The organism is Ruegeria arenilitoris, from assembly GCF_013032855.1.
GTDB lineage: Bacteria > Pseudomonadota > Alphaproteobacteria > Rhodobacterales > Rhodobacteraceae > Ruegeria > Ruegeria arenilitoris.
Map to the genome: position 1 here is coordinate 167309 of NZ_WQDA01000002.1, position 223294 is coordinate 390602.

Below are 223294 nucleotides of genomic sequence, written 5' to 3' on the forward strand. Positions count from 1 at the left end.
GAAGGGCAGAAATCCTTCGAACTCGTAGATTCTGCGCAGGGGGCCGGTAGACGGGAAATTGTCGGCCGGAACAAAGGCGTTCGACCGGTCATAGAACCGACGGATCGGGTGGGCGATACCAAAGCGGGGATCGTCCTTGGTGAAATAGGCGTTGGTCCGGTTGAAACTGCGATGCGCACTCGGCGCGACGGCTTCGGCTTCGGTCAGCAACTGACTCAACCCGTCTTCGTGGACAAATCCGGGTAAAACTGCGCAACCATCCTTGTCGAGGTCACGACGAATGTCATCGATCAACCGATCATAGGCCGCCGAATTCGGACGATCGATCGGATAGCGCCCTAGGTCCACCAGATCCACCAGCATGCCGTCCTCCCTGACTTGTTCGCAGCCCCAGCCTGACCCAGCCCGGACCCCGCATCATGCCCGTTTCAGACATCGCTCTGACGCATTCTGACCTCGACCACCGCTGGGAACTCGGCAAAACTCGGCCAGTATTTCCGGAAATTTCCCCACATGCGGCAATCTGCGCAACAAAATGTCGCAAAATTCGACATCAGAGTCAGGAAATTGGCCAGATTGCCTGTTGACGCCCCTTCGCGCCGCCCATAATGTCTGCCCCACGCAAAAAGGAGCCTCTGGCGATGAGAACGCTAGTCGTAATCGTAGGAACCACGCGCATGGGCCGGTAACGGTAAGCCATAATCGAACCCATGCGCCTCCGAAACTTCGGGGGCTTTTTTTTGTCAAACGCAAGACACATGTCGCGAACGGAGCAAAGCAGATGACACGTGAGATGACCGGCGCAAAGATGGTGGTCCAGGCCCTCAAGGATCAGGGCGTGGACACGGTATTCGGATACCCCGGCGGCGCCGTGCTACCGATCTATGACGAGATCTTTCTGCAAAATGACATCCGTCACATCCTGGTGCGGCATGAACAGGGCGCGATACATGCCGCCGAGGGCTATGCCCGTTCAACCGGCAAACCCGGTGTCGCACTGGTGACCTCGGGGCCCGGCGCGACCAACGCGGTGACCGGCCTGACCGACGCGCTTCTGGATTCGATCCCGATCGTGGTTCTGACCGGTCAGGTGCCGACGTTCATGATCGGCTCGGATGCGTTCCAAGAGGCGGACACGGTGGGCATCACCCGGCCCTGCACCAAGCACAATTGGCTGGTCAAAGACACCAACTCGTTGGCGGAAACCATGCACGAGGCTTTTCATGTCGCCACCGCGGGCCGTCCCGGTCCTGTGTTGATCGACATTCCCAAAGACGTCCAGTTTGCCACCGGAAAATACACCGCGCCGAAACCATCGACCTCGCATTATCAACCGGCGCTCAAGGGCGACATCGAAGAGATCACCGAACTGGTCGCCGCCATCGAAACCGCCAAGCGGCCCGTGTTCTACACCGGCGGCGGCGTGATCAACTCAGGCCCCGCTGCCAGCCAACTGCTGCGCGAGCTGGTCGACGCGACCGGGTTCCCCATCACCTCGACCCTGATGGGCCTGGGCGCCTACCCGGCATCGGGCAAGAACTGGGTCGGGATGCTGGGCATGCACGGTCTGTACGAGGCGAACATGGCCATGCATGACTGTGATCTGATGATCAATGTCGGCGCCCGTTTCGACGATCGGATCACGGGGCGTATCGACGCGTTCTCGCCCAAGTCGAAAAAGGCGCATATCGACATCGACCCGTCCTCGATCAACAAGGTGATCCGGGTGGACATCCCCATCGTGGGGGACGTGGCGCATGTTCTGGAAGACGTGCTGAAGGTCTGGAAGGCGCGTGGTCGCAAAACCAACACCGAAGCGATCGCCAAGTGGCAGGCCCAGATCTCGGACTGGCGCAAGGTCAACTGCCTTGCCTACACCAACAGCGAAAAGTCGATAAAACCCCAATACGCGCTGGAACGGCTCGAGGCGCTGACCAAGGACCACGATCGCTATGTCTGTACCGAGGTGGGCCAGCACCAGATGTGGGCCGCGCAATTCCTTGGGTTCGAAGACCCCAACCGCTGGATGACCTCGGGCGGGCTGGGCACCATGGGCTATGGCTTCCCGGCTTCGATCGGGGTGCAGATGGCACACCCGGACGCGCTGGTGATCAACGTCGCGGGCGAGGCCAGTTGGCTGATGAACATGCAGGAGATGGGCACCGCCGTCCAATACCGCCTGCCGGTGAAACAGTTTATCCTGAACAACGAACGCCTGGGCATGGTGCGCCAGTGGCAGGAACTGCTGCACGGCGAACGCTACTCGCATTCGTGGTCCGAGGCCCTGCCCGATTTCGTCAAGCTGGCCGAGGCCTTCGGGGCCAAGGGGATCATCTGCAAAGACCCCGCCGATCTGGATGACGCGATCATGGAGATGATCAATTACGACGGTCCGGTGATCTTTGACTGTCTGGTGGAAAAGCACGAGAACTGCTTCCCCATGATCCCGTCGGGCAAGGCCCATAACGAGATGCTGCTGGGCGAGGCCGAAACGAAGGGTGTCATTCAAGCTGGCGGCGCGGTGCTGGTTTGATATTGCTTGCGGACACAGGGCCACGCTGTTGGCCCTGATGGACGCTCACAGGACAGGACGGAACATGCCCGGCATCCCCACTCAGACATCTCCACGCGAGAACCTGCAGATTTTTGCGGGGCGTCGCGGCTGGCAGTTGGGCATTCTTGTCCCGGCGCTGGTGCTAGGGGTCTTTGTCATCTGGCTCGGCCTCAGCTGGAGCGAGATCGCGGCCAATGGCAGCGCCGGCTTTCCGATCGACTTTCGGGTCTTCTGGGCCGCCGGACGTCTGGCCCATCTGGGTGAGCCTCTGTCGGCCTTCAGTGTCGACAGCCTGACCGCCATGCACAACGTCATCAAGGAAGATGACTGGATGCCCTGGTCTTACCCGCCGGCGTTTCTTGCAACGCTGCAACCCTTGGGCGCCCTTCCCTTCCCCATTGCCTGGCTGGTCTTCTCGATCGCGTCGATCGTCGCGATGATATTCGCCGCCCGGCCGTTCGCGGAAGGCATCACACCGGTCTGGCTCGCATTCGCGCTGCCGCCCGCGATATTGCCGACCCTGTTCATGGGGCAGACCGCAGCCCTGTGGATGGCCGGTTTGCTGGCGGCACTTGCAGCGCTCAAGAACCAACGTTTGGTTCTTGCCGGATTCTTTATCGGCCTTCTGACGCTCAAACCTCAGCTGGGCATCCTGATCCCCTTTGCTTTGCTGGCGTGCCGGGCGTGGCCGGCCATCATTTCGGCCGGCGTCACGACCCTGGTCATCTCGGGGTTGGCGACCGCGCTCTACGGTCCGGAATACTGGCTGGAAATGCGCAACATGATGGCGGTCCACTTTTCGGTGGTGCGTGAAACCATCGTCGAAAACAATCTGATGCTTAGCCCCTATTCGACGCTCGCCAGCTTTGGGCTGCCCGAGCCTGTCGCCTTGGCCGTTCAGTGGACGATCACAGCCTGCGCGGCCATCATGGTCACGATCACCTGGCGCAGCCCCCGCATCGGTTTTGACCTGCGCGCCGCTGTGCTTGCGCTGGCGGTCATGCTGTCCACCCCATACCTGTGGTTCTACGAATCTGCACTGATCGCCGCTGCGGGACTATTCCTTTTGCGCGCAGGTGTATTGACGAACAGCCCATGGGGCCTGGCGCTGGCCGGAGCGATGTGGCTGGGTGCCGCCCCCGCTTTCTTCGCCTTTCTGTTCCGCGGCGAAGCCGACATCTCGATCCGCCTGCTTTTTGCACCGCTTTTGTATCTTTCCTGTCTGGTCTGTATCGGCGCCGTTGTTCAACGGCTGCGGGCGCCAGACTATTCCTCTGCCAACGATGAGGTCTTCCAATGACTGCACTCAAGATCCGAAAAGGTTCCACCCGCCACTCGGCCTACAACCTGCGCCCGACCTTCTCCGACGTGCAGGAACGCCACACGATTGCTGTTTTGGTCGAAAACGAACCGGGGGTTCTAGCCCGGGTCATCGGGCTGTTCTCGGGGCGCGGCTACAACATCGAAAGCCTGACCGTGGCCGAGGTCGACCATACCGGACACCTCAGCCGCATCACGATCGTCACCACCGGTACACCGCAGGTGATCGAACAGATCAAGGCTCAGCTGGGCCGTATCGTCCCGGTGCATGACGTACATGACCTGACAGTCGAAGGCCCTTCGGTCGAACGGGAACTGGCGATCATCAAGGTCGTTGGCGAAGGCGACAAGCGGGTCGAGGCGTTGCGCCTTGCCGACATTTTCCGGGCCAATGTCGTGGACAGCACGTTGAATTCGTTCATCTTCGAAATCACCGGCGCGCCGGACAAGATCGATGCATTTGCCGATCTGATGCGCCCGCTGGGCTCTGTCGAGGTTGCACGGACAGGCGTCGCGGCCCTGCTGCGCGGCAACTGATTTTTCGCGAACCCATCAAAACGCCCCGTCGCCCTCGTTGACGGGGCGTTTTGCGTTGTCGGATCGTTTCCTGCAGGTGCACAACTGAGCACTGACAGGAAAAAGACCATACAAATAGGCTTAATGCCTATTGCGTTCGCGCCTGAGCGCGTTACGCTTGGACCAGAATACGCAAACTGCGTGTTCCATGGGGTCAATTTTGCGATTTCTTGACTGGCGACCGGCCTTTCTGGCCGATCCGGTCGTGTTTCCCGAACCGTTGCAAACCAGAGTGAGACATGGCCGTAGACACTCGCACGCCCGCCGAGCTGCGCAACATGCTGGGGGCGAATCTCAGGCAACTTGCCGACCGCTATCCTTCGGTCGCCGAACTGTGCAGACAGCTGGGCGTCAACCGAACGCAGTTCAACCGGTATCTTTCTGGCGAGAGTTTTCCACGCCCGGACGTTCTGGACCGCATCTGCCGGTTCTTTGACGTGGACGCCCGCATTCTGCTGAAACCGCTTGAGGAAATCCCCGCGCCCCGGCGCTGTGACCTGCCCGAAAGCGTGGTCCAGTTCCTTCGGCCCGGACTGGCAGCCTTGACCGAGGACACGTTTCCAAGCGGCGTCTATCTTGTGACGCAACATGGCGGCGAAGCCGATCCACGCGCCCATCATTGGCTGGTTCAAACCCGGCACCTGCATCAGTGTGCTGTCCTGCGCGGCTTCCTGCCGCCGGCCATGGCCGGTACGCGTTCCGCCACGGGCCGTGAACTTCGTGGCTTCGCCGCCTGCGCCGGACCAAATATCTACGCAGTCTTGTCGCGCGAGGCTGGTCGTGACAGCAAGACGATGGTGATCCGCAAGGACATGACCGATGGCAACGGCGTCTGGATCGGTTCGTGCATGGAGCACTCTGCGGCTACTCCGCACATCTACAGATTGGAAATCCGCCATCTGGGCCACGATTTCCGGGCAACGCTGGAGGCGGCAAGACTGGCGCGCCGGACATAGGAAACCGCCCAAACTCCCGTGCATGTCGTTGTGAGAAAAGCCGGAGTCGCAGAAGTGTAAGCGAGGGCTGGCCCCGGATGCCTAGGCTGGTGGAGAAGCGAGGAGAACCAGATGGCCAGCACCCCAACCGAACTGTCGGCTGTTCGTCAGAGCATTGAAACCGCTCTGGGCCTGCCCAACGCACATTATACGGACCCTGCCCTGCACGCCGAAGAAACTCGCGCCCTGCTGCTGGATGGCTGGGCCGGTCTCGCGGTCACCGCCGATGTCCCCGAGCCCGGTGACGCGGTTCCGCTGGAGTTCATGGGTATTCCGCTCCTGTTGCTGCGTGACCGTTCCGGTACGGTCCGTGTGTTTCAGAATATCTGCCGTCACCGCGGCATGATCCTGGTCGAAGAGCCCCGCAAGATCGAAGGCGCCATTCGCTGCCCCTATCACAGCTGGTGCTATTCCACCGAAGGCCGGCTGGTTGCCACGCCGCATGTGGGCGGCCCGGGCCAGAACGCACATGACGCGGTCAGCAAATCGGAACTCGGCCTGATCGAGGTGCGTAGCCATATATGGCGCGACGTGGTTTGGATCAACGTCTCGGGCGACGCGCCGACGTTCGAGGATGCCAACGCCAGGCTGATCGAGCGTTGGGCCGAGTTCGACAAGCCGCTGTACCACGGCGGCCCGGAAAGTTCCTTTCGGTTGGACGTCAATTGCAACTGGAAACTGGCGGTCGAGAACTACTGTGAAAGCTATCACCTGCCGTGGGTGCATCCCGGGTTGAACAGTTACTCGCGGCTTGAGGATCACTATCACATCCAGGAGCCCGGCCTTTATTCCGGTCAGGGAACCTTGGTCTATCGGCAACTGAAAACTGAGGACGGTCGGGTTTTTCCCGATTTCGAAGGTCTCAGCGAGAAATGGGACACCGCAGCCGAATACATTGCCGCCTTCCCCAACGTGCTGCTGGGCGTGCACCGGGACCACGCCTTCGCCATCATTCTGCGGCCCGAGGCCCAGAACCGGACCTCGGAGCACATCCACCTGTTCTATTCGGCGCCGGATACCGATGCGGATCTGCGCGCCCGCAATGCCGAGCAGTGGAAAGTGGTCTTTGAAGAGGATGTGTTCGTCGTAGAAGGGATGCAGCGTGGCCGCGCGGCGCCGGGGTTTGACGGCGGACATTTCTCGCCGGCGATGGACGGGCCGACCCATCTGTTCCACGACTGGGTGGCGCAGCGTCTGATGGCACATCGCAACGAACTGGCCGCTGAATGACCGACCTGCACACCCGCCTTCTGCAGGCACATGCGGCGGGTGACATCACGGCTTTGGCTGAATTGTACGAATTGGCCGCCGCCAGCCAGCAGGACGACGACGCCCGGAGCTTTTTTCTGACCCACGCCTATGTCCATGCGCTTGAAGCCAACCTGCCCGGCGCGGGACGTCTGCGTCAGATGCTGGTCGACATGGGCCGCGAAGTGCCCGATTCCTGACCCCGAGAACCTAGGCTTGGGCCGGCTCGGCGACCGGCCCCGCCGCTGCATCGTCTTCGGTGATCTGCCGATACAGGTGCCAGCTGGCATGACCGAACAGAGGCAACACGATCAGCAATCCCAAAAACCAGGGCACCATGGCGACAAAGGTCATGACCGCAATGAAGGCACCCCAGCCCAACATGACCCGCTTGTTCACGCTGACATAGGCATAGCTCGAGATCATGGCAGTGACGAAGTCGAGTTCCCGGTCCAGCAGCATCGGGATCGACAACACGGTGATCATGTAAAGCAGGATGGCAAAGAACGCGCCTACAGCAGTGCCGACAGCCAGCATGGCCAGACCGTTGGGTGTCAGAAATACCTCAAGCGATGACGACACGTTTGTCATTGTCGACAGCCCCATGAACAGCGCAAAGATCATGTGGCCGAGAAAGAACCAGAACAGAAACATCACGACGATGATCGCGCAGATCGACGGCAACTGACGGCGGCTCTGCTGGATCACGACACCGAAGATGGCGCCATAGTCCAAAGGCTCATTCCGCTCGAGCCGGTGCGATACCTCGTACAAACCCACGGCGGCGAATGGCCCGATCAGAGGAAAGCCGATGGCAGCCAGCACCAGCCAGAACGAGGTGCCCGTTTGCACGGTTACCCAGGCCATCAACCACCCGACCAGAACGTAGAAGCCGCCGAACAGCAGGCCAAAGACCGGTGCGCGGCGATAATCCTGCCAGGCGCGATGCAGCGCCGTGCGCAACATGCCGATATCCGCCGGTTTCAGCGTTGGCACTCCGAATGGCTTTTCCATGTTACGTTTCTCCTCCCCTTGCCCTCAGGCCATGGCCGGGCGTTTTTGCGGCCAATGCGTCACGGCGTGATAGGCGGCCCCCAAAGCCAGCAGTTGCGCGTCGCTGCCGCGCGGCCCGAACAGTTGCATTCCCATCGGCAGTCCTCCGGGGCCAAACCCCGCCGGTATCGAAAGGCAGGGCAGACCAATCAGGCTGACCGGTGTGACCACCTGCATCCAACGATGATAGGTGTCCATCGCGACCCCACCAATGCTGCGCGGATACGGCTGATCCACAGGGAACGGCCACACCTGAGCCGCCGGCAACACCAGCGCATCATACTCGGCAAACAGTTCGACCGCCCGACGGTACCAATCCGAACGGGTGACGCTGGCTGCATGGACCTCCATCGCCGTCAGGGCCAGACCTCGCTCCAGCTCCCATTGCGCGGTGTCCTTAAGGGCGTCTTTTCGGTCGGCCAAAGGCAGCAGACTTGCTGCTACGCTCCACGACCGCAGGGTGATCCAGCTGTTCCACAGGCGTTCGGCATCGAAGGGCGGCGGTACGTCCTCGACGGTTGCGCCAAGTCCCTCAAAAATCGCCAACTCGTTGCTGCATTGGGTCAGAATCCCTTCCTCGGTCGGGAATGCGCCGCCCCAATCTCCCAGCCATCCGATCCGCATCCCGTCCAGGCTTTCGACGGACAATGGGGTGACGGGTTCGCAGGGAACGCTCAAAGGCTGCCTCGGATCGGGGCCAGAGATCACATCCAGCAATAGTCCGATATCCTGCGGGCTGCGGGCCATCGGACCCAAGGTCGAGAGCTGGTGCAGGAACAAATCACCCTGTGGTTCCGAGGGAACCCGGCCCCAGCTGGGCCTGAAGCCGTACACGTTGTTCCACGCGGCCGGATTGCGCAGGCTGCCCATCATGTCCGACCCATCCGCCAGCGCGACCATCCCAGTGGCCAAGGCCACCGCTGCGCCACCCGACGACCCACCGCAGGACCGGGCCGGATCGTATGGATTCCGGGTTGCGCCATAGACCGGATTGAAGGTGTGCGAGCCCAACCCGAACTCCGGTGTGTTCGTCTTTCCGATCAGAATAGCTCCGGCGGCCCGCAACCGTGCTGCGATCAGGTCGTCGACGGCTGGGACGTGATCGCGAAAAACCGGCGACCCCTGGGTCGACGCGATGCCAGCCACATTAACCAGGTCTTTGACGGCAATCGGAAGCCCATGAAGCGGCCCGCGGCCCGACTTGTCGTCGGCGTCCCGGGCTTGTGCCATAAGCACATCCTCGTCCTGCAGCGCGACGATAGCATTGACCTGCCCGTTCACCTGGGCAATCCGGTCGAGCGTCGCGCGCATCAACTCGACGGCTGACAAATGCCCTGTCGCGAGTTTCTCGAGAAGATCAGCGGCTGAAGTATCGCTTAGGTTCATGGGGTTACGTCCGAGCTTTGCTTGCGCTCAGCCTAGCGACCCCATGTGTGCATTTAAACCCGGTGTTTTGGATATATCTTTTCCACGCAGATCAACCGCGCGGCATCAGTCGTCCGACTGCGCCTCGGCCCGGCTTTTACCCGAGACCTTGAGAGCCAGAGTGGCCGCCATGAATGCATCCAGATCACCGTCCAGAACCCCTTTTGTGTCCGACGTCTCGTAGCTGGTGCGCAAGTCTTTGACCATCTGATAGGGCTGCAGAACATAGGACCGGATCTGGTTGCCCCAGCCGGCATCGCCCTTGGCTTCGTGCGCGGCGTTGATCTCGGCGTTGCGGCGGTCCAGTTCCATCTGGTACAGGCGCGATTTCAGCGCCTTCATGGCGATGTCGCGGTTCTGGTGCTGCGATTTTTCCGAACTGGTCACCACGATGCCGGTCGGGATGTGGGTGATCCGCACCGCCGAGTCTGTGGTGTTTACGTGCTGACCGCCCGCCCCCGAGGACCGGTAGGTGTCGACGCGGATATCGGCCGGGTTCACTTCGATCTCGATATTGTCGTCCACCACCGGATAGACCCAGACCGAGCTGAACGACGTGTGCCGCTTGGCCGCCGAGTCATAGGGCGAGATGCGGACCAGCCGGTGCACGCCGCTTTCGGACTTCAGCCAGCCATAGGCGTTATGGCCCGAGATCTTGTAAGCCGCCGACTTGATCCCCGCCTCTTCGCCCGGAGTTTCCGACTGCAGCTCGACCTTGTAGCCCTTTTTCTCGGCCCAGCGGACATACATCCGCGCCAGCATCGAGGCCCAGTCGCAGCTTTCGGTGCCCCCGGCGCCCGCGTTGATTTCAAGGAAGGTGTCGTTGGCGTCGGCCTCGCCGTCCAGAAGCGCCTCGAGCTCTTTTTCGGCCGCCTTGTCGCGCAGTTTCTTTAGGGCCTCTTCGGCATCCTTGACGACCTCTTCGTCGCCCTCCATCTCGCCCAGTTCGATCAGTTCGATGTTGTCGTTCAGATCAGTCTTGATCGACTCGTAGGTCTCGATCGCATCGACCAGAACCTGCCGTTCGCGCATCAGCTTCTGCGCGTTTTCGGGGTTGTCCCACAGGTTGGGGTCTTCGACGCGGGCGTTGAATTCCTCCAGCCGGTGCGGCGCGGTTTCATAGTCCATACGCTGGGCCAGCAGCTCCAGCGATTTTTGGATCTCGGCCACGATGTTCTGGATTTCGGCGCGCATGGTCAGGTCCCAACTTGCTCAATCAGGCCTGCGTGATAGCAAGAGGTTCAGGCCACCACAAGATGACCCGAAAGGCAAATGCAGCACGGACCGGAGCAGTTCCTGAAGAAATGGCATCTGGCCGACCCGCGGCTGGCGGCGGATACCGGCGCGGCGCGTGTCTGGCGGGCCAAACGTGAGGACGGGTCTGAAGTCGCGCTCAAACTCTATCGCCGCGCCGATCGCGGCAACGAGGCGCCGGGATGCCGCCTGCTGGCTGCCTGGCGCGACCGGGGCGCCGTCGCGATCCTGGCCGAAGACCGCCGGGCGGTCATGATGGAGTGGCTCGAGGGTCCGACCCTCGGCGATCATGCACGGGCGGGCAACGTGGCCGACGCCCTGACACTACTGGCTGAAACGGCGCGGAACCTGCATGCTGATCCGATTGTCGAAGTGAGCGGGCTGAGGCCTTTGGAGCAAGTGTTTGCACCGCTTTTCGACGTCGGATTTACCGATCAATGTACGCGGCCCCTGCAAACCGATATGCGGCGCGCCATAGCTTTGGCTCAGGATCTGCTGCAGACGCAACCCGTGCATCTCCCCCTGCATGGAGACCTGCACCCCGACAATGTCATCCTGACTGCGTCCGGCCCGCGCGTGATCGATGCCAAGGGTTATGTCGGGGATCCGGCGTTCGAACTGGCAAATGCGCTGCGGCACCCAAAAGGCATGCCGGACCTTGTGCGCGAAGTCGGGCAGACTTCCGCGTGTCTGGATCTGTACGCCGCGGCGATGAATGTTTCGCGGGCGCGTCTGGCCCGGTGGGCGGCGGCCAAATGCGCCCTGTCCATATGCTGGCGGTCCGGCGGATCGGTCGAGAGTGACCCGGAGGCCGATCTGCTGCGCCTGTTTCTAAGCGCTGCAGATCAGTAAAGTCCGCCGCCCTGAAGATCGCCCTGGCTGGCCTTGGGCCCCACGATGATGGTCTGCCCGGTCGAGGTCTGGACCTGGCGCCCGCCATTGGTCACTTCTTCGAACAACGGCAGATCGGACCCCATCGCAAAACCACCGTCATAGACACGGTCGATGAACCCGTCGACGCCATCACGGAAATACTCGGCCACCACATAGTCACCCGATGCGTCATCCGGCAGACGGGCACCGCTGAAACGGTCGATCTTGATGAAGTGCCCACCCGGCGGCACTTCGAACGGTCCGCCGCCGTATTTCTCGACGGCCTTTTCCATAAAGCTCTGGAAGACCGGACCGCACAGCGTGCCGCCGTAAGCACCCCGCCCCATCGGGCGCGGGCGATCATACCCGATGTAGCACCCGGCAACGATGTTCGAGGTGAAGCCGATGAACCAGGCGTCCTTGGATTCGTTGGTCGTACCGGTCTTGCCAGCCGTCGGAACCGGCAGATTGACCACACGTGACGCGGTGCCGCGATCAACCACGCCCTTCATCATCGACGTCAGCTGATAAGCCGTGATTGCATCCATCACCTGCTCTCGGTCGGTCACGATCGTAGGTGAGGCGTCGGGCTCCAGCCAGCTGGAGTTGCAATCCAGGCACTGTCGGTCATCATGCCGATAGATCGTTTTGCCGAACCGGTCCTGAATCCGGTCGACCAAGGTCGGTTCGACGCGCTCGCCGCCGTTGGCGAACATCGCATAGGCCGCCACCATCTTGTAGAGCGTCGTCTCCTCGGCCCCCAGGGCATTGGCCAGGTAGGGACCCATGTTGTCATACACACCGAACCGCTCCGCGTATCCCGCAACCACCGGCATCGAAACCTCTTGGGCCAGTCGGATGGTCATCAGGTTCCGCGACTGCTCGATCCCGGTGCGCAGGGGCGTCGGCCCGTAGAATTTGTTGGTCGAGTTCTTTGGGGTCCACAGGCCCTGCGGTGTGTTCACTTCGATCGGGGCGTCCACGACGATGGTCGCGGGGCTGTAGCCACTGTCCAGTGCTGCCGCATAAACGAAAGGCTTGAAGGCCGATCCCGGTTGGCGCTGCGCCTGCGTGGCCCGATTGAACACCGAGTCCTGGTACGAGAACCCGCCCTGCATCGCCAGAACGCGGCCCGAGTTCACATCCATCGCCACGAAGCCGCCTTGGACCTCGGGAACTTGACGGGCGGACCACTGGCCCTCTTCCCCGGCAACGACCAGGATCACGTCGCCGCGTTTGAAGTTTGCCTTGAAGTCACCCTGCATCCATTTGATGTCGCTGCGCGGGATGATGCCGTCAGCCGGACCGTTCTCGATCCCTACCGTCAACTGCTGATCGGCCACATCCAGCACCACCGCGGGGTACCATTGCGTGGGCAGCACCACGTCCCGCGGAATTTCCATGATCGCCAGAGCTTCGCGCCACTGCGCTTCGTCTGCCAGTTTTTCCTCGGGGATGGTTTCACCCGTTCCGCGCCACTTGCCGCGCGACTGGTCATATTTCTGAAGCGCCTCGCGCAGGGCGCGTGCGGCTTCGACCTGCATCTCCTCGTCAACCGAGGCCCGGACGGTGAAACCACCGGTAAAGAACTCACCCTCGCCGAAGTCCTCGCTCAGCTGGCGGCGGATTTCGTCGGTGAAATAGTCGCGCGGTGGCAGTGCGGTGCGGAAGCTTTCGAAATCACCGTTCTGAACCGAACGCAGCGGTTGCGCCACTTCAGTCTCATAGGTTGCCTGATCGATATATCCGTTCTGATACATCTCGCGCAGCACGTAGTTGCGGCGATCCAACAGACGCTGTTTCTGGCGCACCGGGTGATAGTCCGAAGGCGCCTTGGGCATCGCAGCCAGCGTCGCGGCCTCATGCGGGGCCAGTTCCTGCAAAGTCTTGTTGAAATACGTCTGCGCAGCGGCGGTCACGCCGTAGGAGTTTTGGCCAAGGAAGATCTCGTTGAGATACAGCTCAAGGATCTGTTCCTTGTTCAGCGTTTTTTCCAACCTGGTCGCGAGGATGATTTCCTGAATCTTGCGTTCGACCCGCCGGTCGCCGGACAGCAGGAAGTTCTTCATCACCTGCTGGGTGATGGTCGACGCGCCGCGCAGCGTCTCGCCCTTGGATTGGACCGCCTCGATCCCGGCTGCGATGATCCCGCGTGGGTCGTACCCCTGATGCGAATAGAAGTTCTTGTCTTCCGCCGAGATAAACGCGTGCTTCACGAGGTCCGGGATTTCTTCGGACGGGGTGAACAGACGGCGCTCCTGCGCGAATTCGTCGATCAGTTGACCCTTGCCCGAATAGATACGGCTGATGGTGGGCGGCTTGTACTGGGCCAGCGACTCGTGGCTGGGCAGGTCGCGGCCATACATCCAGAAGACCGCGCCAATCACCAGCGCGACCATGAAAATACCCAAGGTGACGAGGCTGAAAACCGCCCCGAAAATCGAAAGAATGAACCGGATCACGTTGCTGCCTTTTGTTCGCGGTGACGCCTATATAGTGTCGCTGCACCCAAGGGTCAAAACACACGGGCGCATTCTAGCCACTTTGCGCCGCAGGGTCACTGCCCAATCAAGCCGCGGCGGATCTGATCCTGCTGGCGCCAGGCTTCAAGACCTTGGTGAATTCCTTGCGCCATTCCGATGCGCCACTCGGGATTTACGAGGTTTTTCAAGTCTCTGGGGCTGGAGATGAATCCGATCTCGACCAGAACCGAGGGAATGTCGGCAGCCTTGAGGACGGAAAACGACGCACTGCGGATCGGGCGCCGATTCATGGGGCCGCCCTGCTGCCCCATGCCGTGCGCCAGCGCATGGGCCAAAGCTTCCGAGCGCGGCTGGGTCTCCTGCCGTGCCATGTCCAGCAAAACGTCAGCGATCTGGTCGTCCGAGCCGCTCAGGTCGATACCCGCGATCAGGTCGCTGCGATCGTGCCGTTCGGCCAGTTTCTGGCTGGCCACGTCCGAGGCCTCATCGGAGAGGAAATAGACAGTGGCCCCATGAGCCTGCCCCTCGGACAATGCATCCGCGTGCAACGAAATGAACACATCGGCGCTGGCCCGATGGGCCAGAGAAATGCGGCGTTCGAGCGACACGAAGTGATCGTCCACCCGGGTCATCACGACCTCGTATCCGCCGGCGCGCAGCAAGAGTTCCCGAAGTTCGCGCGCAAACGTGAGCATCAGGGTTTTTTCGTTAACGCCACCCGATTCCGCGCCGGGGTCGATGCCACCATGCCCCGGGTCCAGCATCACGCGCAGCGGTCGTTCGCCATCTCGCGGCACAACCGGGGGCAAGACAGCAGGCGCAGGCAAATCCCAGCCCGGATTGCGCGGCGCACCCGCGCTGGCGGCAAAACTGTCGAAATCCGTACCTTTCAGGTTCAGCGTCAGAACCGCGGCCCCGCTGTCGGGGTCCACGCGCATAGCCGCCGTATCGACGGCCAAGGGCGCCCCCAGATCCAGCACCATCCGGGACCAACCGGGCACATAGGCGCCGAACTGGACCCCGCTGATCCGACGGGTCTGCAACAGCTTGGCCCGGTCAAGACCGCTCCAGTCGACCTCCTGGAAATCGATGACCATACGGTACGGGTCTTGAAGTGTGAAAACGCGATACGGGACGCCCTGACTGAGCCCCAGCTCAAGCGTCACCCCCGCCCCCTTGCCGTCTGTGATCCGGCTCTGCTCGGGCAGTACCCGCGCCAAGGCGTTGAATTCCTGCGCCAAAACGGCACCGGCCAGCGCCCAAATCAGCGCACATACGAAAAATATCCTGCTCATGGCCTCAAGTTTTTTCGAGATCGTTTGGCAGGAGCCTATCGCAGCGTGGCCGGTTTGTGAACGCCTCAGGTCGACTTCTGCGCGGTCCGGCGATCCGCCATGAAGCTGAGCAGCCGTTCAAGGCCCTGCTCGATGTCTTCGGTCGACCGCGCGTAGGAAAAGCGCAGGGTCGTATGGCCGCGCACCGGGTCGAAATCCTGCCCCGGCGTCACGGCGACGCCGGCCTTGTCCAGTATCTCGGTGGCAAAGGCGCGGCTGTCATCGGTCAGGTCCGAGACATCGGCATAGACATAGAACGCCCCGTCGGGTGGCGCGATGTTGGCGAACCCGGCCTCGGGCAGGCCCTTCAGCATCAGGTCGCGGTTGCGGCGATAGACGGCCAGGTTGCCCTGCAGTTCGTCCTCGCAATCCATCGCGGCCAGCGCGGCGACTTGGCTGGCATGGGGCGCGCAGATGAACATGTTCTGGGCGATGCGCTCGACCACGCGCACCTGATCTTCGGGCACCACCATCCAGCCGACCCGCCAGCCGGTCATCGAGAAATACTTGGAAAAAGAGTTGATGACATAGCACTCGTCGGTCAATTCCAGCGCAGTGACCGCCTTAGCCTCGTATTCCAACCCGTGATAGATTTCGTCGCTGATGAACGAGGCCCCCTGCCCCTGTGCGGCCTCGATCAGCGCGCCCATGGCGGCGTGGTCCAGCATGGTTCCGGTCGGGTTCGCGGGCGAGGCCACCATCAGCCCCCGGAGGTCGAGCCCGGCAAAGTCCTGTGGCACCGGTTGCAGGCGGTTTTCCGGCGCGGTCGGCAGATCGACCGGCACCAGACCCAGCGCCCGCAGAATCTGCCGATAGGACGGATAGCCTGGCGCGCCGATCCCCACCCGGTCGCCGCTGTCGAACAGCGCAGTGAAGGCCAGCAGGAATCCGCCCGAGGATCCGGGAGTGATGACCACCCGCTCGGGGTTCAGGTCGACGTCGTACCACTCGCCGTACATCCGTGCGATGCGTTGCCGCAGCGCCGGCAGGCCCAGCGCGACGGTATAGCCCAGCGGGCCTTGCCGCATCGCGTTGGCCAGCGCCTCCAGCGCGCCTTGCGGGGCGCCGGTTCCGGGTTGGCCGACCTCCATGTGGATGATGTGGCGCCCGGCCTCTTCGGCGCGGCGCGCAGCCTCCATCACGTCCATCACGATGAAGGGATCAACGCCCGACCGGGTTGAGTTTCGCATGCCCATCTCCCATGTTGCGACCATGGCTTTTGAACGCGGATCCCGGCTGGCGTCAATCCCGGCAATTCTGCTGGCGGTGGCGCTGTGGATGGCGTCGACCGCGCAAAGCCACGCGCAAAGCCTGATCCGCGACCCCGATATAGAACACGGGCTGCGCGAACTTGCCTTTCCGATCTTGCGCGCCGCCGGCTTGAACACCAACCGCGTGCGGGTGATGGTCGTCAAGGACGGCACGTTCAACGCGTTCGTCATCGACTACAACACGATCTACCTGAACCACGGACTGATCCTGACGGTCGACAGCCCCGAGATGCTGCAGGCCGTGATCGCGCATGAGGCGGCCCATATCGCCAACGGGCACCTCGCCCGCCGGGCCGAGAACCTTCGGGCGGCTCAACGCGCGGCCGGTTTCGGTACCGCGCTGGCTCTGATTGCCGCCGCTGCGGGCGGCGGAGAGGCCGCCGCGGGCATTGCCGCCGGCACCCAAGGGGCCGCAATCCGCAGTTTTCTGGGCCACACGCGGGCCGAAGAATCCTCGGCGGATCGCAGCGCCGCCAGCTACCTGCGTTGGGCCGAGATTTCTCCCATCGGCATGGTCGAACTGCACCGCAAGTTCGCCGGCCAGGAATTGCTGAGCGAGATCAATCAGGATCCCTATATGCGCTCGCACCCGACCAGCCGTGAACGTCTGCGCGCCGCCGAGGAATTTCTGTACCAATTCGGGGATCGGGCGAAATCTAACCCCAATGCCGACTACTGGTTTGCGCGGGTCAAGGGCAAGCTGTCCGCGTTTCTGCGCTCTCCCGGCTGGACCCTGCGGCGGGCCAAGGAAGAAACGGCGCAGGATATTCGCCTGATGCGCGAAGCCGCCGCCCATCATCAGAACCGCAACCTTTCGGCTGCGCGGGCAGCCATTGATGGTGCGCTGGCCATCCGCCCTGACGATCCGTTCTATCACGAACTGAAGGGGCAGATCCTTTTGGAGAACCTTCGGGTCTCGGAGGCGGTCACGGCCTATGCCAGGGCGTCCGAGCTGGCTCCGACCGACGCATTGATCATGGCTGGCTACGGGCGCGCCCTGCTTGCTGACGGACAGACGAAAAAGGCGCTGCAGGTGTTGGAAAGCGCACGCGCCCGCGACTACCGGAACGGCCGCCTGATGCAGGATCTGGGAATGGCCTATTCCAAGGTCGGCAACAACGGTATGGCATCCGCCGTCACTGCCGAGCGGTTCGCCTTGGAGGGGCGTCTGCTGGATGCCGGAATTCACGCAAGACGAGCCATCGGTCAGTTGCCCGAAGGCTCGACGGGTTGGCAACGGGCACAGGATGTGCTGATTGCCGCAGAACAAGCTGAGAAATCGAAAAGGAACCGGAAATGATCCTCAGACACGCAGCACCTGCCCTTCTGGGGCTTTCCCTGATTGCCGGTCCGGCCAATGCGCTGGATCTGTCCTCGATGACCGAATCCGAAAGAGCAGAGTTCGGCGCGCAAGTGCGGGAATACCTCCTGGAAAATCCCGAAGTCATTCTCGAGGCGATCAACATCCTTGAGCAACGCAACGCCGCAGCCGAAGCACAGGCCGACCAGCAATTGATCGCTGAAAACGCCGACGAGCTGTTCAATGACGGCTATAGCTGGGTCGGTGGCAACCCGGACGGCGACATCACCCTCGTCGAGTTCATGGATTACCGTTGCGGATACTGTCGCCGCGCGGTCCCCGAAGTGGACGCGCTGCTGGCCGAGGATGGCAACATCCGCCTGATCATCAAGGAGTTCCCAATTCTGGGCGATGCGTCGGTTCTTTCGTCGCGCTTTGCCATCGCCACCAAGCAGGTCGCCGGGGATGACGCGTACAAGCAAGTCCATGACGCCCTGCTGGAATTCACGGGCGAGCCTTCGGAAGTGACGCTGCGCCGGATCTCGGACGGGCTGGGACTGGACAGTGACGCCATCCTTGCGGCGATGGACAGCGACGAAGTGACCGAAGAAATTGCCAAGACGCGGGCACTGGCGCAGCGCATGCGGATTTCGGGCACCCCATCCTTTGTTCTGGGCACCGAGATGCTGCGGGGCTTCCTGCCCGCAGATCAGATGAAACAGATCGCTGACGGTGTGCGGGCTGAACGCGGCTGAAGAAGCTGGGGCGGCTTGATCGCCGCCCCGTTGAAACGACGCCCTAGTCGTTTGGATACGGGGCGTCGCATTTCATCGACACGACCCATGTCGGAGTTCCAGTTTTTCTAAATTGGGTCGCGGGTACGGATTTGCCCCGAATTCCCGATGGAATGACGTCACGCCCCTGCCGTTTGCTTTCAGCCAGAATTGCCTGCAGGTCCTGGGGATTGTCGTACTTGCGAATACCGGTGTTTTCAGAAATTGGGCCGGTTGGGCAGTAGGTCGCCCTGGCGATCTGTTTCGCCAAAGCATAGGCCGCCTGGGCATCCTGACCGGTTTTGAACGATACCGCGACCCGAGACGCCAGCTGCGGGTCGACATTCATGATCGGGGTCAAACGGCCCCGCGGTTTGCCGGTCCCGCCCGGGCTGAGCCGGACGTCTGCGCGCGTTGTCACTCCGTCATTTCCGAAACCGGACACATGCACCGACATATACCCAAGTTGCGTCCCCGGTGCAGACTGCGGAACTGGAACACTGAAGAAACCGGGGCGTTTGTCCGACCCGGTAGAGGGGCTGCTGCACGCAGAAAGAAGGACGACGGCAAGGGCCGTCACGAAAGGCATTGGTTTCAAAGAATCGAACTCCGGTCCAGACAGTCGATATCGCGATTGATACCGCAAAAATGGTCCTAAAAATGGCTTATGATGAATTAGTTCCGGATCGAAGTTAAAGTACTACTCCGCCGACTCGGCCGCGGCTTCCAGCTCGGCCGCCTTCTTTTCCACCTGCTCGACGATGTGGTCGATCATCTGTTCGTTCGACATCTTGTGGCTGGCCTTGCCCGCCAGATACACCATGCCCGAGCCTGCGCCGCCGCCGGTAAAACCGACATCGGTCATCAACGCCTCGCCCGGGCCGTTGACGACGCAGCCGATGATCGACAGGCTCATCGGCGTCTTGATATGCTCCAGCCGATGTTCCAGCGACTCGACGGTTTTGATCACGTCGAACCCCTGCCGCGCGCAGGACGGGCACGAGATGATGTTCACGCCCCGATGGCGCAGGCCAAGAGACTTGAGGATCTCGAACCCGACCTTCACCTCTTCGACCGGATCGGCGGACAGGCTGACGCGGATCGTGTCGCCGATGCCCATCCACAGCAGGTTGCCCAGCCCGATGGCCGACTTGATCGTGCCGCTGACCAGCCCACCGGCCTCGGTGATGCCCAGATGGATCGGGGCGTCGGTGGCCTCGGCGATGCCCTGATAGGCCGCGGCCGACAGGAACACGTCGCTGGCCTTCACGCTGATCTTGAATTCGTGGAAATCGTTATCCTGCAGAATACGGATATGCTCCAACCCGCTTTCCACCATCGCTTCAGGGCACGGCTCGCCATATTTCTCCAGCAGGTGCTTTTCCAGGCTGCCCGCGTTCACGCCGATGCGGATCGAGCAATTGTGGTCGCGTGCGGCCTTGATGACCTCTTTCACCCGCGCCTCGTCACCGATATTGCCCGGATTGATGCGCAGGCAGGCGGCACCGGCCTCGGCGGCCTCGATCCCGCGGCGATAGTGGAAATGGATATCCGCCACGATCGGCACCGGGCTTTCGCGCACGATCTCCTTCAACGCTTTCGACGACGCCTCGTCCGGGACCGAAACGCGCACGATATCGGCCCCCGCCTCTGCCGCAGCTTGTACCTGCGCCACGGTCGCGGCGACATCGGTCGTCAGCGTGTTGGTCATGGTCTGAACGGCAATCGGCGCGTCGCCACCTACCGGGACATTGCCCACCATGATCTGGCGGGATTTGCGGCGATAGATGTCGCGCCAAGGGCGCACATGGTTCAGAGACATGAAAACGGATCCGCGTCAGCCTGGGGTCTGGCCTTTAGATAGTCCGGGGGCAAGCCCGCCGCAATGGCAAGATCACTCTGCCGGCGCCTCGGCGGATTGTGTCTGAAGCTCGGCCACCAGTTGTTTGAGCGCAATGTTTTGCTCAGCCTCAAGATCCGCCACGGCATAGGTCTCGGCCACAGCGTCCTTGGACAGAACCACACCCTTGGCGACGGTTCCCGGTGCACCGGCCGGCCCATAGAGCTCGCCGTTCATCGAGAAATACACGTTGCCCGACGCACCGGCCCGCAGTTGCGGCGGCTCTTCCGTCAGGGGAACCTCAAAGCTCTTGCCGTTTTCGACGGTTCCCAACGTGCCTTCGAAGATCACGCTGCCATCCGCTGCGGTGACCCGCATCCAGGCCGGTTCGACCGCGACGATTTTCAGCGACGTGTCGACCTTTTCAACCACCTGTGGAAGGGTCGCGGCAGTTCTTTCGACGGTATGAATTTCAGCCAGCGCGATTTCCGGGACTTCCGGCGGACGGAACGTGCCTACGGTCCGAGGATCGAGTGTGGAAATCGGGGCATCCCGCGCAACCATCACCGGTACATCCAGTGCTTGGGGGCGGTAGAGACGGTCCAGCGCTTCGGGGCTGGGAATTTCTGCGGCCGCAACCTCGGTCGTTCCGGACTCGGTCCGGATGGCCGACAGCGGGTCAAGATCGGACAGCACGACCGGGGCCTGTTCGACGGGCGAGACCTGAACCTGCTGGATCTTGTTCAGAACCGACCAGCCGCCATATCCGATCCCGGCAATCAGCGCGAGGAGGACAAGCGACGAGCCTACGGCACGCGGCTCGATCTGGCTGAACACGGACTCGCGGCCGGGAATGTAGGGCGTGTTCGGCGAAATGAACGGATCGCGCCCCATCGGGCCACGGTTCGGAAGGTCCCCGACCGATTTTTTGACGACCGATGCCTGTGCGGACATTCCATGTGCCACTTCGAACCCGCTTTCCTTGCAGAACGCGGCAAAAGTGTCGTCAGGGTTCATCCCCAGATAACGGGCGTAAGAACGCACATACCCGGCGATGAAGCCGGGTGTGTCGAATGCGTCGGGATCGGCATTCTCGATGGCAGCGATGTAGTTGGCCTTGATCCGCAGTTCGCGCTGTACGTCGAGAAGAGACTTGCCCATCGTTGCGCGCTCACCGCGCATCACGTCGCCAAGCCGTACTTCGTAGTCGTCGAACCCCTTGGGCCTGACGTCCACGTCTTCTTCGGAATTGCGCTGTGTCCTGCGCCCAATCATTCCTGCTGCCCCATTCTGCCCATCGCGTGTTTCACGCTAACGGCGAATCATCCCCATAACGATTCGTCCGCTACTTTTGTTAGCGTAAGCTTAACACGCGGCAAACAAGTTGCACATGTCGGCGTTAGGTTAACCAGCAAGTTCGGCGCGATTTAGCGCACAATGTGACCAAAGTTCGTCCATGGCCTGGACCAGACGGTTCATCTCGTTGGGTCCATGAACCGGCGAAGGCGTAAAGCGCAGACGCTCCGTCCCCCGCGGAACGGTCGGGAAATTGATCGGTTGCACGTAGATCCCGTAGTCGTCCAGCAGCATGTCGCTGAGCTTTTTGGTGTGCACCGGGTTGCCAACGATCACCGGAACGATGTGGCTGCCGTGATCGATCAGCGGCAAGCCCAGACCCTTCAGTCGCAGCTTGAGGATCTTGGCTTGGGTCTGATGCTGCTCACGCAGTTCGGGCGCTGTCTTGAGATACGCCACCGAGGCCGCAGCACCGGCCGCGACCGATGGTGGCAGCGAGGTGGTGAAGATGAAGCCCGGGGCATATGAACGGACCGCATCGCACATCTTCGCGCTTGCTGCGATATACCCACCCATCACGCCGTAGGCTTTGGCCAAAGTGCCATTGATGATGTCAATCCGGTGCGCCAGGCGGTCCCTCTCGGTCACACCGCCACCGCGCGGGCCATACATGCCAACCGCGTGCACTTCGTCGATATAGGTCAGCGCGCCGAATTCGTCGGCCAAGTCGCAGATCTGTTCGATCGGACCAAAGTCGCCATCCATCGAGTAGACCGACTCGAACGCGATCAGCTTCGGCGCCGCCGGATCGTCGGCCTGCAGCAGCTCGCGCAGGTGCTCAACGTCGTTGTGACGGAAGATCCGCTTGGCCCCGCCATTGCGGCGCACGCCTTCGATCATCGACGCGTGGTTCAGTTCGTCGGAATAGATGATCAGCCCGGGAAACAGCTTGGGCAGCGTGCTGAGCGTGGCGTCATTGGCGATGTAGGCGCTGGTGAACAGCAGGGCCGCTTCCTTGCCGTGCAGATCGGCCAGCTCGGCCTCGAGCCGCTTGTGGTAGACGGTCGTACCCGAGATGTTGCGCGTCCCGCCAGAACCCGCTCCGGCTGCGTCGATCGCCTCGTGCATCGCCGCCAGCACGACGGGGTGCTGCCCCATGCCAAGGTAGTCGTTGCCGCACCAGACGGTGATGTTCTGCTGTGACCCGTCCGGACGCGTACGCACGGCAAGGGGAAAATGTCCGTTGCGGCGTTCGATGTCGATGAAGGTCCGGTAACGGCCTTCGTCGTGCAGCCTTGCAATCGCTGAGTCGAGCTGAGCAGTGTAGTCCAAAGGACCCTCCTTCGTGACCCCGCCGCAGGGTGATTGCACGGCAAGGCTGTGTTCCGATGCGTATCATAACCGATTTTTCGGCCGCATCCGCGCCTATTTTCAGGTTTCCTGCCTAACGCCCAGACAGGGGTCGCAACTTTGATTTGCATCAATTATCGCCTTGAACCCGCAGCGACAAGTAAAGTTGAGACCATAAGGCGCGAGGAAACGACGCAGGTTACGTCCCGTTTCGCGCAGAATGTTTCCGATCAGACGCGCGTTTTCCCGCCGCTACGGGCTGGACGGCGCTGCCAGCGCTGTTAGGGTCCGCCGCAATATCTCATCCATTCAGGAGTACACCCATGTCGCTTGACGCCACTCTGAGCAAAATCGACTCTGACCTCTCAGCCTCCATCGAGCGGCTGATGGAGTTTCTGCGAATCCCGTCGATTTCCACCGATCCGGCCTTCAAGAAAGACGTGGACAAGGCGGCCGACTGGTTGGTCGACGACCTCAAAAGCATCGGGATTGATGCGAAAAAGCACCCGACCCCGGGCCACCCGATGGTCGTGGGCCATGTCGGCGACGACGCGGACGCCCCGCACGTGTTGTTCTACGGCCATTATGATGTGCAGCCCGTTGATCCCTTGGACCTGTGGAACCGTGACCCGTTCGACCCGGCGCTGGAAGAGACAGAACACGGTCAGGTCATCCGCGGACGGGGCTCTTCGGATGACAAGGGTCAGCTAATGACATTTGTCGAAGCCTGCCGCGCCTGGAAGGCGGTCAACGGCAAGCTGCCTTGCCGCATCACGTTTTTCTTCGAAGGCGAAGAGGAGTCCGGTTCACCTTCGCTGGTCCCATTTCTCGAGGCCAACAAGGAAGAGTTGAAGGCCGATCTGGCGCTGGTCTGCGACACCTCGATGGTATCACGCGGGGTGCCCTCGATCGCATCGCAACTGCGCGGCATGCTCAAGGACGAATTCACCATCATCGGTCCGCGCATCGACCTGCATTCCGGCCATTACGGCGGCCCCGGCTTAAACCCGCTGCGGGAAATCTCGCGGATCGTTGCCTCGTTCTACGATGAGGAAACCGGACGGGTCGCTGTGGAAGGTTTCTACGAAGGAGTCCACGAAGTCCCCGCCGAACAGCTGCGCCAGTGGGAGAACTGTGGTTTTGACGAGGCCGAGTACCTCAACTCGGTAGGCTACACGCGACCTCATGGTGAGAAAGGGTACTCGACCCTGGAACAGCAGTGGGCGCGCCCGACGCTGGAGATCAACGGGCTGTGGGGCGGCTACAATGGCGCCGGTTCGAAAACGGTGATCCCCAGCCAGGCGCACTGCAAGATCACCTGTCGCCTGGTCGGTGAAATGGACCCGGACAAACTGCGCGACAAGATCCGGAAGCATGTTGAAGACCGGCTCTCGCCTGACGCCAAAGTCGTCTGGGACAATGATCTCGAAGGCTCCCCCGCATCCGTGATGAACCTGGATCGCCCGGAATTCGAAGCGGCACGCGCCGCACTGTCCGACGAATGGGGGCGCGAAGCCGTTTTCACCGGCATGGGAGGATCGATCCCGGTGGTGGGGTATTTCAATACGGTCCTGGGTCTGGATTCAATGTTGGTCGGCTATGCCAACGACGATGACGCAATCCATTCGCCCAATGAAAAATACGACGTGAAGAGCTTTCACAAAGGGATCCGCTCGTGGGCCCGAATTCTGGACGCTCTGAGCCGATAGCCGCGAATATCGCAAGGCGCTGCCTTGCGCTCCGGGATACTCCGAGCCGGGTGAAGCGCGGATGCGAACTTCATCTGGCCGGCAGTATCCCGGGGGTGTCGCGGGCAACGCGGCCGGGGGCACCGCCCCCATAAGCCGCAGCCCGCGGACAGACCGTTTTACATGTGGATCACGCGCCCGTAGGCGTCCAAAACCGATTCATGCATCATTTCCGACAAGGTCGGGTGCGGGAAGACTGTATTCATCAGGTCTTCTTCGGTAGTCTCCAACTGGCGACCGACGACATAGCCCTGAATCAGTTCGGTCACTTCCGCACCAACCATATGGGCGCCCAGCAACTCGCCGGTTTTCGCGTCGAATACGGTTTTTATCATGCCTTCCGGCTCGCCCAATGCAATTGCCTTGCCATTGCCGATGAACGGGAAGCGGCCCACCTTGACATCAAAGCCAAGCTCCTTGGCCTTGGCCTCGGTATAGCCAACCGACGCGACCTGGGGATGACAATAGGTACATCCAGCGATGCTCTCCGGTTTCACGGGATGGGCATGTTTGCCAGCGATGAGTTCTGCGACCATCACGCCTTCGTGGCTGGCCTTGTGCGCAAGCCAAGGCGCCCCGGCGATGTCGCCGATTGCATAGAGGCCATCGACCCCGGTCCGGCAGTATGCATCCGTCACCACATGGGTGCGGTCAATTTTGACGCCCAGCGCCTCAAGCCCGAGGTTCTCGACATTTCCGACGATCCCAACGGCAGAGATGACAGTATCGAAATCGTGCTTTTCGACCTTGCCGCCGGTTTCGATATGAGCCGTCACCTTGCCTTTGCCGCGATCCAGCTGCTTGACCATGGATTTCTCCATGATCTTCATGCCCTGTTTGACAAACGATTTCTTGGCGAACGCGCTGATCTCGGCATCTTCGACCGGCAAGACCCGATCCATCACTTCGACCACGGTCGTGTCTGCGCCCAACGTATTGTAGAAGCTGGCAAACTCGATCCCGATCGCTCCGGACCCGATAACAAGCAGCTTTTTCGGCATCCGGGCCGGTTGCAGCGCATGTTTGTAGGTCCAGACCAGATCGCCATCTGCTTCCAGGCCCGGCAACTCGCGCGCACGGGCACCGGTGGCCAAGATGATGTTCTTCGCCGTCAGATCCTCGGTGCCCTTGTCGGTCTTGACCGTCACTTTGCCTTTCGACGGGATTGTCGCCTCGCCCATCACGACGGTGACTTTGTTCTTCTTCAGCAGATGACCGACGCCGCTGGTCAGTTGCTTGGCAACCCCGCGCGAGCGTTTGACGACCGCGTCCAGATCGTAACCGATCTTGTCGGCACTCAGACCGAAGTCCTTTGCGCGCTCCATCAGGTGGAACACTTCGGCCGACCGCAGCAAGGCCTTGGTCGGGATGCAGCCCCAGTTCAGGCAGATGCCGCCCAGATGCTCGCGCTCGACCACGGCGGTCTTGAGGCCCAGTTGGGCCGCACGAATGGCAGCCACATAGCCGCCGGGGCCCGCACCGATTACGATCAGATCAAAGGATTGTGCAGCCATGTTTACCTCTCGGCGCAGGTCGATTGAAAACTAGTTTACCGTTAAACTATTTTTTTGAACGCATCAATATGCTGCCCCGCGACATATGTGACGCAGGGTCATCAAAACAAGAGCGCGCGGTATTCAGCCTATACCCCGCGTCCCTTGAAGGCTAGAAAAGACCTGCAATCATGTTCGAATTTCGGATCTGCAGATTTTAGGGAAACCAATCATGGCCAGGACTCTCAAAGATTTGTTGCTTGCCCTTTTGAACGCCACACTGATCCTTGTGGCTCTGTGTCTGTTCCTTGGTTGGAAGCTGGCGCGAAGCGTCGAGAATATTCAGGACAACTTCAGAGAAAGCCTGCAAATGGTTCAGCCGCTGCGTGAACAGGCGCAGGGCGTCCGAGAGGATCTTGCAAGTCTGCGCGCTGATCTGTCCGGTATTCGCATCCTGGGAGATGATGAGCCGGAGTTGAAGCAGAAGCTTCAGCAGGCGCTGGTGCGATTGGACGAGGTCCAGGCCAAGCTGGAAACCACGCAGGCCCGCCTCAACGAACTGGTCGAAAACCCTCAGCTACTGATTGATTACGCAATCACCACGGCCGTCGATGCCACAACGGCCAGGCTGATCGAATTGCGCGGATGTGGGAAGGCGGCCTAACCCGCCGCCTGCAACTCACGCACCGTTGTGCCGTATCCGCCGCCGCTGACATATGCGGCTTCGGGTGCCGTCGTCTCACGGGCAAGCGCCGCGTTGCGGTACGGGAAACGCCCGAATTTCCGGATCACCTCACGATGGGCGCGGGCATGCAGCAGGTTGCTTGCACCATGTTCCGGCATGCGCTGGCACATCAGGCGCACACAGCGCTCCTGATCGCACAGGTTCTCTGAATGCATCATCGGAAGGTAGAAGAACTGTCGGGCGGGCTCGTCGATCTTCAGATCCCATTCCTTGTCGACGGCACATTTCGCCGCTGCCAGTGCCGCCTTGTCGGACGAGAAGGCTTTGCCGCTGCCCCGGAACATGTTGCGCGGAAACTGGTCCATGAGGATGATGTAGGCCAGCGATCCGCTGGGATATGTCAACCACAGAGAGAACTTACCCTCGCACGCGGCTTGCCATGTCTCAAGGAAGCGGTCCCGTATCTGCGCATCCAGCGCTTCATCTTCGCGGTACCACCCCTCGGGGCCCACTTCATCCAACCAGAAACTCAGTACTTCTTCAGGACCAACCATTGCCCTTGACTCCGTCTGTTCCCCCCCGAGGGACGTAACGTCATATAAGTCGGTTTTACAGACTTGTTACAGTAACATATTGCAACATTGACGACATAAATCCGGCGGTCAGGCAGGTTGGTGTTCTTCCTCTTCGTCCTGCGCCGCTTCGATCGCGACTTCTTGCGCAACTTCCAGTGCGACCGGCGATGCCGTCGGGTACAGCGGCGACATGGTGCCGGTTTCGTCCACGGGCACCGAGGCCCGCTGGGTCATCCGGTAGACCGCATAGACCGCCATGGCAAACAGTAGTGCGGCAATGAACAGGAAGAAGCCGGACGGCCCGAACACGGCATCCCCCATCAACCAGCCGGTGATCAGCGGACCGGCAATTGCGCCAAGCCCGTTGATGAAAATCAGCCCGCCGGACGCGGCCGCCATATCTTCGTGCTCGAGGTAGTCGTTGGTGTAGGCGATCAGCAGGGAATACAGTGGATTGGACATGCCGCCGATGACAAAGGCCGCAGCCAGCAAAACCGGGAAGTCGACCCCGAAAACCATGCCCACCGCCGCACTGATGCCGCCAACGACCGACACCAGCAGGATCAACAGGCGCCGGTCCATACGGTCCGAAAACCAGCCCAACGGGTACTGCAGAACCAATGCGCCGATGTAGAATGACGCCACAAAGGTTGAAATCTCGACCAGTGTCAGCCCGGCCCGCGCGCCGTAAACCGCGGCCATGCCGAACTGAGCCGAGAAGATGCCGCCCAACAGGAACATGCCGACACAGCCCAAGGGCGACGTGTCCATGAGCTGCCTGAGCGTCATCGGCTTGGTCGTATCAAACGCCGGCGTCGGTGAAATCGACAAAAGGATCGGCGCAAAGGAAACGGAAACCAGGATCGAGGCAATCACAAAGGTTTCGTACCCGGCCGGGTCACCGACAAGCATCAGTGCCTGCGCGCTGACAATACCGATCATCTGGACGATCATGTAAAGCGACAAAGCCTGGCCACGGTTTTCGTTGCTCGCGGCGTTGTTCAGCCAGCTTTCGGCGGTCACGTACACGCCGGAAAAGCAGAACCCGATCACAACACGGCCCAGCGACCACGCGATCGGATCGGTCAGCATCGGATAGCTGATCATCACGGCAGAGATGAAGGACGCCAGCGCCGCGAAGACCCGCACGTGCCCGACCCGCCGTATCATCTCGGGTGCAAGACGGGATCCGCCCAGAAAGCCCACGAAATACGCGGACATGACAAATGACATCTGCAGGGTCGAAAACCCTTCGATCTCGCCCCGGACACCCAACAGCGTGCCCTGCAGGCCGTTGCCGATCATCAGCAGACCCATTCCGAGTAGAAGCGCCCACGCGCTGGCAAGTACCTGAAGCATGTTTGCACTCCAAATCCGCTGAACAATGGCTTTCGTTAAAGGATCAAACGATGTCCCGGTCGCGCTTGTCTACGACATTCGCCAGATTCGATCCCGCGATCCCGCCCTCTAAGGGATCAAAAGCGACGCGTCACCATAGGAAAAAAAGCGATAGCCACTTTTGATCGCATGATCATAGACCCGCAGCATCCTGTCCGGTCCCATCAGCGCCGAAACCAGCATCAGAAGCGTCGATTTCGGCAGATGGAAATTGGTCATCAGCGCGTCGGTGACCTGAAACTGGAAGCCGGGGTAGATGAAGATGTCGGTCTCCCCCTCCCAAGGCTGGATCGATCCATCGCGCGCGGCACTTTCGATCAGTCGCAAGGCGGTGGTGCCGACCGGGATGACGCGACCACCCGAGGCTTTGGTCGCCTGAATCTCGGCTGCGGCCTGCGGGCTGACCTGTCCCCATTCGGCGTGCATCTTGTGGGTCGTCACATCCTCGACCTTGACCGGCAGGAACGTTCCGGCCCCGACGTGCAGGGTAACATGGGTGAACTCGACACCTCGATCCGCAAGGGCTTGCAACAATGGCTCGTCAAAGTGCAGAGAGGCGGTCGGTGCCGCCACGGCCCCGGCCTGCCGCGCCCAAACGGTCTGGTAATCGGTCTTGTCACGCTCGTCCGCCGACCGTTTGGCCGCGATGTAGGGGGGCAAAGGCATTGCTCCGGCCTGCTCGAGCGCCCGGTCGAAATCATCGCCCTTCAGATTGAAGCGCAGATGGGCCTGGCCGTCGGCGACCCCTTCCAGAACCGCGCTGAGGTCGACGGAGAACACGATCTCTTCGCCCACCCGGATCTTCTTGAGCGGTTTCAGCAATGCGCCCCAGGTGCCGTCCGCGCGGGGCTCAAGCAAGGTGGCCTCGATCGCGGCCGAGACCGGACCCTGGGCGCTGTCACGGTGACGCCGGCCGCTCAGCCGGGCCGGGATGACGCGCGTGTCGTTCAGCACCAGCCGATCACCGGGGCGAAGCCAGTCGGGCAGGTTGAACACCCGATCATCCGAGATCGCGTCACCCTGTGCCACCAGCAGGCGCGCCGAAGACCGCGGGCTGGCGGGCCGCGTGGCAATCAGATCATCAGGCAGGTCGAAATCGAAATCACTCAGCTTCATGGCGGCGCCATACATCGCCCGAACAGATTCGGCCACACTCTGCGTCAGCGGTCCTCGCCCCGGCTACCCACCGACGGGCTGGGTCCGTCCGGTGCGACAGGCGTTGCTTTGGGGCCGTCGGAAACGGTTGGGGCAGGTTCTCGTAGCAAGTTGCGCAGAAACAGTGGCGCCAGACCGGACAGCGGGTTCACGGACACTTGCGGGGCCGAGATCGGGCCCACCAGCGTATAGTTGAACGCGAATACGCCCTCGCCCTTCTTGGTCAGGACGCTGCCAATCGCGTTCACCATATAGATCGGAGAGATCGCGCCGCGCAGGTTCAGGAACTTTCGTTCGGTATCCACAGTCCCGTCGAAGGACAGCCCCATCGACGGCCCGACCGCACTGCCGCTGAGAATCTTGACCTCGGTCGGCGTGATCCGCATCTCGCTGTCGATTGATGAGAAGTAGATCCCCTGCCCGGCCATCTCGGTCAGCAAACCCACAAGGCTGATGGCATTCAGCAACGCCGCCATGGCCGGAGCATCCTGGATCCGCGTGTCCGTGATTTTCAGTGTCAGATCGTAGTTGCCCGGGCCAGCCACCGGATTCAACCGGAGTTGCAGCTTTCCCCCTCTGGCCTGGGTCAACAAACCGGCAGACCGCAGCACCGCACCGGCGTCCACGGACTGCAGGCTAACCGCACTGCGTGATCCGCTGGGCACGACCTGACCCTGGACCGGGGCGCCTCCGTTGACCTGAGCGGAAAATCCACCCTTCAAACCTCCGGTCGTTTCGAAATTGCCCTTCAAACCGGTCAGGGCTACTTCCTCGGTCACCTGCAGCCGGTCCAGCGCCACGTCAAGGTTCGGGCCTCGACCGGATGACGCGCCGCCGCCGCTGCTACTGCCGAACGTCGCTTTGCCCAGGTTTAGAACGCCCCCCAGAACGCGGATATCCGGCGCCGCGGCGCCACGGCCGATCAACTCGGCCGGAACAGCCAACCAATCGCCCAGTTCAAAAGAACTGAACTGAACCCGATCCAAAGCGCCATTCGCGATCGAGATCGAAGCCACCGCGCGCAATCCGGCGGCATCAATCCGCAGGCTGTCCACTCGCAGTTGATCGCCCAGCGTCGCCTCGGTGGCCAACGTGCCGGCAGTGGCTGCGGATTTTTGCCAACCCAGTTCGGGAATTCCCATTCCGACGCCGACCAGATCAGAGGTCGCGGTCAGCTTTGTCGGCTCTCCCCCTCCAATTCCAAGACTGATCTCCGCCACGCCTTGCCCGGTCAGCATACCGGACGGCAATCCGGCCTTCAGTTCATCCATCAGCCGCGGGGACAGTTCGATCTGCCCGCTGAGCGTGCTGCGTTGCGCTGTCTTGCCGCCGATCGGCTGTCGCCAAGTCGCCTGTATCGGCACCTCTCCGAACAGACCGTCTCCGTCTATGGCCACCTGGGTCTGATCCCCGCTCAGGCGCAGTTTGGCGGCGCTGATGCGAAAGCCCGGAACCAGTTTTTCCGTATCCAGATCAATCAATTCACCCAGAACGTGAAATTGCGTGTCCTCGAATTTCAGCCCCTTGATCAAGGGCAGAGACAGAGTGCCGCCCAGTCGCACGCTGCCCGAAGCCAGATCGACCGGAAGGTTTGCCTTGGTCAGCAATTGCAGCGGCGCCCGGTCAAGCAACGACAAGGCCGAGGTCACACTGCCACTGGCCTGAACACGCACGATGCCCGGTGTGTTCTTTTTGATGTCGGTATCTGGGATGATGAACGACGTCCCAGAGGCATCAACCGCGCCACCGTCATCGGCGATCACGACGCCCTTGCGGGCGGTTACCGTGAACCGACGGCCAATCAGCGTGGCCTGCCCACGCCCGCCTTGGATCGGCGGCAAGGTCTTGGCAAACCGAACCAGCGCATCATCGAAATCGAAATCAAGATACAGTTCGGGCTTGGAGTCTCCGGGCCGCAACCTCAGAACAAAGTCCATGTCCGACAGATTGCCTTCGTACAGGTTTTCGGTCACCCATTTGCGCGGCTTCGGGGCCAATCGGGGCGGCCAGTAATGCAGCAGCTTGTCCGATGCCATGTGCCCCAGCCGCGCGTTCAGATCCACGCTCCACCCCTCCGGCAGGCCCACAAGCTCGCCCGAAGCGCGCAACAGGTCTTCGCCATCTTCGACCACGACCTGCCCCAGTTGCAGCCGGAAGGGGTTCAGGCGCACTTGGAAGTCCAGATCGGCCTGCTTGACCTCAAGCGCATCAACGAACAGGTCGGCCGGGTTCACCCGGATACCGTTCAGACGGAACTGCACCGCCATGCTTTCCAGCGTGCCGGCCTCTACACCCTTCAGATAAGCTTTGCCCTCGCCCTGTACGCTACCCCAGCCCGACACCACGGAAACCTCGTTGAAATCCAGAACCTGCTGCGCCGGATCATAGGTGAAATACGTGCGGGCGGAGTCGAACGGAACCGGTCGGGTCTCGGGGTTGGGCTGAACAGCCCCTGCCCCAAGGTTCAAGGTTGCAAATACAGGCCCGAGCGCCCCCGCCCCGTCGATACTGCCGCGCAATGCGCCCGAGATCGGCGTGTCCAACACCTGCAACCAGGCCAGCGCAGGCGATTGCGCCGCGACGTCGGTCGCTGGAAGATCGGTGATCGAAATCCCGAACTGCGCCTCGGGTGAGCCGAGCGTGCTGGTGTAGTTCGCTTCGATCATGCTGACATAGTCACGGCCCGCCAGCACCGAGAACCCGGTCGCCAGGCGCAGGGCGCCTTCGCTCCTCGTCGCCAGAATATGCCCGCCGTCCAGAACCCAGGACCGCCCAAGGCGCAGGTCCCGATAATCCAGCGTAATGGCGTCAAGCTCGACCGAGGTCAGGGACGACAGGACCGGTGACAGGAACACCTGATCGGACTGTTCGATCAATTCGGCCAAGGTTGGCGCATTCTGCACGGGCGCGCTGCCGGAGCCGACGGTCAGCGAGAGCGATCCGTCCTCGGCTCGGGTCAATGCGATCTGCGCGCCGTTGAGGGTGATCCGCTTGGGCCGGACATGGCCGCGCAGCAGCGGACGCATCGCCAGGCTGGCCTGCATGCTTGAGACCTGAGCGATCTGGCGCCCCTCGGCGTCGCTGATCGAAACATCGCTGAGCCGCAGACGCGGGCGCCATTCCTTGTTGATGATAAAGCTGACATCGCCGAACCGGATCTGCAGGCCGCCCAAAGCGTTTTCCAGCCGCGTTTCGACCCGGTCGCGCAGCCATTCCGGCGCGTGGATCCGATGGCCAAACACCATGACCCCGGACAGGACGGCCAGAAACACCAGCAGGAACACCCCGCGCAAGGCCCACAGCCCGGCTGTCCGCCGACGGGATCGGGGGCGCGGCGGTTTCCCGCCCTTCTCAGCCTCGTCCTGTTCGTCTTGCGCCAATTTGCCGTCCACGTCTTTCAACCTGCCCGAGCCGCCCTATGATACGCGGCATCACCTACAAATCCTGACCGGAGTTCAAAATGCCTGACGTTGCAGACATCGCCCCCGATTTCACCTTGCCCCGCGATGGCGGCGGCACGGTTACTCTGTCGGACCTGCGCGGTGGTCCCGTTGTTTTGTTCTTTTATCCCCGCGATGATACGCCGGGCTGCACCAAGGAATCCATCGGTTTCTCGGAGCAGCTTCAATCCTTTGCCGACGCCGGCGCACAGGTTTTCGGCATCTCTCGCGACAGCGTCGCCAAGCACGACAAGTTCGTCGCCAAGCACGGGCTGACCACTCCGCTGCTGTCCGACGAAGGTTCGACCGTGTGCGAGGATTACGGCGTCTGGGTCGAAAAAAACATGTATGGCAAGAAGTCGATGGGGATCGAGCGCTCGACCTTCCTGATCGACGCCGACGGAAAGATCGCCCGCGTCTGGCGCAAGGTCAAAGTTCCCGGCCATGTGGATGAGGTGCTGGAGGCCGTACGCGCGCTTTGACGCTGCGGGCCATCCGGTCTAAGAGGCGGCAGTTTTCATCCAACCCGAGGATTACCGTGGCCAAAACCCTGACCCAGATGGCAACCGAGGTTCTGACCACTGCGGATGGGCGGTCCAAGACCGCCCTTTCCAAACGCTATGCCGCCAAATGGTTTGCGGCGCGCAACAGCGACGCCCCCGCGATCGAAGTCGGGACAGCCACGCCACCGTTGCATCCGTCGCGTCCTGACAAGCCCGAGCTGCTGTCGCCGCGCGACGTGCCGCGCCGTCGCCCCGGCTCGGAGGCTGGACGCATCGCGCTGCTGCACGCTGTGGCCCATATCGAGTTGAATGCCGTGGACCTGCACTGGGACATCATCGCCCGGTTCGGGCATGTGCCGATGCCGGTCGGTTTCTACGACGACTGGGTAAAATGCGCCGAGGAGGAATCGCGCCATTTCGAAATGGTCTGCGACTGCCTGGAAGCGATGGGCAGCCACTACGGCGCCCTCCCGGCCCATGCCGGGATGTGGCGTGCGGCCGAGGACACCGCCGAAGACCTGATGGGCCGGCTGGCGGTGGTGCCGATGGTGCTCGAGGCGCGCGGTCTCGACGTGACACCGGGCATGATCGACATCTTCCGCAAGGCCAAGGCCGATCAGGCCGTGGCCGCGCTTGAAGTGATCTATGCCGAAGAAGTCGGGCATGTAGCCTATGGCTCGAAATGGTTCCACTTTCTGTGCGGCCGCGAGAATGCCGACCCCAAGGACGTGTTCCACCAACTGGTCCGGCGCTATTTCCATGGCGCGCTCAAGCCGCCCTTCAACGAGGAAAAGCGGGCCGAAGCCGGCCTGCCGCCCGATTTCTACTGGCCTTTGACCGAGGATCTGCCGCCCCCGGGAGACGCGAAACGCTGACGGAATCGCGCCGCTTTCGGCAATTTTCTGCCGATGACGTGCGGGAAAACACCGTAATTGTCGACCAATCGGTTAACAAACTTGCCCAACCGGGACCGGCCCTTTAAGCAATCGGCCCAAGGGGCGGCGATCCACTCACGACCGGTCCCGACATTGGGGATGAGAGGTAAGGCGCGTGAGAACCCGTCTGGCAATCAAACTACACTCACTGCTCGAACGGCACTTCCCGGAACGCCGGGTCTTCCTGAAATCCGACAATGACACACGCTTCATCCGGCTCAGCTCGGAGACGCAGATCGTGGCAGCGCTTGGCGTTTCGATCATGGTCGGCTGGACGGCGGTCGCCACGGCGATCCTGCTGATGGACAGCATCGGGTCGGGCAACTTCCGTGAACAGGCCAAGCGCGATCAGGCGACCTATCAGGAACGGCTGAACATCCTGTCGCAGGAACGCGACGCGCGGGCCAAGGAAGCACTGGCCGCGCACGCCCGGTTCAACTCGGCGCTTCAGCAGATCTCGGCGATGCAGTCGGAACTGCTGGAATCCGAAAACCGTCGACGCGAGCTGGAAACCGGCATCGAGGTCATTCAGACCACCCTGCGGTCGACCATGAAGCAGCGTGAGGAAGCCCGGGCGCAGCTCGCCGAGCTTCAGGAGAAATCCGATGGCGCATCGGTTGCGATGTTCGTCTCTGCCGCTCCGGCACAGATCGAATTCATGGCCGACGCCCTGACCCGGACAGCAAAGCAGCGGGACCAGATCGCCACGGATGCACAGGCGGCACTGGACCAGCGCGATGAGCTTGAGCTGGAAATCCTGCTGATGCAGGAACGCAATGACGAGATCTTCCGCCAGTTGGAAGAAGCCATGGTGATCTCGGTTGAACCGCTGGACAAGATGTTCCGCGAGGCCGGAATGCCCACCGACCGGATGCTTGACGAAGTGCGGCGCGGCTACAGCGGCATGGGCGGCCCGCTGACGCCGATTTCCTTCAGCACCCGCGGCGAAGAGCTTTCGGCAGATGAGGTGCGCGCAAATCAGCTTCTGCAGCAGATGGACCAGCTGAATCTGTATCGCATAGCGGCCGAAAAGGCCCCGTTTGCCACACCGGTCAAATCGGCGTTCCGGTTCACCAGCGGATATGGTTATCGCCGCGACCCCAAAACCGGCGGGCGCCGGATGCACAAGGGCACCGACTTTGCGGCCCCGACGGGCACGGATATCTTCGCCACCGCCGACGGTGTCGTGACCCATGCGGGCTGGCAATCCGGCTATGGCCGTCTGATCAAGATAAAGCACGCCTTCGGGGTTGAGACACTTTATGCCCATAACTCGAAGATCCGCGTGAAGGTCGGCCAAAGGGTCTCGCGCGGGGATCACATTGCTGATATGGGTAATTCCGGACGGTCGACCGGAACGCATCTGCACTACGAGGTGCGCGTGAACGGAAAACCTGTAAACCCAATGGACTTCATCAAGGCTGCGAACAATGTTTTCTAAAAGCAAAATCAACGAGCCCGCACCCAAGGCATCCGAAACGGCCAAGCCGGCAGCCCCGGCGCCTCAGGCGACCCCTGCCCCGACCGAACAGAAGGCCGCAAGCACCGCGCCCAAGCCCAAGCCGCCGGCATCGGTTCTGTCGTCGGACCTGCACATCACCGGCAATATCAAGACCACCGGTGACATCCAGGTCGAAGGAACCGTCGAAGGCGACATCCGTGCGCATCTTCTGACTATCGGCGAAACCGCGACCATCAAAGGCGAAGTGACCGCAGACGACGTCGTGGTGAATGGCCGCATCGTGGGTCGTGTACGGGGCCTGAAAGTACGTCTGACCTCGACCGCCCGGGTTGAGGGCGACATCATTCACAAGACCATCGCCATCGAAAGCGGCGCGCATTTCGAAGGCTCGGTTCAGCGTCAGGACGATCCGCTGAACCCGGGACGCAGCGGCAAAACCGGAGCCAATCCGGCGGCTGAAGTCAGCCAGTAAACCGCTCCGAGTACCGAGTTCCAAGAACGCCGCGGCCACTGTCCGCGGCGTTTTTCTATGCCCATCAGGCAACAATCCGGACCCCTATCAGGGCCGCAAAGCCCTGCACGCGCGATACATTTTCACAAAAGGTGTTTTTTGAATTAAACTTCACCTCGTTGAAATTGGGAGGTTTTATCATGCGAGCAAAACTGATGGCCGAATTCTTCGGCACGTTCTGGCTGGTTCTCGGCGGTTGTGGCAGCGCGGTGCTGGCTGCCGGGGTCGCCGATGTGGGCATCGGATGGCTGGGCGTGTCGTTCGCCTTCGGCCTGACGGTCCTGACCATGGCCTTTGCGGTCGGCCACATATCGGGCGGTCACTTCAACCCCGCCGTCAGCCTCGGACTGATGATCGGTGGGCGTTTCCCGTCCAAAGATCTGCTGCCCTACTGGGCTGCGCAGGTGCTTGGAGCGATACTGGCCGCAGCCGTTCTGTACTTGATCGTGAGCGGCGCACCCGGCTTCGAAGGCGTTGGCAGTTTTGCCTCGAACGGGTATGGCGAGGCCTCGCCCGAAGGGTATTCGATGATGTCGGCGCTGGTGATCGAGATCGTTTTGACCGCCTTCTTCCTTATCATCATTCTGGGCGCCACGTCGGAAAAAGCACCGGCCGGCTTCGCCCCTATCGCCATCGGCCTTGGGCTGACGCTGATCCACCTGATTTCGATCCCGGTCACCAATACGTCGGTGAACCCGGCCCGCTCGACCGGGGTGGCGCTGTTTGCCGATGGCCCCGCCTTGGCGCAGCTGTGGCTGTTCTGGGTCGCCCCGCTGATCGGTGGCGCTTTGGGGGCCGCGATCTGGAAGATGATGGCCTCGGACGAATAGGAACCCGTCCTACTAATGAAAAACCCCTCCCGGCCCACGCCGGGAGGGGAACCTGTTTTCCGGTTGTGTGGGCCACACCCGCGGCAAGAATTCGACCGGTCGGGTCAGGGTGGTTGAATTTCCGGAACGAACCGCCAGAATTCGCAGAACTCTGTGAAAGACCTGATCATGATTTCCTGGCCAAAGTTCCGGCGCCCCGCTTCCGCAATTCCCGCATCCACCGCATGGATTGCGATGGCCAGTATTCCGCTGGTTCATTATTTCTGGCCAGACCTCGGCGCGGTCTCTGATCGGGATCAGACTGTTCTGTTCGCTCTGACGATCTTTGCCATTCTGGCCCTATCCGAGATTTTCATAGCACGAATTCATCGCAAGCCGGGCAGCGGCTTGGTCTACAACCCGGAAAACTTCAAAGACCCGGCGTATCTGGCTGATTTCTGGATCAAACTTATTGGTCTGGCGGCCAGTCTTGTGCTGCTTGCGCTGTTCTACTCCACCGCCGACCTCTACCGGGATGAATGGTATCAGCCGTTCTTTTCGCTGTTCGGCGACTACTGGCCGCTGATCCTTGCGATTGTCCTTTCCGTTGTCACGGCGGTTCATTTCTCGATGCGGCATCCTCGCGACGGCATGTGGCATCTGGGACGTGTGGTTTTGTCTTTTGGTCGCCAATCCACCGGGGCCCGCGAGTTGAAATCCTTCCTTCTTGGGCTGGGCGTCAAAGGGTTCTTTCTGCCACTGATGTTCTGCTATCTGGTTTATGACTGGAGCTTTCTGCAGACCCGTTCGCTGTGGGATGCGCAGGACTTTCAGCAGGTCTATGCATATCTCTACCGCTTTGCCTTCTTTCTGGACCTGACAATCGTCACCATCGGCTATGCCACCGCCACCCGGCTTCTGACCTCTCATATTCGCTGGACCGAGACGACGGTGAGCGGATGGCTGGTCTGCGTGATCTGCTATGCCCCGTTCTGGCAACTGCTGTCGCGCAGCTATTTCAACTATGTCGAGGATGGTTTCGCCTGGGGTGTCTGGCTGTGGGATTACCCTGTCCTCTACGGATTGTGGGGCGGCACCATCCTGTTCTTCCTGGCGGTCTATTGTCTGACCGCCGCGCGCATGGGTCTGCGGTTCTCGAACCTGACCTATCGCGGGCTGGCCTGCGACTTTCCCTACAACATCAGCAAACACCCGTCCTACATCAGCAAGAACATCACCTGGTGGATGATTTCGATCCCGTTCATCGCGGTCGACTTCTGGGCAGGCCTGGCCAACTGTCTGGCCCTGCTGGGTGTGAACCTGATCTATTTCGCACGGGCCTGGCACGAAGAGCGCTGCCTGTCACGCGCGCCGTCCTACCGAGCCTACAAAAAGCACGTGAACGAATACGGTCTTCTGGTCCGCATCCGGCGCGGCCTGAGCGGCTGGACCCGGAGCGTTGCCAGACAGGTGAATTGATCGCGCGGCGTGCGGGTCAACGCCCTGTCATCCAGATGCCGTCGGGCCAGAAGGCGTGGAAGGCAAACGCGAACATCACATCATGCACGACATCCCGTCCGGCACCATCCGTGACGCGGATCGATCCTATGTCGCGTCCCTTGTCGACGCGCCCGGCGTCCAGAGCCGAAGACTGCCCCGCCGACCAAACGATGACAACGCCTGCTTCTGACAATCGCCCAGCCGCACGCAATCGCGTCAGAGGCCAGGCCCGCTCACCGACACGCACCACCCGTTCGAGCGGTTGAATACCATGCGGAGGCAGCGCGCCGTCATACAGGAACGGTCTGCGCGCGCTGTCATACCCGCGATAAGGGTTGCGCCCGTAGTCCCGCGCAAAATTCGGCTCGGCCATCACCAGACCGTCGGGATTGCGCTTGCGGAACTGATCCCACCCTTCCATCCACGCTGGCAGCGCTGTCAACTGAGCACCGGTCAACTGGCCCACGATCGCCTCGCCGGTGGCTTGCTGCCACCAGCTTTCGGTTTCGCGGTCATACATGATCATGTCCGAATTTCGCAGCTTGCCAGACACGCCAAAACTGAGCACCCGTCCCGGGATACGCCGATCAAAAACCAGCCCCGAATTGCACAGTGGACAATAGGTAACCGCGACTGGACGGTTGCCGATCCGATCATTCACGATTTCATGCCAGATCAAGTAACGCAGGGGATAGGCGCGCGGACGCGTACCGGGCAGTTCCACCGTGATCACGGCCTCGGTCAGCCCCAGCCCGGTTTCCGCCGAAGCTGGGACAAACTCGGGTTTGTCGATGGCAGGGATGCCGTCTTTCGGCGGTCCGCCGGACCGGACCTCAGACCAGTCACCGATCGAGGTGACCGCAAAATCGGTTCTGGGCCATTCGTCGCGCCACAGGTTCGGGTCCGCGGACACCGCGGTTGCGCAGAACAGCAGAAGGGCAAACAGACGGCATCGCATGAGGCACCTTTGGATACATGCCATCGTGCGTCAGGCCGCGCGGCCGGGCCAAGCCCCTTACACAGGGACGTGAAGCGCCGTGCGCGGACAACCCGGCGCGCAATCCGCGCCGGGTCTAGGGATCATTCGGTGACGGTCACCTTGGTCATGACGTCCGGTTGACCGACCACAGCGCCGTTCGGGCCTGTGCCGCGTTTGATCGCATCAACAACGTCCATGCCATCGGTCACCTTGCCCACCACCGTGTACTGGCCATTCAAGGTTGGGGCCGGTTCGAACATGATGAAAAACTGCGAATTTGCGCTGTTTGGATCGCTGGCGCGAGCCATTCCGACGATGCCGCGCTCGTACGGAACTTCGGAAAACTCGGCTGGCAGGTCCGGACGGTTTGAACCGCCGGTACCGGCGCGACGCATGTCGCTGCCCAGTTTACCGTATTCCACGTCCCCGGTCTGTGCCATGAACCCCTCGATCACGCGGTGGAACACCACCCCGTCATACTTGCCTTCGGCCGCCAGAGCGGTGATCTGCTCGACATGCTTGGGCGCGACGTCTTCGAACAGGTCGATCGTGATCGTGCCGTTGGCCTCGCCCTCGACTTCAATCTGCAGGCCTGCGGCCAGCGCGGGGCTGGCCAACAACGTAAAAACGGCGGCCAGCTTATACATCGGCGGCCACCTTGACGCTGATCATGCGGTCGGGGTTCGCGGGCGGCTCGCCGCGGGTGATGGCGTCGACATGCTCCATCCCCTCGATCACGCGGCCATAGACGGTGTATTGGCCGTTCAGGAAATGGTTGTCCTTGAAGTTGATGAAGAACTGCGAGTTGGCCGAGTTCGGGTTGGCCGAACGAGCGGCACCCACGGTGCCCCGGTCATGCGGCAGCTTGGAAAACTCGGCTGGAAGGTTCGGCAAGGACGACCCGCCAGTGCCAGCCATACGGATATTGAAGCCGTCTTCCATGTCGCCGTGCTGCACGTCGCCGGTCTGCGCCATGAAGCCGTCGATCACCCGGTGAAAGGCCACGTTGTCATACTCGCCCGCGCGCGCCAGTTCCTTCATGCGCTCGCTGTGTTGAGGCGCGACGTCGGGAAGCAGTTCGATGACGACGTTACCGTCCTTCAGCTCGATGATGATGGTGTTTTCGGGATCCTTGATCTCGGCCATGGGGCCCTCCTGTGGAATTGATTTGCGCAAATACCTATGCGCCGGACGCGCGAAAGCCAAGTGACGCATTGACCTGAGGGCAAAATGCAGGAAAAGAACCGCTTACGCGTGGTGACAACGGCGAGGATGACACGATGGGCTGGAAAACTCTGGACGACATGGATTTGCAGGGCAAACGCGTTCTTGTGCGCGTGGACATCAACGTCCCGGTTTTGGATGGCGCCGTGACCGATGACACCCGGATCCAGCGGATCGTGCCCACGGTGCGCGACATTCTGGCCGCTGGCGGCAAACCCATCCTGCTGGCCCATTTCGGCCGGCCCGGCGGTGAGCGTCGACAGAACCTGTCGCTGAAACAGCTGGTGCCCGCGCTGGAAGCCGCCTTTGGAACCAAGGTCCGTTTCGGAGAGGATTGCGTCGGATACGAGGCTGAAATCGCTGCCGCAAACCAGGGTGACGGCGAGGTCTTGCTGCTGGAGAACACCCGCTTTCACGCCGAAGAGACCCAGAACAGCATGACCTTGGCCGAAGGTATGGCCAAGATGGGCGACATCTACTGCAATGACGCTTTCTCGGCGGCTCATCGGGCGCACAGTTCGACCGAGGCACTGGCGCGCCTTTTGCCCTCCTGCGCCGGGCGTCTGATGCAGGCAGAGCTCAGCGCACTCGAAGCCGCTCTGGGCAACCCTCAGCGTCCGGTGACCTCCGTGGTCGGTGGGGCCAAGGTATCAACCAAGCTAGATCTGCTGGGCAACCTGATCGAGAAGGTCGACAACCTGATCATCGGCGGCGGCATGGCCAACACCTTTCTGCTGGCCAAAGGGCTGGACGTTGGTAAATCGTTGGCCGAGCACGCGATGACCGATACCGCAGCCGAAATCATGGCAAAAGCAGACAAGGCAGGCTGCCGGATCGTCCTGCCCAGCGATGTTGTCGTTGCAGAGAAATTCGAAGCACACGCCCCACACAAGGTCGTCCCAGCGAACAAGTGCCCCGCAGATTCGATGATCCTGGACGCCGGGCCGGACAGCGTCGCCGCAATCTGCACCATCTTCGAACAGAGCAAGACTCTGATCTGGAACGGCCCATTGGGGGCATTCGAACTGGAACCCTTCGACGCGGCGACAAATGCCGCTGCATTGAAAGCCGCAGAACTGACGCGGGCGGGCAAACTTGTGTCGGTCGCCGGTGGCGGCGATACGGTTGCAGCCCTCAACGCCTCGGGTGCCGCGCAGGACTTCACCTACATCTCGACCGCCGGCGGTGCGTTCCTGGAATGGATGGAGGGCAAAACTCTGCCCGGTGTGGCAGCGCTGGCCCAATAACGCCATTCTAGTTGGCGATCGGCATTCGTGGTATTCTCTCACAGACCGGGAGATGGGCCATGAAAGCCGTTGCCACGTTTGCTGTTATCCTCTTGCCCAGTGTTTCTGGCGCGCAGTCCCATTGCGCCGGTCAAACTCAGATCGACGCCACTTTCTGTGCCAAAGAGAAATGGGAAATCGCTGATAAAGAACTGAACCGCCTCTGGAAAGAGGTCAAATCAGCGGCGGACAGGCGCGGAAACGGTGAGGCTTTGTTGAACGAACAGCGCGCTTGGTTGAAACGCAGGGACGCAACTTGTGACCCCGAACTCAAAAGCGATGGCAGTGCCGCGCAAATGTTCTATTGGTCTTGCATGGAAGAACAGACCCGGAATCGAAATCAGGAACTGTCCGCTTTGCGTTGAGCGGATACCTACGCGGTCATGGCTCTTCGAGCATCACTTTTTTCGTCGAATTGCAAAAAGTGCGAATCGGGGGATTCACAACCCGAATCACCTGTGACATAGTGCCGACAGATGCCCGCAAAGGGCACGTTTTTGAGGCAGTATTCATACGGCGGTTAACAGAGTGTCCCGTTCCAATCGGCCCGGTCTGGGCGCAGTCGCATTCTTTTCGGTGGCCTTCATGCTGGGTGTCTATTTCACCTTTGCTGCCGTTCAGGGCGACTACGGCCTGTTCCGACGGATCGAGATTTCAGCGGAGCGGGACGCTCTGTCACGCGACCTTGCGGCGCTGAACGCCGACATAGCTCGGATGGAAAACCTGACCCGACGCCTTTCGGACACCTACCTGGATCTCGACCTGCTGGATCAACAGGCCCGAACCGTTTTGGGAATGATCCGGGCTGATGAAATCGTCATCCGCTAACTAGCTGTTTGCCTGACCGCCCCGGGTTCCTCTGTAGTTGGCAACTGATATCCGAAAGCGTCGATTTCCCGTCGGAACAGGTCAGCCACCAGGTCCACGGCTTCGCCGTCCCAGTTTTCGCCGTAGAAAACATCGAACTGCGTTGATTTCCGAATGCCGGAATTCAAACGCTTGTCGCCGAGACTGACATCGCCAAGGCCGAAGTCATCGAGCACCTGCGCCAGATCGCTGTCCAGGCTTTCGTATCGCAACACCCGATCAACCGCGATCTCCCCGCCCTCAGAATAAAGATGGAAGTCAGAGAAGAACTTCAGGCGAGTCCGGCAAAAGCTCAGGAACAGTGCGTTTGCGTCGTTGATCTGTGTTCCGCGTTGATGCATCCAGAAATAGAACGCTGAGACAGCCTTGTCCCAGGGATTTCTCTCGACGCAAATGCTGCTGCAGCCCTCCGCAATATCGGACAGATACCGATTGACCACGCCGATCCCATTGTGGGGATACCGGGCCTGCACTTCGCCTTTGGCTCTGTCCCGCAAAAGCTTAACCAACCGGCGGACGATGTATTGCTTCCCCGGACGTTGAAGTTCGGCTTCCTTGCCGAACGGTGTTGCGAAATCTCCGTCCTGCAGCTTCGCGCTGAGTGCAATTTCGATGGATGATCCGGCGGTTTTCTTCGTTTTTAAGAAAACCAGCTTCGGCTCTCTGAGGATCATCATGCTAATCTGTCTCCGACGCCCGTTCAAAATTGCCTGCCAGTGGAAGCATACTAACCGTGCATAGGGCGAACCAAAAGGCGAAAACCTGCCGGATTTCGGGTGGAAACAGATACTCCCATCCGGTCCAGGACGCTGCGTCACATTTCCGCTCGCCAGAAAGCACGAAATGCTTTATGAGATAGTTTAACGCTAAACTATCTTGCCGGAAGGGAGAGGTCGCCACGATGGCTGCGCGAAAAACCACAAAGAAACCAAATGTTTCTGCGGAAGAACTCAAAACCTACTACCGCGAGATGCTGTTGATCCGCCGATTCGAGGAAAAGGCCGGTCAACTGTACGGCATGGGTCTGATCGGCGGTTTCTGCCACCTCTACATCGGTCAGGAAGCCGTCGTCGTGGGGCTCGAAGCTGCGGCCGAGGATGGCGACAAGCGCATCACCTCCTACCGCGACCACGGCCATATGCTGGCCTGCGGCATGGATCCGGGCGGCGTCATGGCTGAATTGACCGGACGCGAAGGCGGCTTGTCCAAGGGCAAGGGCGGCTCGATGCACATGTTCTCAAAAGAAAAGCATTTCTACGGTGGCCATGGAATCGTCGGCGCACAGGTTCCGCTGGGTGCGGGCCTTGCCTTTGCAGACAAGTACAAAGACAACGGCCGCGTGACCTTTACCTATTTCGGTGACGGTGCAGCGAACCAGGGTCAAGTCTATGAAACCTTCAACATGGCGGCCATTTGGCAATTGCCGGTGGTCTTCGTGATCGAGAACAACCAGTACGCGATGGGCACGGCGCAATCGCGCTCAACCTCGACCAAGGACATCTATCACCGCGGTGAGGCGTTCGGCATCCCGGGCGAAATCGTCAACGGAATGGACGTGCTGGCAGTGAAAGAGGCCGGCGAAAAGGCCGTGGCGCACTGCCGGGCTGGGAAGGGCCCTTACATCCTCGAGGTCAAGACCTACCGTTACCGCGGACACTCGATGTCGGATCCCGCCAAGTACCGCACCCGCGAAGAGGTGCAGAAGGTGCGCGAGCAGAGCGACCCGATCGAACACGTGCGCGAGCTGCTGCTGACCGGCAAGCACGCCACCGAGGATGACCTGAAGGCGATCGACAAGGAAATCAAGGAGGTCGTCAACCAGGCCGCCGAGTTCGCCAAGGAAAGCCCCGAGCCGTCGCTGGACGAGCTCTGGACCGACATTTACGCCTGAGAGGACGAATAAGACATGGCAACCGAAATTCTCATGCCCGCCCTTTCGCCGACCATGGAGGAAGGCACACTGGCCAAGTGGCTGGTCAAGGAAGGCGACACCGTAAGCTCTGGCGACATTCTGGCCGAGATCGAAACCGACAAGGCCACGATGGAGTTCGAAGCCGTCGATGAAGGCATCGTCGGCAAAATCCTGATTGCCGAGGGCACCGAAGGCGTGAAGGTCAACACGCCGATCGCGATCCTGGTCGAAGAGGGCGAAGACGCCTCGACCGTGACCGCGACTGCCCCCGCAGCCGCAGCGGAGGCCGAAGCCGCCCCGGCGGCGGTTGAGGCCCCCGCTCCTGCCCCTGCTGCACCGGCCGTGCCAACCGTGGACCTGTCGCCGGACTGGCCAGCAGATGCCGAGATGAAATCGATGACGGTCCGCGAGGCTCTGCGCGACGCGATGGCCGAGGAAATGCGCTCGGACGAAGACGTCTACCTGATGGGCGAAGAAGTCGGTGAATACCAAGGCGCCTACAAGGTGAGCCAGGGCCTGCTGGACGAATTCGGCGCAAAACGCGTGATCGACACGCCGATCACCGAGCATGGTTTTACCGGCATTGCCGTGGGTTCCGCCTTTGGAGGCCTGAAGCCGATCGTCGAGTTCATGACATTCAACTTCGCCATGCAGGCGATCGACCAGATCATCAACTCTGCTGCCAAGACGCTGTATATGTCCGGCGGTCAGATGGGCTGTCCGATCGTGTTCCGCGGCCCCAACGGCGCTGCCGCGCGCGTGGCCGCACAACACAGCCAGGATTATGCCGCCTGGTACATGCAGATCCCGGGCCTGAAGGTGGTGATGCCCTATTCGGCAGCCGATGCCAAAGGTCTGCTGAAATCGGCCATCCGCGATCCCAACCCGGTCGTGTTCCTCGAAAACGAAATCCTCTATGGCCGCTCGTTCGACGTGCCGCAGGTCGATGATCTGACCGTGCCGCTGGGCAAGGCCCGCATCTGGCGCGAAGGCACCGATGTGACCATCGTCAGTTTTGGGATCGGTATGCAATACGCATTGGAAGCCGCCGACAAGCTGGCTGAGGATGGCATCAGCGCCGAGGTGATCGACCTGCGCACCATCCGCCCGATGGACACCGGTGCGATCATCAACTCGGTGATGAAAACCAACCGGCTGGTCACCGTGGAAGAAGGCTGGCCGCAAGGCTCGGTCGGCAGCTACATCAGTTCCGTGGTTATGCAGGAAGCGTTCGACTATCTCGACGCGCCCGTCATCACGCTGACCGGCAAGGACGTGCCCATGCCCTATGCGGCGAACCTGGAAAAGCTGGCGCTGATTACCACCGACGAGGTGATCGCCGCCGTCAAACAAGTGACCTATCGGTAAGGAGCGACTGACAGATGCCCACCGAAATTCTGATGCCCGCCCTTTCGCCGACCATGGAGGAAGGCACGCTCGCCAAATGGCTGGTCAAGGAAGGCGACACTGTCTCCTCCGGCGACCTGCTGGCCGAGATCGAAACCGACAAGGCCACGATGGAGTTCGAAGCCGTTGACGAAGGCGTCGTCGGCAAGATCCTGGTTCCTGAAGGCACCGAGGGGGTCAAGGTGAACACCCCCATCGCCGTGCTGCTGGAAGAAGGCGAAAGCGCCGATGACATCGCCGCGGCCCCGACCAAGGCACCCGAGGCTGCGCCCGCAGCCGACGCGGGCAACGAGGCTGCCGCCCCTGCGGCATCCGAGGCGCCCGCTGCTGCTCCGGCTCCGGCGGCTCCGGTCAAGGCCGATGGCGGTCGCATCTTTGCCTCGCCGCTGGCCCGTCGCATTGCCGCCCAAAAGGGTCTGGACCTGGCGCAGATCAAGGGCTCGGGCCCGCATGGCCGCATCGTCAAAGCGGATGTCGAAGGCGCAACCGCTTCGGCAGCGGCACCGGCTGCTTCGGCAAGCGCGGCGCCGGCCCCTGCCGCTGCTCCTGCAGGCCCCTCGGCCGACATGGTGGCCCGCATGTACGAAGGGCGCGAGTACGAGGAGGTCAAGTTGGACGGCATGCGCAAGACCATCGCCGCCCGCCTGGCCGAGGCCAAGCAGACCATCCCGCATTTCTACCTGCGCCGCGACATCAAGCTGGACGCGCTGCTGAAATTCCGCAGCCAGCTGAACAAGCAGTTGGAAGCCCGCGGCGTGAAACTGAGCGTCAACGACTTCATCATCAAGGCCGTCGCCAACGCGCTGCAGCAGGTGCCCGAGTGCAACGCCGTATGGGCGGGCGACCGGGTTCTGCAGTTGAAACCTTCGGACGTTGCCGTGGCCGTGGCGATCGAAGGCGGGCTGTTCACCCCGGTCCTGCAGGACGCCGACACCAAATCTTTGTCGGCCCTTTCGACCGAAATGAAGGACCTGGCCGCGCGCGCCCGAGAACGCAAGCTGGCCCCGCATGAGTATCAGGGCGGCACCTTCGCGGTTTCGAACCTGGGCATGTTTGGCATCGACAATTTCGACGCCATCGTGAACCCGCCGCACGCAGGCATCCTGGCCGTCGGTACCGGCGCCAAGAAGCCGGTCGTGGGCGAAGATGGCGAGCTGACAGTGGCGACCGTGATGTCGGTTACCATGTCGGTCGATCACCGGGTGATCGACGGCGCGCTTGGAGCACAGCTCCTGCAGGCCATCGTGGACAACCTGGAAAACCCCATGGTCATGCTGGCCTGATCCAAGTCAAAAAAAATCAAAAAAGCCGCCTCGGACCCCGAGGCGGCTTTTTTCGTACCTGAGAACAGGTTTACTGATCCTTGCCCAGCATGTGATCCATCGAGATCGAGGGCTGGTCACATCCCGCCTCACCCACGATCTTGGCGGGGATACCCGCCACGGTCTTGCAGGGCGGCACGTCCTGCAGCACCACCGAACCGGCGGCGATGCGGCTGCAATGACCCACGCGGATGTTGCCCAGAACCTTGGCCCCGGCCCCGATCAGAACGCCATCCTCGATTTTAGGATGGCGGTCCTCTTCTTCCTTGCCGGTCCCGCCCAGGGTCACCGAATGCAGCATCGAGACGTTGTCACCCACAACCGCAGTTTCACCGATCACGATAGAATGCGCGTGGTCGATCATGATGCCCTTGCCGATCTTCGCGGCGGGGTGAATGTCGATCCCGAAGATTTCCGAACTGCGCATCTGGAAGAAATAGGCCAGATCGTGCCGGCCCTTCTGCCACAGCCAGTGGGCCACGCGATAGGCCTGCATGGCTTGGTAGCCTTTGAAATACAGAATCGGCTGCAGCAGACGGTGGCAGGCCGGGTCGCGCTCGTACACGGCCATCAGGTCCGCGCGGGCTGCATTCATCAGCGCCTTGTCATCGGCATAGGCCTCTTCGACGATTTCACGCAGAACCATCATCGACATCTCGTTCGAGCACAGCTTGGCCGAGATCCTGTAGGACAACGCACGTTCCAGAGACTTGTGGTGCAGGATACAGGCATGCACCAGTCCGCCCATCAAAGGCTCTTTTTCGACGGCGGCCTGTGCTTCGGCCGTGATCCGGTCCCAGACGGGGTCAACTGACGTTACTTGGGTGCGCGTTTCAAACATGGCTTTTGATCCTCTGCTGCGCCTAGAATAGCCATCTAGGCCCAAAAAGGCCAAACGCAAACCCTTGATGTGCAACACAACAGAAAATGAAGCGGTCCGAACTCAGGGAATTTGAAACACTTATCCTGTCCCGGCTGGAGGAATTGGAACGCAATTCCCTCGCCGGTCAGGACGCTCAATCCGTGGTCGAGCTTGACCAGCAGGCGGTCGGGCGGCTCAGCCGAATGGATGCGTTGCAGAATCAGGCCATGGCCAAGGCGCAACAAACGCGACGAGATCTCGAAGCCCGACGGCTGAGAGCCGCCCTCGACCGGATGGCCGAGGGCGAATTCGGGTATTGCGAGGATTGCGGTGACGACATTCCGCGCAGACGGCTGGACCTGGACCCGGCCGCCAGCAAGTGCGTCAGCTGCGCGGCCGGTTGAGTTGAAACCGGATAAGATGGCGCAGTACCGTCTCGAAACACCGGCAATACTCGGTGTCGCTAAAGCTCGGCTCGTCTGCCAGCGGGCGACTGCGTGCCGCTGCCATCAATGCTCCGTTCCCGTAAACAGGATGCAAACGACCCGTCGCGGCCACGTGACGGTCAGCCAACTCGGCCTCGGCGATCATGCGCGCGCACAGCCGCTCACGCTGGGCTTGCGGCACGGTCAGCAAAACCCGCGCCGCAGAACTGACATCGCCGTGCAAAACAGGGCGCATGATCCCTCTACCCCACACTCAGACTCGCGACCGCGCCCGGCCCGTAGCTGGCCGAAACCTGCGCCACCTCGACCTCGTAGAGGCCCGCGACGCCGTCCGAAGACTGTGCCGCCGCGGAATAGGTCCAAATTGGCGTCGTGGCGATCTCTTCCCGAACAAGGGCGCCACCTGACCGAATCCGGATCAGATAAGTTTCGGACTCCTCGCCCAGCGGCACGTCCAGCACGTCCCAATCGTCGCCGTCGATCCGGGTTCGGCGTACCCAGGTGAACAGGTCATCGCCCCCGTGTCTTTTGACCTTCAGATGAACTGGCGCGTAGGGGCGCAGACCGTTTCCATCAAACGCCTCGACCTTATGGACAAAAGAATCGTCGTCGTATCCGCGGGTTGCAGGCCCGATCCGGTAGTGCCGGGCAATTCGGCGTTCGGTCCGCAGCAGACTGGTCTGAAGAACCCTCTCGTCAAGCAACACGAACACGGAACCCTCCGGCCAGATTTCGGGCAAGACTGCGTCCGTACCCAATTGGCCACGCAGGCGGCCAGACAGGGCATAGACCCCGGGTTCCTGCAAGACGGCATCCGCGAATTGAAACACTTCCCAATTTCCGGGCGTGCCGTCTCCGATCGCGGCCAAGTTGGCGCCGGTCAGAAGTGAGTCACGCGACCGCGACTGCAAGACGCCATCGACAAGGCGCACGCGCAACGGCTCACCTTCATCCCAAACCCCTGCGCTCGCGGAAGGCAAGGCGGATTCGGTAAACCCGATCACAGCCTGACCAGTCACCAGATCGCGCAACGCGTAGCCCTCGTCGCTGTCCGAGGAATAGACGGCGACGCTGCCTTGCCAGGGATCGGCCGTGACGGCCAGATAAGGGGCGTGCGGCTCTTCGGCGCCTGTAATGAGTGGCAGATCAAGAAAAATCGGAAGAACCGGGACTGGGGCCACAAAGGGTTGTGACACAAACCCATCATCCGCCATATCGGACGGCGAATAGACCCCGGGCTCGATCCGCACGGCATCTGCCAGCTGGATGTCAGCCTGTTCCAACCTGTCTATGCGATACAGCGCACCGGCTCCCCCATTCCAGGATGGAAGTCGAACAATGTCGCCGGCGCCCAGATTCATCTGCGACGGCGGCAGCGCAAAGCGAGCGGTATTGCGCGCGACGCGGGCCTCGGCCAGCCAGCGTTCGACCGTCTGCCGTCCTTCGGAGCGGGTCATCGACAGAGGCATTTCGTTCACGGCTACAGAATGGGTCCGATCATCGGGCAGCACGGCCTCCTCCGCTACCACATCATGGTCCGCATCCGACTGAACAAAACGCAGACGCACGCGGCCGGCCATTTCGGCCTCGGCTTCGCGCTGGTACTGGACCCTGCCATCGACCTCGGGGCTTTCCGCGACCTGATCCAGCGACAGATCGAATGCCCGGCGCCCGGCCCTCATGCGGAATGTCAGAACACCGTCCCGCTCGATCGCATCAAATCCGTAGCGCAGCATCAGTGGCTGCAGGGCCGCCCGCGCGTCCGAAACATCTTCGATCACGTATCCACGGACGACTCCGTCCAGCGCAGACACATCAAAATCGGAGACGTCTGCAGCCTGACAAATCTCGGCCACCACCGAGGCCAATGTCCTGGCACCAGAACGTCCGTTCAACCAATGACCACGGGCGTAGTTTTCGCCGTCGCTCCACTGTGAACGCAGGTTCGGGAATTTCGGGTAAGGTCTCGCGTCCCACGCCCATACATAGGCGTTCGAAACGTCCACCATCGGACCATCGTAGATGTCCGAAACCGGGTTGATCTGCGGATCGGCCCAATATCCAAGAACTGCCTTCAAATACTGAACCTGAATGAAATCGTCGCGTTGACCGTTCGAGTATTTGGGCAGATCGGATTCCGAGGATTTCGGATCCAAAAACTTGTTGGGCTGGTTCGTTCCCTTGTCTATGGCAGCACAGCCCAATTCCGTGAACCAGATCGGCTTTGATCCCGGAATCCAATCGGTCGGGTCAGCTTGGCGCACTCCTCCGATCCGTTCGTGGTGCAAGTTCGCCCACCAGTTGCGGATATCTTTGTATCGCCACACCCATGGCTCTGCATGTTCGCCGTCCTCGATCGGATACCTTATCTGCGCGTCCTGTTCTTCGGGCGTTGGATAGTACCAGTCGTATCCTTCACCGCCTTCGATGTTGCCGCGCAAATAATCCAGGTCGTAGATTGACCGGGCACCATCCAGCGCATCCAGATGCTCGTCACCATCCCGCCAGTCCGAGACCGGCATGTAGTTGTCGATCCCGACGAAATCGATGTTTTCGTCTGCCCACAGAGGGTCCAGGTGGAAGTATCGGTCACCGCTGCCATCGGCAGGCTGGTACCCGAAATACTCTGTCCAATCCGCGGCGTAGCCTATTTTGGTGTCTGGCCCCAGTATCTGCCGCGCTTCTGCCGCCAATGCCTTCAGCTGAGCAACGGCCGCGAACCCGGACGCGCCGCGTATCTGGGTAAGGCCACGCATTTCCGAGCCGATGCAGAACGCCTCGACCCCGCCTGCGGCCTTGCACAACGCCGCGTAGTGAAGAATGAAACGGCGCATGCTCCATTCTTCCGGGCCGGTATAGGTCACGCTGCCATTACCGATGATGAAATCCGAGGCTTGGGCTGCACCAAAGAAACTTGACACCTGAGCGTCCGCACCTGCGGTTCCGTCCACCGACACCGGACGCCCGGGAGCCACGTCCAGCGTGATCCGGCCGCGCCACGGCAGATGCGGCTGATCGCCGGCTTCCGACCATGGGTCGGGAAGACCATTACCCTGCATCTGATCCATCAGGATGAAAGGATAGAACATCACCCGGCTGCCGGATTCCTTGAGGTGTTGAATGGCCTGAACCACCGACGCATCGGCCGGGGTACCGCCATAGACCGGTCGCCCGTCCACATGTTGCACGACCTGGGCCGATTTGCGCTTCAGCCCAGAGACTTTCCACGGCATGTTGGCGCCGTCCACGTCGTCGCGGATCACCTTGGGTCGAACGCTGCAAGCGCCGCAACGCAAGTCATCTCCGAACCAAGAGACCACCAGTGACGCAGCCTTGCAGCCCGGAAGTTCTTTGTTCAGGGCACGCACCGAGGCCACCAGATCGGGCTCGCCCGAGGGCGAATTGACGTTGGCGGCCCAGCTTTGGCCCGACCCTTTGGAATAGTTTACCTGCGTGCTGGCCAGCGTGTATTCCCCGGTGCCAGGCATCAGGGCCACGGCCCGGACAATCTGTTGCAATTCGGATTCGTAGTCTGGTGCGGATTTCTGATCAGGCCGAACAACCTCGAAAGAGAACTGGGGAACGCGATTGCCAAATTGCGCCAGCGGCAGGTCTTCAATCACAACATACGCAGTGCCGCGATAGGCCGGAACCGTTCCGGCACCTTCGATCGTTTCGATCAGTGGATCCGGCAGCTGATCCTGGCTACCGGTATAAACCCGCATGTTCAGACTGTTGCGCTCAAGCTCTTCCCCATCGGCCCATATCCGCGCGATGTCCGCGATCTCTCCGACGCCGACAGCAATCGCCAGTGATATCGAGTAGCTGTAGCTATGGGTGGTCGTGGTGACTTCGGCTGGTTTTGGCGTTCCTTTGCCGCCAGCAGACTGCGTAGACGTCGTGGTTTTGCGGGTCTCAAGGAAATCCGACGCCCAGATCACCTGCCCACCGACCCGCATTCGGCCGAACACGGTGGACAACGGCGCGCCCTCGCCTGTTTCCGTAAGTCTGAACCGGTCCAGCCGGCCAGACTCGACCACCTCGCTTCCGGCACCCATGACCGACTGGCTCATCAATCGCTGGTCGATAACCCGCCCGAGCGTCGCGCCGACTGCCCGGCCCACGATGGCCGTTGACAGCCCAGCAACGGTTCCACCGATGGATCCGCCCAGCGCAGCCCCCGCCGCAGATAAAACTATCGTCGCCATCAGTTGCCCTCCAAAGGAAATTCAAAGCAGGCGACCACCCGGCGGCGCCAGGGGTCGCTCAGTGCGTTTTCGACAACGCCATGTCCGGAATAGGCATGGATGAAGCGTGGCACGGCGCCCGCTTCACTCACGATACCAAGGTGTTTGGCCACACCGGCATCGCGCATCCGGAACAGCAGCACGCATCCAGGGGCCAGAAAGTTGTGCGGACGTTCGACCAGATTGCGCCGCGCAGCCGCCCACATGCGCTCTTCGCCCTGCGGTTCGGACCAGTCCATGCTGTAGGTAGGCACCGCCTCGGGCTCGCGGCCGATGACGGATCGCCAGACACCGCGCAGCAATCCCAAGCAATCGGTTCCCGCTCCCTTGACCGAGGCCTGATGCACATAGGGCGTTCCCAGCCAGCCTCGCGCTTCGTCCACGATATCCTGCGCCGTCACCATGACCGCCTGCTGCCTCCATTGTTCGCGTTGCCCTGTTTCGGCACGGCCATCACCCAGTCTTCGCTCGGCAGATCCGGAAAACCCTGGAAATTTATGATGTTGTTGAATTTCAACCGACAGGTCTCCATCCGCTTGTCGCAGCCCGCCAGCACCCGCACACGGTCACCGGCGGCCAGACCCGAGCCCAGAGCGATCCAAAGGTGCAATTCCCGCCCGATCTTGATGCTTCGGTCCGTCTTCACCGAAGCCCAAAGACCCTGAGAGCGGCCGGTCAGCACATCGACGCGGCCACGTTCGAACCAGCCGTCCTCAAACGCCTCCGCCCCCTGCAGTCTGAGGATCGGACCCTCGTCGATCTCGGCAATCTCGGCCTCGGCCCAGTAGCCGGGCGTCAACCTGTCGAAGCCGCAGGCTTTGTCACCCAAAACGGCCGTACAGGGTTTTTGGTAGATCCGCCCCAAGGGTCGGTTCAGCAGATCGGTCAGCCCGCGCAATTCGGCGTGAAACGCGCCCCCTGCGCGGCGCAGCTCGCCGATTGAGCCACGGAACTGCAACATGCGCTGTTCCGGCGCGGCCCAGTTGACCAGCCATGCTCGGACAACGGCACCGTCAAAGCGGCCGTCTTCGATATCCTCGTCGCGCACGGCCGCATCAGACAGCGCCCCCATGGCCTCGGAATTGTCGATCGACAGGCCCGTCGCCTGTTCGATGGCCGAGGCTGTGAGACCGGTGCTTGCCTTGAAAACCAGCCCGTCAAAGGCCAGTTCGCGGTCATGGTCGGTGAACCCGAAGGACATGCCATCGGTTCGGGTGATCGCCCAACAGCGGCAGACCGTAGTCATGCCGGACTGAAGATGGGTCAGCAATGCCTGCTTGTCGCCGCTCATCAGACCCGCACCTCCACCACCGGAACATTGGGTACGTCGCCTGCCTGAAAGCTGGCCACGCTGACTTGGATCCTGTCGGTGTCAAACCGCACCGGCACATCGAATTCAAACCCGGCGGTCACGTCGACCCCCTCGGATGGCGGGACGACGAATTGGATCAGACCGCTATTCAGGTCCACCTCGAAATCGACGCCTTCTCGGGCCTCATCCTGATCCAGCCCAATCTTGACCGTACCCAGTACCGGCTTGACGATGGGCCTGACATAGCTGACCCCGCCCGAGGCATAGATCTTGACCAACTGGAACTCGGTCGTGACCCCGTCGCCTTGCCCGATCACCTGGTCGCCCTTGTCGAATTCGGCAGTGGCGGCGCAGGACTTGTAGTCCGACCAGTCCTTCCAGCGGAACCCGTACATCTGACCCTGACGCGCTTCGAAAAAGGCGATCAGCGTCTGGATGTCGTCCAGCGACCGCATCCCCAAACCGGCGTCATAACGCCGCCGCGAATGCGCCCAGGGCGTGTTGCGTTCTTCGAACCCGTTGGCCAGCGTCACGATATCCGTGCGCCGCTCGGGGCCGCCGACCGAGCCGAAACTCAGGCTGGCGGGAAATCTGACTTCGTGGAAATTCATGTCCTGCTCCCTAAACTACCGGTTGCGATTTCCGCGCCCCAGGGCACGGCTCATCTGGGCTGCGATCTGGCCCTGGCTGCGGCGAAAGCCCTGAACGTCGGGTGTGGTGATGTTCATCACCACGTTCACCGCCCGTCCGCCGCCCGAGTTGCGCACCCCCAGTTTGCCGTCGGGTCCGCGCGCCAGCGGCATGATCGCCTCGGGGCCGGCCTCGCCCATCAACCCGGTCGCACCGCGCATCGGAAAGGTGGTCGGCCCGGTGACCACTCCGCCATTGGCAAAAGGCATGACGCGTCCTTGGGCGAAACTGCCGCCGTCGGCAAAGGGCAGCAGCCCCTGCACCAGGCCACCGACCGTATTGGCCAGCATGCCGCCGAAATGATCCGTCACCGGCTTGATCGCCGCCGAATAGGCCGTGCGGATCATGGAGTTCTTCAGCACGTCCAGCGCGTCCGACAGGTTCATTCCGTCCAGAACCACGCCGTCGAAGGCCTTGCGCAGCCCGCTCGACATGCCCCGCTCCAGGGTGGCGACATCCTTCCCGGTCTCTTCGAAAGCGGCGCTGATCCGCTTCATCTGGGCATCGAAGGCCGCCGCCATCGTGGCGGCATCGCCCAGGGCATCGCCCAGCGCCTCGCCGCGCTCCTGCAGGTCGTCAAACCCGTCCCGATCCGTCATCACGCTCTCCTTGTATCTTGTCGGGCCAGGCGGCCAGCAACCTGTCCAGCCGCGCCCGGTTCATCGCCGGCATCCCGCGGCCCTGCCCCAGCATCAGCCGCAGTTCGGCCGGGGTCAGACGCCAGAACTGATCCGGCGTCAGCCGCAGCTCGTGCAGCCCGGCACGCATCAGGCCGGGCCAGTCAAAGCCGCTCATGACTCACCCGGCACCATGAAGGCCCGCGCCAGCAGCTCGGCCGCCGCCCGCGCCGCCGCCATCGGGCCGCCCTCTATCTCGGCCCGCAACATGTCGGCGCGGGTCACATCCATCCCGCCACCGCGCAACCCCGCCAAGATCAGCGCCAGCACGTCACCGCTGGAATAGGCGCCGCTCTCGAACCGCTGCACCAGTTCCACCAAAGACCCTGCGCCCAGCTCCTGCTCCAGCTCGGCCAACGCGCCCAGCGTCAGCTTCAGCACCCGGCGCTGGCCATCGACCACCAGCGCCACTTCTCCCGCCCACGGATTGACCATCACAACGCCACGAAGGTCAGAGCACCGGCGCTGGCCAGGCTCATCTCATAGGTCGCTTCGCCATTATGCGAGCCGGCATACTCGATCCCGGTCACTTGGAACGGTCCTTCGACGATGCCGAAATCGGGGATGATCACCTGAAAGGCGGGCGTTTCACCTTCAAAGAACAACTGCCGCGCGCGCTCATCCGTGCCGGCGTCCTTGAACACGCCCGATCCGGAAATCGAGGCCGACTTGCCCCCCGCCCCCGACAGCAGCTCGCGCCAGCCGCCTTGGCTCTCCAACGAGGTGACATCCACGCTTTCCGCGTTGAAACTGATCCGCGTGGCCCGCAGCCCCGCGATTGTTTCGAACAGACCCGTGCCGTTCATGTCCACCTTGACCAGCAGGTCCTTACCGTTCTGGGCACCCATATGCTCTCTCCATTGATTGTTTAGTTGTCTTCCACGCGGGCGCGGAATCTCAGGTCGATCTGCCGGATCGAGCCGCCGGTCCCGGTGCGCCGGGCCGAGGCCCGCTCGAACCACAGCCCCACCAGCCGCCCCCGATCCAGCGTCAGCGCGGCCCCGTCCAGCGCGTCGCACACCGCCCCGGCCAAGGTCTTGGCCGCGCCGAAGCCGGCAGCCTCCGAGACCACCGATACGGTGAACCGATGCAAAGTGCCCTGCCCCGTCTTGTCCGAGGCGTCGCGCACCTCTTCCGGACCCAGGGTGACGTAGGTCTGCGGCAATGTCCCCGAAGGCACCGCGTCATAAACCGCGTCGCCGACCTGGGCCAAAATGCCCCTGTCGTTGACAAGTTGCTGGAACACAGCCGCCTGCAGCGCGGCCGAAACGCCATAGCTCATGCCGCCACCTCCTCATCCGCGAAACAGGTCAGATAGCGACCGGCCGGGTCGTATTCGGCCACGGCGCGGATCACGAAGCGCCGCTCGCCCTCGCGAAACCTCTGATCGGGTGCCGGGCGCATCGACGACCCCTCGGGCGCGCCACGCACAACGATGCGGTAACTCACGCGCGACACCGGCACATTCGCGACCGCGCGCTCGGTGCCGGTCCGGGCGGTCACCTCAGCCCACAGCGTGCCCAGAGGCGCCCACGTCTCGGCATAGCCGCCCGCGCCATCGGCTACCCGCACCGGGGCCTCCAGCACCAGCTGCCGGATCAGGCGGGGCGCGCTCATTGCATCACCCCCGCGCCGAAACGCACCATGCGATAGCGCTGGATCAGGCTGGTCACGCCGAAGGGCATGCAGCCGTCACTCAGGCTGGTCTCGTCGCGATACTCATAGTAATGCGCCGCCAGCAGCAGCACCGCCTGCCCCAGATCCGCCGGCAGCCCGCCCCAATCCGCCGCCATCCCAGCCGTCAGCGCGATGGTCACCTCTCCACCGGTGGGAATGGCGGGCAGGCAAGCCCCCATTGGGCGCAGGCAAGGGCGCTGGTTGTCGCGCTCCAGGCGGTAGGTCCCGGGCGCCACCACCTGCTGAGTGCCTTGCGCGTCGGTCAGCGTCACCGCGTCGATACTCGTCACCGGCGCGACCGGCAGAACCTCGCCCGCGTCGTTGCGCCAGCGGCTCAGGGTCCAGGTGAAACTGCGCGATATCAGCACTTTGCCCGTGCGCGCCTCGATCGCGGCCATCGCCGCCCTCAGGAACCCCTTCAACACGTCGTCCTGCAGGCTGATCTCGGCAAATCCCGTGCCCAGCCGCAGATGCGCTTTGAACTGATCCACCGGCAGCGCCGCATCCGCGATGGCGGTTTCTTCGATCAACATCATCCATTCACTCCGCAATCTCGGACCCCTCCGGGGGCCGCATCCTTGGAAAATGGCGGGCACGTGCCGCCCCACGTTGCTCGGACGGAGGGGAGCAGCTAGACAACGCGGGGGATCTCACCCCGGCCCGCGCCCGCCGCCCGAGGGACCGGTCCACCGGCCCCCCGGATCCGTCACCGCTTAGGCGGTGCCGAATTTCACCAGCTTGATCGCGGCAAAGTCGCTGATGTCGCCGCCCACGCGCTTGGTGGCATAGAACAGGACATGCGGCTTGGCGCTGAACGGGTCGCGAAGCACGCGCAGGTCGGGGCGCTCGGCGATGGTGTAGCCGGCCGAGAAGTCACCGAAGGCGATCGAGAAGCTGTCGGTGCCCGGATCGGGCATATCCTCGGCGATCAGCACCGGATAACCCATCAGGCGCGCGGGCTCACCCGCAGCCAGGCCATCGGACCACAGGAAGCGGCCGTCGGCATCCTTCAGCTTGCGGATCACGCCCGCGGTTTTCGAGTTCATCACGAAGGTGCCGTTCACGCGGTACTGCGCGCCCAGCGCATAGACCACGTCAACGATCGCATCCGCGTCGATGCCGCCCGAAACACCCGTGGGCACATAGCCCAGGTTGCCCCAGGTCCAGACGTCGTTGTCCACCGCCGGATGGCTCAGGATGCCCTTCGGCTTGTCGATGCCGTCGCCGTTGATGAAAGCCGCCGCCTCGGCGCGGGCGAACTTGTCGGCGATACGGCCAGCCAGCCAGCCCTCGACGTCGAATGCGCTGTCATCCAGCAGCCGCTGCGAGGCCTTGGGCAGCGCGCTCAGCTCGTGCAGCGGGATCGAGATGCGGTCGATCGACGGGGTGCCGGTCTCGGTGGCGGCCGCGGTTTCATCGGCCCAGCCCGCGCCCACATCGGTGTGGTCGATCAGCACGTCGAACGAATTCGCCTCTACATTCACGACCGACGCAATCGAGCGGATCGACGAGGTGGATTTCAGCACCGACTTGATCATCTCGGCGGTCTGCGGATCGACCAAATAGCCGCCATCGCTGTTGACGGCCGCCGACAGCGACTTGGCCTCGATTTCCAGCCCGCGCAGGGCATCGTCATCGCCCGAGCGCACATAGGCGTCAAAGGCCTTCTGGTGCGGCGCTTCCTCCAGGGTCGAGGCCGCAAGATGCGGGCGCGCCGCGATGGTTGATTTACGATCCAGCATGGTCAGTCGCTCTTCTGTCTGTTGCAGTTTGTGTTGAACTTCAGCCTTCAGGCCCTTGAATTCACTAACGAAGCCAGCCATCGCCTGCTTCACCTCCTGAACCAGGGGCACACCCTCTCCGGTCAAGGCCGCGGTCTCGGTCTTGCTCATCAGCACTTCCTTTCTGGGTGGGGGTTGAGGCGCGCTAGGGTCGCGCCAGCTCCTGCCGGGCGCTCTGGAACACCTCGGCAATACTGCGCCAGGTGTCCTCGGCATCGGGGTCCGTCCCCTTTGCCGCCACCCGCGCACTGGGCAGCATCGGGAAGGTCACCAGCGACACCTCCCACAGCTCCAGTTCCGTCAAGAGCCGCCGGCCCTTGTCATCCTTCACGGCCCGCTTGGTGCGATAGCCGATCGACAGCCCGTCCAGCGCACCCGCGCGGATCAGCTCGGCCGCTTCGCGCCCCTTCTGGGTGCTTTCCAGCAACCGCCCCTTGACCCACAGGCCGCGCTCGTCCTCGCGCACCTCGTCCCACACGCCGATGGGCTGGGCCGGATCGTGCTGCCACAGCATCTTGACCCGCTGACCGGCCGCCTTCAGCCCGGCCAGCGATGCGGCATAGGCACCTTTCTGCACCACATCGCGGCCCTGATCGACCTGGCCGAACAGGCTGGCATAGCCCTCGATCACCGCATCCTCGGTCACCGACAACCCATCGCCGAACCGCGCGAACTTGCGCTCCAAATCCATGAACAACTCCTCGTAAGCCACTGAATTCATGGCGCCACCGTCAGGAAAGACTGGAACGCCTGCGCCAGGATCACCGCCGCCACGCCATAGACGGTCAGCCACAACCGCCGCTCCAGCCGTTCCATCATTTCCTCGATCTGATCCAGCCGCCTGCACAGATGCGCATGCTGGATCTCGGCCACCCTCTCATGCGCGGCCAGACGCAGGCCCGGCGCGCAGTCAAAGGGCGGGTACCCCGGCGTGTCAGCCATCCGCCGTCTCCGCCAGCGCCGGCAGGCCCAGCAGAGCACGCTTTTCGGCATCCGTCAGGAAATCGGCATTGGCCACCCGCGCCCATTGCGCGTCACGCTCCGTCGCCAGCGCCGGCACCTGGTCCAGATCGGGCTTCAGCACCAGATCTTCGCCGGTAAAGCCCGACAACCAGTCCGACAACGCCGCCGCCACCCGCGTCACCAGGGGCAGAACGGTCAGGCGATAGAACGCCCGGTTGGCCTCCTGATAGTTCGAATAGGTCGCGTCCCCCTGGATCCCCAGCAGCATCGGCGGGACACCGAAGGCCAGCGCGATCTCGCGGGCGGCGGCTTCCTTGGTCTTCTGAAACTCCATGTCCGAGGGGGAAAAGCCCATCGGCTTCCAATCCAGCCCCCCTTCCAGAACCATCGGACGCCCGGCGTTGCGCGCCCCGCGATAGTTCGCCTCGATCTCGTCGCTCAGGCGGCGGAACTGTTCCTCGGCCATCCCGCCCTGCCCGTCGCCGCCCTTCCACACCAGCGCGCCCGAAGGCCGCGCGGCATTGTCCAACAGCGATTTCGACCAGCGCGAGGCGCTGTTGTGCACGTCGATCGCCATCGCCGCCGCCTGCATGGGCGAAAAGCCGTAATGGTCATCCTGCGGATGGAACGACTTGATATGGCAGATGGCCTCGGCCGGGAACCGGTGCGTCTTGCCCCCGGCGGTGTAGTCATAGGCTCTGGGCCAGCCATCCGCCCCCGGCACCACGCTCATCCTGTCGGATCGCAGCACATGCAGCTCGACCGGCAGTCCGCCCTCGGCCTGCACCGCCTCGACATAGGCGTTGCCCGACAGCAGCAGCTGCCCGAACAGCGCCTCCAGCAGCTCGGCCTTGCCCTGCGCCGCGTTCGGCCGGCGCATCAGGCGCAGAACCGGGTGGGTCTCGTACCGCTGCGCGTCGTCCTGCAGAACCAGGGGCAGCGCCGCCGCGGCCTCGGCAATCAGCTTGACCGACCGGAACCCCACCGGGTTGCCCGAAAACCCCGTGCGCGTCAGAGAGGCGGTGTCGCGCGGGCTCCAGGCGACTCGCCCGCCGGTCTGCCAGGCCACCACCGGCCCGGCTGCGCTTGCTTTTGCCTCGGGGGCTTTCCCAGCCGATCCACGACGCAAGAAATCGAATACCATGTCCAGATGCTCCTTTCTGCCGCCGCTCTGCCCGGCTTGTTGAAAGGAGTTATGACGGAAAGATCTTTAAGCCTCGGGAATGGGGCGTACGGCCGTTGTGCAACGGCTGGGGAACATGTGCCCGCAGGATAAACCTCGGCATCCGACAGAAATGCGCTACCCTCAGCATCTGAGCATCACGAGGGACCAGCCATGTATGAAAGCGCAGTGAAAACCGGCGGGATCGCCGTCGTGACCGGCGCCGCCAGCGGTGTCGGGCGCGTCGCGGCACAGCGTTTTGCCCAAGCCGGGCTGGACGTCATACTGGCCGATCTTCCGGGACAGGCGCTGGACGAAACGACGCAAGACCTGAAGGCAGGCTTTGACGCGGCAAACATCACCGCGGTGCCGACGGATGTCACCTCTCAAGCCGACATGGAAAATCTGGCCGACACAGCTTTCGCCGCCGGGCAGGTCGCCGTCTTGATGAACAATGCAGGGATCAGCCTGCCGACGAAAACATGGGAGTCATTCGACAACTGGCGGAAAATTCTCGACGTGAACTTTCTGGGGGTGCTGCGCGGCGTCCAAGCCTTTTTGCCCCGCATGATCGAGGCTGACCGCCCGGCCGTCGTCATCAACACCGGGTCAAAGCAGGGGATAACATCTCCGCCAGGCAACCCCGGCTACAACGTGTCCAAGGCCGCCGTCAAAACGCTGACCGAACAGCTCGCGCACGAGCTGCGCGAGGCCGGCGCACCGATCACCGCGCATCTCTTCGTTCCGGGCTTTACCTATACCGGCATGGTCGCGTCATTCCTGCCCGAAAAACCGGCCGCCGCCTGGACCAGCGAGCAGACCGTCGACTATTTCCTCGACCGCATGGCCCAAGGCGATTTCTACATCCTCTGCCCTGACAACGACGTCGATGCCGAACGCGACCGCCGTCGCGTTCAATGGGCCGCCGAGGACATCATCCACAACCGCCCCGCCCTTTCACGCTGGCATCCCGACTACGCCGAGGCCTTCGCAAAGTTCGAAAAACCCAAGGGCTGATCACAAAACCCGCACCCGCGGCCGCCGGTAGACCGCCGCCGGCCCCACCACCAGCTCATGCAGTCCCCAGACCAGCGCATCGACCCGGTCGGGCGAGCCCTGCCCCTCGAACCCCCGCGCGGTCATCTGGCACATCTGTTCCTCCAACGCGTCCAACCCGGCCACATGGACCACCCGCCCCTGCTCATAGAGCGCCGCCACCGGCTCGGCCCGCGCCACCTTCCCGCGCGAGGCCCGCACGGCCCGGAACGGAACCAGAGGGTCCACCTGCCGCACCACCTCTTCCACCAACTGCCCGCCCTGGTTGACCTCGGCCACCAACCGTTCGGCCCCGAACTCGTCCATCGCGTCGATCGCCGCGCGCGCCCAGCCCGCCGGGCCAGCGCCCTGCACCGTCCGGTCGGCCAGCACATAGGCGCGCCAGTCCTCGGGCGGCCCCTGCACCTGCGCGCCGACCACCACGATCCCGCAGGCATCCGCGCCCGATCCGCTCGTCACCGCCGGGTCCAGCGCCACCACCACGCGGTCCAGCTCGGGCACCGCCTTGACCCGCGCCGCATCCAGCATCGAGCCAGTCCACAACGCCCCCTCGGCATCGGCCAGCAGCACCCCGTCCAACTCCTGCCGCCCCAGCCGGGTGCCCGCATAACGCGCGCGCACCTCCTGCAAAAAGGACTCCGCCAGGTTGGCCCGGTTCGCCTCGGTCGGCGCATGGGTCATCACCGTCGACGGTGCCGCCAACAGGTCCTTCAGCACCTTCACGTTGCGCGGCGTCGTGGTCACGCAGACCCGCGGCCGCTCGCCCAGTCGCAGCGCGAATTGCAGCATGTCCCAGGTCTCGCCTGCCTTTTTCCACTTGGCCAGCTCATCCACCCAAGCCGCATCGAACTGCGGCCCCCGCAGCCCCTCGGGGTCATGAGCCGAAAAGGCCTGTGCCTCGGCACCGTTGGGCCAGACCAGCTTGCGTTCCGACGCCTTCCACTGCGGTCGCCGGTCAGGCGGAGAGCACTGCATGATTCCGCTGTCGCCAAAGATCATCACGTCCCGCACCTGGTCAAAGGTCTCACCCACCAGCGCCACGCGCCGGGCCTCACCCTCATCAAACGGCTTGGCCCCCTCGACCACGGATCGCACCCACTCTGCCCCGGCCCGCGTCTTGCCCGCGCCACGCCCGCCCATGATAACCCAAGACCGCCAGTCGCCCTCGGGCGGCAGTTGATGCGGCAGCGCCCAGAACTCGAACAGGAAAGGGAGGGCACATAGCCCTCCCTCCCCGATCTCACTCAGAAACCTGTCCCGCACCGCAGCAGGCGCGGAGGCGAGCCAATCGGCACCCGATCTCAGATCGGGCCCGCTCCAGGTCGAGCGCATAGCCCCCTTGGGCAATTCCCGCTTGTCTGTGACATTGTTCGACAAAGCTTGTCTCCACTTTCTGGCAACTTCGGATCAGCCCCTCTAGCTGCCCGAGTTGTCTGGCTGAACTCGCCAGGTCTGCATCCTCCCCGGTCTCGATCCGCTTGCGCAGGTCTTCCGCCGCTTGCCGCAAACCGCGAATGGACACCTCCAACGACTGCAACAGCTCGGCCGTCCGGGACATCCGCTCTTCCGGGGTAATCAAAGTCATGTTTGCCTGTGACCTCATGCGTGAGTGATCTCCGCACGAGAGAAATGAAAAACGGCCGCCGGGTCGCCCCGGGGCCGTTGCCCACTTCTTCTAGCATGACACAACTTATACGCGAAATCGGGCGCTCAGTCAAGCTCCGACGCAACAGCGCGCAACAAGTAACGCACTGCCAGTGTTAACAAAATCCTAATCCAGATCAGGGACCGCAACCAATTCTGTGATCGGCAAGATTTCCGCGACGGAGTAATTTCCGTCGTGCGTTTCAAAAACGGATTGCACACGCAATCTGCATAAACACCAAGAACCGCAAGCATACGAAAAATTTCTGAAGGACAAAAAATGTACCATCCCCTCAGCTATGTCTCGGTAATCTGTCTGGGAGGCCTGTTGCTCTTCGGCACAGTGGCGCAGGCTCAGACAGGGCACCGCGGACCTGATCTTGGCAAGATCGCCAGCGAGATTGGCATTCCGCAATCTGCGCTCCAAAACTGCCTGGGCGATCGTCCCAAGCCCGGCAAGCGCCCCGAGCGCCTTGACGCGGGTTTAATTGCTTCGTGCCTGTCCAAGGCCGGTCACCCCTCCACCGCACAGGCAGTCGAAAAAGCGCTGGCGGCCGCCGCCCCGACGCCCCGTGGTTGACCATCCATTTGCAACGGATAGGACACCGGCAGCCTTGACTGCCGGTGTCGGCTTGACATTCGCCTCAGCAGCGCTCATCTACGCCACAGCGCTGCCGCGTGAGCACGCGGACCGAACCTAGGTCCGAGATAGCGCCCAATTTTCCCAGTTCCCATTCACGCAGGGTTCTTGACGCAAAAGCCGGATGTTGCGGGACTCGCCCGCAAATCCTGAGGCTGCGCACACTCCCTGCCGGTCGTGCAATCCGCACGGCCAGCTACTCTTGTTCGCGCACGGCCAATGCCGGCGCGGATTACAAAGGAAGACGACTTGTTCGATTTCGACATGCTCGGCCTCGCGCCGGCACTGAACGACGCGCTCGAGCGCGCAAATTTCACTCAACCCACACCGATCCAGAACCAGGCCATCCCGTTGGCCTTGGAAGGACATGACATTCTGGGCCTTGCACAGACCGGCACCGGCAAGACGCTGGCCTTTGGCCTGCCGCTGATCGACCACCTTCTGGCGCAGCCCGGCAAACCGGCACCCAAAACCGCCAAGGCGCTGATCCTCGCCCCAACCCGCGAACTGGTGAACCAGATCGCTGAAAGCCTCCGCACGCTTACCAAAAAGACGAAACTGCGCGTGGCCACAGTTGTCGGCGGACAGTCGATCAACAAACAGATCATGTTTCTTTCGCGTGGGACCGATATTCTTGTCGCGACCCCCGGTCGTTTGATCGACCTGATGGAACGTGGCGCGGTCGATCTCGGCTCGGTTCGGCACCTAGTTCTGGATGAGGCCGACCAGATGCTGGACCTCGGCTTCATCCACGCTCTGCGCAAAATCGCGCCGCAACTGGGCACTCCGCGCCAGACCATGCTGTTCTCGGCCACCATGCCGAAGCAGATGGAGGAACTCAGCCGCGCCTACCTGACCAACCCGCAACGGGTGCAGGTCTCGCCTCCGGGCAAGGCGGCCGACAAGATCACCCAGTCGGTGCATTTCGTTGAAAAGCCGGGAAAGCCCGCCAAGCTGCGCGAGATCCTTTCGCGTGATACCGACGCCCTGACGCTTGTGTTCTCCCGGACCAAGCATGGTGCGGAAAAGCTGATGAAAGGGTTGGTGGCCGACGGCTACAACGCAGCATCGATCCATGGCAACAAGAGCCAGGGCCAGCGGGATCGCGCCATCAAGGCCTTCCGCGCCGGCGAGATCACAGTTCTGGTTGCCACCGACGTGGCAGCCCGTGGCATCGACATTCCAGGGGTGGCCTATGTCATCAACTATGACCTGCCGGACGTTCCTGACAACTATGTGCACCGCATTGGCCGCACCGCTCGGGCCGGCCGCGAAGGCGAAGCCATCGCCTTCTGCGCACCGGATGAATTTGATCTGCTGCGTCAGATTCAGAAATTGATGAAGATCGAGATCCCGGTCGCCAGCGGAGCGGCACCCGAAGCCGCGGAGGCCGCCAAGCCCGGCAATCGCCAGCGCAATCGACGCCGTGGCCCGAAACCGCAGGGCACAAATGGCCTCGCCAACCGTCGGCGCCGTCCGCGCCGCAAATCGGCCGCATAAAAAAACTGCGCGCATGTCTCCTTGCGCGCAGTCTTTTTCCAGGATTTTGACTTTTCATTTCTCAGGCGGGTTGTCCGCCTGATTTATGCTGGCCCTGCTCTCGACCAACGAGCGGATCAGTTACCCGAATTGTTCCGCTCGGCTTCGATCTCACGCCATTTGGCAACGTTTCGGTTGTGTTCCTGCAGCGTCTTGGCGAAGGCATGGCCGCCAGTTCCATCTGCGACGAAGAACACGAAGTCGGTTTCGTCTGGAGCCACGGCAGCTTGCAAGCTGGCCAGTCCCGGGTTGGCAATCGGCGTGGGCGGCAAACCGTCTATCAAATAGGTGTTCCAGGGCGTGTTCCGCCGAAGCTCGCTGCGGCGAAGGCCTCGGCCCAGCGTACCCTGACCCTTGGTCACGCCGTAGATCACTGTGGGATCCGTCTGCAGCTTCATGCCTTGCTTCAGGCGGTTCACAAAGACACTGGCAACCTGACCGCGCTCTTCCGGAATGCCTGTCTCCTTCTCGATGATCGAGGCGAGGATCAGCATTTCTTCGGGGCTGGACAGGGGCAACCCGTCTTGACGCGTCTCCCAAACCCGCGCAATCCGCTCTTGCTGCCGGTCCTGCATCTTTTGCAGCAAAGCCGTTCGCTCATCTCCGGGTGAGATTTCGTAGCTGTCCGGGGCCAACATGCCTTCAGGCGGAATTTCCGAGACCTCTCCGGTCAGGGCATCCACCGCCTTCAGCCCCTCAACGACCTGCCAACTGGTGACACCTTCTGCCAGGGAAACGCGGTATCGCGTATCGGCTTGGTTCCGCTTTTCCTGATAGACTTCAGGGACTTCGTCCTCACCAACGACAAAAGATGCGACCTCGACGAAATTCAGTGTTGCAGGGTCCAGCTCGCGAACCCGTGTCTGAGTGCGGGTCACACCGATGCGGTACTCGACCTCGGTTCCGCATGTGCTGGCGCCGCTGCGGGTGACTTCGTCGATGATTTCCGCCATCGAAGCGCCTTCGGGGATCAGGAAACTACCCGCTTTCAGCTGCTGCGACTTGTCGGTGTAGTCTGCCGCCATACGGAAGATCGTTGCGCTGCTGATCGCGCCCTGATCCTCCAGGTCACGGCTGACCTTGTTCATGTTCGAACCACCCTTCACCCGAAGGCAAATGGCGGTGTCGAGCGGGCCCTCGGCCTTGTACTGCGACTGCCCCCAAAGGATCAGACCGCCAAGAAGAAACATGGCGACCACAAGAAAGGTCAGCGCATTGGATGCCAGAGCCCGCCACATTTACGATGCTTTCCCGAAAATCACGCTGGCATTGGTGCCACCGAAGCCGAATGAATTCGACAGCGCCACGTTGATTTCCCGCTCGCGCTTGGCATTCGGCGCAAGGTCGATCGGCGTTTCCACCGCCGGGTTGTCCAGATTGATCGTCGGCGGGGCGACCTGATCGCGGATCGCAAGGATCGAGAAGATCGCCTCGATCGCGCCCGCGGCCCCCAGCAAGTGCCCGGTGGCCGATTTAGTCGAACTCATCGTCGCCTTGCTGGCATGTTCGCCCAGCAGCCGTTCAACGGCCCCCAGTTCGATCGTGTCGGCCATGGTCGAGGTGCCATGCGCGTTGATATAGTCCAGATCCTTCGGCTCGAGCCCTGCGCTGCGCAGTGCCGCCTTCATCGAGCGTTCCGCCCCGTCGCCATCCTCGGCCGGCGCCGTGATGTGATAGGCATCGCCCGACATCCCATAGCCCAGAACCTCGGCATAGATCTTGGCGCCGCGGGCCACGGCATGCTCGTATTCTTCCAGAACAACGATACCGGCGCCCTCGCCCATCACGAAACCGTCGCGGTCGACGTCATAGGGGCGGCTGGCGGCCTTGGGGTTGTCGGCATATTTGGTCGAAAGCGCCTTGCATGCGTTGAAACCGGCAATCCCGATCTCGCAGATGCAGCCCTCGCCGCCGCCGGCGATCATAACGTCGGCATCGCCCGACCGGATGATACGGCTGGCATCGCCAATCGCGTGGGCACCGGTCGAACAGGCGGTCACCACCGAGTGGTTCGGCCCTTTGAAGCCAAAGCGGATCGAGACCTGACCCGACGCGAGGTTGATCAGCGCGCCCGGGATGAAGAACGGCGACACACGGCGCGGACCCTTGTCACGGATCAGGTTGGCGGTTTCAGCGATCGAGCCCAGACCACCGATGCCCGACCCGATCAGAACGCCGGTGCGCAGACGCTCTTCCTCGTCCTCGGGCAACCAGTTCGCGTCCTTGCAGGCCATCTCGGCAGCAGCGATCGAATACAGGATGAAATCCTCGATCTTGCGCTGTTCCTTGGGCGGCATCCAGTCATCGGGGTTGAAGGTCCCGTTGGTCCCGTCACCGCGGGGCACCTCGCAGGCATAGGTCGTGGTGACCCCTGCGGCTTCGGCATCGAACAAGGTGATCGGGCCGGCACCTGACTCTCCGGCCAGCAGCCGCGACCAGGTTTCCTCGACCCCGCTGGCCAGTGGAGTGACCAATCCCAGACCGGTTACAACGACTCTGCGCATGAAATGCCTCTTGCCTGCTTCCTGTTTGAGAAACGCTCATACCCCGGCCCGGGGTCCGGGGGCAAGAGCAACAGCGTATTCCGCACCGGCAGCTTGCCGCCTGCCCCCGCGCCATACGCCGCGCCCGGCCAGAGGAGAACTACTCGGGTCGCCCCCGACGACCTGTCAGGGGCGGCTCGGATGGATTAGGCTGCGTTACTGGAACTGTGCCACTGGTTCATGGGCGGTTTTGGCCACTGCCAATGCCTCGGACAGGTCGACCGTCTTACGGAACAGCGCCCGCCCGACCAACGCGCCCGAGATATTGGGAATGTAGGCCAGACGCGAGATGTCGTCGCTGCTGCGCACGACGCCGCTGGCGATCACCGGTGTGCGCGAATGCGCGGCCAGCCCCGAAATCAGGCCCAGCTGCGCCTCGACATCCACCATGTCGCTGTCGATATCGGTGACGAGAATGGCAGCCAGCGGAGCATCGGCAAAAGCTTCGATGAAAGCCTCCGGGGTGAACGCGCTTTGGGTGCGCCAGCCGTCGGTCATCACGTAGCCCTGCCACACGTCCACGGCCAACACGATCTGGTCTGGGTATAGTTTGGCCAACTCTTTGAACAGATGAGGATCACGAGCCGCCAGGGTGCCGATCACGATGCGGCCTGCCCCTTTGTCGATCCAACGCTCGACCTGCTCGCGCGAGCGGAACCCGCCCGCCAGTTGAACAGGCAGCTCGGCGCTGCGGATGATCTGTTCGACCAGCGCAGAGTTCGTGTCCCGCCCCTCGATCGCATCGAAATCGGTCAGGTGCATCCACTCGGCACCTGCGGCGGCCCAGCCTTGGGCCGTTTCCACCGGATCGACATGCCAGATCATTGGTTCGTCCAGACGGCCCTTGTCCAGCGTGACACAGCGGCCGCTCTGCAATTCCATTGTAGGATAAACCCTCATGAGCACACTCCTCCGCTCAATCGTTCCGGATATCCATGATAGCATACTGGTCGCGCGCAGGTTCGCGTTTCTCAGTTTCGGCAAACGACGATCCGTTTGCGGCACCGCAAAAAAAGAAGCGTTTCAGTTCCGGGCCGGAGGGCCGTCGCGTCGAAACAGTTTCACCGGGCTGTCCCGATACTCTGTCTCGCGCAGCAATTTATATCCAAGCTTGGCCGCCAGCTTTTGCGAGGCCTTATGATCCGTGTCAATCATCGACACCAAGGGCCCGGGCATGATCCGGTCGAACCAGTCATGCGCGGCCTGAACGGCCTCGTGCCCGTATCCCAGGCCATGCGCCTCGGGCGCCAACACCCAACCGGCCTCGGGGAAGGTGTCGAAATCCTCTCCCAGACAGCGGTTGCCGTAAAAGAACCCGGCCTGACCTATCAATTTGCGATTCGCCTGCAAGAACACGGCCCATTGCCCGAACCCAGCCATCTGCCAGTGTCCCGCATTGCGCAGGAACGCGTCCCACGCCTCGCCACGGGTACGGGGTTTGCCGCCGATATGGCGCACCACGCAGGGGTCGCGCCAAATCTCCGCGAACCTTTCAAAGTCCTCGGGACGCATTGCGCACATCATCAGGCGCGCGGTGTTGATCATCGGGGCGGATCTTTTCATGCCCTTACCCGGTGTTTTGTTGCCTCATCGCAAACAGTGCAAACCGATTTTCCACGAGGCAAGCGGGAATTCGAGCGGGCAAAAAAAAACGGCGCTTCCGTTGCCCGGAAGCGCCGTTTTCGGTCAAATTCAAAGCGATCAGGAAGCTTCGCTGATGAACTTCACGGCGTCGCCGAAGGTTTGGATGGTCTCGGCTGCATCATCGGGGATCTCGATGCCGAACTCTTCTTCGAAAGCCATGACCAGCTCAACGGTGTCCAGGCTGTCCGCGCCCAGATCGTCGATGAAGGACGCGTTCTCGGTGACTTTGTCCTCTTCAACACCCAGGTGCTCAACAACGATCTTTTTAACGCGATCTGCGACGTCGCTCATGTCTATTCCTCATTCCATTTCAGGGCGGTCTGCCCGGTTCTGCCCTTGCCCGCTCGGGGTGGCCTTGGTTTGCCCGATCCGGGCGGTTTGGGTCCCGGGTCTCCGGGAAAGTAGAAGGCCGACCTGAACGACCGGCCCCTGATTACGTGCGCCGCCTATAGCACAGACGACGCAAGAGGCAAACGCTTTCGCATCTGCCCCTGGCTGCGCCTACAACATGGCCATGCCGCCGTTCACATGCAAGGTGGTTCCGGTAACATAGCCCGCTTCGGGGCTTGCAAGGTACAGAACGGCCGCCGCAATTTCAGATGGCTCGCCCATCCTACCGGCGGGAACTTGCGTCAGGATGCCGGATTTCTGCTCATCGGTCAGCTTGTCGGTCATCGCGGTCGTAATGAAACCCGGCGCGACGGCATTGGCGGTGATGCCACGGCTCGCGACCTCGTAGGCCAGCGACTTGGTCATGCCGACCATGCCCGCCTTGGACGCGGCATAGTTCACCTGACCCGGGTTGCCGGTTGCACCAACAACGGACGAGATGTTGATGATGCGGCCCCAGCGCGCCTTCATCATGCCCCGCAGCACACCCTTGCACAGCTTGGCGGTAGCGGTCAGGTTCACGTCGATCACGCTCTGCCATTCCTCGTCGGACATGCGCATGAAGATGTTGTCGCGGGTGATGCCTGCATTGTTGACCAGAATATCAACGGACCCCATGGCATCGGCGGCCTGTTTCGGCAACGCGGCCACGGCCTCGGGATCACCCAGATTGCACGGCAGGACATGAGCGCGCTCGCCCAGTTCATCCGCCAGCTTCTGCAGCGGTTCGACGCGCGTGCCGGACAGACCAACAGTAGCCCCTGCGGCGTGCAAGGTGCGTGCAATTTCGCCCCCGATCCCGCCCGAAGCCCCAGTGATAAGGGCGCATTTTCCAGTCAAATCAAACATACCGGTATCCTTTTCAAGTGTCCTGTCGGACCAGCTTTGAGTTAGTCGCCTGCCTGCAGCGCTTTTTGAACGTCTTCCGGCGTACCAACGGCGGAGCAGGCCACGGCTCGGTCGATCTTGCGGATCATGCCCGACAGAGCCTTGCCCGCACCGATCTCCCACGCTTCGGTCACACCCTGCGCCACCATGTACTGAACGGATTCGCGCCACCGGACCGAACCGGTGACCTGTTCGACCAGCAATTGCCGGATCAGGTCGGGATCGGTCACCGCCTCGGCGCGGACATTGGCAACCAGTGGAACCGCCGGCGCCTTGATTTCGACACCCGCCAGAGCTTCGGCCATCACGTCGGCGGCAGGCTGCATCAGGGCACAATGGAACGGAGCGCTGACCGGCAGCATCACGGCGCGCTTCGCGCCCTTTTCCTTGGCGATTTCAGCGGCGCGTTCAACGGCGGCTTTGGAACCCGAAACCACGACCTGCGTAGGGTCATTGTCATTGGCAGCCTGGCACACCTCGCCCTGTGCGGCCTCTTCGGCCACGGCGCGAACGGCGTCGAGGTCCAGTCCCAGGATCGCGGCCATCGCGCCCTCGCCCACCGGAACGGCGCTCTGCATGGCTTGACCGCGGGTGCGCAGCAGGCGAGCAGTGTCCGCGACACTCAGCGCGCCGGCTGCGGCAAGGGCCGAGTATTCGCCCAGCGAATGACCGGCCACGAAGGCGGCCCTTGTCACATCGACCCCTTCGGCCTCAAGCGCGCGCATCGCCGCCATCGATGTGGCCATCAACGCCGGCTGCGCGTTCTGCGTCAGAGTCAGGGTCTCGATGTCGCCATCCCAGATCAGGCTGCTGAGGCTTTCGCCCAGCGCTTCGTCCACCTCGTCAAACACGGCCTTGGCGGCCGGATAAGCGTCGGCCAGCGCCTTGCCCATGCCGATGGTCTGGGCGCCCTGCCCCGGAAAAACGAACGCAAGTGTCATTGCAACCTCTTGGATGACGTTAGGTTGCGCCGGGGTGTAAACCGAGTGAGGGTCCGGCACAAGCACTGCCTGCACTCTGCGTGACGGCACCGGGTCTGTGCGCCACACGCTATTGTCTATGTGCGTCACACGGTTACCTTGGCCACAGCAGAAAACCCGGAGCGCAAGATCAATGTCCCTAACCAACACCAATGTCAGCTATGGCAGCGTGACCAAGACATTCCACTGGCTGACCGCATTGTTGATCTTCACCGCCTTGCCCTTGGGGTGGTTCGCCAACAACCTGGCCCATGCAATCTATGACCCGACCATCCCCACCACCGAGGCCGATCTTGCCCAAGCCGCCCGGCTGTTTTCCCTGCACAAAACCGTAGGGATCACTGTCTTCTTCGTTGCGCTGACACGCATTCTCTGGGCGGTCACCCAAACCAAGCCCGGACTGTTGAACGCCGACAACAAGCCCGAGGCCTTTGCGGCCGAGACGGTCCATTGGCTGCTGTACGGGTCCTTGGTTTCGGTTCCGCTGTCTGGTTGGATCGACCACGCTGCTACCGAAGGCTTCGCGCCCATCCTTTGGCCATTTGGGCAGAACCTGCCACTGGTGCCGAAGTCCGAGCATCTGGCCGAGGTGATGGCAACGCTGCACTGGCTTTTCATGCTGGTTCTCGTCGCAGCTTTGACCCTGCACATCGCCGGAGCACTGAAACACCACGTCATCGACAAGGACAGTACTTTGCGGCGAATGTTGCCCGGGGCGTCCGCTGCGCCGGTTCCGCCGGAACAGAAGCACTCGATGGTTCCCGCCGCGGCTGCTGGGCTTGTCTGGGTTGGCGTTCTGTCAGCCGGCCTGCTGACCGGCAGTTTTTCAGACAAGCCAGATGCCGAGGTTGAAACGGCCGAGTTGGCGGCGGTTCAATCGGATTGGCAGGTGGAAGAAGGCGCGCTTGCCATCACGATCACACAACTGGGCAACCCTGTAACCGGTCAGTTTTCAGACTGGACCGCCGCAATCACGTTTGACGACCCTGTCGAACCCGGTCCGGCCGGGTCGGCAGAGGTCACGGTCTCCATCGGCTCTTTGAGCCTGGGTACCGTGACCGATCAGGCCATGGGGGCTGATTTCTTCGACAAGGCGCAATTCCCGACGGCGCAGTTCGAAGCCGAGATCTACAAAACCGAAACGGGGTATGAAGCAAGGGGTCCGCTGACCATCCGCGATCAAACACTGGACGTTGTATTGCCCTTCTCTCTGGACATCCAAGGCGAGACTGCCAAAATGTCTGGCACGATGGATCTCAACCGCCTCGACTTCGGGGTTGGCCAATCGATGCCGAAAGAGGATTCGCTGGCCTTCGCCGTCACCGTGTCGGTCGAGTTGACGGCAACACGCAACGCTCAGTAATCCGACAACACGAAAAAACCGCCGGGGCATTGGCCGCCGGCGGTTTCCCTAGTTCTTAAGCCCGGCTCAGTCGGCCTTCTGCGCCTCGATCGAAATCGCGATGGCAACTTCGTCTCCGACGAAAGGCGCGAACTTGCCCAGTTCGAAATCGCTGCGCACCAGGGTGGTGGTGGCATCGAACCCGGCCCAAGGCTTGCCCGCCATCGGATGCTCGCCGACCTGGTTTAGCTTGGCGTCCAGCACCACTGGCTTGGTCACACCATTCAAGGTCAGATCCCCGGTGATCTTTGCGGTGTTCTCACCCGTCACCTCGATCGAGGTCGAGGTAAATGTCACCATTTCCTCGGCAGTCGCCGCGAAGAAATCTTCGGACATGAAATGATCTTCACGGGGTTTCCAGCCGGTGATCATCTCGACCACGGGCATCGAAACCGTCACGCTCGACGCTGCTGGATCTTCCTGATCAAACATGATTTCGCCCTCGAAACCCGAGAACATGCCGGTGGTGGTCGAAAAGCCAAGATGGTTGTAGCTGAAAACAACCTGGCTGTGGCTCGGGTCCAGAACGTATTTTTCCGGGGCCGCGATGGCCGAGGTCGCCGCCGTGGCAATTGCTGCTGCAATAAGGGTGGATTTCATGACAATCTCCGAAAGTTTTCAAAGCGCAAACCGGTTGGGTTGCTCCAAAACAAAGATGTGCCGCCCATGGGCGGCACACAACCTTCATTCTCTCACAAATTCTGTTCCTCAATGAACAGAATAAAATTCAGGCGAAAATTGTTACGCTTCCGCTGAGTTGCCCTTTCAGCGCTCGGCTGACATCCGCCGATTCCAGCGGCAGCTTCATCAGAAGGCTGCCATCGACTTCAAAGAGTTCAACCTGATCGTCCACGAACCGCGCTCCGCCCAACGTATCGTAGCTGCGGCGCAGTACGGTCTGCGGACGCCCGTTTTCGTTCTTCTGCAGCACCCGAACCTCGCGGCGGATCGGGTCGAAATATGCGTCGGGGCGCGGATCCAGAACCTCGATGGTCAGCAGGCTCACCCCGAGGATCAGGAACATCAGCGACGCGACCAGCTTGATGGTCCAGACATCGGCCCCGATGACCGAACCCGGCATCAGCCACATCGAAAAGGCCGATACGATCAGAAATGCACCCAGCACACGGAACAGGACCAACCGGGCCTTCCAGTTCGGTGCAAAGGAAATAAGCACGGGCACGGATTTGTCGTATGCTGCGCCGGCTGCGGACTGTTGAAATGTGTTCGTGTTCATGACGGCCATCGCTTTTGCCCTGTCCAAGTTTCTTGAGACCCCCCGGGTAACGCCGGGCTTGCAAACAACCTCAAGCCGAAAAGCGTCAGGATTTGGGCAGCCCAAAGGTAATTGGGCGGCGTGAGAAAGGCATTCATGGCAGGGCTTGCCCCCCATCCAGAAACGTGTATACGGGGCCATCCTTCGCAATACGCATGAACCGCGCAGCCTCTCGTGGCAGGGTCGCGAAGGGTTGCTGGCCCCGCCTATGAAATGCGCCTTGATATAAACAGGAGTGAACATGCCACTGTATGAGCATGTAATGATCGCGCGTCAGGATCTGTCCAACGCGCAGGCCGAGGGCCTGATCGAACACTTTGGCACCGTATTGGCTGACAACGGCGGCAAGATCGTCGACAGCGAGTACTGGGGCGTCAAAACGATGGCCTACAAGATCAACAAAAACCGCAAGGGCCACTATGCCTTCCTGAAGACCGACGCTCCGTCGGGCGCCGTTCAGGAAATGGAGCGCCTGATGCGCCTGCATGAAGACGTGATGCGCGTTCTGACCATCAAGGTCGACGAACATCCCGAGGGCCCCTCGGTCCAGATGCAGAAGCGCGATGAGCGCGATGGCCGCCGCGAGCGCCGTTGATCAACGCCTGAGGAAAGGACACCAAACCATGGCCGCAAAACCGTTTTTCCGCCGCCGCAAGGTCTGCCCGTTCTCGGGCGAGAACGCGCCGAAGATCGACTACAAAGACACCCGTCTGCTGCAGCGCTACATTTCCGAGCGCGGCAAGATCGTGCCTTCGCGCATCACCGCCGTTTCGGCAAAGAAGCAGCGTGAACTGGCCCGCGCCATCAAGCGCGCCCGCTTCCTCGCCCTGCTGCCCTACGCCGTGAAGTAAGGAGAGACTGATATGCAAGTTATCCTTCTGGAACGCGTTGCGAAACTGGGTCAGATGGGCGATGTCGTCGACGTCAAGCCCGGCTACGCCCGCAACTTCCTGCTGCCGCAAGGCAAAGCGCTGAGCGCGTCCGAGGCCAACATCGCCTCGTTCGAAGCCCAGAAAGCGCAGCTGGAAGCCCGCAACCTGGAAACCAAGAAAGAAGCTGAAGCTCTGGCTGAAAAGCTGGACGGTCAGCAGTTCATCGTGATTCGCTCGGCATCGGACGCCGGTGCGCTGTACGGCTCGGTCACCCCGCGTGACGCAGCCGATGCCGCGACCGCTGCTGGCTTCACTGTTGACAAGAAGCAGGTCGTTCTGGTCTCGCCGATCAAAGAGCTGGGTCTGCACACGGTTTCCGTCAAGCTGCACCCCGAAGTCGAAGTCGAAATAAAACTGAACGTTGCCCGCTCGGAAGAAGAAGCCGAACTTCAGGCATCGGGCAAGTCGATCCAGGAACTGGCCGCTGAAGAAGAGGCCGCCGCAGATTTTGAAATCGCGGAACTGTTCGACGACATCGGCTCGGCCGCTTCGGAAGACGAAGAACTAGTTGCCGCCGATGCTTCGACCGAGGAAGACGAACCCAAAGCCTGATCCGATCAGGTCGGTTTATCTTAAAGGCCGCGCTGCATTGCGCGGCCTTTTTCTTTTCTACTGGCAATTTTTGGCCGCCGCAGCGCGCCAGACTTGCGACCCGGGGCCACTTTCGTATCATCCAGCCGCGTAACAACCCGGAGAAGTTGCATGGCAAAGGTCCTGCGTCGAATATTGCTTTCAGTGCTTCTGGCTGCCCCGATTGCCGCCTGCAGCGACCCATCTGGCAAAGCGACGAAGGAACAGGCATTCGAGCCGCCGCTCCACCCCAACGAAACGCCCGAATTGCGCGAATCGATCAACAAATGGGCTGATCACTATGAACTGCCGCGGGAACTGGTCCATAAGCTGGCGATCCGCGAAAGCACGCATCGCCCCTGGGCGACGAACCGGCCATATTACGGCCTGCTGCAGATCCTTCCCGCCACCGCTCGTTCGATGGGCTACAAGGGCGACGCCAAGGGGCTTCTGGATGCGGACACCAATCTGGAATACGCGGGCAAGTATCTTCGCGGGGCCTGGATGCTGGCCGACGGCGACCAGCAGCGCGCGATCTTCCTCTATGCAAAGGGGTACTACCCCGAAGCCAAGGCTCGCGGAATGCTGGTTGAAACCGGCTTGCGGTCCGAATAGCGTGAAAGGGGCAATCGACACCTGTTCATACAGCGCTCAATTTGACCGAGAATACCTCACAGGATGAAATAATCCGGAGGTTGTCTGTTGCCATTAGCACTCAATAACTCCATGTGATATGTACAAATGGGTTGCGCAATCTGTTCAGATTGACGCAACGTAGGCTGTGATACGGACAGATACGGCATTTTTCGGGGGAAATGCCGATGGGACAAAGGTTGGACGAGTGAAACTTATTGACTTGGCCACAATTGATCATGATGAACGGTCGGCTTACGACATCATCAATTCTGTCTGCAACGAACTTGGGTTCGACTATGCATCCTATGCGACGACCCATCCCGTGAATGGTGACGTCCAAGGTTACGCAAACTACCCGGATGAGTGGAAGATCCACTACGCCACGCAAGGCTACCATCACCTTGATCCCACCCTGTATCAGTCGGCGCTCAGCATCGCGCCGGTGGACTGGGGCCGTTTCAATCACGACGACAAGTTCAACGCGGTGTTCCGCGACGCTCATGATTTCGGGATCACCGACCGCGGCCTGACGGTTCCGGTTCGGGGACCTTATGGCGAAACTGGCTTGCTCAGCGTGACCAAGGATTGCACGGACGAGGAATGGAAAAAGCTTAAGAAGCACGTGATGGGTGACCTGCAGATGGCCGCGGTTCACGCACATGACACCGTCATGCAATCGGGCCTTTTGGCCAAGGCTCTATACCTTCCGACCCTATCCTCGCGCGAAAAAGAAATCCTGCAATGGGTCGCCGAGGGCAAGTCCCAGCAGGATATCGGAGATATTCTGTGCATTTCGCACCGGACGGTCGAGGTGCACATGCGTTCCGGACGAGAGAAACTGGGCGCACTTACGACCGCCCAGGCGATCGGCCGTGCCATTGGTCTGGGGTTAATTTACCCCGGTTAACAATTAAGGCAGAAAAATACGGGATATCCCCAATAGTCTTGTTTCGAAACTTGGTTAATCTGCTCCTTACGGTAACCAAACTGTAGGGGGATGGAATGATCATCGTTATTGATGGCATCAACCAGCATAAGTTCAAAGACGTCTTGGATGAGATGTTCAAGCTGCGAGCACGCGTGTTCGGGGATCGCTTGGGCTGGGAAGTGAACATCCAGGACGGGCGCGAATTCGATCAGTTCGACTCGCTCAATCCTGCACACGTGGTCAGCATCAACGACGAGGGGGACGTCGTTGGGTGCATGCGCCTCTTGCAGACGACCGGCCCGCACATGCTGGCCGATGTGTTCAGCTCGATCCTTGATGGCGAGCCGCCAATCCGCAGCGCCCAAGTCTGGGAAGCTACGCGGTTCTGTGTCGACACGAAACGGCTCGGCCGGGGACGTGGCAAGAATTCCGTATCCTACGTGACCAGTGAAGTCATGATTGGGTCATTCGAATACGCCCAGGAAGCTGGCGTGCTCGACTCGGTCGCGGTCATTGATCCGGTTATGAACCGGGTGCTGCAACGGTCCGGAAATGCTCCGTACGACTATGTCGGAACGGCCAAGCCGATGGGCAAAGTGGTCGCAATGGCCGCCCTTATGGATTGTTCGGACGAGCGTATCCAATCGATCCGCGAGTATTCGAGCATCGACTACGACGTGTTCCTGACCGACGATCAGGCGCTCGAACTGTTCAATTCGGGTCAGCAAGCCAAGCTTGCACAGGCCGGTGCCGCCAATCTTGACCACCAGCCACTGACCGATCTTGAGAAATACTTCGTCGAGCAGATGCACGCTGCGACGACGAAAGAAGAAGTCCAGGCCGTACTCAAATTGATCGAGAGCCTGTCGGACCGATTCACCCCAGAGCAGAAAACCGCTCTGTTGCAAACCCCCCGTGCTTTTGCTCATGAGGCCTGACCCCCTCACCTCATAAGTCCAAAAGCCACCCATGCGGAGCCGTCCCATTACAGGCGGCTCCGCTCTAATTTATTCAACCGATCCGCCGCTGACGCCATACGTTCCGGTTCTCGGCAGCAACAAAGAAGGCCCTCCGAAGAGGGCCTGTTTTCATTTCATTCTGTCCGGACAATCGCCGTTTGACCGGCCGGGTGCAGCGGCACCCGGACCGACCAGTAAACGCGGCTTATTCCTCTTCGAGGGCTTCGATTGCCTTCTGCAGCTCTTCCTTGCTGACTTCCTTTTCGGTCACTTTGGCCAGCTCGACCACGTAGTCCACAACCTTGTCCTCAAAGATCGGCGCGCGCAGTTGCTGCTGCATCTGAGCGTTCTGCTGAACGAACTCGAAGAACTGACGTTCCTGACCCGGGTACTGACGAGCCTGGTTCATGATCGCCTGGGTCATCTCGGCGTCGGTGACTTCGACTTCAGCCTTCTGGCCCAGCTCGGCCAGCAACAGGCCCAGACGCACGCGGCGCTCAGCCAGTTTGTTGTGCTCTTCGGTCGGCTCGATCTCATCGTGGTTGTGATCGGTCACCTCGGGGTTTTCTTCGTGCCACAGCTGATGTGCGATCTGCTTGGCTTCGGCTTCGACCAGGGTCGGCGGCAGGTCGAACGACACTTTCTCGTCCAGCGCGTCCAGCAGAGCGCGCTTCATCACCGCGCGCGACGCACCCGCGTATTCGGCTTCCAGACGTTCGGCAATCTGTGCCTTCAACGCAGCCAGATCCTCAGCACCAAACTTCTGTGCCAGTTCGTCGTTGATCTCGGCGGCAACAGGTTCCTTCACCTCTTTGATGGTGCAGGTAAACACGGCCTCTTTGCCGGCCAGGTGCTCGGCACCGTATTCTTCGGGGAAGGTAACGGTGACGTCTTTGACTTCCTCGGCCTTCACGCCAACCAGCTGGTCCTCGAAACCAGGGATGAAGCTGTTCGAGCCCAGCACCAGCGGGTAATCCTCGGCCGAACCGCCTTCGAAAGCTTCGCCGTCAACCTTGCCGACGAAATCGATGACGACCTGATCGCCCTCTTTCGCCTTTGATCCCTTGCGGCGGGCTTTGAAATCCTGAGCGGTTTCAGCCAGGTTCTGCAGGGCTTCTTCCACGGCTGCGTCGTCCGCCTTGACGACCAGCTTCTCGAGCTCGACCGATTTCAGATCAACTTCGGGGATTTCCGGCAGGGCTTCATAGGACATTTCGACGTGAACGTCGTCGCCTTCTTTCCAGTCTTCGTTGGTCATTTTGACCTGAGGCTGAAGCGCCGGACGATCACCACTGTCTTCGAAGTGCTTGTTCATCGCACCATCGATGGTTTCCTGCATTGCTTCGCCCAACAGGCGCTGGCCAAACTGCTTTTTCAGCAGTGCCATGGGAACCTTGCCCTTGCGGAAGCCTTTCATCTCGATTTCCGGCTGAGCTTCGATCAGTTTCTCATTGACCTTCTCGTCCAGCTCGGCGGCGGTGACAACGATGTTGTAGCCGCGTTTCAGACCCTCGTTCAGCGTCTCGGTAACCTGCATTCTGGTAGTCCCCATAGGATTCGGGGCGCGCAAAACGGGCGCGCCGGGCAAATTTGACGCCTTCTATTTGCCTAGCCGCCGAAGGGCAAGGGGCAAGGTGCCAGATTGGCCTTGTTTTGCCACCCTGCCCTACAAAAAACGCCCCGGACAGAGCCGGGGCGCCATGAATTCACAACAACATCCGGATCAGAACTTCCAGCGGGCCCCCAGGACCCAAGCTTCGTTCTTGTCAAACGACGTCCCGTCGTTGAAGTCGTGGTTGCGATACTTCAGGTAGGCATCGGTGTTGATGCTGTCGATGCGCTGCACCACTGCGATACCCCAGGACTCGGTGCTGGACCCGTCCGTGTTGAAATCGGAACCATCATAGTAGTCGATGCCGATACCGGTCTTGCCCCAGGACACCCAATTATCCTCGTAGGCGATCTTGGTGTACCAGAAGTTGGGATCGCTTTCGCCCGACACGTTGTTTCGAGTACCGGCAGCAGCGGTGAAGCTGAAGCCGCTGGGCAGCAGTACCGATGCCGAGCCGATCGTGTCTTCACGGTCGCCCGAACCATCGTCGAAATCACGCACCGCATAGGCCACGCTTGCCGCGAACTCGACGCCACCGGCAAAGGTGTTGTTGTAGTTCAGAGCAACGTCGTAATAGTCGTCGTCATCACTGCTGGACAGGATGTTCTGACCATAGGCGAAGCTTGCCGAAAAGCCGCTGAAATCCGGCGTGTCATACCGCACGCGGCCACGACGCGCGCCGTCAAAGTTGCTGCTGGAGTCGCCGACGGTGATGTCGCTGAGGGTTCCGTCGGTTCCGCGGTAGAAGAAGCCCGAGTTTTCATCGTTGGTGAACGAATACAGCGCGGTGCCGACATAAGACAGGTCAGTTTCCGCTGCACCGTCAGACGCCATGCTGCCCTGACCGGCCGAGAATTTACCCCAGCCACCTTTCAGCGCAAAATCCACGTGACGAATGTCTTCCCGGGTCCAGCCGCTGAAATCGGTGCCCAGCTGGTTCCACTCACTGGAGTTCGGCAGACCCAGCGCGGTTTCAAAGCGGAACGTGAACTCGTTCTGGCCAAACGGCTGCATCAGGCTCAGGCCGACGCGGCTGTTGGACAGGTCGTTGTCCAGCAGGCGGGTATCGGTCTCTTGGCCGTCGTCAACCGAGATGATTGCCGGGTTGAACTGCCCATATAGCAGAACATAGCCACCGCTGTTGTTCTCGTATTTCAGCTCTGCCGCGGCGGGGATGGCCGTGGTGGCCGCAAGAACAGCGGCGACTGAGGAGAGTTTGATATTCAATGTCATAGCACTCACCATGAAAGGTTCGGGTTTCAGGTACTGCCCAGATGTTCAGTGGAACTGTCCGGTTCCAGAGGCCCCTACGCCATTCAGCTCGATCATTGCAAATCCGCCACAAAGACAGAGTGACAGCAAAGCAAAATGTCCGTGTTATCAATATTTTAACAACAAACGCATGCAGGCTTCAGACGGCCCGCAAGAGAATTCTGCCATCCGGCCATGCGTTTGGCAAACACTCGCTATGCATTTGCGCAGTCTTGACAGCAAAATCCTGCCGATATTCTAGCCTTGCGCCTTGGGAACACGCAAGAACTTCATATCTGAAGACGCTTGAGCACTCCGGGCAGTTGCTCGGGAAGGTCTTCCGCGATCAATCCCGGGCCAAAAGCGCGCGCGCATTCCACGTGAAGCCAGACGGCGGTTTCGGCGGCATTCAGCGGGTGCAATCCACGTGCCAGCAGCCCGGTCAAAAAACCCGCCAACACGTCGCCCGCTCCTGCGGTCGCCAGCCACGGCGCGGCCCGATCATAGTGGGCTGAATGGATCGAGCACCGACCGTCCGGACCCGCAATCACAGTGTCCGGTCCCTTGAAAAGAACCACGCACCCTGCCCTGCCGGCCGCCTCGCGCACGGCATCAACCTTTGAGAAAGCTGGTCCATCCTTGGGATGTAAGGAAAGCTTGGCCGAGATGTCGGGGAACAGACGGGCGAATTCACCGCCGTGCGGTGTCAGGACGCAGTTTTTATTCAGGATCGCCATCAGTAACGCTGGATTTTCAGCAAACGCCGAAAGAGCGTCGGCATCCAGCACGGTTGGTCTTCCGGACTCTAGCGCCACAGGGACCAGCGATCGGGCCTTGTCCAGGCCCAATCCGGGCCCCAGGCACAGCGCGTTCAGGCGTTGGTCCCGCAATGCAATGGCCAGCCCATCCGCGCCTGCGATCTGCTCAATCATGACCGCGGTGACTTGGCTGGCGACTTCCTGCAATGCGGCGGGAGGGACACCCAGTGTGACAAGACCGGCGCCCACGCGCAACGCTCCGCGGGCAGCCAATCGCGCGGCACCTGTTCTACCTGTGTCGCCTGTCAGGATCAGCGCATGACCGTGGCCGTATTTGTGATGGAAAGCCGATTTCCGCAGATCAGGCAGATTTTCGGGGCCCAACAACACGCTCGGCCGTTGATCTGGCGTTTCTTCAACTGACAGAGCCGGCAGACCGATATCGACAACGGAGATCCTGCCACAGCACTCTGGTCCCTCGGCCAGATAATGGCCCGGCTTTACGGTATGAAACGTCACCGTCAGGTTGGCTGAAACGGCGCAGTCATCGGGGGCAAATCCCTCGGACACCAGACGCCGACCACTGTCCGCGCATAGGCCGCTGGGAATGTCCACACAAACGACACGTGGGTAACCACCTTCCGACTGTGACGCTTTCCACTGGCCCAATTTACGCATTGTGCGGGGCAGCCCTGCTACCGGTCTCGTCAGCCCGGTTCCGAACAAGGCATCAACCGCCAGAACAGTATCCGAACAGGCCGCTGCGTAGGCATCGAGCGCGTCATCAGACAGCCCATGGCACGAACCCATCGCGCACCAGCGCTCATAATTCGCCCGCGCGTCTGCAGGCAACTTCTCGGGGTCGCCCAACAGGAAGAGGTCCACGACCCACCCCCACTCTTTCAGAATGCGCGCAACTACAAAACCGTCGCCGCCATTGTTGCCCGGCCCGCAGAACACAACGGCCCGGCCGGACCCGACCGCGAGGTCAGGCCAGGTTTCAAAGACGGCCTCGACCACACCGCGACCTGCGCGCTCCATCAGTTCCAGGCCGGTGACAAGGCCGGATTCAATTGCGGCGCGTTCAGCCGCCCTCATCTGGGACGAACTCAACAGTTTTGGCATCCGAAACCCTCGCGCGATTCAAATCTGATTACTTTTTGTGCAACTTGCCTAAAAATTGGCCCGCCGCCCAGAATCCCTTCACCAGCAGACGGTCAATTCGGCAATCGCATTGCCGCCCGATCTTAGACGTGATCACTGCCATTCTGACAACCATGCGAGGTGAGCCCGGATGAAAAAGATCGAAGCGATCATCAAGCCGTTCAAATTGGACGAAGTGAAAGAGGCCCTGCAGGACGTTGGTGTCCAGGGCCTCAGCGTGATCGAAGTCAAGGGCTTCGGACGCCAGAAAGGACACACCGAACTGTACCGCGGCGCGGAATATGTGGTGGACTTTCTGCCCAAGGTCAAAGTGGAGGTCGTTCTGGATGCCGATCAGGTCGATGCGGCCATCGAAGCCATCGTGTCGGCCGCCAAGACCGACAAGATCGGGGACGGCAAGATCTTTGTCTCGTCCGTTGAACAAGCCATTCGCATCCGGACCGGCGAGACCGGCTCGGACGCGCTGTAAAACCAATTCTGCAATCTAGAGGAACATAGTAATGAGCAAGGACGCAGTTCTTCAGCTGATCAAAGACGAGGGTGCCGAGTATGTCGACATCCGCTTCACCGATCCGCGTGGCAAGCTTCAGCACGTGACCGTCATGGCCGACCAGGTCGACGAAGACTTCCTTGAGGAAGGCTTCATGTTCGACGGTTCGTCCATCGCCGGCTGGAAGTCGATCGAAGCATCGGACATGAAACTGATGCCCGATACCGAAAGCGCGTATGTCGATCCCTTCTATGCGGAAAAGACTATCTGCCTGCACTGCTCGGTCGTGGAACCCGATACCGGCGAAGCCTATGAGCGTGACCCCCGCGGCACCGCGCAGAAGGCCGAAGCCTACCTGAAGTCTTCGGGCGTTGGCGACGTGGCTTACATGGGCCCCGAGGCCGAGTTCTTCCTGTTCGACGACGTGCGCTTCTCGAACAGCATCAACAAGGTATCCTACGAAGTTGATGCAACCGATGCGTCCTGGAACACCGACACCGAATACGAGATGGGCAACATGGGCCATCGTCCGGGCGTCAAGGGCGGCTACTTCCCGGTCAACCCGATCGACGAGGCACAGGACCTGCGTTCGGAAATGCTGTCGACCATGAAGCGTCTGGGCATGAAGGTCGACAAGCACCACCACGAAGTGGCCTCGTGCCAGCACGAGCTGGGCCTGATCTTCGACAGCCTGACCAAGCAGGCCGACGAGCTGCAGAAATACAAGTACGTCATCCACAACGTCGCGCACGCCTACGGCAAGTCGGCCACTTTCATGCCGAAGCCGATCGCAGGCGACAATGGCACCGGTATGCACGTCAACATGTCGATCTGGAAGGACGGCAAGCCGCTGTTTGCAGGCGACAAATATGCCGATCTGTCGGACGAAGCCCTGTGGTTCATTGGCGGTATCCTCAAGCACGCCAAGACCCTGAACGCTTTCACCAACCCGTCGACCAACAGCTACAAGCGCCTGATCCCGGGCTTCGAAGCCCCCGTTCTGCGCGCCTACTCGGCCCGCAACCGTTCGGGTTGCGTCCGTATCCCGTGGACTGAATCGCCGAAGGCCAAGCGCGTCGAGGCCCGCTTCCCCGATCCGTCGGCAAACCCCTACCTGGCGTTTGCGGCACTGCTGATGGCCGGCCTGGACGGCATCAAGAACAAGATCGATCCGGGCGAAGCCATGGACAAGAACCTGTACGATCTGCCCGCCGAAGAACTGGCCGGTATCCCGACCGTCTGCGGCAGCCTGCGCGAGGCGCTGGAATGTCTGGCGGCCGATCACGACTTCCTGCTGCAGGGCGACGTGTTCACCAAAGACCAGATCGACGGCTACATCGCACTGAAGATGGAAGAGGTCGAAACCTACGAGCACACTCCGCACCCGGTCGAATACGGCATGTACTACAGCTGCTGACCCCGGTCGGAAGTCCAATGAAAAGACCTTGGGGGGCGTCCTGTCGGGCGCCCCTTTTCAGTGGTGCAAGGCCCCGATATTTCCCTTTGTGACAGGCGCCTTTGCCGCTAGGCTGAAGATCAATTCAATTATCAGGATTTTTCATGCGCCTTCTCGCCCTGACCCTCTCTGCAGCACTTCTTGTTTCAGGCGCTGCTGCGCAGACGATCGACCGGATCAAAGAAACACGCGAAATCCGGTTTGGGTTTCGTACAGATGCTGCCCCGCTTTCGTTCATCAACGACAAGGAGCGACCCGACGGGTTGTCCGTGATGGTCTGCGACCAAGTTGCCCGAGCCATCGCCAGCCGACTGGGTGCGGACGACCTCACCGCACAATTCATTCCGGTGCAGTCGGATACACGCTTTGACATGGTCGCCTCTGGCCAGATCGACCTGTTGTGCGGCGCGGCGACAATAACCTTGTCGCGGCGGGAAACCGTTGATTTCTCGATCCCGATCTTCGTAGACGGAACATCCGTTTTGCTGCCGATAGATGCGGAAGTCACGATGGCGTCGCTTTCCGGCAAGAAAGTCGGCATGCGCAGCAGCACGACCACCGAAGAAGCCGTGTTCAACTCGTTCGGATCAGCGGGGATCGAGGCAAAGCTCGTTCGGTTCGCCTCGCATCCCGACGGGATCAAGGCTTTGCGGGACGGAGAGATCGACGCCTATTTCGCCGACCAATCCATCCTTTTGGTGAATTATCTGGCAGCTGGATTGAAGGACGACTTCAAAATCTCGCAGGAGATTCTGACGATTGAAAAACAGGGCCTGGCCCTTGCACGCGGCGATGATGACTTTCGCCTGATGGTCGATGAGATCCTGTCGCAGATGTATGCACAAGGCACGATGGAAGAGATATTTCGCGCCGCACTCCCCGGGATTGAACCCAGCGAGGCCCTGAAAGCCCTGTACGTTATCGCACCCACCCTGCCCTGATTTCCAGGAGGTCTCCATGCGCCTTACGGTCCTGTCCGTTTTCATTGCACTGAGTGCACCCATTGCGGCGCAGTCCGCTCCCTGCGGGAACACAGGCGCTGGTTTTGAAGCCTGGAAGGCCGATTTTGCCAAGCAGGCGCGCAAAGCCGGAGTAAAGAAAAAAGGGCTGCAGGCTCTGGCGCAAACCCAATACGCCACGCGAACCATCGCCGCGGATCGGGGGCAAAAAAGCTTCAAATACTCCCTCGACAAGTTCATGAAGGTTCGAGGGGCGGATACGATCGTGGCCCAGGGCCGCAAGCGAAAGGCCCGAAACCCGGAATTCTACGCGGCGCTGGAGCGTCAGTACGGTGTCCCGGCCGGCGTTCTGATTGCCATTCACGGCATGGAAACCGGGTTCGGAAACTTCATGGGCGACAGCCAGGTTGTTTCCGCAATCACAACATTGGCCTACGATTGTCGCCGGTCCGACTTCTTTGTTCCCCATGCCATCGGAGCGCTGAAACTGGTCGATCAGGGGGCGATCACGGTGGCAACAAAAGGGGCAAAACATGGCGAGTTGGGCCACACCCAGTTTCTGCCCGGCAATGCTCTGACCTATGGCGTGGACGCCACGGGTGACGGGCGCGTGGACTTCTACAACATGACGGATGCGTTGGCCTCAACCGCAAATTTTCTTCGGCAGAAAGGGTGGAAACCCGGCCGGGGCTATCAACCCGGCGAACCGAATTTTGCGGTGATCCAGCAATGGAATGCCGCATCGGTTTACCAAAAATCAATTGCGATCATGGCCGCTCGAATCGACAACTGAGGCTTTGTCAGCAACCTGACCGCCGCACTCAATTCCGCCACATTGCTGCCACAGTGTCGGGCGGAAAGCTCTAATTTCTTGGTTTCCAAAGCGTAATCAATCGTCGCAAAAATTCATTTTTTTGCAATATGGTCAAAATTTGACCCTCATCACCAACTAGAGTGTTGGTTCAGTATTCGTACGGCAGAGGGCAAGACTGTGACCACGAAGCACAGATACCACGGTGGCCTGCAATTCAACGGCGACACGAACGGCGCGTTGGAGCGGTTCGGCCATATCGTGGTGGCAACTCTTGAGGACTACGGGCATCTTGTGGAACGCAAGACCCTGCTGAGCCAGACCGAGGCAACCATCGTGTCCAGCCAGTACCTTGTCCGTTTGACCCTCGAGTCCGAACCCCGGGAGACCAGCGACCGCTATGGGCGTCTGGACCGTACGGTTGGCCTGAAGACCATGGTGCGCCCATCGGCGGCACGACCGCGCAACCGATTGGTGATCTCGGTCTCGCCTGTTTCCGGCCTGGTGGATGACCCCGAGATTTCCGAATTGATGCTTGTCGTCATGCTGTATCGGATGGTCGACATCTGCTCGACGCAACGAGTGGAATGGCTGTCGCCGAAAACCGTTTTGACGATCGAACAGTTCATGGGCGCGTTTGACTCGTTGATGCCACGCAAGCAGCGGAACCGCCGCGAGGCGTTCGAGGCGGTCAGCGGACCTTTCGCCGGCCTTGAGCCCGCTGCAACTGATGACCACGAAGCCGTCAAATCGCCGGCAAAGCCGCCGCGCCCGATTCAATTGACCGATGAGCAATTGCTCAGCATCGCCTTCCGTTCCGACGAGGCCGACGCACCCGTTTCCGATGCACCGGCCGCGACGGATGGCGATGAAGACCGGCCCAGTGACGCGTTGCGACTGACCAGCTGGGCCCTGACCGGTGCCGTTGCCAGCCTGTCGGCGCCGATCGCTCTGTCGATGGCCGCTGTGAACCTCATTCGGGGCGAAGACTTTCGCCTGAACACTCAGGTCCTGGCCTATACGGTCGCCATCGTATCGCTGAACTCAAGTGGTGCGTTTGCCGATGTCGCCAATGCGATCGGACTGTAACTGAATTACCAGAAGACCCTCCTTGGAGGCCCCGCCATCAGGCGGGGTTTTCCATTTCTGGCAGGTGCTCGACCGGCACGACATAGGTGTGGATCGAGAACACCACGGCCCGTGTCTCGGGCAACCGCAAAAGCGTTTGCCGCTCGCTGCGCAGATACCGGGTGGTACCACGGTCACGGATCTCGCGCGGGGCGCTGGCGCTGCGGGGCTGGTGCAACTCGGGGTCGTCATACCACAGCGCGTTGAACCGCCACAAAGGCCGGCCGACCTGAATCCCGTCGAACAGGCGCTGTACCCGGCGCGCGATGTTGAGATCGTAGCTGTCGACCGGCGCGTGAATGTCGATCAGTGGTCGCATGAATTTCTCGGACAGTCGCCAGCTGGCGGGAAAGCACAGGATGGCCCCGGTCAGCACATGCTCGTCGCCCTGTTTCTGCAGGATGCAGAAATCCTCCTGCGCCAGCAGGCAAAGCGTATCCAAAGGATTGTCGCGATCAATCGGCACGGCGGCCCCATCCGGGCGCTGCGCGGTGTCGGCCGCCTCGGGATAGACCTGCGCCAGAACTAGGTCCAGCAGCTCGACGGCGGCCGGGTGCGCCTGCGCGTCCAGCGCCAGAACGTCGTCCCGGCGGGTTTCAAGCAGGTGCTGGCGGTGGCGCATCTGCGCGGCGAAGGCATCATCGCGATGCAACCAGTCGTCCATCGTGGTCGGCGCGATTCCCGGCAGCGGTCGCTGTTGGGTCGGATCGTAGGGCAGAGTCTGTTGCAGAATGGCTGTCATGGCCTTGGGTTAGCACTCGAAACAGGCCTTGTCGGTCAAAAAGCGACTGGCAAATCGTCGCAATTCACCCAGACGGCGCCGCCCTGCCCCGTCAGGCTGAACCGGCATGCAGGGAGGCGCGCCGTGAACCACCACTACAGAGACACCCGCAAGATCGACCCAAGCCGCGGCGCGACGCTGGGCGACGGCACGCCGAACGACAATGACCGGATCGAGATCGGCCCCACCCAACTTGCATTCAGCGAATGGGCCGCCGCCGGGTTGCAACTGCCCAACCTGGACCGGATGCGCGAATATCGCTGGAAACGGCTGACCCAGGCGATCGTCAACCGGGGCTATGGCGGGCTGTTGATGTTCGACCCGCTCAACATCCGATACGCCACCGACAGCACCAACATGCAGCTTTGGAACACCCACAACCCGTTCCGGGCGGTGCTGCTGTGCGCCGATGGCTACATGGTGATCTGGGACTACAAGAACTCGCCCTTCCTGTCCAAATTCAACCCTCTGGTGCGCGAGCAGCGCTCCGGCGCGGACCTGTTCTATTTCGACCGGGGCGACAAGGTGGACGTGCAGGCGGACGTGTTCGCCAACGAGGTGCGCGTGCTGATGCAGGACCACGCCCCCGGCCACACCCGGCTGGCGGTGGACAAGATCATGCTGCACGGCCTCCGCGCGCTCGAGGCGCAGGGTTTCGAGATCATGGAAGGCGAAGAGGTCACCGAAAAGACCCGCGCCATCAAGGGCCCTGACGAGATACTGGCCATGCTCTGCGCCAGCCACGCCTGCGAAACCGCCGTGGCCGAGATGGAGAAGTTCGCCCGCACCCATGTGGGCGACGGCAAGACCTCCGAGGATGACATCTGGGCGGTTCTGCACGCCGAGAACATCAAGCGCGGTGGCGAGTGGATCGAAACCCGCTTGCTGGCCTCAGGGCCACGTACCAACCCGTGGTTTCAGGAATGCGGGCCGCGGATTACTCAGAAGAATGAAATCATCGCCTTTGATACCGATCTGATCGGCAGCTACGGCATTTGCGTCGACATCTCGCGCACCTGGTGGATCGGGGATGAAAAACCCCGCCCCGACATGATCTATGCCATGCAGCACGCGCACGAGCACATCATGACCAACATGGAGATGCTGAAGCCCGGCGTGATGATCCCCGACCTGACCGCCAACTGCCACAGGCTGGACGACAAGTTCCAAGCACAGAAGTACGGCTGCCTGATGCATGGCGTGGGCCTGTGCGACGAATGGCCGTTGGTGGCTTATCCCGACAAGGCAGTGCCAGGCTCATATGATTATCCGCTGGAACCGGGCATGGTGCTGTGCGTCGAGGCCGCCGTGGGCGAAGTCGGCGGCGATTTCTCGATTAAGCTGGAAGATCAGGTTCTGATCACCGAAGATGGCTACGAGAACCTGACCCGCTACCCGTTCGATTCCGCGCTTATGGGGCTCGACTAGGCCTCAATCCGCCCAGTGAGAGCGACGCACATTTCCGTGCCAATCCTCAAGCACCGGCTCTGCCGATGCGCCTGGCGAAAACGTGTCTTGGGGCCAGTGCAGTCCGGCGGCAAATCCGATGGCCGTGGCCAGAAAGACGGCAACCGCCGTACCGACCTGTGCAACTTCGAAATGCGCCACGTTTGTCGAATGTGTCATCTCCGCGCTCCTTGATCCTTTGTTTCGGTTAGGCCGAACATGGGAGCTTCTGAATCATTATTAAAACGAATTGTTGTTCGCTTAGACTTCACAGATTGTGATCAACGCCCTGACAAAGGGCGCCTCACGATCATCGCCTGCGCCCTCACCTTCCCGTGACGGTCCTGTCACAAGGGTTGAGACTGCACTGCCTTGTTCACAGTATTGCGCCCAGCATCACAGCCTGAGGACTCGACATGCCCACAGAACGCGTCACATTTTCCGGTCACGATGGTGGCCGACTGGCTGCTCGGCTGGATCTCCCCGATGGGCCGGTGCTGGCAACTGCGCTTTTTGCTCATTGCTTTACCTGCTCCAAGGACATACCTGCGGCCCGGCGCATCAGCGCGCGGCTGGCCGCGATGGGATTTGCCGTTCTCCGGTTCGACTTCACGGGCCTTGGCCATTCCGACGGCGAGTTCGCCAACACGACTTTCACTTCGAACGTTGAGGATCTGATCGCCGCTGCGCAGTTTCTTGCGGGCCGGAACATGGCGCCCGACCTGCTTGTCGGGCATTCTTTGGGCGGGGCCGCGGTCTTGCGGGCGCGGGCCGGTATACCCTCGGTAAAGGCGGTGGTCACGATCGGCGCCCCGGCCGATCCCGGCCATGTGGCTCATCACTTTGAAGACGCACGGGGCCAGATCGAACAGGATGGCAGCGCCGAAGTTCTGCTGGGTGGGCGCCCCATCCGCATCGGCCGAGAGTTTGTGCGCGATATCTCTGAATCCGAACTGACGCCCTCGATTGCCGAGTTGAAGGCCGCGCTGCTGATCCTGCATGCGCCGCGCGACGAAACAGTCAGCATCGACAATGCCAGCACGATCTTTCTGGCCGCCAAGCACCCAAAAAGCTTTGTTACGCTGGACGATGCAGACCACCTGATCACCCGTCCGAAGGATGCAGAATACGCCGCCGACGTCATCGCGGCCTGGGTATCGCGCTATGTCCCGCTGTCGCCGCCCGCCCCGCCGCCGGGCGCGCCCGAAGGCGTGGTGCGCGTGACCGAAGTGGACCCGGGCGGTTTTCTTCAGGACATTCAATCAGGTCCCAGCCATCATGCCGTGGCGGATGAGCCGGCCTCTTACGGCGGGACCGATCGCGGCATGTCGCCTTATGGCTTCGTTTCTGCCGGGCTTGGGGCGTGCACTTCGATGACCATCCGCATGTATGCGCGACGCAAGCAATGGCCCCTGACCGGGATCAGCGTGGATGTCTGTCACAACAAGGTGCACGCGCAGGACGCGGGGTTGGCCGGGGATGGAAAGGTCGACCAGTTCCGCCGCAAGATCCGACTGGACGGACCGCTGGACAATGACCAGCGGACCAAGCTTCTTGAGATCGCCGACAAATGCCCAGTGCACCGCACGCTTGAAAATTCAGCGCATATCACCACCGAACTGCTGCCGCCGGAACCTGTTGCGGCTCCGGCGTGAACCGATACCCGTTCCGGATGACCTATCGCCGAGGCGCAGGCCTGTGGATCGGGGGCCGTGCCGCTGGTGGGCGGGCCACGGGCGGTCGAGGACGCGCCGGCGGCTTGGCGATCGGAGGTTTCGGCCGCGCGGGCGGTTTCGCAATTGGCGGCTTGGGTTTGGGCGGCGGTTTCCCACCCGGCGGTTTACCCGGCGGCGGTGGGCGGTCCACGTCAATGTCGACATTCACGTTGCGGTAATAGTCGTTCCACAGCATCGAGTCATAGAACGGGTCATATCCGTATCCTACACCGACCGTGACGCCTTCACAGCCCGAGAGGGTGAATCCCCCGGCCCCAAGCCCCAGAACGATGACGGATCGCTTCAAAAAGGTTCCTGCCATTTTCACGCCCTCACTGCACTGACCGGAATGACGCGAAGATGGCATTCAGATCCTCGACATAGCCAGGATCTGCACCGTCGCGCAGGATGGTCACCACAACCGCAACACGGTTTCGCGGCAGGTCGATCACCGTCGCGGTGAAGTTGATCCCGCGCCCGTCACGGGTGCCGGTGCCGCGAATGACCCGGGCCGGCAAACCGCCGATGCGCATGTTCGCATCACTTGTCACCTCTGGGTTTTTCACCAGAAACTTGTCGACATCCTGCAAGTAACGGACCCCGTCCTCGATGCTGGCAACGCCGAACGGCGAAACGAACCCGATCCAGACCGAGTCATCTGTGACCGGGCGCGCAGCCATCACCCGGCTTACGGACCGGGTATCGCCCAGTTGTGTATCCTCAAGATCGCGTGGGCCGCCCGTGCGCAGCATCCAGAAATCCGGGACATCGAACTGAAACAGCGCACGCCCCCCTTCGGTGTAGGTGACTGGCGTATCGCTCAGCCCCGCACCCGTCATGCCGACCCAAAAAGCCGCGCCGATGGCAAAAAGGTTTTTCTTAAACAAGCTGATATCTCTATTTGTTGGTGTCATCGTCCCGAGGATGAGCGATGCAACCCGCGCTTGTCCAGTTTTTAAAGAGTTTTGCTCAGGGGGCCCGCCCGACCTGCGTTGCCGCCTAGTCTGCATATACGCCGACTGTCGCATCGCCGGCCTCTCCCACAAATCGTATCCGCGTACCGTCCGACTGAACATCGTAACAGGCCCAAAAGTCAGACGGTGGCCAGATCGAACAGTATCTGTCATCCCGCACCGCCCAGCGCCCCGAGCTGGGTCGACCCGAGAAATACTGCGTGGCCATAGACGGCTCGAAGACCTGTGTGGCTCCGTTGTCATAAGCCAGCGTCCGGCGCGACAGGGCGTCGAGAATCTGCGCGCCCGTCAGCGGTCGGAACGTGTCGGCCGCCAGAATTCCGGGCCAAACCAACAAAATCAGGGCAAACCGTCTCATCCCGCGTCTCCTGCCTTGTCCCAACGGTCCGGCGAGTCTATCACCCGCGCCAACACCCATTGCCAACCGAAAAAGGTGCCGCCGCCCATGATTCCCCGCTATTCCCGCCCCGAAATGGTTGCCGTCTGGTCGCCCGAGACCAAGTTCCGCATCTGGTACGAGATCGAGGCCCATGCCTGCGACGCGATGGCCGATCTGGGCGTCATCCCGCGCGAAAACGCCGAGGCCGTCTGGAAGGCCAAGGACGTGGAATTCGACGTGGCCCGCATCGACGAGATCGAGGCCGTGACCAAGCATGACGTCATCGCCTTTCTGACCCATCTGGCCGAGCATGTCGGCAGCGATGAGGCCCGCTTTGTCCACCAGGGCATGACCAGCTCGGACGTGCTGGATACCTGCTTCAACGTGCAACTGACCCGCGCCGCCGACATCCTGATCGCCGATCTCGAAGGTCTGCTGGCCGCTCTCAAGCGCCGCGCCTACGAGCACAAGGACACTGTCCGCATCGGCCGCAGCCACGGCATTCATGCCGAACCCACCACCATGGGCCTGACCTTCGCGCGCTTCTACGCCGAGATGGACCGCAACCTGTCGCGGATGCGCGACGCCCGCGCCGAGATCGCCACCGGCGCCATCAGCGGCGCGGTCGGCACCTTCGCCAATATCGACCCGCGCGTCGAAGAGCATGTCTGCGAAAAACTGGGCCTGGTGCCCGAGCCGATCAGCACGCAGGTCATCCCGCGCGACCGCCACGCGGCCTTCTTTGCCACGCTGGGCGTGATCGCCAGCAGCATCGAGAACATCGCCATCGAAATCCGCCACATGCAGCGCACCGAAGTTCTGGAGGCCGAGGAGTTCTTTTCCAAAGGCCAGAAGGGCTCGTCGGCGATGCCGCACAAGCGCAACCCGGTGCTGACCGAGAACCTGACCGGCCTGGCCCGGTTGGTGCGCATGACCGTGATCCCGGCGATGGAGAACGTGGCCCTGTGGCACGAGCGCGACATCAGCCACAGCTCGGTCGAGCGCAACATAGGCCCCGACGCCACCGTGACCCTGGATTTTGCCCTGTCGCGCCTGACCGGGGTGATCGACAAGCTGGTGGTCTATCCGGACAACATGCTGGCCAACATGAACAAGTTCCGCGGTCTGGTCATGAGCCAGCGCGTGCTGCTGGCCCTGACTCAAGCCGGCGTCAGCCGCGAAGACGCCTATCGCCTGGTGCAGCGCAACGCGATGAAGGTCTGGGAAGAAGGCAAGGACTTCAAAACCGAACTGCTGGCCGACCCGGATGTGACCGCAGCGCTGAGCAAGGAAGAGATCGAAGAAAAATTCGACCTTGGTTATCACACCAAACATGTCGACACGATCTTCGAGCGGGTGTTCGGCGAGTAACCCTCGACGCAGGAACGGCTTTTGCCGGGGCCCGGGTCGCGCTGCGCGATCCGGGCCCCTGTCTTTTGCGGAAACGTCCGAAATCGGCTATGCTGAATGGGCAATTTCCGTTCAAGGAGAGTCCATCATGATCCGCACGACACTCTGCGCACTGGCCCTTGCCCTGTCCGCCTCGTCCGCATTCGCCTGCCAAGGCCACAGCAAGCAATCGCAATCCTGTGCGCCTGGTACGACTTGGGATTCGGCCTCGGAAAGCTGCGTGAAAAACGCCAGCAGCTGAATTCTTGTCCTACTTGTGAATAAAAGCGAGCCATTGGCTGTTAGCTTTTTTGAAGAACGCACTATGCTTCTTGCGAGCAGCCCTTGGAACGGAGTAGGACAATGCGCCTTTTGATGGCCACGGCACTAGCCCTTCAGACCTTTGCCTTTGCCCCCGCGGTCAGTGCCGCCGGCGGTGACAGCAGCCCCCCAAAACCGACGAATACCACCAAGAAATGCCTGTTCGGCCGCGTCTATGACGAAGCAGCCGGCCGGTGCGTCAAACCGAACAAGACCAATTTCAGCGAAGAGCAATTGTATCAGGCCGTGCGCGAGCTTGCTTATGACGGCCAGTTCGAAAATGCGCAGAACGTGTTGCGGGTCATGGATCAAGACGATGATCGCGTTTTGACGTATTGGGGCTTCACCTACCGCAAAATGGGCGAAGCCGAGCTGGCCAACACCTACTACCAACGCGCAATCAAAACCAATCCTGACAACATTCTGGCCCGCAGCTACATGGGTCAGGGATATGTCACCGAAGGGAAAACCGAATTGGCCATCGCGCAATGGCGCGAGATCAAGGCACGCGGAGGAGAAGGCACCTGGGCCGAAGCGTCTCTGCGCGAGGCGATCCGCACGGGGCTGACTTACAGCTACTAGGTTCAGTCTTTCTTTACTCGACTCTCGCTAGTCTGCCTGCGGAACAAAAATTGACACCGCAGGCAGATGCAAGATTCACATGCTTTGGTACAGACCGCGCCGGGCAATTCTGCTCCGGCCGAGAAACAGACGGATGACGCCCCTCGCGTCATACCTCGCCAACTCACGCCCGGTCAGAAGGCCGCCATCATCGTACGCCTGCTGTTGAACGAGGGGGCCGATCTTCCGTTGGAGGAGTTGCCCGACGAACTGCAGGAACGGCTGACCCTCCAACTGGGCCGGATGGGGCTGGTTGACCGTGTAACCCTCGCTGCGGTCGCGCAAGAATTCGCAGATGCGCTGGACAGCGTCGGACTTGCCTTCCCGCACGGCTTGGCTGGGGCGCTTGACGCAGTAAATGGCAAGATTGCCCCGGCGACCGCCGCCCGGCTGCGCAAGGTCGCGGGTGTGCGCCAGGTCGGCGATCCATGGCTGCGCCTGCGTGACACCCCTGCCGAAGACCTTGCGCGTATGGCTCAGGCCGAAAGCACCGAAGTTGCAGCCGTCATGCTATCCAAGCTCGATACGGCGAAGGCAGCACAGTTGTTGGCGCAATTGCCCGGACCGGTGGCCAGACGGATTACCTATGCCGTGTCAAAAACCGCCAACGTGACGCCCGAGGCGGTGGAGCGGATCGGCTGGTCCCTGGCCGCGCAATTGGATCAACGCCCGGTTCCGGCCTTCAACGATTCACCCGACACGCGCGTCGGGGCGATCTTGAACCAATCCCCCCCCTCCACGCGTGACGGGCTGCTGGACGCGCTCGATGAGGAGGATTCTGAGTTCGCCAGCGCTGTTCGAAAGTCCATCTTAACCTTTGCGCACATCGCCACGCGCATTGCTGCACGGGATGTGCCTGCCATCCTGCGCGAAGTCGATCAGCCAATTCTGATAGCCGCTCTGGCTGGCGCCAGAACCGAGGATGACAAGGCCTCGGTCGACCATCTGCTGTCCAACATATCCGCACGGATGGCCGACAACCTGCGCGAAGAAATTGCTGAACGCGGCAAGGTCAAGCAGGCCGAAGCAGAGGAGGCCATGACCCAGATTGTCAGTGCGATCCGCACACTCGTGGACGCCGGCACAATTGCCCTTGTCGAAGCGGATGCCGACGGCAACGACGACTAAGGGCTGCCCGCCGCTGGCTCGGATGCCGCGGAACCCGGGCTCGGGACAATGCTTGTGGTTGTTGCGCGCCGGCTGTATGTCTGAGTCCGCAATTCACAACACCCGGTGAGATCCCCCGATGCCCGTCGAAAAGTCGGAACTGAGCCGCTTTGAGCTTGGTCAATACTATGTCGCCAACCTGTTCCTGAAAGGCATGATCGTCGCAATGCGTCTTTTGCCCTATGAACGGCGCATTTCGACGATGGGGGCGATCGTGCGCGGGTTGGCCCCGGCGGTTGGGTTCACCAAACGTGTGCGCAGCAACCTGAAACTGACCTGCCCTGACCTGCCTGAAGCCGAAGTCAAACGCATTTGCCGTGCAGTGCCCGACAACGCAGGCCGCGCGATCATGGAACACTTCTCGCCCGAGGATTTCACTGAACGGCAGAAGAACGCAAAAGTATCTGGTTCAGGAATCGCCGCCTTTGAACAAGCGGTGGCCGAAGGTCGGCCGGTGATGATGATCACCGCACATTTCGGTCACTACCTTGCTGCGCGGATCGCATTGCAGGCGCGCAGCGGCAAGCCGATTGGTTGCCTGTACCGTCGCATGGCCAATCCGTATTTCAACCAGATGTATGTCGACGCCTTCCACAAAACCGGCGAGCCGATGTTCGAACAAGGCCGGCGCGGCATGGTGGAAATGGTTCGGTCCCTCAAGAAGGGCGGCATCATCGCCATCGTATCGGACCTGCACGCCCATGGCGGTGAAGAATTGACGTTTTTTGGCAAACCCGCTGTCACGTCTGTTTTGAACGCGGAATTGGCAATGAAATACGATGCCGTTCTCATTCCTTGTTATGCGGTGCGCCAAGCCAACGGTATCGATTTCGAGATCGTTTTGCATGATCCGGTGCCGCATACGGACCCCAAGACCATGACCCAATTCATCAACGATGACCTCGAAGGCATGGTGCGGAAACACATGGGCCAATGGTTCTGGATTCACCGACGGTGGAAAGCCTGGAATGGGCTGGGTGTGCAGCCTCAGGACATGCCCTGAGCCGCCCTCTACTTCACCCTTGTTGAGGCGATGATCGGGCCATTGCCAGTGCCCTGAATCAGAACCACCGCGGGCAGGTCCGAAGACAGTTCGATCTGAAAATCCTGTTCAGCCGACCCGTTCCATCGGCCCGCTTCGTGCCATTCCTCAACGACATTCGCGTAGTCCAGATCGTGTCCGGCCAATTCGCCCCGTCGAATCGATGCGTGGCGCAACGGCGTGTATTGTACGACCACCACGTCATAGTTTTCCGCGGCGGCGAGATCGACCGGGGCAACGCGGACCGTAACCGTGTTCCCGGACCTCTGCGCCGAAACCGACGCGGTGGGCGCAGCGGTCAAATGCGCGTCGATCAATCGGTTCAAATCGCGGGTTTTGGCACCGACGACATCCTGTTGTCCGTTTATCACCATCTGTGGGGTATAGATCATCGAACGGCCGCCGCGCCGTGCATAGGCGCGCTGACGGTCCGTATGCGCCGGATCGGCATACTCGTCCTTCCAACCGATGTAGTCCCAATAGTCCACGTGCAGCGCCAAGCCGATCACGTCGTCGCGCATGGCGAGATCGTGCATGATCGCATCTGCCGGCGGACAGGACGAACACCCCTGCGAGGTAAACAATTCGACCACTACCGGGCCGTCCGCCCAGGCCGAAGACGCCGACAGGAACACGGACGCAAGAAATGTGGTCAGGGCTGATCTTTTCATTTCACTCTCTGTTTGAGGAGCCTGCAAGCACCGGTGTACTCCGCCACCGGATCAAGCGCCAATCAAGGTTTCTTGAGACAGGTTTCGGCGGCAATCCGCAAAAATGTGTGCAATGGTATACAAAAATTGCCGCACCCGCCCTGTTGGACCTTGAACCGCAGGCCTTGGTGATGCAGATACCGCTCAGCGAATCCCAATTCCACGTCATTTGAGAGGGAGGCCACAGATGCCCATCAAAGTCGGACAGGATACCGCCAAGACACGCAGCAGCCTGAGCGTGAATGGCAAGTCCATCTCGTATTACTCGATCCCCGCCGCGCAAGAGGCCGGCCTGGGCGATTTCTCCAAGCTTCCCGCCGCGCTGAAAGTGGTGCTGGAAAACATGCTGCGGTTCGAGGACGGCGGCTTCTCGGTCTCGGTCGATGACATCAAGGCTTTTGCCGAATGGGGTGCCAACAACGGGAAGAACCCGCGCGAGATCGCTTACCGCCCTGCCCGCGTGCTGATGCAGGACTTCACCGGCGTTCCGGCCGTTGTCGACCTGGCCGCGATGCGCGACGGCATCAAGGCGCTGGGGGGCGACGCCCAGAAGATCAACCCGCTGAACCCCGTTGACCTGGTCATCGACCACTCGGTCATGATCGATGAATTCGGCAACCCGCGCGCCTTCCAGATGAACGTGGACCGCGAATATGAGCGCAACATGGAGCGCTACCAGTTCCTGAAATGGGGCCAGAGCGCGTTCAACAACTTCCGCGTGGTACCGCCGGGCACCGGCATCTGCCACCAGGTGAACCTGGAATACCTGGCCCAGACCGTCTGGACCGACACCGACCAGAACGGCGAAGAAGTCGCATATCCCGACACGCTGGTCGGCACCGACAGCCACACCACTATGGTCAACGGCATGGCCGTTCTGGGCTGGGGCGTTGGCGGGATCGAGGCCGAGGCCGCGATGCTGGGTCAGCCGATCTCGATGCTGATCCCCGAAGTGATCGGGTTCGAACTGACCGGCGAGATGGTCGAAGGCACCACCGGCACCGACCTGGTTCTGAAGGTCGTGGAGATGCTGCGCGCCAAGGGCGTGGTGGGCAAGTTCGTTGAATTCTACGGCGAAGGCCTGGACCGTCTGCCGCTGGCCGACCGTGCAACCATCGCCAACATGGCGCCCGAATACGGCGCGACCTGCGGCTTCTTCCCGATCGACAACGAAACCCTGCGCTACCTGCGCAACACCGGCCGTGACGAGGACCGCATCGCGCTGGTCGAAGCCTACGCCAAGGAAAACGGTTTCTGGCGCGACGAGAACTATGCCCCGGTCTACACCGACACCCTGACGCTGGACATGAGCACCATCGTTCCGGCGATCTCGGGTCCCAAGCGTCCGCAGGACTATGTGCCCCTGACCAACGCCAAGGCTGCCTTCCGCCAGGAAATGGAAAACACTTTCAAGCGCCCGATGGGCAAGGAAGTGCCGGTCAAAGGCGAAGACTACACCATGGAATCGGGCAAGGTCGTGATCGCTTCGATCACGTCGTGCACCAACACTTCGAACCCCTATGTGATGATCGGTGCGGGCCTTGTCGCACGCAAGGCGGCGGCTTTGGGCCTGAACCGCCAACCGTGGGTCAAAACCTCTCTGGCCCCGGGATCGCAGGTCGTATCCGCATATCTTGAGGCCGCTGGCCTGCAGGAAGATCTGGACAAGATCGGCTTCAACCTCGTTGGTTATGGCTGCACCACCTGCATCGGCAACTCGGGCCCGATCCAGAAAGAGATCTCGGAAGCCATCGCCGAGGGCGACCTTGTGGCGACCTCGGTCCTGTCGGGCAACCGCAACTTCGAAGGCCGGATCTCGCCCGACGTGCGCGCCAACTACCTGGCTTCGCCGCCGCTGGTGGTTGTCTATGCGCTGGCCGGCACGCTGGACATCGACCTGACCTCGGAACCGATCGGTCAGGACAAGGACGGCAACGACGTCTACATGAAAGACATCTGGCCGACCCAGAAAGAGATCGCCGAACTGGTCGAGGCAACCGTAACCCGCGAGGCATTCCAGTCGAAATACGCTGATGTCTTCAAGGGCGACGAGAAATGGCAATCGGTCGAAACCACCGATGCCGAGACCTATGACTGGCCGCCGACGTCGACCTACATCCAGAACCCGCCCTACTTCCAGGGTATGGGGGCACAGCCGGGCACCATCTCGAACATCGAAGGCGCCAAGGTTCTGGCCATTCTGGGCGACATGGTGACCACCGACCACATCTCGCCGGCTGGTTCGTTTGCAACCACCAGCCCCGCGGGCAAATACCTGCTGGAGCGCCAGGTGCAACCGCGCGAGTTCAACTCGTACGGGTCGCGTCGTGGCAACCACGAGGTCATGATGCGCGGCACCTTCGCCAACATCCGCATCAAGAACGAGATGCTGGACGGTGTCGAGGGTGGTTACACCAAAGGCCCCGATGGGCAGCAGACCTCGATCTATGACGCATCGATGGCCTATCAGGCAGAAGGCACTCCGCTGGTCGTGATCGGCGGCGAGCAGTATGGCGCCGGTTCCTCGCGGGACTGGGCGGCCAAGGGCACCGCGCTGCTGGGTGTCAAGGCCGTGATCGCAGAAAGCTTCGAGCGTATCCACCGCTCGAACCTGGTGGGCATGGGCGTCATCCCGTTCGAGTTCACCGCCGGCGACAACCGCAAGACGCTGGGCTTGAAAGGCGACGAGACCTTCTCGATCCACGGTCTGGACACGATCCAGCCGCTGCAAGAGGTGCCCTGCACCATCACCTATGCGGACGGAACCGAGAAGATCATCACGCTCAAGTGCCGCATCGATACCGCGCCCGAGATCGAATACATCGAAAACGGCGGCGTGCTGCACTATGTGCTGCGGAACCTGGCCAAGGCCAGCTAAGCCGGCACAAAGCCAAGAACGCAAGGGCGCCCCGACCGGGCGCCCTTTTTCGTTTCAGGTCTGGCCATTATCGCGTTGTGTTCCTTGCAGATAAGCGGTCTGCTAAGGGCATGGAAAAAGTTGCCTTGATAACTGGTGGTGCTCGCGGAATTGGCCGGGCCATCGCGGTTGATCTGGCCGTGGATCATCAGGTCGCCCTGACGTGGCACAGGACCGAACCGCAGCCCTTGCCCGATGACCGACCGGCCCTGACCCTGCAAAGCGATCTGACCCAAGAAGGTCAGCCCGAAGACGTGGTGCGCCGCGTCATCGACAGGTTCGGGCGGCTGGATGTGATCATCAACAATGCCGGGCTGGTTCAGGCCACACCAAAGGACCGGTTCAGCCGAAAGGACCACAGGGCCATTCTTGATCTAAACCTGCTGGTTCCGGCCGCGCTGATGGCTGCCGCGTTGCCTCACCTGCAGCCGGGAGCGTCGGTCGTCAGTATCTCGTCAGTCAACGCCGAGCTTCCCCCGCGCGACGCCGCGACCTATGGGGCCAGCAAAGCCGCGCTGAACTTGTGGACCCGCGCCATGGCGAAAGAACTGGGCCCAGACGGCATTCGCGTCAACGCGGTGGCACCCGGAGCGATCAACATCCCCGAAGCCCCAAGACCCGACGATCTGACCGACCTGTTCGTTCAGAACACGGCGCTGGGGCGTGTTGGGATACCCGAGGACATAGCGCGCGCAGTTCGCTTTCTAGCATCCGAAGACGCGTCCTTCATCACCGGAGAGGTGCTGACCGTCTCTGGCGGGTATCGCCTTTAACCCCGGCGTTACTGCGCGGCGGCTTTTTCCAATGCGGGTCGGATAGTGCTCTCGATCACGCGCTGGGTGATCGGGCCGGCAAACCGCAGGATGATCGTGCCGTCACCATCGATCACGTAGGTCTCGGGCACGCCGTAGACGCCCCAGTCCAACCCCATGCGGCCATTTTCATCGCGCCCGATGGCGGCATAAGGATCACCCAGTTCGCTTAGGAAAGCGTCGGCGTTGGCCAGTTTGTCTTTGTAGTTGATGCCGTAGACCGGAATATCTTCCTGCGCCAGCTTCTCGAGGTTCGGATGCTCGGCGCGGCAGGGAGCACACCAGCTGGCCCAATAGTTCACCAGCTTGACCTGGCCGTCGCGCAGGGTTGCATCGTCGAACCCCTGTTTCCCCGGAAACTCGGCCAGAACAACGGGCGGCGCTGGCTGGCCTTCGCGGGCCGAGGGCAGCGCGTTGGGATCTTCGCGGAACATGCCAATGGCCGCCAGCACTGCAAAGGCTCCGAAAATCAGTGGTGGAGCAATCATCAACGGCGAGATCTTAGCCATTGCGCGACATCCTCTGTTCGATCTTTTCCATCTCGGCCCGGACCTTGCGACCACGCAGGATGCTGAAAACCACCAGTGCCACCAGCAAAACGATCGAGGCCGCGTAGGAGGACAGAACCGTTTCGGCGTATTTTCCCAGATCAGGCATCATCCGTTTACCCTTTCCCGTGCCAGCAGCGCTTTGATGCGCCGCGCGCGGATTTCGGTTCCGGTCCGGTACAGGACCAGCGCGATGAACAGCAGCACGAAGCCGATGATGCAGGTCAGCAGCGGGTAGAAGAACACGTTGCTGACCTTCTCGGTGGTGTCCGTGCCGGTGATCGCCCCTGCGCGCATCACCGATGCGCCCTGATGCAGACCCTGGTTCCAGAAATTCACCGCATAGCGGCTGAGGATTGCAAAGACCGACCCCACGATGCACAGGACCGAGGTCAGGTCCGCCGCCGTGTCGGGGTCTTCGATCGCCTCCCAAAGGGCGATGTAGCCCAGATAGAACAGGAACAGGATCAGGAACGAGGTCAGGCGCGGATCCCAGGCCCACCAGGTGCCCCACATCGGCTGCCCCCAGATGGCGCCGGTGGCCAGCGCGATCAGGGTCATCACGATGCCGATCGGCGCTGCGGCGCGTGCGGCAAGGGCACTGACATGGTGCCTGCGCACCAGCCAGACCAGCGAGGTGACCAGCATCATCAGCCAGCAATTGATGGCCATCAGCGCCGATGGCACATGCAAGTAGATGATTTTGACGGTCGACCCCTGCTTGTAGTCATCCGGCGTGAAGAAGAACCCCCACACCAGCCCGACGACCAGAAACAGGGCCGAGCTGATCCAGAAGAACGGCAGGACCCGCTCGCTGGTGGCGAGGAACTTGCGCGGGTTGGCGTATTCCCACAGGGCGTTGGCTTTGGCTGCTATCGACATGGGCCTTATCTAGTCCGAGTCGGGGGCGTTCTCAATTGACATCGGTCAACGTGCCCCAATCATCTGAGGTTGATGCGCAGCACCGCCGCGCTGGCAAAAGGCAGAAGGGCGACCGTGGCGGCAGTGATCCCGGCCAACATCAGCAGCGAGGTCTGGACCTCCATCCCGGTGGCACCACGGCGCGCGACCTCGGCCCCGAAGATCAGCGTTGGCACGTATAGCGGCAGCACCAGCAGCGACAGCAGCAGGCCTCCGCGTTTGAGCCCAACGGTCAGGGCTGCGCCGAAAGTGCCGATCACGCTGAGCGCGGGCGTGCCGATCAACAGCGAGACGACCAGCCATCCGAAACCGGGGCCGGGCAGGTTCAGCAGCACCCCAAGCACCGGCGCGGCCAGCACCAGCGGCAGGCCGGTGGTAATCCAATGTGCCAGCGCCTTGATCGTGACCACCGATTCCAGCGGCAGCGGCGCGGTGGCCAGCAGGTCGAGCGACCCGTCCTCCCAGTCCAGTGCCAGCAGACGATCCAGAGACAGCAGACAGGCCAGCAATGCGCCCAGCCACAGCACCCCCGGCGCGATGGTCGCCAACAGCGAGGATTGCGGACCCACAGAAAACGGCACCAGAACGGTGACGATCAGGAAAAAGGCCAGACCCAGGCCGAACCCGCCCCCCGCGCGGAAGGCCAGTTTCAGGTCACGCAGCAGCAGGGCGATCACAGGAAGCCTCCGTCGAAGTCATCCAGCGCCTTTGGGCGCGCCTTGTTTGGGCCGACATCCAGGACCTCACCATCGAGGCCCAGGTCGATATGGGTGGCAATCAGGGCCGAGCCGCCCTGCCCCAGATGCGCCCGCACTGCATCGGCGAACATTGCCACGGCGGTCTTGTCCAGTGACACGGTGGGTTCGTCCAGCATCCAGATCGGGCGGCTGGTCACCAGCATCCGCGCCAGACCCAGTCGGCGTTTCTGACCCGCGGACAGGTTGCCTGCGTGACGATCGGCCAGTTCGTTCAGGGCAAAGGCCTCCAGCGCGGGCTGGATGTCGCGCGTGCCAAAGACCGAGGCCCAGAAGGTCAGGTTCTCGGTCACGGTCAGGGTGGGTTTGAGTCCGTCGGAATGGGCGGCATAGGCGATCCGGTCCTCGGCCCCCTCGATCCGGCCCGAGAGCGGTGGTTGCAGCCCGGCCAGCGTGCGCAGAAGGGTGGTCTTGCCGATCCCGTTCGGGCCGCGCAGGATCAGCGCCTTGCCCGGGGGCAGCGCGAAACTGAGGCCTTCAAGCACGGGCACACCCCCTCGGGCGATGGCAAGGTCGGTCACGGTCAGTGTCATGAGACCCGCTTATCCGATTGGTTGCGGGGGAAAAAGGACGGATTTGCCGCAGGGCCTGTTGGCGGGGCGGGATGTGAGGGGCCAGATGAAGCGGTCAGACCGGCAACAGGGCCAGAGCGATACGGCGCCCCTCGGACAAGAGCACGTTGTAGGTGCGGCAGGCGGCGGGCGAGTTCATGATCTCGACCCCGATGCCGGCGTCTTCGAGGGTCGACCGCAGATCAGATGGTATGTGAGACAGATCAGCGCCGGTGCCGATGAACAGAACGTCAACCTGATTGGCCAGCCCTAGAAGGCTCTCGCTGTCCGCAAAACCGCCCCACGGTCCGGTCCCTCCGGCGCCTGTCAGAACACTGCCTTCGTAAACCTCGCCGCCTATGCGGAAGAATCCCGGCCCATAGCCATCGATCGGAACTGCGTTGGTATATGTGATCTCGTTCAGGCGCATGTGATCTTCTATCCCCAAAGCGGCAAGCCCGACAAGGCCGCAGCAGCGATGACTGCATACGCGATCACGCGGTAGACCCGCTCCCTGGCAGGCTGAAACATCCAGCCGCCCAGCCAATTTCCTGCCAGATTCGGAACGGCAAGCGCCAGCCCCAACCCAACCGTGGACCAGGTCAGTTGCCCGAACACAGCGAGATACCCGAAGATCAGAAAATCAAAGGCCAGAAGGAACAGCAGGATGGTGGCCCGAACAACTGCCACAGGCAACGGGCGAGACATGTAGAACAGGATTACCGCTGGACCCGGAATGCCTGCAACGCCCCCCAAAAAGCCGGCCGCAGCGCCGATGGCAGTTACCATGTTGCGCCGGACTGCGCCGTTGTACCGCAGCCCCGAAATCAGCACGACCAGCATGAACAGGGTCACGAGGCTGACAGCGTAGCGAAAAACCTCAGGCTGGACTCGGGTCAATATCGACAGTCCGACCGGCAGCAGAAGTGCACAGCCGACGACAAGTCGCACGAGATCGCGTTTGTCGACATCAACCCAGGCGCGGCGCAGATTGGGAAGTGGCCCGAAGACGTCCATGCAGGTCAACGCGATCAAAGCCCCGAACGGACCAAGATACGGTGTCGCCAGCGGCAGAAAGATCAGCGCGGTGCCAAACCCGGAAAACCCTCGAACGATTCCACCCGCGAGGGCTGCAAAAATGATGACGGCCAATCCCGTTGGGGATTGGCCGAACACATCAGGCATCGATATTGGCAAACTGGTTGCCGGCCGTGTTTGATGGCTTGGACCAATCGCGTTTGACCCCCAGCCACAGCAGGATGGTCGAGGCCACGAAAACCGACGAATAGGTCCCTACGATCACGCCCCAGATCATCGCGAAGACGAACCCGCGGATCACGTCACCGCCGAGCACATACAGCGAGACAAGCGCCAGCAACGTGGTGACCGAGGTCATGACGGTTCGGCTGAGCGTTTCATTGATCGAGAGGTTCAGCACCTCTTTCAGGTCCTTCTTCTTGTATTTACGCAGGTTCTCACGCACCCGGTCGAATACGACCACGGTATCGTTCAGCGAGTAACCGACGATTGTCAGAAGCGCGGCGATAATCGCGAGGTCGAAGCGGATCTGCAGCTCGGAAAAAATACCGATCGTCAGCAACACGTCATGCACCAGCGCGGCGACCGCCCCCAGCGCGAACTGCCATTCGAACCGCAGCCAGATGTAGACCAGCACCGCTCCGATCGCCAGAACCACAGCAATCACGGCTGTTTGGATCAGCTCGCCCGATACTTTCGGGCCCACGGATTCCACCGAAACGAACTGGATATCTGGGACTACCGCCTGCAAGGCGCCTTCGACTGCCGCGATGGTTTCGGCCGTGACAGATTCGGCACCGTCCTGCGCTTGAATGCGGATCATGGCCACGTTCTCATCAGGCCCGAATGTCGGGTCGAAGATTTCGGTGATGGTGACATCCCCGAGGCCCAGCGGCGCAATGGCGTCGCGGTAAACACCGACATCCAATTCCTGCGTGCTCTGGGTCCGGATCGTGGTACCGCCCCGGAAGTCGATCCCGAAGTTCAAACCCTGGAGCATGAACGAAGCGAATGCGATGACCATCATCAGGCCCGAAATGCCCAGCCAGACCTTCCAGCGGCTGAAGAAATCGAACGAGGTGTTTTCGGGTACGAGTTTCAGTCTCATGTCAAACCTCGATCGTTTTCGGGCGGCGCCGTTCGAACCACATGATGATCATCAGTCGCGTCACGAAGATCGCGGTGAAGACCGACGTCAAAATGCCCAGGCCAAGCGTGATGGCAAAGCCGCGAACCGGGCCGCTGCCGATGGCAAACAGAATAACGGCGGTGATGAAAGTCGTGATGTTGGCATCCAGAATGGCCGACAGGGCCTTTTCATAGCCCAGATCGATTGCCCGAGCGGGGCCTTTGGCCGATTTCAGCTCTTCTCGGATACGTTCGAAGATCAGCACATTGGCATCCACCGCCATACCGACCGTCAACACGATCCCGGCAATGCCCGGCAACGTCAATGTCGCGCCAATCAGTGACAACAGTCCAAAGATCAGCCCGACGTTAATCAGCAAAGCGATGTTGGCGAAGATGCCAAAAAGACCATAGCTGAGCGCCATGAAGATCAAGACTGCCGCAAAAGCGACCGTGGTGGCGACCTTACCCGCGTCGATGCTGTCTTGGCCCAGTTCGGGGCCGATCGTACGTTCTTCGAGGAACTCAAGACCCGCCGGCAGCGCGCCTGCACGCAGCAGAACTGCAAGGTTCGTGCTTTCTTCGACGGTGAAGTTGCCGGTGATGATGCCGGAACCGCCGGGGATATGGCTTTGGATCACCGGAGCCGAGATCACCTCGTCATCCAGCACGATCGCAAACGGAGCACCGATATTGTCACGGGTGTAATCGCCGAATTTGCGGGCGCCGGATGTGTTGAACCGGAAGCTGACCGCCGGGCGTCCGTTCTGATCGAATGAAGGCTGGGCGTCGACCAATTCCTCGCCCGTCACGACGGGTGCGGATTCGATGGTGTAGTACACGCCGTTTTCGTCGATCGACGGCACGACCTCTTCACCGACGCCGGGCACGACGTCCGGATCGGTGCCGCGAGCCACGACCGGATTGAAGGTCAGTTGTGCCGTGGTACCGATGATGTCCTTCAACTCGCTGGCACTGCCGATCCCGGGCACCTGAATCAGGATCCTGTCGGTGCCCTGACGCTGGATGGTCGGCTCACGAGTGCCAACCTCGTCGATCCGGCGGCGCACGATTTCAAGTGCCTGACGCACCGTTCGATCATCCGAGGCCAGTTTCTCCGCCTCGGACAGTTTTACGATCAGGGTGTCGCCGTCGGCGCTGACTTCGATATCCGTGGCGCCGACCCCGGTCAGCGTCTGCACCTGACGGGCCAGCCCGCGCACCGCTTCCAGAGCGCTTGGCATTCCGTCCGGCTGGCTGATACGAACGCGAATCTCATCCGGGGCCGAGGGTTGACGGCGGATCGTTCCGACCGTCGCCCGTTCGTCCCGCAGGGCATCACGAACTTCGGGCCACATGGCCTCCATCCGCGTCTCGTAGACATCGCCAACCTGAACTTCGGCCAACAGATGCGCCCCACCGCGAAGATCAAGCCCCAGGTTGACCAATGACGACGGCAGCCAATCGGGCCATTGCCCCGCTTGCGCCTGCATCTCGGGCGTGTCGATGCCCAGTTCGATGGCGGCCTTGGCGTCGTTCGATTGTTCGACCCGCGTGTAAAACGCGTTCGGCAGGGCCATCAGCAGGCCAACCACGCAGACCAGCCAGATCAGGACCCGTTTCCAGGTATCAATTTGCAGCATTACCCTGCCTTTTCAGGAAGTTGCGACGCGAAGTTACTTCGCCGGTTCGGTCTTGTTCAGCACCTGAGCGATGGTCGACTTGACCACACGAACCCGGACGCCGTCCGCGATCTCGACCTCAATCTCGTTTTCGCCTTCCTTGACCTTCGACACTTTGCCGATGAGGCCACCCTGAGTGACGACCTGATCGCCGCGGCGCACTGCCTCGACCATGGCCTGATGTTCCTTCATCTTCTTCTGCTGCGGACGGATCAGCAGGAAGTACATGATCGCGAAGATCAGGATGAGCGGGAGAAACTGGGCGATTGCGCCACCTTCCATGGGACATTCCTTTTTTCTTGAGGTCGCAGAGTGAGCACCGCGAATTTGCCGGGAAACTATGCCTTGAAATCAACCTTTGCAAGCGATGGCCGACTTGGCATGCCGTGCAACAGTGTCACGATCCCCGAAGATGATGAATTACACCGCAGATATCCACTAGGATGGTGCGGGGCTTTGGGTATAGTCAAAGTCAGGGAGGACCCATGCGGAGTTTCGTCAAGTCCCCATTTCCATTGGGTGTTTTGCTGTCCATGCTGTTTGCGGCTTGGGCCTTTTCGGTGCCTGCCATGGCTCAGGATGCCCCGCAGGACGTACCCGAAGCCGACAGCGCCGCCGCCGAGACTTTCATGGCTCCGGTCATCGTTGACGGCGACACCTTGTTCCACATTCGAGGCTCCAGCGCCCTGCCCGCGCCGGAAAGGGCCGAGAACATTCAGGACGCGATCATCAAGGTCGCCGAATCCTCGGATGCCACGGATGTCGACATCACCTATCAGGACACCGAGATAGGCACCCGCATTCTGGCGGACGGTCAGATGGTCACCATCGTCACCGAGGCCGATGCCGAGCTGGAGCAAATGGAACTGAGCGTCCTGACGGTCTTGCATGGCGACGCCATCCGGGACGCGATCATGGCTTACCGGGCAAACCGCACGGACGAGGCACGTGTGTCCGGTGCGATCGAAGCGGCGGCGTGGACGTTGGGGTTCATCGTCTTCGTCCTGGTGATCCTGTGGCTGCACAGGCGCATTCGGCGACGCACGCTGATCTTTGTCCGGCGATACCTTAGGGACGTGGAGGAAGCCACCGCGAAAAGTGTACAGGCCGAGGCGATTGCCGCACTGATCCGATACGGGCTGAATTTTGGCCTGCTGATCATCTTCTTTCTGGGTTTCTATTACTATCTGTCGTTCGTCCTGCTGGCATTTGCCGAGTCGCGGTACTTTGCGCAGCTGCTACTGACCTACCTGACCGAACCGGTTCTGCTGATCTTCCGGGGTATCCTCAGCTACATCCCGAACATGATCATGCTGGCGTTGATCGCCTGGGTGACGATGTACATCATCAAAGGCATGCGGGTGTTCTTCGACGCGGTCGAGGCCGGCACTTTCGACATGGGCGATTTCGAGAAACACTGGGTCAATCCCACGTTCAATATCGCGCGTGTCGTGGTGATCCTGATCGCCCTTGTCTTTGCGGTTCCCTACATTCCGGGCTCGGATTCGGCGGCCTTTCAGGGTCTGACCATCCTGGTTGGCGCAATGCTCTCTCTTGGCGCGAACTCGGTTGTCAGCAACATGCTGGCTGGACTGTTCGTAATCTATCGCCGGTCGACCTCGATCGGTGACCGCATCCAAATCGGTGAACACATCGGTGATGTGGTGCAGATCAAACTTATGGAAACCCACCTGAAGTCCATCAAGAACGAGCTGATCTCGATCCCCAACGCCCAATTGATGAACTCGGATGTGGTCAATTTTTCCAAGCAGACCGACGGCAAGGGCCTGCTTTTGCACACGACCGTTGGGATCGGCTATGAAGAGCCCCCCGAAAAGGTCGAAGCGATGCTGATCGAGGCAGCCCGTCGCACCGATGGGCTTCGCGCCCGCCCCGAGCCCTTTGTCCTGTGGACCGCGCTGGCCGATTACGCGATCAATTACCAGATCAACGCCTACACGACCCGTGGCAACTCGATCCCGCGGATCAAGTCCGACCTGCACCGCAACATCGTTGACGTGTTCAACGAGAACGGTGTTCAGATCATGACGCCGTCCTACGTTGCCGACCCTCCCGAGCCGAAGATCCCGACCCATCCATGGGACGGTCGACTGGCACATGACACGGTTGAAGACACGGACAACTAGGCCGTTTTTCCAACCCGGTGCTACACCCTGCCCGTCAGATGGTGCATAAGCGGCCCTAGTGATTCATTTGCCAAGGATCTGACCTATGCACGACATCCGCGCAATTCGCGAAAACCCAGCAGCTTTCGACGCCGCGCTCGCGCGCCGGGGGGAAGCTCCGGTATCGTCAGACCTGCTGCGCCTGGATGAAAGCCGTCGGGCCAAGATCCTGGCAGCCGAAACGGCGCAGGCCGAACAGAACAAGGCCAGCAAGGAAGTCGGCGCAGCCAAGGCGCGCGGCGACGAAGCCGAGTTCCAGCGTCTTCGGGCACTTGTGGCCGAGAAAAAGGCCGAAATCGCCCGTATGCAGACCGAGGCCAAGGATATCGACGCCCTTCTGACTGACCAGTTGGTTCGCATCCCGAACTTGCCGGCCGAGGACGTACCCGACGGCAAAGACGAGAATGACAATGTCGAAGTCAAACGCTGGGGCACGCCGCGGGACTATGACTTTGAACCGAAGGAACACTTCGAGATCGCCTCGGTACAGAACGGCATGGATTTCGAGACTGCCGCCAAGCTGGCAGGATCTCGTTTCGTGCTGCTGTCGGGCGGTGTGGCGCGCATTCATCGGGCGCTCGCGCAGTTCATGCTGGATACGCACACCAACGAGAACGGTCTGACCGAAGTGAATGGTCCGGTTCTGGTGCTCTCCGAGATGATGCAGGGCACCGGCCAGCTGCCGAAGTTCGGCGAGGACAGCTACCAAACCCGCGAGGGGTGGTGGCTGATCCCGACCTCCGAGGTGTCGCTGACCAACATCGTCAACAGTTGCGTCATCGAGGAAAGCTATCTGCCGCGCCGCTACACGGCACATTCGCTGTGCTTCCGCTCCGAGGCGGGCTCGGCCGGCAAGGACACGCGCGGCATGCTGCGCCAGCACCAGTTCGAAAAGGTCGAGATGGTCTCGGTCACGCATCCCGACAAATCGGACGACGAACAGCAGCGCATGCTGCGCTGTGCCGAAGGCATCCTGGAAAAGCTGGGCATTCCCTACCGTACCGTCGTCTTGTGCACCGGCGACATGGGGTTTGGCGCGCGCCGGACTTTCGACATCGAGGCTTGGCTGCCCGGCCAGAACACCTATCGCGAGATCAGCTCGGTTTCGACCTGCGGAGATTTCCAGGCCCGTCGCATGAATGCGCGCTTCCGGCCTGAGGGCGGTGGCAAACCTGAATTCGTGCACACGCTGAACGGATCGGGCCTGGCTGTGGGTCGCTGTTTGATTGCGGTTCTGGAAAACGGCCAGAACGCCGATGGCACCGTGACCTTGCCCGAGGTTCTTTCGCCGTATCTTGGCGGCAAGCTGACCCTGCAGGCTGACGGCACGCTGGCGTAACTTTCAGCGGTCACCCCAGCCGCGACCGCATTGCTTCAGATCAAGGCAAGGAAGTGACTAATTCTTTGCCTTTTTCTTGGCCTTCTTGTCCTTTTTGTCTTTCTTGGACTTACCGTCGGCCTTCTCTTTTGCCTTCTTGGACTTCTTGTCTTTTTTCGACTTGGCCTTGGATTTTATCTTTTCCTTCGCCTTCGAGATCGCCGCTTCCATCTCTTTCTTTTTCTTTGCTGCCTTTTCGGCCTTGGCTTTGGCCTTGGCCTTCTTCCGGGCCTTGGCCTCTGCTTCGGCTTTCTCGGCTGCCACCTTGGCTTCTGCCTCGGCCTTGCGCGCAGCAGCTGAGGTCCGAGATTGCGCCGTCTTGCGCGTTGGGGCCTTCGGTGGGCGGGTCTTGGCCACGAGTGCAGCGCCGGAGGTGGCCTGTTTGGCGGCGGCGATCAATCCGGGCCCCCGGCGCGCTCCGATACCGGGAACGGCGACCAGCGCAGCCGGCTTGGCCTTGGCCAGGTCCTCGGCCGTCTTGAAGCCATTGTCGTTGAGAGCGCGGCCAAGTGCTTCTCCGATGCCGCGAACCTTGGTCACCGCTGTCATTCCAAAACTCCTAAACGATCCAACTTAAAAACTACGTCCGACAGGCCGCAAGACAAGGCTTTGGTCCGCACAACCTTTGGAAAACCGTCCTTAACTGCCCCGGGCCAGCTCACCGGTTTCACCCTGCCGCGGAAAGGGAACCAGCCGCTTGGCATCTTCATCCCACAGCTTCAGGTTCAGCGCGGCCACCGCCTCGGGAAACTTGATCCGGCGGGGTGTGTATTCGGGTGGCAGGTTGTAGTGACAGGCGCGCAGCCGGTAGGACGGGATGCGCGCATTGAAATGGTGGATGTCATGCAGCGTGATGCAGGCGACCGCATTGTCAAACCACCATCCGAAATCCAGCGCTGACGAACCCTGAAGCGCCGCCAGTTGCGGGTCCAGATCCGGGCGGCGATCCCAGTAGGTGTCCTCGAAATTGTGCTGAAGATACACCAGAAACACACCCAGCATTCCGCCGAGAAACGAGAAGGCCAGCCAGACGAGTATGCCTGTCATGCCAGCAATCCAATACAACAGCCCGAGGAAAACCACGATGGACAAGTTGTGCAGCACGACCCCACGGACGCCGAACCGCACCGTGTTTTTGGGCCAGCGATAGCGGATGAAGTACGTGAACAGGGCCCCGACCGGCACCAGGATGAAGGGATTGCGGTAAAGCCTGTAGAACAGACGGGTTTTCCAATCCGCTTCATTCCATTCCCGCAAGGTCATCGTGTTGATTTCCCCGGTCTCCCGATGCTCGAGATTGCCAATGCCCGCGTGATGCAGGTTGTGGTTCTGTTTCATCACTTCGAACGGAGCGAAGGTGAACGGCGACAGCACGTGGCCAGCCCATTCATTCTGCCGTCGGGTTTCGAACAGAGAATGATGACCGCAATCATGCTGCAGAACATAGAGACGCACTGCCGAAAAGGCGAACACGATCCCGGCCGGGATCATGATGAACCACTGATCCACATAGACGATCGCCAGCGTCAGCGATGCGAAATACATCACGAACGTCCCGAAATAGCTGAGCGCGGCCAGCCGATTGTCCTGCACCGCGTACTGTCTCGTATATTCTCTCAGGTCCATCCAGCCAGCTCCCCACGATGGTCCGGTTCAATAGTCCTTGCGAAATTTTGCACGTCACAGGTACGCGCAAATCGCGCGCGAAATGAATGCACGCATGCGAATGCTAGCGCGATGCTTGGGGGCTGTCACGCCCCAAGCCCGAAAATGCTGAAAATTGGCGCAGTTACGCCTTGCCCTTGAGATGTTTGGCCAGCGCACCCGCGTTTTTCTTTCGGCGCCCCTTGTAGGGGTTCTTGTCCCCCTGGCCGCGCAGCGTCAGCCGGATCGGTGTTCCGGGCATGTTGAAATCCTCGCGCAGACCGTTGACTAGATACCGCGAGTAGCTTTCCGGCATCTTGTCCGGGTGCGAGCACATGACGACAAAGCCCGGCGGGCGCGTCTTTGCCTGGGTCATATAGCGCAGCTTGATCCTGCGCCCCTGGGGGGCTGGCGGTGGGTGCTGCTCCAACATGGCGGTCAGCCAGCGGTTCAAGGCCGCGGTGGGAACCCGACGGTTCCACACATCGTGGGCGCGCAGGATCGCATCACGCAGCCGCTCCAACCCCCTGCCCGTCTTGGCCGACACGGTCACAAGAGGCGCGCCGCGCAGTTGGGGAAGCAGGCGTTCGAACGAGGTTTTGAGCTCGCGCAACTTCTCCTGCTTGTTATCCTCGACATCCCACTTGTTCACCGCGATCACCACAGCACGTCCTTCACGCTCGGCCAGATCGGCAATGCGCAGGTCCTGCTGCTCGAACGGGATCGCCGCATCCAGCAGGACAACCACGACTTCGGCGAACTTGACGGCGCGCAGGCCGTCCGACACCGAGAGTTTCTCGAGCTTTTCCTGTACCTTGGCCTTCTTGCGCATACCGGCGGTGTCAAAGATGCGCATGGGGGTGCCACCCCAGTCCAACTTCAGACTGATGGCGTCACGGGTAATGCCGGCCTCGGGACCGGTCAGAAGTCGATCTTCACCCAGGATCTTGTTGATCAGTGTGGACTTGCCCGCATTCGGACGCCCAACAACGGCCACCTGCAACGGCTTGTCCGGCGTAATTGCAGGGGTTTCGCCCTCGGTTTCCCCATCCTCGTCCAGATCGATATCCGTTTGCGGAACGTCCTCTGGCTGCTTTTCTTCCATGGCGTCAGCCAAAGGCATCAACGCCGCGTAAAGGTCGGTCATGCCTTCGCCATGCTCGCCCGACAGACGGATCGGCTCGCCCAGACCCAGGTTGTAGGCCTCGAGAACACCGGCATCCGCCGCCGCCCCCTCGGCCTTGTTGGCCGCCAGGATCACATGCTTGGAGCGCTTGCGCAGAATCTCGGCAAACATCTCGTCGGTCGGGGTCAGGCCCACACGGGCGTCGATCATGAACAGGCAGACATCGGCCATGTCTACGGCACGCTCGGTCAGGCGCCGCATCCGGCCCTGCAGGCTGTCGTCGGTGGCATCCTCCAGCCCGGCCGTGTCGATCACGGTAAAGCGCAGGTCACCCAGCCGCCCTTCGCCCTCACGCAGATCGCGGGTAACGCCGGGCTGGTCGTCCACCAGCGCAAGGCGCTTGCCCACAAGGCGATTGAACAGGGTGGATTTGCCCACATTGGGGCGCCCCACGATGGCGAGGGTCAAAGACATGATACTCAACTTTCAAGACTCAGACGCGCCCTTTAACGCATCTTGTCGTCAACGGAAAGCGTGCAGTTGCCCTTTGGTCGAAACCACGTAGAGGGTCTGGTTCGCAACCACCGGTGCCGTTGTCGCCCCGCCCGGAACCTCGACCTGATGCACCAGCGTGCCGTCGACAGGGTTATAGAACCGCAGATAACCGTCGTTCGAGCCGATGACGATGCGTCCACCCGCCATGATGGGGCCGTAATGCGCAAAGATCGGTCCGCGACGGTTGGGCTTGTCCTTGACGAAGCCCGGCAGGTCGATGGCCCAGACCACAGACCCGTTTGACACGTCCAACCGCACCAACTGGCTGCGGTCGCTGATCAGGAATACGCTGTTGCCGACCGGCCAGACGGTATCGACCGCGCCTTCGAAAGCGGTCCAGATCCGTTCGCCCGAGCTGGCGTCGAAGGCGACCGTGCGTCCCGAGTGGTTGCCGATGTAGATCGAATTTCCGGATACGATCGGGCCGCCCGTCACATCCACGATCTGCGCTGCGGCCCGCCCCCTGCGGCCGCCGGCGACCGACGCGTTCCAGCGACGGATACCGCCTTTGCGGAAAGCGGCCGCCACATCACCGGACCCAAACGCAAAGACTGCAAACTCGTTCGCCAATACCGGCGCCGGAGCTCCCAGGACATTGCCGACGCTGGGCGTGCCCTCGATCTGCCAGGCAATGCGCCCGTCCTTTGCATCAACCGCCCAGCCAGTCTGATCCCCCGCCACAAGGTAAAGCAGGCCGCCAGATACCAGCGGCGCTCCGCTACCGGTCGCGTTCAGCTTCTTTTGCCAGCGAATTCCGCCGGTGCGCGCATCCAGAGCGGTCAGACGCCCGAAACCGGACGAAACGTACAGCGTGTTGTCTGCATAGGCGATGCCGCCCCCGGTTGCCTGCTCTTCGCCATCCGTGGCGGGGACGAGGTTTGTGCTCCAGACCAGTTGCCCCTGGGGAGAGACAGCGGAAACGGTTGCCGCCGCGTCCAGGGTGTAGATCAGGCCACCTGCGACGACCGGATCAGCGGTGATCCTTTGTTTGCGCCCGTCGCCGGCCCCGATCGAGGTTGACCAGATGCGCTGCGGCGCGGGGCTGAGCGCCGCGTTGGTGGTACGGAAAGCCGCGGTTCCCGGGCTCTGCGCCCATTCGGCGTTGCGCTTTGCGGCCGGCAGGCTGATCGGTTTGGCACCGGTCGTCTGAACGGTTTCCAGATCCTGGGCCGGGCGGATGTCTTCACGCTCGCCCGGCAGGATCACTTCGGGTTCCTCGCAGGCGCTCAGCGCCGTCAGCGCCAGGGCTGCGACCGGCAAACCAAATCGGGAAAATAGTCTTTTTGCCATGAAACTCCGAACTCGCCTGTCTTGGTTCACTGAAATGGGCCGCGTATCAACCCTGCTGTGCGGTGATCGGTTCGGGCGTTCCGCCCAGCGCGACGATCAATTGGGTTGCACGCTGCTGGATGTCGGCACTGACCTCTGCATCCTGACGGATGGCCTGCAGACGTTCCAGCGCGGCCTGAGTGTCACCATCGGTGAGGTCGATCAGGGCCAGTTGTTCTTCTGCCAGCAGACGCAGCGGCGCGCCCGGAGCGGCCAGCGCCTCGAACTGTTGCCGGCGTTCGGCGGCGGGCATGGTTTCGGACTGCAACAACAGGGCCTTGAAGGCAGCGATCGAGCGGTAGATTTCCGGCAGATCACCCTGAACCGCAATCGCGTTCAGCTGTTCAACGGCCTGTTCGACCGATCCCGACTCGGACAATGCGCCCGAGAGGAGAAAGCCCAAAACAGCCTGTTCGCCGGCCGAATTGGCCGTGACCTGCGCCAACGCATCCGCACGTTCGGCAGCGTCGTTAAGCTGCATCGCGGCCAGAATATCGTCGCCCAGCTTCTGGGCCTGAGTGGCATCGCGCGCCTTGCGGTATTCATTGAAAGCGGCGCCTCCCACGATCAGAACAACGGCCAGAACACCGACCCAGCCCCATCGACGCAGCTGCAGGTAGAGCCGGTCGCGGCGCACCTCTTCGGTGACCTCATCAATGAAACTGTCGACGTCGCTCATTCCTGCCCCCGGGCGTTGCATTCAGCTTTCTGGCGCCATGTCATACCCCGGCGCCATCAGCAAGCCAAGTACCCGAAATGCACAATTGCTCAGCGTCAGGGCGCTCTTGCGAAAAAAAATAAACCGAACTATTCAGTTCAGTATGGACTTCGCGCACGCACGCCCCCATGTCATTGCGTGCTCACCGGCATTTGTGCGGACATAATATTTTAAGGAGAATGACGGCATGCGATTGATATCCCTCGTCAACGCCGCATTGGTTATCGTTGCATTGTATTTCGTGGTTTTCGAGCGCGATGCCCTGTTTGCATTTGCCGGTCGCGAAGATGCTGCGAGCCAGTCTGACGCTGGCGCTGAGGCAAACGACGCCTCGGCCGTGCAGGCCGTTGGGGTTGTTGCGTTGCGCTCCACTGCGCGCGAAATCGACAGCGCCGTTTTGCTGCGCGGTGAAACCAAAGCAATCCGTCAGGTCGAAGTTTTGGCGGAAACCACGTCAACCGTCATTTCGGAACCCAAGCGTAAGGGCACCTTCGTCGAGGCCGGCGATCTGCTGTGCGAATTGGATCCCGGCTCACGCCCGGCACAGCTTGCCCAAGCCAAGGCGGCCAAGCTAGAGGCGGAAAGCCGTGTGCCCGAAGCCGAAGCACGGCTGGAAGAAGCGCATGCGCGCGTTGCCGAGGCCGAAATAAACCTGATTGCAGCCCGCAAACTTTCGGAAACTGGCTTCGGCTCCGAAACCCGGCGGATCGCGGCCGAGGCCGAGATGAGTACCGCAAAGGCCGGTATCAAGGCGGCCGAGGCCGAGTTGAAGGCTACGGAGGCGGGCATCGAGGCGGCGGAGGCGGCGGTTGCGGCTGCCGAACTGGAATTGGACCGCATCACCATCGAGGCCCCGTTTCAGGGCCTTCTGGAAAGCGATGCCGCCGAACTGGGTAGTCTGATGCAGCCCGGATCGTTGTGCGCGACCGTGATCCAGCTTGATCCGATCAAGCTGGTTGGCTTTGTTCCCGAAACCGAAGTGAACCGTGTCACCGTCGGCGCTCCGGCGCAGGCACAATTGGTGACCGGATTGCAGGTCGAGGGCCGCGTGACCTTCCTCAGCCGTTCGGCGGACGAAACCACACGCACGTTCGAGGTGGAAGTCACCGTCCCGAACCCCGAGCTTCTGATCCGGGACGGGCAGACCGCAAGCATCCGCATCGCGGCCGAAGGCGCCAAGGCTCACCTGCTGCCGCAATCGGCGTTGACGCTGAACAACGAAGGCCAGCTAGGCGTTCGGACGGTCGGAGCCGGTAATATCGTCGATTTCGTACCCATCCGCCTGTTGCGCGATACGGCCGACGGTGTTTGGGTCGGCGGTCTTGCGGAAACCGTAGACATCATCGTGGTCGGACAAGAGTTCGTGACTGCGGGTGTGGTCGTAGCGCCCACCTATAAGGACGTTTCCCAATGACGGGCTTAGTCAGCTGGGCCGCCGACAGGGCCCGAATGGTTCTGGCATTCATAGCCATCTCGCTGATCATCGGCGGGTTTGCCTATGTCAGCTTGCCCAAAGAAGGCGAACCGGACATCGAGATTCCGGCCCTGTTCGTGTCGGTTCAGTTTCCGGGCATTTCGGCCGAAGACAGTGAAAACCTGCTGATCAAGCCGATGGAAACCGAGCTTGCGGATCTGGACGGCCTGAAGGAGATGACCGCCACCGCCGCCGAGGGCTATGCCGGGATCGCGCTTGAGTTCGACTTTGGCTGGGACAAGACAGCCATTACCGCTGACGTGCGCGACGCGATGAACAGCGCGCAGGCCGACTTCCCCGAAGGCGCCGAGCAATACACGCTGACCGAGATCAACTTCTCGGAATTCCCGATCGTCATCGTGAACCTTTCGGGTGCCGTGCCCGAACGCACGATGGCGCGGGTCGCCAAGGACCTCCAGGATGAGCTAGAGGCGCTGGATTCGGTCCTTGAGGCCGGGATCGCCGGCAATCGCGATGAAATGCTGGAAGTGGTCATCGATCCGCTGCGGCTTGAGGCGTACAACGTCACCGCGGCCGAGCTGATCAACGTCGTGCAGAACAACAACCAGCTGATCGCCGCCGGTGAGGTCGAGACCGAACAGGGTGCGTTTTCGGTCAAGATTCCTTCGTCCTTCAAGACCGCACAGGATGTCTACGGACTGCCGATCAAGGTCAATGGCGACCGGGTCGTGACCTTGGGCGAACTGGCCGAGATCAACTACACCTTCGAAGACCGCGAAGGGACCGCCCGGTTCAACGGCGAACCGACCGTGGCGCTGCAGGTCGTCAAACGCAAGGGTTTCAACCTGATCGACACCGTGGCGCAGGTTAAAGAGACCGTTGCCAAGGCCGAGACCAAGTGGCCGGCCGAGCTGCAGGCTGCCGTGAATGTCGGCACGTCGAATGACCAGAGCCGCATCGTCGGCTCGATGGTCAGCCAGCTGGAAGGTTCGGTCCTGACAGCCATCGCGCTTGTGATGATCGTGGTACTGGCTTCGCTGGGTACACGTGCGGCACTCCTGGTGGGCTTCGCGATTCCGACCTCGTTCCTGCTGTGTTTCGCATTCCTGGCCATCATGGGGGTCAGCATCTCGAACATCGTCATGTTCGGCCTGATCCTGGCCGTGGGGATGCTGGTCGATGGCGCCATCGTGGTCGTGGAGTATGCCGACAAACGCATCAAGGAAGGCGTCGGCCCGATGCACGCCTATGTCGAGGCAGCCCAGCGGATGTTCTGGCCCATCGTCTCGTCAACCGCTACGACGCTGTGCGCCTTTCTGCCCATGCTGTTCTGGCCGGGCATTCCGGGTGAATTCATGGGGATGCTGCCGGTCACGCTGATCTTCGTTCTGTCGGCCTCGCTGATCGTGGCGCTGATCTACCTGCCGGTGATGGGCGGTGTCTCGGGCCGGTTGAGCCGCGTGTTCGACCGCAGCTCGGATTGGTTGCGCGTGCGGACACCGTGGTGGGTGCGTGCCGTTATGGTTCCACCCTCGGTCTACATGATCTTCCTGGGCGCAATGCAGCTGCTCAACCCCACGTATCTGCTGCCGGAAGGCGCAGGCGGTGGGTTCTTGCTGGGCGCGGTTCTGTTCCTGTTCGGCGCCTTCGCCGGATCGGTCACGCTGAGCGCAGCCCGGATCGAGCGCAAGCCGGACGAACGTGTCCACACGGCCAAGGAACATACGCCCTTCGGCTATGTCATCAAATTCCTCGTCGGCAATCCGATCATGCCGATCGTCTCGATCGTGGCAGTAGGCTTTGCGGTGATGACGGTGATGACCATGTACGGTCAGAACAACCGCGGTGTTGAATTCTTCGTCGAAAGCGAGCCGGAACAGGCCACCGCCTATGTCCGCGCACGGGGCAACCTGTCGCTGGCCGAAAAGGACGCGCTGGTTTTCGAGGCCGAACAGGTGATCAGCCAGCATCCGGCAGTGATCAACGTGTTCTCGTTCGCCGGTGAAGGCGGCCTGAACCAGAACAACGGTGGGGCGCAGGCTCCGGCGGACACGGTGGGCCGCGTGCAGTTCGAGATCATCCCGTGGGAGGATCGCCCGAACGTGTCAGAACCTGTCGCTGGCGGATTGTTCGATAAGCACACCGTCGCGCCCGAGTATGACGGCGATTTCGTGATCGAGCAGTTGAACGCCGAGCTTGCCAAGCTGCCGGGTTTCGTTGTCGAGATCCTGCCGCTGGAACAAGGTCCGGCCTCGGCTAAGCCCGTGCACCTGCGGATCAAGGGCGACAACTGGGATGACCTGACCCGCGCCACACTGACCGCGCGCGAGGTGTTTGAAAACACCCCGGGCCTGATCAAGATCGAGGACACCCTGCCCTTGCCCGGTATCGACTGGCAGATCGACGTCGACGTGGCCAAGGCAGGACGGTTCGGGGCCGACGTGGCAACCGTGGGCGCGATGGTGCAGTTGGTGACCCGTGGCATCCTGCTGGGCGAAATGCGCCCCGAAAGCGTGGATGAAGAAATCGAGATCCGCGTCCGCCTGCCCGATCAGGATCGGGTCCTGTCCACGTTGGATACGCTCAAGGTGCGTACTCCGGACGGGCTGGTGCCCTTGTCGAACTTCATCACCCGCAAACCGGTGGCAAAGCTGGCCGAAATCAACCGCGTGGATCAAGAGCGCTATTACGACGTCAAGGCCGACGTGGAGTCCGGCCTGAGCAAAGTGGTGATCGACACCCCGGACGGAGAACAGCGGCTGGCCGTGGTGCGCGAAGTGACCGAAGGCTCGGAACCTGAAGGTGCGACGATCAACGGCGCGGATGGTACGGCCTATACTCTGGTTCAGTTGACCGGTGAGGACAGCTTGCAGGAGGTGCAGGCCGCCATTGATGACGGCGACGCCCGCCTGACGCTGATCAACCCGAACGAGCGGATCGCGGTACTGACCGAGTGGCTGGACACTCAGCCCTTTGCCAACACGATCACCTGGGAATGGACCGGAGACCAGGAAGACCAAGCCGAGAGCCAGGCCTTCCTCTCCAGCGCCTTTCTGGCCGCGCTGGGTCTGATGTTCGTGATCCTGTTGGCGCAGTTCAACTCGTTCTACAACTCGGTGCTGGTGCTGCTGGCGGTGGTTCTGTCCACCACCGGGGTGCTGATCGGGATGATGGTGATGCAACAGCCCTTCTCGATCATCATGACCGGCACCGGCATCGTGGCGCTGGCGGGGATCGTGGTGAACAACAACATCGTTCTGATCGACACCTATCAGGAATACAGCCGCTACATGCCCCGGATCGACGCCATCGTGCGCACGGCCGAGGCGCGGATCCGTCCGGTTCTGCTGACCACGCTGACCACGATGGCGGGCCTGACGCCGATGATGTTCGGCCTGTCACTGGACTTCATCAACGGCGGCTATTCGATCAATAGCCCCACCGCGCTGTGGTGGAAACAGCTGGCGACGGCGGTGGTGTTCGGCCTGGGCATCGCCACGGTTCTGACCCTGATCGTGACGCCCTCGTTCCTGGCGTTGCGGGTGTGGGTGACCACTTATGCCATATGGCTGGGCCGGCTTCTGGCGCGGGTCACCGCGGGCAAGTCGAGCCAGATCGCCCGCGACATGGCCATTGGTAGCACCGCCCGCCAGATGCAGGCAACCGAGATCATCTGGACCGAAGAACCGGACCGCCCGGATGGGACCGCTGCCGAGGGCCAGGACGAAACGCCGCCGGGCGCGCCCTTGAAAGCGGCAGAGTAAAACGACGAAGGGCCGGCAATCGCCGGCCCAATTTCTTTGTCCGCAACCCAATATCCGTCAGGCCGCCTGCGTATCCGATTGCTGGCGGTTCCACAGCTGGGCATAACGCCCTTCACGGCGCAGCAACTCGTCGTGGGTGCCCCGCTCGATGATCTCGCCCTTTTCCAGAACGACGATCTGGTCGGCCTCGGCGATCGTGCTCAGGCGGTGGGCGATGGTGATCACCGTGCGCCCCTCGCCTGCGCGGGCCAGGGCATCCTTGATGTCCTGCTCGGTGTCGGTATCCAGCGCGCTGGTGGCCTCGTCCAACAGCAGGATCGGCGGGTTCTTCAACAGCGTCCGCGCAATGCCCACGCGCTGCTTCTCGCCGCCTGACAGCTTCAGGCCACGCTCACCCACCTTGGTCTCGTACCCCTCGGGCAGAGAGGTGATAAAGTCGTGGATCTGGGCGGCCTTTGCGGCGGCTTCGACATCGGACTGCGAGGCCCCCTCGCGGCCATAGGCGATGTTGTACCGGATCGTATCGTTGAACAGCACCGTATCCTGCGGCACCACGCCGATGGCGGCGTGCAGGCTTTCCTGCGTCACGTCGCGCACATCCTGCCCGTCGATCCGCAACGCGCCCTGGGTCACGTCGTAGAACCGGAACAGCAACCGCCCGATGGTGGATTTGCCCGAGCCGGTCGCGCCCACGATGGCAACGGTCTGCCCCCCCGGCACCACCAGAGAGACGCCGCGCAGGATCTCGCGGTCCGGGTCATAGCCGAAATGCACATCGTCCAGTTCGACCCGGCCTTCGGTAATCTGCAGCGGTTTGGCGTCTGGCTTGTCCACTACCTCGGCCGGCTGCTCCAGCAGCTGGAACATCTGGCCCATATCAACCAAGGCCTGCCGGATCTCGCGATAGACGGTGCCCAGAAAGTTCAACGGCACGGTGATCTGGATCATGTAGGCGTTGACCATCACGAAATCGCCCACCGTCAACTGCCCGTTCTGAACGCCGATCGCGGCCAGAACCATCACTCCGATCAGGCCACAAGTGATCAGGAAGGACTGACCAAAATTCAGGAAGGCCAGCGAGTATGCCGTTTTCAACGCGGCCTGCGCATAGGCCTTCATCGACACGTCATATCGTTCAGCTTCGCGCCGTTCGGCGTTGAAATACTTGACGGTTTCGAAATTCAGCAGGCTGTCGATGGCGCGCTGGTTGGCCTCGGTATCCTGGTCATTCATCTCGCGCCGCAGCTTCACGCGCCATTCGGTGACCGTGAAGGTGAACCAGATGTACAGCGCGATGGTGACGGCCACCACGACCAGGTACCAGACGTCGAACAGCCACATCAGAACCACCGCCACCAGCAGCAGTTCAAGGATCAGAGGGCCGATCGAAAACAGGAGAAAGCGCAGCAGGAACTCCACGCCCTTGACCCCGCGCTCGATGATCCGGCTGAGGCCGCCCGTCCGGCGGGTCACATGATAGCGCATCGAGAGCTGGTGGATGTGCTGGAAGGTTTCCAGCGCCAGCGCCCGCAGCGCGCGTTGCCCCACCGGCGCGAACAGCGCATCGCGCAACTGCTGGAACCCCACCGTCATCATCCGCGCCACGCCATAGGCCACGGTCAGCCCTACGGCGCCCAGCGCCAAAGGCGGCACGCCCTCGCCCGCCAACGCGTCAACCGCGCCTTTGTACAGGATCGGCGTATAGACCGCGATCAACTTCGCCAGAACCAGCATGGCCATCGCGAAGACCACCCGCCGTTTGACCCACGGCTCATCTTCGGGCCACAGGTACGGAGCCACTTTTCGGATAGTCAGCCAACCCGACTTGCGTTCGTCCATCTGTGGCATGTCTGCGGAATGCATAGGCGCAAGTCTTCTCATGTCTGACCCGGAAAGCTTCGAGGCCGGGCGAAAACCCGGCCCCGCAAGACCTAAGCCTTTATTCCGGGATGGTGAAGACCTGGCCCGGATAAATCAGGTCGGGGTCGCGGATCAGGTCGCGGTTCGCATCGAACAAGCGGACATACAGAACACCGTCGCCAAAACGCTCTCGCGAGATCGCCCACAGGGTATCGCCCTTTTGCACGGTAACGGACCGGATCGGCGTGCTCTGGTCGGCGCCCGGCACCGCATCCTGCGCCTCGGCCGCCTGCAGAACTTCAACCGGCTCGCGCTTGAACGGCGTTTCCAGACGGCTCAGCACCGTTCCGTCCGTGTCGACTTCGTCAACGCGCAGCGTATAGACACCGGGATCGACTTCTTGGATTTCCCCGCGCCAATCACCGTCCTGCCCTGGCGTGATATCGGCCACCAGCTTGTTGTTCAGATAGAGCCGAACCGCAGCACCCTCGGACACACGGCCGGACAATTGGACATCGCCAGCGTCGGAATAGCCGATCGTATCAAGCGCAACCTGCTCGGGCGACGCGTCTTCGGACGACGGCGACTGGACAAGCTCAACCCCTTCCTCACCGGACCGCAAAACGGCCACCTGCTGGCTTTCGCTGGATTGAGTCTCGGTCGTGGCCTCGGGTGAGGTTGCTTCTTCGTCCTGCGCCCCGGAAACGGTCTCGTCCGCTTGCGCGACCTCGGTGTCCTCTGCGACTGCGGCCGCAGACGGCTGTTCCGCCGTTTCGTCCTGCGCTTCGGTGTCCGTGCTGGCGACTTGCTCGTCCTTAGCGGGTGGCGCAGGCGGCTTGGGCAACGCGGCAATCAGATAGTCATCCGATTGCGCAGACCGGGTACCGTCACCGGCTTCAAGAACCAGACCTCGCGCGGCCTCGCTGAAGGGGATGGTGACGAACTCGGCGAACTGGCCGCTGCCATCGACCGTGAAGCTGTGGATCGGCTCGCCATCCAGCAGGATACGAATTTGACTGCCCGGGTCGCCTTTGCCGGACAGCAGCGCATTGCCGTCGGGCTCCACGAATATCTGGTCGAGCGTCGGAGCAGTTGCGGCCGCGTTAGCCTCGGGTGTGGGAGCAGCCTCTGCCGGCTGTTCTTCAACCGTCGCGTCCTGCGCAGTCTGCTCGTCGGTCGCAGTTTTCTCTTCGGCTTCCGACGCGGTTGCTTCTTCGGTCTCGGTCGAGGTCTGAACCTCGTCCGCGTTGTCAGTTTCCGCAACGACCTGCGAGTCCTCTGCATCCGGGCTTGGTGCCGGTGCAGCGGCTGGCTCAGTCGTCTCTTCGCTGGCGCTTTCGGCGACGGCCTCTTCCGTAGTGGACTGTTCAGACTGCGGCGCAGGACCGAAGACACCCGAAAGATACAAGCCCCCGGCGCCAATCACAGCCAAGATACCCGCAAGGATACCCCAGACGAATGCACCCGACCTACCGCTTCCCGATTTGGCGTCCATGTTTTTTCCTTCACTCCGCAGCGCAAATGCCTTGACTCAAAAGCTTTCCGCCGAACGGTTGAGCCAATTTACCAATCCCGCTATCACGGGTCAAAACCTCTGACACAACCCCGGAGTCGCTGTTTGATGTCCCAGAAATCGATCTGTGTGTATTGCGGGTCACGCAATGGCGCGAATTCGGCCTACACAAAGGCCGCAGGCACCTTTGGACGGCTGCTGGCCGCCGAGGGCTGGCGGCTGGTCTACGGTGCGGGTGACGTGGGCCTGATGGGTGAAGTCGCCCGGGCCACGCAAGCGGCCGGAGGCGAAACCTTCGGCGTGATACCGGTTCATCTGCTCCGGCGGGAAGTGGGAAAAACAGATCTGACGCGTTTTGTGGTCACCGAAACGATGCACGAGCGCAAGAAAGTCATGATCATGAATGCGGATGCCGTGGTCGTGCTGCCCGGCGGACCCGGGTCGTTGGACGAGTTGTTCGAGGCACTGACCTGGCGCCAGTTGGGCCTGCATGACAAACCCATTCTGGTGATGAATGTGGACGGATACTGGGACGCGCTTCACACGCTTTTGGATCAGGTGATCGACGCAGGTTTTGCGGATGCCTCCTTGGCCCGTTTCATTACCTGGGTCGACGACGCCGAGTCCGCGATGGACGAATTGCGCAAGTTATTGAAATAATAGGCGTCACGGGCGGCTTCCCCGCCCGTGAGTCCCGAACTAGCTAGATCAGGCGGTCGAGGTGCGCAGTTGGCGTTGCAGCACCTTTTCGACCTTGTGCAGTGGATGATTGGTCAGGGTCTTGTCGACTTCGGCTACGACTTTGGCCAGAACTTCGCTGTGAAGGCGCCGGCGCAGCAGGCCCAGGACCTGTGGGCTGGCAACCAGAACAAGCCGCTTGTACGCGCCCTTCAGCCCTTTTTTGTTGAGCAGGTTGGCCACATCCTGGACGAACAGGGATTTGGCGTGAGTGCGCCAGGTGTCTTCTTCCACCGCAGATTTCTGGTTCGGCCCGGTATCATTTCGCCGTCCCGCCCGATCCGAGGGCTTGCTCCGCGCGGCGAGATGATCATGTTCCTCAACTGATACGACCACCAGATTGGGGTTCTCGGCATCCGTCACGTTTTCAGTGAACAGTGCTTTTTCCCCGTCGGCGATGATGACCCAAGTACCCTGTGCAAGTGCGACCATTGCGATCTCCCGTTGTGGTTTTCGTGGCCGTCCCCCGCCCGAACAAGAACAGCCAACATCTTGCACCCACGGCACAATTTGGCAGCTATTCCCTCATTGTTTTGGTTTTGGCGGTTCTCTCCTCCCGCAACTAACAGCTAATCACTCTTTGGCGTCTTGCAACGGCGCATGCGCGCAAAAGTTGACGTATCGGCAAGTTTCCACCCGAAGCGCAGATCAGGCCGAAATTTCGACAAGCGTAATCTCGGGTGTAACACCAAACCGGACCGGAAGGATCGAGCACCCAATGCCGCCGGAAACTACCAGATCCTTTCCACCTTCGCGCACCGGGCCGTAGGCATAGCGATTGCCAAACAGCGAGGGCACCACGGGCGACCACCCAAACAGTCTGATTTGACCACCATGCGTGTGACCGGACAGTGTCAAGGCAACGCGATCTGGCACTTGGGGAAATATGTCCGGTTCATGCGCCATCAGGATGACGGGCGCGTCATCGGTAATCTGCCGCAACGTGCCGGACAGATCGTCCAGGCCGCGGTATCGCCCATTGCCCTCCACGATGGCCAGTTGGTCTTCGAGGCCCGCCAGCCAGATTCCCGGACCATCCAGTTTCTGCGCAGAATTGGATAGGACCGGGATGCCACTCGCGGCCAACGCATCGGCATATAAGTTGGGCCCACCGCCCCGGCGTTGAGCGGCCGTATCATCCCACCAGTCATGGTTTCCCAGCACCGCGAAAACCCCATGGCGCGCGGTCAGTCCGGCAAGAACCGGGGTGATGTCCGCCATCGCGACAGGTTTCGAAACCATCCTGTGGCTGGCGGTGAAATCCCCCAGCAGCAAGACCAGATCGGCATCCAGCGCATTTGTGCGCCTTACGACCTGCTTGATACGCTTTACGGTAACGAATGGCTCGCCGGCATGAAGGTCGGCGATGACCGCGATCCGCAGCGGAGGCGCCGTCCAGTCCGCGCGCTTGAGCTTCCATTTGCGAACCCGCAGCCGCATAGCCGGTTCGATAAAGAACCCGTACAGCGAAACAACAAGGCCTGCCAGCGTCACCGCCAGCAGGCCCTTGATGAACCCTCGTCGGGTCAAGAGTTACATCCGCGATGCAACGTTTTCCCAGTTCACCAGGTTGTCGAGGAAGTTCGACAGGTAGGCCGGACGCTTGTTGCGGAAGTCAATGTAGTAGGAGTGCTCCCACACGTCGCAACCCAGAAGCGCCGTCTGGCCGAAGCACAGCGGGTTCACACCGTTTTCGGTTTTGGTAACCGCCAGCGAACCGTCGGCATTCTTGACCAGCCACGCCCAGCCCGAACCGAACTGACCGGCTCCCGCCGCGCTGAACTGCGATTTGAACTCCTCGACCGAACCGAAGCTTTCAACCAACGCCTTTTCCAGCTCGCCCGGCATCTTCGACTCGCCCGGACCCATCATTTCCCAAAACTGGTTGTGGTTCCAAAGCTGGCTGATGTTGTTGAAGATACCGTTCTGTGCGACGGCCGACTTGTCATAGGTGCCGACGATGATCTCTTCCAGCGACTTGCCGTCCCACTCGGTCCCGGCGATCAGCTTGTTGCCGTTGTCGACATAGGCCTTGTGGTGCAGATCATGGTGATATTCCAGCGTTTCCGCCGACATGCCCTTGGCTGCCAGCGCGTCATGTGCATAAGGAAGATCAGGAAGTTCAAAAGCCATCTCGGCCCCCTGTAAATTTGTGTTGCGTTCCCAAGGTTAAATGCTTTGGCAACCGCCGCAGGTCAAGGCCCGAGCGCAGAAAACCCGGAGGTCCGCGATGCTGACGCAGGCGCGCAAGATGTTCTACCGCGCCCGCGGTCATTATGCAGGCAACCTGAATGGCGAGCCGTTCCGGCTGGACCCCTACCATTCGAAATTCTGGCGCAAGGCCTCGGCCGGCGACTGGGAGCCCGAGACATTCGCGGTGCTGGACCAGCACCTGTCGCCCGACCGCGACTATCTGGACATCGGCGCGTGGATCGGCCCGACAGTTCTGTATGGCGCGCGCAAAGCCCGGCATGTCTGGTGTTTCGAACCCGACCCCACCGCCTTTCGCCATCTGGCTTGGAACCTCGACCTGAACGACATCCGCAATGTCTCGGCCTTCGGTGTCGCGCTATCCGACCGGTTTGGCGTGGCGCGCATGGCTTCAGTCCGGGGCGAGCGCGGCGACTCGACCAGCTCGCTGCTGCATGACGGCGCGCATGGAACCGATGCCCTGACCATCGCCTGGGACCAGTTCGCCACAGCGACGGACCTGACAGGCATTTCGCTGGTCAAAATGGATATCGAAGGGGCGGAGTTTGCGGTTCTGCCGACGCTCGCCGACTGGCTGCAGGATCAGAAGCCAGCCCTGTATCTGTCTCTGCACGCGCCCCTGCTGGACGAAAACAACCGCGCCGAACGGGTCGAAGCCCTGCTTGCGACGTTGTCTTTCTACTCGAACATGCACGATGAAGCCGGGCGCCCAATCTCGGCCCAGGACTTGCTGGGCCCGAGCGCCTTGACCCAGTACCGCAGCGTCCTGTTCACGGAATAGAGTTCCGTAACCGAAACTCTACCCAAACGAAAGTTTGGCTTTGCACACCCAGCGACGCGGTGTTCATTTTCCTGTATTGACCACTGAAGTCACAGGAAAATTGACTCGCGACTTATTCTATTCCTCGCCGCGGCCCTGACGGCACAGGCGGCTGCCGCATCCCCCATGGCTTACAAGTGCACGATAACAAAGAAGTATAGCCACGGCTGGGTCGCACCTGAATATGCCTTTCAAATCGACCCCGAGGCCGGCACCGCGCAAGCCGACAGCAACTACCATGACTGGACCTACGCGCAGCTTCGGGATCGTGGGGCCAAGGGCTATCAGATGATCTGGAACGTGACGCTCAAAAGTACCGAAGGTCAGGCCATTCGAATGCGCTATCAGGCGAATCTTGCAACAGACGGTGGGCTAAAGGTGAGCGGCAGTTTCGTGAATTTCGGGGCATCGAACAAACCCTACGGAACCGGCAGATGCGAGGTCGTCAAAAAATGAAAAGCCCCGGTGATGTCCGGGGCTTGTTCTTTCTGCCAAGGTGGAGTCGGGTTCAGTAGTATCCGACCTCGCTGCCGGGCTGCGCCGCAACCTTCAACAGCTTGAACACGTAATCCGCCACCGATCGGAAGCACACCACGCGAAAGGATTCCGCGTCGTCCATCCAGAACGCCCCCGCAACCTGCGCCAGGCGCGTGCGCCGGATCTGACCGGGCTGGAAGACATCGGACGAGAAATCGACGGGCGCAACCTTGCCCAGCACCTCACGCGCGGTCGGCCCCGAGACCCGAAACACCGCCCGCGCGTCCGAGACATTGACCGCCAATGCATGCACACCGCTCAGCGCGTCCTGCATGGCGGCCAGTTTGGCCTCGACCTCGGCGTAAGGAACCAGCACCAGCAGCTCGTCCGGCGACATCCAGCAGACGCCGGTCTCGCCATTGACGAAAGCCTCGCGCTGGCCGGGCATCTTCTGGCCGGTGGCATCCTTGACCGCCTTGGTCACCAGCTTGTCGGACAGATCGCCGCGCAGGGTGATCATCCCCTGCAAGCCGCATTCCTCGATCCGGGCGATGCCGTCAAAGCTGGCGTGGTTCAGTGCGCTGATGGGTTCAGACATTCTGCTTCTCCCCGTCCTTGTCGTAGAACACAGGGTCCACGATCTTGGCCTTGTAGATTTTGTCGTCGGTGCCCGGGAATTCGATCACCTCTCCCATGCGGTTCGGCCCGTTTTTGACCAGCCCCATGGCGATGCCCCGGCTCAGGTTGGAGGAGTAGTAGGTCGAGGTCACGCGCCCGATCACGTTGCGCTGGCCGTTGGCATTCACGCCTTCGCCCACCGCATAGGCGCCGTCGGGCAGAACGGAACCATCCACAGTTTCCAGACCCACCAGTTTCCAGCGATCCGGGTCGGTCATGTGCGACCGTTCCTGCGCGCGCTTGCCCAGGAAATCCTCTTTCTTTTTCGAGATCGCCCAGTGCAGCCCCAGGTCCTGCGGGATCACGGTGCCGTCGGTCTCGTCCCCGATCATGATGAAGCCCTTCTCGGCCCGCAGAATGTGAAGACATTCCGTGCCATAAGGCTTCACGCCGAACTCTTTACCGGCCTCCATCAGGGCATCCCAGAAGGCCTGACCCTGGCTGGCAGGCACCGCGATTTCATAGGACAGCTCGCCCGAGAACGAGATGCGGTAGGCGCGGCAATCAAAGCCGCCGATCTGGCCGTCGCGCCACTCCATGAAGGGCAGCGCCTCGCGGCTGACATCCATGCCGCCGAGCTTCTCCAGCACCTTGCGGGCATTGGGGCCGACCACGGCGACCTGGGCGTATTGTTCGGTCACGTTGGCGACATAGACCTTCCAGTCCCACCACTCGGTCTGCAGCCATTCCTCCATGTGGGCATGGATGCGCTCAGCCCCGCCGGTGGTGGTGTGGCACAGCCAGGTGTCCTCGTCGATGCGGGCCACGACGCCGTCGTCGATCAGGAAGCCGTTTTCCGAGCACATCAGGCCATAGCGGCATTTGCCGACCTTCAGCGTGGACATCATGTTGGTGTACATCATGTCCAGAAACTTGCCCGAGTCCGGGCCCTTGACGATCAGCTTGCCCAGGGTCGAGGCATCCAACAGCCCGAGGTTTTCACGGGTGTTCTTGACCTCGCGGTTCACCGCGTCATGCACGGATTCCCCGGCTCGGACATAGGCGTAAGGGCGACGCCAGTGGCCCACCGGCTCCCAATCGGCACCATTCCGGTCATGCCAGTCATGCATGGGCGTGCGGCGGATCGGCTGGAACACCTCGCCGCGCGCCTCGCCCGCGATGGCTCCCATCGAGATGGGCGTATAAGGCGGGCGGAACGTGGTGGTGCCGACCTTGGGAATCTCGGATTCCAGCGCATCAGCAAGGATCGCCAGGCCGTTGATATTGCTCAGCTTACCCTGATCCGTCGCCATGCCCAGCGTGGTATATCGCTTGGTGTGCTCGACGCTTTCATAGCCTTCGCGCGCGGCCAGTTGCACATCCGAGACCTTCACGTCGTTCTGGAAGTCCAGCCACGACTTCATGCGCAGCTGCACTTCGGCCTTGGCTGGCATCAGCCAGACGGCCTGCATGGGCGCTTCGGTCTCGGCCTCGCCCTGCGGTGCCTTGGTGTTCTTCGGCTTGAACCCGGCGGCCTTGGCCGCGGCCTTGCCTGCGGCGTGGGCGTCGGCCAGAACCTCGCCCAGCGCCAGCGGCCCGCTTGTCGAGCCTGCGGCCACGACAAAGCCTTCGCCATTCGCGCCCAGCGGCGGACGGTCGGGGTCGGGGCGGAAATGGGCGTTGGCCTCGTCCCAGATCAGCTTGCCACCGCAATGGGACCACAGGTGCACCACCGGAGACCAGCCGCCCGACATGGCGACCGCATCACATTCGACCTCTTCGCGAGCGCCGCCGATGCCTTCCTGGTTACAGATCGCGACCTTCTTGACCCGCTTGACGCCCTTGACCTTGGCGATCGCCTTGCCGGGATCGACCCGGATGCCGAGGCTGCGCGCCTCGTCCGCCAGCGGCCCGGCCGAGGGGCGGGCATCGACGACGCGCAGCACATCCACGCCCGCCTGTTTCAGGATGATCGCGGTGCGGTAGGCGTCGTCATTGTTGGTGGCGACGATCACGCGCTCGCCCGGGGTCACGCCCCAGTTCACGACATAGTCGCGCATGGCCGAGGCCAGCATCACCCCCGGCACGTCATTTCCGGCGAAAGACAGCGGGCGCTCGATCGCGCCGGTGGCCGTGACGACCTGTTTGGCGCGGATGCGCCACAGGCGGTGGCGCGGACCTTGTGTACCGGGTTTGTGGTCTGTCAGACGCTCGTATCCCAGCACGTATCCGTGGTCATAGACCCCGGCCCCCATGCAGCGCGACCGCAGGGTGACGTTGTCCATTGTTTCGAGTTCGGAAACCAATTGTTCCACGAACTTATCCACAGGCTCGTCGTTGACGGTGCCGCCGTCGACAGGCGCGCGACCACCCCAATGGGCGGTCTGTTCGATCAGCATGACCTTGGCGCCCGATTGCGCCGCGGCCTTGGCCGCCTGCAGGCCCGCAACACCGCCGCCGATCACCAATACGTCGGTGAAGGCATAGAAGTGTTCATAGGTATCCGCGTCGCGGCTGTCCTTGTCGGGCGCCTTGCCCAGACCGGCGGACTGGCGGATGAACGGCTCGTACACATGTTTCCAGAACGGCTTGGGGTGGATGAACGTCTTGTAGTAGAAACCCGCCGGCAGGAACCGCGCCAGCGCCGTGTTCACCGCACCGATGTCGTATTCCAGGCTGGGCCAGTGGTTCTGCGAGATCGCGGTCAGGCCGTTGAACAGCTCGGTCGTAGTGGCGCGCTGGTTCGGCTCGAACCGGTTGCCCTGCCCCAGCCCCACCAGTGCGTTGGGCTCCTCGGCGCCGCTGGCCACGACGCCGCGCGGACGGTGGTATTTGAACGACCGGCCGACCATCATCTGATCGTTGGCCAACAGGGCCGAGGCCAGCGTATCGCCCTGATAGCCCTGCATCGAAGTACCGTTGAATGAAAACGTGACCGGTTTCGACCTGTCGATCAGGCGACCTTGATTTGCGAGACGGGTGCTCATGTTGCGGACCTTTCGCAGGTGGAGGCACCAAGGCCTCCGGCAGATGTATTCATGAGAAGACGAAGCATCAGGAGAACTCTCTCCACGTCCAACCCGGCCGTTTGGCCGAAATCGCATCGCGGATCTCCTTCGGCGGCTCGGTGACCTGGGCCGAATAGGTGCCGAACACCTCGAGCGTGGCGGTGCAGCGCGCGGCATGGAACCACTTGCCACAGCCGTTGCTGTGGCGCCAGCGTTCGAAATGCACGCCCTTGGGGTTTTCGCGCATGAACAGATAGTCATGGAAATCGTCGTCCGACGCCCCGGGACCGAAGCGTTTCAGATGCGCTTCGCCACCGGCGGTCAGTTCGGTCTCTTCGGCGTCGACGCCGCAATAGGGGCATTTCAGGATCAGCATGTGGCTACTCCTTGCTTGAAATCTTTCGACCACACGCCCAAGTCTAGGGTATGGATATTTTGACGATAATTCTGACCGTTGTAGGCACGCTTGCCGTCATTGGGCTGATCGCGTTTTTCATTTTCCGGTCTGAGGAAAAGAAGGCCATCAAGCCAAAATCCGACAGCCCGAAAAGTTCTGAGACCATTCACGGAGCACATTGGGGCGACTGACATCAGTGCGCGACCCCGGCGGCGACGCTTTCGTCGATGAAGCGGCCCTCTTTGAACCGGTCCAGCGAGAACGCCTCGGTCAGCGGGGAATGTCCGGTGGCCATCAGCTGCGCCATGCCCCAGCCCGAACCCGGGATGGCCTTGAACCCGCCGGTGCCCCAACCGCAATTGATGAAGCAACCACCCAGCGGCGTCTTGGACAGGATGGGCGAGCGGTCGCCGGTCATGTCCACGATGCCACCCCACTGGCGCAGCATCTTGAGGCGCGAGATCATCGGGAAGGTCTCGACCAGGGCGCGGACGGTTTCTTCGATATGATGGAACGAACCGCGCTGGGTGAAGTTGTTGAACCCGTCAGTGCCGCCGCCGATCACCATTTCGCCCTTGTCGGATTGCGACATGTAGCCGTGCACGGTGTTGGCCATCACCACCACGTCCATGCAGGGTTTGATCGGCTCGGACACCAGCGCCTGCAGGGCCAGCGCCTCGACCGGAAGACGGAAGCCCGCCATCTCGGCAAGTTGGCCCGAATGGCCCGCGACCACGATGCCCAGCTTGTCACATTCGATGGCGCCCTTGGTCGTCTCGACCCCTGTGACGCGACCGTTTTCAGACCGGACGCCCGTAACCTCACACTGCTGGATGATGTCCATACCCATATTCGAACAGGCACGCGCATAACCCCAGGCCACCGCATCGTGGCGTGCGGTACCTCCGCGCTCTTGCCACAGCGCGCCAAGGACCGGATAGCGCGGGCCGTCGATGTTGATGATCGGGACCAGCTGCTTTACGCGCTCGGGCTCGATCCATTCGGTCTTGACCCCCTGCAGCGCGTTGGCATGCGCCGTACGCTGATAGCCGCGCACCTCGTGCTGGGTTTGCGCCAGCATCATCACGCCGCGCGGGCTGAACATCACGTTGTAGTTCAGATCCTGGCTCAGATCCTCGTACAGGCCGCGGGATTTTTCGTAGATCGCCGCCGACGGGTCCTGCAGATAGTTCGAGCGGATGATGGTCGTGTTCCGCCCGGTATTGCCGCCGCCCAGCCAGCCTTTTTCGATCACTGCGACGTTCTGGATACCGTAATTCTTGCCCAGATAATATGCCGTCGCCAAACCGTGCCCGCCGGCACCGACGATGATCACGTCATACCGTTTCTTGGGTTCTGGCGAACGCCAGGCGCGCTCCCATCCGGTGTGATAGCGCAGCGCCTCTCGCGCTACGGCAAAGGCTGAATAGTGTTTCATGAGCGAATCCGTCCGGTTCGTGATTGGCCGAAGATATGCCGTGCGGCGACAGATTACCCCTGCCGTACAGCGCCGCAATATCGCACTATTGCGACATGTAGGCCATTCGCGGCCATTTGTCCCTTTTTTCCGGGCGCGCGCAGGTCTAAGTGAGGGCAACAATTCCGGAGAGATCATGACATTCTGGGTTCTGCTTCTGCTCTTTGCGCTGTCGATCACCGCATTCCTGGCCTTTGGCCTGACCCGAACCCGCCGGCGACAGGAACATCCGGCTGCCTACGATTTGCGGGTCTACAAGGAACAGCTGGCCAGCGTTGATCGCGATCTGGCCCGCGGAGTGATCGCCAAAGCCGACGCCGAGCGGGTTCGGACCGAGATTTCGCGCCGTATCCTGGCCGCCGACGCGCAAATCCGTACCGGTGACGCGACGACCGGGCCGTCGACCACTGTTCGGTTGGCCGCCATCGGGTTCGTTGCCCTGGTTCTGATCGGCGGAGCGTTTGCTTTGTACCGCCAACTGGGCGCTGCCGGATACCCTGATCAGCCGCTTTCAGCGCGCATGGAGATGGCCGCCGAACTGCGTGAGAACAGACCCGGCCAGGAAGAGGCCGAGCAGATGGCCCCGCCCGTCGAAGCGCCTCAGCTTGAAGACAGCTATGCCAACCTTCTGAACCAGCTGCGCACGACCGTGGCCGACCGACCGGACGATCTTCAGGGTCACATTCTATTGGCGCAGCACGAAACCAACGCGGGCAATTTTCAGGCCGGTTATGAAGCCCAGCGCCGTGCAATCGAGTTGATGGGGAATGAGGCCCCGGCGGACGCCTATTCTAACCTGGCAGAAATGCTGATCCTGGCGGCAGGGGGCTATGTCTCGCCCGAAGCCGAAGCGGCCTTGCGTCAGGCACTGGAACGCGACCCGCAATCGGGACCGGCGCGCTATTACTGGGGACAGATGCTGCTGCAGATCGGACGGCCGGACCAGGCCTATCGCGTCTGGATGGACACGCTGCGCACGTCGCCACCGGGGGCGCCTTGGGCCAACGCCATTCGCGCCCAGATCGACGAACTTGCCTGGCGCGCCGGCGTGTTCAACGCGCCCGAAATGGCAGATGCTCCGGCAGGTCCGGGCCCCAGCCAGTCGGATATGGAAGCCGCGGCGGAAATGACGCCCGAGGAGCGTCAAGAGATGATCCGTGGCATGGTTGACGGCTTGTCGGACCGGCTGGCGACCGAAGGTGGTTCTCCGCAGGAATGGGCTCGACTGATCTCGGCGCTTGGGGTGCTGGGAGAAACCGAGCAGGCCGCCGCGATCCGCGATGAAGCCGCGACCAAGTTTGCCGAAGACCCTGCCGCGCTTGAACTGATCAACTCGGCCGCGCAGCAGGCCGGCCTGTCGCAATGATCCTGGACGTGTTCGAGGATTTCGCAGCCGCACTGCCCCCGATGCAGGCGCTGATGGGTCTGGACCTGGGCGAAAAGACGATCGGCGTGGCTGTTTCCGACCGCATGCGCGGTGTGGCCAGCCCACTTGAGACCGTGCGCCGCAAGAAATTCAAGCTGGACTCTGCCCGCCTGCTGGAAATCGCTGCCGACCGCGAGATCGGAGGGATCGTTCTTGGCCTGCCCATGAATATGGACGGATCCGAGGGTCCAAGGTGCCAATCAACCCGCGCGTTTGCCCGCAACTTGTCCGAACTGACCGACATCCCGATCGGGTTCTGGGACGAGCGTCTGAGCACAGTTGCGGCAGAAAAGGCACTTTTGGAGGCGGATACGACACGAAAACGTCGCGGACAGGTTATCGACCACGTCGCGGCGGGTTATATCCTGCAAGGAGCGCTGGACAGGCTGCGCTTTCTCTAACGAGCCCGGAGACCGGCGATGACGAACATGATTTGGAAAAGGAACGAGGTCGAAAGCCCCTGTGTCCAGATCTGCGTCGTGCATCCGACCGAGCGTATCTGCACCGGCTGCTATCGCACCATCGATGAAATCACGCGCTGGTCGAAAATGGACAGCTCGGAACGCGCCGAAATCATGAATGACCTGCCTGCCCGCAAGCCTCGCTTGGCCAAGAGACGGGGTGGTCGCGCGGCCCGTCTGGACAAATCCTGACTTTCAAAGGGCTTTGTCGGTCTTCCGACCGTCTTTTTCATCTTTCGCAGTGTCTGCGCATGTCTTCACACCGGACCGTTTCCCGGCCTTCAATTCACTGCGGAACAAACGGGTGATTTCCGACTTGCTGGTCTGCGCGCGTCGAAGAGTAGAATCGTGGAAATCAACTTCGACAGCCGCACTGGTCATGGATTTTCTTTTCAAAAACTTGATCAGCCGCATACGAGCCTTCCTGAATAAATCTGCGTCGCTGCGGGCCGGTCGAGAGCTCGGGAAAAGGGGGATCGAGCCGTATGACTATGCGTGAGTGAGTGGCGGCCCGCAGCGACGATTTGCGCATACCGGAGTCAGGCTTTTGAGAAAGGGGGAAAACCTGCCGTCGCGCTTCAATTTTTTTACCAATTAGACAAATTAGCCGGAGAGACTCAACAGTTACAATGCTTTCGCGCCCCGCGGCTGGGCGAAAAGGACGTAACGTAACAAGTTGGACCGGCCCGCGACAGCGTCAGGTGTCAATCCAGGATTTACCCCCGGACGCGCAGCGCGGCCCAATCATTCGGGCCGCGCGCCACCGTCATCCGGCAGCCAGCCACGCTTTGGCGTTTTCAATCTCTTCGGACGGAAAAAACTGGGTACGTGTACCCAGAATGTGGCCACCCACGCGCTGTGCGATGTTCTGCCATGCCTTGTCGCCGACGATGGCTGCCCGATCCAGCATTCCCACGTGACCGCGGGCCAGACGGAAATGCGCGGCCAGAGCGGTCAGCCCTTGCCAGCCATCGAACTCCCTCAGATCGATCAGCAACCGGAACGCATCCCTGTCACCCAGGATGGCATCCAAATCGGCTTCGGCCTTTTCGTATTCTTCGGGGTCCAGCTTACCCATAAGGCTGACCTGCACGCATGGCCCGCCCAAATCCACAATGTGGATCGCGCCCAGGGATTCACGGATCCAGCGGCGCGCTTCTTCCAGCTCGGCCAGCTCGAACACCTGCACCGGACAGGGCATCAGCGGCGCAGCCAGGCGCACGCTGGTCTGGACCCAGCCCTTGTCTGCGACGACCGCGGCGCGATCGAACCCGCGCCAATGGCTTAGGCCCAGCTTGGTATCTTCCCAAGCAGCGCCCAGATCATAGCCTTTGAACTCGGGGCCGACGATAACCAGCAGGCGGACGGCGTCATGTTCCGCCAGCGCAGCCTCGATTGCGGGAACCAGAGTGTTTGTGTAATCGGCGCTTGTTACTTCGCCGGACAATTCGATTTCGATCAATGCGCCGTCGGAATTCTTGTGGACCGTAATCATTTTGAGCCTCCAAAGCCAAAGAATGGCAGAAGGTTACGGGGATTCGATCCATTCGGCCACACCGCCCGGCAGCTCGGGCCGGAAATAGGCAATCATCCGTCCGTCCGGCCCCGCCGTTGCCCCCGCCCCCCAAGGCGCGACCCCATGCAGACAATGGCGATGCAACACGTAGGTTTCGCCGGGCGAGGCCGACACTTCGATACGCGGGCAGGTTTCGAACACTTCGCGGCGAGCCGCCTGATAGGCCTCGGTGATATCGGTCTGCGCCCACTGAGCGCGAGGAACACCGGCCAACGCAGCCCGGAATGCCGCGCCCATGATCTTGTGGCTGCCATCCCAAACGACCAAAGGCGCGGCATCTGCGCTCGCCTGTGTCAGTGGAATACCCAGGACCCATGCGTGAGGTTCGTCGATCTTGCGCCGACGGTCCGGGCCGCCGGGTTTCAGGCCATCCACATGCGCCGCGTCGCGCTTGGCCCGGTATCGGGCCGCCGCCTCGTTTTCGCCCCTGCGCGGGCGCGGATAGCCGGGATAGACGACCGAGACCTGCCCCTTGTGCAATTCGATCGAACCATAGTGTTCAACCAGAAACGCGACAGCCTGCCCGCTCAACGGGGCTGAGGCGCCGACACACCCTGCCCCGTCATTGGGCAGAGCATCGACGCCGATGAACCAGGTGCCTTCGCAATCCAACCACTGCCGGTGGGCTGGGTCACTGGCGGCCTGCTGCGCCAGTGGTAGGGCGTGGGCCACCCAGTCTGCTATGGGCTGGTCGTAGGGGAATACTTCCCAACCCCGCGACCGGAAAGACCTTACCACCCCACTGCCTTGCGCAGCATATTCAGCGCCACCAGCGTGAGGAACACGGCAAACACCCGTTTGAGCGGCTTGGGGTCCATCGCATGGGCCAGTTTCACCCCCCAGGGCGCGGTGATCATCGTCATCGCAATAACCACACCAAAGGCCACAAGATTGACGGCGCCGATGGTCAGCGGCGGACGATGTTCAGCTGCGATCGGCAGAAACAGAAAGCCCAGTACCGAGGGTACGGCGATGATCACGCCAAAGCCCGCGGCGGTCGCAACGGCCCGATGGATCGGTGTGTTGTAGAGGCTCATCAGCGGCACCCCAAAGCTGCCACCGCCAATGCCCATCAGCACCGACAGAAACCCGACCAAAGGCGAAATCACCAACCGCTTCAGCCCGCCGGGCATGGCATCACCCAATCGCCATTCGGACTTGCCAAGTCCCAGATAGGCGCCAATCACCATCCCAAGGATACCGAACAGCGCCTGCAACGCTTCGGTGCGCAAGGCCGAGGCGACCAGTACGCCAACAATGGCACCGACAGCGATACCCGGACCCCAACCGCGTAGAATATCCCAATCGACGGCGCCTTTCTTGTTGTGACTCAGCACCGAACGAACCGAAGTCACGATGATCGTGGCCAGTGACGTCGCAAGACACAGCTGCATCAGCTGCGGGCCACCATATCCCAGCGTTTGAAACGCGTAGAAAAAGGCCGGCACCAGAACAATCCCGCCACCGACTCCCAAAAGGCCAGCCAAAACACCGGCCAGCGCGCCGATCACAAGCAAAAGGCCCAGCATCTGGGCCAGCAACATCGTATCGGGCATCCGTCCCCCTTGGTCCCCGGCCCTTGAGCCGTCTTAAATTACCTGCGCCGCCTCGGCATCCGGTGCCACGCGGGACAGCGCGCCCAGAACCACGTCGGGTCCGGCATGGTCTTTGACCGCGCCTTCGGACAAAGCACGCCTCCAACCACGAGCGCCCGGGCGTCCTGTGAACAATCCCAGCATATGTCGGGTGATCTGGTGCAACCGCCCCCCGCCGGCAAGATGCCGATCGATATAGGGCAGCATTTTCATCACGACTTCAACCGGATCCGCCTTTTGCCCCGACCCGTAGATCAGCGGGTCGGCATCGGCCAGAATATCGGTCGGCTGATGATAAGCAGCCCGGCCGATCATCACTCCGTCCAGTCCGGCGTCCAGATGCACCTGGGCTTCGGCCAGTGTCGTGATGCCTCCGTTGATCGAGATGTGGAGATCCGGAAAACCGGCTTTCATCCGGTGAACCAGATCGTAGTCCAGCGGCGGTATGTCCCTGTTTTCTTTCGGGCTAAGCCCCTGAAGCCAAGCCTTGCGGGCGTGGATCGTCACGCGCCAACAGCCGGCAGCGCGAATCCGATCCAGAAAGTCGGGCAATACGTCCTCGGGGTTTTGGTCATCCACGCCGATCCGACATTTGACCGTGACATCGACATCAACAACTTCCCGCATGGAGGCCACGCAATCGGCGACCCGGCCCGCCTCTTTCATCAAGACGGCTCCAAACGTTCCTGATTGAACCCGATCCGACGGGCAGCCGCAGTTCAGGTTGATCTCGTCATATCCGGCCTCAGCCCCCAATGCGGCCGCCTGAGCCAGCTCCCGCGGGTCAGAACCACCCAATTGCAGAGCAACGGGATGTTCTTCGGGGCTATGGTCCAGAAGATGCAGCGCGCCACCCCGTACCAGAGCAGGGGCCGTCACCATTTCCGTGTACAAAAGCGTTTCAGCACTGAGCAAACGGTGCAGATACCGACAGTGCCGATCGGTCCAATCCATCATCGGCGCAACCGACAAGCGCGCAGCGCGAGTGGCTTCGCTGCGATCAGCAAGTGCCCGAGATTGAGACCCCGCCATCAGTGCACGTTCCTTCTTGTGGCCCAGACAAAAGTGCGGCGCCCGGCCAGGCCGGGTCCGCGCTAGGCGTCTACCACTGTTTGACGCCGGATTTCCACCGTCGGATTGCTAGGCCCGGACGTCCTTTGGAGATTGTTCCGAGCGCTCGGCAAAACTGCCGCGCGTCCGGTTGGCGAAAGCCACCAGCGACAGCATCACCGGCACCTCGACCAGAACACCCACCACCGTGGCCAGAGCCGCCCCCGAATTCAGGCCGAACAGGCTGATGGCGACGGCCACCGCCAGTTCAAAGAAGTTCGACGTGCCGATCAGTGCGCAGGGCGCTGCGATCCGGTGAGGTACGCGCAGGGCAAAAGCTGCCGCATAAGCCACCGCAAAGATCCCGTAGGACTGGATCAGGATCGGCACGGCGATCAGCGCTATAACCATCGGGCGGTCCAGGATCACCTGCCCCTGCAGGCCGAACAGGATGACGACGGTCGCGATCAGGCCAACAACGCCCCATGGTTTGGTCCGGTCGCGGAACGCCTCGATCCGCTCGGCCGAGCCCAGCCGGTTGCGCGTCCAGACACCTGCCGCCAGGGGCAGCGCCACGAACAGGACAACCGACAGGACCAGCGTCTGCCACGGAACCGAAATGTCGGTCACACCCAGCAGGAAGGCCACGATCGGGGCGAAGGCAAAGACCATGACGATGTCATTCACCGACACCTGCAGCAGGGTATAGTTCTCGTCCCCCTTGGTCAGATGCGACCAGACGAACACCATTGCCGTGCAGGGCGCCGCACCCAGCAGGATCAGCCCCGCGATATATTGCTGGGCATCGGCGGGCGCGATCAGGTCGGCGAAGACGTATTCGAAGAACAGCACGCCCAGCGCCGCCATGGTAAAGGGTTTGATCAGCCAGTTGACCACCAGCGTGATCGCCAGCCCCTTGGGCTGTTTTACCACGTCGCGCAGGCTGCTTGGGTCCACCCCCACCATCATCGGATAGACCATGGCCCAGATCAGCACCGCCACCACCAGGTTGACATTGGCCACCTCGGCCGCCGCGATGGCCTGGACCAAACCCGGCGCGAATGAGCCGATGGCGATCCCGGCGGCCATTGCCAGCGCGATCCACAGGGACAGATACCGTTCAAATACGCTCATGCAGAGATCTCCGAAGTTGTGTGGGGCTGCAAGCGCCCCGCAGCCAAGGCGGAAAGCGCGACCATGGCGGCCGCCGTCCCGAGCATCAAGGGCAACCCGCCCCATTGATAGGTCAGGCCGGACAGCAGCGTACCCAACAGCCGCCCGCCCGCATTGGCCATGTAGTAGAAGCCCACATCCATCGTCACCCGCTCGGCCCGGGTGAAGGCCAGGATCAGATAGGAATGCAGCGAGGAATTCACCGCAAAGACCGCGCCAAAGGCCAGCAGTCCACCCACCAGCGTCAGCGTCAGCCACGGCGCGGGCCCAGAGGACATCAGCGCAGCCACCGTCAGGACGGCCGGCACGCAGGCCAGCCCCCAGGCCCAGCTGCGCGCTGCTGCGACCAGATCGGCCTCATCCCGCGCCCCTGCCCGCAGCAGACGCGGGGCGGCAGCCTGAACAATGCCGTACAGAATGATCCACAAGGCCATGAACCCGCCGACCAGAAAAAAGGCCGAGCGGTTGCCGGCTTCGCTGCCATCCGACAGCACGGCGTAGAAATAGATCGGGATGCCGACGACGAACCAGACGTCGCGCGCCCCGAACAGGAAGACCCGCGCCGCGGACAGCCAGTTCACATTGGCCGATTTCGAAAAGACCTCGGAAAATTTAGCGCCCTTGCGGCCCTTGGGCAGCCCCGGCGGCATCGCCAGCAGCACCGCCACCAGGATCAGGAACAAGACCCCCGCCATGCCCACCACGGCACCCGTGAAGCCGAACCCGGCCAACAAGGCCGCTCCCAGCAGGAAGCCCACCCCTTTGACCGCGTTCTTCGACCCGGTCAGCACCGCGACCCAGCGGAACAACCCGCCACCTTCGGTGGGGGCCAACAGCTTGACCGCCGATTTCGACGACATCTTGGTCAGGTCCTTGGCCACGCCGCTGGCACCCTGCACGACCATCACGAAGGCGACGGACATACCGATGGTCCAGCCCGGATCCAACTGCGCTAGCGCCAGCAAGGCCAGCACCTGTATCGTCAGCCCCGCGTACAGGGTCGCGGTCAGACCGAACCGCGCGGCGATCCACCCGGCGGCCAAGTTGGTGGCCATCCCGGCGATCTCGTACAGCACGAACAGATAGGCCAGCTGAACCGGCGAAAAGCCCAGCGTGTGAAAATGCAGCAGCACCAGCATCCGCAGGGCGCCGTCGGTCAGCATGAAGGCCCAATAGGCTGCCGTGACGGAGATATAGGCCGACAGCCCGTCCGGACGTTGGGAAGCGCTGGTCAAAGCGATGCCCCGACCATCATCGCGACATCCACCAGACGGTGCGCATAGCCCATCTCGTTGTCGTACCAGGCATAGACCTTTACCTGCGTTCCATTCACCACCATGGTCGACGGTGCATCCACGATGCTGGACCGGGTGTCATTGGTATAGTCGGTCGAGACCAGCGGACGCTCCTCATAGCCCAGAATGCCGGCCAGAGGCCCTTCGGCCGCGGCCTTGAACAGGGCGTTCACCTCTTCGGCCGTGGTTTCGCGCTCAACCTCGAACACGCAATCGGTCAGCGAGGCATTCAGCAGCGGCACCCGCACCGCATGCCCGTTCAGCCGCCCCTTCAGTTCGGGATAGATCAGGGTGATCGCCGTGGCACTGCCAGTGGTCGTGGGGATCAGCGAATTCAGCGCCGACCGGGCACGGCGCAGGTCCTTGGCCGGACGGTCCACGATCGTCTGCGTGTTGGTCACGTCATGAATCGTGGTGATCGAGCCGTGCCGGATGCCCAGGCTCTCGTGGATGACCTTGACCACCGGGGCCAGGCAATTCGTGGTGCAGCTGGCCGCGGTCACGATGCGGTGGCGCGCCGGGTCATAAGTGCCTTCGTTCACGCCAAAGACGATATTGGCCGCATCACCATCCTTTACCGGAGCCGAGACCACCACCTTCTTCACACCGGCGTCAAAGTAAGGGGCCAGCTTTGCCTCGGTCTTGAAGACCCCGGTGCAGTCGATTACGACGTCGACGCCCTCAAGCGGCAGATCCGACAGGTTGCGGGTTCCGATGAAGGGCAACCGCACGCCGTCGATGGTGACCGAGTTTTCATCATGACTGAAATCGGCGGCCCAGCGGCCATGCACGGTGTCGAACTCCAGCAGATGCGCGTGCATCGCGGGGTCCCCAACCGCATCATTGATCCAGGCGATCTGCGCCCCTTTCTCAAGCAGGGGTTTCAAGACCAGCTTGCCGATGCGGCCAAGGCCGTTGAGAGCATAAACGGTCATGCGGTTTCTCCGGTATGGATCTGGCCGATGTCATCCACGGCCTTCTGAAGGGACATGCGGTCAAGGGTTTCGAACGGCAGCGACGAAAAGGTCAGGATCCGGTTGCGCAACGCGCCGTAGGCCTGCTGGAAGGCAAGGCTTTTTTGGGCCTCTGTCCCCTCGGCCTTCACCGGATCGGGCATACCCCAATGCGCGCTGACCGGCTGCCCGGGCCAGGCGGGGCAATCTTCGTTCGCAGCCTGATTGCATACGGTGAACACGAAATCGAACTTCGGCGCGCCCGGGGCTTGGAACTCGCCCACATTCTTGGCGCGCAGTTCCGAGATGTCGTGCCCATTCTGCCGCAGCACCTCAAGCGCCGCTGGGTTCAATTGGGATTGCGGACGGGTACCGGCGGAAAACACGTTGAACCGGTCGCCGCCAAGCTGCTTCAACAGGGCCTCGGCGAAAATCGAGCGCGCGGAATTCCCGGTGCATATGAACAACACGTTGTAGGTACGCGGGGCCTTGGCCGCATGCGCGTCAACGCCGTTGAGTGGACTGGGCGCGCAGAGTTCCGGACGCCCACGGCAGCAATCCAGCAGAAGGTAATCGAACGTCTGCCGCGCGGCGTCCATATCCACCGAGTAGCGCAAGGACGTCCCGACCCTTTCCTGCGTCACAAGGCCGGCCTGCATCAGCGCGTTTACGTAGTTGGAGAGCGTATTCGGCTTGAGGTCCAACGCCATGGCAATCTCGGTCGCGGGTATGCGATCGGGATACCGGCGCATCAACAGCCGGAAAACGGCCAACCGAGCCGGATGACCCAAGGTGGACAGGCGGTCGGGAATCACTTTTTCCATTATTCATGGATATTCGAATTAATGGTGAAATCAAGTGCCCGTTTTTTGGCGCGTTGAAACCGCAGGCAAGATTTCGCGATTGGCCACAAAGCTGCCCCTCGCCCAAAACGAAACGACAGGTGAATTGACAATGGAGTAAATGGTGCGGCCGAGAAGACTCGAACTTCCACGGGTGTTACCCCACAGCGACCTCAACGCTGCGCGTCTACCAATTCCGCCACGGCCGCACTGCCTGTGACTTGGTAGGCGGCGTATAGACGCTTGGCAAAAGGATGTGAAGAGGCAAAAGCAACCGCATTGGAATTCCCGGCCTGCAACCATATCTGTGGGGTCATGAAACCCGATGCCACATCGCAGCAGGAGCATCCGATGACCACACCCGATCCCCGCCCCGTCATCCAAGTCGACATCGTATCCGATGTCGTATGCCCGTGGTGCATCGTCGGGTTTCGCCAGCTTGATCTGGCGCTGGAGCAGGAGAACGTGCTGGCGCAGCTCCGGTGGCACCCGTTCGAGTTGAACCCCGCAATGGGGCCAGATGGCCAGAACCTGCGAGAGCACATCATGGAGAAGTACGGCTCGACCGCCGAGCAGAGCCAGCAAGCCCGAGACCGGCTGACCGCGCTGGGTGCGGATTTGGGTTTCACGTTCAATTTCAATGACGACAGCCGCATAGTGAACACCTTCACTGCACATCAACTTCTGGACTGGGCCGAAACGCAAGGCAGGCAACACCCTCTGAAGCTGGCCTTGTTCAAGGCCTATTTCACAGATCAGCGGGATGTTTCGAAAGTTGAGGTATTGCTGGATGCCGCTCAGACCGCCGGCCTCGACCCAGACGCCGCCCGCGCGGCATTGGAATCGGGCGCGCATGCAGGCCCGGTAAGGCAAAAGCAACAATTCTGGACCAGCCGAGGCATCACCGGAGTTCCGGCAATGGTTTTTGGCGGCAAGTACCTGCTGGCGGGTGCGCAGGGCACCGAGACCTACGCTCAGGTCCTGCAGCGATGCCGGGCCGAGGCCGCCTAACCTCTTTCGCTTGGACAGCAGGACGGCTATGAGGCGCGCATGGAATGGAAGATCACCGACGGACTGACCGACTATGACACCGCCGTCGCCTTCATGGAGGCGCGGGTGGCCGAGATTGCGGCCGGAACCGCGGACGAGTGCATCTGGTTCTTGGAGCATCCGCCGCTCTATACGGCCGGAACATCAGCCAAACCCCAAGACCTGACCGACCCGGATCGATTCCCGGTCTATGCCAGCAAGCGCGGGGGCGAATACACCTATCACGGACCTGGCCAGCGGGTCGTCTATGTCATGCTGGATGTCGGAAAGCGCGGCCATGATGTCCGCCGCTTTGTCAAACAGCTGGAAACCTGGGTGATCTCGGCACTGGCCGAGTTCAACGTCCACGGAGAAATCCGCGAAGGCCGTGTCGGTGTGTGGGTGCCGCGCAAGGACAAGCCGCTGACCGTCAGTGGCGAACCGGCCGAGGACAAGATCGCTGCGATCGGCATCCGCTTGCGGAAATGGATCAGCTTCCACGGCATCTCGATAAACGTGGAACCGGACCTGGAGCATTTTTCGGGCATCGTTCCCTGCGGCATCCGGGAGTTCGGCGTGACCTCGTTGGTGGATCTGGGATTGCCGGTGACAATGGCCGATGTCGATGTGGCGCTGCGCAAAACCTTTACTGAGGCTTTTGGCCCCGAGGCGGCCTGACCCCCTCGCATCGACCATGTTCTCGAATCGCAGAATCTGACCCTGCGGAACGACAATCCTCGATGCAGGGTTCTTCTGTTTCTCAATCCGGTCGCAAATTTCCGAAGATTGCCGCGAATTGCCTTAAAATTTAGGGAATCTCCTTCTTCCTTCCACACAACAGCCGCAGTTTGAGGTATCATGAATATACCGTTCAAGAGTGAGTGGTATGTTAACCGGTGATCGCGGCCAGCCCGCGAAAATCGATCAAGTGTTTGGTTACGAGTCTGCCGTTCCGACCCCATATCGGAACGGCAATTCTCGTTTTTGGGGCCTCAGTTTTCGCCTGATTGGTTCGTGGCATGGCCGAACCGCATGGTCTGTGGGCAGGCCCGACCAGCCATTTCCACCTCAAGCGTCAGGTGGCCGATCCCAAAACTGTCGCGCATTGCCTGTTTTACCAGACCGCGCACCTCTTCAGCCTGCGACCAGGCCCAGTCTTCGACCACCAGATGCGCGGTAAGAGCGGGCTGGTTTTCCTGCATGCTCCACAAGTGGACATGGTGAACTTCGCGCACGCCGTCCATTGCCTCAATGGCCGAGGCGACCTCCTCGGGGTCCAGATCGGGCGGCGCGCCAAGCATGAGAACCCGGATCGTTTCTCCGATCTCGCTCTGGACATGCCACAGGATGTAGAGCGAAATCAGAATGGTGACGGCCGGGTCGACCCAGGTCCAGTTGAATAGGATCACAGCCACCCCGGCCACGATCACTGCAACCGATCCCAGCGCGTCAGCAACGTTGTGGATAAAAGCCGCGCGGATATTCATGCTGGTTTTGGCCATGCTATAGGTCAAAAGCGCGGTGATCAGATCCACCACCAACGCCAGCATGGCTATCCAGACCACAAGCCAGCCGTCAATCGGCTCGGGCTGAAAGAACCGGGTCACACCTTCGTACATCAGGTACACGGCGATGACGATCAGTGTGGTATAGTTGACCAGCGCCGCGACCACTTCGACCCGACCGTATCCGAAGCTCATGCGCGGGTCGGCTGGGCGTCGCGCGATCTTGCGGGCAAAGAACGCGATGATCAGTGCAATCGCGTCGGAAAAATTGTGCAGAGCGTCAGCGATGAGCGCCAGCGACCCCGAAAAGATCCCGCCGACCACCTGTGCCAGCGTCAAAAACATATTGACCGCGATGGCCCATGCCACCCGCGCGTCTCCGGCATCGGCGTCGATTTGGGCGTGGTGTTTGTGTCCGGCGTGGGAATGATCATGCGCCATGATGTCGTGTCCTTGTCTGGGTCATGGTCCATACCTAATTCCTCTAGTGACTAGAGGTTCAAGGGGGATTGCAGAAAATGTTCTCGATCGGGGATTTGTCCCGGCGCACAGGCGTCAAAGTCGCCACGATCCGGTTTTACGAAGAAAGGGGCCTGCTGCAACCGCCGGAACGGACCGCCGGCAACCAAAGGCGTTATGACCGCGCCGCGCTCGAGCGGCTGCACTTTGTCAAACACACGCGCGATCTCGGACTGCCATTGGCCGATGTCGAGGCCCTGCTGTCATTGGAAGGCGCCCAGGGCGCCGATCTGAACCGGGCACACGAAATCGCCGAGCGGCAACTGGCGGACCTGCAGGATCGGATTGCAAAGCTGCGCCGGCTCGAGACCGAGCTTGCCCGGATCGCGGCCGCCTGCGACGGGCAGCACGACCACGTCTGCTCAGTCTTGCAGGCGTTTGGGGATCACGATGCCTGTTCAGGGACGCATCAGGCGCCCCCACCCGTCACGCCAGCGCAGCCCTGATGCGCTCGGCGTGTTTGGCGATCTCGTCGAAATCGCCCATCTTTCCGGGCGGGCGCAGAGAGACGCCCTCGTGCCGGGGCAGGACATGGAAATGCAGGTGAAACACCTCCTGCCCTCCGGCCGCCTCGTTGAACTGCTGGATGGTCACCCCTTCGGCGTCAAAGGCGCGCATGACCGCACGCGCCAGTTTCTGAACCGTGGTCATGACTGCGGCCAGTTGCTCGGGTGTGGCATCCAGCACGTTGCGGCAAGGCGTTTTCGGGATCACCAGAAGGTGCCCGTCCGCACGCGGCATGATATCCATGAAAGCCAGCGTGTCCGCATCCTCGTAGACGCGGGTCGAGGGGATCTCGCCCCGCAGGATCTTGGCAAAGATGTTTTCGGGATCATAAGCGGTCATGGTGGGTCTCCGACAAAGGGGCTGCGTGTTGTTCTGCGGCCAAGCCAGCAGCGGGTCAAGGCGTGATTCCGCCCTTGGACAGCCCCTGTCCTTGCAATTCGCCCGATCATCCCCAGATACCGGTCATCCAAGGCCGATATCGCGTGGGTGACCTCCTGCCCCGCGACAATTAATCTTGATCCAGATCAAACTCGGCCATTGAAGGCCGCCCCCTTGCATTCTAAAACCAGCAGGAATCCCGCGCGCCGGAGAGGTCCGGCTGCGCGGTCTATTTGCAACAGGAGGCACCTAAATGGCAGACGCAGCCATTCATGGTCACGATCATGAAGACCAGCGCGGATTCTTTACCCGGTGGTTCATGTCGACCAACCACAAGGATATCGGGATCCTTTACCTGATCTTCTCGGCCTTTGCCGGGTTCATCTCGGTCGCGATGACCATCTACATGCGGCTTGAACTGATGCATCCGGGCGTTCAGTACATGTGCCTGGAAGGCTTCATGGCCGACCCCTGCACGCCCAACGGACACCTTTGGAACGTGATGATCACCTATCACGGTGTCCTGATGATGTTCTTTGTGGTCATTCCCGCCCTGTTCGGCGGTTTTGGCAACTATTTCATGCCGTTGCAGATCGGTGCACCGGACATGGCGTTCCCGCGGATGAACAACCTGTCCTTCTGGCTGTATGTCGCCGGCACCTCGCTGGGCATCGCGTCGCTGCTGGCCCCCGGCGGCAACGACCAGGCCGGCTCGGGCGTGGGCTGGGTTCTTTACCCGCCGCTGTCGACGACCGAAGGCGGCATGTCCATGGACCTGGCGATCTTTGCCGTGCACGTATCGGGCGCCTCCTCGATCCTCGGCGCGATCAACATGATCACTACCTTCCTGAACATGCGTGCCCCGGGCATGACCCTGTTCAAGGTTCCGCTGTTCAGCTGGTCGATCTTCGTCACCTCGTGGCTGATTCTGCTGTCGCTGCCGGTTCTGGCGGGCGCGATCACCATGCTGCTGATGGACCGCAACTTCGGCTTCACCTTCTTTGATCCGGCCGGTGGCGGTGACCCGATCCTGTACCAGCACATCCTGTGGTTCTTCGGTCACCCCGAAGTGTACATCGTGATCCTGCCAGGCTTTGGCATCATCAGCCACGTAATCGCCACCTTCTCGCGCAAGCCGATCTTTGGCTATCTGCCGATGGTCTGGGCGATCATCGCAATCGGCGCACTGGGCTTCGTCGTGTGGGCACACCACATGTACACCGTGGGCATGTCGCTGCGCCAGCAGGCGTACTTCATGCTGGCCACGATGGTCATCGCGGTTCCGACGGGGGTCAAGGTGTTCTCGTGGATCGCCACCATGTGGGGCGGCTCGATCGAGTTCAAGACGCCGATGCTGTTCGCCTTCGGCTTCCTGTTCCTGTTCACCGTCGGCGGTGTGACCGGTGTGGTTCTGTCGCAGGCCGGTATCGACCGTGCCTACCACGACACCTACTATGTCGTCGCGCACTTCCACTACGTGATGAGCCTGGGTGCAGTCTTCGCCATCTTTGCCGGGGTGTACTTCTACTTCTCGAAGATGACGGGCCGTCAGTACTCGGAGTTCTGGGGCAAGGTGCACTTCTGGATGTTCTTCATCGGTGCAAACCTAACCTTCTTCCCGCAGCACTTTCTGGGCCGTCAGGGCATGCCGCGCCGGTATATCGACTATCCCGAAGCCTTCGCTCAGTGGAACTTCGTCTCGTCGATCGGTGCGTTCGTCTCGTTCGCTTCGTTCCTGCTGTTCTTCGGGATCGTGTTCTACGCCCTGTTCCGGGGCGCCAAGGAAACACGCCCGAACCCGTGGAACGAATACGCGGATACGCTGGAATGGACCCTGCCCTCGCCGCCGCCCGAGCACACGTTCGAGCAGCTGCCCAAACAGGAAGACTGGGACAAAGGCCACGCGCACTGATCCCTTCCCGAAAACAGGAAACCCCGCCTTCACGGCGGGGTTTTTCTTTTTCTGTTCGCGCTCTATCGGCCATCGCATTCCGCGGGCGGTCGCAATATCGTTGAAAATCGGGTATCCTTGGGGCGCCGCATGTCCGGCCAATCTCCGAGGTCACCATGCCCGATATTGATTTCTGGTACTCCATCGGCAGCACTTACAGTTTCCTGACCATCATGCGTCTGGACGATTGGTGCGCAGAACACCAGGCGCAGGTTAACTGGCGCCCTTTCGACGTGCGCGCGGTCATGTCTGAACAGAAGAACATTCCGTTTGCGGGCAAACCCGTCAAGTCGGCCTATATGTGGCGCGACATCGAACGCCGGGCAGCCAAGTACCATATCCACGCCAAGCTGCCGGCCCCCTATCCGATTTCGAACCTCGAATTGGCCAACCAGGTCGCGCTGCTGGGTTTCCGGGAAGGATGGGGCAAGAGCTTTACCCAAAACCTTTACAGGATCTGGTTTGAGGACGGTATCGAAGCCGGCAGTGAAAACGCCATGTCCGAGGCTCTGTTCCGTTGCCAGCTGGACCCGCTGCCCGTCCTGGCCCGCGCGCGCAGCCCTGAAATCGAAACCGCGTTGAAAGCTGAAACCGAAACGGCGGTGGGCCTGGGCGTATTCGGCGCGCCCAGCTTTGTCACGCGGGGCGAAGTGTTCTGGGGCGACGACCGGCTTGAGGATGCGCTGTCCTGGGCGAGGGTCGGACACGTCGTTTGAAATTGGCAATCGACACCGGATCAGCAGGCGCTATTTTTGCAATATGCCCTACCATTGGAACGACAGCTCGAACTCGGAACAGGAATTGCGCCTTTGGCCGCACAATTCCCTGCCGCCGCGCGGCGCGATGGCCGTCGTGCTATCGGTTTTCCTGTTTGGACTGATTCCCCTGCTTGCAGTTCTGGGATCGGTTCTGCTGTGGGGGCTATTGCCGTTCCTTTTGTTGACGGTGGCGGGCCTATGGCTTGCGATCCAGGCGAACTATCGGTCCCGTAACGTGTTTGAGGTACTGACCCTTACCGGAACCCAAGCACGCCTGATCCATCACAGCGCCCGGACCGGCCAGCAGGAATGGACTTGCAATCGATACTGGGCCCGTCCGGAAATGCACAAGGCCGGCGGACCCGTCCCGAACTATGTGACCCTGTCGGGTGAAGGACGGGTGGTCGAGATTGGCGCGTTCCTCTCAGAGGAGGAACGCATTGCCTTGTATGATGATCTGGTAATACGGCTGCGCGAACCGGCGCTTGAATAAAGCGCGTCAGCAGTCGCCGTTCGACGCTGCGCACAGGTGGTCTTTGACCAGCGGCCCCACCTTTCCAAAGTCCATCTGGCCTGTGTAGTTGGCCTTGAGCTCGCCCATGACCTTGCCCATGTCCCGGATCGACCCGGCACCGGTCGCCGTGATCGCCGTCTGGATGGCCTTTGCGACCTCATCATCATCCAACTGCTTGGGCAGGAATTCCTCGATGATCTTCACCTCGCGCAGTTCGCGCTCGGCCAGGTCCAAACGACCGCCTTCCTCATAGGCCCGAGCGCTTTCCTTGCGCTGCTTGCTCATTTTCCCAAGAATCTCAAGAACATCCGCGTCATCGCAGCCCTTGGCCTCTTCGTTTCCGGCCGCGCGCAGCGCGATGTCCCGATCCTTGATCGCGGCATTGACCAGCCGCAGCGTCGACAAACGCTCGGCATCCTTGTCCTTCATTGCTTGCTTCAGGGCAGTGGTCACCCGAGTTCGCATATCCATCTGTTCTGTCCATCCCCATGGCAACGGAACCCCGAACATATCTAAACAAAATCCGAGGCACAACAGCAGACAGATAAGGCTAAATCATTGAAAAACAACAATAGCCCAAAATTTGAACAGGGTTGACCCGAGGCACCAACCCCCTTACTTATGCGCCGATTTACCCGATAGGAGAGTCGCGCCATGGCCCATCAAGCCACGTCCAAGCCCACCGCATGTCTGGCTCTGGCCGACGGAACGCTCTTCTTCGGAACCGGGTTCGGCGCCACGGGGCAAACCGAGGCCGAGCTGTGTTTCAACACCGCGATGACCGGGTATCAGGAAATCATGACCGACCCGTCCTATGCCGGGCAGATCGTGACTTTCACCTTCCCACATATCGGAAATGTCGGCGTCAATCCCGACGATGACGAAACCGCCGATCCGGTTGCCGCGGGCATGGTCGTGAAATGGGATCCGACCGAGCCGTCGAACTGGCGCTCGGCCGAGCGGCTGACCGACTGGCTGGCACGCCGTGGCCGGATCGCCATCGGTGGGGTCGATACCCGCCGGCTGACCCGTGCGATCCGCCAGCAAGGCGCTCCGCATGTCGCGTTGGCCCATGATCCGCAGGGCAACTTCGATATCGAAGCCCTGGTTGCAGCGGCGCGTGGATTCGCCGGGCTGGAGGGCATGGATCTGGCCAAGGATGTGACCTGCGCTCAAAGCTACCGCTGGGACGAGATGCGCTGGGCCTGGCCGGACGGCTACCAGCGTCAGGAAGCGCCCGTGCACAAGGTCGTCGCGCTGGACTACGGCGCAAAACGGAACATCCTGCGCTGCCTGGCCTCGGCCGGTTGCGACGTGACGGTCCTGCCCGCAACCGCAACCACGGCTGAGGTGCTGGCGCACGACCCTGATGGCGTATTCTTGTCAAACGGCCCGGGAGACCCGGCGGCCACCGGCACTTATGCTGTGCCGATGATCAAGGAAATACTCGAAACCACAGATCTGCCGATTTTCGGGATCTGCCTTGGTCACCAGATGCTGGCACTGGCGTTGGGCGGCAAGACCATCAAGATGAACCACGGACACCACGGCGCCAACCACCCGGTCAAGGACCTGGAAACCGGCAAGGTCGAGATCACCTCGATGAACCATGGCTTTGCGGTCGACGCCCAATCGTTGCCTGCCGGGGTGGTTGAAACCCACCGGTCGCTGTTCGATGGTTCGAACTGCGGCATCCGCATGTCCGATCGCCCGGTGTATTCGGTTCAGTATCACCCCGAAGCCTCGCCCGGCCCGCAAGACAGCTTTTACCTGTTTGAACGGTTTGCCGCGGCCATGGCAGACCGAAAAGTGCGCGCTTAATCCCGCAGGTTTGCGGACCGCGTCAACGTTAACCCGGAATTAACCTTGATTGAGCAACTCTAACCCGACACTTCGGGCAGGGTTCTATGATGGTTGAATTGAATTTTCTGGGTCACGGGCCTGCGACCCCGGTTTCCGGCATTGGCCCCCGCAAACCTTTGGGCACTTGCCTGATCGACTTGGGGGTGATTACCCCCGCTCAACTGGATCACGCCCTGAAACTGCAGGAGCGGCAGAACGCTCTTCTAGGCGAAATTCTAGTTGGCGAGCATATAGCCTCGCGCAGCGATGTGTTGTTAGCGCTGGGCCAACAACATGGGCTGCAGATCGCCGATCTGGAAAACACGCCGCCACCCGCTGACCTTTGCGCGCTGCGCCCGATGCAGTTCTGGCTGACGCACAACGCCATTCCGTGGCTGCGAGTCGGGCCCGTGCTTTTGGTCGCGACGGCCTACCCAGACCGCTTTGATGAAATAAGGTCCGGGTTGGCGGATTGCGCCCAGACAGTCCTTCCGGTGCTGGCCGCACCCGATGACATCGACCAAGCTATTGCCCGACATTACGCAAAACCTTTGGCTGAGGCGGCGGAAACGCGGGCGCCGCTATCGCAAAGCTGCCGCTCATGGACTGCGAGTTCGCGTCTCCTGCCGACCCTCTTGGCGCTGGCTGCGCTTGTGGGCCTGGGTCTGCAACCGAATGCCGGGCTATCCCTGCTGTTCTGGGCAGCAGTTTCAACGCTGATCCTTTTCCTGATTCTTCGGCTGGCCGGGTTGATATCGTATCTCTTCCCCCAAAAGGCCAAAAACCCAGACGGTCTGCTTGCGCAACAGCGCCTGCCGTGCGTGTCCATCCTGGTGCCGTTGCACAAGGAACGGGAAATCGCTGGTGCGCTGATCCAAAGGCTGAAACGCCTGACCTATCCAAAGGCGCTGTTGGACGTGATCCTGGTCTTGGAAGAACATGATGACGTCACCCGGTCAGCGCTTGCGCAGACCACCCTGCCCAGCTGGATCCGAACGCTGGAGGTGCCCGATCTTGGCAACCTGACCACCAAACCACGGGCGATGAACTATGCGCTGGATTTCTGCCGAGGAGAGATTTTGGGCGTCTGGGACGCCGAGGATGCGCCTCTGCCAGACCAAATCGAGACCGTGGTAGAGCAATTCGCCCGCGCGCCCGATGATGTCGTCTGCCTGCAGGGTGTTCTGGACTACTACAACCCGCGCACCAACTGGCGCTCGCGTTGCTTCACCATCGAGTACAGCGGTTGGTTCCGCGTAATCCTGCCCGGAATCGCACGGTTGGGTCTTGTGGTGCCACTGGGCGGAACGACGTTCTTCTTCCGCAGGGACAAGCTGTTGGAATTGGGGGGCTGGGACGCTCACAATGTGACCGAGGACGCGGATTTGGGGGTTCGGCTCAGTCGCGCGGGCTATCGCACCGAAATCGTGAATACCGCCACGTATGAAGAGGCCAATTTCCGCGCCTGGCCTTGGGTGAAGCAACGCTCGCGCTGGCTCAAAGGGTTCATGGTCACGTACCTTGTCCACATGCGCTCGCCCCTGGCATTGATGCGCGATCTGGGGATGTGGCGCTTTCTGGGTGTCCAAGCCTTTTTCCTGGGGACGGTCGGACAATTCCTGCTCGCCCCGGTGCTTTGGGTCTTCTGGCTGACCTTTTTGGGGCTGACGAACCCTTTCGAAGCTGTATTGGCACCGCAAATCTTGAACGCCTGTGTCTACCTGTTCCTGACCGCCGAGGCCGCGAACATCCTAGTTGGAGGCTTGGGCGTGGTGGCCGGCGGTCGCCGTTTCCTGCTGCCGTGGGTCCCGACCATGGCACTCTACTACCCCTTGGGCGTGGCAGCAGCATACAAGGCGCTGTGGGAACTGGCGGTCAGACCATTCTTCTGGGACAAGACCCAGCACGGACAGGCCAGCGAAGAAGTGCAGCCAGACGACCAAGCTATTTCTCGCGCCGGATTGCATCCTGCTTCAGCCGGGTCATGAACGCGACCGAGATATGTTCCTTCAGAGCTCGGTCGGCGGCTTCTTCGTCATGAGCCGCGATTGCCTCGACGATCCCCTTATGCTCACTCTGAGCGATCTCACCGCGGCCCTGCGCGGCCAATGAAGTCGTTGCCATCAGAGCCATGGTGCGATGGACAAGGTCCAATTGCTGAACAAGGTAGCGGTTGTGCGACGCAAGGTGGATCTGCTCGTGGAACCGCCGGTTGGCCCGGGAAAGAGCCACTGGATCATCCACAAGCGCGTCATCGGCTTCGACCATATCCTGCAGGACTTTGATTTCCTCATCCGTGGCGTGGCGCGCGGCCAGTCGGGCCGCCAGCCCTTCCAACTCACGCCGCACGACATACAGCTCGGCCATCTGGTTGTGGTCCAGCGAGGCCACGATGAGCGACCGCCCGTCACGTTCCAGCAGCGACTGCGTCTCGAGCCGCTGCAGCGCCTCGCGGATCGGGGTGCGCGACACGCCGAACCGCTCGGCCAGTTCGCTTTCCACCAGCCGGTCGCCGGGTTTGTACACACCCACGTCGATCGCTTCGAGGATCAGGCTGTAGGCATCGGTCTGGGGCTGTCGGGACTGGTTCATTGGGTCGGGTCTCTCCTCGTTCGGACCTGTCTATCCGGGCCATGGGCCTGCAATCAAGTGCGCCATTGAAAACCCGATGGCCGCGGCCTAAACCCAAGCCTATGGTCAAGCCCGCATTTTCACATGTCACACAATGGGTGTTCGATCTGGACAACACCCTGTATCCGCCTCACATGCGCCTGTTCGATCAGATCGAGGTGCTGATGACGGAATACGTGGTCGAAGCCCTGCGCGTCGACCGGGCCGAGGCTGACCGGCTGCGCCAGCACTATTGGCGCGAACACGGCACCACGCTGGCCGGGCTAATGGCCGAACATGATCTGGACCCCGAGCCCTATCTGCACGCGGTTCATCAGGTCGACCTGAGCCACATGGAACCCGACCCTGCGCTGGCCGCGCATATCCGGGCCCTGCCCGGGCGGCGCATCGTCTACACCAACGGCAGCGCGCCCTATGCCGAGCGGGTTCTGGCCTCGCGCGGGTTGGATGGGCTGTTCGACGCGATCTATGGGGTCGAACATGCGGGATATCGGCCCAAACCGGACAAGGCCGCGTTTGAAACGGTCTTTGCCCGCGACGGCATCCGCCCCGACCGCGCCGCCATGTTCGAGGACGAGCCGCGCAACCTGAAGGCCCCGCATGACATGGGCATGCGTACCGTGCATGTCGCGCCCGATCCGCATGACGCGGATCACATCCACCACCACACCGATGATCTGACCGCCTTTCTCGCGCGCCTGATCTGAATCACCCGAAACTGCGACGAAATGCGCCTGCGCGCAGCCCGAAACTGCGACGATCCGCGCATTCTGCAGCTGCAAAGTCGTTCCTACATCAGGCTCAGCGACGAACAGAACTGGAGATTCCGATGACCGCGATCGAGATGCCCGGCCGCCTGCCTTTTTGGCAGCGCCTGCTTTTTGCAATTCCCCTGTTTGGCTGGCTGGCCCGCGATGCGGCCAATGGCAAGCCCGAGGATCTCGGCTATACCGTTGCGGCGCTGGTCAGCATGTGGGGCTGTTCGGCCCTGTTGTTCGGCCTGCCGGGCCTGTATCTGCCGGCCGTGGCGATGGTGCCGGTGATGTTCCTGATTCTGGTCCTGATTTCACGCGGCTAGACCACGGGACAGGATGTCACTTGGCGCAGGCCCTAGAACCGCACTAGGGTCCGCTGGCAACGGAGAGTGACGCGATGACCGACAGTTGTGACATCCTGATTTCCGGCGGCGGCATCGCCGGGTTGACCGCGGCGGCCGTATTCGGCGCCGCAGGGTTCGACGTGATCTGCGTGGACCCGACCCCGCCCGTCACCGACCGCGACGCCGACGGGTCCGACCTGCGCACCACTGCGTTTCTGCAACCGGCGCACGGCCTACTGCAGCACTGCGGGTTGTGGGACCGGCTGGAACCCCATGCCGCGCCGCTGCAGATCATGCGCATCGTGGACGCTGGCGGCGATACCCCCGAGCCGCGCGTGGTGCGCGATTTCAACGCCGCCGATATCTCGGATCAACCCTTTGGCTGGAACCTGCCCAATTGGCTGCTGCGGCGCGAGATGGTCGCCCGGCTGCACGAACTGCCGAATGTCGATTTCCGCCCCGGCACCGGCACCGTCAGCCTGTTCACCCGCACCGCCGAGGCGCGTGTGGGCCTGTCGGACGGCACGCGCATCCGCACCAAGCTGGTGATCGCCGCCGACGGCCGCAACTCGCCCATGCGCGAGGCTGCGGGGATCAAGGTCCACACCACACGATACGGGCAAAAGGCACTGGCCTTTGCGGTGACGCATCCGATCGCCCATGAAAACGTCTCGACCGAGATCCACCGGTCCGGCGGGCCGTTCACTCTGGTCCCCCTGCCCGACTGGCAGGGCCAGCCCTCGTCGGCGATCGTGTGGATGGAGCGCGGCCCGCGCGCGGTCGAATTGCTGAACCTGCCCGAGGCCGAGTTCGAGGCCGCGATGACCGAGCGGTCCTGCGGCCTGTTCGGACCGCTGAATCTGGCCTCGCGCCGGACAATCTGGCCGATCATCAGCCAATCGGCCGAGCGCCTGTCGGCCCAGCGCGTGGCCCTGATGGCCGAGGCCGCCCATGTGGTGCCCCCGATCGGCGCGCAGGGGCTGAACATGTCACTGGGGGATCTGCGCAGCCTTCTGGACCTGGCCCAGACCCGGCCCGACGGTCTGGGAGATGCCCAGATGCTCGAGGCCTATCACAAGGCCCGCCATGCCGAGATCGAACTGCGCGTCAAGGGGATCGACCTGCTGAACCGCGCCTCGATGGTCGAGGCACGGCCGTTGCGCGATGCGCGCGCTGCCGGGCTGAACGCGCTTTATTCGATGCCGGTGGTGCGCAAGACGTTGATGCAGATGGGCCTCGGCGTGCGCTGAGGCCCGTACCGGCCTACAGCACCTGATCCAGAACCCGCTTCAGCCGGGCCACCGTTCCGTCGACATCATACAGCTTGTCCAACCCGAACAGGCCCAGGCGAAAGGTGCTGAACCCTTCGGGCTCGTCACATTGCAGCGGCACGCCGGCGGCAATCTGCATGCCTAGCGCGGCGAATTTCTTGCCGTTCTGCACCTCGGGGTCGTCGATATAGCTGACCACAACCCCCGGCGCGCCAAAGCCTTCGGCCGCGACCGAAACGACCCCCTTGTCGCGCAGCATCGCCCGCACCGCATTTCCCAGCCGCCATTGCGCATCGCGCAACTTTTCGAACCCATAGTCCCGGGTCTCCTGCATCGTATCGCGGAACGCCCGCAGCGCATCGGTGGGCATGGTGGCGTGATAGGCATGGCCGCCGCCCTCATAGGCCTGCATGATCTGGCGCCATTTCTTCAAGTCCAGCGCGAAACTGTCCGAGGTGGTCTCGGCCAGCCGCGCTTCGGCGCGGTCGGACAGCATGACCAGGCCGGCGCAGGGCGAGGCGCTCCAACCCTTTTGCGGGGCCGAGATCAGAACGTCCACGCCGGTGGCCTTCATGTCGATCCAGGCACAGCCCGAGGCGATGCAGTCGAGCACCATCAACGCGCCGACCTCGTGCGCGGCAGCGGCCATCGCGGTGACATAGTCATCCGGCAGAATGACCCCGGCCGAGGTTTCCACATGCGGCGCAAACACCACGCTGGGTCGCTGGCTGCGAATGGTTTCGACCACCTCGTCGATCGGCGCCGGCGCAAAGGGCGACGGGCTGGAATTCCCCGTTTGACGAGCCTTCAAAACGGTGGCCGAGGCCGTCAGCCCCCCGGTTTCGATGATCTGGCTCCAACGATACGAAAACCAGCCGTTGCGTACCACCAGCACGTTGGCGCCGCGGGCGAACTGTCGGGCCACGGCCTCCATCGCATAAGTTCCGCCGCCCGGCACCACGGCCACGCCGTCCGCACCATAGACCTCACGCAGCATCCCTGAGATGTCGCGCATCACCCGCTGGAACGCTTGCGACATGTGATTGAGCGAGCGGTCGGTGAACACGACCGAGAATTCTTCGAGCCCGTCCGGATCGACTGTAGTCAACAATGCAGGCATGTTGTCTCCTTTTCTGGGTTGCTCACTTTCTGAAGGCTTTGCATCTGTTGGTAAAGTGCTCATTGACCCTCATGCGCTCCCCCTAAGTCAACGGTCAGAAGCTCGGCTGCACACCCGTCTCAGCAGCCTGATAGGCCGAATTGACGCCAATTAGTGTCACCTCTCTCTTTACACCTTGACGTGTTTCTGAACAGATACGCACATCTTGAGCTTGAAAGGATATTTTAGACCGTGAACGTTCAAAAGCGGATCAGTTTTCAATTCGTTCGGGACGAAGTGAAGCGGCGGATCGAGACACGGGTCTGGCCCCAAGGTTCCTTGCTGCCGACCGAAACCCAGCTTGCCGAAGAGTTCAACTGCGCGCGCGCAACCGTCAACCGTGCGCTGCGCGAACTGGCAGAGCAAGGGTTCGTCGAGCGCAAGCGCAAGAGCGGAACGCGGGTCAAGAAATCACCCAGCAAACAGGCCAAGCTGGAACTGTCGCTGGCCCGTCAGATCGTCGAAGACCAGAACCAGACCTACCGCTATGCCCTGGTCGAGCGCAGCATCGACAAGAGCCCGGGCTGGCTCAGCTCGCAACTGGGTCTGCCGCCGCAATCGCAGATCCTGCATCTGGTGTGCATGCACTATGCCGACAACCGCCCGTTTCAGCACGAAGAACGCTGGATCAACATTTCGACCGTCCCCGAGGTTGAAGATGCCAATCTGGAAGAAGTCGGGCCGCATGAATGGCTGTTGAATGCGAACCCCTTCATTGACGCCGAGCTTGCACTCTACGCCATTTCCGCCGACAGCCACTTGGCAGATTATATGGGAACGACGACCGGGGCCGCGATGATTCAGCTTGAGCGCACGACATGGAAAGACGGACAGCCGGTTTCGTTTGCCCGCCTGACCCACCATCCTGGCTATTGCATCCGTACCCGCTACTGACCGCTAGCCTATCGGCCCGGGCAGGCGTTCTTCGCTCAGCAGTACATTTGCTTCGACGTCCCCGGCCCCCGGCAGGGTCATGATACGCCGACGCAGAACACGCTCGAAATCTGCCAGATCGCGTGCCACCACCCGCAGTCGGTAGTCATACAGGCCCAGTACGTGTTCCACGGTTTGGACTTCGGGAATGGCGCTAACGGCGCGTTCGAAATCCTCGAGGCTGACCTGGCCTTTGCGCGCCAGCTTGACGCCCAGAAATACTGTGACACCGAACCCCAGTGCCTCGGCGTTCAAGCGCAGCCTGCGCCCCTTGATGATGCCCGCCTGCTCCAGCCGCCGGATCCGGCGCCAGGTGGCAGGCTGCGACAGACCGAAACGCCGCCCCAGCGCACCTGCACTCTGCGTCGCGTCCTGAGCCAAAGCGCGCAGCAGTTTGCGGTCCAGTTCATCCAGTTCGATCATACCGGCAGCACCTCGTCCCGCTTGACCCGCGCGATGTGCATCAGGGCCTCGATATCGGCGATATGCGGCAGGGTCAGGATACGATCGCGATAGACCTGCTGATAATGCGCCATGTCCCGCGCGATGACGGACAGGCGGACATCCACCCGCCCCAGAAAGGTCTGGATCTCGATCACCTCGGGCACTTTGCGGGCGGCTTCGGTGAATTCGTCGAATGCGCGCGGCTGGGTTTTGTCCAGCGTCACCCGCAGCGACACCTCGACCGCATAGCCCATGGCGGACCAGTCGATCACGGCCTCCTGTCCCTGAATAATCCCGGCGGCCTGCATCTTCTCGATCCGGCGCCAGCACACGCCATTGCTGATCCGGCACCGCTCGGCCAGCTCGGCGGTGCTCAGGCTTGGGTCAGCCTGAAAATGGCGCAGGATACGGCGGTCGATGTCGTCAAGCATGACTTTTTCAAGTTTTCCGGTTTCTAAGAATTATTCTTCGCTTCTGTCGTCAATATCCAATGCCATCGCTCTCGCCAATAGCAATCACTGCAGATAGAACCGCAGCAATCGAAACAGAAAGGACCGGCAAAATGCGCGTCTATTACGATCGCGATTGCGACATCAACCTGATCAAGGACAAGAAAGTGGCCATTCTGGGCTATGGCTCCCAAGGCCACGCCCACGCGCTGAACCTGCGCGACTCGGGCGCCAAGAACCTGGTCGTCGCCCTGCGCGAAGGCTCGCCCTCGGCCAAGAAAGCGGAAGCCGAAGGCCTGCAGGTAATGGGCATCGCCGAGGCCGCGGCCTGGTGCGACGTCATCATGTTCACCATGCCCGACGAGCTTCAGGCCGAGACCTACAAGAAATATGTGCATGACAACATCAAGCCCGGCGCGGCCATCGCCTTTGCCCACGGCCTGAACGTGCATTTCGGCCTGATCGAGCCGAAAGAGGGCGTGGACGTCATCATGATGGCCCCCAAAGGCCCCGGCCACACCGTGCGCGGCGAATATGTCAAAGGCGGCGGCGTGCCGTGCCTGGTGGCCGTTCACACCGACGCGACCGGCAAGGCGCTGGAAATCGGCCTGTCCTACTGCTCGGCCATCGGCGGCGGCCGTTCGGGCATCATCGAGACCAACTTCCGCGAGGAATGCGAAACCGACCTGTTCGGCGAGCAGGCTGTTCTTTGCGGCGGTCTGGTCGAACTGATCCGCTGCGGCTTTGAAACCCTGGTCGAGGCCGGCTATGCGCCCGAGATGGCCTATTTCGAGTGTCTGCACGAGGTGAAGCTGATCGTGGACCTGATCTATGAAGGCGGCATCGCCAACATGGACTACTCGATCTCGAACACCGCGGAATACGGTCAATACGTCACCGGCCCCCGCATCCTGCCCTATGAGCAGACCAAGAAGGCGATGAAAGAGGTTCTGAACGACATCCAGCAAGGCAAGTTCGTGCGCGACTTCATGCTGGAAAACCAGGTCGGTCAGCCCACGATAAAGGCTTCGCGCCGGGCCAACGACGAACACCAGATCGAAGAAGTCGGCAAAAAGCTGCGGGGCATGATGCCCTGGATTTCGGCCGGCAAGTTGGTCGATCAGGAAAAGAACTAAGCCTTAACGGCTTGGACCCAAGGGCGGCCCCGGTGGCCGCCCTTTTCATACAGAATGGATGAACGGCCAGCGATGGTGCCTCAACCCAACATAAGCGACTGGAGCGGCGTCATTGCCCTCGGCCTGATCTGGGGCGGGACCTTCATGGTCGTCGCGATGGCGTTGGAAGGCTATGGCCCGATCACGGTGGCCACGGCGCGGACGACGCTGGGCGCGGTGATGCTGCTGGCCTTGATGGGGCTGTCCGGGCGGCGCATCCCCAGCCTGACACCAAGTCTGGCTTGGTCGGTAATCCTGATCGGTATCCTGTCCACCGCACTGCCTTTCGTACTGCTCAGCTGGGGGCAGCAATATGTACCCTCGGCCTTTGCCGGGTTGTCCATGGCCGCAATTCCGCTGATGGTGCTGCCGCTGGCGCATTTCTTTTCGGATGAACCGCTGAATGCACGCCGCTTCGTCGGGGTATCGCTGGGCTTTGCCGGCGCGCTGGTTCTGATCGGTCCGGGGCTGGCGCAACTGGGCAGCGGGGCCGAGCCGCTGGCACAGCTGGCCTGCATCGGGGCGGCGTTCTGCTATTCGGTGGCGTCGATCCTGACCCGGCGCTGCCCGCCGATCGACCCGGTGGTACTGGCCGCACTGACATTGGTGGTGGGCGCGGTGATCCTGCTGCCGATCATGTTGACGACCGAGGGCGTGCCCGCCCCGCAGGGTCTGCGCCCAACCCTTGCCTTGATCGTGCTGGGACTTGTGCCAACGGCCTTTGCGACGTTGCTGCGGGTGTCGATCATTCGCAGCGCCGGGTCGGTCTTCATGACGCTGGTGAACTATCAGGTGCCGGTCTGGTCGATGATCTTCGGCGCATGGATCCTGTCCGAGGCGCTGCCGCTGCGGTTCTACATCGCGCTGGCGCTGATCCTGACCGGAATGGCGATTAGCCAATGGTTCAGTTTGCGCAGGATGCTGTTGGGCTACTGACGCGCGGCGGCTTCGACCTCGGCCACGATCCCATCGACGACCTGTGCCAAAAGGGCGTCGTCCTCGCATTCCGCCATCACACGGATCAGGGGCTCGGTCCCCGACTTGCGGATCAGCAGCCGCCCCTGCCCGTTCAGCCGCGCCTCGGCATCGGCGATCGCGGCCTTGACCGTCTCCGCTTCCAGCGGGGCCTGACCTTCGCCGTATCGTACGTTCTTCAGCAGTTGCGGCACCGTCTCGAACTGTTGCGCCAGATCCGAGGCTTTGCGCCCCGAATTCACCATCTCGGCCAGGAAATGCAGCCCCGCCATCAGGCCATCACCCGTGGTGGCATAGTCGCTCATGACGATATGGCCGGATTGCTCACCGCCAAGGTTGAACCCGCCTTCCCGCATACGCTCGACCACATAGCGGTCACCGACCGCCGTCCGTTCCAGCCGCAGCCCGCGCGCGCCCAGAAACCGTTCCAGACCCAGGTTCGACATGACGGTCGCAACAAGCGCGCCGCCTTTCAGCCGTTCGGAAGTGGCCCAGGCGGTAGCCAGAAGGGCCATGAGTTGATCACCATCGGCGACCTGCCCGGTCTCATCCACGATCACCACCCGGTCGGCATCGCCGTCGAGGCAGATGCCCACATCCGCCCCATGCGCCACGACGGCCTCGGCCGCCACGCGCGGCTGGGTCGAGCCGCAACCCAGGTTGATGTTCTTGCCGTTGGGTGCCGTTCCCACCGGGATCACCTCGGCCCCCAGCTCCCACAGGACCTCGGGCGCGGTGCGGTGCGCGGCGCCGTTGGCGCAGTCGATCACCACCTTGAGGCCATCCAGACGCAGCTCGCGCGGCAGAGATGACTTGACCCGCTCGCCATAGCGGAACCGCGCGTCATCGACGCGCCGGGCGCGCCCGATATTCTGCGCCTGCGCGGGTTTGACCCCCTCTTCGATCAGCTGTTCGATTTCAAGTTCGGCCTGATCGGACAGTTTGAACCCATCGGGGCCAAAGAACTTGATCCCGTTGTCCTCGGCCGGGTTGTGGCTGGCCGAGATCATTACACCCAGATCGGCCCGCATCGACCGGGTCATCAGCCCGACTGCCGGTGTCGGCACCGGCCCCAGCAGCAGCACGTTCATGCCGGTCGACGTCAGACCCGCCGTCAGCGCGTTCTCCAGCATATAGCCCGACAGGCGCGTATCCTTGCCGATCACCACCCGGTGAACGCCCGAGCCATCCCGGCGGAAGTACCGCCCCACCGCCGCGCCGATCCGCAACGCCATCTCGGCCGTCATCGGATAGGTGTTGGCGGTGCCCCGCACCCCGTCGGTTCCGAACAGCTTGCGCATACCTGCTACTCCACAAAGTCCTGCCTGCGACCCGATTACCGGACAGCGGCCCACAGGCGCAAGGCCTGAGAGGTCTCGGCCACGTCATGCACCCGGATGATCTGCACACCTTGCGACAATCCTGCCAACGCAACGGCGATTGATCCCGGCGCGCGGGCATCCTTGCGCGGTTCCGCGCCGATCCGGCCGATGAAGCCCTTGCGTGACACACCCAGCAGGATCGGGCAACCCAACCCGTGAAACAGGCTGAGATTGCGCAGCAAGGTCAGGTTGTGGTCCTCGGTCTTGCCGAAACCGATGCCTGGATCAACGATGATCCGGCCCCGATCCAGCCCGAGGCCTTCCAGCCGGGCCACCTGCCCGGACAGGAAATCGTAGACGTCCAGCAGAACGTCGTTATAGGTCGGGTTGTCCTGCATCGTGGCCGGGTCGCCCTGCATGTGCATAACGCAGACCGGCGCATTGATTTCAGCGCAGAAAGCCCCAAGCGCGGGATCGAAGGTAAAGCCTGAAACATCGTTGATCAGCCCTGCCCCGGCCTCGACTGCGGCCCTGGCCACGGCGGATTTGCGCGTGTCGATCGAGATCAGCGCCGGTGTCTCAGCCCGGATCGCGCGGATCAAGGGCTGGGTGCGGGCGATCTCTTCGTCCTCGGGCACAAAATCCGCACCGGGGCGAGTGGATTCACCACCGATGTCCAGAATGGTCGCACCGTGCGCGACCATTTCCCGGGCTTCTTCACACGCGGCGTCGGGGGTGTTGTGCTTGCCACCGTCGGAAAAGCTGTCGGGCGTGGCGTTCAGAATGCCCATGATCTGCGGCTGCGCCATATCCAGTCCGGCAATCGCGGCGCGCGGTTGCGTCAGGCGGTCCAGCCACGTTTCAGGGATATCGGCAGCCGCAACAATCCGGGGTGCCGCGTCACGCTGCAGACATTCGGCATGGGTGAACCACAGGTCCTGCCCCGCCAGCAGCAAGGCCCCGTCCGGGCGCGCAGGCCCGTGTTGCACCAATGGGCGATAGTAGCTGGTCACAGTTGCGCCTGCTCCACCGGAACCGCCCGAAGCGGCGTTTTGGGCGACTCGGGCAGTTCCCCGCCAATGACCAGCATTTCGCTGGCCTCAAAGGTGGCGGCGAACCAGGCGGCCAAGGCCACCGCATCGGACGGCGCCGCCGAAGGCCCATCGACCGCATCCAGCACGATCTTGGACGGTGCCCAGACACAGATCTGACCGTTCTTCATGGCCCAGTCCAGTTCGGTCCGGGTCGAGACGACGACGCAGCGATGATCACGCGCGGCCAGCACCCAAGCGTTCTGCTCGATCGCTAGCAGGTCGATCCGGCGCTGGGTCATGGCATGGCCGGTCTGCGGCACCGGCAGATCGGAGGCGCCCACGCAAAGAATCAGCGGTCGCTGCCGGTTTTCCAACTGGTCGATCCAGCCCGACAAATTTTTGGACTCAATCGCTGCGTTCGACAGAAAGACCAGCCGGGGATGTGGGCGCTCTTCTTCGATGACATCGTGATGGACGGCATCCTTGCCACGAACGATTTCGACGCCCAAAGCACCCGGACCGCGATCCAGTTTTTCAATGCGTACAAAAGCTCTTACCGCCTGAGGTTCAAGCAAGATCCGCTCAGCTATTCGATCCGCCAGCGTTTCGAGCAAGTTCAGACGCTCGGCTGCCAGTTCATAGGCGATGGCCTCGGTCACCCGGTCATAGGACAGGATGCGATCGACATCATCGTCGATGTTTTCGGTCAGCGGACGCACTTCGACCACAATGTTGAAACAGATGCGCTGGGTGGTGCCCCGTTCGGCCTGAAAGGCGCCGATCTCGACCTCGACAATGTGGTCGCGCAACGAGATACGATCCAGCGGCCCGCGTGGCGCAGTCGCCTCGGACCGTTCGGACGGGTGCGCAAAGGCAAGGCGGATTTCAGTACTCATGGCACGGGCCTTTTCGGGCAGCTTGGACAGGTTTGCCCAATTTAGTGGTTCCGCGCGGCTATAGCATTCAAGCAAACGCCATTCCAGCCGCCGAATGCGGCGTCAGGTGACGCGGTACCAACTCATCATACCCGATGCGGCGTGTCCAAGCATATGGCAATGCAGCAGCCAGTTGCCCGGGTTATCGGTGACCAGCGCGATCTCGCGGGTTTCGCCACGTTCGACCAGAACCGTATCGCGCCATGGCCCAAGACTTCCGTCCGGCAAGATGAGCCGAAAGTGGTGACCATGCAGGTGCATCGCGTGCGGGAATACCGTTTCGTTCACGAAGGCGATCCGGTGAACGCTTCCCAAGGGCGCGTCAAGAAACGGGTCATCGGGTCGCTCGGCGTAGCCATTCAGCGCCCAGAACCGCCCCAGCTGAGCCAGTTCCCGGCCCGAGAGCTCGGTCTCGCCAATCCGCGCGCTTTCAAGCCAGCGCATGGCACCGCCCTGCAGCCTCATCTCATGCCGCGGTACGTTGTTGAGATCCGTCAATTTCGGAAGCGGGTTCGGCGGCAATGGCCGAACTCCCGACCGGGGAGCGGAAGCCGCCTGCCCTGCCACAGAAAATCGGGCCAAACCAAAGGCGCCGTCACGTTCCTGACTGAACAGGCTGGCCGTTTCCGCATCCGCAGCCAGCACATCCACCAACAAATCCGCACGTTGTGCCGGCGCCAGCGGGAACGTGTCCTCAATCGGGATCGGCTCGGCCAAAGGCATTCCATCCAGCGCGACGATCCATCCGGACATTCCGTCGAGGCCCACGGTGAAGACACGCGCATTCGCGGCGTTGACCAACCTCAGACGCAGGCGTTGGTTTTGTTGAACAGGAAAGGATGGGTCGAATGCTCCATTGACGGTAGTGAGGTTTCCCAGCCGACCAGCATGGCTGAGGTCATGACCGTTGTCGAAGTCTTGGGTAATCTGGGCCGTTTCCGGATCAAGTCGCCAGTCATCGAGCATCAGCACCAGATCCTGCTCCACATCCGGCGCTTCGGACTCGTGCACGATCAAAGGGCCATACAGGCCACGGGCCACCTGTTCGACTGACTTGTTATGCGCATGATACCAATAGGTTCCGGCGTCCGGCACGATGAAATCATAGTCGAAGGTCGCGCCGCTTGGAACCGCATCCTGAGTAAGCCCCGGCACGCCATCCATAACGTTGTCGATGCGGATACCGTGCCAATGAACCGAGGTGGCTTGCGGTAATTCGTTCACCAAGCGGCGTTGAACCCGCTCGCCTTGCTGCAGATGGATTTGGCTGCCTGGCACCGACCCATCAAAGCCCCAGATTTCGGTTTCCGGAAACCCCGGAGGGGCGATCAACTGAGCGCCCTCGCGCGCAGTCAGGGTCAGCGGCGCGGAGCGCGCTAGCGTTGGAAACACCGCAAGCGCGGCGGCAGATTTCAAAAGGCTTCGGCGGCTCAGATTCATTGCGGATCTCCTTGCCCGCAATATAGCCCTTGGTTTCACCCGCGCCATCAACGTTCCAGCGCGGGTGCGTCAATGCGCGCTAGTTGCTCGCAGTGCGGTAGTTGTGGCGATAGAAGATATGCACACCGATACGCGCAGTTTCCTTGTAAACGCGCGACCACGACGGGCGCACCGCCTTGGTGTGGTAATGCGTGGCCCCCGACGTCAGCGGGTCGCTGACCCCCTCGATCGCCGCCTTGGCAACTTTGGCCACCCGCTCATAGGCTTTCTTCTCGTGAATGACTTCCTTGCGGCCGTCACAGGTATAGGTGAACTGGCACTGGTATTTCTTGCCTGTTCCCTGACGGATCACGCCGCAGACGGTGTTCGGGAAACGGGTGCTTTCCACCCGGTTCAAAATCACCTCGGCAACCGCGAATTGGCCGCGCACGCTCTCTCCGCGCGCTTCGAAATACAGGGCCTCGGCCAAGCATTTCAGATCTTCGCCACCGCTGGCTTTGGGCTGTTGGTCCAGCCAGGCCTTGGTGTAGGAAATCTCAACCGGTTGGACCTCTTTCCTAGGTTGGAACAGCTTCAGATAGTCGCGAAAGCTTTGTCCCGGCACCTCGTTGCGCGACACCAGTTCGCGCTTGGCAGTTTCGGTGGCTTCCCTCTCGGCAACGGACGCACTCGGCATCACGGTTGCCGCCGCAATGGCAACAGCCAGTATATATCGTAGCATCAGATAACCTCGCACAGGCACTTCACGCGCCATACCCTCCCCCGGCGGGCGCGACGGGGTCATAACGCAGAAGGCGCGAAAGGTCCAGTTCTGAGGAAAAAGCAAGAAAAATCTTGCCCGCGGGGCCAAAATTAATCAGCCACAGGTCCATCCCGAAACCACTATTCCTAGGGCTTTGACGGCCTGTCAACCCCCAAGTTTTGACGAAATCGCCAACTGAGCGGCAGCCAGCCGAGCGACCGGGACTCGGAAGGGTGAACAGGACACATAATCGAACCTCAAATCCCGACAAAGGGCGATTGATTCGGGGTTGCCGCCATGTTCACCACAGACCGAAAGCGTGACATCGGGCCGAGCTGTACGCCCCCGCTCCGAGCCCAGCTTGAGCAGTTCGCCGACCCCATCGGCGTCCAGAACATGGAACGGATCCTCGGTGAACACCCCCTGCCGGACATAGGCTGACATGAAGCGTCCCGCGTCGTCGCGCGATAGGCCATAGGTCATCTGTGTCAGGTCGTTGGTGCCGAAGCTCAGGAACGAGGCATGAGGAGCGATTTCCTCGGCGCGCAAACAGGCCCGGGGCGTTTCGACCATCACACCCAACCGGTATTCAAACTCCTGACCACGCTCGGTCGCGACGGCTGCGGCAACCGTGTCCACCCGCGCCTTGATCAGTTCGACCTCGCGCTTGGCCGAAACCAGCGGGATCATGACCTCGGGCACCACCGGCGCGCCATTTTTGCTGGCTTCGAGCGTCGCCTCGAAGATCGCGCGGGCTTGCATGTCATAGATCTCGGGCACCGTGATACCAAGGCGCACGCCCCGCAACCCCAGCATGGGGTTGTACTCGCTCATTTCGTCCACCCGACGCTCCACATCCGAAACCGGAAGGTCCAGCGCTTCGGCCAGTTCGCGCTGCCCGCTGCGCGTGGTCGGCAGAAACTCGTGCAGAGGCGGATCGAACAGTCGGATGCAGACGGGCTGCCCTTCCATGATCCGGAAAAGCTGCACAAAATCATCGCGTTGCATCGGAAGCAACCGCTCGAGAACCGCCGCGCGTCCCGATGAAGTCTGAGCGAAAATCATCTCGCGCATCACGATCAGACGACCGGGGTCGAAAAACATATGCTCGGTTCGGCACAACCCAATCCCCTGCGCCTGGAAGTTTCGCGCAGCCTGCGCGTCGGCAGGAGTGTCGGCATTGGCACGAATTGATATGTCTCGCTCGGCGTCGGCCCAGCTCATCAAGGTTTGAAAACAGTCATCCAGTGCAGCTTCGAGCATCGCCGGCTCGCCCGCCAACACCTGGCCCGAGCTTCCGTCAATCGTCAGAATGTCGCCTGTGGTGAAAACGCGGCCGTCCGGAACGGTAAGCTGCTTTTTCTTGGTCTGGAACCGCATCTCGGACGCGCCGACGATACAGGGCAGCCCCAGCCCGCGCCCGATCACGGCCGCATGGCTGGTCATGCCACCCTTTTCGGTCAGTACGGCGACCGCGGCGTGCATGCCGCGCACATCCTCGGGCGAGGTTTCACGGCGCACCAGAATGCAGGGCTCGCCGCGCGCGGCGCTGGCCTGTGCCTCGGCCGAAGTGAACACGATCCGGCCGGTGGCCGCCCCGGGACTGGCCCCGATACCCGTGGTCAGCACGTCACGCTTGGCCTCGGGATGCACCTGACGGTGCAGTAACTCATTCAGAGAATGCGGGTCGATCCGCATGACGGCTTCCTGCGGGGTGATGATGCCATCCTCGGCCAATCGAACAGCGATCCGCATGGCGGCGCGGGCGCTGCGCTGAACGCGGACCCCGTCCAGAATATGCACCTTGCCGTTTTCGATCACGAATTCGACCTGCATCTCTTCGCGCAATTTGCGCCGCATCAACGCCGCATGGGCCTTGAGGTCGGCAAAGGCCTGAGGCGCAACATCCTCGAGCGCTTGCCCGCGCGGGTCCTTTTCAAGGTAGAGGGCCGCAACCCCCTCGCCCAGCGCATCGCGCCCTTGGCTTTGGCTCAGGTAGCGGCCTGTGATCTGCGGCATGCCGGTCGAGGTATTCACCAGCTGCAGCACACCCGATCCGCATTCGCCCTGACCGACGCCCGGGATCATCTCCTGAATGACAAGGCCCAGTCCGGCATCCGCCGGAGCGCCCTTGGCCTGCCGCAGCAGACGGGCGGACGTACCATCCCACGCCCGCGCCATCGAGCGCAGGACCGCCAGCAACTGCTCGCCCCGGTCCTGGGGGAACGCTTCGTCCGTTTCGTCCTCATAGGCGCGCAGGGTCTGGCGCAGGCCTTCGCGACCATCGGCTTCGATGTCGTCGAAAACGTCCGCGTCCAGTCGCGCAACGTGGATCGCATAACTTTGGACGAACCGCAGATACAGTGCGGCAGCGGCCTCGGGACCCATCTTGTCGGACAATTCCACGAAACGGGCATCGTTCATCCCGATGTTCAGAACCGCGCCGGGGCCACCCCAGTCAGGGTCCTCGGAACTGGGGCGAACGCACAGCAAGGCCGATGCGTCGAACTGTTCAAGTATGGCTTCGATTGCCGGGATATCGCCGTCAGCGATCCGCCGCACCTGATCGAAGGACAGAGCCACCGTACGCGGTACGGGAAGGTCCAACCGCACAAGGCGCTGCAGACATTTCGCCCGGCCGCCATGCGTGTCGGCGGCGACAGGAGCATCAGGAGTGATGAGCGTGGTATGCGGATTATTCTGCACTGCGGCACCTTTTGGTTTCACCGCAGCATAAGCGCCCTAGCCTTCCGCGCAAGGGCCTTGTGGGCGCGCCAGAGCGCGCCCACAAGGTCAGCCTTCGATCTTGGTCAGGTCCGCGACGCTGGAGCAGATCTGGCGGATCTGGCTCAGCAGATTCAGGCGGTTGCGGCGCAGCACGGCATTGTCGGAATTGACCTGGACGTCCTCGAAGAACGCGTCGATCGGCCCGCGCAGCGCGGCCATGGCCGCCATCGCCGCCGGGAAATCCTCAGCCTTGAGTGCCGGTGCAATCTTGGCCTGAGCTTGATCCAGCGCGGCGAACAGGGCCTTTTCGCTGTCGGTCTCGGCGAATTTCAGATCGGCACCGAACGAGTATTCGACCCCGTCCTTCTCCTCGGCCTGGGTCAGGATGTTGTTGGCGCGCTTGAAGCCCTGCACCAGGTTTTCGCCATCTTCGGTCGCGATCACCACATTCAACGCGCGGGCGCGCTTGACCAGCAGGTTGAGGTCGTCATTGCCGTCCATCGCGATGCAGGCGTCTATCACGTCGTGGCGAATGCCCTCGTCACGTAGGAAGACCTTGAGGCGGTCGTGGAAGAAGGTCAGAAGATCCTCGGACGTATCGGGCACCTTCCGTTCAAGATGCAGAAAATCCGTCACTTGGTGTTTCCCGGCCTCGTCGCCCGCAAGCTTCTCCATCACCGCGCGGAACGCTGCTCCGAAAACACCGTGATCGGCGATCTCATCCAACAGCTCTGCGACATGCTCGTCGTGCAAGGCCTCGTTCGAAGCCGCTTCGGCCCGAACCAGTTGCGCGTCGAAGAAACGGTTGAGATTCATTCGCAGATCATTGTTCAGGATCAATCGGGTCACCCCCAACGCCGCGCGGCGCAGCGCAAACGGGTCTTTCGACCCGGTCGGCTTTTCATCAATCGCCCAGAACCCGGTCAGCGTGTCCAGCTTGTCGGCAAGCGCCACGGTCACCGAGAGCGGCGCGGTTGGCACGTCATCCGACGGGCCCAGCGGCGAGTAGTGCTCCTGCGCCACGGCGGCCACGGCGGCGTCTTCTCCAGCGGCCTCAATGTAATACCGCCCCATAAGCCCCTGAAGTTCGGGGAATTCATAGACCATCTCCGAACTCAGATCGGCCTTGGCCAGCCGCGCGGCCTTCTCGGCCTGGTCCGGGTCGGCGCCCGTGACCGTGGCCAGTTCGCGGGCCAGCGCGGCAATGCGGTCGATCCGCTGCGCCTGGGTGCCCAGCTTGTTGTGGAAGGTCACGTTTTCAAGTGCACGGGTCCATTGCGTGATGTCTGCCTTGGCAACGCGCAGGTCGTTCTCCCAAAAGAACTTCGCATCGGCCAGACGCGCCGACAGCACCTTCTGGTTTCCAGCCAGGATGGTCGCGCCATTGTCGGTGGTCTCGCGGTTGGCCACGGTGATGAACCGTTCAATCCGCCCCGTTGCGGGGTTGCGGACCGAGAAGAATTTCTGGTGCTCTTTCATCGAGGTCTGCAGTACCTCGGGCGGCAGGTCGAGGAATTCATCGTCGATCTGCCCCATCAGCACCACCGGCCATTCGACCAGCCCGGCCACCTCGGCCAGCAGGCCCTTGTCCTCGACCACCTCCAGACCGGCGGCAAAGGCCATGTTCTGTGCGTCGTTCCAGATGTGCTCGGCCCGTTCCTCGGGCGACAGCACGACGAAGGCGCGCTTCAGCTTGGCGGCGTAATCCTCGAACCCGGTCACGGCAAACCGGCCCGGCGCCATGAAGCGATGGCCCTCGGTGGTGTCACCGGCGGTGATCCCGTCGATCTCCATCGGCACGACCTGCGCGCCGGCTTCATCGCTGAGGATGCACAGGATCGAATGCAGAGGGCGCACCCAGCGCAGGGAGGAGCTGCCCCAGCGCATGGATTTCGGCCAGGGGAAGTTGCGGATCGTGTCGGCCAGAACCTCGGCCACGATCTCGGCCGCCGGGCGGCCCGGTTTCTCGATGGTGGCGAAATAGACCGCACCTTTGGGCGTGTCCCGTTCCTCGAGCTGGTCGCGGCTGATCCCTGCGCCCCGCAGGAAGCCTTCGATGGCTTTTTCGGGCGCGCCAACCTTGGGTCCCTTGCGCTCCTCGCGGATGGTGGGGCTTTCCGCCAGCAGCCCCTCGACCGCCAGCGTCAGGCGGCGCGGCGTGGTCAGGGCGTGCGCATGGGCATAGGTCAGACCGGCCTCGACCAGACCGTCGGTGATCCGTTTTTTCAGATCCTCGCCGGCGCGGGTCTGCATGCGCGCGGGGATTTCCTCGGAAAACAGTTCGATCAGCAGGTCGGGCATTTTCGATCCTTAGAAATTGACGATCGTCTGGATGACGATGGCATTGGCGATATCCACGAAGAATGCGGATACAAGGGGGAGCACGATAAAGGCAATAGGCGAAGGCCCGTATCGCTTGGTTACGGCGGTCATATTGGCAATTGCGGTCGGTGTCGCGCCCAGCGCGAAGCCGCCGAACCCCGCAGCCAGCACGGCCGCACGGTAGTTGGCGCCCATGACCGGAAACAGAACCCAGATCACGAAGGCCACCGCAAACAACGTCTGCGCCGTCATGATCACCACGATGGACAGGCCCAGATCGGCGATGGTCCACAGTTGCAGGCTCATCAGCGACATGGCCAGAAACGCGCCCAGCGCGAATTCCGAGATCAGCGCCAGCGACGGCGTGCGCGACACCGGCGCGGCGCGCGGGGCCAGCAGCGGGCGCATGTTGCCGATCACGATACCCATGATCAGGCAGGGCACGAACAGCGGCAGTTTCAAACCCGCGGCCAGGATCACCTCGGACAGAGCATAGCCCGCGATGATGGCCATGTTCAGGTACAGCAGCACCCGCATCACCGTCAGGTGGTCGATCTTCGCGGCCGCGTCTGACGGCTCGTCGGGCACGCCGATCGTGTGTTCTTCGTCCGGCCGGTTTGGCGACAGGTCGCGCCCTTCGATCAACAGGCGCGCGATAGGGCCACCAACCAGCGCGGCCAGAACCAGGCCCAGGGTCGCCACGGCCACCCCCAGTTCAGTCGCTCCCTCAAGCCCGGTGACCTGCGCAACCTCGGGCGCCCAGGCGATGGCGGTGCCGTGGCCGCCGATCAGGGCGGCCGACCCGAACAGAACGCCGGACTGCGCCGGATAGCCGAAGGCCGCCGCCCCCGCCGCGCCGATCAGGTTCTGCGCCACGATCGTCAGCAACGTCAGGATCAGCAGCAGCACCAGAGGCTTTCCGCCCGCGATCAGATCGGACAGCCGGGCATTCAGGCCGATCCCGACAAAGAACAGCACCAGCAGGAAATCCCGCGCGGTCAGGTCGAACTCCAGCTCCATACCGAACAGCAGATACAGCGTCAGAACCACCAACGAGGCCAACAGACCTCCGGTTACGGGTTCGGGAATGTTGAATCGGCGCAGAACCTCTGTGCGGGCGTTGATCTCGGCGCCCATCAGGTAGACGGCAAAGCCCAGCGTTGCCGTCAGAAATCCGGGGATTTCAACGATGAACCCCATCCCGCCCACTCAGTTTTCCGGTCGGGGCGGGCACTCTTCGCCGACAACCGTTCCGTCATAGGCCTTTTCGCCGCAGTTGTTCAGGGCATGCCAGGCAAAGCCCGAGCCGTCCTGCGTCACCGCGACGATCCGATCAACGCCGTAGTGGATATTCTTGACCCCTATGAAAGCGCGGGCGGATCCGTTCGCCAACGCCTCGGCCAGAGTAGCCGCATCATAGCAGTCGAACCAACCTGGGGCCGTCAGCGGCTCGGCCTTTTCGCCGCTCATGTAGCGGACGGCCAGCTGTTCCGGCTTCAGATCTGTCTGGAAACAAGCCCGATACCGGATCGGAGAGCTGTCGGCGTCGATCGCCTGAAACGCGCTGTAGGCAATTGGCACCGGTTGGCCGGTCGCGGTTTCGGTCAGAACAACATCCTGACCGGGTGAGGGTTCGACCTCGTAGTAGTAGCCGTAGACCTGCAGGTAATACATGCTGACGCCAGCAATGACGGCGCAAGCGACCAACAGAATTGCCAGCATTTTCCCGGTCATGCGCGATCCTCCTGTGGGGTGCGACGAGCCATCAGGCCTCAAAACCTGCGGCCTCGGTCTGCACGAAGGCATCGGCGCATTGCTTCGCTAGCGCGCGCACCCGCCCGATATAGGCCTGCCGCTCGGTCACCGAAATCACGCCGCGCGCGTCCAGGAGGTTGAAGATATGGCTGGCCTTGATGCACTGGTCATAAGCAGGATGCGCCATGATGATCCGCTTGCCCGTTTTGGGGTCAACGTTTTCCTGGCTCAGGATCGCGGCGCATTCTTCCTCGGCCTCTTCGAAGTGGCGCAGCAAAACCTCGGTGTTGGCCACATCAAAGTTCCAACGGGCGTATTCCTCTTCGGTTTGCTTGAAGATGTCGCCATATGTCAGCGGGCTGGGCGATTGCGGGTCGTTGAAGGGCATGTCCATTACGTGGTCGATGCCCAGAACATACATCGCCAGCCGTTCCAGACCATATGTCAGCTCGCCCGAGACCGGCGCGCAGTCATGGCCGCCGACCTGCTGGAAATAGGTAAACTGGCTGACTTCCATGCCGTCGCACCAGACCTCCCAGCCCAGGCCCCATGCGCCCAGGGTGGGGCTTTCCCAGTCATCCTCGACGAAACGGATGTCGTGCAGGTCCATGTCGATGCCGATGGCCTGAAGGCTGCCCAGATACAGCTCTTGCAGGTCCGGAGGGCTGGGTTTGATCAGCACCTGGTACTGATAGTAATGCTGCAAGCGGTTGGGGTTCTCGCCATAGCGCCCATCGGTCGGACGGCGCGACGGTTGAACGTAGGCCGCAGCCCAGGGTTTGGACCCCAAAGCCCGCAGGGTGGTTGCAGGGTGGAACGTACCGGCACCGACCTCCATGTCGTATGGCTGCAGGATGGCACAGCCCTTCGAGGCCCAGTAGTTCTGAAGCCGCAGGATGATTTCCTGAAATGAACGTGGTGCGCTGGACGGTTCGGTCATGACATTCCCTTTGGGCGCGGATTTGCCCGGTTCCGGTCGGTTTTGCCCTTCCTATGCAAGGGGCAAAGGGGCGTCAACGGGCCAATGTCCACCTGCTGTCACTGTGCCGCCACACCAGAAATTCCCCGTATCGTGGGCATAGCGTTTTCACCCCTGAATCGCGTAAGTTGAGGCAAAGCCAAAACACCGCATAAAACGGGCAGAAAATGACACGCATATTCGTTGCAATTCTTTTACTGATTACAGTCGGCATGCGCGCTGCGTATGCTCAACAGGGGGCTGACGCAGGCGTCTGGGTTCAGGTCGAAGCGCAGCCATCGCTGCGCGAGGCACAGGACCGGGCGCAAGTCTATGCCAATGCCCTGCCCGACGTGAACGGGTTCCGCCTGAACAGCGGCTGGTACGCCATAGTGATCGGCCCCTATCTGCGGGCCGACGCCGAGCAGGTGCTGCGCGTCTACCGGGCCGAACGGCAGATCCCCTCAGACAGTTTCATCACATTTTCAGGCGCCCTCGGGCAGCAGTTCTGGCCAATCGGCGCCAATGTCCTGAACCGCGGGGCAATCACAGCGCCCGTTCAGCCCGAGCCGCAGCCAGAGCAGCCTCAGGCCGGTCTGACACCGCAACCTTCGGACGAGACGAGATCACAGGCCCTGCAGTCCGAGCGGCTGCTGAGCGGACAGGAACGAAAAGACCTGCAAACCGCATTGCAGGCTGCCGGGTTCTACAGTTCGACCATTGACGGGGCATTCGGCCAAGGTACACGCCGGTCGATGGCGGAATGGCAGCGGTTCAACGGCTTTGAACCGACCGGTGTCCTGACGACGGCACAGCGCAAGGCTTTGATGGATGACTACAATGCCCCGCTGATCAGCGTCGGCATGGCCCGCCACGTCGATGATCGCGCCGGGATTTCCGTCGATCTGCCGCTTGGAGTGATTTCCTTCGACCGATACGAGGCGCCGTTCGCGCATTTCAATTCCAGCGGAGATCTAGACGCACGGGTCGTATTGATTAGCCAAGAGGGCAGCAAAACCACTTTGCGCGCGCTGTTCGAGGCGATGCAATCGCTTGAGATCGTGCCGCTGAACGGCCCGCGTGAGCTGCGTGGCGACAGGTTTACCATCGAAGGCCGTGGCAACGGGATCGTATCCTATACACAAGCCAATCTGAGCGACGGCAAGATCAAAGGCTTCACCCTTGTCTGGCCCGAAGGCGATGACGCACGCCGCGTCCGGGTTCTGGCGGCAATGACCGCCAGCTTTGAAACCACCGATGGTGTTCTTGATGCTGGGGCTGGCGCCAATGCCGAGCAAAGCATCGACTTGATGTCCGGTCTCCAACTCAGAAAACCACGGTTGTCTCGGTCAGGCTTTTTTGCCGATCCCAACGGTCTGGTCCTGACCGTGGCCGAGGCTGTGCAGAACTGCACCCGCGTCACCCTTGAGGACGGTCAGGAACTGCAAACCGCGTGGAGCGATCCCGAACTGGGCGTGGCAGTCCTGCGCCCCAACAAGACGCTGGCACCGATGGCCGTTGCGGCCTTGAACGAAGCCCAGCCTCGCCTGCAATCTGAAGTGGCCGTCGCGGGATACTCATATGGGGGCGCTTTGGGGGCTCCGACCCTGACCTACGGCAAGATCGCCGATATCCGCGGGCTGAACGGAGAGGCCGGTGTGACCCGCCTGAGCCTGACCGCACAACCCGGAGACGCCGGCGGCCCGGTATTCGATGATCACGGCAACGTGGTCGGAATGCTGCTGCCTGCGCGGACCGAGGGGCGCACCCTGCCCCGCGATGTCAGCCTGGCTGCCGCGGCCGACCGCCTTCACGAGATCCTGTCAAAGGCCGGGGCAACGGCTCAGACAGCGCAGGAAACCGGCCAGGTTTCGCCCGACGAGTTGAACCGCCGCGCGACTGGCATGACCGTGCTGGTGAACTGCTGGGGTTGACCGAAAGTCACGAACAGAATTTGAAGGCGCCGCAGGACATTGCGGCGCCTTTTTTCATCCCTTCAAGATATCGGGCGTGACGTGCACAAGGGTCGGCACGGGCGCGTCAAAGGCCGCGCGAACGGCAGCCTGCATTTCAGGTAGCGAGTTTGGAGCGGCCGACCGCGCACCGAAAGCCTCGGCCAGCTTGCAGAAATCAGGGTTGCGCGCGACAACCGCGTTCGGAGCAATTTGGCTGCCGACCATGCTGTCCTCGATCTCTTTCAGCTTGCCGTTGTCCCAAAGGATGATGGGCAGCGACAACCCCAGCTCGACCGCCGCACCCAGTTCCTGCATCGTATAGTGGAACCCGTAGTCACCCGCGATCACGGCAGTTGGCTTTCCGCGCCGCGCAACCGCGCCGCCGATCCCGGCCGGCAGTGCATAGCCCAGAGTGCCGAACCCGGTCGGGTGGTGCCAGTGGTATGGGCGCGCCATGTCCCAGACTTCTTTCGCGACATATGCGAACTGGGTCATGTCGGAATAGATCATGGTGTCGGCGGGCATCGCTGCACGCAAGGCGTCGGCAACCGGCACGATACCCGGTCTTTCCGCGTCGACCTCGGCGCGCCAGCGCGCTCGGGCTTCGGCCACCTCTTCCGGCGACCAGCCGGTGGCCGGCTTGCAGTCTTGGGTCGCGGACCACAGTGAATGGGCAAAACTTTCGCCGTCGGCCTGCAGCTTGACCGCCGCCCGGTGCCGGTCGGCCAGAACCTCGGGGTCGAGGTCAACCCGCACCAAGGTCGCCTTGTGGCCCAACCGGTCGCGCCAAAGGTCGACCTCACCCAATTCGGTACCGACCGCGATGACCAGATCGGCCGACCCAATCACCTCGGCACTGCCGGGTCGCGGCAAGGTCGCGCCGAAATCCAGGGTATAGCCGGTGCCGACCAACCCACGCCCCGCATAAGTGGTGAAACAGGCCGCACCGAGCTGAGACAGAATCTGGCGCCACAGGTTAGACCTCGACCCACCACCAAATATGAACAGCGGCCGCCGTGCGATGTTCAGCAGCGACAGAACCGGCGCAATGTCCGGCGCCAGAGCCTTGACCCGCACCGCGTCCTGGTTCGGAAAAGGAGCGGGGTCGGCCTCGGCCTCCAACTGCGCGATCGGGACCTGAATATGCTTGGGGCGCGGACGTTTCAGCGCGAACTCCTCAAAGGCGCGTTCGATCAGGCCATAGGCTGATTGCGCGTCGTTTGCCTGGCAGGACCAGTCGGTCACGCATTCAGCGGCCGCGCGCTGGTCTTTCATCTGGTGCAACTGGCCGCGCTGTGCCTGCGTTTCGCTCAGACAGGAGGACAGAACCAGCATCGGAACCGAGTCGGTATAGCCCTGCCCCATCGGCGTCATGACGTTGCACAGGCCAGGACCGGTGATCACGTAGGCCACGCCGGGCTTGCCCGTCGCCCGTGCATAACCGTCAGCCATGAAGCCCGCGCCCTGCTCATGCCGCGCCAGCACATGAGTAATGCCCGCTTCTTCGATTCCACGGTACATTTCCTGATTGTGCACACCGGGAATGCCGAAAATGACTTCGACCCCCCGATCCTTGAGCATGTGCGAGATTTGGGCGCCCAATGGTCTTTTCATCAGCCTCTCCAGAACCGAATGGTGAACAGGACATACACGGCCATCAGCTCCAGCCGGCCGGTCAGCATTCCGAAGGTCAACAACCACTTGGCCGTGTCGTTCAGCCCGGCAAAATTCCCTGCGGGGCCGATCTGATCACCCAAACCGGGGCCGACATTTGCAAGCGCCGTCGCTGCACCGGATACCGCTGTGATGAAATCCAGACCAGTCAGCGCCAGCGCCCAGGACAGCGCCCCCAGCGACAGCGCGAAGAACATGAAAAAGCTCATGACCGATGTCAGGACATCGCGGCTGATGGCGCGGCCATCATATTTGGGCACGAACACTCCGTGCGGCGACCGGATCCGACTGATCTGAGCCTTGATGGAAGCAATCAGCAATTGATAGCGGAAGATCTTGATGGAGCAGGCCGTAGAACCGGCGCAACCGCCGATCAGGCCGATCATGAAGAACATCATGATCGGAAAACTGCCCCAGGTCATGTAATCGACACTGGCGTAGCCGGTGCCGGAAATGATCGAGGTGATGTTGAACAACGACTCGCGCACCGCCTGTTCCCAGTGGTGCGGAAAGACCGATGTAAGAAAGACAGCCATGATCGCCACCAGAACGGCGATCGTGGCCAGAAAGGCCCTGATCTGGCTGTCTTCCAGGATCGAGCCTGTCCGGCCGTTGACGAATTGCACATACCGCACGAACGGCAGCGCAGCCAGGATCATGAATATGGACGCGGCGTATTCCGCGGGCCCCGAGAACGTACCGAACGAGGCGTCATAGTTCGAGAACCCTCCGGTGGACATGGTTGTGAACGCATGAACGACCGCGTCGAAAAAGTTCATTCCCAAGCCGGCATAAACCAGGGCGCAGGCTACGGTCAGGAATACATAGATCAGCGAAATCTGGCCCGCGATCTCTTGCGCGCGAGGAAGGATTTTCCCCATGGTTTCAAACCCTTCCGAGCGGAAGATCTGCATTCCGCCGACCTTGAGCTCGGGCAGGAAAACCATGGCCACGACAATGATGCCGATCCCGCCCAGCCATTGCAGCAAACCGCGCCACAAAAGCAGGCCACGCGGCAGATCATCCAACCCGGAGATTACGGTCGACCCGGTGGTGGTCAGCCCGGACATGGCTTCGAAATAGGCATCGACAAATCGAAGCTCGGTCTCACCGAACACGAAGGGGATTGCCCCGAACAGCGGCAGCGCGACCCAGACGCCAGTGGTCAGCAAAAAGGTCTGACGGATGGTCAGCCCCTCGCCCACACCGTTCGAGCAGCTCATGGCCAGAACCACGCCGGTCAGGATCGTGATGACACCGCTTTCAAAGAAAACGTTCCACTCGCCCCGACTCTCGATGATGTCCGCAAGCATCGGCAACAGCATGGTCGCCCCAAGTATGGCGACCAGCAAGCCAATCACATATCCGACCGGGCGAAGATCCATCATGACGGGCAGCGTTGGCGCGCCGGCCCGAAAGTGTCAAGCAGATGATCTGTGATCAGTCGTCCATTTTTTCAGCCACGGGCGGCATGGCCGGTGGCTTGGACGGCGCACGCGTGCGGCGCGTGGCCGGTTTCGGTGCCTCGGCGGGTTTGGTTGTTGCAGCCGCTACGGGCTTTTTGGCCTTGGCTTCTTCGGTTGAAGCCGCAGGTTTTGCCTCGGTGGGCTTGGCCTTGGGCGTCACGGCCGTTGCGGGTTTCTCCGATGCGACCGGAGTGACGCGCTGTGCAGGAGTGGCCGTTGCGACGGGCTGCGGCGGTTTTTGAGCCGTTGCAGGCGGCGTTTTGGGCTTGGCTGTGGCCTTCGTGACCGGTTTCGGTGCGGCTTTTGCGGGTGCCTTCGGCTTCGGAGCCGGCTTTGCGACCGTCTTGGCCTTGGCCCGGACCACAGGTTTCGCCTTCTTCGCGGCGGGTTTGGCCGTGGTTCGCGCCACCGGTTTCTTGGCCGACTTCACGGCCGGCTTCGTTGGTTCGGTGACCGACGCAACCGGCATGGGGAACACGGTTTGAGCAAATGCCTGCATCATTTTCATCTGGCTGGTCACGGCATAGCCGGCCAGACGCACGGCGGCGGCCTGCAGCTCAAGCTGTTGGGCAATGGGATTCATTCCAAGTCTCTCCTGTAGCAATGAAGCAGCCCGATTTCCGAGGTAGAAAAGCCCTTGCCGTTCCGATCGCGCGGACGGACGAAGGTGTATTGCAGTCCAAGGCGTAACACGTCCCGGCTTCCTTTCGGGGTGGTGCGCCACAACTGACATGGCGCGCCACAGCTGCATTCATCTTCAATGTATGCAAATAATCGCGCGCATGCAGCATTTTCCGCTGCATTGCGGCAAAAAGGCGCCTACCGCCCAATATACGCCGGTTTTCGCGGCGTTTTTTGGGTCAGCCGACGTGGAACAGCGTCGTGAACAGGCGCGGGTCCAAGCTGGTGGATGCAAATGTCGGCCCCTCGGTCAGAATCGACACCGCATCGTGGCTGTGCAGACTTTCCTGATGGCTGGCGATGACGCGGAAGTCACCGACGTGATGATCGGCCAGCAGCTCGGCACAGAACAGACGCGCGGCGTCTTCGACAAAGATGGGGTTGGCGGCGTTCAGCTCAGCAAAGGCCTGTTCGTCTTCGCGCTTGACCATCACCTGGGTTTCGGTGGGGACGGCGCGGCGGCACAGGGCGATCAGATCCTCGAACCACAGGCAATCGGCGTCACAATCGACCACGACCGAAATGCGCGCCACGGAACGCTGCGAATGCGGCGTCGCAAGCTGTCCGCGCACCGACCGGGCGTGTTCGCTGAGTTCCAGCGAGCATGGGCAAGTCGAAGAATAGACATAGTCGAGATGCATGATCTTCTGACGCACGCCGCCCTGTTCGACCAGTTCAAGCGCGATGTCGTAATACTGATATCCCTCAAGACCCGAACGCAGGCTTTTGACCCGATCGGGATAGGAGAAGCGCATCTGAAGCCTTGCATCGAAACTGTCGAGGTCGGTTAGATAATCGCTCAGCGCAGATTCCATCACCTCGAAACTGAACGTACGCTCGGCATGCTTGTAGAAGGACCGCATGATCCGGGACATGTTGATGCCCTTTTTCTCGGCTTCGAGGCTGACGGTGCCCGTAACCGAGGTTTCCAGCGTCAGGTCCGGACCGTTCTTGCTGTGAAATCGGATCGGCAGGCGGAAATTCGAGATGCCCACATGCTGGATCTGCTGTTTCGCACCGCGGATCAGGCTGGACGGGCCGTTCTGGAGATCGGGCAACGCAGATTTGTAGGCTTCGTCGACTTTGAAGTCTTCGGGGTATTCACGTGACATCGAAGGGTAGTTGTCCGGAATCAACCCGGGCACCAGGCGGGCCACCGCCGGATCAAGCTGGCTGATCTCGGCCTCGCTGGCGCCCTTTGCCCATTTCCGCAGAACCTTGAGAGCCTCAGCGGCCTCGTTCCGATCTGGTTTTTCGTCAATGTCGCGCGAATGAATGTTCATTGGCTGCGTATCCTCGGTGTGTCGTCAGGCTATCTCTGACTGCGGCGGAAACCGCAGTGTAACCCAATACGGGTCAGATAGCAGCCCGGATCGAAAAAACCATCGCAAAACCGCCATTTCCGAACGGATTGCGCCCTTTTACCCGGGCGACATTGCGCGGTTGCCGATGTGTTCAACGGCGCGTGTCCGCCGTCACACCGCAGCAGCCGACAATGCCTGCCGGATATCCTCCAGCAGATCGTCGGCATCTTCGAGTCCGACAGAAAAGCGGATCAAACCGAGCGTGATGCCCAATTCGTCTTTCTGCGCATCGCTCAACCGCTGGTGCGTGGTCGTTGCCGGATGGGTTGCGATGGACTTGGCATCGCCCAGATTGTTCGAAATTACCGGGATCGTCAGCGCGTTAAGGAACCGGAAGGCCGCGTCCTTACCCCCCTTGATGTCCAGCGACAGGACCGTACCGCCCTTGCCCCCCAGTTGGCTCTGCACCAGAGCGTTCTGAGCATGAGATTTCAGGCCCGGATACATGATCCGCTCCAGCGTCTCATGGCCTTCCAGCGCGTCGGCCAGTTTCTGCGCCGTCTCGGCCTGGGCATTGACTCGCAGGGCCAACGTTTCCAGCCCCTTGAGCATGATCCAGGCGTTGAACGGGCTGAGTGCGCCGCCCGTGTGTTTGAGGTACGGCTCGACCGTTCCGCGAATGAACTCCTTGGCGCCCAGGATCACGCCGCCCAGCGCGCGTCCCTGCCCGTCGATATGCTTGGTGGCCGAGTAAACCACCACATCCGCGCCCTGCGCGATCGCTTGCGAGAACACCGGGGTCGAGAACACGTTGTCGACGATCACTGTGGCCCCCACCGCATGGGCCAGTTCTGCCACCGCGCGAATGTCGATGACTTCGAGCGTGGGGTTCGACATGGATTCGAAGAACACGGCCTTGGTGTCGGGCCGGATCGCGGCCTTCCATTGGTCCATGTCCGTACCGTCGACAAAGGTCACCTCGACACCATAGCGGGTCAGGATATTCTCCAGAATGTACAGGCACGACCCGAACAGGGCCTTGGCCGAAACCACGTGATCGCCCGCCTTCAGCATCGAGGTCAGCGCCCCGTTCACGGCCGCCATACCGGACGCCGTCGCAAAACCATCCTCGGCCCCCTCAAGCGCAGCGATGCGCTGTTCGAACATCGCAACCGTCGGGTTGCCATAACGGGCATAGATGAACTCGTCCGGGCCAGTCTCGATGAACCGAGCTTCGGCCTGCTCGGCGGTGTCGTAGACGAACCCCTGCGTCAGGAAAATCGCCTCGCTGACTTCGTTGTACTGGCTGCGACGGATACCGCCGTGGACGGCTTGGGTGCGTTTGTTCCAGCTTTCGCTCATGTCTTTACCTTTCGGCCCCGAAACCCGAGGGCAAATCAAAAAAACCCCAGACGCGGTCAAGCGAAAGGGGTCTTTCATCCTGACCTTTTAGCGGTGTTGTTTAGCGTGGCCCGCAATCCGGTAACAAATCGCCACGTGGTTTCTGGATTTCGCATACGCCTCGGGCGCGCGGGCGTCAAGCCGCGACATCCACCGCGCACTTGCCCTTTGCGGCGAATGGCTCATGATCGTCCCGCAACACGGAGGCCCCATGACACACCCGATCGACCTGTATTTCTGGCCCACGCCAAATGGCTGGAAAGTATCCATTGCCCTTGAGGAGATGGGGCTGCCCTACCAGACCCACCTCATAAACATCGGCAAAGGCGATCAGTTCGCGCCCGAGTTTCTGAAAATCTCGCCCAACAACCGGATGCCTGCGATCGTCGACCCAGACGGCCCGGATGGCGCACCGATCTCGGTTTTCGAAAGCGGCGCGATCCTGATGTATCTGGCCCGCAAGACCGGCCGGTTCTATGGGTCGACCGAGCGTGACCGGATCGCGGTCGAGGAATGGCTGATGTGGCAGATGGGTGGCGTCGGACCGATGGCGGGACAGGCGCACCACTTTCTGAAATATGCCCCCCAATTGGAGCCACCGCAGGACCTGCCCTATGCCAAGGACCGCTATCGCACCGAGGTTGCGCGCCTGTACGGCGTTCTGGACCGGCGCCTTGCCGACAACGAGTATGTTGCCGGCGACTTCTATTCGATCGCCGATATGTCGATTTGGGGCTGGGCCAGCCTGTGGGAGGGTCAACAGCAGACGCTGGAGGACAAGCCCCACTTTGCCCGGTGGCTGGAAACCGTGGGAGCCCGCCCCGGAGTTCAGGCGGGACGTGCCCTGCATGCCGAGCTGCGCGGAGACCATCGCAGCAAAGACGCGCAGAACGTTCTGTTCAAACGGTAGCGTTCACCAAATGCTGAAATTTCAGGCAACTTGGAGCGTATCGCACCTCTTTCTGCATCAAGACCCTGACGACAGTTGAATTGCGCGTTGGCCGTTCTGTAACTACAAGCGGTAACAAGGAGTTAAGGTTTAGCGACATTCAATTTCACGGTTCCGATTTACGGGTTCGACCAATGGACCGGCGCATCGACGAACAACACTGTCGGCTATCCTGTCGGAACGACCTTTTCCCTGAATGCTGGTGCAGCGCTGACCGTCATCAACGTCGAGGATGACGACGGCACGGCCAGCCAGCTGTTTTCGGACGGTTACATCGACACGCCCGGCGACGGGTCGTCGCCCAGTACGGCCAACAACGACCAGGTATTGAGCCAGGCGGTGACGATCAACGGACAGACCTTTCAGCCCGGCGATCAGGTCGAGCTTGAGTTCGGTTTTACGACAACCTCCGGCGACACGTTCTGGGTCATTCGCATCGATGGCGTGAATGTCGGCATCAGCGGCCCCGTCCTGCCAACGCCCGGTACGACCTATGAGGTTGCCGGCAGCAGTGATGGTCAGGCATCGCCGATTTCGAATGTCCCATGCTTTACCGCCGGCACACTGATCACCACCAAGGACGGGACAACAAGGATCGAAGACTTGTCGGTCGGAGATCTGGTTCTGACCTACGCCGGCAGCTATGAACCGATCCGCTGGATCGGGCGCCGTGAGCTGGACAGCGTCGACTTCTCCGCCAATCCGAAACTGGTTCCAATCCGGATTTCCGCCGGCGCGCTCTGCGCAGGGCTGCCAACACAGGACCTGATCGTTTCACCCCAGCACCGCATTCTGGTGCGGTCAAAGATCGCGCAGCGCATGTTCAACACCAACGAGGTGCTGGTTTCGGCCAAGTCGCTGCTGCCGCTGGACGGCATTGACCGGGTCTGTGCCACGGAGTCCGTTTGCTATTTCCACCTTCTTTTCGACACGCATCAGGTCATCTTTGCCAACGACACCCCAAGCGAAAGCCTGTTCGCCGGTCCCGAAGCGCTGAAATCCATCCCCGAGGCGGCTCGCGCCGAGATATTGGCCCTGTTCCCCGAGCTTGAGGACCCCGGCTTTGAACCGCGGCCAGCCGCCCTGATTCCAAAAGGTCACAAGCAGCGCGGTCTGATTTCGCGTCACCTCAAGAACGGTCAGGCGCTGTTGGCCTGATCGTCATTGGGTTTTTTCTGACCCGGGTCGGATTGTGCGCGAGCTACCGTCAGGTCTTTCGGCAGACGAACGTGGTCGCTGACAGTGGCATCGTCATGCCCTGCGGACCAAAGACGCGCTTCAATTCAGAGAACATCCGCGCGGCCACGTCCGTGGGATCCACGCCGCCGCGCTCTCGTATTTCATCGACCAACGGGTTTCCAAAAACCAGAGCGTGGGCAAAGGCTTCCGGGTTGACGATGGTCTTCGTCAACCGGATCGTTTCGTGTTCCATATCCGTCCAGCCTGCGGCCCTCAGATCGGCCCGGACGGCCTCGGGGTCACCATAGTGAAACGGTACCTTGTAGAATCCCGGCGGATCCTGCGGAAAGAAATGCGCCCCCACATCGTGCGCGACCTGCGAGAACGGGTTTTCGGACATCGGGCTCCACACGTTGAAAACATAGCGCCCACCCGGTCTGAGCACCCGCGCCGCCTCATGGAACGAAGCGGGTTTGTCGGGAAAGAACATGACCCCGAACTGGCAGGTAATCAGGTCGAACGCGCCGTCTTCGAACGGTAGATCCATCGCGTTGACGACCGCGAACTCGACGTTGTCCGCCGCCGAGAATTTGGCCTTTGCAACCTCCAGCATGGGCGCGTTCAGGTCCGAGATCAGAACTTGGGCCTCGCTCGGCAGCACATCGCACAGCTTGCGGCTCAGGATCCCCGTACCCGCGGCCAGTTCAATGGCCTTGGCCACCGGCTCTTCGGCGCAACGGGCGGCAAGTCTGTCTGCGTAGTCAGTGAAGATATTCGGGCCCAACCCCGCGTCGTAATGACTTGGAATATTGCCCACGAAACCAGCCGAATTTGTTGACATCTGCGCTCCCCCCCCCCGGCAACCGCATGATGCAAAAGACTAGCCGAAATTGCGCGTTTTGGCGAACTCATTGTGCTCTGCAGTCGGCTGGGGCCGGTAGGCATCCGCCCCGTCACCCCGCACCAGCAGGTCCAGCATGCCCGATATGTCCTCGATCTCTTCCGCGATCACATGGGTCACCGCATGGGCCCGCTGCATCCGCCCGGTTACCCGCAGCAACCGCCCCGAGATCACCGCTCGGCGGAACCGCTCATAGATCTTGCGCCAGACAATCACGTTCACGATGCCGGTCTCGTCTTCGAGCGTGATGAAGATCACCCCTTTGGCCGTACCAGGCCGCTGCCGCAGGATCACCAATCCCGCCACAGCAACCCGCGCACCCTCGGGCGGGTCGTCCAGTCGGTCGGCTGGAAGGCAAGCCGGTGGTCTGGGCCATGGGCGGCCCGAACTGGGCTGTGGTGTCGATGCGATACGCATAAGAACAAAAATAGAACAAATGCCCTGAATGTCCAGATGCAGGGGACCGAAACCACAGCCAGAAAGGTCATGCGCTACGCGCGACCGCAGCGCAGACAAGGGTCACTTGGCGTCATGCGCGTTGAACGTGGCCAAACCTTCCCGCAGAACCGCCTTGGCCTTGGCCAGGTCATCCCCGTCCAACGCATCCAGCGCCCGCAAAACGTCACTGCGCAACCGCAGAGCCTTGGGGCCCGGTGCTCCGACCGGATGAAGCTCATCGTCATTCGCTGCTGCCAATGCACCATGGCTGATCCCGTCGATCACCTCCACGATTTTCGCCTGGCTTTCGCCAAACCACGCGGCAATGTCATGCTCGGCATCGCCCCGCTCGTTCATCCCAACCACAATCTTTGCGTCCTGAACCGTCAACGGCATCTGCTCACTCCCTTATCAAATCACGGTCACACGACCAGAACACAAATCCATGCACGCAACAATCGAAACCGCTATCCGAGCCTCAACCTTTGATGGAATAAACCGGTCAAACCACTCGGTTGCGGCGCGAACGCGTGGAATTTGGGCGACAATGACGGACCGTTTGCCCGATCACGCCCCGATTGGTCGCAAATGGCACTGGAAAGACCTAAATCCCTTGACTAATGAGGAACCTGAACACCGCAGAAGGAAGACGCGAGCAATGGCAAAGATCACCTATGTCGAGCATGGCGGCACCGAACACACTGTCGAGGTCGCCAACGGCCTGACCGTCATGGAAGGCGCCCGTGACAACAACATTCCCGGCATCGAGGCCGATTGCGGCGGCGCCTGCGCCTGCTCGACCTGTCACGTCTACATCCATCCCGATTGGGTCGAGAAACTGCCTGCCAAGGACGACATGGAAGAAGACATGCTGGATTTCGCCTACGAGCCCGACCCGGCCCGTTCGCGTCTGACGTGCCAGATCAAGGTGACTGACGAACTGGACGGGCTGGTCGTCCAGATGCCGGAAAAGCAGATCTGATGCGACGACGCATGCCCCGCTCGTCCGGCGGCATGCGCTGCGGCTTCAAAGCGCCGCGTCCGGCGGTGCGCTTTTGGCCGTGCCACGTACGCGGCGCGCTGATGGCTGTGTGCCTGTGGCTGGCGGGTCCTGCCTTGGCCGCCGAAACCATAGCGACCGCCCGCTACACGGATCCGACCACCCGCTATCCCCACGGCGTCTTGGGTGACCAGATCGAATGGGGTTCGATTGAACTCACGCTTTCAGATGGCAAGCGCCGCAGCTTTACGCTGCCCGATCATCTGGTGTTCGAAGACCTCGCGCCCCGCGTGATCGACGTCACGGGCGACGGTCTTCCAGAAGTCATCGCGGTGGAGAGTGACGCACGACAGGGCGCTCGGCTTGCCATCTACGGCCCACAGGGCCGCATGGCGGCGACACCGCATATCGGCACTCGTTTCCGCTGGCTAGCTCCGGTCGGAGCGGCAGACCTAGACGGCGACGGAAATATCGAAATTGCCTATGTCGATCGTCCCCACCTGGCCAAGACCCTGCGCATTTGGCGCATTTCAGACGGCCGACTGACGGAAATCGCCGCGCTCCCCGGCCTGACCAACCACCGGATCGGAGAGGATTTCATTTCAGGCGGGCTTCGCTCCTGCGACGGCAAACCTGAATTGATCGTCGCCAGCGGCGATTGGCGCCGGATCAATGCCGTCCGCTACGATGGCGGCTGGCAAACCCAGGATCTTGGCCCGTTGAAAAACCGACAAGCCCTTATGAGCGCTCTGAACTGCTGATCCGGGGATTCATCTGGTCAAGAAATCCCAAGGTGCGGCCGCCGGCCGAGCCCCCATTTACCAGCGGGCCCTCAAACCGTCAAAGCGCCCGCCACCCGATATCGCGGCGATGGAAGCCGCCCGGCCAATCGATGGCCTCGACCATCGCATAAGCGTTGTCACGCGCCTCCTGCAGTGTTGCTCCGCGCGCCGTCACGTTCAGAACCCGGCCCCCTGAGGCCACAATCTGCCCGTCCTGCGCTTTGGTGCCTGCGTGAAAAACCATATAGCTGCTGTCCTCGGGCAAGTCATCCAGCCCCCGGATCACGCTGCCTTTTTCATATGCCCCGGGATAGCCCTGCGCGGCCATCACCACGGTCAAGGCGTGATCGTCGGCCCAGTTGACCCGCGCCTCGTCCAACCGTCCCTCGGCCGCAGCATGCATCAGGTCCAGCGCCTGCGCCCCCAACCGCATCATCAGCACCTGACACTCCGGGTCGCCAAAGCGCACGTTGTATTCCACCAGCCGCGGTTGCCCATCCTTAATCATCAGCCCCGCATACAGCACCCCCTGAAACGGCGTGCCGCGCCGGGCCATCTCGGCCATCGTCGGGCGCACGATCTCGCCCATCGCGCGGGCCTCGACCTCGGGGCTCAGAACCGGAGCCGGAGAATAGGCCCCCATGCCGCCGGTGTTCAGACCGGTATCACCTTCGCCCACGCGCTTGTGGTCCTGCGCGGTGCCGACCGACAGTATGTTCTCGCCGTCACACAGTACGAACAGCGAGGCTTCTTCGCCGTCCATGAACTCCTCGATCACCACCTCGGCCCCGGCTCCGCCGAAAGCGCCGCCGAACATGTCGTCCACGGCCTCCAGCGCGGTCGCCTCATCCATCGCCACGATCACGCCCTTGCCCGCGGCCAGACCGTCGGCCTTGACCACGATCGGCGCGCCCTGCTGACGGATATAGGCCTTGGCGGGCTCGGCCTCGGTGAACCGGGCATAGGCCGCAGTGGGCGCACCGGCCGCATCGCAGATTTCTTTGGTGAAACTCTTCGAGGCCTCCAGCCGCGCCGCCTCGGCCGAGGGGCCGAACACCAGAATGCCCGCCTCGCGCAGCCGGTCGGCCACCCCGGCGGCCAAGGGCGCCTCGGGGCCGATGATCACGAAATCAATCGCGTTTTCCTCGGCGAAACTGACCACAGCGCCGCCATTCTCGATATCCAGTGCCGCGCAATCGGCGATCTGCGCGATCCCGGCATTGCCCGGCGCCACGATCAGGCGGTCGCATTTGGGGTTTTGCATCACCGCCCAAGCCAGGCTGTGTTCGCGCCCGCCGCTGCCGAGAATGAGGATGTTCATGAAAGTCTCCGATCTGCTTGGCCTTGCCTGCGCGGCGTTCTAAGCTGCGCGGGCAATCGAAACAAGGCGCTGAAATGTCCGACCTGCTTGACGATCCGATTCCCGGCCAGAATACCCCCGAATACTCCGTGTCCGAGATCTCGGGCGAGGTGAAACGCACGCTGGAAGGCACATTTGGCCGAATCCGCGTGCGGGGCGAGGTCGGGCGCGTGTTTAAGGCGCGCTCGGGGCATTTGTACTATGACATCAAGGACGACCGGAACGTGCTGGCCTGCACCACCTGGAAAGGCCAGATCGCGGGCCTGTCGGTGGTGCCCGAAGAGGGGCTCGAAGTCGTCGTCACGGGCCGCCTGACCGCTTTCGGCGCGCAGTCGAAATACAACCTGAACGTCGACGAGGTGGCCGTAGCCGGGCAAGGCGCGCTGATGGCGCTGCTAGAAAAACGCAAGAAACAGCTCGAGTCTGAGGGCCTTTTCGCGCCCGAGCGCAAGAAACCCCTGCCCTTCCTGCCGCAGATCATCGGCGTCGTCACCTCGCCCTCGGGCGCGGTGATCCGCGACATCCTGCACCGGCTGCGCGACCGCTTCCCGCGCAAGGTGCTGATCTGGCCCGTGGCCGTGCAGGGCGCCAATTGCGCGGCCGAGGTCGCCAACGCCATCCAGGGTTTCAACCGCCTGACACCCGGCGGCGCACTGCCCCGCCCCGACCTGATCATCGTCGCCCGTGGCGGTGGCTCGATCGAGGATCTGTGGGGTTTCAACGAGGAAATCGTGGCCCGCGCGGCCGCCGCGTCCGAGATCCCGCTGATCTCGGCGGTGGGACATGAAACTGACACCACGTTGATCGACTATGTCTCGGACCGCCGCGCGCCGACCCCCACAGCCGCCGCCGAACTGGCGGTGCCGGTGCGGATGGAGCTGCTGGCCTGGACCGGCGAACAGGGCGCGCGTCTGTCCCGCGCGGCCACCGACGCAGTACAACGCCGGGCGCAACGCCTGCGCGATCTGTCGCGCGCCCTGCCGCGCCCCGAGACCCTGCTGGACGGTCCGCGCCAGCGACTGGACCTGATTGCAGATCGTCTGGCCCCTGCGTTGCAACGCGGTGTGCAGAACCGCCGCTTGCAGGTGGTGGAACTGTCGGGGCACCTGCGCCCGTCAACGTTGCGCAACCTCGTGGCCGCGCGGCGCGACACGCTGCGCAACCTGTCCTCGCGCCTGTCGATCCGCCCGATCCAACGCGACATCCAGCAGCAGCGCGACCGAGTCAACCAACTGGCCCAGCGCATGACGGCCGCGCAGACTCTGCGGGTGGACCGGCTCCGCCAGCAACTGGATGCGACTGACCGGTTGCGCGAGACGCTCAGCTACAAAGCCACGCTTCAACGCGGCTACGCCGTGGTGCATTCCGAAAGCGGCGTGGTCACCACAAAGGCGCAAGCCAGCAAGCACGCTGCTCTGACCATCAAGTTTGCCGATGGAGAACTGAAGACCGTACCGCTGTCCGGGACGACCCCGACCGCCAAGAAACCGTCCAAGCCACCAGCCCCGGATCAAGGATCTCTGTTCTGACGAAGGCCAATGTTCAGACGCCGATCTCGGGCCCGTAACAGATCATATCTTCGTCGACGTCGGCTGCTTCGTACAGTTCGGTGGCTTCGGGGTTGCCCTCGAATTGCGCGATTAGTCCCTGGGACGAGCGGGTAAAGACCCAGCATTGCGGATCGGGGCGGTCTTCGTAAACAAAGCAAATCTGGCCGTTCTGTTCGTACCAGATGCCCTCCTTGCAGTCGCCATCCAAAAACGACCAGACCACGCGCCGGTTGGGCAAATACCGTTCGACGCCATAGGTCGTTCCACCGAAGCCGTAGAACAGGGTTTTGCCGCGTGTATAGGCATCGAATTCTGCCCCTGACAAAGACTGCGCGACGACCGGCTGAGCCAGCAAAGTTCCGAGAATCAACGAACGTATCCACATCGTTTCATTCTGGCAGATGCCACGGCCGCGCGCCAATCTTGGAACGCCCTGCCCCAACGTTATGGGTTGAGCGTAAACTCAGTTCGCGGCGACACTGCATTGCATCGGTGCCATCGGAAGGCAGGACATGACGATACTCGTACTCGCAGCGCTGGCCTTTGCCCTGGCCTACCTGGCCCTGACGACCCGTCCGGCCAGCCTGCTACGCACGGCGCTGAAAACCGCCAGCGTCGCCCTGCTGGCGGTCGAGGCAGCGGTGCAGTCCGGCCCTCTGCTTCTGATCCTCGCGCTGTCACTCTGCGCCTTGGGCGACGCCCTTCTGTCGCGCGAAACCGACCGCACCTTCATGGCAGGCATCGGGGTGTTCGCCTCCGGACATCTGGTTTACATCGCACTGTTCCTGACCCATCCGTCAAGCGACACCGACCTGATCCTGAACAAACCCGGATACGCCTGGACGCTGGTCATTCTGGGCATCGTGATGGCCACGCTGCTGGCCCCTCGGGCCGGTGATCTGCGCGGACCGGTCCTGGCCTATGTCCCGATCATTCTGGGCATGGGCATCACCGTTTTGGCCCTGCCCGAGGCCGGAGCGCTGCGATGGGCGCTGCCGGCCGCGATGGCCTTCATCGCCTCGGACCTGATCCTGGCAACCGAAAGGTTCCTGCTGCCGCCTGGCCACCCGGCCCTGCGACTGGCGCCCTATCTGGTCTGGCCGCTCTACTGGGGTGCGCAGTTCGGCTTTTTCCTCGCCTTCACCTGACCCTTTGCAACTGCCGCCATTCCGCATTAGGTGAAGGGAATACCTGCGGAGACCAAGATGGCGTTTTTTACCAAGCTCAAGGACCGGCTGTTCAAATCCTCGTCCCGCCTCGAACAGGGGCTTGAGGCAATCGTCGAGGACGGCGGCGAAGAAACTACCGCCCCTGACCCGGTGATCCCCCAGCCTGAGCCCGAGCCGCAACCCGTCCCGGAAATCCCCGAACCCGCGCCCACGCCGCAACCGGTCGAGACACCCTCGCCCGAGCCGACCGATCCGACGCCCGCCCCGCCGCCGCCGGAATTGCCGGAACAGGCGCAATCCAAGGGCCTGATCGGGCGTCTCTTCGGTCGCGGCGATGCCGGGCCGGTGGTGCGCCGCACGCTGGACGACGACATGCTCGAACAGCTCGAAGAACTGCTGATCGCGTCGGACATGGGTGTCGACACCGCCCTGCGCGTCACCGCCAACATGGCCGAGGGGCGCTATGGCCGCAAACTCTCGACCCAGGAAATCAAGCAACTGCTGGCGCAGGAAATCGCCCGCGTGATGGAGCCGGTCGCAAAACCGATGCCCCTCTACCCCAAGCGCCCTCAGGTGGTTTTGGTGGTGGGCGTCAACGGCTCGGGCAAGACCACGACGATCGGCAAGCTGGCCAGCCAATTCAAGGCCGCCGGCAAAAAGGTGGTCATCGCCGCAGGCGATACTTTCCGCGCCGCCGCGGTGGAACAGCTGCAGGTCTGGGGCGACCGCGCCGGAGTTCCCGTCCTCACCGCGCCCGAAGGCTCCGACCCTGCCTCGCTGGCCTTCGACGCCCTGACCAAGGCGCAGGCCGACGGCGCCGACCTGCTGATGATCGACACTGCCGGCCGCCTGCAGAACCGCGCCGACCTGATGGAGGAGCTGGCCAAGATCGTCCGCGTCATTCGCAAGATCGACGAAACCGCGCCCCACAACACCCTGCTGGTGCTCGACGCCACCACCGGCCAGAACGCGCTCAGCCAGGTGGAAACCTTCCGCAAGCTGGCCGATGTCTCGGGCCTGGTGATGACCAAGCTCGACGGCACGGCCAAGGGCGGCGTGCTTGTGGCGCTGGCCGACAAGTTCGGCCTGCCGATCCACGCCATCGGCGTCGGCGAACAGATCGACGATCTGGCCCCCTTCGACCCCGAGGAATTCGCCGCCGCCCTGACCGGGCTCGACAGCAACTGACCTTCATCGGGCCCCAAATATCCTCAGGGGTCTGGGGGTGGAAAACCCCCAGCTTCTCCACCAGCGAAAGACCCGCAGCGTGAGCGACTGGCTGATCTCCCTCGAAGGCACCGAGGCCGGGCACAGGCTGGCCCTTGGCCTCGCCCTGATGGCGGCCTTTCTGCATGCGGTGTTCGGCGCGCTGCAGAAGGGTCGGCACGACCCCTGGCTGTCGCGCGGCGCGATCGACGCCTGCTATTGCCTGATGGCCGCACCCTTTGCGTTCTTCGTCGTGCCCTGGCCCGAACCTTTCATGTGGCCGATATTCGCCGTGGTCTGGCTGATCCATGTCGCCTACAAGACGCTGCAGGCGATGGCCTATACCAAGGGGTCCTACACCGTGGTCTACCCGGTGGTGCGTGGCACCGGCCCGCTGTTCACCGTCATCGGCGCCTATCTTCTGTTCAACGAAACCTTCTCGCCCACCCAATGGCTGGGCGTTGCCGTGCTGCTGACCGGCATCTTCGGGCTGGCCGCCTACAATTTCCGCTTCCTGGAAACCAACCGCGAGACTTTAGGCATCGCATTGGCCCTTGCGGTTGCAACCGGCCTCTTCGTGGCGCTCTACACCACGTATGACGCCTACGGCATCCGCGCCACGGCCGATCCGTTCACCTTTCTGGCCTGGTTCTTCATGATCGACGGGGCGACAATGCCGATCTACGCCTTCCTGCGCTGGCGGGCGATGATTCACCGTCCGGCAATCGGGCCGTTGATGCTGCGGGGGCTTGCAGGCGGGCTGATCGCCCCCATGTCTTTCGGAGCGATCATGCTGGCCACCCGGCTGGACAAGGTCGGCGAAGCCGCGGTGCTGCGCGAAACCTCGACCGTCTTTGCCGCCCTGATCGGCTGGCTGGCCCTGAAAGAGACCGTGGGGCCTCGGCGCATAATCCTGATGGCATTGATTGCATTGGGCGCGGTAATAGTTGAAATGGGCGGGTGAACAGCAGGACGACAGGCATGGCAGACAAGAAAGAGATCAATCCGTTTCTGAAACAGGTGCTGGAACTGGGACCACCGCTGGCCTTCTTCTTCATCTACCTGCGCCTGCGCGACGACAGCTTTCTGATCGGCGGCACCGAATATTCCGGCTTCATCGTGGCCACCATCATTTTCGTTCCGCTGATGCTGGGGGCGATGGGCGTCCTGTGGTATCTGACCGGCAAACTCAGCCGGATGCAGATCTTCACCGCCATCATGGTCATCTTCTTCGGCGGCCTGACCGCCTGGTTCAACGACGAGCGGTTCTTCAAGATGAAAACCACGCTGGTCTACGGGTTCTTCTCGCTGATGCTGGGCATCGGCCTGCTGCAAGGCAAATCCTACCTCGCCTATGTGCTGGACGAAATGCTGCCCATGCGCCACGAGGGCTGGATGATCCTGACCCGCCGCCTGTGCGCCTGTTTCGCCGTTCTGGCCGTGGCCAATGAACTGGTCTGGCGCACCCTGTCCACCGATCTGTGGGTCAAGATCGAAACCTTTGGGTTCCCGATCGCTTTGATGGGGTTCCTGATGCTGCAATTCAGCATCCTGCAAAGCTATATGGACGATCCGGACAAGCAGTAACGCGTCCCTGACACGGGCCGGCGAACCTTGGGGAAACCTTCGGAAAACCGGATAAAATCCTTGGCTTAGCTCCAAAGCTGTGGAAAGCTGGGAAACCACCCACACCACTCATCCGGAGAACCGTGTCTTCCATGACCGCCTTTCCGAACAGCGGGTTCCTGTCCGAAGCTTCAGACCGGCTTCGTGATATGCTCTCTGCGCTAGCCACTTCTGTCTCGCTGGACCGCGGCGAGGTCTTGTTCGAACAAGGCGACGAGGGGGACGCCCTCTACGCTTTGCTGGAAGGCGCTTTGGAGGTGTCCTTCCTGGCCATGAGCGGGCGCAAGTTGGCGCTCAGCCTGATGCGCCCGGGCGAAGTGTTCGGTGAAATCGCCCTCTTCGACAGCGGCCCGCGCACCGCCACCATCACCGCAGCCGAGCCGTCGCGTGTACTGCGCGTGCGCCGCAAGGATCTGATGGAACAAATCCGCAAGCACCCCGAACTGGCCGAGGACATGATCCGGCTGGCCGGACTGCGCATGCGCTGGATGGGGGCGCAGTTGAACGAGCAGGTGTTCCTGCCGATGCCTGTGCGACTTGCGCGAAAGCTTCTGCTTCTGGCCAACCAGCAGGACGCGCCGTCCGAACGCATCGCCCTGTCGCAGAGCGAGCTAGCGGAATTCGTCGGCGCGACGCGCGAGGCGGTATCCAAGACGATCTCGACGTGGAAACGCTCGAACGTGGTTGAGGCTTCACGCGGTGGGCTGCAGATCCACGACTTTGACGCCCTGCGCCAACTCGCCGAATCCGATCTGATCTGACCTGCTGCCCGGAAAATGACCCGGATGTGATCCGCTTCACATACAACGGGATTCGCTTCTATTAGGTAATGAATTGTTACCGTAGGGTGCCAGAGTATCATCCCCGATATCTGTCCACTGGCATCTCCCTGCACCAGAGCCACGCGCCTCCCCGGCGTGTGGCTCTTTTTTGATTCATGCAGCCAAAACGAAAATCGGCCGGAGCATCTGCCCCGGCCGATCATGTTGACCAAACTGGCTGTCCTACTCTTCGAGGCTCAGCGCGACGAAGCGCGGATCGCCACCGCGGCGCACCAGCAGCAGCAGCGACTTGCGCCCAGCCTCCCGAGCCTCGTCCATCCGATCCTCGAGATCGGAGATCGACGACACTTTCTGCTGACCAGCCTCGGTGATCAGGTCGCCTGCCCGCAGGCCCTTGGCGTAGGCTTCGGAGGCCTCATCCACATCCGTCACAACCAGACCATCTGCGTCCGCGTCCAGACCCAGATCTTCGCGCAACGTGTCGGTCAGCGGCGAAATCGTCAGGCCAAGGATGTCTGCATTCTCGTCCAGCGGCGCCTCTTCCGCACCATCATCATCGCCGGTTTCCGCACGCTCGGCATCCTCGCGACGCCCCAGAGTGACAAGCACGGTCTGAGTGCTGCCGTCCCGCTGAACGACCACGCGCACGGACTTGCCGACCGGCGTCTCACCGACCTGCCGCACCAATCCACGCGTGTCCTTCACTTCGACACCATCAAAGCTGAGAATCACATCCCCTGCGAGCAGACCCGCTTCTTTGGCAGGGCCGTCCGGCACATCGCTGATCAGCGCGCCGCCCGGCTTGTCCAGGCCCATCGCCTCGGCCATATCCTCGGTCACGTCCTGAATACGGACACCCAGCCAGCCGCGGCGGGTTTCGCCGAATTCCCGCAACTGATCGACAACCTTGGACACCACGTTCGACGCCATCGAGAACCCGATACCGATCGACCCGCCATTCGGCGACAAGATCGCGGTGTTCACACCGATGACCTGACCGTCCATGTTGAACAGAGGACCGCCCGAGTTGCCCCGGTTGATGGCCGCATCCGTCTGGATATAGTCGTCATAGGAACCGCTGAGCTCGCGATTGCGCGCCGACACGATCCCGGCAGATACCGAAAACCCCTGCCCCAGCGGGTTGCCCATGGCAACCACCCAGTCCCCTACAAGCGCTGTGTCGCTGTCGCCGAAAGTGACGTATTTCAGCGGACCCGACGCCTCGACCTTGAGCAACGCAATGTCCGTTTTCTCATCCGTTCCGATGACCTTGGCCGGCAGCTCTTTTACCGGCTGACCATCGCCGGGGAAGAACTCGATCAGAATTTCATCCGCCTCTGCGATGACGTGATTGTTGGTGACGATGTAGCCATCCTCGGAAATCACGAACCCCGATCCCAAGGCATTGCTGCGGCGCGGGCGATTGTCCTGGTCGCCATTGCGGTCCTGGAACTCGCGGAAAAAGTCCTCGAAGGGGGACCCTTCGGGAACGATCCCCTGCGCGCCCGACTGCCCCTCGATCAGGGTCGTCGTGGTGATGTTGACCACGGCCGGGCTGATCCGGTTGACCAGCGGCGCCAGGCTTTCCTGACGGGCCTGTGCAGCCAACGTCTGGAGCAACAAAAGGGAAACCGCGGCAAAGGCCAGCCACAAAAGCCGCGCCATCGTCACCACATCGTCCCGGCGGACGGATACACTGCGTGCTACTGCCTGCACTTGGTCTCTCCTTGTCGACATTGTTATGTTGGTGGCTGCCTGAGCAGCTTGCTGGGAAACAATGTAGTCAGTTTGTGACCGCCCGCAACTCGGGAAGTCGAGGAATTCACTGCCAGTTTACTCCAACCGATCAAAACCCCAGCCGATTGGCCGTCCACAACAGGACGAAGCCACTGACCACACACAGAAGTCCGACCAGTCTGCGGGCCGGTTCGGGGATGCTGCGCAACGCCTCAAGCATCCGCTCGACAAGCGAAGGGGCCAGCGCATAGGCCAGCCCCTCGACAATCAACACCAGCCCGAAGGCCAGCAGGATCATACCCATTATTGGGAGGCCGGCGCGGCGGGCGCCGAACGGCCTTGCGGAGATCCGAGGTAGTTGAAGAACTCGGAATCCGGGCTGAGCACCAGCGAGCTGTTGCCGCCTTTCAGAGCGTTCTCATAGGCCGAAAGCGAGCGGTAGAACTCGAAGAACTCCGGGTCCTTGCCATAGGCTTCGGCAAAGATCGCGTTCCGTTCGGCATCAGCCTCACCGCGAACGATCTCCGCCTCACGGCGGGCCTCGGAGACCAGTTCGACCACGGTCCGGTCAGCCTGGGCACGGATCCGCTGTGCAGCTTCTTCACCGCGCGCCACTTCGTCGGCCGCCTCGCGTTCCCGCTCGGCGCGCATCCGGGCAAAGGTCGCTTCGAGGTTGGCCTGCGGCAGGTCGGTACGTTTCAGGCGAACGTCGATCACCTCAAGGCCCAGATCGCGGGCCTCGGCGATCGCGCCGTTGCGAATGCGCAGCATCAGCGCCGCCCGGTCCGAGCTGAGAATGTCATTCGAGCTTACCGAACCCAGAACCTCGCGGGTTTTGGCGCGCAGGATCGAATCCAGACGCTGCTCCGCTGTGTCGATGCCACCGGCACCCACGGCCTCACGGAACTGCCGCACATCGGTGATCCGATAGCGCGCGAAGGCGTCGACCACCAGGCGGCGGTCATCCAGCGGCGTGACTTCCAGCGGCCCGACCTCGCGGCTTAGAATACGGTCATCGTAGCGCACGACCTCCTGAATGACCGGAATCTTGAAGGCCAGGCCCGGGTCTTCCTTGACGTCGATCACGCGACCGAATTGCAGAACCAGCGCTTTTTCACGCTCGTCCACGATGAAGATCGCTGAGAGGGCGATCACAATAACCACGAAAATGGCAGGTAGGAGAAAGGTTGATTTACGCATGTCTTAGTTCCCCTCACCCGAGTTGCGGCGCAGTTCGTTCAGCGGCAGATAAGGCACGACGCCCTGCCCCTGGCCTGTTGCGCTGTCATCCAAGATGATCTTGTCCACGTCGCCCAGAACCTGCTCCATCCGTTCAAGGTACAGACGTTTGCGGGTCACATCCGGAGCTTTCGAGTATTCTTCGAGAACCGCGCCAAACCGGCTGGCCTCACCCTGAGCTTCGTTCACGACCTGTGCCCGATAGCCTTCGGCCTCTTCCAGCACCTGCGCGGCTTCACCACGCGCGCCGGCCAAAACCCGGTTCGCATAGGCATCGGCCTGCTTCTCCAGCCGGTCGCGTTCCTGTCCAGCCGACTGAACCTCGCGGAAGGCATCCTTTACCGGTTCCGGTGGGTCGGCGCCGTCAAAGTTCACACGGACGATGTTGATACCCGAGTTGTAGCTGTCCAGAGTCGACTGGATCAGTTCCTCAAGCCGTTCGGCGATGATAGCACGGTCGCGGTTCAGGATCGGCGCGAGGTCCGACTGCGCGATGATCTCGCGCATGGCCGACTCAGACACGGCCTGGATAGTTTGTTTCGGGTCGCGCAGGTTGAACAGGTAGTCCGCAGGATTCGAGATATTCCAGACCACCTGGAAATCGATATCGACGATATTTTCGTCGCCCGTCAGCATCAGACCGGCGTCCGAACCGCGACCGCCAGATCCGATGGTTTCGGTCTGTTCGACCTTCACCGGGATGACTTCGGCCGTGACAACAGGCCACGGGGCAAAGTTCAGACCTTCGGTGCCGATTCCGGTAAAGCGACCGAATAGCAGTTCAACCGACTGCTCTTCGGGCTTGACCGTATAGGCGCTGGCAAAGCCCCACAGAACCAAGGCGGCAACCCCGCCCAACAGGATGGTGCCTTTGGTGATCGCCGGGCCGCCACCGCCGCCCTGGCCGGATCCGTTGCTGCCTCGTCCACCGCCGCCGCGCCCGCCCATCAGCACGCGCAGCTGCTCCTGGCCTTTTTTCATCAACTCGTCGATCTCGGGGATCTGCGGCCCGTCGCCTTCGGGCGGGCGTCGCCCGTCCCCATTGTTTCCCCGGTTTCCTCCGCCACCGGATGAGCCTCCGCCCCCCCAGGGGCCTCCGCTGTTGCCCGCCATGTGTTTCATTTCCCTTGTTTTGGCCCGTGTGCTTACGGGATCACTTGTAACCTGTGTGCGCGCGCTTGCAAATCAAGCGGTACGCACGGGTTGCCGCATGGTTACCAGTTCTTCGGCCATCACCGGATGAACCGCAACCGTGCGATCGAAATCTTCCTTTGTCGCGCCCATTTTGACCGCGATGCCCGCCAACTGGATCATTTCGCCCGCGCCGGGGGCGACAATGTGACAGCCCAGCACCTTGCGGGTGGCCTGGCTGACGATCAGCTTCATCAACACTCGTTGCGTGCCGCCTGCGAACGCCTTCTGCATCGGCTTGAACGAGGTCGCGTAAACCTCGATCGGCTCCTGCTCGGCGGCCTGCTCTTCGCTCAGGCCCACGGTGCCCATCTCGGGCTGGGTGAAGATCGCGGTCGGGATCAGCTCATGATCCACCGGGGTGGGGTTGCCCTTGAATACGGTCTCGACAAAGGCCATGCCCTCGCGGATGGCGACCGGCGTCAGGTTTACCCGGTCGGTCACGTCCCCGATGGCATAGATCGAGGGCACCGCGGTCTGGCTGTATTCGTCCACGACAATCTGCCCTTTGCGGCCACGTTCGACGCCCAGCGCCTCAAGGCCAAGATCATCGGCATTCGGCGCCCGGCCCGTGGCATACATAACCACATCGAACAGCTGTTCAGACCCGTTGGTCGCCTTGACCCAGATCTTGTCGCCCTGCTTTTTCATTTCGAGCACATTGGTGCCCAGATGCACATCGATCCCGTTTTGGCACATCTCTTCGCAGATCAGGCCGCGCGCCTCGTCGTCGAAACCCCGCAGGATTTGCGCGCCGCGATAGAACTGCGTGGTCTTGACGCCCATGCCGTTCATGATCCCGGCGAATTCGCAGGCGATATAGCCGCCACCGACGATCAGCATGGTCTCGGGCAGTTTCTCAAGGTGGAAGATATCATTCGAGGTGATGGCCAGATCTGAGCCGGGGAATTCGGGCACCACGGGGCGCCCGCCGGTGGCGATCAGAATGTGCTTGGCGGTCTTTCGAGTTCCGTCAGCCAGCTCGACCGTATGCGGATCGAGCAGTTTCGCGCGCTGGTCAAAGGTTTCGACGCCGTTGTTCTTGAGGATATTGCGATAGATGCCTTCCAGCCGGTCGAGTTCGGCATGCAGCTTGCCGCGGAACTGCGGCCAGTCGAAAGCGCCCGGCCGAATATCCCAACCATAGGCACGAGCGTCCTCGACCATTCCCGCGTATTCGCTGGCGAACACCATCAGCTTTTTGGGAACGCAGCCGCGGATCACGCAGGTTCCGCCATAGCGGTCCTCTTCGGCCAGCGCGACCTTGGCGCCGTTTTCGCCCGCCGCCACACGCGCCGCGCGGACACCGCCCGAGCCGCCTCCAATGACGAAAAGATCATAGTCAAAGCTCATGCCGCGTTCCTTTTGTCAGCCTGCCTGAAATTGCCCTGAGTATTTGGGGGCGTGAATGATCGTGCCAACCCCTTGGCCCGGAAATCGCACACCGCTGTGAAGCCGGGTGCGCTGTTGGCTCAGTCGGCCAGGTCCGAAAACAGGTTGTCGTGTTCGTCGCCCAACCGATCCAGCTCGATCGTTCCGCTGTTGAAATCGCGCAGCTCGACCCGGCTGTCGCCGTGGCCGATCACGACCTTGTCGCAGATGTCGATGAACAGCCCGTTTTCGACCACCCCCGGTATCTGGTTCAGCACCAGTGCAAGTTGCCTCGGGTTGCCGATGCGTTGCAGGTGCAAGTCGAGTATGTGATTGCCCTCATCCGTCACGGTCGGCGCCTCGCTGTTCATCCGCAGGGTCGCCGACGTGCCCAGCACGTCCATCGTGTCCAGCAACTCCTCGATCAGCGTGCGCGTGGTCTGCCAGCCAAAGGGAATGACCTCGACCGGCAGCGGGAACGCGCCCAGCGCCTCGACCTCTTTCCCTGCATCGGCGATCACGATCATCTGGTCGCTAGCCGTGGCCACGATCTTTTCCTGCAGCAACGCCGCGCCGCCGCCCTTGATCAGGTTCAGCTCGCCGTCGAACTCGTCGGCGCCATCGATCGTCACGTCCAGCCAACCCGCCTGATCCAGCGAAACAACCTCGATCCCGACCTCGCGCGCAAGCTGCGCCGTAGCCGTCGACGTCGGAACGCCTTTTATCCGCAGACCTTCGTCCCGCACCCGCTCTCCCAGACGACGCACCAACCATGCCGCGGTCGATCCGGTACCCAGACCCACGCGCATCCCGTCTTCGACCATCTCGGCCGCGCGATAGGCGGCGACACTCTTGGCCCGGTCGATGGGTGACAACTCTGCTGTCATTGCGGCTTCCCCTCAGTTCTTTGGGGAACTTATACGGAAAGCCCTGCCCGACTGCGAGGCCCAAAATCCGCGGGACCGGCGCAATAATCGATACACGAATACGCGTTTCCCATCGGAAACGTCGCAATCAAATCTTCAGTGCTCGGCTCGGTTGTGTAAATAAAGCGCATACAGTTTCCCAGCGGTTCGGGCAGTTCAAAACGACCCGGCCGCCAACTCGCCACAAGGCTCAGCGACCAGACATGTTTCTATCCGTCTTCGATATGTTCAAAGTGGGCGTTGGCCCATCCTCGTCCCACACGATGGGGCCGATGGTGGCGGCCGCGCGGTTCCTCGGTCTGATGCGCGCTTCGCCATTCGAATTCGCTGGCTTGCGCGCGTCTCTACATGGATCTTTGGCCTTCACCGGCGTCGGCCACGCCACGGACCGCGCCACGATCCTGGGGCTGGCTGGGTTTGTCCCCGACAGCTATGACCACGACCGTGCCGAAGCGGCACTGGCCGCAATTGCCGAAACCGGCACTGTCACACCCGAGGGTCTGCCGACCCTTCAGTTCGACCCAAAGAGCGATCTGATCTTCGACTACGACAATACCCTGCCCGGCCATGCCAACGGCATGATCCTGATGGCCACCGACGCGCAGGGCGACGTGATCTTGCGGCAGGTTTATTACTCAGTCGGCGGCGGCTTTGTCCTGACCGAAGAGGAACTGGCCGAAGGCAAGGACACCAATGACGGCCCGCCCGTGCCCTTCCCGTTCAAGACCGCCGCCGAAATGCTGGAAATGGCGCGCAGCAGCGGCAAGACCATCGCCGAAATGAAACGCGCCAACGAGATCGCGCGCGGCTGCGCCGACAGTTTCGCGAAAGGCACGGCCCGCCTGTGGGAGGTTATGAACGCCTGCATCGAGCGCGGGCTGAGCACCGAAGGCATCCTGCCCGGCGGCCTCAAGGTGCGGCGCCGGGCAAAGGCGATACACGACGCGCTGATGGCCGAGCGCGGCATGAACCTGAACGCGCCGCACACGATCAACGACTGGATGAGCGTCTATGCGATGGCGGTGAATGAGGAAAACGCCGCCGGGGGCCAGGTCGTCACCGCCCCCACCAATGGCGCTGCGGGCGTGCTGCCGGCGGTGCTGCGCTATTACCTCGACCACGTTCCAGGCGCGTCAGAAAGCCATATCGAGGATTTCCTGCTGACCGCCGCCGCCATCGGCGGGCTGGTGAAGTACAACGCTTCGATCTCGGGTGCCGAGGCCGGGTGTCAGGCCGAGGTCGGCAGCGCGGCCGCAATGGCCGCGGCGGGTCTTTGTGCAGTGATGGGCGGCACACCGGAACAAGTGGAAAACGCCGCCGAGATCGCGCTGGAGCATCACTTGGGCATGACCTGCGACCCGGTCGCCGGGCTGGTGCAGGTTCCCTGCATCGAGCGCAACGGGCTGGGCGCGATCAAGGCGGTTTCGGCGGCGTCGCTGGCCCTGCGCGGAGACGGGCAGCATTTCGTGCCGCTGGATGCGGTGATCGAGACCATGCGCCAGACCGGCCATGACATGCACGAAAAGTACAAGGAAACCTCGCTGGGTGGTCTGGCCGTCAACGTGCCAAACTGCTGAGGGATCAAACCGGGAGGGCAACTCAATGCGTGGACATTGCCTGTGCGGCAGAATCGGGTTCGAGGTCGACCCTCCGGTCCTGTCTTGTGTTTCCTGCCATTGTGACAGCTGCCGCCGCCAGTGTGCCGCGCCGATGACCACATATTTTGGGGTGCACGACGGTCAGTGGCGTTGGACCGGAGAGGAACCGAAGCGGTTCAACTCTTCCCCCGGTGTCGAGCGCAGCTTTTGCCCGCATTGCGGAACACCGATCTCGTTCCGATCCACTACGATGTCCGACGTTTTGCACCTTTATGTAGCGACACTGGAGAACCCCGAAGCCCTGCGGCCAACGCTTCATGTCGCCTATGAAGAGAAACTGACGTGGCTCGAACTGGGTGACGGGCTGCCCACTTGCATCGGCCCGGACTACACAAAGGTGCAGCCCTTGCCCGAGAACTGACGACGGGCCTTTCCCATTCTTCGGGAAACGTCTAGCGTCGCGGCCATGACACAGGATCGTCCCGTCTTCGGCATCGTTTTGATGCTTGGTTTCTGCGTGCTTGCACCGCTTGGCGATGCCTTGGCCAAGCTGTTGGGAGAAACCACTCCGCTTGGCGTTCTTGTGCTGGTGCGTTTTGCGGTGCAGGCGGCCATCCTGATCCCGCTGGTGGCGCTGACGGGTCGAACCTGGCGAATGCGCGGGCGCGTCCTGCGGCTGACCGTGCTGCGCACTCTGCTGCACATTGTCGGAATAGCCGCGATGTTCAGTGCGCTGCAGTATCTGCCGTTGGCCGATGCCGTCGCCATCGCCTTTGTCATGCCATTCATCATGCTGCTGCTGGGCAAGTATGTGCTGGGTGAAGAAGTCGGGCATCGTCGTCTGATCGCCTGCATTGTCGGCTTTGCTGGCACGTTGCTGGTCATCCAGCCCAGCTTTGCCGAGGTTGGTGCTCCTGCCCTTTTGCCGCTGATCGTGGCTGTCGTCTTTGCCCTGTTCATGCTGGTGACCCGGCAGATTGCCAAAGAAACCGATCCAATTGCCCTGCAGGCCGTGTCAGGGCTGCTGGCCACCGCGGTCCTGGCTCCAGTGCTTGCGATCGGGGCTCTGACAGGTCTTCCGGATCTGGCACTGACCCTGCCGCAAGACAACGCTCATTGGTTGCTGTTGGCGATCGGAGTTCTGGGAACCGTGGCACATCTGCTGATGACATGGGCGCTGCGGTTCGCGCCTTCGGCAACGCTGGCGCCGATGCAGTATCTGGAAATTCCGGTGGCGACGTTGATCGGCTGGCTCATCTTTCACGATCTGCCAAACGGCCTGGCGTCCCTGGGGATCGCCATCACGATCGCGGCCGGGCTTTATGTCATCCTGCGGGAGCGGGCCAGCGCCCGGTCTGCTCCGACGCAAACGCCCGCATGACAGCATCAAGAGCGTCGCGCGGCACCATGACCAGCAACCCGGGTCCGTCGACCTCGAGGGTAACCTGAGCCAGCGCACGGTTCGATGTTCCGACCCGTCCGTCCGGCTCAAGTACCAGACCGTCGATCGGCCACTCCAACCCCGAACTGCGTCCGGTTACCCGCTGAAATGGAAACAATGACACTGTGTCGCCCGGCGTGAGCGACAGTGATATGCTGGGCGGGGCGTGAAAGACCACTTCGCGTGCGCCCAGCAGGACGCACGGCCTGTCTTGGTGGCAAACCAGCGTATTGAGCACCGCCAGTTGGTGGTCCAGCCGACCTCCGAGAAACCCGACGCCCAAGACCAGCGGCGCGCGGATATTGCGTAAGGCCTTGTCGAAATCAGTGCTGTCCTGTTCCCGGATCGGAAACAAACGGTCCTCTGGTATCCGTGCAAGATAGGCGCGTTCCAACGAATCGAAGTCGCCTATTACCGCATCCGGAACGCGCCCCGAATCGATCAACGCGGCGGCCCCGCCATCCGCAGCAACAGCGCCGTTGACGCGATTCAGCGCCAGATTCAGGTCATCGGGGCCGATTTCCCCTCCTCCGAACAGGGCAATTGGTCTTTTGGAATGAACAATTTCGCCGTTTTTTCCAAGATTGACCATTTTTCCCGCTTTTGGACACATTGAGACCACAAAATGATAGGTTCTTTAGAACAGGTTCGAGCTGACAGACGCGCCCAGCGTCGCGCGGGTTGGCTCTGTGTAGTTTGTAGAGGACGTGCGTCTGATGGTACAGAACAACAAGGTATTGACCGTTTCCTACGGAACCTTCTCATGCACTTTGGAAGGCTTTGACGATTCCTTTGAGACGATGAAGGCGATTGCCGAATACTTCCGCGATCTTGCTGCGGATGACAGGTATTTCGGCTCCGAGCCTCCGCAACCAGACGCAGAAATGTTGACCCGTATCGCTCAGCGTGACGCTTCGCGCCGTGTGGAAGCCAAGCAGAACGACACCGGACTGCTGCTGCGCGCCACGGATGAAGCCCATGATGCGGCCCCGCAACAACCCGCACCCGCAGCCAGCACACCGGCGCCCGCCAGCCCGGACCTGAGCGTGGTCGACACAGCACCGGCGGCTGGTGCTGCCGCATTCTTTGCCGATGCCGAGCCAGTCGAATCCGCAGCCCCCCAAGGCGCCGACAGCATCGCCGCCAAGCTGCAGCGCATCCGCGCGGTCGTCTCGCATAATGACCAGACGCCCCCCGCCTACAGCGAAGACGAAGACAGCGGTTTTCTAGCCTCGCCCGAGCCCCAGATTGACGCCATCTCGGCCGCATTCGAAGCCGGAGCGCTCAGCCCCGAAGATCTGGATGCAACTGAAGAGGTGATGCAGGAAGATGCTCCGGTAGAAGCCACACAACAGCCCACGGACCCGTTTGTCGACCTGGCCGAGGAAGAACCTCAGGCCGCGGTCGAATTCGAAGCGGAAGAAGAATTCTCGGCAGCATCGGAAGTCGAAGCGGAGGCTGATGAAGGCGCCGAGGATGCTCCGGAAGTTGAAGCTGATCTGGAAGAGGCTGAGGAAGCCGCGGCGGAAGAAACGTCCGAAGACGACCAGGCCGCCAGTGATGAAGAAGCCTCGTCCGAGATTCTCTTTGCTGATCTTGAAGAGGACACCGACTCGGAGCCCGAGGCTGACGATATCCTCAACATTCTGGGTGATCAGCCCGAAGATGCCGATGAGGAAGTCTCTGAACTCGCGGAAGACGGCGTCCTGACTGCCGAAGACGAAGAGAGCATCCTGGGTGAGATCTCGGAAATCGAAGCGGAAATGGATGCGCGCTCGAAACGCGACGCAAACAAGCCTCAGGACGTGGACTCGGACGTGTTGCGCCTGATGGAGAAGGCCGACGCCCAAATGGACGACCCGGCCACTTCGGACAAGCGGGAAACTTATTCCCACCTGCGCACAGCTGTAGCAGCCACCGAAGCTGAAGGCGGCAAGGCCCGCGATGCGGATGAGGACGAAAACCAGAAATATCGTGGAGACCTGGCCTCGGTCGTCAGCCCCCGTCGTCCCGAAATCCAAGTCACCAGCATGCGCCCCGAGTCGGATACGGCCGCGCCGCTCAAGCTGGTGGCCGAGCAGCGCATCGATACGCAGGACGCGGACGCCGGTCCGGTTACCCCGCGCCGCGTGATCGCAGCACAAGACGACGACGCATCCGAAGAAGGCGGCTTTGCCCATTTCGCTCAGGAGCAGGGCGCACAATCCCTGCCCGACCTGCTGGAGGCGGCGGCGGCCTACCTGTCTTTCATCGAAGGTCAGGAGCAGTTCTCGCGTCCGCAGCTGATGAACAAGGTGCGTTCACTCAAGCAGGATGAGTTCAACCGCGAAGAAAGCTTGCGTTCGTTCGGCCAGCTTCTGCGCGATGGAAAGATCGAAAAAGCCGGCGGAGGGCGCTTTGCCGCCTCGAACCAGATCGGCTTCCGCCCCGACGACAAGCGCGCCGCGGGCTGACAAGACCCCCCAACTGCCCAAGACAGGCCGGAGATCCTCTCCGGCCTTTTTTGCATTTTGCGTAAAAGCTCAGAACTTGAACGCCAACGCGACGTATGGGCCGGTCAGTATAAGATCGACAACGTTGCGGCCGTCCTCAAAATCAACGCTCAGATGACGGTAGCCGGCTGCAACATCGATGGTCTCGGTCCAGCTCCAATTGGCTTGAACGAGGGCTTCCCACTGGAATTTCGACCCATAGCCAAAACCACCGATGTTGCCCATGGCCGCAAGTTTCCAACGCTCATTCAGCGCGCGAGAGTATCGTGCCCCAATGATTGGATCCGTCCAGCTTTGGTCAGTGCTTGCCGTGAACCCGGCCACGGTTGTCGAGAGATCAAGATCCCAATGGCGCAGCCCGCCCAGCACCTCAATTCGGGACTGGCTGTCCTCTGCCACCGCGTAGCTGCCCGCGAGCGAGGTCATGATCCCGTCCAGCTCCCAGCTCGCGGCGTTGCTGAATGGTCCGATGGAAACGGTGTCACCCAGATTCAGATAGTTGAACTCGCCTCCGATCGTCCAACGCCCTTTCCGGGCCTCGCCCGCGATCAGGAATGCACTGTTTAGAATGTCGAAGATGGATTTGCTGCCATCAACCGGAGGGTTCGGCCCAATGTCCAGAGAGGTTCTGAAATCCGGCCCCCAGAGGTAAGGGGCAATGACGAATTCCCAATCATCAGCCCAGACGGCACCCGAACTCAGGGTTGAGAGGCTGGTCAATGTGACCAAAACAGCATTTTTCATCAAGGATCCACCTGCCGACTTGTGCTTTTCGAAACTGTTTTTCGGACAAGCCTGTCACGTCGGCAGGTTTCTTACAACGGTCTGGTCTATTGCTGATCTTGATCCGGGTCTTCTTTGCCAACGCCACGAAATACAAATTTGAATGGCAGTGCCCACAGAACACCCAAAACCACATAGACCAGTAGTTCGACCAGGATTGATGGTCGATCCAGCCAGTTCACGATGGTGACCACCGCCACAATGTACAACGGCAGCCCCACCAGCAATAGAACCAGCGACCACCGTCTGCGGGCCTTGTAGCTGAGGCCGGGTTTGTCCGCGCCTGCCATCAGTCGGCAAACGGGTCGGTCACCAGGATGGTGTCGTCCCGCTCCGGGCTGGTAGACAGCAGCGCCACCGGGCATTCGATCAGTTCTTCCACCCGGCGGACATATTTGATCGCGTTTGCCGGCAAGTCTGCCCAGCTGCGCGCGCCTTCGGTGGACTCGCTCCAGCCCGGCATTTCTTCATAGATCGGTGTGCACCGCGCCTGCTGATCCGCAGCCGTCGGCAAATAGTCCAAACGTTTGCCGTCCAGTTCGTAAGCGACACAGATTTTCAGTGTCTCGAACCCGTCCAGAACATCGAGCTTGGTCAGAGAGATTCCGTTGACGCCGCTTGTGGCGCAGGTTTGCCGCACGAGGCAGGCGTCAAACCAGCCGCAGCGCCGCTTGCGGCCTGTCGTGGTGCCGAATTCATGTCCGCGCTCTCCCAGTCGCTGCCCGTCGGCGTCGTGCAGTTCGGTCGGGAACGGTCCTTCGCCAACACGGGTAGTGTAGGCCTTCACGATACCCAGAACGAAGTCGATCGACCCCGGACCAATCCCCACGCCCGTCGCCGCTTGCCCTGCAATCACGTTCGACGAGGTCACAAACGGATACGTACCGAAATCGATATCCAGCAGTGCACCCTGAGCGCCTTCGAACAGGATGCGCTTGCCCGCTTTGCGCTTTTCATTCAGCACTTTCCAGACGGGGGCCGCAAAAGGCAGGATCTGCGGCGCGATTTCCTTCAATTGGGCGATCAGCGCGTCACGATCCACGGCGTCGATACCCAAACCCTTGCGCAGCGGGTCGTGGTGTTGCAACGCCCTATCGACCCGAGCCTCGAGAGTCGCCTCATCCGCAAGATCGGCCACACGCACCGAGCGGCGACCAACCTTGTCTTCATAGGCCGGGCCGATCCCGCGTCCAGTCGTGCCAATCTTGGTGCCCTTGCTCGCTGCTTCCTCGCGCGCGCGGTCCAGCTCGCCGTGGATCGGCAGGATCAAGGGTGTGTTTTCCGCAATCATCAGCGTTTCAGGTGTGATCTCGACGCCTTGCGCGCGGATCGTTTCGATCTCTTTCAGCAGATGCCAGGGATCCAGGACAACCCCGTTGCCGATGACGCTCAGCTTGCCACCACGCACCACACCAGACGGCAGTGCATGCAGCTTGTAGACCTCACCATCGATGACCAGCGTATGCCCGGCGTTGTGCCCGCCCTGAAAACGCGCGATCACGTCTGCCCGCTCGCTGAGCCAGTCGACGATCTTGCCTTTTCCTTCGTCACCCCATTGGGCGCCGACAACAACCACATTGGCCATATCCGGTCCTTTTTGCGCTGAATTACCAAACCCGGCCCATATAGCGGGGCGCAGGCAACAGGGAAACCGGTAATTCGCCGCAGCGACCAATCGCGCCGACGCGCAATGCTCTTGTCGGGGATCATGGCCACCGGACGGAGTCCGCGCCGTTGTTCATCTGGCCGGGAACACACGTGGAAAAGGCCCTGAACGGGCAACACCTTGAAAGCCAACTTGCGCTACAGGCGTACCGGCATTCCGTGAGGCGTCTTCAGATACGCCTCCTCCCAAGCTGCGCGCATTTCGTGGATTTCTTCGGGCAATGCCGTTTCCTGCTCGGCCAAAACGGACTCGAGCGTTTCGAGCCATGCCATGAAATAATCGTCGCCCCCGTCCAGCTCGCGGTTCAGCCCGTGGCGCCGCAAAGTCTCGGAGAACCGAGCGGCCCAATCGCTCCAGGAAATCCGGCCGGCCTCATTCAACGCCACCGTCACCGCAAACACCTGAGCGTGCCAGGGGCTCTCAAAAACCGGACTTGGGGCGTTGTGATCGGGACAGATGCTCATGCGGGTTCCAGATAGCTTTGCCAGAGATCCAGAATCACCTCGTCGTCCGGGTGTTCGGGATTGGCCCACAGTTCCGACGCGGGAAAAGCAACGGCATAAAGCGGCTCGGGCGCTTCACCCAGACCATGCGCGCTGGAGTCCGGCAAGACATGTGTGCCGTGAAACCGCAAAATGCGTCCGGTCGCGCCGGCTCCGTATGCGGGCAGCCGCGTGTGTCCCCCTTCAACAAGACGATTGGCAGAAGGGCGCAACGTGCGAACGGTCTGGCCGACCTCAAAAGCGGCAGGGATGTTCGACGGGCGATCGGCCGGTCCACCTTTGGCCAGAACTCTGGCCACCGCATCTGCCGGCAGTTTTCGCGGAGCAAGCGGATGTGGCTCGTCAACGCCCTGCCCGCGCAGATCCTCGATCCGCAAAACCCCGGTCTCGATCAACAGGTTGGCCAGGGCCGAAATCCATTTCTCGTAATAGCTGAACCGGGCATAGTCCTTGGGGGACAGCCTTTCCCGCGCATGGCGCGAAGTGTCGATGTTCCATTGGCCCAACGCGCCGGCAGCCAGCGTCACTGCAAGGGCCCGCGCGTGCCAGTCTTCGGCAAAAACCGGCGCGTCCTCAGGCTCGGGGCGTACCGGCCCGTCACCGAACCGCCCGCCCATGTCGTGGACACGGGTCATGCCGACACCTTCGGCAAACCCGTGCCGATCATGCTGTCGCGCGTGACCAGCGCGGCCAAGTCCTCTTCGCTCAAACCGTCAGTGCCTTCTGGGCGCATGGGCAAGACCAGATACCGTACTTCGGCAGTCGAATCCCAGACACGAACCGTGGTACCTTCGGGCAGTTCAACTCCGAACTCAGCCAGGACGCGGCGCGGCTCGCGCACGGCTCGGGCGCGGTAAGCGTCAGATTTGTACCAGCCCGGGGGGATACCCAACAGCGGCCATGGGTAACAGCTGCACAAGGTGCAGACGACCATGTTGTGTGTCTGGGGAGTATTCTCGACCACGACCATATGTTCGCCCTGCCGGCCATAAAACCCCATCTCAGAGAGCACAGGCGTAGCGTCGTCCAGCAGGGCGCGTTTGAACTCCGGGTCAGACCAAGCTTTGGCGACAACCTTCGCACCGTTTTGCGGGCCGATCCGGTTCTGATAGGTGTCGATGATCTCGTCCAGAGCGGCCGGATCGATCAAACCCTTGCGGGTCAGGATCGTCTCGAGCGCTTTGACGCGCAAAGCGGGGTCCGGGGGCAGCAAAGCGTGCGGGTGGTCGTGGTCGTCATGTGGCATGGCCGCAGCCTGAGCCAGGCACCGCCGGGTGTCCAGCCCCATTTGGCCTGTTCGGCACAATCCCCTGCGGTGATGGCAACTCGTGGCTTGCCCCCGGCCTCAAACTTGCTTAAGTACCCGGCGATACACGCCACGCCGCACAGGAACACCATGGAAAACGTCGTTCTCATAATCCACCTTCTTTTGGCTTTGGGCCTGATCGCCGTTGTTCTGCTGCAGCGGTCCGAAGGCGGTGGCCTGGGCATGGGTGGCGGCGGTGGTGGCGCCATTGCAGGACGTTCGGCAACGACGGCACTGGCAAAGGTGACCTGGATCCTTGCAGCCTGCTTCATCGTCACCTCGATCACCCTGACGATTCTTGCCGCGGAAAAATCGGCTGGAAGCTCGGTCATCGACCGACTTGGCGTTCCGGCTCAGGACGCGACCGAAGAGAGCACACCTGCTGTTCCCTCGGCCGAGGACCTGCTGCCGCCGGCGCAGGGCGACAACGCGCCGCTGATCCCACAGGCCGACTGATCCACAAAACCTAGAAATCTGAAAGAGAACCACAACAGCATCTTGCGGTTCTCTTGCGCTTTTTGCGCGAATCCTTTATACGTGAAGTCCCGTGATGCTGCGGTTTTTTCGAACCGCCGGGCAGTTGATGTTGACGTCTCACGGGGGCAGCCGAAGAAACATGGCACGATTTATTTTCATCACTGGTGGTGTTGTTTCATCCTTGGGCAAAGGGCTGGCGTCCGCTGCTCTGGGTTCGCTTCTGCAGGCTCGGGGATACTCGGTTCGGCTGCGCAAGCTGGATCCCTACCTGAATGTCGATCCCGGCACGATGTCGCCGTTCGAACATGGTGAGGTTTTCGTCACCGACGACGGGGCCGAGACCGACCTGGACCTGGGTCACTACGAACGCTTCACGGGTGTTGCCGCACGAAAGACCGACTCGGTCAGTTCGGGGCGGATCTATTCAAACGTTCTGGAAAAGGAACGCCGCGGCGACTATCTGGGCAAGACCATTCAGGTGATCCCGCACGTGACCAACGAGATCAAGGACTTCATCGCCATCGGCGAGGATGAGGTCGATTTCATGCTGTGCGAGATCGGCGGCACCGTGGGCGACATCGAAGGCCTGCCCTTCTTTGAAGCCATCCGCCAGTTCAGCCAGGACAAACCGCGCGGCCAGTGCATTTTCATGCACCTGACCCTGTTGCCTTACATCAAGGCCTCTGGCGAGCTGAAGACCAAGCCCACCCAGCACTCGGTCAAGGAACTGCGCTCAATCGGCCTGGCGCCCGACATTCTGGTCTGCCGTTCCGAAGGACCGATCCCGCAGAAAGAGCGCGAAAAGCTGGCCCTGTTCTGCAACGTGCGCCCCGACGCGGTGATCGCCGCGCAGGATCTCTCGACCATTTACGACGCGCCGCTGGCCTATCACCGCGAAGGTCTCGATCAGGCCGTGCTCGACGCATTCCAGATCAGCCCGGCGCCCAAGCCCGACCTGTCGAAGTGGGAAGACGTCAGCGACCGCATCCACAACGCCGAGGGCGAAGTGAAGGTCGCGATCGTCGGAAAGTACACCCAGTTGGAAGACGCCTATAAATCCATCGCCGAGGCGCTGACCCATGGCGGCATGGCCAATCGCGTCCGGGTCAAGGTTGAGTGGGTCGATGCCGAGATCTTCGACACCGAAGACCCCGGCCCGCATCTGGAAGGGTTCCACGCCATTCTGGTGCCCGGCGGCTTTGGCGAGCGCGGCACCGAAGGCAAGATCAAGGCTGCGCAATATGCCCGCGAACACAAGGTGCCGTATCTGGGCATCTGTCTGGGCATGCAGATGGCAGTGATCGAGGCCGCCCGCAACGTGGCCGGTATCTCCGGCGCGGGGTCCGAGGAATTCGACCACGAGGCCGGCAAAAAACGCTTTGAACCGGTGGTCTATCACCTCAAGGAGTGGGTTCAGGGCAACGCCAAGATCGAACGCAAGGTTGGTGACGACAAGGGCGGCACCATGCGTCTGGGTGCCTACAACGCGGTTCTGACCGAAGGCTCGAAAGTGGCCGAGGTCTATGGCAGCACCCAGATCGAAGAACGACACCGCCACCGCTATGAGGTGGACACCAAGTATCGCGAACAACTTGAGAAAGCCGGTTTGAACTTCTCGGGGATGTCACCCGATGGACGCCTGCCCGAGATCGTCGAATGGTCAGACCACCCGTGGTTCATCGGTGTGCAGTACCACCCGGAACTGAAATCCAAACCTTTCGATCCGCACCCTCTGTTCCGCGACTTCGTGCGCGCGGCCAAGGACACGTCGCGTCTGGTCTGAGGCGGACTGTACGGCTTGGTCTTGCTTTGCAAAGCGTTCCGGTTCAGTTTGAGCCGGAACGGGCAGAAGGAGCAGACCGCGTGAGCAAAGGATATTGGGTGGCCCATGTCGATGTAGACGACATGGAGACCTACAAGACCTACATCGCTGCCAATGGCGAAGCTTTTGCCGAATACGGTGCCCGTTTTCTGGTGCGCGGTGGAGATCGTCAGGTGCGGGAAGGCGCAGCGCGAGCGCGAACCGTCGTTATCGAATTTCCCAGCTACGAGGCCGCCCTGGCCTGCTATGACAGCGACCTGTACCAAAAGGCAAAAGCCTTGCGCGATCCAGTTTCATCCGGTGATCTGGTGATCATCGAAGGGTATGACGCCTAGCACGGACACGGTGACAGAAATACGGATTCCCCAATGCCACTGCTAAAGAACTTCCTGCAGGCTTTGCGCCCTCCTCAGCAGACCACGCTGCCGGACCCTGATGCGGAACTGGCGCTTGGCGCTTTGCTGGTGCGTGTCGCGCAGGCCGACCGCGACTACAAGATCGAGGAAATCAGCCTGATCGACCGCATCCTGGCTCGGCTCTATCAGCACAACGCGATCGAGGCCGCCAAGGTCCGCGCCACGTGTGAGAAGTTGCACGCCGCAGCCCCCGACACGGATACCTTCGGCAAACTGATCCGCGAAACGACGGATTTGCATGAACGTCTGGCCGCGATGGAGGCCCTTTGGGAGGTTGTGCTGGCCGACGGGAATTCGGACGAGGGCGAGATCAAGATCGTCGAAGAAGCGCGTATCGCCATGGGCCTCAGCTACAATGACAGCCAGGCCGCGCGCGAACGGGTGCAAAGCCGCTTGGACGCGGGCTGAGTGACGGCTATATCTAGGCCATGTTCAACGCCTTCCTGTCCCGGCTGACCCAGCCGCAACCCGACCCACTGACCGATGACGACGCCCGGCTGGCCTTGGCCGCCCTGCTGGTTCGCCTTGCCCGGTCCGATGATGACTATGCCGATACCGAGATGTCGCGCATCGACAAGGTTCTGGCCGAGCGCTACGGCCTGTCCCCGTTCGAGGCCGCAGGGCTGCGCGCCCAGGCCGAAGATCTGGAGGCCGAGGCCCCTGATACCGTCCGCTTTACCCGTGCGATCAAGGATGCGGTGCCGTACGACCATCGCCTCGGCGTGGTTCAGGCGCTGTGGTCGGTGGCGCTGGCTGACGGTCAGCGCTCGCAGGACGAGGACTCGCTGCTGCGGCTGGTCGTCAGCCTCCTGGGCGTCAGCGACGTGGATTCAGCTCTAGCCCGGCAGAAGGCCGCCAAATCGTGACGGCGATGCTGGGCATGTACGACATGCCCGCTTTGCAACCGGCCAACGATCGCTTTTGGAGTTTGATTCGCGCACATTTGGGCGAAGGTCCGAACCATCTGACCCGTGATCGCGATTTCTGGGAGATCTGGCAGGACCCTGACCTTGTCTTTGCCCAGACCTGCGGCATGCCTTATCGCACGCGCCTGCACGGCAAGGTGCATCTGGTCGGCACTCCAGATTATGACCTGCCGGGCTGTCCGCGGGGACACTACTGCTCGGTTTTCGTGGCCCGCGCTGAAGACGCGCGCGATCTGCCTGAACTGGCGGCCGGTTTTTTTGCTTTTAACGAGGCGCTATCCCAATCGGGTTGGGCCGCCCCGGTCACGCATCTGTCCGAACTGGGCCTTGCTCCGGCGCGCCTGCTGGAAACCGGTGGACACGCTTTGTCGGCGCAGGCCGTGGCCGATGGACATGCCGATTTCGCATCGCTGGACGCGCTGACATGGGTGCTGCTGCAAGAGCATACCGATCTGGGCAAGCGCCTGCGCCCGGTGGAAAGCACGCGCCCCACCCCGGCGTTGCCCTACATCACCGCGATCACGCGCGATCCGGTCCCGGTCGCCACCGCGGTTCGCGCCGCGATTTCAGACCTTTCCCCGGCTGATCGGGCAGCGCTGCACATCCGCGGGTTGATCGACATTGCAGCCGATCTCTACCTGGCCGTTCCCAACCCGCCATCGCCTGCGGCTTTGCTGCCTGAAAGCTGACCAATTTGACCACTGACCGTGGCCGAATCGGAGGTTTCGGGACTTGAACTTGTCATTTGCGCATTGCATTGCTCTTGTTTTTCGGCCCTAGTACCGCACCAACGCAATCAACAACACCAGGACGACCCGTGACAGACAGCACTCCCGTCATCGAGATCAAGAACCTGCACAAAAGCTTTGGCAATCTCGAAGTCCTCAAAGGAGTGGACATCACCGCCCATCGCGGCGACGTGGTGTCGCTGATCGGATCATCCGGGTCGGGCAAGTCCACCCTGCTGCGCTGTTGCAACCTGCTGGAAGACAGCCAGGAGGGCGAGATCCTGTTCAAAGGTGAGCCGGTGCGTTGGACCGGAACCCGCGATCACCGCCGCCCCGCCGATCCCAAACAGGTGCTGCGCATCCGTACCAACCTGTCGATGGTGTTCCAGCAGTTCAACCTTTGGGCCCACATGACCATCTTGCAGAACGTGATGGAAGCCCCGATCACCGTGCTGGGCCGTGACCGGCACGAGGTCGAGGACAGCGCCCGCAAATACCTGGACAAGGTTGGCATCGGCGACAAATGCGACGCCTATCCCGCGCAACTGTCGGGCGGCCAGCAACAACGCGCCGCGATCGCGCGGGGACTGTGCATGGAGCCCGAGGCGCTGCTGTTCGACGAGCCGACCTCGGCACTCGATCCCGAGCTGGAACAGGAAGTGATCAAGGTGATCAAGGATCTGGCCGCCGAAGGCCGCACCATGATCATCGTCACGCACGACAT

The 223294-nt window shown here is 61.6% G+C and carries 225 protein-coding genes, 1 tRNA gene and 1 riboswitch (2 of these 227 cut by a window edge); of the genes, 95 read left to right on the forward strand and 131 right to left on the reverse strand.

The window, feature by feature from the left end; genetic code table 11:
* Positions 1 to 363: the start of a HalD/BesD family halogenase gene (locus GOW72_RS06985; protein WP_170366237.1), read on the reverse strand. Its footprint begins 483 nt before the window's first position; 363 of the gene's 846 nt are visible here — the first part of the coding sequence; it begins with the start codon at positions 361 to 363; the stop codon falls past the left edge of the window.
* A gap of 418 nt (positions 364 to 781) precedes the next feature.
* On the opposite strand from GOW72_RS06985, the gene GOW72_RS06990 reads away from it, so the two are divergent.
* The 6 genes from GOW72_RS06990 to GOW72_RS07015 all read left to right on the forward strand — a co-directional run bounded on the left by GOW72_RS06990 (position 782) and on the right by GOW72_RS07015 (position 6893).
* Positions 782 to 2533, forward strand: a complete 1752-nt coding sequence (locus GOW72_RS06990; protein WP_170366240.1) for an acetolactate synthase 3 large subunit — start codon at positions 782 to 784, stop codon at positions 2531 to 2533.
* 64 nt (positions 2534 to 2597) lie between these two features.
* Positions 2598 to 3854, forward strand: coding sequence for a glycosyltransferase family 87 protein (locus GOW72_RS06995; protein ID WP_170366242.1), 1257 nt, complete (start codon positions 2598 to 2600; stop codon positions 3852 to 3854).
* Positions 3851 to 4411, forward strand: coding sequence for an acetolactate synthase small subunit (ilvN, locus tag GOW72_RS07000; RefSeq protein WP_093962354.1), 561 nt, complete (start codon positions 3851 to 3853; stop codon positions 4409 to 4411). The genes GOW72_RS06995 and ilvN overlap by 4 nt, the downstream gene beginning before the upstream one ends.
* Before the next feature lie 278 nt (positions 4412 to 4689).
* On the forward strand, positions 4690 to 5406 hold the full coding sequence (locus tag GOW72_RS07005) for a helix-turn-helix domain-containing protein (protein WP_244952355.1): 717 nt from the start codon (positions 4690 to 4692) through the stop codon (positions 5404 to 5406).
* Between the two features lie 111 nt (positions 5407 to 5517).
* Positions 5518 to 6675 carry an aromatic ring-hydroxylating oxygenase subunit alpha gene (locus tag GOW72_RS07010; protein WP_170363267.1) on the forward strand — a complete coding sequence of 386 codons (1158 nt, stop codon included), beginning with the start codon at positions 5518 to 5520 and terminating at the stop codon, positions 6673 to 6675.
* Positions 6672 to 6893 carry a hypothetical protein gene (locus GOW72_RS07015; protein ID WP_170338672.1) on the forward strand — a complete coding sequence of 74 codons (222 nt, stop codon included), beginning with the start codon at positions 6672 to 6674 and terminating at the stop codon, positions 6891 to 6893. Before GOW72_RS07010 ends, GOW72_RS07015 begins: the two co-directional genes overlap by 4 nt.
* Positions 6894 to 6903: 10 nt before the next feature.
* Here GOW72_RS07015 and GOW72_RS07020 read toward each other — a convergent pair whose 3' ends face one another.
* The 3 genes from GOW72_RS07020 to prfB all read right to left on the reverse strand — a co-directional run bounded on the left by GOW72_RS07020 (position 6904) and on the right by prfB (position 10365).
* Positions 6904 to 7707: a DUF2189 domain-containing protein gene (locus GOW72_RS07020; protein ID WP_170366244.1), complete on the reverse strand. Its 804-nt coding sequence runs from the start codon at positions 7705 to 7707 to the stop codon at positions 6904 to 6906.
* A gap of 24 nt (positions 7708 to 7731) precedes the next feature.
* A complete protein-coding gene (locus tag GOW72_RS07025) occupies positions 7732 to 9132 on the reverse strand; it encodes an amidase (RefSeq protein WP_170366246.1) in 1401 nt (466 codons plus the stop codon).
* Between the two features lie 105 nt (positions 9133 to 9237).
* Positions 9238 to 10365 carry a peptide chain release factor 2 gene (gene prfB / locus GOW72_RS07030; RefSeq protein ID WP_170338666.1) on the reverse strand — a complete coding sequence of 376 codons (1128 nt, stop codon included), beginning with the start codon at positions 10363 to 10365 and terminating at the stop codon, positions 9238 to 9240.
* Between the two features lie 78 nt (positions 10366 to 10443).
* On the opposite strand from prfB, the gene GOW72_RS07035 reads away from it, so the two are divergent.
* Positions 10444 to 11277, forward strand: coding sequence for an aminoglycoside phosphotransferase family protein (locus tag GOW72_RS07035; protein ID WP_170366248.1), 834 nt, complete (start codon positions 10444 to 10446; stop codon positions 11275 to 11277).
* On the opposite strand, the gene GOW72_RS07040 is transcribed toward GOW72_RS07035, so the two are convergent.
* The 3 genes from GOW72_RS07040 to GOW72_RS07050 form a co-directional block, all read right to left on the reverse strand.
* Positions 11271 to 13760 (reverse strand): penicillin-binding protein 1A, encoded by a 2490-nt coding sequence (locus tag GOW72_RS07040; RefSeq protein WP_170338660.1) that lies wholly within the window; start codon positions 13758 to 13760, stop codon positions 11271 to 11273. The two genes, GOW72_RS07035 and GOW72_RS07040, sit on opposite strands and share 7 nt — an antisense overlap.
* A 95-nt stretch (positions 13761 to 13855) precedes the next feature.
* Positions 13856 to 15076 (reverse strand): N-acetylmuramoyl-L-alanine amidase, encoded by a 1221-nt coding sequence (locus GOW72_RS07045; protein WP_170366250.1) that lies wholly within the window; start codon positions 15074 to 15076, stop codon positions 13856 to 13858.
* Between the two features lie 65 nt (positions 15077 to 15141).
* A complete protein-coding gene (locus tag GOW72_RS07050) occupies positions 15142 to 16305 on the reverse strand; it encodes a pyridoxal phosphate-dependent aminotransferase (protein WP_170366253.1) in 1164 nt (387 codons plus the stop codon).
* Here GOW72_RS07050 and GOW72_RS07055 point away from each other — a divergent pair.
* Both GOW72_RS07055 and GOW72_RS07060 read left to right on the forward strand, forming a co-directional pair.
* Positions 16304 to 17686 (forward strand): M48 family metalloprotease, encoded by a 1383-nt coding sequence (locus tag GOW72_RS07055; protein ID WP_170363260.1) that lies wholly within the window; start codon positions 16304 to 16306, stop codon positions 17684 to 17686. The two genes, GOW72_RS07050 and GOW72_RS07055, sit on opposite strands and share 2 nt — an antisense overlap.
* Entirely contained in the window at positions 17683 to 18441 is a 759-nt protein-coding gene (locus GOW72_RS07060; RefSeq protein ID WP_170338145.1) for a DsbA family protein, read from the forward strand. The genes GOW72_RS07055 and GOW72_RS07060 overlap by 4 nt, the downstream gene beginning before the upstream one ends.
* Positions 18442 to 18484: 43 nt before the next feature.
* Here the strand turns inward: GOW72_RS07060 and GOW72_RS07065 are convergent, their stop codons facing one another.
* The 4 genes from GOW72_RS07065 to hemA all read right to left on the reverse strand — a co-directional run bounded on the left by GOW72_RS07065 (position 18485) and on the right by hemA (position 22927).
* Positions 18485 to 18880, reverse strand: coding sequence for a hypothetical protein (locus GOW72_RS07065; protein ID WP_170366255.1), 396 nt, complete (start codon positions 18878 to 18880; stop codon positions 18485 to 18487).
* 279 nt (positions 18881 to 19159) lie between these two features.
* Complete coding sequence (gene ispG, locus GOW72_RS07070) at positions 19160 to 20281, reverse strand: flavodoxin-dependent (E)-4-hydroxy-3-methylbut-2-enyl-diphosphate synthase (protein ID WP_170366257.1); 1122 nt, start codon at positions 20279 to 20281, stop codon at positions 19160 to 19162.
* A gap of 72 nt (positions 20282 to 20353) precedes the next feature.
* Positions 20354 to 21574, reverse strand: a complete 1221-nt coding sequence (locus GOW72_RS07075) for a helix-turn-helix domain-containing protein (protein WP_170338648.1) — start codon at positions 21572 to 21574, stop codon at positions 20354 to 20356.
* Positions 21575 to 21703: 129 nt separating this feature from the next.
* Entirely contained in the window at positions 21704 to 22927 is a 1224-nt protein-coding gene (hemA, locus tag GOW72_RS07080) for a 5-aminolevulinate synthase (protein ID WP_170366259.1), read from the reverse strand.
* A 341-nt stretch (positions 22928 to 23268) separates the two neighbouring features.
* Here hemA and GOW72_RS07085 point away from each other — a divergent pair, with 341 nt between their 5' ends.
* Complete coding sequence (locus GOW72_RS07085; protein WP_170366261.1) at positions 23269 to 24654, forward strand: dipeptidase; 1386 nt, start codon at positions 23269 to 23271, stop codon at positions 24652 to 24654.
* Between the two features lie 158 nt (positions 24655 to 24812).
* On the opposite strand, the gene lpdA is transcribed toward GOW72_RS07085, so the two are convergent.
* Positions 24813 to 26207 (reverse strand): dihydrolipoyl dehydrogenase, encoded by a 1395-nt coding sequence (gene lpdA / locus GOW72_RS07090; protein ID WP_170358809.1) that lies wholly within the window; start codon positions 26205 to 26207, stop codon positions 24813 to 24815.
* 211 nt (positions 26208 to 26418) lie between these two features.
* Here lpdA and GOW72_RS07095 point away from each other — a divergent pair, with 211 nt between their 5' ends.
* On the forward strand, positions 26419 to 26850 hold the full coding sequence (locus GOW72_RS07095) for a hypothetical protein (protein WP_170366263.1): 432 nt from the start codon (positions 26419 to 26421) through the stop codon (positions 26848 to 26850).
* Here the strand turns inward: GOW72_RS07095 and GOW72_RS07100 are convergent.
* From GOW72_RS07100 to GOW72_RS07115, 4 genes are all read right to left on the reverse strand, one after another.
* Positions 26847 to 27425, reverse strand: coding sequence for a DUF924 family protein (locus GOW72_RS07100; protein WP_170338132.1), 579 nt, complete (start codon positions 27423 to 27425; stop codon positions 26847 to 26849). The genes GOW72_RS07095 and GOW72_RS07100 overlap by 4 nt on opposite strands.
* A 108-nt stretch (positions 27426 to 27533) precedes the next feature.
* Entirely contained in the window at positions 27534 to 28805 is a 1272-nt protein-coding gene (locus tag GOW72_RS07105; protein ID WP_170358807.1) for an MFS transporter, read from the reverse strand.
* Between the two features lie 108 nt (positions 28806 to 28913).
* The gene (gene queA / locus GOW72_RS07110; protein WP_170366765.1) at positions 28914 to 29960 is read right to left on the reverse strand and encodes a tRNA preQ1(34) S-adenosylmethionine ribosyltransferase-isomerase QueA; all 1047 of its coding nucleotides are present in this window, start codon (positions 29958 to 29960) and stop codon (positions 28914 to 28916) included.
* Between the two features lie 44 nt (positions 29961 to 30004).
* Positions 30005 to 33391 carry a YhdP family protein gene (locus tag GOW72_RS07115; protein ID WP_342355355.1) on the reverse strand — a complete coding sequence of 1129 codons (3387 nt, stop codon included), beginning with the start codon at positions 33389 to 33391 and terminating at the stop codon, positions 30005 to 30007.
* A 68-nt stretch (positions 33392 to 33459) separates the two neighbouring features.
* On the opposite strand from GOW72_RS07115, the gene GOW72_RS07120 reads away from it, so the two are divergent.
* The 6 genes from GOW72_RS07120 (at position 33460) to GOW72_RS07145 (ending at position 39138) form a co-directional block, all read left to right on the forward strand.
* Positions 33460 to 33921: a peroxiredoxin gene (locus GOW72_RS07120; protein WP_170366267.1), complete on the forward strand. Its 462-nt coding sequence runs from the start codon at positions 33460 to 33462 to the stop codon at positions 33919 to 33921.
* 77 nt (positions 33922 to 33998) lie between these two features.
* Positions 33999 to 34817, forward strand: coding sequence for a ferritin-like domain-containing protein (locus tag GOW72_RS07125; protein ID WP_170366766.1), 819 nt, complete (start codon positions 33999 to 34001; stop codon positions 34815 to 34817).
* 175 nt (positions 34818 to 34992) lie between these two features.
* A complete protein-coding gene (locus tag GOW72_RS07130; protein WP_170366269.1) occupies positions 34993 to 36318 on the forward strand; it encodes a DUF5930 domain-containing protein in 1326 nt (441 codons plus the stop codon).
* Positions 36308 to 36811, forward strand: coding sequence for a bactofilin family protein (locus GOW72_RS07135; protein ID WP_170338122.1), 504 nt, complete (start codon positions 36308 to 36310; stop codon positions 36809 to 36811). Before GOW72_RS07130 ends, GOW72_RS07135 begins: the two co-directional genes overlap by 11 nt.
* Before the next feature lie 179 nt (positions 36812 to 36990).
* On the forward strand, positions 36991 to 37680 hold the full coding sequence (gene aqpZ, locus GOW72_RS07140) for an aquaporin Z (protein ID WP_170366271.1): 690 nt from the start codon (positions 36991 to 36993) through the stop codon (positions 37678 to 37680).
* A gap of 234 nt (positions 37681 to 37914) precedes the next feature.
* Complete coding sequence (locus GOW72_RS07145; RefSeq protein WP_170366273.1) at positions 37915 to 39138, forward strand: isoprenylcysteine carboxyl methyltransferase; 1224 nt, start codon at positions 37915 to 37917, stop codon at positions 39136 to 39138.
* A 16-nt stretch (positions 39139 to 39154) separates the two neighbouring features.
* Here GOW72_RS07145 and GOW72_RS07150 read toward each other — a convergent pair whose 3' ends face one another.
* The 3 genes from GOW72_RS07150 to GOW72_RS07160 all read right to left on the reverse strand — a co-directional run bounded on the left by GOW72_RS07150 (position 39155) and on the right by GOW72_RS07160 (position 41284).
* Positions 39155 to 40117: a DUF3179 domain-containing protein gene (locus GOW72_RS07150; RefSeq protein ID WP_170366275.1), complete on the reverse strand. Its 963-nt coding sequence runs from the start codon at positions 40115 to 40117 to the stop codon at positions 39155 to 39157.
* Between the two features lie 122 nt (positions 40118 to 40239).
* Positions 40240 to 40785 carry a peptidylprolyl isomerase gene (locus GOW72_RS07155; protein WP_170366277.1) on the reverse strand — a complete coding sequence of 182 codons (546 nt, stop codon included), beginning with the start codon at positions 40783 to 40785 and terminating at the stop codon, positions 40240 to 40242.
* Positions 40778 to 41284 (reverse strand): peptidylprolyl isomerase, encoded by a 507-nt coding sequence (locus tag GOW72_RS07160; RefSeq protein WP_170366278.1) that lies wholly within the window; start codon positions 41282 to 41284, stop codon positions 40778 to 40780. Before GOW72_RS07160 ends, GOW72_RS07155 begins: the two co-directional genes overlap by 8 nt.
* 134 nt (positions 41285 to 41418) lie before the next feature.
* Between GOW72_RS07160 and GOW72_RS07165 the strand changes: the two genes are divergently transcribed.
* From GOW72_RS07165 to GOW72_RS07175, 3 genes are all read left to right on the forward strand, one after another.
* Positions 41419 to 42609, forward strand: a complete 1191-nt coding sequence (locus GOW72_RS07165) for a phosphoglycerate kinase (protein ID WP_170366281.1) — start codon at positions 41419 to 41421, stop codon at positions 42607 to 42609.
* A gap of 59 nt (positions 42610 to 42668) precedes the next feature.
* Positions 42669 to 43013, forward strand: coding sequence for a lysozyme inhibitor LprI family protein (locus GOW72_RS07170; protein WP_170366283.1), 345 nt, complete (start codon positions 42669 to 42671; stop codon positions 43011 to 43013).
* Between the two features lie 163 nt (positions 43014 to 43176).
* Complete coding sequence (locus GOW72_RS07175) at positions 43177 to 43476, forward strand: FtsB family cell division protein (protein WP_170338112.1); 300 nt, start codon at positions 43177 to 43179, stop codon at positions 43474 to 43476.
* Here the strand turns inward: GOW72_RS07175 and GOW72_RS07180 are convergent.
* Positions 43473 to 44192: a hypothetical protein gene (locus tag GOW72_RS07180; protein WP_170366285.1), complete on the reverse strand. Its 720-nt coding sequence runs from the start codon at positions 44190 to 44192 to the stop codon at positions 43473 to 43475. The genes GOW72_RS07175 and GOW72_RS07180 overlap by 4 nt on opposite strands.
* A gap of 224 nt (positions 44193 to 44416) precedes the next feature.
* Between GOW72_RS07180 and pdhA the strand changes: the two genes are divergently transcribed.
* The 3 genes from pdhA to GOW72_RS07195 are packed head-to-tail and all read left to right on the forward strand — an operon-like array spanning position 44417 to position 48117.
* The gene (gene pdhA, locus GOW72_RS07185; RefSeq protein WP_093962386.1) at positions 44417 to 45406 is read left to right on the forward strand and encodes a pyruvate dehydrogenase (acetyl-transferring) E1 component subunit alpha; all 990 of its coding nucleotides are present in this window, start codon (positions 44417 to 44419) and stop codon (positions 45404 to 45406) included.
* Between the two features lie 15 nt (positions 45407 to 45421).
* Positions 45422 to 46795: a pyruvate dehydrogenase complex E1 component subunit beta gene (locus tag GOW72_RS07190; protein ID WP_170366287.1), complete on the forward strand. Its 1374-nt coding sequence runs from the start codon at positions 45422 to 45424 to the stop codon at positions 46793 to 46795.
* Positions 46796 to 46809: 14 nt separating this feature from the next.
* Positions 46810 to 48117, forward strand: coding sequence for a pyruvate dehydrogenase complex dihydrolipoamide acetyltransferase (locus GOW72_RS07195; protein ID WP_170366290.1), 1308 nt, complete (start codon positions 46810 to 46812; stop codon positions 48115 to 48117).
* A gap of 70 nt (positions 48118 to 48187) precedes the next feature.
* On the opposite strand, the gene cysE is transcribed toward GOW72_RS07195, so the two are convergent.
* Positions 48188 to 48997: a serine O-acetyltransferase gene (cysE, locus tag GOW72_RS07200; RefSeq protein ID WP_093962389.1), complete on the reverse strand. Its 810-nt coding sequence runs from the start codon at positions 48995 to 48997 to the stop codon at positions 48188 to 48190.
* A gap of 86 nt (positions 48998 to 49083) precedes the next feature.
* Between cysE and GOW72_RS07205 the strand changes: the two genes are divergently transcribed.
* Positions 49084 to 49422, forward strand: a complete 339-nt coding sequence (locus GOW72_RS07205; RefSeq protein ID WP_170366293.1) for a TraR/DksA family transcriptional regulator — start codon at positions 49084 to 49086, stop codon at positions 49420 to 49422.
* On the opposite strand, the gene GOW72_RS07210 is transcribed toward GOW72_RS07205, so the two are convergent.
* The 16 genes from GOW72_RS07210 to GOW72_RS07285 form a co-directional block, all read right to left on the reverse strand.
* Complete coding sequence (locus GOW72_RS07210) at positions 49403 to 49699, reverse strand: DUF7742 family protein (RefSeq protein ID WP_170358782.1); 297 nt, start codon at positions 49697 to 49699, stop codon at positions 49403 to 49405. The genes GOW72_RS07205 and GOW72_RS07210 overlap by 20 nt on opposite strands.
* Positions 49700 to 49706: 7 nt before the next feature.
* Complete coding sequence (locus GOW72_RS07215; protein ID WP_170366295.1) at positions 49707 to 53672, reverse strand: baseplate multidomain protein megatron; 3966 nt, start codon at positions 53670 to 53672, stop codon at positions 49707 to 49709.
* Positions 53672 to 54115, reverse strand: a complete 444-nt coding sequence (locus GOW72_RS07220; RefSeq protein ID WP_170366298.1) for a C40 family peptidase — start codon at positions 54113 to 54115, stop codon at positions 53672 to 53674. The genes GOW72_RS07215 and GOW72_RS07220 overlap by 1 nt, the downstream gene beginning before the upstream one ends.
* Positions 54109 to 55002 carry a DUF2163 domain-containing protein gene (locus tag GOW72_RS07225; RefSeq protein WP_170366300.1) on the reverse strand — a complete coding sequence of 298 codons (894 nt, stop codon included), beginning with the start codon at positions 55000 to 55002 and terminating at the stop codon, positions 54109 to 54111. Before GOW72_RS07225 ends, GOW72_RS07220 begins: the two co-directional genes overlap by 7 nt.
* Positions 55002 to 55634: a DUF2460 domain-containing protein gene (locus tag GOW72_RS07230; protein WP_170338102.1), complete on the reverse strand. Its 633-nt coding sequence runs from the start codon at positions 55632 to 55634 to the stop codon at positions 55002 to 55004. The genes GOW72_RS07225 and GOW72_RS07230 overlap by 1 nt, the downstream gene beginning before the upstream one ends.
* 15 nt (positions 55635 to 55649) lie before the next feature.
* On the reverse strand, positions 55650 to 56312 hold the full coding sequence (locus GOW72_RS07235) for a phage tail tape measure protein (RefSeq protein WP_005982489.1): 663 nt from the start codon (positions 56310 to 56312) through the stop codon (positions 55650 to 55652).
* Positions 56290 to 56508: a rcc01693 family protein gene (locus GOW72_RS07240; protein ID WP_170358769.1), complete on the reverse strand. Its 219-nt coding sequence runs from the start codon at positions 56506 to 56508 to the stop codon at positions 56290 to 56292. Before GOW72_RS07240 ends, GOW72_RS07235 begins: the two co-directional genes overlap by 23 nt.
* Positions 56505 to 56825, reverse strand: a complete 321-nt coding sequence (locus GOW72_RS07245; protein WP_170358767.1) for a gene transfer agent family protein — start codon at positions 56823 to 56825, stop codon at positions 56505 to 56507. Before GOW72_RS07245 ends, GOW72_RS07240 begins: the two co-directional genes overlap by 4 nt.
* Entirely contained in the window at positions 56825 to 57238 is a 414-nt protein-coding gene (locus tag GOW72_RS07250) for a phage major tail protein, TP901-1 family (protein WP_170366301.1), read from the reverse strand. The genes GOW72_RS07245 and GOW72_RS07250 overlap by 1 nt, the downstream gene beginning before the upstream one ends.
* 20 nt (positions 57239 to 57258) lie before the next feature.
* A complete protein-coding gene (locus tag GOW72_RS07255; RefSeq protein WP_170366303.1) occupies positions 57259 to 57672 on the reverse strand; it encodes a DUF3168 domain-containing protein in 414 nt (137 codons plus the stop codon).
* Entirely contained in the window at positions 57669 to 58007 is a 339-nt protein-coding gene (locus tag GOW72_RS07260) for a head-tail adaptor protein (RefSeq protein ID WP_170366305.1), read from the reverse strand. Before GOW72_RS07260 ends, GOW72_RS07255 begins: the two co-directional genes overlap by 4 nt.
* Positions 58004 to 58603: a head-tail connector protein gene (locus GOW72_RS07265; RefSeq protein ID WP_170366307.1), complete on the reverse strand. Its 600-nt coding sequence runs from the start codon at positions 58601 to 58603 to the stop codon at positions 58004 to 58006. The genes GOW72_RS07260 and GOW72_RS07265 overlap by 4 nt, the downstream gene beginning before the upstream one ends.
* Before the next feature lie 177 nt (positions 58604 to 58780).
* Positions 58781 to 59959 carry a phage major capsid protein gene (locus tag GOW72_RS07270; RefSeq protein ID WP_170366309.1) on the reverse strand — a complete coding sequence of 393 codons (1179 nt, stop codon included), beginning with the start codon at positions 59957 to 59959 and terminating at the stop codon, positions 58781 to 58783.
* A 34-nt stretch (positions 59960 to 59993) separates the two neighbouring features.
* The gene (locus GOW72_RS07275; RefSeq protein ID WP_149774850.1) at positions 59994 to 60539 is read right to left on the reverse strand and encodes an HK97 family phage prohead protease; all 546 of its coding nucleotides are present in this window, start codon (positions 60537 to 60539) and stop codon (positions 59994 to 59996) included.
* 26 nt (positions 60540 to 60565) lie between these two features.
* Positions 60566 to 60790: a GTA head formation protein, RCAP_rcc01685 family gene (locus GOW72_RS07280; RefSeq protein WP_093962401.1), complete on the reverse strand. Its 225-nt coding sequence runs from the start codon at positions 60788 to 60790 to the stop codon at positions 60566 to 60568.
* Positions 60783 to 61955 carry a phage portal protein gene (locus GOW72_RS07285; protein ID WP_170366310.1) on the reverse strand — a complete coding sequence of 391 codons (1173 nt, stop codon included), beginning with the start codon at positions 61953 to 61955 and terminating at the stop codon, positions 60783 to 60785. The genes GOW72_RS07280 and GOW72_RS07285 overlap by 8 nt, the downstream gene beginning before the upstream one ends.
* Positions 61956 to 62147: 192 nt before the next feature.
* Here GOW72_RS07285 and GOW72_RS07290 point away from each other — a divergent pair, with 192 nt between their 5' ends.
* On the forward strand, positions 62148 to 62990 hold the full coding sequence (locus GOW72_RS07290) for an SDR family NAD(P)-dependent oxidoreductase (protein ID WP_170366313.1): 843 nt from the start codon (positions 62148 to 62150) through the stop codon (positions 62988 to 62990).
* On the opposite strand, the gene GOW72_RS07295 is transcribed toward GOW72_RS07290, so the two are convergent.
* Positions 62991 to 64361, reverse strand: a complete 1371-nt coding sequence (locus tag GOW72_RS07295) for a DNA-packaging protein (protein WP_244952356.1) — start codon at positions 64359 to 64361, stop codon at positions 62991 to 62993. It lies immediately after the preceding gene.
* 592 nt (positions 64362 to 64953) lie between these two features.
* Here GOW72_RS07295 and GOW72_RS07300 point away from each other — a divergent pair.
* Together GOW72_RS07300 and GOW72_RS07305 are read left to right on the forward strand one after the other, a co-directional pair.
* A complete protein-coding gene (locus tag GOW72_RS07300) occupies positions 64954 to 65253 on the forward strand; it encodes a hypothetical protein (RefSeq protein WP_170366315.1) in 300 nt (99 codons plus the stop codon).
* Between the two features lie 309 nt (positions 65254 to 65562).
* Positions 65563 to 66813, forward strand: a complete 1251-nt coding sequence (locus tag GOW72_RS07305; protein ID WP_170358751.1) for a DEAD/DEAH box helicase — start codon at positions 65563 to 65565, stop codon at positions 66811 to 66813.
* A 116-nt stretch (positions 66814 to 66929) separates the two neighbouring features.
* Here the strand turns inward: GOW72_RS07305 and mltG are convergent, their stop codons facing one another.
* The 7 genes from mltG to fabD all read right to left on the reverse strand — a co-directional run bounded on the left by mltG (position 66930) and on the right by fabD (position 73258).
* Entirely contained in the window at positions 66930 to 68090 is a 1161-nt protein-coding gene (mltG, locus tag GOW72_RS07310; RefSeq protein ID WP_170338572.1) for an endolytic transglycosylase MltG, read from the reverse strand.
* A complete protein-coding gene (gene fabF / locus GOW72_RS07315) occupies positions 68091 to 69356 on the reverse strand; it encodes a beta-ketoacyl-ACP synthase II (RefSeq protein ID WP_170338075.1) in 1266 nt (421 codons plus the stop codon). It lies immediately after the preceding gene.
* A 195-nt stretch (positions 69357 to 69551) separates the two neighbouring features.
* Positions 69552 to 70295, reverse strand: coding sequence for a 1-(5-phosphoribosyl)-5-[(5-phosphoribosylamino)methylideneamino]imidazole-4-carboxamide isomerase (locus tag GOW72_RS07320; RefSeq protein WP_170358746.1), 744 nt, complete (start codon positions 70293 to 70295; stop codon positions 69552 to 69554).
* 123 nt (positions 70296 to 70418) lie between these two features.
* Entirely contained in the window at positions 70419 to 70958 is a 540-nt protein-coding gene (locus GOW72_RS07325; protein ID WP_170366317.1) for a GNAT family N-acetyltransferase, read from the reverse strand.
* A 138-nt stretch (positions 70959 to 71096) separates the two neighbouring features.
* The gene (locus tag GOW72_RS07330) at positions 71097 to 71330 is read right to left on the reverse strand and encodes an acyl carrier protein (RefSeq protein ID WP_005982462.1); all 234 of its coding nucleotides are present in this window, start codon (positions 71328 to 71330) and stop codon (positions 71097 to 71099) included.
* 210 nt (positions 71331 to 71540) lie between these two features.
* The gene (fabG, locus tag GOW72_RS07335) at positions 71541 to 72278 is read right to left on the reverse strand and encodes a 3-oxoacyl-[acyl-carrier-protein] reductase (protein ID WP_170338567.1); all 738 of its coding nucleotides are present in this window, start codon (positions 72276 to 72278) and stop codon (positions 71541 to 71543) included.
* A gap of 41 nt (positions 72279 to 72319) precedes the next feature.
* Positions 72320 to 73258 (reverse strand): ACP S-malonyltransferase, encoded by a 939-nt coding sequence (gene fabD, locus GOW72_RS07340; RefSeq protein WP_170366319.1) that lies wholly within the window; start codon positions 73256 to 73258, stop codon positions 72320 to 72322.
* Positions 73259 to 73430: 172 nt separating this feature from the next.
* Here fabD and GOW72_RS07345 point away from each other — a divergent pair, with 172 nt between their 5' ends.
* Positions 73431 to 74660: a cytochrome b/b6 domain-containing protein gene (locus GOW72_RS07345; protein ID WP_170366321.1), complete on the forward strand. Its 1230-nt coding sequence runs from the start codon at positions 73431 to 73433 to the stop codon at positions 74658 to 74660.
* Between the two features lie 66 nt (positions 74661 to 74726).
* Here the strand turns inward: GOW72_RS07345 and GOW72_RS07350 are convergent, their stop codons facing one another.
* Positions 74727 to 75299, reverse strand: a complete 573-nt coding sequence (locus GOW72_RS07350; protein ID WP_170366323.1) for a YceI family protein — start codon at positions 75297 to 75299, stop codon at positions 74727 to 74729.
* Positions 75300 to 75426: 127 nt separating this feature from the next.
* Positions 75427 to 75936: a hypothetical protein gene (locus GOW72_RS07355; RefSeq protein WP_244952357.1), complete on the reverse strand. Its 510-nt coding sequence runs from the start codon at positions 75934 to 75936 to the stop codon at positions 75427 to 75429.
* A gap of 280 nt (positions 75937 to 76216) precedes the next feature.
* On the opposite strand from GOW72_RS07355, the gene rpsF reads away from it, so the two are divergent.
* The 6 genes from rpsF (at position 76217) to GOW72_RS07385 (ending at position 79979) form a co-directional block, all read left to right on the forward strand.
* A complete protein-coding gene (gene rpsF / locus GOW72_RS07360) occupies positions 76217 to 76570 on the forward strand; it encodes a 30S ribosomal protein S6 (RefSeq protein ID WP_093962413.1) in 354 nt (117 codons plus the stop codon).
* Positions 76571 to 76598: 28 nt separating this feature from the next.
* Positions 76599 to 76826 carry a 30S ribosomal protein S18 gene (gene rpsR, locus GOW72_RS07365; RefSeq protein WP_005608650.1) on the forward strand — a complete coding sequence of 76 codons (228 nt, stop codon included), beginning with the start codon at positions 76599 to 76601 and terminating at the stop codon, positions 76824 to 76826.
* A 12-nt stretch (positions 76827 to 76838) separates the two neighbouring features.
* Positions 76839 to 77459: a 50S ribosomal protein L9 gene (rplI, locus tag GOW72_RS07370; RefSeq protein ID WP_093962414.1), complete on the forward strand. Its 621-nt coding sequence runs from the start codon at positions 76839 to 76841 to the stop codon at positions 77457 to 77459.
* 150 nt (positions 77460 to 77609) lie between these two features.
* Positions 77610 to 78092 carry a lytic transglycosylase domain-containing protein gene (locus tag GOW72_RS07375; RefSeq protein ID WP_170363218.1) on the forward strand — a complete coding sequence of 161 codons (483 nt, stop codon included), beginning with the start codon at positions 77610 to 77612 and terminating at the stop codon, positions 78090 to 78092.
* 226 nt (positions 78093 to 78318) lie between these two features.
* Positions 78319 to 79020 (forward strand): helix-turn-helix transcriptional regulator, encoded by a 702-nt coding sequence (locus tag GOW72_RS07380; protein ID WP_170338055.1) that lies wholly within the window; start codon positions 78319 to 78321, stop codon positions 79018 to 79020.
* A 95-nt stretch (positions 79021 to 79115) separates the two neighbouring features.
* On the forward strand, positions 79116 to 79979 hold the full coding sequence (locus GOW72_RS07385; protein WP_170366325.1) for an acyl-homoserine-lactone synthase: 864 nt from the start codon (positions 79116 to 79118) through the stop codon (positions 79977 to 79979).
* A 226-nt stretch (positions 79980 to 80205) separates the two neighbouring features.
* Here GOW72_RS07385 and tig read toward each other — a convergent pair whose 3' ends face one another.
* The 3 genes from tig to GOW72_RS07400 all read right to left on the reverse strand — a co-directional run bounded on the left by tig (position 80206) and on the right by GOW72_RS07400 (position 84746).
* Complete coding sequence (gene tig, locus GOW72_RS07390; protein WP_170340026.1) at positions 80206 to 81537, reverse strand: trigger factor; 1332 nt, start codon at positions 81535 to 81537, stop codon at positions 80206 to 80208.
* A gap of 186 nt (positions 81538 to 81723) precedes the next feature.
* The gene (locus GOW72_RS07395) at positions 81724 to 82845 is read right to left on the reverse strand and encodes a porin (RefSeq protein ID WP_093962418.1); all 1122 of its coding nucleotides are present in this window, start codon (positions 82843 to 82845) and stop codon (positions 81724 to 81726) included.
* Between the two features lie 308 nt (positions 82846 to 83153).
* A complete protein-coding gene (locus GOW72_RS07400) occupies positions 83154 to 84746 on the reverse strand; it encodes an NAD(P)H-hydrate dehydratase (protein ID WP_170366327.1) in 1593 nt (530 codons plus the stop codon).
* 169 nt (positions 84747 to 84915) lie between these two features.
* On the opposite strand from GOW72_RS07400, the gene GOW72_RS07405 reads away from it, so the two are divergent.
* The 5 genes from GOW72_RS07405 to GOW72_RS07425 all read left to right on the forward strand — a co-directional run bounded on the left by GOW72_RS07405 (position 84916) and on the right by GOW72_RS07425 (position 89590).
* Complete coding sequence (locus GOW72_RS07405; protein ID WP_093962420.1) at positions 84916 to 85254, forward strand: P-II family nitrogen regulator; 339 nt, start codon at positions 84916 to 84918, stop codon at positions 85252 to 85254.
* 31 nt (positions 85255 to 85285) lie between these two features.
* A complete protein-coding gene (gene glnA, locus GOW72_RS07410) occupies positions 85286 to 86692 on the forward strand; it encodes a type I glutamate--ammonia ligase (RefSeq protein WP_093962421.1) in 1407 nt (468 codons plus the stop codon).
* A 143-nt stretch (positions 86693 to 86835) separates the two neighbouring features.
* A complete protein-coding gene (locus GOW72_RS07415) occupies positions 86836 to 87672 on the forward strand; it encodes an amino acid ABC transporter substrate-binding protein (protein WP_170358729.1) in 837 nt (278 codons plus the stop codon).
* 16 nt (positions 87673 to 87688) lie between these two features.
* The gene (locus tag GOW72_RS07420) at positions 87689 to 88483 is read left to right on the forward strand and encodes a lytic murein transglycosylase (protein WP_170338547.1); all 795 of its coding nucleotides are present in this window, start codon (positions 87689 to 87691) and stop codon (positions 88481 to 88483) included.
* Positions 88484 to 88681: 198 nt separating this feature from the next.
* Positions 88682 to 89590, forward strand: a complete 909-nt coding sequence (locus GOW72_RS07425; RefSeq protein WP_342355356.1) for a hypothetical protein — start codon at positions 88682 to 88684, stop codon at positions 89588 to 89590.
* Positions 89591 to 89627: 37 nt separating this feature from the next.
* Here GOW72_RS07425 and GOW72_RS07430 read toward each other — a convergent pair whose 3' ends face one another.
* Entirely contained in the window at positions 89628 to 90371 is a 744-nt protein-coding gene (locus GOW72_RS07430) for a heme-dependent oxidative N-demethylase family protein (RefSeq protein WP_170366329.1), read from the reverse strand.
* A gap of 123 nt (positions 90372 to 90494) precedes the next feature.
* Between GOW72_RS07430 and dddP the strand changes: the two genes are divergently transcribed.
* On the forward strand, positions 90495 to 91838 hold the full coding sequence (dddP, locus tag GOW72_RS07435; RefSeq protein ID WP_170366332.1) for a dimethylsulfonioproprionate lyase DddP: 1344 nt from the start codon (positions 90495 to 90497) through the stop codon (positions 91836 to 91838).
* Between the two features lie 3 nt (positions 91839 to 91841).
* Here the strand turns inward: dddP and GOW72_RS07440 are convergent, their stop codons facing one another.
* Entirely contained in the window at positions 91842 to 92036 is a 195-nt protein-coding gene (locus GOW72_RS07440; protein WP_170338541.1) for a hypothetical protein, read from the reverse strand.
* Between the two features lie 236 nt (positions 92037 to 92272).
* Here GOW72_RS07440 and GOW72_RS07445 point away from each other — a divergent pair, with 236 nt between their 5' ends.
* Positions 92273 to 93511, forward strand: a complete 1239-nt coding sequence (locus GOW72_RS07445) for a bifunctional alpha/beta hydrolase/OsmC family protein (RefSeq protein ID WP_170358722.1) — start codon at positions 92273 to 92275, stop codon at positions 93509 to 93511.
* A 22-nt stretch (positions 93512 to 93533) separates the two neighbouring features.
* Here GOW72_RS07445 and GOW72_RS07450 read toward each other — a convergent pair whose 3' ends face one another.
* The 3 genes from GOW72_RS07450 to GOW72_RS07460 form a co-directional block, all read right to left on the reverse strand.
* Positions 93534 to 93893 (reverse strand): hypothetical protein, encoded by a 360-nt coding sequence (locus GOW72_RS07450; RefSeq protein ID WP_170338034.1) that lies wholly within the window; start codon positions 93891 to 93893, stop codon positions 93534 to 93536.
* Positions 93894 to 93903: 10 nt separating this feature from the next.
* Complete coding sequence (locus tag GOW72_RS07455; RefSeq protein WP_244952358.1) at positions 93904 to 94458, reverse strand: hypothetical protein; 555 nt, start codon at positions 94456 to 94458, stop codon at positions 93904 to 93906.
* Positions 94459 to 94570: 112 nt separating this feature from the next.
* Positions 94571 to 94903, reverse strand: coding sequence for a hypothetical protein (locus GOW72_RS07460; RefSeq protein ID WP_170366334.1), 333 nt, complete (start codon positions 94901 to 94903; stop codon positions 94571 to 94573).
* A gap of 87 nt (positions 94904 to 94990) precedes the next feature.
* Here GOW72_RS07460 and purB point away from each other — a divergent pair, with 87 nt between their 5' ends.
* The 5 genes from purB to GOW72_RS07485 all read left to right on the forward strand — a co-directional run bounded on the left by purB (position 94991) and on the right by GOW72_RS07485 (position 99425).
* The gene (purB, locus tag GOW72_RS07465) at positions 94991 to 96295 is read left to right on the forward strand and encodes an adenylosuccinate lyase (protein ID WP_170338031.1); all 1305 of its coding nucleotides are present in this window, start codon (positions 94991 to 94993) and stop codon (positions 96293 to 96295) included.
* 127 nt (positions 96296 to 96422) lie between these two features.
* On the forward strand, positions 96423 to 96575 hold the full coding sequence (locus GOW72_RS07470; RefSeq protein ID WP_141138470.1) for an adenylosuccinate lyase: 153 nt from the start codon (positions 96423 to 96425) through the stop codon (positions 96573 to 96575).
* Positions 96576 to 96676: 101 nt separating this feature from the next.
* Positions 96677 to 97216, forward strand: a complete 540-nt coding sequence (locus tag GOW72_RS07475) for a tetratricopeptide repeat protein (protein WP_170338029.1) — start codon at positions 96677 to 96679, stop codon at positions 97214 to 97216.
* A 66-nt stretch (positions 97217 to 97282) separates the two neighbouring features.
* Entirely contained in the window at positions 97283 to 98383 is a 1101-nt protein-coding gene (locus tag GOW72_RS07480; RefSeq protein ID WP_170366337.1) for a flagellar motor switch protein FliG, read from the forward strand.
* A gap of 118 nt (positions 98384 to 98501) precedes the next feature.
* The gene (locus GOW72_RS07485; protein ID WP_170366339.1) at positions 98502 to 99425 is read left to right on the forward strand and encodes a lysophospholipid acyltransferase family protein; all 924 of its coding nucleotides are present in this window, start codon (positions 98502 to 98504) and stop codon (positions 99423 to 99425) included.
* A gap of 8 nt (positions 99426 to 99433) precedes the next feature.
* On the opposite strand, the gene GOW72_RS07490 is transcribed toward GOW72_RS07485, so the two are convergent.
* Positions 99434 to 100135, reverse strand: coding sequence for a DUF1223 domain-containing protein (locus GOW72_RS07490; protein ID WP_170366341.1), 702 nt, complete (start codon positions 100133 to 100135; stop codon positions 99434 to 99436).
* A 226-nt stretch (positions 100136 to 100361) separates the two neighbouring features.
* Between GOW72_RS07490 and acnA the strand changes: the two genes are divergently transcribed.
* Both acnA and GOW72_RS07500 read left to right on the forward strand, forming a co-directional pair.
* Positions 100362 to 103052, forward strand: coding sequence for an aconitate hydratase AcnA (gene acnA / locus GOW72_RS07495; RefSeq protein WP_170366342.1), 2691 nt, complete (start codon positions 100362 to 100364; stop codon positions 103050 to 103052).
* A gap of 110 nt (positions 103053 to 103162) precedes the next feature.
* Positions 103163 to 103864: an SDR family NAD(P)-dependent oxidoreductase gene (locus tag GOW72_RS07500; protein ID WP_170366344.1), complete on the forward strand. Its 702-nt coding sequence runs from the start codon at positions 103163 to 103165 to the stop codon at positions 103862 to 103864.
* Positions 103865 to 103872: 8 nt separating this feature from the next.
* Here the strand turns inward: GOW72_RS07500 and GOW72_RS07505 are convergent, their stop codons facing one another.
* The 10 genes from GOW72_RS07505 to yajC form a co-directional block, all read right to left on the reverse strand.
* Positions 103873 to 104412 (reverse strand): DsbE family thiol:disulfide interchange protein, encoded by a 540-nt coding sequence (locus GOW72_RS07505; protein WP_170366346.1) that lies wholly within the window; start codon positions 104410 to 104412, stop codon positions 103873 to 103875.
* On the reverse strand, positions 104405 to 104563 hold the full coding sequence (gene ccmD, locus GOW72_RS07510; RefSeq protein WP_005982370.1) for a heme exporter protein CcmD: 159 nt from the start codon (positions 104561 to 104563) through the stop codon (positions 104405 to 104407). The genes GOW72_RS07505 and ccmD overlap by 8 nt, the downstream gene beginning before the upstream one ends.
* A complete protein-coding gene (locus GOW72_RS07515) occupies positions 104560 to 105333 on the reverse strand; it encodes a heme ABC transporter permease (protein WP_005982368.1) in 774 nt (257 codons plus the stop codon). Before GOW72_RS07515 ends, ccmD begins: the two co-directional genes overlap by 4 nt.
* A 59-nt stretch (positions 105334 to 105392) precedes the next feature.
* Entirely contained in the window at positions 105393 to 106049 is a 657-nt protein-coding gene (ccmB, locus tag GOW72_RS07520) for a heme exporter protein CcmB (RefSeq protein ID WP_170366348.1), read from the reverse strand.
* Entirely contained in the window at positions 106046 to 106660 is a 615-nt protein-coding gene (gene ccmA, locus GOW72_RS07525; protein WP_170366350.1) for a heme ABC exporter ATP-binding protein CcmA, read from the reverse strand. The genes ccmB and ccmA overlap by 4 nt, the downstream gene beginning before the upstream one ends.
* Before the next feature lie 94 nt (positions 106661 to 106754).
* Positions 106755 to 107108: an Mth938-like domain-containing protein gene (locus GOW72_RS07530; RefSeq protein ID WP_170366352.1), complete on the reverse strand. Its 354-nt coding sequence runs from the start codon at positions 107106 to 107108 to the stop codon at positions 106755 to 106757.
* 8 nt (positions 107109 to 107116) lie between these two features.
* Complete coding sequence (locus GOW72_RS07535) at positions 107117 to 107863, reverse strand: sulfite exporter TauE/SafE family protein (RefSeq protein WP_170366354.1); 747 nt, start codon at positions 107861 to 107863, stop codon at positions 107117 to 107119.
* Complete coding sequence (gene secF / locus GOW72_RS07540) at positions 107856 to 108824, reverse strand: protein translocase subunit SecF (RefSeq protein WP_170366356.1); 969 nt, start codon at positions 108822 to 108824, stop codon at positions 107856 to 107858. Before secF ends, GOW72_RS07535 begins: the two co-directional genes overlap by 8 nt.
* Position 108825: 1 nt before the next feature.
* On the reverse strand, positions 108826 to 110487 hold the full coding sequence (gene secD, locus GOW72_RS07545; protein ID WP_170338516.1) for a protein translocase subunit SecD: 1662 nt from the start codon (positions 110485 to 110487) through the stop codon (positions 108826 to 108828).
* Between the two features lie 33 nt (positions 110488 to 110520).
* The gene (gene yajC, locus GOW72_RS07550) at positions 110521 to 110808 is read right to left on the reverse strand and encodes a preprotein translocase subunit YajC (protein ID WP_093962445.1); all 288 of its coding nucleotides are present in this window, start codon (positions 110806 to 110808) and stop codon (positions 110521 to 110523) included.
* A gap of 203 nt (positions 110809 to 111011) precedes the next feature.
* On the opposite strand from yajC, the gene GOW72_RS07555 reads away from it, so the two are divergent.
* Both GOW72_RS07555 and serS read left to right on the forward strand, forming a co-directional pair.
* Positions 111012 to 112673: a mechanosensitive ion channel family protein gene (locus GOW72_RS07555; RefSeq protein ID WP_170366357.1), complete on the forward strand. Its 1662-nt coding sequence runs from the start codon at positions 111012 to 111014 to the stop codon at positions 112671 to 112673.
* An 85-nt stretch (positions 112674 to 112758) separates the two neighbouring features.
* Positions 112759 to 114051: a serine--tRNA ligase gene (gene serS / locus GOW72_RS07560; protein WP_170338006.1), complete on the forward strand. Its 1293-nt coding sequence runs from the start codon at positions 112759 to 112761 to the stop codon at positions 114049 to 114051.
* Positions 114052 to 114108: 57 nt separating this feature from the next.
* Here serS and GOW72_RS07565 read toward each other — a convergent pair whose 3' ends face one another.
* The 5 genes from GOW72_RS07565 to GOW72_RS07585 all read right to left on the reverse strand — a co-directional run bounded on the left by GOW72_RS07565 (position 114109) and on the right by GOW72_RS07585 (position 119423).
* Positions 114109 to 114639 (reverse strand): helix-hairpin-helix domain-containing protein, encoded by a 531-nt coding sequence (locus GOW72_RS07565; protein ID WP_170366359.1) that lies wholly within the window; start codon positions 114637 to 114639, stop codon positions 114109 to 114111.
* Positions 114640 to 114729: 90 nt separating this feature from the next.
* Positions 114730 to 115716, reverse strand: coding sequence for a fatty acid desaturase (locus tag GOW72_RS07570; RefSeq protein ID WP_170366361.1), 987 nt, complete (start codon positions 115714 to 115716; stop codon positions 114730 to 114732).
* A gap of 163 nt (positions 115717 to 115879) precedes the next feature.
* On the reverse strand, positions 115880 to 117334 hold the full coding sequence (der, locus tag GOW72_RS07575; protein ID WP_170366363.1) for a ribosome biogenesis GTPase Der: 1455 nt from the start codon (positions 117332 to 117334) through the stop codon (positions 115880 to 115882).
* Between the two features lie 48 nt (positions 117335 to 117382).
* Positions 117383 to 118705, reverse strand: a complete 1323-nt coding sequence (locus GOW72_RS07580) for a PQQ-like beta-propeller repeat protein (protein WP_170366365.1) — start codon at positions 118703 to 118705, stop codon at positions 117383 to 117385.
* Between the two features lie 46 nt (positions 118706 to 118751).
* Positions 118752 to 119423 carry a hypothetical protein gene (locus tag GOW72_RS07585; RefSeq protein ID WP_170366367.1) on the reverse strand — a complete coding sequence of 224 codons (672 nt, stop codon included), beginning with the start codon at positions 119421 to 119423 and terminating at the stop codon, positions 118752 to 118754.
* A gap of 226 nt (positions 119424 to 119649) precedes the next feature.
* Between GOW72_RS07585 and GOW72_RS07590 the strand changes: the two genes are divergently transcribed.
* On the forward strand, positions 119650 to 120876 hold the full coding sequence (locus GOW72_RS07590; protein WP_170366369.1) for an efflux RND transporter periplasmic adaptor subunit: 1227 nt from the start codon (positions 119650 to 119652) through the stop codon (positions 120874 to 120876).
* Complete coding sequence (locus GOW72_RS07595; protein ID WP_170366371.1) at positions 120873 to 124661, forward strand: efflux RND transporter permease subunit; 3789 nt, start codon at positions 120873 to 120875, stop codon at positions 124659 to 124661. The genes GOW72_RS07590 and GOW72_RS07595 overlap by 4 nt, the downstream gene beginning before the upstream one ends.
* Positions 124662 to 124718: 57 nt before the next feature.
* On the opposite strand, the gene GOW72_RS07600 is transcribed toward GOW72_RS07595, so the two are convergent.
* On the reverse strand, positions 124719 to 126524 hold the full coding sequence (locus GOW72_RS07600; RefSeq protein WP_170366373.1) for an ABCB family ABC transporter ATP-binding protein/permease: 1806 nt from the start codon (positions 126522 to 126524) through the stop codon (positions 124719 to 124721).
* 76 nt (positions 126525 to 126600) lie between these two features.
* Positions 126601 to 128016: a LysM peptidoglycan-binding domain-containing protein gene (locus GOW72_RS07605; RefSeq protein WP_170366375.1), complete on the reverse strand. Its 1416-nt coding sequence runs from the start codon at positions 128014 to 128016 to the stop codon at positions 126601 to 126603.
* A gap of 126 nt (positions 128017 to 128142) precedes the next feature.
* On the opposite strand from GOW72_RS07605, the gene GOW72_RS07610 reads away from it, so the two are divergent.
* Positions 128143 to 128694 carry an LOG family protein gene (locus GOW72_RS07610; protein WP_170338492.1) on the forward strand — a complete coding sequence of 184 codons (552 nt, stop codon included), beginning with the start codon at positions 128143 to 128145 and terminating at the stop codon, positions 128692 to 128694.
* Positions 128695 to 128742: 48 nt separating this feature from the next.
* Here GOW72_RS07610 and GOW72_RS07615 read toward each other — a convergent pair whose 3' ends face one another.
* The 3 genes from GOW72_RS07615 to GOW72_RS07625 form a co-directional block, all read right to left on the reverse strand.
* The gene (locus GOW72_RS07615) at positions 128743 to 129204 is read right to left on the reverse strand and encodes a host attachment family protein (protein WP_170338489.1); all 462 of its coding nucleotides are present in this window, start codon (positions 129202 to 129204) and stop codon (positions 128743 to 128745) included.
* A 216-nt stretch (positions 129205 to 129420) separates the two neighbouring features.
* Positions 129421 to 130302, reverse strand: coding sequence for a metallophosphoesterase (locus GOW72_RS07620; RefSeq protein ID WP_170366377.1), 882 nt, complete (start codon positions 130300 to 130302; stop codon positions 129421 to 129423).
* A gap of 3 nt (positions 130303 to 130305) precedes the next feature.
* Positions 130306 to 130905 (reverse strand): superoxide dismutase, encoded by a 600-nt coding sequence (locus GOW72_RS07625; RefSeq protein WP_093962459.1) that lies wholly within the window; start codon positions 130903 to 130905, stop codon positions 130306 to 130308.
* Between the two features lie 97 nt (positions 130906 to 131002).
* Here GOW72_RS07625 and GOW72_RS07630 point away from each other — a divergent pair, with 97 nt between their 5' ends.
* Complete coding sequence (locus GOW72_RS07630; RefSeq protein WP_170366379.1) at positions 131003 to 131764, forward strand: FkbM family methyltransferase; 762 nt, start codon at positions 131003 to 131005, stop codon at positions 131762 to 131764.
* Between the two features lie 165 nt (positions 131765 to 131929).
* On the forward strand, positions 131930 to 132259 hold the full coding sequence (locus tag GOW72_RS07635) for a hypothetical protein (RefSeq protein WP_170366382.1): 330 nt from the start codon (positions 131930 to 131932) through the stop codon (positions 132257 to 132259).
* 52 nt (positions 132260 to 132311) lie between these two features.
* Here the strand turns inward: GOW72_RS07635 and GOW72_RS07640 are convergent, their stop codons facing one another.
* The 3 genes from GOW72_RS07640 to GOW72_RS07650 form a co-directional block, all read right to left on the reverse strand.
* Positions 132312 to 132878: a sarcosine oxidase subunit gamma gene (locus tag GOW72_RS07640; RefSeq protein ID WP_170366384.1), complete on the reverse strand. Its 567-nt coding sequence runs from the start codon at positions 132876 to 132878 to the stop codon at positions 132312 to 132314.
* Positions 132871 to 135885, reverse strand: coding sequence for a sarcosine oxidase subunit alpha family protein (locus GOW72_RS07645; RefSeq protein ID WP_170366386.1), 3015 nt, complete (start codon positions 135883 to 135885; stop codon positions 132871 to 132873). The genes GOW72_RS07640 and GOW72_RS07645 overlap by 8 nt, the downstream gene beginning before the upstream one ends.
* A gap of 67 nt (positions 135886 to 135952) precedes the next feature.
* Positions 135953 to 136282 carry a sarcosine oxidase subunit delta gene (locus GOW72_RS07650; RefSeq protein WP_170366388.1) on the reverse strand — a complete coding sequence of 110 codons (330 nt, stop codon included), beginning with the start codon at positions 136280 to 136282 and terminating at the stop codon, positions 135953 to 135955.
* Between the two features lie 50 nt (positions 136283 to 136332).
* Here GOW72_RS07650 and GOW72_RS07655 point away from each other — a divergent pair, with 50 nt between their 5' ends.
* The gene (locus tag GOW72_RS07655) at positions 136333 to 136494 is read left to right on the forward strand and encodes a hypothetical protein (RefSeq protein ID WP_170366390.1); all 162 of its coding nucleotides are present in this window, start codon (positions 136333 to 136335) and stop codon (positions 136492 to 136494) included.
* Between the two features lie 2 nt (positions 136495 to 136496).
* Here GOW72_RS07655 and GOW72_RS07660 read toward each other — a convergent pair whose 3' ends face one another.
* Positions 136497 to 137741: a sarcosine oxidase subunit beta family protein gene (locus GOW72_RS07660; protein WP_170366392.1), complete on the reverse strand. Its 1245-nt coding sequence runs from the start codon at positions 137739 to 137741 to the stop codon at positions 136497 to 136499.
* A gap of 175 nt (positions 137742 to 137916) precedes the next feature.
* Between GOW72_RS07660 and ccmI the strand changes: the two genes are divergently transcribed.
* The 3 genes from ccmI to GOW72_RS07675 are packed head-to-tail and all read left to right on the forward strand — an operon-like array spanning position 137917 to position 139859.
* Positions 137917 to 139146: a c-type cytochrome biogenesis protein CcmI gene (ccmI, locus tag GOW72_RS07665; RefSeq protein ID WP_170366394.1), complete on the forward strand. Its 1230-nt coding sequence runs from the start codon at positions 137917 to 137919 to the stop codon at positions 139144 to 139146.
* A complete protein-coding gene (gene ruvX / locus GOW72_RS07670; RefSeq protein WP_170366396.1) occupies positions 139143 to 139607 on the forward strand; it encodes a Holliday junction resolvase RuvX in 465 nt (154 codons plus the stop codon). Before ccmI ends, ruvX begins: the two co-directional genes overlap by 4 nt.
* Positions 139608 to 139625: 18 nt before the next feature.
* A complete protein-coding gene (locus tag GOW72_RS07675) occupies positions 139626 to 139859 on the forward strand; it encodes a DUF1289 domain-containing protein (protein WP_170337967.1) in 234 nt (77 codons plus the stop codon).
* A 3-nt stretch (positions 139860 to 139862) separates the two neighbouring features.
* Here the strand turns inward: GOW72_RS07675 and GOW72_RS07680 are convergent, their stop codons facing one another.
* From GOW72_RS07680 to GOW72_RS07725, 10 genes are all read right to left on the reverse strand, one after another.
* Positions 139863 to 140081, reverse strand: coding sequence for a hypothetical protein (locus GOW72_RS07680; protein WP_170337965.1), 219 nt, complete (start codon positions 140079 to 140081; stop codon positions 139863 to 139865).
* 352 nt (positions 140082 to 140433) lie between these two features.
* Positions 140434 to 141162 carry a SpoIIAA family protein gene (locus GOW72_RS07685; protein ID WP_170363182.1) on the reverse strand — a complete coding sequence of 243 codons (729 nt, stop codon included), beginning with the start codon at positions 141160 to 141162 and terminating at the stop codon, positions 140434 to 140436.
* A gap of 33 nt (positions 141163 to 141195) precedes the next feature.
* The gene (locus GOW72_RS07690; protein WP_170366398.1) at positions 141196 to 141981 is read right to left on the reverse strand and encodes a hypothetical protein; all 786 of its coding nucleotides are present in this window, start codon (positions 141979 to 141981) and stop codon (positions 141196 to 141198) included.
* A complete protein-coding gene (locus tag GOW72_RS07695) occupies positions 141975 to 142799 on the reverse strand; it encodes a sulfite exporter TauE/SafE family protein (RefSeq protein WP_170366400.1) in 825 nt (274 codons plus the stop codon). Before GOW72_RS07695 ends, GOW72_RS07690 begins: the two co-directional genes overlap by 7 nt.
* Positions 142800 to 142832: 33 nt before the next feature.
* Positions 142833 to 143870 carry a tRNA dihydrouridine(20/20a) synthase DusA gene (gene dusA / locus GOW72_RS07700; RefSeq protein ID WP_170366402.1) on the reverse strand — a complete coding sequence of 346 codons (1038 nt, stop codon included), beginning with the start codon at positions 143868 to 143870 and terminating at the stop codon, positions 142833 to 142835.
* A gap of 108 nt (positions 143871 to 143978) precedes the next feature.
* Positions 143979 to 145022: an ACR3 family arsenite efflux transporter gene (gene arsB, locus GOW72_RS07705; RefSeq protein WP_170366404.1), complete on the reverse strand. Its 1044-nt coding sequence runs from the start codon at positions 145020 to 145022 to the stop codon at positions 143979 to 143981.
* Entirely contained in the window at positions 145019 to 146296 is a 1278-nt protein-coding gene (arsJ, locus tag GOW72_RS07710; RefSeq protein ID WP_170366406.1) for an organoarsenical effux MFS transporter ArsJ, read from the reverse strand. The genes arsB and arsJ overlap by 4 nt, the downstream gene beginning before the upstream one ends.
* Positions 146293 to 147291, reverse strand: coding sequence for an ArsJ-associated glyceraldehyde-3-phosphate dehydrogenase (locus tag GOW72_RS07715; protein WP_170366408.1), 999 nt, complete (start codon positions 147289 to 147291; stop codon positions 146293 to 146295). The genes arsJ and GOW72_RS07715 overlap by 4 nt, the downstream gene beginning before the upstream one ends.
* Positions 147288 to 148133 carry an arsenate reductase/protein-tyrosine-phosphatase family protein gene (locus GOW72_RS07720; RefSeq protein ID WP_170366410.1) on the reverse strand — a complete coding sequence of 282 codons (846 nt, stop codon included), beginning with the start codon at positions 148131 to 148133 and terminating at the stop codon, positions 147288 to 147290. Before GOW72_RS07720 ends, GOW72_RS07715 begins: the two co-directional genes overlap by 4 nt.
* Positions 148134 to 148273: 140 nt before the next feature.
* Positions 148274 to 148360 (reverse strand) — tRNA-Leu (locus tag GOW72_RS07725).
* Positions 148361 to 148502: 142 nt separating this feature from the next.
* Between GOW72_RS07725 and GOW72_RS07730 the strand changes: the two genes are divergently transcribed.
* Positions 148503 to 149162 (forward strand): DsbA family oxidoreductase, encoded by a 660-nt coding sequence (locus tag GOW72_RS07730; protein ID WP_170366769.1) that lies wholly within the window; start codon positions 148503 to 148505, stop codon positions 149160 to 149162.
* Between the two features lie 39 nt (positions 149163 to 149201).
* The gene (gene lipB / locus GOW72_RS07735; RefSeq protein ID WP_093962478.1) at positions 149202 to 149858 is read left to right on the forward strand and encodes a lipoyl(octanoyl) transferase LipB; all 657 of its coding nucleotides are present in this window, start codon (positions 149202 to 149204) and stop codon (positions 149856 to 149858) included.
* A gap of 314 nt (positions 149859 to 150172) precedes the next feature.
* Here lipB and GOW72_RS07740 read toward each other — a convergent pair whose 3' ends face one another.
* On the reverse strand, positions 150173 to 151126 hold the full coding sequence (locus GOW72_RS07740; protein ID WP_170366413.1) for a cation diffusion facilitator family transporter: 954 nt from the start codon (positions 151124 to 151126) through the stop codon (positions 150173 to 150175).
* A gap of 77 nt (positions 151127 to 151203) precedes the next feature.
* On the opposite strand from GOW72_RS07740, the gene GOW72_RS07745 reads away from it, so the two are divergent.
* The gene (locus tag GOW72_RS07745; protein WP_170366415.1) at positions 151204 to 151650 is read left to right on the forward strand and encodes a MerR family transcriptional regulator; all 447 of its coding nucleotides are present in this window, start codon (positions 151204 to 151206) and stop codon (positions 151648 to 151650) included.
* Here GOW72_RS07745 and GOW72_RS07750 read toward each other — a convergent pair.
* Positions 151631 to 152050 (reverse strand): HIT family protein, encoded by a 420-nt coding sequence (locus GOW72_RS07750; protein WP_170366417.1) that lies wholly within the window; start codon positions 152048 to 152050, stop codon positions 151631 to 151633. The two genes, GOW72_RS07745 and GOW72_RS07750, sit on opposite strands and share 20 nt — an antisense overlap.
* A 292-nt stretch (positions 152051 to 152342) precedes the next feature.
* Between GOW72_RS07750 and ctaD the strand changes: the two genes are divergently transcribed.
* The 3 genes from ctaD (at position 152343) to GOW72_RS07765 (ending at position 155291) form a co-directional block, all read left to right on the forward strand.
* Positions 152343 to 154001, forward strand: coding sequence for a cytochrome c oxidase subunit I (gene ctaD, locus GOW72_RS07755; RefSeq protein WP_170337942.1), 1659 nt, complete (start codon positions 152343 to 152345; stop codon positions 153999 to 154001).
* 155 nt (positions 154002 to 154156) lie between these two features.
* Positions 154157 to 154756, forward strand: a complete 600-nt coding sequence (locus tag GOW72_RS07760; RefSeq protein WP_170366419.1) for a 2-hydroxychromene-2-carboxylate isomerase — start codon at positions 154157 to 154159, stop codon at positions 154754 to 154756.
* Between the two features lie 43 nt (positions 154757 to 154799).
* Positions 154800 to 155291 (forward strand): DUF2244 domain-containing protein, encoded by a 492-nt coding sequence (locus tag GOW72_RS07765; protein ID WP_170366421.1) that lies wholly within the window; start codon positions 154800 to 154802, stop codon positions 155289 to 155291.
* 6 nt (positions 155292 to 155297) lie between these two features.
* Here GOW72_RS07765 and GOW72_RS07770 read toward each other — a convergent pair whose 3' ends face one another.
* On the reverse strand, positions 155298 to 155783 hold the full coding sequence (locus tag GOW72_RS07770) for a GatB/YqeY domain-containing protein (RefSeq protein WP_170338416.1): 486 nt from the start codon (positions 155781 to 155783) through the stop codon (positions 155298 to 155300).
* Between the two features lie 183 nt (positions 155784 to 155966).
* Here GOW72_RS07770 and carA point away from each other — a divergent pair, with 183 nt between their 5' ends.
* A complete protein-coding gene (carA, locus tag GOW72_RS07775; protein WP_170366423.1) occupies positions 155967 to 157133 on the forward strand; it encodes a glutamine-hydrolyzing carbamoyl-phosphate synthase small subunit in 1167 nt (388 codons plus the stop codon).
* 89 nt (positions 157134 to 157222) lie between these two features.
* On the forward strand, positions 157223 to 159142 hold the full coding sequence (locus GOW72_RS07780) for a glycosyltransferase family 2 protein (RefSeq protein WP_170366426.1): 1920 nt from the start codon (positions 157223 to 157225) through the stop codon (positions 159140 to 159142).
* Here the strand turns inward: GOW72_RS07780 and GOW72_RS07785 are convergent.
* Positions 159099 to 159746, reverse strand: coding sequence for a GntR family transcriptional regulator (locus GOW72_RS07785; RefSeq protein WP_093962488.1), 648 nt, complete (start codon positions 159744 to 159746; stop codon positions 159099 to 159101). The genes GOW72_RS07780 and GOW72_RS07785 overlap by 44 nt on opposite strands.
* Positions 159747 to 159847: 101 nt before the next feature.
* Here GOW72_RS07785 and GOW72_RS07790 point away from each other — a divergent pair, with 101 nt between their 5' ends.
* The 3 genes from GOW72_RS07790 to GOW72_RS07800 all read left to right on the forward strand — a co-directional run bounded on the left by GOW72_RS07790 (position 159848) and on the right by GOW72_RS07800 (position 162134).
* A complete protein-coding gene (locus GOW72_RS07790) occupies positions 159848 to 160492 on the forward strand; it encodes a pyrimidine 5'-nucleotidase (protein WP_005982272.1) in 645 nt (214 codons plus the stop codon).
* Positions 160493 to 160614: 122 nt separating this feature from the next.
* Positions 160615 to 160863 carry a hypothetical protein gene (locus GOW72_RS07795; protein ID WP_170366428.1) on the forward strand — a complete coding sequence of 83 codons (249 nt, stop codon included), beginning with the start codon at positions 160615 to 160617 and terminating at the stop codon, positions 160861 to 160863.
* Between the two features lie 74 nt (positions 160864 to 160937).
* On the forward strand, positions 160938 to 162134 hold the full coding sequence (locus tag GOW72_RS07800; protein ID WP_170366430.1) for a UbiH/UbiF family hydroxylase: 1197 nt from the start codon (positions 160938 to 160940) through the stop codon (positions 162132 to 162134).
* A gap of 13 nt (positions 162135 to 162147) precedes the next feature.
* On the opposite strand, the gene GOW72_RS07805 is transcribed toward GOW72_RS07800, so the two are convergent.
* Positions 162148 to 163275 carry an aminotransferase class V-fold PLP-dependent enzyme gene (locus GOW72_RS07805; RefSeq protein ID WP_170366432.1) on the reverse strand — a complete coding sequence of 376 codons (1128 nt, stop codon included), beginning with the start codon at positions 163273 to 163275 and terminating at the stop codon, positions 162148 to 162150.
* 231 nt (positions 163276 to 163506) lie between these two features.
* On the opposite strand from GOW72_RS07805, the gene GOW72_RS19085 reads away from it, so the two are divergent.
* A complete protein-coding gene (locus GOW72_RS19085; protein ID WP_170366434.1) occupies positions 163507 to 164208 on the forward strand; it encodes a histidine utilization transcriptional repressor HutC in 702 nt (233 codons plus the stop codon).
* Positions 164209 to 164211: 3 nt separating this feature from the next.
* Here GOW72_RS19085 and GOW72_RS07815 read toward each other — a convergent pair whose 3' ends face one another.
* A complete protein-coding gene (locus GOW72_RS07815) occupies positions 164212 to 164670 on the reverse strand; it encodes an Lrp/AsnC family transcriptional regulator (protein ID WP_170363151.1) in 459 nt (152 codons plus the stop codon).
* Positions 164667 to 165122, reverse strand: a complete 456-nt coding sequence (locus tag GOW72_RS07820; protein WP_170366436.1) for an Lrp/AsnC family transcriptional regulator — start codon at positions 165120 to 165122, stop codon at positions 164667 to 164669. The genes GOW72_RS07815 and GOW72_RS07820 overlap by 4 nt, the downstream gene beginning before the upstream one ends.
* A 131-nt stretch (positions 165123 to 165253) precedes the next feature.
* Here GOW72_RS07820 and ilvC point away from each other — a divergent pair, with 131 nt between their 5' ends.
* Together ilvC and GOW72_RS07830 are read left to right on the forward strand one after the other, a co-directional pair.
* Positions 165254 to 166276 (forward strand): ketol-acid reductoisomerase, encoded by a 1023-nt coding sequence (ilvC, locus tag GOW72_RS07825; protein WP_093962496.1) that lies wholly within the window; start codon positions 165254 to 165256, stop codon positions 166274 to 166276.
* Between the two features lie 72 nt (positions 166277 to 166348).
* Positions 166349 to 167251: a DMT family transporter gene (locus GOW72_RS07830; RefSeq protein ID WP_170366770.1), complete on the forward strand. Its 903-nt coding sequence runs from the start codon at positions 166349 to 166351 to the stop codon at positions 167249 to 167251.
* Here the strand turns inward: GOW72_RS07830 and glmM are convergent.
* From glmM to GOW72_RS07880, 11 genes are all read right to left on the reverse strand, one after another.
* Positions 167245 to 168591, reverse strand: coding sequence for a phosphoglucosamine mutase (glmM, locus tag GOW72_RS07835; RefSeq protein ID WP_170337916.1), 1347 nt, complete (start codon positions 168589 to 168591; stop codon positions 167245 to 167247). The two genes, GOW72_RS07830 and glmM, sit on opposite strands and share 7 nt — an antisense overlap.
* 35 nt (positions 168592 to 168626) lie before the next feature.
* Positions 168627 to 169625, reverse strand: a complete 999-nt coding sequence (folP, locus tag GOW72_RS07840) for a dihydropteroate synthase (RefSeq protein ID WP_170366438.1) — start codon at positions 169623 to 169625, stop codon at positions 168627 to 168629.
* Positions 169622 to 170542: a dihydroneopterin aldolase gene (locus tag GOW72_RS07845; RefSeq protein WP_170366440.1), complete on the reverse strand. Its 921-nt coding sequence runs from the start codon at positions 170540 to 170542 to the stop codon at positions 169622 to 169624. The genes folP and GOW72_RS07845 overlap by 4 nt, the downstream gene beginning before the upstream one ends.
* Before the next feature lie 102 nt (positions 170543 to 170644).
* On the reverse strand, positions 170645 to 172021 hold the full coding sequence (locus tag GOW72_RS07850; RefSeq protein ID WP_170366442.1) for a multicopper oxidase family protein: 1377 nt from the start codon (positions 172019 to 172021) through the stop codon (positions 170645 to 170647).
* A 79-nt stretch (positions 172022 to 172100) separates the two neighbouring features.
* Complete coding sequence (locus tag GOW72_RS07855; protein WP_170337909.1) at positions 172101 to 172742, reverse strand: cell wall hydrolase; 642 nt, start codon at positions 172740 to 172742, stop codon at positions 172101 to 172103.
* Positions 172743 to 172764: 22 nt separating this feature from the next.
* Positions 172765 to 172893, reverse strand: a complete 129-nt coding sequence (locus GOW72_RS19030; RefSeq protein WP_280525646.1) for a hypothetical protein — start codon at positions 172891 to 172893, stop codon at positions 172765 to 172767.
* 35 nt (positions 172894 to 172928) lie between these two features.
* Positions 172929 to 175490, reverse strand: coding sequence for a putative PEP-binding protein (locus GOW72_RS07860; RefSeq protein WP_170366444.1), 2562 nt, complete (start codon positions 175488 to 175490; stop codon positions 172929 to 172931).
* 66 nt (positions 175491 to 175556) lie between these two features.
* Complete coding sequence (gene glyS, locus GOW72_RS07865; RefSeq protein WP_170366446.1) at positions 175557 to 177791, reverse strand: glycine--tRNA ligase subunit beta; 2235 nt, start codon at positions 177789 to 177791, stop codon at positions 175557 to 175559.
* A 9-nt stretch (positions 177792 to 177800) separates the two neighbouring features.
* Entirely contained in the window at positions 177801 to 179012 is a 1212-nt protein-coding gene (gene gltS, locus GOW72_RS07870) for a sodium/glutamate symporter (RefSeq protein WP_170366447.1), read from the reverse strand.
* Positions 179013 to 179021: 9 nt separating this feature from the next.
* Complete coding sequence (locus tag GOW72_RS07875; protein ID WP_170363140.1) at positions 179022 to 179546, reverse strand: DUF6446 family protein; 525 nt, start codon at positions 179544 to 179546, stop codon at positions 179022 to 179024.
* Between the two features lie 31 nt (positions 179547 to 179577).
* On the reverse strand, positions 179578 to 180507 hold the full coding sequence (locus tag GOW72_RS07880) for a glycine--tRNA ligase subunit alpha (protein ID WP_093962505.1): 930 nt from the start codon (positions 180505 to 180507) through the stop codon (positions 179578 to 179580).
* 206 nt (positions 180508 to 180713) lie between these two features.
* Here GOW72_RS07880 and GOW72_RS07885 point away from each other — a divergent pair, with 206 nt between their 5' ends.
* Positions 180714 to 182459, forward strand: coding sequence for a trypsin-like peptidase domain-containing protein (locus GOW72_RS07885; RefSeq protein ID WP_170366450.1), 1746 nt, complete (start codon positions 180714 to 180716; stop codon positions 182457 to 182459).
* A 54-nt stretch (positions 182460 to 182513) separates the two neighbouring features.
* Here the strand turns inward: GOW72_RS07885 and GOW72_RS07890 are convergent, their stop codons facing one another.
* The 5 genes from GOW72_RS07890 to metZ all read right to left on the reverse strand — a co-directional run bounded on the left by GOW72_RS07890 (position 182514) and on the right by metZ (position 188967).
* Positions 182514 to 184094, reverse strand: a complete 1581-nt coding sequence (locus tag GOW72_RS07890) for a thiamine pyrophosphate-binding protein (protein ID WP_170366452.1) — start codon at positions 184092 to 184094, stop codon at positions 182514 to 182516.
* On the reverse strand, positions 184094 to 185542 hold the full coding sequence (locus GOW72_RS07895; protein WP_170366454.1) for a TrkH family potassium uptake protein: 1449 nt from the start codon (positions 185540 to 185542) through the stop codon (positions 184094 to 184096). The genes GOW72_RS07890 and GOW72_RS07895 overlap by 1 nt, the downstream gene beginning before the upstream one ends.
* 52 nt (positions 185543 to 185594) lie before the next feature.
* Positions 185595 to 186203 (reverse strand): hypothetical protein, encoded by a 609-nt coding sequence (locus GOW72_RS07900; RefSeq protein ID WP_170366456.1) that lies wholly within the window; start codon positions 186201 to 186203, stop codon positions 185595 to 185597.
* A 277-nt stretch (positions 186204 to 186480) separates the two neighbouring features.
* Positions 186481 to 187584, reverse strand: a complete 1104-nt coding sequence (folE2, locus tag GOW72_RS07905; protein ID WP_170363134.1) for a GTP cyclohydrolase FolE2 — start codon at positions 187582 to 187584, stop codon at positions 186481 to 186483.
* 192 nt (positions 187585 to 187776) lie between these two features.
* A complete protein-coding gene (metZ, locus tag GOW72_RS07910) occupies positions 187777 to 188967 on the reverse strand; it encodes an O-succinylhomoserine sulfhydrylase (protein ID WP_170366458.1) in 1191 nt (396 codons plus the stop codon).
* A gap of 67 nt (positions 188968 to 189034) precedes the next feature.
* Positions 189035 to 189112, reverse strand: a riboswitch (SAM riboswitch).
* A 105-nt stretch (positions 189113 to 189217) separates the two neighbouring features.
* Between metZ and GOW72_RS07915 the strand changes: the two genes are divergently transcribed.
* Both GOW72_RS07915 and GOW72_RS07920 read left to right on the forward strand, forming a co-directional pair.
* Positions 189218 to 189916, forward strand: coding sequence for a glutathione S-transferase N-terminal domain-containing protein (locus GOW72_RS07915; protein ID WP_170366460.1), 699 nt, complete (start codon positions 189218 to 189220; stop codon positions 189914 to 189916).
* A gap of 378 nt (positions 189917 to 190294) precedes the next feature.
* A complete protein-coding gene (locus GOW72_RS07920) occupies positions 190295 to 191113 on the forward strand; it encodes a Hint domain-containing protein (protein WP_342355358.1) in 819 nt (272 codons plus the stop codon).
* A gap of 49 nt (positions 191114 to 191162) precedes the next feature.
* Here the strand turns inward: GOW72_RS07920 and GOW72_RS07925 are convergent, their stop codons facing one another.
* The 3 genes from GOW72_RS07925 to GOW72_RS07935 form a co-directional block, all read right to left on the reverse strand.
* Positions 191163 to 191975 carry a class I SAM-dependent methyltransferase gene (locus tag GOW72_RS07925; RefSeq protein WP_170366462.1) on the reverse strand — a complete coding sequence of 271 codons (813 nt, stop codon included), beginning with the start codon at positions 191973 to 191975 and terminating at the stop codon, positions 191163 to 191165.
* 39 nt (positions 191976 to 192014) lie between these two features.
* Complete coding sequence (locus tag GOW72_RS07930) at positions 192015 to 192452, reverse strand: OB-fold nucleic acid binding domain-containing protein (RefSeq protein WP_170358563.1); 438 nt, start codon at positions 192450 to 192452, stop codon at positions 192015 to 192017.
* A 102-nt stretch (positions 192453 to 192554) separates the two neighbouring features.
* Complete coding sequence (locus tag GOW72_RS07935; RefSeq protein WP_093962513.1) at positions 192555 to 192869, reverse strand: hypothetical protein; 315 nt, start codon at positions 192867 to 192869, stop codon at positions 192555 to 192557.
* A gap of 262 nt (positions 192870 to 193131) precedes the next feature.
* On the opposite strand from GOW72_RS07935, the gene GOW72_RS07940 reads away from it, so the two are divergent.
* Together GOW72_RS07940 and GOW72_RS07945 are read left to right on the forward strand one after the other, a co-directional pair.
* A complete protein-coding gene (locus GOW72_RS07940) occupies positions 193132 to 193455 on the forward strand; it encodes a 2Fe-2S iron-sulfur cluster-binding protein (protein ID WP_093962514.1) in 324 nt (107 codons plus the stop codon).
* 32 nt (positions 193456 to 193487) lie between these two features.
* The gene (locus GOW72_RS07945; protein WP_244952361.1) at positions 193488 to 194234 is read left to right on the forward strand and encodes an FG-GAP repeat domain-containing protein; all 747 of its coding nucleotides are present in this window, start codon (positions 193488 to 193490) and stop codon (positions 194232 to 194234) included.
* A 79-nt stretch (positions 194235 to 194313) separates the two neighbouring features.
* Here GOW72_RS07945 and purD read toward each other — a convergent pair whose 3' ends face one another.
* Positions 194314 to 195576, reverse strand: coding sequence for a phosphoribosylamine--glycine ligase (gene purD / locus GOW72_RS07950; RefSeq protein ID WP_170366464.1), 1263 nt, complete (start codon positions 195574 to 195576; stop codon positions 194314 to 194316).
* A 74-nt stretch (positions 195577 to 195650) separates the two neighbouring features.
* On the opposite strand from purD, the gene xseA reads away from it, so the two are divergent.
* Positions 195651 to 197144 (forward strand): exodeoxyribonuclease VII large subunit, encoded by a 1494-nt coding sequence (xseA, locus tag GOW72_RS07955; RefSeq protein ID WP_170366466.1) that lies wholly within the window; start codon positions 195651 to 195653, stop codon positions 197142 to 197144.
* A gap of 13 nt (positions 197145 to 197157) precedes the next feature.
* On the opposite strand, the gene GOW72_RS07960 is transcribed toward xseA, so the two are convergent.
* On the reverse strand, positions 197158 to 197550 hold the full coding sequence (locus tag GOW72_RS07960; protein WP_170366468.1) for a hypothetical protein: 393 nt from the start codon (positions 197548 to 197550) through the stop codon (positions 197158 to 197160).
* A gap of 127 nt (positions 197551 to 197677) precedes the next feature.
* Between GOW72_RS07960 and GOW72_RS07965 the strand changes: the two genes are divergently transcribed.
* From GOW72_RS07965 to GOW72_RS07985, 5 genes are all read left to right on the forward strand, one after another.
* The gene (locus GOW72_RS07965; RefSeq protein WP_170366470.1) at positions 197678 to 198313 is read left to right on the forward strand and encodes a lysoplasmalogenase; all 636 of its coding nucleotides are present in this window, start codon (positions 197678 to 197680) and stop codon (positions 198311 to 198313) included.
* 57 nt (positions 198314 to 198370) lie between these two features.
* On the forward strand, positions 198371 to 199522 hold the full coding sequence (ftsY, locus tag GOW72_RS07970) for a signal recognition particle-docking protein FtsY (RefSeq protein WP_170366472.1): 1152 nt from the start codon (positions 198371 to 198373) through the stop codon (positions 199520 to 199522).
* Between the two features lie 79 nt (positions 199523 to 199601).
* On the forward strand, positions 199602 to 200504 hold the full coding sequence (locus GOW72_RS07975) for an EamA family transporter (RefSeq protein ID WP_170366474.1): 903 nt from the start codon (positions 199602 to 199604) through the stop codon (positions 200502 to 200504).
* A gap of 17 nt (positions 200505 to 200521) precedes the next feature.
* On the forward strand, positions 200522 to 201127 hold the full coding sequence (locus GOW72_RS07980) for an inner membrane-spanning protein YciB (protein WP_170338344.1): 606 nt from the start codon (positions 200522 to 200524) through the stop codon (positions 201125 to 201127).
* 131 nt (positions 201128 to 201258) lie between these two features.
* Positions 201259 to 201927: a Crp/Fnr family transcriptional regulator gene (locus tag GOW72_RS07985; protein WP_170337872.1), complete on the forward strand. Its 669-nt coding sequence runs from the start codon at positions 201259 to 201261 to the stop codon at positions 201925 to 201927.
* Positions 201928 to 202170: 243 nt separating this feature from the next.
* Here GOW72_RS07985 and GOW72_RS07990 read toward each other — a convergent pair whose 3' ends face one another.
* The 6 genes from GOW72_RS07990 to rpiA form a co-directional block, all read right to left on the reverse strand.
* Positions 202171 to 203664, reverse strand: coding sequence for a Do family serine endopeptidase (locus GOW72_RS07990; RefSeq protein WP_390895962.1), 1494 nt, complete (start codon positions 203662 to 203664; stop codon positions 202171 to 202173).
* Positions 203665 to 203794: 130 nt separating this feature from the next.
* Positions 203795 to 203989, reverse strand: a complete 195-nt coding sequence (locus GOW72_RS07995) for a DUF2065 domain-containing protein (protein WP_093962522.1) — start codon at positions 203987 to 203989, stop codon at positions 203795 to 203797.
* Positions 203989 to 204885: a protease modulator HflC gene (gene hflC / locus GOW72_RS08000; RefSeq protein WP_170338336.1), complete on the reverse strand. Its 897-nt coding sequence runs from the start codon at positions 204883 to 204885 to the stop codon at positions 203989 to 203991. The genes GOW72_RS07995 and hflC overlap by 1 nt, the downstream gene beginning before the upstream one ends.
* Positions 204886 to 204888: 3 nt before the next feature.
* Positions 204889 to 206037: an FtsH protease activity modulator HflK gene (gene hflK, locus GOW72_RS08005; protein WP_170366476.1), complete on the reverse strand. Its 1149-nt coding sequence runs from the start codon at positions 206035 to 206037 to the stop codon at positions 204889 to 204891.
* 72 nt (positions 206038 to 206109) lie between these two features.
* On the reverse strand, positions 206110 to 207468 hold the full coding sequence (gene gor, locus GOW72_RS08010) for a glutathione-disulfide reductase (RefSeq protein WP_170366478.1): 1359 nt from the start codon (positions 207466 to 207468) through the stop codon (positions 206110 to 206112).
* Between the two features lie 119 nt (positions 207469 to 207587).
* A complete protein-coding gene (gene rpiA / locus GOW72_RS08015; RefSeq protein WP_170358547.1) occupies positions 207588 to 208373 on the reverse strand; it encodes a ribose-5-phosphate isomerase RpiA in 786 nt (261 codons plus the stop codon).
* Positions 208374 to 208615: 242 nt separating this feature from the next.
* Between rpiA and GOW72_RS08020 the strand changes: the two genes are divergently transcribed.
* Genes GOW72_RS08020 through GOW72_RS08030 form a run of 3 tightly spaced genes read left to right on the forward strand, consistent with a single transcriptional unit; the run spans position 208616 to position 211391 of the window.
* Positions 208616 to 209989 carry an L-serine ammonia-lyase gene (locus tag GOW72_RS08020; protein ID WP_170366480.1) on the forward strand — a complete coding sequence of 458 codons (1374 nt, stop codon included), beginning with the start codon at positions 208616 to 208618 and terminating at the stop codon, positions 209987 to 209989.
* Between the two features lie 25 nt (positions 209990 to 210014).
* The gene (locus GOW72_RS08025) at positions 210015 to 210431 is read left to right on the forward strand and encodes a GFA family protein (protein ID WP_170366482.1); all 417 of its coding nucleotides are present in this window, start codon (positions 210015 to 210017) and stop codon (positions 210429 to 210431) included.
* 45 nt (positions 210432 to 210476) lie between these two features.
* A complete protein-coding gene (locus GOW72_RS08030; RefSeq protein WP_170366484.1) occupies positions 210477 to 211391 on the forward strand; it encodes a DMT family transporter in 915 nt (304 codons plus the stop codon).
* Here the strand turns inward: GOW72_RS08030 and GOW72_RS08035 are convergent.
* Positions 211336 to 212043 carry a thiamine diphosphokinase gene (locus tag GOW72_RS08035; RefSeq protein ID WP_170366487.1) on the reverse strand — a complete coding sequence of 236 codons (708 nt, stop codon included), beginning with the start codon at positions 212041 to 212043 and terminating at the stop codon, positions 211336 to 211338. The genes GOW72_RS08030 and GOW72_RS08035 overlap by 56 nt on opposite strands.
* 124 nt (positions 212044 to 212167) lie before the next feature.
* Between GOW72_RS08035 and GOW72_RS08040 the strand changes: the two genes are divergently transcribed.
* A complete protein-coding gene (locus tag GOW72_RS08040) occupies positions 212168 to 213904 on the forward strand; it encodes a hypothetical protein (protein ID WP_170366489.1) in 1737 nt (578 codons plus the stop codon).
* Between the two features lie 69 nt (positions 213905 to 213973).
* On the opposite strand, the gene GOW72_RS08045 is transcribed toward GOW72_RS08040, so the two are convergent.
* From GOW72_RS08045 to nthA, 6 genes are all read right to left on the reverse strand, one after another.
* On the reverse strand, positions 213974 to 214687 hold the full coding sequence (locus tag GOW72_RS08045; protein WP_170366491.1) for a porin family protein: 714 nt from the start codon (positions 214685 to 214687) through the stop codon (positions 213974 to 213976).
* Positions 214688 to 214773: 86 nt separating this feature from the next.
* Positions 214774 to 215016, reverse strand: a complete 243-nt coding sequence (locus tag GOW72_RS08050) for a DUF2842 domain-containing protein (protein WP_093962533.1) — start codon at positions 215014 to 215016, stop codon at positions 214774 to 214776.
* Positions 215016 to 216311: an adenylosuccinate synthase gene (locus GOW72_RS08055; protein WP_170337852.1), complete on the reverse strand. Its 1296-nt coding sequence runs from the start codon at positions 216309 to 216311 to the stop codon at positions 215016 to 215018. The genes GOW72_RS08050 and GOW72_RS08055 overlap by 1 nt, the downstream gene beginning before the upstream one ends.
* Positions 216312 to 216529: 218 nt before the next feature.
* Positions 216530 to 216856: a nitrile hydratase accessory protein gene (locus GOW72_RS08060; RefSeq protein WP_170366493.1), complete on the reverse strand. Its 327-nt coding sequence runs from the start codon at positions 216854 to 216856 to the stop codon at positions 216530 to 216532.
* Positions 216853 to 217530, reverse strand: a complete 678-nt coding sequence (gene nthB, locus GOW72_RS08065) for a nitrile hydratase subunit beta (protein WP_170366494.1) — start codon at positions 217528 to 217530, stop codon at positions 216853 to 216855. The genes GOW72_RS08060 and nthB overlap by 4 nt, the downstream gene beginning before the upstream one ends.
* Entirely contained in the window at positions 217527 to 218141 is a 615-nt protein-coding gene (gene nthA, locus GOW72_RS08070) for a nitrile hydratase subunit alpha (RefSeq protein WP_170366495.1), read from the reverse strand. Before nthA ends, nthB begins: the two co-directional genes overlap by 4 nt.
* A 150-nt stretch (positions 218142 to 218291) precedes the next feature.
* Here nthA and secG point away from each other — a divergent pair, with 150 nt between their 5' ends.
* The 7 genes from secG to GOW72_RS08105 all read left to right on the forward strand — a co-directional run.
* Positions 218292 to 218657, forward strand: a complete 366-nt coding sequence (gene secG / locus GOW72_RS08075) for a preprotein translocase subunit SecG (RefSeq protein ID WP_093962537.1) — start codon at positions 218292 to 218294, stop codon at positions 218655 to 218657.
* A gap of 160 nt (positions 218658 to 218817) precedes the next feature.
* Positions 218818 to 220461 carry a CTP synthase gene (locus GOW72_RS08080; RefSeq protein WP_093963011.1) on the forward strand — a complete coding sequence of 548 codons (1644 nt, stop codon included), beginning with the start codon at positions 218818 to 218820 and terminating at the stop codon, positions 220459 to 220461.
* 80 nt (positions 220462 to 220541) lie between these two features.
* Positions 220542 to 220835 carry a DUF1330 domain-containing protein gene (locus tag GOW72_RS08085; protein WP_170337844.1) on the forward strand — a complete coding sequence of 98 codons (294 nt, stop codon included), beginning with the start codon at positions 220542 to 220544 and terminating at the stop codon, positions 220833 to 220835.
* A gap of 39 nt (positions 220836 to 220874) precedes the next feature.
* Positions 220875 to 221324: a tellurite resistance TerB family protein gene (locus GOW72_RS08090; RefSeq protein ID WP_170340012.1), complete on the forward strand. Its 450-nt coding sequence runs from the start codon at positions 220875 to 220877 to the stop codon at positions 221322 to 221324.
* A 20-nt stretch (positions 221325 to 221344) separates the two neighbouring features.
* Complete coding sequence (locus tag GOW72_RS08095) at positions 221345 to 221782, forward strand: tellurite resistance TerB family protein (RefSeq protein ID WP_093962539.1); 438 nt, start codon at positions 221345 to 221347, stop codon at positions 221780 to 221782.
* 5 nt (positions 221783 to 221787) lie between these two features.
* Entirely contained in the window at positions 221788 to 222531 is a 744-nt protein-coding gene (locus tag GOW72_RS08100; protein ID WP_170366772.1) for a phosphate/phosphite/phosphonate ABC transporter substrate-binding protein, read from the forward strand.
* A 128-nt stretch (positions 222532 to 222659) separates the two neighbouring features.
* Positions 222660 to 223294, forward strand: the 5' portion of a protein-coding gene (locus GOW72_RS08105; protein WP_093962540.1) for an ABC transporter ATP-binding protein. It continues 142 nt past the right edge of the window; only the first 635 of its 777 coding nucleotides appear in the window; its start codon is at positions 222660 to 222662; the stop codon falls past the right edge of the window.

Excerpts from the sequence above, each read along its gene's own strand:
- GOW72_RS06990 (WP_170366240.1), top strand. The coding sequence starts at position 782 with ATGACACGTGAGATGACCGGCGCAAAGATGGTGGTCCAGGCCCTCAAG.
- GOW72_RS06995 (WP_170366242.1), top strand. The coding sequence starts at position 2,598 with ATGCCCGGCATCCCCACTCAGACATCTCCACGCGAGAACCTGCAGATT.
- ilvN (WP_093962354.1), top strand. The coding sequence starts at position 3,851 with ATGACTGCACTCAAGATCCGAAAAGGTTCCACCCGCCACTCGGCCTAC.
- GOW72_RS07005 (WP_244952355.1), top strand. The coding sequence starts at position 4,690 with ATGGCCGTAGACACTCGCACGCCCGCCGAGCTGCGCAACATGCTGGGG.
- GOW72_RS07010 (WP_170363267.1), top strand. The coding sequence starts at position 5,518 with ATGGCCAGCACCCCAACCGAACTGTCGGCTGTTCGTCAGAGCATTGAA.
- GOW72_RS07015 (WP_170338672.1), top strand. The coding sequence starts at position 6,672 with ATGACCGACCTGCACACCCGCCTTCTGCAGGCACATGCGGCGGGTGAC.
- GOW72_RS07020 (WP_170366244.1), bottom strand. The coding sequence starts at position 7,707 with ATGGAAAAGCCATTCGGAGTGCCAACGCTGAAACCGGCGGATATCGGC.
- GOW72_RS07025 (WP_170366246.1), bottom strand. The coding sequence starts at position 9,132 with ATGAACCTAAGCGATACTTCAGCCGCTGATCTTCTCGAGAAACTCGCG.
- prfB (WP_170338666.1), bottom strand. The coding sequence starts at position 10,365 with ATGCGCGCCGAAATCCAGAACATCGTGGCCGAGATCCAAAAATCGCTG.
- GOW72_RS07035 (WP_170366248.1), top strand. The coding sequence starts at position 10,444 with ATGCAGCACGGACCGGAGCAGTTCCTGAAGAAATGGCATCTGGCCGAC.
- GOW72_RS07045 (WP_170366250.1), bottom strand. The coding sequence starts at position 15,076 with ATGAGCAGGATATTTTTCGTATGTGCGCTGATTTGGGCGCTGGCCGGT.
- GOW72_RS07055 (WP_170363260.1), top strand. The coding sequence starts at position 16,304 with ATGCCCATCTCCCATGTTGCGACCATGGCTTTTGAACGCGGATCCCGG.
- GOW72_RS07050 (WP_170366253.1), bottom strand. The coding sequence starts at position 16,305 with ATGCGAAACTCAACCCGGTCGGGCGTTGATCCCTTCATCGTGATGGAC.
- GOW72_RS07060 (WP_170338145.1), top strand. The coding sequence starts at position 17,683 with ATGATCCTCAGACACGCAGCACCTGCCCTTCTGGGGCTTTCCCTGATT.
- ispG (WP_170366257.1), bottom strand. The coding sequence starts at position 20,281 with ATGTCTCTGAACCATGTGCGCCCTTGGCGCGACATCTATCGCCGCAAA.
- GOW72_RS07075 (WP_170338648.1), bottom strand. The coding sequence starts at position 21,574 with ATGATTGGGCGCAGGACACAGCGCAATTCCGAAGAAGACGTGGACGTC.
- GOW72_RS07085 (WP_170366261.1), top strand. The coding sequence starts at position 23,269 with ATGTCGCTTGACGCCACTCTGAGCAAAATCGACTCTGACCTCTCAGCC.
- lpdA (WP_170358809.1), bottom strand. The coding sequence starts at position 26,207 with ATGGCTGCACAATCCTTTGATCTGATCGTAATCGGTGCGGGCCCCGGC.
- GOW72_RS07095 (WP_170366263.1), top strand. The coding sequence starts at position 26,419 with ATGGCCAGGACTCTCAAAGATTTGTTGCTTGCCCTTTTGAACGCCACA.
- GOW72_RS07100 (WP_170338132.1), bottom strand. The coding sequence starts at position 27,425 with ATGGTTGGTCCTGAAGAAGTACTGAGTTTCTGGTTGGATGAAGTGGGC.
- GOW72_RS07105 (WP_170358807.1), bottom strand. The coding sequence starts at position 28,805 with ATGCTTCAGGTACTTGCCAGCGCGTGGGCGCTTCTACTCGGAATGGGT.
- queA (WP_170366765.1), bottom strand. The coding sequence starts at position 29,960 with ATGAAGCTGAGTGATTTCGATTTCGACCTGCCTGATGATCTGATTGCC.
- GOW72_RS07120 (WP_170366267.1), top strand. The coding sequence starts at position 33,460 with ATGCCTGACGTTGCAGACATCGCCCCCGATTTCACCTTGCCCCGCGAT.
- GOW72_RS07125 (WP_170366766.1), top strand. The coding sequence starts at position 33,999 with ATGGCAACCGAGGTTCTGACCACTGCGGATGGGCGGTCCAAGACCGCC.
- GOW72_RS07135 (WP_170338122.1), top strand. The coding sequence starts at position 36,308 with ATGTTTTCTAAAAGCAAAATCAACGAGCCCGCACCCAAGGCATCCGAA.
- aqpZ (WP_170366271.1), top strand. The coding sequence starts at position 36,991 with ATGCGAGCAAAACTGATGGCCGAATTCTTCGGCACGTTCTGGCTGGTT.
- GOW72_RS07145 (WP_170366273.1), top strand. The coding sequence starts at position 37,915 with ATGGCCAGTATTCCGCTGGTTCATTATTTCTGGCCAGACCTCGGCGCG.
- GOW72_RS07150 (WP_170366275.1), bottom strand. The coding sequence starts at position 40,117 with ATGCGATGCCGTCTGTTTGCCCTTCTGCTGTTCTGCGCAACCGCGGTG.
- GOW72_RS07155 (WP_170366277.1), bottom strand. The coding sequence starts at position 40,785 with ATGTATAAGCTGGCCGCCGTTTTTACGTTGTTGGCCAGCCCCGCGCTG.
- GOW72_RS07160 (WP_170366278.1), bottom strand. The coding sequence starts at position 41,284 with ATGGCCGAGATCAAGGATCCCGAAAACACCATCATCATCGAGCTGAAG.
- GOW72_RS07165 (WP_170366281.1), top strand. The coding sequence starts at position 41,419 with ATGGGCTGGAAAACTCTGGACGACATGGATTTGCAGGGCAAACGCGTT.
- GOW72_RS07170 (WP_170366283.1), top strand. The coding sequence starts at position 42,669 with ATGAAAGCCGTTGCCACGTTTGCTGTTATCCTCTTGCCCAGTGTTTCT.
- GOW72_RS07180 (WP_170366285.1), bottom strand. The coding sequence starts at position 44,192 with ATGATGATCCTCAGAGAGCCGAAGCTGGTTTTCTTAAAAACGAAGAAA.
- pdhA (WP_093962386.1), top strand. The coding sequence starts at position 44,417 with ATGGCTGCGCGAAAAACCACAAAGAAACCAAATGTTTCTGCGGAAGAA.
- GOW72_RS07190 (WP_170366287.1), top strand. The coding sequence starts at position 45,422 with ATGGCAACCGAAATTCTCATGCCCGCCCTTTCGCCGACCATGGAGGAA.
- GOW72_RS07195 (WP_170366290.1), top strand. The coding sequence starts at position 46,810 with ATGCCCACCGAAATTCTGATGCCCGCCCTTTCGCCGACCATGGAGGAA.
- cysE (WP_093962389.1), bottom strand. The coding sequence starts at position 48,997 with ATGTTTGAAACGCGCACCCAAGTAACGTCAGTTGACCCCGTCTGGGAC.
- GOW72_RS07205 (WP_170366293.1), top strand. The coding sequence starts at position 49,084 with ATGAAGCGGTCCGAACTCAGGGAATTTGAAACACTTATCCTGTCCCGG.
- GOW72_RS07210 (WP_170358782.1), bottom strand. The coding sequence starts at position 49,699 with ATGCGCCCTGTTTTGCACGGCGATGTCAGTTCTGCGGCGCGGGTTTTG.
- GOW72_RS07215 (WP_170366295.1), bottom strand. The coding sequence starts at position 53,672 with ATGGCGACGATAGTTTTATCTGCGGCGGGGGCTGCGCTGGGCGGATCC.
- GOW72_RS07220 (WP_170366298.1), bottom strand. The coding sequence starts at position 54,115 with ATGGTGACGGCGCAGGATATCGTGGACGAAGCGCGAGGCTGGCTGGGA.
- GOW72_RS07225 (WP_170366300.1), bottom strand. The coding sequence starts at position 55,002 with ATGAGCGGCGACAAGCAGGCATTGCTGACCCATCTTCAGTCCGGCATG.
- GOW72_RS07230 (WP_170338102.1), bottom strand. The coding sequence starts at position 55,634 with ATGAATTTCCACGAAGTCAGATTTCCCGCCAGCCTGAGTTTCGGCTCG.
- GOW72_RS07235 (WP_005982489.1), bottom strand. The coding sequence starts at position 56,312 with ATGACGGATCGGGACGGGTTTGACGACCTGCAGGAGCGCGGCGAGGCG.
- GOW72_RS07240 (WP_170358769.1), bottom strand. The coding sequence starts at position 56,508 with ATGAGCGGCTTTGACTGGCCCGGCCTGATGCGTGCCGGGCTGCACGAG.
- GOW72_RS07245 (WP_170358767.1), bottom strand. The coding sequence starts at position 56,825 with ATGGTCAATCCGTGGGCGGGAGAAGTGGCGCTGGTGGTCGATGGCCAG.
- GOW72_RS07250 (WP_170366301.1), bottom strand. The coding sequence starts at position 57,238 with ATGGGTGCCCAGAACGGTAAGGACCTGCTGGTCAAGGTGGACATGAAC.
- GOW72_RS07255 (WP_170366303.1), bottom strand. The coding sequence starts at position 57,672 with ATGAGCTATGGCGTTTCGGCCGCGCTGCAGGCGGCTGTGTTCCAGCAA.
- GOW72_RS07260 (WP_170366305.1), bottom strand. The coding sequence starts at position 58,007 with ATGAGCGCGCCCCGCCTGATCCGGCAGCTGGTGCTGGAGGCCCCGGTG.
- GOW72_RS07265 (WP_170366307.1), bottom strand. The coding sequence starts at position 58,603 with ATGATGTTGATCGAAGAAACCGCCATCGCGGATGCGGCGCTGCCGGTG.
- GOW72_RS07270 (WP_170366309.1), bottom strand. The coding sequence starts at position 59,959 with ATGAGCAAGACCGAGACCGCGGCCTTGACCGGAGAGGGTGTGCCCCTG.
- GOW72_RS07275 (WP_149774850.1), bottom strand. The coding sequence starts at position 60,539 with ATGGATTTGGAGCGCAAGTTCGCGCGGTTCGGCGATGGGTTGTCGGTG.
- GOW72_RS07280 (WP_093962401.1), bottom strand. The coding sequence starts at position 60,790 with ATGGCTGACACGCCGGGGTACCCGCCCTTTGACTGCGCGCCGGGCCTG.
- GOW72_RS07285 (WP_170366310.1), bottom strand. The coding sequence starts at position 61,955 with ATGGTATTCGATTTCTTGCGTCGTGGATCGGCTGGGAAAGCCCCCGAG.
- GOW72_RS07290 (WP_170366313.1), top strand. The coding sequence starts at position 62,148 with ATGTATGAAAGCGCAGTGAAAACCGGCGGGATCGCCGTCGTGACCGGC.
- GOW72_RS07295 (WP_244952356.1), bottom strand. The coding sequence starts at position 64,361 with ATGCGCTCGACCTGGAGCGGGCCCGATCTGAGATCGGGTGCCGATTGG.
- GOW72_RS07300 (WP_170366315.1), top strand. The coding sequence starts at position 64,954 with ATGTACCATCCCCTCAGCTATGTCTCGGTAATCTGTCTGGGAGGCCTG.
- mltG (WP_170338572.1), bottom strand. The coding sequence starts at position 68,090 with ATGTGGCGGGCTCTGGCATCCAATGCGCTGACCTTTCTTGTGGTCGCC.
- fabF (WP_170338075.1), bottom strand. The coding sequence starts at position 69,356 with ATGCGCAGAGTCGTTGTAACCGGTCTGGGATTGGTCACTCCACTGGCC.
- GOW72_RS07320 (WP_170358746.1), bottom strand. The coding sequence starts at position 70,295 with ATGAGGGTTTATCCTACAATGGAATTGCAGAGCGGCCGCTGTGTCACG.
- GOW72_RS07325 (WP_170366317.1), bottom strand. The coding sequence starts at position 70,958 with ATGAAAAGATCCGCCCCGATGATCAACACCGCGCGCCTGATGATGTGC.
- GOW72_RS07330 (WP_005982462.1), bottom strand. The coding sequence starts at position 71,330 with ATGAGCGACGTCGCAGATCGCGTTAAAAAGATCGTTGTTGAGCACCTG.
- fabG (WP_170338567.1), bottom strand. The coding sequence starts at position 72,278 with ATGTTTGATTTGACTGGAAAATGCGCCCTTATCACTGGGGCTTCGGGC.
- fabD (WP_170366319.1), bottom strand. The coding sequence starts at position 73,258 with ATGACACTTGCGTTCGTTTTTCCGGGGCAGGGCGCCCAGACCATCGGC.
- GOW72_RS07345 (WP_170366321.1), top strand. The coding sequence starts at position 73,431 with ATGTCCCTAACCAACACCAATGTCAGCTATGGCAGCGTGACCAAGACA.
- GOW72_RS07350 (WP_170366323.1), bottom strand. The coding sequence starts at position 75,299 with ATGAAATCCACCCTTATTGCAGCAGCAATTGCCACGGCGGCGACCTCG.
- GOW72_RS07355 (WP_244952357.1), bottom strand. The coding sequence starts at position 75,936 with ATGAACACGAACACATTTCAACAGTCCGCAGCCGGCGCAGCATACGAC.
- rpsF (WP_093962413.1), top strand. The coding sequence starts at position 76,217 with ATGCCACTGTATGAGCATGTAATGATCGCGCGTCAGGATCTGTCCAAC.
- rpsR (WP_005608650.1), top strand. The coding sequence starts at position 76,599 with ATGGCCGCAAAACCGTTTTTCCGCCGCCGCAAGGTCTGCCCGTTCTCG.
- rplI (WP_093962414.1), top strand. The coding sequence starts at position 76,839 with ATGCAAGTTATCCTTCTGGAACGCGTTGCGAAACTGGGTCAGATGGGC.
- GOW72_RS07375 (WP_170363218.1), top strand. The coding sequence starts at position 77,610 with ATGGCAAAGGTCCTGCGTCGAATATTGCTTTCAGTGCTTCTGGCTGCC.
- GOW72_RS07385 (WP_170366325.1), top strand. The coding sequence starts at position 79,116 with ATGATCATCGTTATTGATGGCATCAACCAGCATAAGTTCAAAGACGTC.
- tig (WP_170340026.1), bottom strand. The coding sequence starts at position 81,537 with ATGCAGGTTACCGAGACGCTGAACGAGGGTCTGAAACGCGGCTACAAC.
- GOW72_RS07395 (WP_093962418.1), bottom strand. The coding sequence starts at position 82,845 with ATGACATTGAATATCAAACTCTCCTCAGTCGCCGCTGTTCTTGCGGCC.
- GOW72_RS07400 (WP_170366327.1), bottom strand. The coding sequence starts at position 84,746 with ATGCCAAAACTGTTGAGTTCGTCCCAGATGAGGGCGGCTGAACGCGCC.
- GOW72_RS07405 (WP_093962420.1), top strand. The coding sequence starts at position 84,916 with ATGAAAAAGATCGAAGCGATCATCAAGCCGTTCAAATTGGACGAAGTG.
- glnA (WP_093962421.1), top strand. The coding sequence starts at position 85,286 with ATGAGCAAGGACGCAGTTCTTCAGCTGATCAAAGACGAGGGTGCCGAG.
- GOW72_RS07415 (WP_170358729.1), top strand. The coding sequence starts at position 86,836 with ATGCGCCTTCTCGCCCTGACCCTCTCTGCAGCACTTCTTGTTTCAGGC.
- GOW72_RS07420 (WP_170338547.1), top strand. The coding sequence starts at position 87,689 with ATGCGCCTTACGGTCCTGTCCGTTTTCATTGCACTGAGTGCACCCATT.
- GOW72_RS07430 (WP_170366329.1), bottom strand. The coding sequence starts at position 90,371 with ATGACAGCCATTCTGCAACAGACTCTGCCCTACGATCCGACCCAACAG.
- GOW72_RS07440 (WP_170338541.1), bottom strand. The coding sequence starts at position 92,036 with ATGACACATTCGACAAACGTGGCGCATTTCGAAGTTGCACAGGTCGGT.
- GOW72_RS07445 (WP_170358722.1), top strand. The coding sequence starts at position 92,273 with ATGCCCACAGAACGCGTCACATTTTCCGGTCACGATGGTGGCCGACTG.
- GOW72_RS07450 (WP_170338034.1), bottom strand. The coding sequence starts at position 93,893 with ATGGCAGGAACCTTTTTGAAGCGATCCGTCATCGTTCTGGGGCTTGGG.
- GOW72_RS07460 (WP_170366334.1), bottom strand. The coding sequence starts at position 94,903 with ATGAGACGGTTTGCCCTGATTTTGTTGGTTTGGCCCGGAATTCTGGCG.
- purB (WP_170338031.1), top strand. The coding sequence starts at position 94,991 with ATGATTCCCCGCTATTCCCGCCCCGAAATGGTTGCCGTCTGGTCGCCC.
- GOW72_RS07470 (WP_141138470.1), top strand. The coding sequence starts at position 96,423 with ATGATCCGCACGACACTCTGCGCACTGGCCCTTGCCCTGTCCGCCTCG.
- GOW72_RS07475 (WP_170338029.1), top strand. The coding sequence starts at position 96,677 with ATGCGCCTTTTGATGGCCACGGCACTAGCCCTTCAGACCTTTGCCTTT.
- GOW72_RS07480 (WP_170366337.1), top strand. The coding sequence starts at position 97,283 with ATGCAAGATTCACATGCTTTGGTACAGACCGCGCCGGGCAATTCTGCT.
- GOW72_RS07485 (WP_170366339.1), top strand. The coding sequence starts at position 98,502 with ATGCCCGTCGAAAAGTCGGAACTGAGCCGCTTTGAGCTTGGTCAATAC.
- GOW72_RS07490 (WP_170366341.1), bottom strand. The coding sequence starts at position 100,135 with ATGAAAAGATCAGCCCTGACCACATTTCTTGCGTCCGTGTTCCTGTCG.
- acnA (WP_170366342.1), top strand. The coding sequence starts at position 100,362 with ATGCCCATCAAAGTCGGACAGGATACCGCCAAGACACGCAGCAGCCTG.
- GOW72_RS07500 (WP_170366344.1), top strand. The coding sequence starts at position 103,163 with ATGGAAAAAGTTGCCTTGATAACTGGTGGTGCTCGCGGAATTGGCCGG.
- GOW72_RS07505 (WP_170366346.1), bottom strand. The coding sequence starts at position 104,412 with ATGGCTAAGATCTCGCCGTTGATGATTGCTCCACCACTGATTTTCGGA.
- ccmD (WP_005982370.1), bottom strand. The coding sequence starts at position 104,563 with ATGATGCCTGATCTGGGAAAATACGCCGAAACGGTTCTGTCCTCCTAC.
- GOW72_RS07515 (WP_005982368.1), bottom strand. The coding sequence starts at position 105,333 with ATGTCGATAGCAGCCAAAGCCAACGCCCTGTGGGAATACGCCAACCCG.
- ccmA (WP_170366350.1), bottom strand. The coding sequence starts at position 106,660 with ATGACACTGACCGTGACCGACCTTGCCATCGCCCGAGGGGGTGTGCCC.
- GOW72_RS07530 (WP_170366352.1), bottom strand. The coding sequence starts at position 107,108 with ATGCGCCTGAACGAGATCACATATACCAACGCAGTTCCGATCGATGGC.
- GOW72_RS07535 (WP_170366354.1), bottom strand. The coding sequence starts at position 107,863 with ATGCCTGATGTGTTCGGCCAATCCCCAACGGGATTGGCCGTCATCATT.
- secF (WP_170366356.1), bottom strand. The coding sequence starts at position 108,824 with ATGAGACTGAAACTCGTACCCGAAAACACCTCGTTCGATTTCTTCAGC.
- secD (WP_170338516.1), bottom strand. The coding sequence starts at position 110,487 with ATGCTGCAAATTGATACCTGGAAACGGGTCCTGATCTGGCTGGTCTGC.
- yajC (WP_093962445.1), bottom strand. The coding sequence starts at position 110,808 with ATGGAAGGTGGCGCAATCGCCCAGTTTCTCCCGCTCATCCTGATCTTC.
- GOW72_RS07555 (WP_170366357.1), top strand. The coding sequence starts at position 111,012 with ATGCGGAGTTTCGTCAAGTCCCCATTTCCATTGGGTGTTTTGCTGTCC.
- serS (WP_170338006.1), top strand. The coding sequence starts at position 112,759 with ATGCACGACATCCGCGCAATTCGCGAAAACCCAGCAGCTTTCGACGCC.
- GOW72_RS07565 (WP_170366359.1), bottom strand. The coding sequence starts at position 114,639 with ATGACAGCGGTGACCAAGGTTCGCGGCATCGGAGAAGCACTTGGCCGC.
- GOW72_RS07570 (WP_170366361.1), bottom strand. The coding sequence starts at position 115,716 with ATGGACCTGAGAGAATATACGAGACAGTACGCGGTGCAGGACAATCGG.
- der (WP_170366363.1), bottom strand. The coding sequence starts at position 117,334 with ATGTCTTTGACCCTCGCCATCGTGGGGCGCCCCAATGTGGGCAAATCC.
- GOW72_RS07580 (WP_170366365.1), bottom strand. The coding sequence starts at position 118,705 with ATGGCAAAAAGACTATTTTCCCGATTTGGTTTGCCGGTCGCAGCCCTG.
- GOW72_RS07585 (WP_170366367.1), bottom strand. The coding sequence starts at position 119,423 with ATGAGCGACGTCGACAGTTTCATTGATGAGGTCACCGAAGAGGTGCGC.
- GOW72_RS07590 (WP_170366369.1), top strand. The coding sequence starts at position 119,650 with ATGCGATTGATATCCCTCGTCAACGCCGCATTGGTTATCGTTGCATTG.
- GOW72_RS07595 (WP_170366371.1), top strand. The coding sequence starts at position 120,873 with ATGACGGGCTTAGTCAGCTGGGCCGCCGACAGGGCCCGAATGGTTCTG.
- GOW72_RS07600 (WP_170366373.1), bottom strand. The coding sequence starts at position 126,524 with ATGCATTCCGCAGACATGCCACAGATGGACGAACGCAAGTCGGGTTGG.
- GOW72_RS07605 (WP_170366375.1), bottom strand. The coding sequence starts at position 128,016 with ATGGACGCCAAATCGGGAAGCGGTAGGTCGGGTGCATTCGTCTGGGGT.
- GOW72_RS07610 (WP_170338492.1), top strand. The coding sequence starts at position 128,143 with ATGTCCCAGAAATCGATCTGTGTGTATTGCGGGTCACGCAATGGCGCG.
- GOW72_RS07615 (WP_170338489.1), bottom strand. The coding sequence starts at position 129,204 with ATGGTCGCACTTGCACAGGGTACTTGGGTCATCATCGCCGACGGGGAA.
- GOW72_RS07625 (WP_093962459.1), bottom strand. The coding sequence starts at position 130,905 with ATGGCTTTTGAACTTCCTGATCTTCCTTATGCACATGACGCGCTGGCA.
- GOW72_RS07630 (WP_170366379.1), top strand. The coding sequence starts at position 131,003 with ATGCTGACGCAGGCGCGCAAGATGTTCTACCGCGCCCGCGGTCATTAT.
- GOW72_RS07635 (WP_170366382.1), top strand. The coding sequence starts at position 131,930 with ATGGCTTACAAGTGCACGATAACAAAGAAGTATAGCCACGGCTGGGTC.
- GOW72_RS07640 (WP_170366384.1), bottom strand. The coding sequence starts at position 132,878 with ATGTCTGAACCCATCAGCGCACTGAACCACGCCAGCTTTGACGGCATC.
- GOW72_RS07645 (WP_170366386.1), bottom strand. The coding sequence starts at position 135,885 with ATGAGCACCCGTCTCGCAAATCAAGGTCGCCTGATCGACAGGTCGAAA.
- GOW72_RS07650 (WP_170366388.1), bottom strand. The coding sequence starts at position 136,282 with ATGCTGATCCTGAAATGCCCCTATTGCGGCGTCGACGCCGAAGAGACC.
- GOW72_RS07655 (WP_170366390.1), top strand. The coding sequence starts at position 136,333 with ATGGATATTTTGACGATAATTCTGACCGTTGTAGGCACGCTTGCCGTC.
- GOW72_RS07660 (WP_170366392.1), bottom strand. The coding sequence starts at position 137,741 with ATGAAACACTATTCAGCCTTTGCCGTAGCGCGAGAGGCGCTGCGCTAT.
- ccmI (WP_170366394.1), top strand. The coding sequence starts at position 137,917 with ATGACATTCTGGGTTCTGCTTCTGCTCTTTGCGCTGTCGATCACCGCA.
- ruvX (WP_170366396.1), top strand. The coding sequence starts at position 139,143 with ATGATCCTGGACGTGTTCGAGGATTTCGCAGCCGCACTGCCCCCGATG.
- GOW72_RS07675 (WP_170337967.1), top strand. The coding sequence starts at position 139,626 with ATGACGAACATGATTTGGAAAAGGAACGAGGTCGAAAGCCCCTGTGTC.
- GOW72_RS07680 (WP_170337965.1), bottom strand. The coding sequence starts at position 140,081 with ATGCGGCTGATCAAGTTTTTGAAAAGAAAATCCATGACCAGTGCGGCT.
- GOW72_RS07685 (WP_170363182.1), bottom strand. The coding sequence starts at position 141,162 with ATGATTACGGTCCACAAGAATTCCGACGGCGCATTGATCGAAATCGAA.
- GOW72_RS07695 (WP_170366400.1), bottom strand. The coding sequence starts at position 142,799 with ATGCCCGATACGATGTTGCTGGCCCAGATGCTGGGCCTTTTGCTTGTG.
- dusA (WP_170366402.1), bottom strand. The coding sequence starts at position 143,870 with ATGGCGGGGTCTCAATCTCGGGCACTTGCTGATCGCAGCGAAGCCACT.
- arsB (WP_170366404.1), bottom strand. The coding sequence starts at position 145,022 with ATGAGCGTATTTGAACGGTATCTGTCCCTGTGGATCGCGCTGGCAATG.
- GOW72_RS07715 (WP_170366408.1), bottom strand. The coding sequence starts at position 147,291 with ATGACCGTTTATGCTCTCAACGGCCTTGGCCGCATCGGCAAGCTGGTC.
- GOW72_RS07720 (WP_170366410.1), bottom strand. The coding sequence starts at position 148,133 with ATGGAAAAAGTGATTCCCGACCGCCTGTCCACCTTGGGTCATCCGGCT.
- GOW72_RS07730 (WP_170366769.1), top strand. The coding sequence starts at position 148,503 with ATGACCACACCCGATCCCCGCCCCGTCATCCAAGTCGACATCGTATCC.
- lipB (WP_093962478.1), top strand. The coding sequence starts at position 149,202 with ATGGAATGGAAGATCACCGACGGACTGACCGACTATGACACCGCCGTC.
- GOW72_RS07740 (WP_170366413.1), bottom strand. The coding sequence starts at position 151,126 with ATGGCGCATGATCATTCCCACGCCGGACACAAACACCACGCCCAAATC.
- GOW72_RS07745 (WP_170366415.1), top strand. The coding sequence starts at position 151,204 with ATGTTCTCGATCGGGGATTTGTCCCGGCGCACAGGCGTCAAAGTCGCC.
- GOW72_RS07750 (WP_170366417.1), bottom strand. The coding sequence starts at position 152,050 with ATGACCGCTTATGATCCCGAAAACATCTTTGCCAAGATCCTGCGGGGC.
- ctaD (WP_170337942.1), top strand. The coding sequence starts at position 152,343 with ATGGCAGACGCAGCCATTCATGGTCACGATCATGAAGACCAGCGCGGA.
- GOW72_RS07760 (WP_170366419.1), top strand. The coding sequence starts at position 154,157 with ATGCCCGATATTGATTTCTGGTACTCCATCGGCAGCACTTACAGTTTC.
- GOW72_RS07765 (WP_170366421.1), top strand. The coding sequence starts at position 154,800 with ATGCCCTACCATTGGAACGACAGCTCGAACTCGGAACAGGAATTGCGC.
- GOW72_RS07770 (WP_170338416.1), bottom strand. The coding sequence starts at position 155,783 with ATGGATATGCGAACTCGGGTGACCACTGCCCTGAAGCAAGCAATGAAG.
- carA (WP_170366423.1), top strand. The coding sequence starts at position 155,967 with ATGGCCCATCAAGCCACGTCCAAGCCCACCGCATGTCTGGCTCTGGCC.
- GOW72_RS07780 (WP_170366426.1), top strand. The coding sequence starts at position 157,223 with ATGGTTGAATTGAATTTTCTGGGTCACGGGCCTGCGACCCCGGTTTCC.
- GOW72_RS07785 (WP_093962488.1), bottom strand. The coding sequence starts at position 159,746 with ATGAACCAGTCCCGACAGCCCCAGACCGATGCCTACAGCCTGATCCTC.
- GOW72_RS07790 (WP_005982272.1), top strand. The coding sequence starts at position 159,848 with ATGGTCAAGCCCGCATTTTCACATGTCACACAATGGGTGTTCGATCTG.
- GOW72_RS07795 (WP_170366428.1), top strand. The coding sequence starts at position 160,615 with ATGACCGCGATCGAGATGCCCGGCCGCCTGCCTTTTTGGCAGCGCCTG.
- GOW72_RS07800 (WP_170366430.1), top strand. The coding sequence starts at position 160,938 with ATGACCGACAGTTGTGACATCCTGATTTCCGGCGGCGGCATCGCCGGG.
- GOW72_RS07805 (WP_170366432.1), bottom strand. The coding sequence starts at position 163,275 with ATGCCTGCATTGTTGACTACAGTCGATCCGGACGGGCTCGAAGAATTC.
- GOW72_RS07815 (WP_170363151.1), bottom strand. The coding sequence starts at position 164,670 with ATGATCGAACTGGATGAACTGGACCGCAAACTGCTGCGCGCTTTGGCT.
- GOW72_RS07820 (WP_170366436.1), bottom strand. The coding sequence starts at position 165,122 with ATGCTTGACGACATCGACCGCCGTATCCTGCGCCATTTTCAGGCTGAC.
- ilvC (WP_093962496.1), top strand. The coding sequence starts at position 165,254 with ATGCGCGTCTATTACGATCGCGATTGCGACATCAACCTGATCAAGGAC.
- GOW72_RS07830 (WP_170366770.1), top strand. The coding sequence starts at position 166,349 with ATGGTGCCTCAACCCAACATAAGCGACTGGAGCGGCGTCATTGCCCTC.
- glmM (WP_170337916.1), bottom strand. The coding sequence starts at position 168,591 with ATGCGCAAGCTGTTCGGAACCGACGGGGTGCGGGGCACCGCCAACACC.
- GOW72_RS07845 (WP_170366440.1), bottom strand. The coding sequence starts at position 170,542 with ATGAGTACTGAAATCCGCCTTGCCTTTGCGCACCCGTCCGAACGGTCC.
- GOW72_RS07850 (WP_170366442.1), bottom strand. The coding sequence starts at position 172,021 with ATGAATCTGAGCCGCCGAAGCCTTTTGAAATCTGCCGCCGCGCTTGCG.
- GOW72_RS07855 (WP_170337909.1), bottom strand. The coding sequence starts at position 172,742 with ATGCTACGATATATACTGGCTGTTGCCATTGCGGCGGCAACCGTGATG.
- GOW72_RS19030 (WP_280525646.1), bottom strand. The coding sequence starts at position 172,893 with ATGGACCTGTGGCTGATTAATTTTGGCCCCGCGGGCAAGATTTTTCTT.
- glyS (WP_170366446.1), bottom strand. The coding sequence starts at position 177,791 with ATGCCCGACCTGCTGATCGAACTGTTTTCCGAGGAAATCCCCGCGCGC.
- gltS (WP_170366447.1), bottom strand. The coding sequence starts at position 179,012 with ATGGGGTTCATCGTTGAAATCCCCGGATTTCTGACGGCAACGCTGGGC.
- GOW72_RS07875 (WP_170363140.1), bottom strand. The coding sequence starts at position 179,546 with ATGACCGGGAAAATGCTGGCAATTCTGTTGGTCGCTTGCGCCGTCATT.
- GOW72_RS07880 (WP_093962505.1), bottom strand. The coding sequence starts at position 180,507 with ATGACCGAACCGTCCAGCGCACCACGTTCATTTCAGGAAATCATCCTG.
- GOW72_RS07885 (WP_170366450.1), top strand. The coding sequence starts at position 180,714 with ATGACACGCATATTCGTTGCAATTCTTTTACTGATTACAGTCGGCATG.
- GOW72_RS07890 (WP_170366452.1), bottom strand. The coding sequence starts at position 184,094 with ATGAAAAGACCATTGGGCGCCCAAATCTCGCACATGCTCAAGGATCGG.
- GOW72_RS07895 (WP_170366454.1), bottom strand. The coding sequence starts at position 185,542 with ATGATGGATCTTCGCCCGGTCGGATATGTGATTGGCTTGCTGGTCGCC.
- GOW72_RS07900 (WP_170366456.1), bottom strand. The coding sequence starts at position 186,203 with ATGAATCCCATTGCCCAACAGCTTGAGCTGCAGGCCGCCGCCGTGCGT.
- folE2 (WP_170363134.1), bottom strand. The coding sequence starts at position 187,584 with ATGAACATTCATTCGCGCGACATTGACGAAAAACCAGATCGGAACGAG.
- metZ (WP_170366458.1), bottom strand. The coding sequence starts at position 188,967 with ATGAGCGAAAGCTGGAACAAACGCACCCAAGCCGTCCACGGCGGTATC.
- GOW72_RS07915 (WP_170366460.1), top strand. The coding sequence starts at position 189,218 with ATGACACACCCGATCGACCTGTATTTCTGGCCCACGCCAAATGGCTGG.
- GOW72_RS07925 (WP_170366462.1), bottom strand. The coding sequence starts at position 191,975 with ATGTCAACAAATTCGGCTGGTTTCGTGGGCAATATTCCAAGTCATTAC.
- GOW72_RS07930 (WP_170358563.1), bottom strand. The coding sequence starts at position 192,452 with ATGCGTATCGCATCGACACCACAGCCCAGTTCGGGCCGCCCATGGCCC.
- GOW72_RS07935 (WP_093962513.1), bottom strand. The coding sequence starts at position 192,869 with ATGCCGTTGACGGTTCAGGACGCAAAGATTGTGGTTGGGATGAACGAG.
- GOW72_RS07940 (WP_093962514.1), top strand. The coding sequence starts at position 193,132 with ATGGCAAAGATCACCTATGTCGAGCATGGCGGCACCGAACACACTGTC.
- GOW72_RS07945 (WP_244952361.1), top strand. The coding sequence starts at position 193,488 with ATGCGCTGCGGCTTCAAAGCGCCGCGTCCGGCGGTGCGCTTTTGGCCG.
- purD (WP_170366464.1), bottom strand. The coding sequence starts at position 195,576 with ATGAACATCCTCATTCTCGGCAGCGGCGGGCGCGAACACAGCCTGGCT.
- xseA (WP_170366466.1), top strand. The coding sequence starts at position 195,651 with ATGTCCGACCTGCTTGACGATCCGATTCCCGGCCAGAATACCCCCGAA.
- GOW72_RS07960 (WP_170366468.1), bottom strand. The coding sequence starts at position 197,550 with ATGTGGATACGTTCGTTGATTCTCGGAACTTTGCTGGCTCAGCCGGTC.
- GOW72_RS07965 (WP_170366470.1), top strand. The coding sequence starts at position 197,678 with ATGACGATACTCGTACTCGCAGCGCTGGCCTTTGCCCTGGCCTACCTG.
- ftsY (WP_170366472.1), top strand. The coding sequence starts at position 198,371 with ATGGCGTTTTTTACCAAGCTCAAGGACCGGCTGTTCAAATCCTCGTCC.
- GOW72_RS07980 (WP_170338344.1), top strand. The coding sequence starts at position 200,522 with ATGGCAGACAAGAAAGAGATCAATCCGTTTCTGAAACAGGTGCTGGAA.
- GOW72_RS07985 (WP_170337872.1), top strand. The coding sequence starts at position 201,259 with ATGACCGCCTTTCCGAACAGCGGGTTCCTGTCCGAAGCTTCAGACCGG.
- GOW72_RS07995 (WP_093962522.1), bottom strand. The coding sequence starts at position 203,989 with ATGGGTATGATCCTGCTGGCCTTCGGGCTGGTGTTGATTGTCGAGGGG.
- hflC (WP_170338336.1), bottom strand. The coding sequence starts at position 204,885 with ATGCGTAAATCAACCTTTCTCCTACCTGCCATTTTCGTGGTTATTGTG.
- hflK (WP_170366476.1), bottom strand. The coding sequence starts at position 206,037 with ATGGCGGGCAACAGCGGAGGCCCCTGGGGGGGCGGAGGCTCATCCGGT.
- gor (WP_170366478.1), bottom strand. The coding sequence starts at position 207,468 with ATGAGCTTTGACTATGATCTTTTCGTCATTGGAGGCGGCTCGGGCGGT.
- rpiA (WP_170358547.1), bottom strand. The coding sequence starts at position 208,373 with ATGACAGCAGAGTTGTCACCCATCGACCGGGCCAAGAGTGTCGCCGCC.
- GOW72_RS08020 (WP_170366480.1), top strand. The coding sequence starts at position 208,616 with ATGTTTCTATCCGTCTTCGATATGTTCAAAGTGGGCGTTGGCCCATCC.
- GOW72_RS08025 (WP_170366482.1), top strand. The coding sequence starts at position 210,015 with ATGCGTGGACATTGCCTGTGCGGCAGAATCGGGTTCGAGGTCGACCCT.
- GOW72_RS08030 (WP_170366484.1), top strand. The coding sequence starts at position 210,477 with ATGACACAGGATCGTCCCGTCTTCGGCATCGTTTTGATGCTTGGTTTC.
- GOW72_RS08035 (WP_170366487.1), bottom strand. The coding sequence starts at position 212,043 with ATGGTCAATCTTGGAAAAAACGGCGAAATTGTTCATTCCAAAAGACCA.
- GOW72_RS08040 (WP_170366489.1), top strand. The coding sequence starts at position 212,168 with ATGGTACAGAACAACAAGGTATTGACCGTTTCCTACGGAACCTTCTCA.
- GOW72_RS08045 (WP_170366491.1), bottom strand. The coding sequence starts at position 214,687 with ATGAAAAATGCTGTTTTGGTCACATTGACCAGCCTCTCAACCCTGAGT.
- GOW72_RS08050 (WP_093962533.1), bottom strand. The coding sequence starts at position 215,016 with ATGGCAGGCGCGGACAAACCCGGCCTCAGCTACAAGGCCCGCAGACGG.
- GOW72_RS08055 (WP_170337852.1), bottom strand. The coding sequence starts at position 216,311 with ATGGCCAATGTGGTTGTTGTCGGCGCCCAATGGGGTGACGAAGGAAAA.
- GOW72_RS08060 (WP_170366493.1), bottom strand. The coding sequence starts at position 216,856 with ATGAGCATCTGTCCCGATCACAACGCCCCAAGTCCGGTTTTTGAGAGC.
- nthB (WP_170366494.1), bottom strand. The coding sequence starts at position 217,530 with ATGACCCGTGTCCACGACATGGGCGGGCGGTTCGGTGACGGGCCGGTA.
- nthA (WP_170366495.1), bottom strand. The coding sequence starts at position 218,141 with ATGCCACATGACGACCACGACCACCCGCACGCTTTGCTGCCCCCGGAC.
- secG (WP_093962537.1), top strand. The coding sequence starts at position 218,292 with ATGGAAAACGTCGTTCTCATAATCCACCTTCTTTTGGCTTTGGGCCTG.
- GOW72_RS08080 (WP_093963011.1), top strand. The coding sequence starts at position 218,818 with ATGGCACGATTTATTTTCATCACTGGTGGTGTTGTTTCATCCTTGGGC.
- GOW72_RS08095 (WP_093962539.1), top strand. The coding sequence starts at position 221,345 with ATGTTCAACGCCTTCCTGTCCCGGCTGACCCAGCCGCAACCCGACCCA.
- GOW72_RS08100 (WP_170366772.1), top strand. The coding sequence starts at position 221,788 with ATGCTGGGCATGTACGACATGCCCGCTTTGCAACCGGCCAACGATCGC.